The organism is Roseivivax sp. THAF197b (genome assembly GCF_009363255.1).
In the GTDB taxonomy this organism is placed as follows: Bacteria; Pseudomonadota; Alphaproteobacteria; order Rhodobacterales; family Rhodobacteraceae; genus Roseivivax.
In genome coordinates this window covers 266,023-488,244 of sequence record NZ_CP045318.1, presented here as the reverse complement: position 1 = coordinate 488,244, position 222,222 = coordinate 266,023, and the positions used below count along the sequence as shown (strand labels likewise).

The 222,222-nt window shown below is 64.7% G+C and carries 226 protein-coding genes, 3 tRNA genes, 1 other RNA gene and 1 riboswitch (2 of these 231 cut by a window edge); of the genes, 91 read left to right on the top strand and 139 right to left on the bottom strand.

Annotated elements, in window-relative coordinates; all coding sequences use genetic code 11:
• The 3 genes from FIV09_RS02500 to FIV09_RS02490 form a co-directional block, all read right to left on the bottom strand.
• A protein-coding gene (locus FIV09_RS02500; RefSeq protein ID WP_152448508.1) for a heme NO-binding domain-containing protein crosses the window boundary here: on the bottom strand, positions 1-514 show its 5' portion. The gene continues 77 nt to the left of window position 1, outside the view; 514 of the gene's 591 nt are visible here — the first part of the coding sequence; its start codon is at positions 512-514; the stop codon falls past the left edge of the window.
• A 69-nt stretch (positions 515-583) separates the two neighbouring features.
• The gene (locus tag FIV09_RS02495) at positions 584-1,297 is read right to left on the bottom strand and encodes an HAD family hydrolase (RefSeq protein WP_254702292.1); all 714 of its coding nucleotides are present in this window, start codon (positions 1,295-1,297) and stop codon (positions 584-586) included.
• Positions 1,288-1,572 carry a DUF3572 domain-containing protein gene (locus tag FIV09_RS02490; RefSeq protein ID WP_152448507.1) on the bottom strand — a complete coding sequence of 95 codons (285 nt, stop codon included), beginning with the start codon at positions 1,570-1,572 and terminating at the stop codon, positions 1,288-1,290. Before FIV09_RS02490 ends, FIV09_RS02495 begins: the two co-directional genes overlap by 10 nt.
• A 103-nt stretch (positions 1,573-1,675) precedes the next feature.
• Here FIV09_RS02490 and FIV09_RS02485 point away from each other — a divergent pair, with 103 nt between their 5' ends.
• Complete coding sequence (locus tag FIV09_RS02485) at positions 1,676-3,166, top strand: diguanylate cyclase (protein ID WP_152448506.1); 1,491 nt, start codon at positions 1,676-1,678, stop codon at positions 3,164-3,166.
• Here the strand turns inward: FIV09_RS02485 and FIV09_RS02480 are convergent.
• The 4 genes from FIV09_RS02480 to FIV09_RS02465 all read right to left on the bottom strand — a co-directional run bounded on the left by FIV09_RS02480 (position 3,118) and on the right by FIV09_RS02465 (position 5,095).
• Positions 3,118-3,600 (bottom strand): periplasmic heavy metal sensor, encoded by a 483-nt coding sequence (locus FIV09_RS02480; RefSeq protein WP_152448505.1) that lies wholly within the window; start codon positions 3,598-3,600, stop codon positions 3,118-3,120. The two genes, FIV09_RS02485 and FIV09_RS02480, sit on opposite strands and share 49 nt — an antisense overlap.
• Positions 3,601-3,603: 3 nt before the next feature.
• Positions 3,604-3,972 (bottom strand): hypothetical protein, encoded by a 369-nt coding sequence (locus tag FIV09_RS02475; protein ID WP_152448504.1) that lies wholly within the window; start codon positions 3,970-3,972, stop codon positions 3,604-3,606.
• Positions 3,959-4,525 (bottom strand): RNA polymerase sigma factor, encoded by a 567-nt coding sequence (locus tag FIV09_RS02470; RefSeq protein ID WP_152452297.1) that lies wholly within the window; start codon positions 4,523-4,525, stop codon positions 3,959-3,961. Before FIV09_RS02470 ends, FIV09_RS02475 begins: the two co-directional genes overlap by 14 nt.
• 78 nt (positions 4,526-4,603) lie before the next feature.
• On the bottom strand, positions 4,604-5,095 hold the full coding sequence (locus tag FIV09_RS02465; RefSeq protein WP_152448503.1) for an EF-hand domain-containing protein: 492 nt from the start codon (positions 5,093-5,095) through the stop codon (positions 4,604-4,606).
• A 232-nt stretch (positions 5,096-5,327) separates the two neighbouring features.
• Between FIV09_RS02465 and FIV09_RS02460 the strand changes: the two genes are divergently transcribed.
• The gene (locus FIV09_RS02460) at positions 5,328-5,720 is read left to right on the top strand and encodes a DUF983 domain-containing protein (RefSeq protein WP_152448502.1); all 393 of its coding nucleotides are present in this window, start codon (positions 5,328-5,330) and stop codon (positions 5,718-5,720) included.
• Between the two features lie 40 nt (positions 5,721-5,760).
• Positions 5,761-6,480, top strand: coding sequence for an NUDIX hydrolase (locus FIV09_RS02455; RefSeq protein WP_152448501.1), 720 nt, complete (start codon positions 5,761-5,763; stop codon positions 6,478-6,480).
• Between the two features lie 141 nt (positions 6,481-6,621).
• Here FIV09_RS02455 and metK read toward each other — a convergent pair whose 3' ends face one another.
• The 8 genes from metK to miaB all read right to left on the bottom strand — a co-directional run bounded on the left by metK (position 6,622) and on the right by miaB (position 14,518).
• The gene (gene metK, locus FIV09_RS02450; RefSeq protein ID WP_152448500.1) at positions 6,622-7,800 is read right to left on the bottom strand and encodes a methionine adenosyltransferase; all 1,179 of its coding nucleotides are present in this window, start codon (positions 7,798-7,800) and stop codon (positions 6,622-6,624) included.
• A gap of 6 nt (positions 7,801-7,806) precedes the next feature.
• A riboswitch (SAM-SAH riboswitch) is annotated at positions 7,807-7,854 on the bottom strand.
• Between the two features lie 12 nt (positions 7,855-7,866).
• Entirely contained in the window at positions 7,867-9,384 is a 1,518-nt protein-coding gene (lnt, locus tag FIV09_RS02445; protein ID WP_152448499.1) for an apolipoprotein N-acyltransferase, read from the bottom strand.
• Positions 9,377-10,306, bottom strand: coding sequence for a transporter associated domain-containing protein (locus FIV09_RS02440; protein ID WP_152448498.1), 930 nt, complete (start codon positions 10,304-10,306; stop codon positions 9,377-9,379). The genes lnt and FIV09_RS02440 overlap by 8 nt, the downstream gene beginning before the upstream one ends.
• 27 nt (positions 10,307-10,333) lie before the next feature.
• Entirely contained in the window at positions 10,334-10,858 is a 525-nt protein-coding gene (gene ybeY / locus FIV09_RS02435) for an rRNA maturation RNase YbeY (RefSeq protein ID WP_152448497.1), read from the bottom strand.
• Positions 10,859-10,871: 13 nt separating this feature from the next.
• Positions 10,872-11,846: a PhoH family protein gene (locus FIV09_RS02430; protein ID WP_152448496.1), complete on the bottom strand. Its 975-nt coding sequence runs from the start codon at positions 11,844-11,846 to the stop codon at positions 10,872-10,874.
• Positions 11,847-12,002: 156 nt separating this feature from the next.
• Positions 12,003-12,326 carry a hypothetical protein gene (locus tag FIV09_RS02425; protein WP_152448495.1) on the bottom strand — a complete coding sequence of 108 codons (324 nt, stop codon included), beginning with the start codon at positions 12,324-12,326 and terminating at the stop codon, positions 12,003-12,005.
• A gap of 13 nt (positions 12,327-12,339) precedes the next feature.
• The gene (locus FIV09_RS02420) at positions 12,340-12,951 is read right to left on the bottom strand and encodes an OmpA family protein (RefSeq protein WP_152448494.1); all 612 of its coding nucleotides are present in this window, start codon (positions 12,949-12,951) and stop codon (positions 12,340-12,342) included.
• A gap of 244 nt (positions 12,952-13,195) precedes the next feature.
• Entirely contained in the window at positions 13,196-14,518 is a 1,323-nt protein-coding gene (gene miaB, locus FIV09_RS02415) for a tRNA (N6-isopentenyl adenosine(37)-C2)-methylthiotransferase MiaB (RefSeq protein WP_152448493.1), read from the bottom strand.
• A gap of 105 nt (positions 14,519-14,623) precedes the next feature.
• On the opposite strand from miaB, the gene FIV09_RS02410 reads away from it, so the two are divergent.
• Positions 14,624-15,493, top strand: coding sequence for a hypothetical protein (locus FIV09_RS02410; RefSeq protein ID WP_152448492.1), 870 nt, complete (start codon positions 14,624-14,626; stop codon positions 15,491-15,493).
• 43 nt (positions 15,494-15,536) lie between these two features.
• Here FIV09_RS02410 and FIV09_RS02405 read toward each other — a convergent pair whose 3' ends face one another.
• From FIV09_RS02405 to fabA, 5 genes are all read right to left on the bottom strand, one after another.
• Entirely contained in the window at positions 15,537-16,211 is a 675-nt protein-coding gene (locus tag FIV09_RS02405) for an FAD-binding oxidoreductase (RefSeq protein ID WP_152448491.1), read from the bottom strand.
• Between the two features lie 60 nt (positions 16,212-16,271).
• On the bottom strand, positions 16,272-16,778 hold the full coding sequence (locus FIV09_RS02400) for a thermonuclease family protein (RefSeq protein ID WP_152448490.1): 507 nt from the start codon (positions 16,776-16,778) through the stop codon (positions 16,272-16,274).
• 182 nt (positions 16,779-16,960) lie between these two features.
• Positions 16,961-17,752, bottom strand: a complete 792-nt coding sequence (locus FIV09_RS02395; RefSeq protein WP_152448489.1) for an enoyl-ACP reductase — start codon at positions 17,750-17,752, stop codon at positions 16,961-16,963.
• Positions 17,753-17,778: 26 nt separating this feature from the next.
• Positions 17,779-19,008 (bottom strand): beta-ketoacyl-ACP synthase I, encoded by a 1,230-nt coding sequence (gene fabB, locus FIV09_RS02390; protein WP_152448488.1) that lies wholly within the window; start codon positions 19,006-19,008, stop codon positions 17,779-17,781.
• Positions 19,009-19,179: 171 nt separating this feature from the next.
• Positions 19,180-19,689, bottom strand: coding sequence for a bifunctional 3-hydroxydecanoyl-ACP dehydratase/trans-2-decenoyl-ACP isomerase (fabA, locus tag FIV09_RS02385; RefSeq protein WP_152448487.1), 510 nt, complete (start codon positions 19,687-19,689; stop codon positions 19,180-19,182).
• A 177-nt stretch (positions 19,690-19,866) separates the two neighbouring features.
• Between fabA and irrA the strand changes: the two genes are divergently transcribed.
• Positions 19,867-20,289, top strand: a complete 423-nt coding sequence (irrA, locus tag FIV09_RS02380; RefSeq protein WP_152448486.1) for an iron response transcriptional regulator IrrA — start codon at positions 19,867-19,869, stop codon at positions 20,287-20,289.
• A 15-nt stretch (positions 20,290-20,304) separates the two neighbouring features.
• On the opposite strand, the gene FIV09_RS02375 is transcribed toward irrA, so the two are convergent.
• Positions 20,305-21,804 (bottom strand): calcium-binding protein, encoded by a 1,500-nt coding sequence (locus FIV09_RS02375; RefSeq protein WP_152448485.1) that lies wholly within the window; start codon positions 21,802-21,804, stop codon positions 20,305-20,307.
• A gap of 236 nt (positions 21,805-22,040) precedes the next feature.
• On the opposite strand from FIV09_RS02375, the gene FIV09_RS02370 reads away from it, so the two are divergent.
• Positions 22,041-23,960, top strand: coding sequence for an acyl CoA:acetate/3-ketoacid CoA transferase (locus FIV09_RS02370; protein WP_152448484.1), 1,920 nt, complete (start codon positions 22,041-22,043; stop codon positions 23,958-23,960).
• A gap of 43 nt (positions 23,961-24,003) precedes the next feature.
• Here FIV09_RS02370 and FIV09_RS02365 read toward each other — a convergent pair.
• From FIV09_RS02365 to FIV09_RS02355, 3 genes are all read right to left on the bottom strand, one after another.
• Positions 24,004-24,089 (bottom strand) — tRNA-Leu (locus FIV09_RS02365).
• Positions 24,090-24,129: 40 nt separating this feature from the next.
• A complete protein-coding gene (locus FIV09_RS02360) occupies positions 24,130-24,675 on the bottom strand; it encodes a tetratricopeptide repeat protein (protein WP_152448483.1) in 546 nt (181 codons plus the stop codon).
• A 30-nt stretch (positions 24,676-24,705) separates the two neighbouring features.
• Positions 24,706-25,182 (bottom strand): Lrp/AsnC family transcriptional regulator, encoded by a 477-nt coding sequence (locus tag FIV09_RS02355; protein WP_152452295.1) that lies wholly within the window; start codon positions 25,180-25,182, stop codon positions 24,706-24,708.
• A gap of 271 nt (positions 25,183-25,453) precedes the next feature.
• Here FIV09_RS02355 and FIV09_RS02350 point away from each other — a divergent pair, with 271 nt between their 5' ends.
• The gene (locus tag FIV09_RS02350; protein WP_152448482.1) at positions 25,454-26,200 is read left to right on the top strand and encodes a rhomboid family intramembrane serine protease; all 747 of its coding nucleotides are present in this window, start codon (positions 25,454-25,456) and stop codon (positions 26,198-26,200) included.
• Entirely contained in the window at positions 26,197-26,565 is a 369-nt protein-coding gene (locus FIV09_RS02345; RefSeq protein WP_152448481.1) for a GFA family protein, read from the top strand. Before FIV09_RS02350 ends, FIV09_RS02345 begins: the two co-directional genes overlap by 4 nt.
• 12 nt (positions 26,566-26,577) lie before the next feature.
• Here the strand turns inward: FIV09_RS02345 and FIV09_RS02340 are convergent, their stop codons facing one another.
• The 5 genes from FIV09_RS02340 to thyX form a co-directional block, all read right to left on the bottom strand.
• Positions 26,578-27,369 (bottom strand): inositol monophosphatase family protein, encoded by a 792-nt coding sequence (locus FIV09_RS02340; RefSeq protein WP_152448480.1) that lies wholly within the window; start codon positions 27,367-27,369, stop codon positions 26,578-26,580.
• A 72-nt stretch (positions 27,370-27,441) separates the two neighbouring features.
• Positions 27,442-27,777 (bottom strand): hypothetical protein, encoded by a 336-nt coding sequence (locus FIV09_RS02335; protein ID WP_152448479.1) that lies wholly within the window; start codon positions 27,775-27,777, stop codon positions 27,442-27,444.
• Between the two features lie 180 nt (positions 27,778-27,957).
• Positions 27,958-28,566 carry an outer membrane protein gene (locus FIV09_RS02330; protein WP_254702449.1) on the bottom strand — a complete coding sequence of 203 codons (609 nt, stop codon included), beginning with the start codon at positions 28,564-28,566 and terminating at the stop codon, positions 27,958-27,960.
• Positions 28,567-28,784: 218 nt separating this feature from the next.
• Positions 28,785-29,177, bottom strand: coding sequence for a DUF2177 family protein (locus FIV09_RS02325; protein ID WP_152448478.1), 393 nt, complete (start codon positions 29,175-29,177; stop codon positions 28,785-28,787).
• 371 nt (positions 29,178-29,548) lie between these two features.
• On the bottom strand, positions 29,549-30,457 hold the full coding sequence (thyX, locus tag FIV09_RS02320; protein ID WP_152448477.1) for an FAD-dependent thymidylate synthase: 909 nt from the start codon (positions 30,455-30,457) through the stop codon (positions 29,549-29,551).
• Between the two features lie 198 nt (positions 30,458-30,655).
• Between thyX and FIV09_RS02315 the strand changes: the two genes are divergently transcribed.
• The 4 genes from FIV09_RS02315 to FIV09_RS02300 all read left to right on the top strand — a co-directional run bounded on the left by FIV09_RS02315 (position 30,656) and on the right by FIV09_RS02300 (position 34,327).
• The gene (locus tag FIV09_RS02315; protein ID WP_152448476.1) at positions 30,656-31,663 is read left to right on the top strand and encodes a thymidylate synthase; all 1,008 of its coding nucleotides are present in this window, start codon (positions 30,656-30,658) and stop codon (positions 31,661-31,663) included.
• 3 nt (positions 31,664-31,666) lie between these two features.
• Positions 31,667-33,061, top strand: a complete 1,395-nt coding sequence (locus FIV09_RS02310) for a lipopolysaccharide assembly protein LapB (protein WP_152448475.1) — start codon at positions 31,667-31,669, stop codon at positions 33,059-33,061.
• Between the two features lie 86 nt (positions 33,062-33,147).
• A complete protein-coding gene (locus tag FIV09_RS02305) occupies positions 33,148-33,582 on the top strand; it encodes a VOC family protein (RefSeq protein ID WP_152448474.1) in 435 nt (144 codons plus the stop codon).
• 16 nt (positions 33,583-33,598) lie between these two features.
• On the top strand, positions 33,599-34,327 hold the full coding sequence (locus tag FIV09_RS02300) for a DUF1194 domain-containing protein (protein ID WP_371417744.1): 729 nt from the start codon (positions 33,599-33,601) through the stop codon (positions 34,325-34,327).
• Between the two features lie 65 nt (positions 34,328-34,392).
• Here the strand turns inward: FIV09_RS02300 and FIV09_RS02295 are convergent, their stop codons facing one another.
• The 3 genes from FIV09_RS02295 to FIV09_RS02285 all read right to left on the bottom strand — a co-directional run bounded on the left by FIV09_RS02295 (position 34,393) and on the right by FIV09_RS02285 (position 35,657).
• Positions 34,393-34,890 carry a MarR family winged helix-turn-helix transcriptional regulator gene (locus FIV09_RS02295; protein ID WP_152448472.1) on the bottom strand — a complete coding sequence of 166 codons (498 nt, stop codon included), beginning with the start codon at positions 34,888-34,890 and terminating at the stop codon, positions 34,393-34,395.
• A 78-nt stretch (positions 34,891-34,968) separates the two neighbouring features.
• Positions 34,969-35,265 carry a succinate dehydrogenase assembly factor 2 gene (locus FIV09_RS02290; protein WP_152448471.1) on the bottom strand — a complete coding sequence of 99 codons (297 nt, stop codon included), beginning with the start codon at positions 35,263-35,265 and terminating at the stop codon, positions 34,969-34,971.
• Positions 35,262-35,657, bottom strand: coding sequence for a multiprotein-bridging factor 1 family protein (locus FIV09_RS02285; protein WP_371417743.1), 396 nt, complete (start codon positions 35,655-35,657; stop codon positions 35,262-35,264). Before FIV09_RS02285 ends, FIV09_RS02290 begins: the two co-directional genes overlap by 4 nt.
• A gap of 102 nt (positions 35,658-35,759) precedes the next feature.
• Here FIV09_RS02285 and FIV09_RS02280 point away from each other — a divergent pair, with 102 nt between their 5' ends.
• On the top strand, positions 35,760-36,962 hold the full coding sequence (locus FIV09_RS02280; RefSeq protein ID WP_152448470.1) for a pyridoxal phosphate-dependent aminotransferase: 1,203 nt from the start codon (positions 35,760-35,762) through the stop codon (positions 36,960-36,962).
• Positions 36,963-36,974: 12 nt separating this feature from the next.
• The gene (locus FIV09_RS02275; protein WP_152448469.1) at positions 36,975-37,370 is read left to right on the top strand and encodes a hypothetical protein; all 396 of its coding nucleotides are present in this window, start codon (positions 36,975-36,977) and stop codon (positions 37,368-37,370) included.
• Between the two features lie 183 nt (positions 37,371-37,553).
• Here the strand turns inward: FIV09_RS02275 and rpoC are convergent, their stop codons facing one another.
• From rpoC to secE, 9 genes are all read right to left on the bottom strand, one after another.
• Complete coding sequence (gene rpoC, locus FIV09_RS02270; protein ID WP_152448468.1) at positions 37,554-41,801, bottom strand: DNA-directed RNA polymerase subunit beta'; 4,248 nt, start codon at positions 41,799-41,801, stop codon at positions 37,554-37,556.
• 101 nt (positions 41,802-41,902) lie between these two features.
• A complete protein-coding gene (gene rpoB, locus FIV09_RS02265) occupies positions 41,903-46,042 on the bottom strand; it encodes a DNA-directed RNA polymerase subunit beta (RefSeq protein WP_152448467.1) in 4,140 nt (1,379 codons plus the stop codon).
• A gap of 278 nt (positions 46,043-46,320) precedes the next feature.
• Positions 46,321-46,701 (bottom strand): 50S ribosomal protein L7/L12, encoded by a 381-nt coding sequence (gene rplL, locus FIV09_RS02260; protein ID WP_152448466.1) that lies wholly within the window; start codon positions 46,699-46,701, stop codon positions 46,321-46,323.
• A 72-nt stretch (positions 46,702-46,773) separates the two neighbouring features.
• On the bottom strand, positions 46,774-47,292 hold the full coding sequence (gene rplJ, locus FIV09_RS02255; protein ID WP_152448465.1) for a 50S ribosomal protein L10: 519 nt from the start codon (positions 47,290-47,292) through the stop codon (positions 46,774-46,776).
• Positions 47,293-47,703: 411 nt separating this feature from the next.
• Positions 47,704-48,618 (bottom strand): glycosyltransferase family 2 protein, encoded by a 915-nt coding sequence (locus FIV09_RS02250; RefSeq protein ID WP_152448464.1) that lies wholly within the window; start codon positions 48,616-48,618, stop codon positions 47,704-47,706.
• 189 nt (positions 48,619-48,807) lie between these two features.
• Positions 48,808-49,506 (bottom strand): 50S ribosomal protein L1, encoded by a 699-nt coding sequence (gene rplA, locus FIV09_RS02245; protein ID WP_152448463.1) that lies wholly within the window; start codon positions 49,504-49,506, stop codon positions 48,808-48,810.
• 1 nt (position 49,507) lies between these two features.
• On the bottom strand, positions 49,508-49,957 hold the full coding sequence (rplK, locus tag FIV09_RS02240) for a 50S ribosomal protein L11 (protein WP_152448462.1): 450 nt from the start codon (positions 49,955-49,957) through the stop codon (positions 49,508-49,510).
• A 193-nt stretch (positions 49,958-50,150) separates the two neighbouring features.
• Positions 50,151-50,684 (bottom strand): transcription termination/antitermination protein NusG, encoded by a 534-nt coding sequence (gene nusG, locus FIV09_RS02235; protein WP_152448461.1) that lies wholly within the window; start codon positions 50,682-50,684, stop codon positions 50,151-50,153.
• Between the two features lie 155 nt (positions 50,685-50,839).
• A complete protein-coding gene (gene secE, locus FIV09_RS02230) occupies positions 50,840-51,040 on the bottom strand; it encodes a preprotein translocase subunit SecE (protein WP_152448460.1) in 201 nt (66 codons plus the stop codon).
• Positions 51,041-51,396: 356 nt separating this feature from the next.
• Here secE and FIV09_RS02225 point away from each other — a divergent pair, with 356 nt between their 5' ends.
• Positions 51,397-51,978, top strand: coding sequence for a hypothetical protein (locus FIV09_RS02225; protein WP_152448459.1), 582 nt, complete (start codon positions 51,397-51,399; stop codon positions 51,976-51,978).
• Between the two features lie 212 nt (positions 51,979-52,190).
• Here the strand turns inward: FIV09_RS02225 and FIV09_RS02220 are convergent.
• Positions 52,191-52,266, bottom strand: a tRNA-Trp gene (locus tag FIV09_RS02220).
• Between the two features lie 499 nt (positions 52,267-52,765).
• On the opposite strand from FIV09_RS02220, the gene FIV09_RS02215 reads away from it, so the two are divergent.
• The 3 genes from FIV09_RS02215 (at position 52,766) to FIV09_RS02205 (ending at position 53,609) form a co-directional block, all read left to right on the top strand.
• The gene (locus FIV09_RS02215) at positions 52,766-52,993 is read left to right on the top strand and encodes a hypothetical protein (protein ID WP_152448458.1); all 228 of its coding nucleotides are present in this window, start codon (positions 52,766-52,768) and stop codon (positions 52,991-52,993) included.
• 80 nt (positions 52,994-53,073) lie between these two features.
• Positions 53,074-53,301, top strand: a complete 228-nt coding sequence (locus FIV09_RS02210; protein ID WP_152448457.1) for a hypothetical protein — start codon at positions 53,074-53,076, stop codon at positions 53,299-53,301.
• 80 nt (positions 53,302-53,381) lie between these two features.
• Positions 53,382-53,609 carry a hypothetical protein gene (locus FIV09_RS02205; RefSeq protein WP_152448457.1) on the top strand — a complete coding sequence of 76 codons (228 nt, stop codon included), beginning with the start codon at positions 53,382-53,384 and terminating at the stop codon, positions 53,607-53,609.
• A gap of 61 nt (positions 53,610-53,670) precedes the next feature.
• Here FIV09_RS02205 and FIV09_RS02200 read toward each other — a convergent pair whose 3' ends face one another.
• The 8 genes from FIV09_RS02200 to FIV09_RS02165 all read right to left on the bottom strand — a co-directional run bounded on the left by FIV09_RS02200 (position 53,671) and on the right by FIV09_RS02165 (position 60,798).
• Complete coding sequence (locus FIV09_RS02200) at positions 53,671-54,912, bottom strand: CoA transferase (protein ID WP_152448456.1); 1,242 nt, start codon at positions 54,910-54,912, stop codon at positions 53,671-53,673.
• On the bottom strand, positions 54,909-55,760 hold the full coding sequence (locus FIV09_RS02195) for a MaoC family dehydratase N-terminal domain-containing protein (RefSeq protein ID WP_152448455.1): 852 nt from the start codon (positions 55,758-55,760) through the stop codon (positions 54,909-54,911). Before FIV09_RS02195 ends, FIV09_RS02200 begins: the two co-directional genes overlap by 4 nt.
• Positions 55,761-56,110: 350 nt before the next feature.
• Positions 56,111-57,286: an elongation factor Tu gene (tuf, locus tag FIV09_RS02190; RefSeq protein ID WP_152448454.1), complete on the bottom strand. Its 1,176-nt coding sequence runs from the start codon at positions 57,284-57,286 to the stop codon at positions 56,111-56,113.
• 204 nt (positions 57,287-57,490) lie between these two features.
• Positions 57,491-58,204 carry a hypothetical protein gene (locus tag FIV09_RS02185; protein ID WP_216646441.1) on the bottom strand — a complete coding sequence of 238 codons (714 nt, stop codon included), beginning with the start codon at positions 58,202-58,204 and terminating at the stop codon, positions 57,491-57,493.
• A gap of 237 nt (positions 58,205-58,441) precedes the next feature.
• Complete coding sequence (locus tag FIV09_RS02180) at positions 58,442-59,014, bottom strand: cob(I)yrinic acid a,c-diamide adenosyltransferase (RefSeq protein ID WP_152448453.1); 573 nt, start codon at positions 59,012-59,014, stop codon at positions 58,442-58,444.
• Between the two features lie 4 nt (positions 59,015-59,018).
• Positions 59,019-59,222, bottom strand: coding sequence for a twin transmembrane helix small protein (locus FIV09_RS02175; RefSeq protein WP_152448452.1), 204 nt, complete (start codon positions 59,220-59,222; stop codon positions 59,019-59,021).
• 102 nt (positions 59,223-59,324) lie between these two features.
• On the bottom strand, positions 59,325-60,152 hold the full coding sequence (locus FIV09_RS02170) for an SDR family NAD(P)-dependent oxidoreductase (protein ID WP_152448451.1): 828 nt from the start codon (positions 60,150-60,152) through the stop codon (positions 59,325-59,327).
• Between the two features lie 46 nt (positions 60,153-60,198).
• Positions 60,199-60,798 (bottom strand): SH3 domain-containing protein, encoded by a 600-nt coding sequence (locus FIV09_RS02165; protein ID WP_172975605.1) that lies wholly within the window; start codon positions 60,796-60,798, stop codon positions 60,199-60,201.
• Positions 60,799-60,958: 160 nt separating this feature from the next.
• On the opposite strand from FIV09_RS02165, the gene FIV09_RS02160 reads away from it, so the two are divergent.
• From FIV09_RS02160 to FIV09_RS02140, 5 genes are all read left to right on the top strand, one after another.
• On the top strand, positions 60,959-63,280 hold the full coding sequence (locus FIV09_RS02160) for a DNA topoisomerase IV subunit A (RefSeq protein WP_152448449.1): 2,322 nt from the start codon (positions 60,959-60,961) through the stop codon (positions 63,278-63,280).
• A gap of 7 nt (positions 63,281-63,287) precedes the next feature.
• Entirely contained in the window at positions 63,288-64,463 is a 1,176-nt protein-coding gene (locus tag FIV09_RS02155) for a DUF898 family protein (protein ID WP_152452289.1), read from the top strand.
• Positions 64,460-65,584: a M48 family metallopeptidase gene (locus tag FIV09_RS02150; protein ID WP_152448448.1), complete on the top strand. Its 1,125-nt coding sequence runs from the start codon at positions 64,460-64,462 to the stop codon at positions 65,582-65,584. The genes FIV09_RS02155 and FIV09_RS02150 overlap by 4 nt, the downstream gene beginning before the upstream one ends.
• A 171-nt stretch (positions 65,585-65,755) precedes the next feature.
• A complete protein-coding gene (locus tag FIV09_RS02145) occupies positions 65,756-66,514 on the top strand; it encodes an electron transfer flavoprotein subunit beta/FixA family protein (RefSeq protein ID WP_152448447.1) in 759 nt (252 codons plus the stop codon).
• On the top strand, positions 66,514-67,440 hold the full coding sequence (locus FIV09_RS02140) for an electron transfer flavoprotein subunit alpha/FixB family protein (protein ID WP_152448446.1): 927 nt from the start codon (positions 66,514-66,516) through the stop codon (positions 67,438-67,440). The genes FIV09_RS02145 and FIV09_RS02140 overlap by 1 nt, the downstream gene beginning before the upstream one ends.
• A 123-nt stretch (positions 67,441-67,563) precedes the next feature.
• Here FIV09_RS02140 and FIV09_RS02135 read toward each other — a convergent pair whose 3' ends face one another.
• Positions 67,564-68,418, bottom strand: a complete 855-nt coding sequence (locus FIV09_RS02135; protein ID WP_152448445.1) for a DUF6473 family protein — start codon at positions 68,416-68,418, stop codon at positions 67,564-67,566.
• 150 nt (positions 68,419-68,568) lie between these two features.
• Here FIV09_RS02135 and FIV09_RS02130 point away from each other — a divergent pair, with 150 nt between their 5' ends.
• The gene (locus tag FIV09_RS02130; protein ID WP_152448444.1) at positions 68,569-69,444 is read left to right on the top strand and encodes a 3-hydroxybutyryl-CoA dehydrogenase; all 876 of its coding nucleotides are present in this window, start codon (positions 68,569-68,571) and stop codon (positions 69,442-69,444) included.
• Positions 69,445-69,499: 55 nt separating this feature from the next.
• Here the strand turns inward: FIV09_RS02130 and FIV09_RS02125 are convergent, their stop codons facing one another.
• From FIV09_RS02125 to ruvC, 15 genes are all read right to left on the bottom strand, one after another.
• Positions 69,500-70,099 carry an MOSC domain-containing protein gene (locus FIV09_RS02125; protein ID WP_152448443.1) on the bottom strand — a complete coding sequence of 200 codons (600 nt, stop codon included), beginning with the start codon at positions 70,097-70,099 and terminating at the stop codon, positions 69,500-69,502.
• A 4-nt stretch (positions 70,100-70,103) separates the two neighbouring features.
• Positions 70,104-70,883 (bottom strand): methyltransferase domain-containing protein, encoded by a 780-nt coding sequence (locus FIV09_RS02120; protein ID WP_152448442.1) that lies wholly within the window; start codon positions 70,881-70,883, stop codon positions 70,104-70,106.
• A complete protein-coding gene (ftsH, locus tag FIV09_RS02115; protein ID WP_152448441.1) occupies positions 70,880-72,793 on the bottom strand; it encodes an ATP-dependent zinc metalloprotease FtsH in 1,914 nt (637 codons plus the stop codon). The genes FIV09_RS02120 and ftsH overlap by 4 nt, the downstream gene beginning before the upstream one ends.
• 78 nt (positions 72,794-72,871) lie before the next feature.
• Positions 72,872-74,146: a tRNA lysidine(34) synthetase TilS gene (gene tilS / locus FIV09_RS02110; protein WP_254702288.1), complete on the bottom strand. Its 1,275-nt coding sequence runs from the start codon at positions 74,144-74,146 to the stop codon at positions 72,872-72,874.
• On the bottom strand, positions 74,143-75,015 hold the full coding sequence (gene ybgF, locus FIV09_RS02105; protein WP_152448440.1) for a tol-pal system protein YbgF: 873 nt from the start codon (positions 75,013-75,015) through the stop codon (positions 74,143-74,145). The genes tilS and ybgF overlap by 4 nt, the downstream gene beginning before the upstream one ends.
• Before the next feature lie 3 nt (positions 75,016-75,018).
• A complete protein-coding gene (gene pal / locus FIV09_RS02100; protein ID WP_152448439.1) occupies positions 75,019-75,546 on the bottom strand; it encodes a peptidoglycan-associated lipoprotein Pal in 528 nt (175 codons plus the stop codon).
• A gap of 80 nt (positions 75,547-75,626) precedes the next feature.
• Positions 75,627-76,952 (bottom strand): Tol-Pal system beta propeller repeat protein TolB, encoded by a 1,326-nt coding sequence (tolB, locus tag FIV09_RS02095; protein ID WP_152448438.1) that lies wholly within the window; start codon positions 76,950-76,952, stop codon positions 75,627-75,629.
• Between the two features lie 92 nt (positions 76,953-77,044).
• A complete protein-coding gene (locus FIV09_RS02090; RefSeq protein WP_152448437.1) occupies positions 77,045-78,229 on the bottom strand; it encodes a cell envelope biogenesis protein TolA in 1,185 nt (394 codons plus the stop codon).
• Positions 78,230-78,242: 13 nt separating this feature from the next.
• Positions 78,243-78,722, bottom strand: coding sequence for a protein TolR (gene tolR / locus FIV09_RS02085; RefSeq protein ID WP_152448436.1), 480 nt, complete (start codon positions 78,720-78,722; stop codon positions 78,243-78,245).
• A gap of 4 nt (positions 78,723-78,726) precedes the next feature.
• Positions 78,727-79,422 (bottom strand): protein TolQ, encoded by a 696-nt coding sequence (tolQ, locus tag FIV09_RS02080; RefSeq protein WP_152448435.1) that lies wholly within the window; start codon positions 79,420-79,422, stop codon positions 78,727-78,729.
• A 111-nt stretch (positions 79,423-79,533) separates the two neighbouring features.
• Positions 79,534-79,935, bottom strand: coding sequence for a tol-pal system-associated acyl-CoA thioesterase (ybgC, locus tag FIV09_RS02075; protein WP_152448434.1), 402 nt, complete (start codon positions 79,933-79,935; stop codon positions 79,534-79,536).
• A gap of 9 nt (positions 79,936-79,944) precedes the next feature.
• The gene (locus FIV09_RS02070) at positions 79,945-80,601 is read right to left on the bottom strand and encodes a hypothetical protein (protein WP_152448433.1); all 657 of its coding nucleotides are present in this window, start codon (positions 80,599-80,601) and stop codon (positions 79,945-79,947) included.
• A gap of 265 nt (positions 80,602-80,866) precedes the next feature.
• Positions 80,867-81,892, bottom strand: coding sequence for a Holliday junction branch migration DNA helicase RuvB (ruvB, locus tag FIV09_RS02065; RefSeq protein WP_152448432.1), 1,026 nt, complete (start codon positions 81,890-81,892; stop codon positions 80,867-80,869).
• Positions 81,889-82,563, bottom strand: coding sequence for a Holliday junction branch migration protein RuvA (gene ruvA / locus FIV09_RS02060; RefSeq protein ID WP_152448431.1), 675 nt, complete (start codon positions 82,561-82,563; stop codon positions 81,889-81,891). Before ruvA ends, ruvB begins: the two co-directional genes overlap by 4 nt.
• Positions 82,560-83,060: a crossover junction endodeoxyribonuclease RuvC gene (gene ruvC / locus FIV09_RS02055; protein ID WP_152448430.1), complete on the bottom strand. Its 501-nt coding sequence runs from the start codon at positions 83,058-83,060 to the stop codon at positions 82,560-82,562. Before ruvC ends, ruvA begins: the two co-directional genes overlap by 4 nt.
• Before the next feature lie 162 nt (positions 83,061-83,222).
• Between ruvC and FIV09_RS02050 the strand changes: the two genes are divergently transcribed.
• Positions 83,223-84,143, top strand: coding sequence for a DMT family transporter (locus FIV09_RS02050; protein ID WP_152448429.1), 921 nt, complete (start codon positions 83,223-83,225; stop codon positions 84,141-84,143).
• A gap of 236 nt (positions 84,144-84,379) precedes the next feature.
• Positions 84,380-84,592, top strand: coding sequence for a DUF1127 domain-containing protein (locus FIV09_RS02045; protein ID WP_152448428.1), 213 nt, complete (start codon positions 84,380-84,382; stop codon positions 84,590-84,592).
• 114 nt (positions 84,593-84,706) lie between these two features.
• Here the strand turns inward: FIV09_RS02045 and FIV09_RS02040 are convergent, their stop codons facing one another.
• Both FIV09_RS02040 and FIV09_RS02035 read right to left on the bottom strand, forming a co-directional pair.
• Positions 84,707-85,048 (bottom strand): hypothetical protein, encoded by a 342-nt coding sequence (locus FIV09_RS02040; RefSeq protein WP_152448427.1) that lies wholly within the window; start codon positions 85,046-85,048, stop codon positions 84,707-84,709.
• A 122-nt stretch (positions 85,049-85,170) separates the two neighbouring features.
• Positions 85,171-86,040: a 50S ribosomal protein L11 methyltransferase gene (locus FIV09_RS02035; RefSeq protein WP_152448426.1), complete on the bottom strand. Its 870-nt coding sequence runs from the start codon at positions 86,038-86,040 to the stop codon at positions 85,171-85,173.
• Positions 86,041-86,133: 93 nt separating this feature from the next.
• Here FIV09_RS02035 and FIV09_RS02030 point away from each other — a divergent pair, with 93 nt between their 5' ends.
• Positions 86,134-87,729 (top strand): sodium:solute symporter, encoded by a 1,596-nt coding sequence (locus tag FIV09_RS02030; RefSeq protein ID WP_152448425.1) that lies wholly within the window; start codon positions 86,134-86,136, stop codon positions 87,727-87,729.
• 4 nt (positions 87,730-87,733) lie between these two features.
• On the opposite strand, the gene FIV09_RS02025 is transcribed toward FIV09_RS02030, so the two are convergent.
• Complete coding sequence (locus tag FIV09_RS02025) at positions 87,734-88,963, bottom strand: MFS transporter (protein WP_172975604.1); 1,230 nt, start codon at positions 88,961-88,963, stop codon at positions 87,734-87,736.
• 145 nt (positions 88,964-89,108) lie between these two features.
• On the opposite strand from FIV09_RS02025, the gene FIV09_RS02020 reads away from it, so the two are divergent.
• Entirely contained in the window at positions 89,109-90,170 is a 1,062-nt protein-coding gene (locus FIV09_RS02020; protein WP_152448424.1) for a YeeE/YedE family protein, read from the top strand.
• Positions 90,171-90,206: 36 nt separating this feature from the next.
• On the opposite strand, the gene FIV09_RS02015 is transcribed toward FIV09_RS02020, so the two are convergent.
• The 3 genes from FIV09_RS02015 to FIV09_RS02005 all read right to left on the bottom strand — a co-directional run bounded on the left by FIV09_RS02015 (position 90,207) and on the right by FIV09_RS02005 (position 92,489).
• A complete protein-coding gene (locus FIV09_RS02015) occupies positions 90,207-90,659 on the bottom strand; it encodes a cupin domain-containing protein (RefSeq protein ID WP_152448423.1) in 453 nt (150 codons plus the stop codon).
• Between the two features lie 130 nt (positions 90,660-90,789).
• Entirely contained in the window at positions 90,790-91,551 is a 762-nt protein-coding gene (locus FIV09_RS02010; protein WP_152448422.1) for an ABC transporter permease, read from the bottom strand.
• The gene (locus FIV09_RS02005; protein ID WP_152448421.1) at positions 91,548-92,489 is read right to left on the bottom strand and encodes an ABC transporter ATP-binding protein; all 942 of its coding nucleotides are present in this window, start codon (positions 92,487-92,489) and stop codon (positions 91,548-91,550) included. The genes FIV09_RS02010 and FIV09_RS02005 overlap by 4 nt, the downstream gene beginning before the upstream one ends.
• Positions 92,490-92,640: 151 nt before the next feature.
• Between FIV09_RS02005 and FIV09_RS02000 the strand changes: the two genes are divergently transcribed.
• Entirely contained in the window at positions 92,641-93,600 is a 960-nt protein-coding gene (locus tag FIV09_RS02000) for a DMT family transporter (RefSeq protein ID WP_152448420.1), read from the top strand.
• A gap of 14 nt (positions 93,601-93,614) precedes the next feature.
• On the opposite strand, the gene hemE is transcribed toward FIV09_RS02000, so the two are convergent.
• Positions 93,615-94,643, bottom strand: a complete 1,029-nt coding sequence (hemE, locus tag FIV09_RS01995) for a uroporphyrinogen decarboxylase (RefSeq protein ID WP_152448419.1) — start codon at positions 94,641-94,643, stop codon at positions 93,615-93,617.
• A 104-nt stretch (positions 94,644-94,747) separates the two neighbouring features.
• Here hemE and hemC point away from each other — a divergent pair, with 104 nt between their 5' ends.
• Positions 94,748-95,707 carry a hydroxymethylbilane synthase gene (gene hemC, locus FIV09_RS01990; RefSeq protein WP_152448418.1) on the top strand — a complete coding sequence of 320 codons (960 nt, stop codon included), beginning with the start codon at positions 94,748-94,750 and terminating at the stop codon, positions 95,705-95,707.
• 59 nt (positions 95,708-95,766) lie between these two features.
• Here hemC and FIV09_RS01985 read toward each other — a convergent pair whose 3' ends face one another.
• From FIV09_RS01985 to nudC, 3 genes are all read right to left on the bottom strand, one after another.
• Positions 95,767-96,585, bottom strand: coding sequence for a DUF4198 domain-containing protein (locus FIV09_RS01985; protein WP_152448417.1), 819 nt, complete (start codon positions 96,583-96,585; stop codon positions 95,767-95,769).
• A 104-nt stretch (positions 96,586-96,689) separates the two neighbouring features.
• On the bottom strand, positions 96,690-97,154 hold the full coding sequence (locus FIV09_RS01980) for an SRPBCC family protein (RefSeq protein WP_152448416.1): 465 nt from the start codon (positions 97,152-97,154) through the stop codon (positions 96,690-96,692).
• Between the two features lie 56 nt (positions 97,155-97,210).
• Positions 97,211-98,179, bottom strand: coding sequence for an NAD(+) diphosphatase (gene nudC, locus FIV09_RS01975; RefSeq protein ID WP_152448415.1), 969 nt, complete (start codon positions 98,177-98,179; stop codon positions 97,211-97,213).
• 145 nt (positions 98,180-98,324) lie between these two features.
• On the opposite strand from nudC, the gene FIV09_RS01970 reads away from it, so the two are divergent.
• Both FIV09_RS01970 and ffs read left to right on the top strand, forming a co-directional pair.
• Entirely contained in the window at positions 98,325-100,160 is a 1,836-nt protein-coding gene (locus tag FIV09_RS01970; protein ID WP_152448414.1) for a bifunctional UDP-sugar hydrolase/5'-nucleotidase, read from the top strand.
• Positions 100,161-100,303: 143 nt separating this feature from the next.
• Positions 100,304-100,400: signal recognition particle sRNA small type (ffs, locus tag FIV09_RS01965), an RNA gene on the top strand.
• A 54-nt stretch (positions 100,401-100,454) separates the two neighbouring features.
• Here ffs and FIV09_RS01960 read toward each other — a convergent pair.
• Both FIV09_RS01960 and FIV09_RS01955 read right to left on the bottom strand, forming a co-directional pair.
• On the bottom strand, positions 100,455-100,982 hold the full coding sequence (locus tag FIV09_RS01960; protein ID WP_152448413.1) for a dual specificity protein phosphatase family protein: 528 nt from the start codon (positions 100,980-100,982) through the stop codon (positions 100,455-100,457).
• Entirely contained in the window at positions 100,979-101,830 is an 852-nt protein-coding gene (locus FIV09_RS01955; RefSeq protein ID WP_152448412.1) for a neutral zinc metallopeptidase, read from the bottom strand. Before FIV09_RS01955 ends, FIV09_RS01960 begins: the two co-directional genes overlap by 4 nt.
• Positions 101,831-101,928: 98 nt before the next feature.
• On the opposite strand from FIV09_RS01955, the gene FIV09_RS01950 reads away from it, so the two are divergent.
• Entirely contained in the window at positions 101,929-102,237 is a 309-nt protein-coding gene (locus FIV09_RS01950) for a DUF3253 domain-containing protein (RefSeq protein ID WP_371417742.1), read from the top strand.
• On the opposite strand, the gene FIV09_RS01945 is transcribed toward FIV09_RS01950, so the two are convergent.
• Positions 102,210-103,049, bottom strand: a complete 840-nt coding sequence (locus tag FIV09_RS01945; protein ID WP_152448410.1) for a prephenate dehydratase — start codon at positions 103,047-103,049, stop codon at positions 102,210-102,212. The two genes, FIV09_RS01950 and FIV09_RS01945, sit on opposite strands and share 28 nt — an antisense overlap.
• 121 nt (positions 103,050-103,170) lie before the next feature.
• Between FIV09_RS01945 and FIV09_RS01940 the strand changes: the two genes are divergently transcribed.
• Positions 103,171-103,701 (top strand): cytochrome c family protein, encoded by a 531-nt coding sequence (locus FIV09_RS01940; protein WP_152448409.1) that lies wholly within the window; start codon positions 103,171-103,173, stop codon positions 103,699-103,701.
• Between the two features lie 172 nt (positions 103,702-103,873).
• On the opposite strand, the gene FIV09_RS01935 is transcribed toward FIV09_RS01940, so the two are convergent.
• On the bottom strand, positions 103,874-104,755 hold the full coding sequence (locus FIV09_RS01935; RefSeq protein WP_152448408.1) for a LysR family transcriptional regulator: 882 nt from the start codon (positions 104,753-104,755) through the stop codon (positions 103,874-103,876).
• A gap of 106 nt (positions 104,756-104,861) precedes the next feature.
• On the opposite strand from FIV09_RS01935, the gene FIV09_RS01930 reads away from it, so the two are divergent.
• From FIV09_RS01930 to FIV09_RS01885, 10 genes are all read left to right on the top strand, one after another.
• Positions 104,862-105,842: an NAD(P)-dependent alcohol dehydrogenase gene (locus tag FIV09_RS01930; RefSeq protein ID WP_152448407.1), complete on the top strand. Its 981-nt coding sequence runs from the start codon at positions 104,862-104,864 to the stop codon at positions 105,840-105,842.
• Between the two features lie 122 nt (positions 105,843-105,964).
• Complete coding sequence (locus FIV09_RS01925; protein ID WP_152448406.1) at positions 105,965-106,750, top strand: SDR family NAD(P)-dependent oxidoreductase; 786 nt, start codon at positions 105,965-105,967, stop codon at positions 106,748-106,750.
• Between the two features lie 21 nt (positions 106,751-106,771).
• Positions 106,772-107,779 carry an AraC family transcriptional regulator gene (locus FIV09_RS01920; protein WP_152448405.1) on the top strand — a complete coding sequence of 336 codons (1,008 nt, stop codon included), beginning with the start codon at positions 106,772-106,774 and terminating at the stop codon, positions 107,777-107,779.
• Between the two features lie 96 nt (positions 107,780-107,875).
• Positions 107,876-108,706 (top strand): SDR family oxidoreductase, encoded by an 831-nt coding sequence (locus FIV09_RS01915; RefSeq protein WP_152448404.1) that lies wholly within the window; start codon positions 107,876-107,878, stop codon positions 108,704-108,706.
• Between the two features lie 75 nt (positions 108,707-108,781).
• Entirely contained in the window at positions 108,782-109,276 is a 495-nt protein-coding gene (locus tag FIV09_RS01910; protein ID WP_152448403.1) for a DUF1772 domain-containing protein, read from the top strand.
• A 133-nt stretch (positions 109,277-109,409) separates the two neighbouring features.
• Positions 109,410-111,341 carry an extracellular solute-binding protein gene (locus FIV09_RS01905; RefSeq protein ID WP_152448402.1) on the top strand — a complete coding sequence of 644 codons (1,932 nt, stop codon included), beginning with the start codon at positions 109,410-109,412 and terminating at the stop codon, positions 111,339-111,341.
• 25 nt (positions 111,342-111,366) lie between these two features.
• Positions 111,367-112,449 (top strand): microcin C ABC transporter permease YejB, encoded by a 1,083-nt coding sequence (locus FIV09_RS01900; protein ID WP_152448401.1) that lies wholly within the window; start codon positions 111,367-111,369, stop codon positions 112,447-112,449.
• 55 nt (positions 112,450-112,504) lie between these two features.
• Positions 112,505-113,644 carry an ABC transporter permease gene (locus FIV09_RS01895; protein WP_371417764.1) on the top strand — a complete coding sequence of 380 codons (1,140 nt, stop codon included), beginning with the start codon at positions 112,505-112,507 and terminating at the stop codon, positions 113,642-113,644.
• 37 nt (positions 113,645-113,681) lie between these two features.
• Positions 113,682-115,274: an ABC transporter ATP-binding protein gene (locus tag FIV09_RS01890; protein ID WP_152448400.1), complete on the top strand. Its 1,593-nt coding sequence runs from the start codon at positions 113,682-113,684 to the stop codon at positions 115,272-115,274.
• 134 nt (positions 115,275-115,408) lie between these two features.
• Positions 115,409-115,696 carry a hypothetical protein gene (locus FIV09_RS01885; protein ID WP_152455043.1) on the top strand — a complete coding sequence of 96 codons (288 nt, stop codon included), beginning with the start codon at positions 115,409-115,411 and terminating at the stop codon, positions 115,694-115,696.
• Positions 115,697-115,789: 93 nt separating this feature from the next.
• Here FIV09_RS01885 and FIV09_RS20285 read toward each other — a convergent pair whose 3' ends face one another.
• Together FIV09_RS20285 and FIV09_RS20685 are read right to left on the bottom strand one after the other, a co-directional pair.
• A complete protein-coding gene (locus FIV09_RS20285) occupies positions 115,790-115,936 on the bottom strand; it encodes a hypothetical protein (RefSeq protein WP_172975602.1) in 147 nt (48 codons plus the stop codon).
• On the bottom strand, positions 115,933-116,067 hold the full coding sequence (locus tag FIV09_RS20685; RefSeq protein WP_256371858.1) for a hypothetical protein: 135 nt from the start codon (positions 116,065-116,067) through the stop codon (positions 115,933-115,935). Before FIV09_RS20685 ends, FIV09_RS20285 begins: the two co-directional genes overlap by 4 nt.
• Positions 116,068-116,166: 99 nt before the next feature.
• Here FIV09_RS20685 and FIV09_RS01880 point away from each other — a divergent pair, with 99 nt between their 5' ends.
• Positions 116,167-117,051: a LysR family transcriptional regulator gene (locus FIV09_RS01880; protein ID WP_152448398.1), complete on the top strand. Its 885-nt coding sequence runs from the start codon at positions 116,167-116,169 to the stop codon at positions 117,049-117,051.
• A 49-nt stretch (positions 117,052-117,100) separates the two neighbouring features.
• Here FIV09_RS01880 and FIV09_RS01875 read toward each other — a convergent pair whose 3' ends face one another.
• Together FIV09_RS01875 and FIV09_RS01870 are read right to left on the bottom strand one after the other, a co-directional pair.
• Complete coding sequence (locus FIV09_RS01875; protein ID WP_371417741.1) at positions 117,101-118,711, bottom strand: D-alanyl-D-alanine carboxypeptidase family protein; 1,611 nt, start codon at positions 118,709-118,711, stop codon at positions 117,101-117,103.
• A gap of 259 nt (positions 118,712-118,970) precedes the next feature.
• Positions 118,971-119,666 carry an HAD family hydrolase gene (locus tag FIV09_RS01870; protein WP_152448396.1) on the bottom strand — a complete coding sequence of 232 codons (696 nt, stop codon included), beginning with the start codon at positions 119,664-119,666 and terminating at the stop codon, positions 118,971-118,973.
• 135 nt (positions 119,667-119,801) lie between these two features.
• Between FIV09_RS01870 and clpS the strand changes: the two genes are divergently transcribed.
• From clpS to hemF, 4 genes are all read left to right on the top strand, one after another.
• A complete protein-coding gene (clpS, locus tag FIV09_RS01865) occupies positions 119,802-120,131 on the top strand; it encodes an ATP-dependent Clp protease adapter ClpS (protein ID WP_152452281.1) in 330 nt (109 codons plus the stop codon).
• Positions 120,132-120,156: 25 nt separating this feature from the next.
• On the top strand, positions 120,157-121,149 hold the full coding sequence (locus FIV09_RS01860; RefSeq protein WP_152448395.1) for a class I SAM-dependent methyltransferase: 993 nt from the start codon (positions 120,157-120,159) through the stop codon (positions 121,147-121,149).
• 45 nt (positions 121,150-121,194) lie between these two features.
• A complete protein-coding gene (locus tag FIV09_RS01855; RefSeq protein ID WP_152448394.1) occupies positions 121,195-121,995 on the top strand; it encodes an SDR family NAD(P)-dependent oxidoreductase in 801 nt (266 codons plus the stop codon).
• A gap of 65 nt (positions 121,996-122,060) precedes the next feature.
• Positions 122,061-122,954 (top strand): oxygen-dependent coproporphyrinogen oxidase, encoded by an 894-nt coding sequence (gene hemF, locus FIV09_RS01850; RefSeq protein WP_152448393.1) that lies wholly within the window; start codon positions 122,061-122,063, stop codon positions 122,952-122,954.
• Between the two features lie 161 nt (positions 122,955-123,115).
• Here hemF and FIV09_RS01845 read toward each other — a convergent pair whose 3' ends face one another.
• Both FIV09_RS01845 and FIV09_RS01840 read right to left on the bottom strand, forming a co-directional pair.
• Positions 123,116-123,703, bottom strand: coding sequence for a pseudouridine synthase (locus FIV09_RS01845; protein WP_152448392.1), 588 nt, complete (start codon positions 123,701-123,703; stop codon positions 123,116-123,118).
• A complete protein-coding gene (locus tag FIV09_RS01840) occupies positions 123,700-124,158 on the bottom strand; it encodes a nucleoside deaminase (RefSeq protein WP_152448391.1) in 459 nt (152 codons plus the stop codon). Before FIV09_RS01840 ends, FIV09_RS01845 begins: the two co-directional genes overlap by 4 nt.
• A gap of 65 nt (positions 124,159-124,223) precedes the next feature.
• Here FIV09_RS01840 and FIV09_RS01835 point away from each other — a divergent pair, with 65 nt between their 5' ends.
• From FIV09_RS01835 to dtd, 11 genes are all read left to right on the top strand, one after another.
• Positions 124,224-125,114: a pseudouridine synthase gene (locus FIV09_RS01835; RefSeq protein WP_152448390.1), complete on the top strand. Its 891-nt coding sequence runs from the start codon at positions 124,224-124,226 to the stop codon at positions 125,112-125,114.
• Between the two features lie 106 nt (positions 125,115-125,220).
• On the top strand, positions 125,221-125,418 hold the full coding sequence (locus FIV09_RS01830; protein WP_152448389.1) for a hypothetical protein: 198 nt from the start codon (positions 125,221-125,223) through the stop codon (positions 125,416-125,418).
• Positions 125,419-125,425: 7 nt separating this feature from the next.
• The gene (locus FIV09_RS01825; protein WP_152448388.1) at positions 125,426-126,256 is read left to right on the top strand and encodes a hypothetical protein; all 831 of its coding nucleotides are present in this window, start codon (positions 125,426-125,428) and stop codon (positions 126,254-126,256) included.
• A 183-nt stretch (positions 126,257-126,439) separates the two neighbouring features.
• Positions 126,440-127,354, top strand: a complete 915-nt coding sequence (locus FIV09_RS01820; protein WP_152448387.1) for a 5-bromo-4-chloroindolyl phosphate hydrolysis family protein — start codon at positions 126,440-126,442, stop codon at positions 127,352-127,354.
• Between the two features lie 20 nt (positions 127,355-127,374).
• Positions 127,375-128,574 carry a toxic anion resistance protein gene (locus FIV09_RS01815; RefSeq protein WP_152448386.1) on the top strand — a complete coding sequence of 400 codons (1,200 nt, stop codon included), beginning with the start codon at positions 127,375-127,377 and terminating at the stop codon, positions 128,572-128,574.
• An 8-nt stretch (positions 128,575-128,582) separates the two neighbouring features.
• A complete protein-coding gene (locus FIV09_RS01810; RefSeq protein WP_152448385.1) occupies positions 128,583-129,566 on the top strand; it encodes a DUF2927 domain-containing protein in 984 nt (327 codons plus the stop codon).
• A 28-nt stretch (positions 129,567-129,594) separates the two neighbouring features.
• Positions 129,595-130,710, top strand: a complete 1,116-nt coding sequence (locus FIV09_RS01805; protein ID WP_152448384.1) for an SPFH domain-containing protein — start codon at positions 129,595-129,597, stop codon at positions 130,708-130,710.
• 115 nt (positions 130,711-130,825) lie between these two features.
• Complete coding sequence (locus FIV09_RS01800; RefSeq protein WP_152448383.1) at positions 130,826-131,413, top strand: cytochrome b/b6 domain-containing protein; 588 nt, start codon at positions 130,826-130,828, stop codon at positions 131,411-131,413.
• 48 nt (positions 131,414-131,461) lie between these two features.
• The gene (locus FIV09_RS01795; RefSeq protein ID WP_152448382.1) at positions 131,462-132,568 is read left to right on the top strand and encodes a TFIIB-type zinc finger domain-containing protein; all 1,107 of its coding nucleotides are present in this window, start codon (positions 131,462-131,464) and stop codon (positions 132,566-132,568) included.
• Positions 132,569-132,638: 70 nt separating this feature from the next.
• Positions 132,639-133,541 (top strand): carbohydrate kinase, encoded by a 903-nt coding sequence (locus FIV09_RS01790; protein ID WP_152452279.1) that lies wholly within the window; start codon positions 132,639-132,641, stop codon positions 133,539-133,541.
• Positions 133,538-133,981, top strand: a complete 444-nt coding sequence (gene dtd / locus FIV09_RS01785) for a D-aminoacyl-tRNA deacylase (RefSeq protein ID WP_152448381.1) — start codon at positions 133,538-133,540, stop codon at positions 133,979-133,981. Before FIV09_RS01790 ends, dtd begins: the two co-directional genes overlap by 4 nt.
• A gap of 255 nt (positions 133,982-134,236) precedes the next feature.
• On the opposite strand, the gene FIV09_RS01780 is transcribed toward dtd, so the two are convergent.
• From FIV09_RS01780 to FIV09_RS01730, 11 genes are all read right to left on the bottom strand, one after another.
• Positions 134,237-135,418 (bottom strand): HlyD family efflux transporter periplasmic adaptor subunit, encoded by a 1,182-nt coding sequence (locus tag FIV09_RS01780; RefSeq protein ID WP_152448380.1) that lies wholly within the window; start codon positions 135,416-135,418, stop codon positions 134,237-134,239.
• A gap of 1 nt (position 135,419) precedes the next feature.
• A complete protein-coding gene (locus FIV09_RS01775; protein WP_152448379.1) occupies positions 135,420-137,636 on the bottom strand; it encodes a type I secretion system permease/ATPase in 2,217 nt (738 codons plus the stop codon).
• Positions 137,633-138,895: a TolC family protein gene (locus FIV09_RS01770; RefSeq protein WP_172975601.1), complete on the bottom strand. Its 1,263-nt coding sequence runs from the start codon at positions 138,893-138,895 to the stop codon at positions 137,633-137,635. Before FIV09_RS01770 ends, FIV09_RS01775 begins: the two co-directional genes overlap by 4 nt.
• Positions 138,896-139,053: 158 nt before the next feature.
• Positions 139,054-142,821, bottom strand: coding sequence for an Ig-like domain-containing protein (locus tag FIV09_RS01765; protein ID WP_152448377.1), 3,768 nt, complete (start codon positions 142,819-142,821; stop codon positions 139,054-139,056).
• Positions 142,822-143,047: 226 nt separating this feature from the next.
• Positions 143,048-143,776, bottom strand: a complete 729-nt coding sequence (locus FIV09_RS01760) for a Crp/Fnr family transcriptional regulator (protein WP_152448376.1) — start codon at positions 143,774-143,776, stop codon at positions 143,048-143,050.
• Positions 143,777-144,115: 339 nt separating this feature from the next.
• Positions 144,116-144,574 carry an NUDIX hydrolase gene (locus tag FIV09_RS01755; RefSeq protein ID WP_152448375.1) on the bottom strand — a complete coding sequence of 153 codons (459 nt, stop codon included), beginning with the start codon at positions 144,572-144,574 and terminating at the stop codon, positions 144,116-144,118.
• 62 nt (positions 144,575-144,636) lie between these two features.
• A complete protein-coding gene (locus FIV09_RS01750; protein WP_152448374.1) occupies positions 144,637-145,245 on the bottom strand; it encodes a hypothetical protein in 609 nt (202 codons plus the stop codon).
• 67 nt (positions 145,246-145,312) lie between these two features.
• Positions 145,313-145,389, bottom strand: a tRNA-Arg gene (locus FIV09_RS01745).
• 68 nt (positions 145,390-145,457) lie between these two features.
• A complete protein-coding gene (locus tag FIV09_RS01740) occupies positions 145,458-146,837 on the bottom strand; it encodes a HAMP domain-containing sensor histidine kinase (RefSeq protein ID WP_152448373.1) in 1,380 nt (459 codons plus the stop codon).
• A 23-nt stretch (positions 146,838-146,860) separates the two neighbouring features.
• Positions 146,861-148,279 (bottom strand): NAD(P)/FAD-dependent oxidoreductase, encoded by a 1,419-nt coding sequence (locus FIV09_RS01735; RefSeq protein ID WP_152448372.1) that lies wholly within the window; start codon positions 148,277-148,279, stop codon positions 146,861-146,863.
• Positions 148,280-148,282: 3 nt separating this feature from the next.
• The gene (locus FIV09_RS01730) at positions 148,283-149,020 is read right to left on the bottom strand and encodes a TVP38/TMEM64 family protein (RefSeq protein ID WP_371417740.1); all 738 of its coding nucleotides are present in this window, start codon (positions 149,018-149,020) and stop codon (positions 148,283-148,285) included.
• A gap of 293 nt (positions 149,021-149,313) precedes the next feature.
• On the opposite strand from FIV09_RS01730, the gene rpmH reads away from it, so the two are divergent.
• The 10 genes from rpmH to FIV09_RS01680 all read left to right on the top strand — a co-directional run bounded on the left by rpmH (position 149,314) and on the right by FIV09_RS01680 (position 157,513).
• On the top strand, positions 149,314-149,451 hold the full coding sequence (gene rpmH / locus FIV09_RS01725; protein ID WP_152448371.1) for a 50S ribosomal protein L34: 138 nt from the start codon (positions 149,314-149,316) through the stop codon (positions 149,449-149,451).
• Positions 149,452-149,477: 26 nt separating this feature from the next.
• Complete coding sequence (gene rnpA, locus FIV09_RS01720; RefSeq protein ID WP_152448370.1) at positions 149,478-149,921, top strand: ribonuclease P protein component; 444 nt, start codon at positions 149,478-149,480, stop codon at positions 149,919-149,921.
• A complete protein-coding gene (gene yidD, locus FIV09_RS01715) occupies positions 149,918-150,145 on the top strand; it encodes a membrane protein insertion efficiency factor YidD (RefSeq protein WP_152448369.1) in 228 nt (75 codons plus the stop codon). Before rnpA ends, yidD begins: the two co-directional genes overlap by 4 nt.
• 33 nt (positions 150,146-150,178) lie before the next feature.
• Positions 150,179-151,066: a tRNA 2-thiocytidine(32) synthetase TtcA gene (gene ttcA, locus FIV09_RS01710; protein ID WP_152448368.1), complete on the top strand. Its 888-nt coding sequence runs from the start codon at positions 150,179-150,181 to the stop codon at positions 151,064-151,066.
• A gap of 208 nt (positions 151,067-151,274) precedes the next feature.
• A complete protein-coding gene (locus FIV09_RS01705; RefSeq protein WP_172975600.1) occupies positions 151,275-152,684 on the top strand; it encodes a GGDEF domain-containing phosphodiesterase in 1,410 nt (469 codons plus the stop codon).
• A gap of 164 nt (positions 152,685-152,848) precedes the next feature.
• Positions 152,849-154,672: a membrane protein insertase YidC gene (gene yidC, locus FIV09_RS01700; protein WP_152448366.1), complete on the top strand. Its 1,824-nt coding sequence runs from the start codon at positions 152,849-152,851 to the stop codon at positions 154,670-154,672.
• The gene (locus FIV09_RS01695; protein ID WP_152448365.1) at positions 154,669-155,415 is read left to right on the top strand and encodes an MOSC domain-containing protein; all 747 of its coding nucleotides are present in this window, start codon (positions 154,669-154,671) and stop codon (positions 155,413-155,415) included. The genes yidC and FIV09_RS01695 overlap by 4 nt, the downstream gene beginning before the upstream one ends.
• Positions 155,412-156,065, top strand: coding sequence for a ribosome biogenesis GTP-binding protein YihA/YsxC (yihA, locus tag FIV09_RS01690; protein WP_152448364.1), 654 nt, complete (start codon positions 155,412-155,414; stop codon positions 156,063-156,065). Before FIV09_RS01695 ends, yihA begins: the two co-directional genes overlap by 4 nt.
• A 70-nt stretch (positions 156,066-156,135) precedes the next feature.
• Positions 156,136-157,023 (top strand): acetylglutamate kinase, encoded by an 888-nt coding sequence (gene argB, locus FIV09_RS01685; RefSeq protein ID WP_152448363.1) that lies wholly within the window; start codon positions 156,136-156,138, stop codon positions 157,021-157,023.
• A 4-nt stretch (positions 157,024-157,027) separates the two neighbouring features.
• Entirely contained in the window at positions 157,028-157,513 is a 486-nt protein-coding gene (locus tag FIV09_RS01680; protein WP_152448362.1) for a histidine phosphatase family protein, read from the top strand.
• A gap of 26 nt (positions 157,514-157,539) precedes the next feature.
• Here the strand turns inward: FIV09_RS01680 and FIV09_RS01675 are convergent, their stop codons facing one another.
• The 9 genes from FIV09_RS01675 to crcB all read right to left on the bottom strand — a co-directional run bounded on the left by FIV09_RS01675 (position 157,540) and on the right by crcB (position 165,550).
• Complete coding sequence (locus tag FIV09_RS01675; protein WP_152448361.1) at positions 157,540-157,953, bottom strand: hypothetical protein; 414 nt, start codon at positions 157,951-157,953, stop codon at positions 157,540-157,542.
• Between the two features lie 128 nt (positions 157,954-158,081).
• Entirely contained in the window at positions 158,082-158,861 is a 780-nt protein-coding gene (locus tag FIV09_RS01670) for an amino acid ABC transporter ATP-binding protein (RefSeq protein WP_152448360.1), read from the bottom strand.
• Between the two features lie 12 nt (positions 158,862-158,873).
• A complete protein-coding gene (locus tag FIV09_RS01665) occupies positions 158,874-160,166 on the bottom strand; it encodes an amino acid ABC transporter permease (protein WP_152448359.1) in 1,293 nt (430 codons plus the stop codon).
• Position 160,167: 1 nt separating this feature from the next.
• Positions 160,168-161,385, bottom strand: a complete 1,218-nt coding sequence (locus tag FIV09_RS01660; protein WP_152448358.1) for an amino acid ABC transporter permease — start codon at positions 161,383-161,385, stop codon at positions 160,168-160,170.
• A 147-nt stretch (positions 161,386-161,532) separates the two neighbouring features.
• Positions 161,533-162,546, bottom strand: a complete 1,014-nt coding sequence (locus FIV09_RS01655; RefSeq protein ID WP_152448357.1) for an amino acid ABC transporter substrate-binding protein — start codon at positions 162,544-162,546, stop codon at positions 161,533-161,535.
• A gap of 172 nt (positions 162,547-162,718) precedes the next feature.
• A complete protein-coding gene (locus FIV09_RS01650; RefSeq protein WP_152448356.1) occupies positions 162,719-163,453 on the bottom strand; it encodes an ATP12 family chaperone protein in 735 nt (244 codons plus the stop codon).
• Entirely contained in the window at positions 163,450-164,130 is a 681-nt protein-coding gene (locus tag FIV09_RS01645; RefSeq protein ID WP_152448355.1) for an HAD-IA family hydrolase, read from the bottom strand. Before FIV09_RS01645 ends, FIV09_RS01650 begins: the two co-directional genes overlap by 4 nt.
• Positions 164,127-165,176, bottom strand: a complete 1,050-nt coding sequence (locus FIV09_RS01640) for an RluA family pseudouridine synthase (RefSeq protein ID WP_152448354.1) — start codon at positions 165,174-165,176, stop codon at positions 164,127-164,129. The genes FIV09_RS01645 and FIV09_RS01640 overlap by 4 nt, the downstream gene beginning before the upstream one ends.
• Complete coding sequence (gene crcB, locus FIV09_RS01635; protein ID WP_152448353.1) at positions 165,173-165,550, bottom strand: fluoride efflux transporter CrcB; 378 nt, start codon at positions 165,548-165,550, stop codon at positions 165,173-165,175. Before crcB ends, FIV09_RS01640 begins: the two co-directional genes overlap by 4 nt.
• 110 nt (positions 165,551-165,660) lie before the next feature.
• Between crcB and FIV09_RS01630 the strand changes: the two genes are divergently transcribed.
• From FIV09_RS01630 to FIV09_RS01620, 3 genes are all read left to right on the top strand, one after another.
• Complete coding sequence (locus FIV09_RS01630) at positions 165,661-167,034, top strand: multicopper oxidase family protein (protein ID WP_152448352.1); 1,374 nt, start codon at positions 165,661-165,663, stop codon at positions 167,032-167,034.
• Between the two features lie 79 nt (positions 167,035-167,113).
• Positions 167,114-168,505: an aspartate aminotransferase family protein gene (locus FIV09_RS01625; RefSeq protein ID WP_152448351.1), complete on the top strand. Its 1,392-nt coding sequence runs from the start codon at positions 167,114-167,116 to the stop codon at positions 168,503-168,505.
• Positions 168,502-169,185: a GNAT family N-acetyltransferase gene (locus FIV09_RS01620; protein WP_152448350.1), complete on the top strand. Its 684-nt coding sequence runs from the start codon at positions 168,502-168,504 to the stop codon at positions 169,183-169,185. Before FIV09_RS01625 ends, FIV09_RS01620 begins: the two co-directional genes overlap by 4 nt.
• Positions 169,186-169,211: 26 nt before the next feature.
• Here FIV09_RS01620 and FIV09_RS01615 read toward each other — a convergent pair whose 3' ends face one another.
• Positions 169,212-169,964: an SDR family oxidoreductase gene (locus FIV09_RS01615; protein WP_152448349.1), complete on the bottom strand. Its 753-nt coding sequence runs from the start codon at positions 169,962-169,964 to the stop codon at positions 169,212-169,214.
• A gap of 132 nt (positions 169,965-170,096) precedes the next feature.
• Between FIV09_RS01615 and FIV09_RS01610 the strand changes: the two genes are divergently transcribed.
• Complete coding sequence (locus tag FIV09_RS01610) at positions 170,097-171,626, top strand: DUF2125 domain-containing protein (RefSeq protein ID WP_152448348.1); 1,530 nt, start codon at positions 170,097-170,099, stop codon at positions 171,624-171,626.
• A 78-nt stretch (positions 171,627-171,704) separates the two neighbouring features.
• Here the strand turns inward: FIV09_RS01610 and FIV09_RS01605 are convergent, their stop codons facing one another.
• Entirely contained in the window at positions 171,705-172,172 is a 468-nt protein-coding gene (locus tag FIV09_RS01605) for a GNAT family N-acetyltransferase (RefSeq protein WP_152448347.1), read from the bottom strand.
• Between the two features lie 141 nt (positions 172,173-172,313).
• Positions 172,314-173,324, bottom strand: coding sequence for a DNA topoisomerase IB (locus FIV09_RS01600; protein ID WP_254702285.1), 1,011 nt, complete (start codon positions 173,322-173,324; stop codon positions 172,314-172,316).
• 83 nt (positions 173,325-173,407) lie between these two features.
• On the opposite strand from FIV09_RS01600, the gene FIV09_RS01595 reads away from it, so the two are divergent.
• From FIV09_RS01595 to infB, 6 genes are all read left to right on the top strand, one after another.
• Positions 173,408-174,892 (top strand): AMP nucleosidase, encoded by a 1,485-nt coding sequence (locus FIV09_RS01595; protein ID WP_152448346.1) that lies wholly within the window; start codon positions 173,408-173,410, stop codon positions 174,890-174,892.
• Positions 174,893-175,019: 127 nt separating this feature from the next.
• The gene (locus FIV09_RS01590) at positions 175,020-175,307 is read left to right on the top strand and encodes an HU family DNA-binding protein (RefSeq protein WP_152448345.1); all 288 of its coding nucleotides are present in this window, start codon (positions 175,020-175,022) and stop codon (positions 175,305-175,307) included.
• A gap of 381 nt (positions 175,308-175,688) precedes the next feature.
• Positions 175,689-176,258, top strand: coding sequence for a ribosome maturation factor RimP (gene rimP / locus FIV09_RS01585; protein ID WP_152448344.1), 570 nt, complete (start codon positions 175,689-175,691; stop codon positions 176,256-176,258).
• A 6-nt stretch (positions 176,259-176,264) separates the two neighbouring features.
• A complete protein-coding gene (gene nusA / locus FIV09_RS01580) occupies positions 176,265-177,893 on the top strand; it encodes a transcription termination factor NusA (RefSeq protein ID WP_152448343.1) in 1,629 nt (542 codons plus the stop codon).
• A gap of 5 nt (positions 177,894-177,898) precedes the next feature.
• A complete protein-coding gene (locus FIV09_RS01575) occupies positions 177,899-178,546 on the top strand; it encodes an RNA-binding protein (protein WP_152448342.1) in 648 nt (215 codons plus the stop codon).
• Positions 178,543-181,059 (top strand): translation initiation factor IF-2, encoded by a 2,517-nt coding sequence (gene infB, locus FIV09_RS01570; RefSeq protein WP_152448341.1) that lies wholly within the window; start codon positions 178,543-178,545, stop codon positions 181,057-181,059. Before FIV09_RS01575 ends, infB begins: the two co-directional genes overlap by 4 nt.
• A 530-nt stretch (positions 181,060-181,589) precedes the next feature.
• Here the strand turns inward: infB and mutT are convergent.
• The 3 genes from mutT to FIV09_RS01555 all read right to left on the bottom strand — a co-directional run bounded on the left by mutT (position 181,590) and on the right by FIV09_RS01555 (position 185,156).
• Positions 181,590-181,988: an 8-oxo-dGTP diphosphatase MutT gene (mutT, locus tag FIV09_RS01565; protein WP_152448340.1), complete on the bottom strand. Its 399-nt coding sequence runs from the start codon at positions 181,986-181,988 to the stop codon at positions 181,590-181,592.
• Positions 181,989-182,070: 82 nt separating this feature from the next.
• Positions 182,071-184,572 carry an FAD-dependent oxidoreductase gene (locus tag FIV09_RS01560; RefSeq protein WP_152448339.1) on the bottom strand — a complete coding sequence of 834 codons (2,502 nt, stop codon included), beginning with the start codon at positions 184,570-184,572 and terminating at the stop codon, positions 182,071-182,073.
• A 140-nt stretch (positions 184,573-184,712) separates the two neighbouring features.
• Positions 184,713-185,156: a hypothetical protein gene (locus FIV09_RS01555; protein WP_152448338.1), complete on the bottom strand. Its 444-nt coding sequence runs from the start codon at positions 185,154-185,156 to the stop codon at positions 184,713-184,715.
• Between the two features lie 184 nt (positions 185,157-185,340).
• Here FIV09_RS01555 and FIV09_RS01550 point away from each other — a divergent pair, with 184 nt between their 5' ends.
• From FIV09_RS01550 to FIV09_RS01520, 7 genes are all read left to right on the top strand, one after another.
• Positions 185,341-185,979, top strand: coding sequence for a hypothetical protein (locus tag FIV09_RS01550; RefSeq protein WP_152448337.1), 639 nt, complete (start codon positions 185,341-185,343; stop codon positions 185,977-185,979).
• A 130-nt stretch (positions 185,980-186,109) separates the two neighbouring features.
• Positions 186,110-187,156 (top strand): rod shape-determining protein, encoded by a 1,047-nt coding sequence (locus FIV09_RS01545; protein ID WP_152448336.1) that lies wholly within the window; start codon positions 186,110-186,112, stop codon positions 187,154-187,156.
• A gap of 32 nt (positions 187,157-187,188) precedes the next feature.
• Positions 187,189-188,100, top strand: coding sequence for a rod shape-determining protein MreC (mreC, locus tag FIV09_RS01540; protein ID WP_152448335.1), 912 nt, complete (start codon positions 187,189-187,191; stop codon positions 188,098-188,100).
• A complete protein-coding gene (locus FIV09_RS01535) occupies positions 188,097-188,633 on the top strand; it encodes a rod shape-determining protein MreD (RefSeq protein ID WP_152448334.1) in 537 nt (178 codons plus the stop codon). Before mreC ends, FIV09_RS01535 begins: the two co-directional genes overlap by 4 nt.
• Positions 188,630-190,573, top strand: a complete 1,944-nt coding sequence (mrdA, locus tag FIV09_RS01530) for a penicillin-binding protein 2 (RefSeq protein ID WP_152448333.1) — start codon at positions 188,630-188,632, stop codon at positions 190,571-190,573. The genes FIV09_RS01535 and mrdA overlap by 4 nt, the downstream gene beginning before the upstream one ends.
• On the top strand, positions 190,570-191,709 hold the full coding sequence (gene rodA / locus FIV09_RS01525; RefSeq protein ID WP_152448332.1) for a rod shape-determining protein RodA: 1,140 nt from the start codon (positions 190,570-190,572) through the stop codon (positions 191,707-191,709). The genes mrdA and rodA overlap by 4 nt, the downstream gene beginning before the upstream one ends.
• A gap of 4 nt (positions 191,710-191,713) precedes the next feature.
• Complete coding sequence (locus FIV09_RS01520; protein ID WP_152448331.1) at positions 191,714-192,649, top strand: glyoxylate/hydroxypyruvate reductase A; 936 nt, start codon at positions 191,714-191,716, stop codon at positions 192,647-192,649.
• A 171-nt stretch (positions 192,650-192,820) separates the two neighbouring features.
• Here FIV09_RS01520 and FIV09_RS01515 read toward each other — a convergent pair whose 3' ends face one another.
• From FIV09_RS01515 to FIV09_RS01495, 5 genes are read right to left on the bottom strand one after another with little or no spacing between them, the layout of a single operon-like run.
• Positions 192,821-193,225: a PaaI family thioesterase gene (locus FIV09_RS01515; protein WP_152448330.1), complete on the bottom strand. Its 405-nt coding sequence runs from the start codon at positions 193,223-193,225 to the stop codon at positions 192,821-192,823.
• A 2-nt stretch (positions 193,226-193,227) separates the two neighbouring features.
• The gene (locus tag FIV09_RS01510) at positions 193,228-194,244 is read right to left on the bottom strand and encodes a phosphotransferase family protein (protein ID WP_152448329.1); all 1,017 of its coding nucleotides are present in this window, start codon (positions 194,242-194,244) and stop codon (positions 193,228-193,230) included.
• Positions 194,244-195,476 (bottom strand): acyl-CoA dehydrogenase family protein, encoded by a 1,233-nt coding sequence (locus FIV09_RS01505; protein WP_152448328.1) that lies wholly within the window; start codon positions 195,474-195,476, stop codon positions 194,244-194,246. The genes FIV09_RS01510 and FIV09_RS01505 overlap by 1 nt, the downstream gene beginning before the upstream one ends.
• Positions 195,476-195,925 (bottom strand): MaoC family dehydratase, encoded by a 450-nt coding sequence (locus FIV09_RS01500; protein WP_152448327.1) that lies wholly within the window; start codon positions 195,923-195,925, stop codon positions 195,476-195,478. The genes FIV09_RS01505 and FIV09_RS01500 overlap by 1 nt, the downstream gene beginning before the upstream one ends.
• Positions 195,915-197,543 (bottom strand): long-chain-fatty-acid--CoA ligase, encoded by a 1,629-nt coding sequence (locus FIV09_RS01495; RefSeq protein ID WP_152448326.1) that lies wholly within the window; start codon positions 197,541-197,543, stop codon positions 195,915-195,917. The genes FIV09_RS01500 and FIV09_RS01495 overlap by 11 nt, the downstream gene beginning before the upstream one ends.
• Before the next feature lie 102 nt (positions 197,544-197,645).
• Between FIV09_RS01495 and FIV09_RS01490 the strand changes: the two genes are divergently transcribed.
• Positions 197,646-198,662: an NADP-dependent oxidoreductase gene (locus FIV09_RS01490; RefSeq protein ID WP_152448325.1), complete on the top strand. Its 1,017-nt coding sequence runs from the start codon at positions 197,646-197,648 to the stop codon at positions 198,660-198,662.
• A 257-nt stretch (positions 198,663-198,919) separates the two neighbouring features.
• Here FIV09_RS01490 and FIV09_RS01485 read toward each other — a convergent pair whose 3' ends face one another.
• The 6 genes from FIV09_RS01485 to FIV09_RS01455 form a co-directional block, all read right to left on the bottom strand.
• Complete coding sequence (locus FIV09_RS01485; RefSeq protein WP_152448324.1) at positions 198,920-199,648, bottom strand: SDR family oxidoreductase; 729 nt, start codon at positions 199,646-199,648, stop codon at positions 198,920-198,922.
• Entirely contained in the window at positions 199,645-201,186 is a 1,542-nt protein-coding gene (locus FIV09_RS01480; RefSeq protein WP_152448323.1) for an ATP-dependent RecD-like DNA helicase, read from the bottom strand. Before FIV09_RS01480 ends, FIV09_RS01485 begins: the two co-directional genes overlap by 4 nt.
• Positions 201,187-201,225: 39 nt before the next feature.
• A complete protein-coding gene (locus FIV09_RS01475; RefSeq protein ID WP_152452273.1) occupies positions 201,226-201,864 on the bottom strand; it encodes an acyl-homoserine-lactone synthase in 639 nt (212 codons plus the stop codon).
• A gap of 108 nt (positions 201,865-201,972) precedes the next feature.
• A complete protein-coding gene (locus FIV09_RS01470) occupies positions 201,973-202,695 on the bottom strand; it encodes an autoinducer binding domain-containing protein (RefSeq protein ID WP_371417763.1) in 723 nt (240 codons plus the stop codon).
• A gap of 364 nt (positions 202,696-203,059) precedes the next feature.
• Positions 203,060-204,346 (bottom strand): crotonyl-CoA carboxylase/reductase, encoded by a 1,287-nt coding sequence (gene ccrA, locus FIV09_RS01460; protein WP_152448320.1) that lies wholly within the window; start codon positions 204,344-204,346, stop codon positions 203,060-203,062.
• A 154-nt stretch (positions 204,347-204,500) separates the two neighbouring features.
• Positions 204,501-205,847, bottom strand: coding sequence for a 1-acyl-sn-glycerol-3-phosphate acyltransferase (locus FIV09_RS01455; protein ID WP_371417739.1), 1,347 nt, complete (start codon positions 205,845-205,847; stop codon positions 204,501-204,503).
• A gap of 230 nt (positions 205,848-206,077) precedes the next feature.
• Between FIV09_RS01455 and FIV09_RS01450 the strand changes: the two genes are divergently transcribed.
• From FIV09_RS01450 to deoD, 3 genes are all read left to right on the top strand, one after another.
• Positions 206,078-208,069, top strand: coding sequence for a protein meaA (locus tag FIV09_RS01450; protein ID WP_152448318.1), 1,992 nt, complete (start codon positions 206,078-206,080; stop codon positions 208,067-208,069).
• Between the two features lie 141 nt (positions 208,070-208,210).
• Entirely contained in the window at positions 208,211-208,522 is a 312-nt protein-coding gene (locus tag FIV09_RS01445; protein ID WP_152448317.1) for an H-NS family nucleoid-associated regulatory protein, read from the top strand.
• A complete protein-coding gene (deoD, locus tag FIV09_RS01440) occupies positions 208,522-209,226 on the top strand; it encodes a purine-nucleoside phosphorylase (RefSeq protein WP_152448316.1) in 705 nt (234 codons plus the stop codon). The genes FIV09_RS01445 and deoD overlap by 1 nt, the downstream gene beginning before the upstream one ends.
• A gap of 41 nt (positions 209,227-209,267) precedes the next feature.
• On the opposite strand, the gene FIV09_RS01435 is transcribed toward deoD, so the two are convergent.
• The 16 genes from FIV09_RS01435 to FIV09_RS01365 all read right to left on the bottom strand — a co-directional run.
• On the bottom strand, positions 209,268-210,113 hold the full coding sequence (locus FIV09_RS01435) for a DUF1989 domain-containing protein (protein WP_152448315.1): 846 nt from the start codon (positions 210,111-210,113) through the stop codon (positions 209,268-209,270).
• A 164-nt stretch (positions 210,114-210,277) separates the two neighbouring features.
• The gene (locus tag FIV09_RS01430; protein ID WP_152448314.1) at positions 210,278-211,447 is read right to left on the bottom strand and encodes a type III PLP-dependent enzyme; all 1,170 of its coding nucleotides are present in this window, start codon (positions 211,445-211,447) and stop codon (positions 210,278-210,280) included.
• A gap of 469 nt (positions 211,448-211,916) precedes the next feature.
• A complete protein-coding gene (locus FIV09_RS20280; RefSeq protein WP_172975599.1) occupies positions 211,917-212,069 on the bottom strand; it encodes a hypothetical protein in 153 nt (50 codons plus the stop codon).
• Positions 212,070-212,258: 189 nt separating this feature from the next.
• A complete protein-coding gene (locus FIV09_RS01425) occupies positions 212,259-213,038 on the bottom strand; it encodes a succinate dehydrogenase iron-sulfur subunit (protein ID WP_152448313.1) in 780 nt (259 codons plus the stop codon).
• Between the two features lie 148 nt (positions 213,039-213,186).
• The gene (locus FIV09_RS01420; protein WP_216646962.1) at positions 213,187-214,011 is read right to left on the bottom strand and encodes a hypothetical protein; all 825 of its coding nucleotides are present in this window, start codon (positions 214,009-214,011) and stop codon (positions 213,187-213,189) included.
• Entirely contained in the window at positions 214,008-214,844 is an 837-nt protein-coding gene (locus tag FIV09_RS01415; RefSeq protein WP_152455030.1) for a hypothetical protein, read from the bottom strand. The genes FIV09_RS01420 and FIV09_RS01415 overlap by 4 nt, the downstream gene beginning before the upstream one ends.
• Positions 214,841-215,176 carry a hypothetical protein gene (locus FIV09_RS01410; RefSeq protein ID WP_254702447.1) on the bottom strand — a complete coding sequence of 112 codons (336 nt, stop codon included), beginning with the start codon at positions 215,174-215,176 and terminating at the stop codon, positions 214,841-214,843. The genes FIV09_RS01415 and FIV09_RS01410 overlap by 4 nt, the downstream gene beginning before the upstream one ends.
• A 124-nt stretch (positions 215,177-215,300) precedes the next feature.
• Positions 215,301-216,185, bottom strand: a complete 885-nt coding sequence (locus FIV09_RS01405; RefSeq protein ID WP_152448310.1) for a polysaccharide pyruvyl transferase family protein — start codon at positions 216,183-216,185, stop codon at positions 215,301-215,303.
• Between the two features lie 127 nt (positions 216,186-216,312).
• Positions 216,313-216,849, bottom strand: coding sequence for a hypothetical protein (locus tag FIV09_RS01400; RefSeq protein WP_152448309.1), 537 nt, complete (start codon positions 216,847-216,849; stop codon positions 216,313-216,315).
• A complete protein-coding gene (sdhA, locus tag FIV09_RS01395) occupies positions 216,849-218,654 on the bottom strand; it encodes a succinate dehydrogenase flavoprotein subunit (RefSeq protein ID WP_152448308.1) in 1,806 nt (601 codons plus the stop codon). The genes FIV09_RS01400 and sdhA overlap by 1 nt, the downstream gene beginning before the upstream one ends.
• A 23-nt stretch (positions 218,655-218,677) precedes the next feature.
• Positions 218,678-219,049 carry a succinate dehydrogenase, hydrophobic membrane anchor protein gene (sdhD, locus tag FIV09_RS01390; protein WP_152448307.1) on the bottom strand — a complete coding sequence of 124 codons (372 nt, stop codon included), beginning with the start codon at positions 219,047-219,049 and terminating at the stop codon, positions 218,678-218,680.
• 13 nt (positions 219,050-219,062) lie between these two features.
• Positions 219,063-219,446, bottom strand: coding sequence for a succinate dehydrogenase, cytochrome b556 subunit (gene sdhC, locus FIV09_RS01385; RefSeq protein ID WP_152448306.1), 384 nt, complete (start codon positions 219,444-219,446; stop codon positions 219,063-219,065).
• 223 nt (positions 219,447-219,669) lie between these two features.
• On the bottom strand, positions 219,670-220,416 hold the full coding sequence (locus tag FIV09_RS01380) for a DUF4344 domain-containing metallopeptidase (RefSeq protein WP_152448305.1): 747 nt from the start codon (positions 220,414-220,416) through the stop codon (positions 219,670-219,672).
• A 60-nt stretch (positions 220,417-220,476) separates the two neighbouring features.
• On the bottom strand, positions 220,477-221,529 hold the full coding sequence (locus FIV09_RS01375; RefSeq protein ID WP_152448304.1) for a MaoC family dehydratase: 1,053 nt from the start codon (positions 221,527-221,529) through the stop codon (positions 220,477-220,479).
• A 13-nt stretch (positions 221,530-221,542) separates the two neighbouring features.
• Positions 221,543-221,746, bottom strand: coding sequence for a DUF1737 domain-containing protein (locus FIV09_RS01370; protein WP_152448303.1), 204 nt, complete (start codon positions 221,744-221,746; stop codon positions 221,543-221,545).
• Positions 221,747-221,765: 19 nt separating this feature from the next.
• Positions 221,766-222,222, bottom strand: the 3' portion of a protein-coding gene (locus tag FIV09_RS01365; RefSeq protein WP_152448302.1) for an NnrU family protein. 89 nt of this gene lie beyond the right edge of the window; only the last 457 of its 546 coding nucleotides appear in the window; its start codon lies off the right edge, out of view — the gene reads right to left on this strand; it ends in the stop codon at positions 221,766-221,768.

The window sequence follows — 222,222 nt, the reverse complement described above, 5'->3', positions numbered from 1 at the left end:
CATCGCATCCATCGGCGGCCACGTGATGCTCCAGCGTGACGAGCGCGCCGTAATCATCGGCCATGGCCCGCAGAACCCCCATGAGCACGCATCCCGCACCGGAAAACGGCGAGCGGCAGGAAATCCGGAAGCGATCATCGCCGAGGTCCGTCAATGTCACGGCAGGCAGGTCGAGATCCGGCACGGCAAGCCGCACGCGATCCGGCAGATCGTCGAGCGCATAGAGAAAATCGCGGAAATCATTGCCCGAAAAGCGCAGAAGGCGCCGCAAGGCCTGCCGTTTCGGATGCGAGACGAGGTAGATGCCCACATCTTCGAGAATGGCCTCGGGGCGGCGCGAAAATTCCCGCGCGATGGCCGAGACGATTTTCTCCGTCAGGGAATCCTCGTAGATCAGCATCGTCTCGAACATGGTGGTCTTGAGGCCACCCTTGCGCACCACGGCGGCCCAGCGATCCGGGCCGTAATTATCCTCAACGAAAAACTGCAGCGTTGCGTTGATCAGACCATGCATACCCGGCTCCGGACATTCCGGACGCCACGTCTAAGGCCGCGAAGTTAAGAAATCAGAAACGCCGCTCGGTCAGGGCCAGAGCCACGCCTCGAGATGGCCGATATCGGGCAAAATCACAGCCGCATGCGGTGCAAGTTCGGCACCCTGGGCCAGGCCCGTCAGGACCGCCACGGGCACCATCCCGGCCGCGCGTGCAGCCACCAGGTCATGCGTGCTGTCCCCCACCATGGCGACCGCATCCGGCGCCACGCCCAGCGCGTCCGAAAAGGCCAGAAGCGGGGCCGGATCGGGTTTCGCCCCGAAGCCTGAATCGCAGCCCGCGACAAAGTCGAAAAGCCCGCCCACCCCAGCCGCGTGCAAATGCGCATGCGCGACCGCTTCGGCATCGTTGGTCATGACGCCGAGGCGCAGACCGCGCGCGATCAATCCGCCCAAGCAGGCCTCGAGGGGCACCGGCGGCACCACGGTCACATCGGCCGCGGTCTCGGCCAAAAGGTCCGCGATGTCACCCGCCGCGCGGTCCGGCAGAACGGAGGCAAACAGCGCCGCGACCTCGTCATTGCTGCCCGCGATCACGGGGCTCTCGGGCGAAAAGCGGCGCGCCTCCAGATCGTAGCGGGCGATCTCGGCCAAGGCCTTCCTCCGGCCCGCATCGCCGCGGGCCAGCAGGCCGAAGACGTCATGCGCCCAGGCGTCCCAGGTCGCACGGAAGTCGAACAGCGTGCCGTCCTTGTCGAAGAGGATGGCCTCGATGCGCGGTGGCGGCGGCAGGCTCAGGTCCAATGCACGGCCTCGCCGCCCGGAAGGACCGCGCGGGCCTCCATCGGGGCGGAATAGGGCAAGGCCTCGGCGTCGCAGAAGGCCGAGATCCAGGCATCGTCCATCAGCAGGAAGTCGAGGACGGAACCCTGAAAATGCGGATCCTGCAGCCCGGCCCGGAACTGCGCCTCATCCGCGCCGGTGGCGCCGAGGAAGACCGGCAACAATTCATCATTGGCCGCCAACCACCCCACGGCCTTGAGGCCGATGACTTCTGCATTCGCTCGAGAGACTACCATTTTCACCAAGTCGGAAAGATTTTTTTAACCATCTTTCATAAACACTGGGCGCCAGCAGCGAACAAGCCATTCGCCATGGGAAAGAACAAATCGGAGCGGTTAAATGCCAGGTAGGATATTGATCGTCGACAGTCGGCCGACCACACGGGCCATGCTGCGCGTCAAGCTGACGGTTGCATATTACGAGACGGAACAGGCCGAAAGCGCCGAGGAAGCGTTGCGGCTCGCACGGGTTTTTCGCCCCCATGTCGTGATCTTCGGAGACAGCCTGCCCGGCAACGACCCCGCGCCATTCGTCAAACGCATCAATGACCTGCCTGCCTCTGAACAGATCGCCACCATCTACATCCAATCTCACGACAACGCCGAGGCACGCAAAAGCGCCATCGAAGCCGGGGTCGAAGATGCCATCTCCCTGCCCTTTGATCGCGACTACCTGTTGGCGCGCCTGCGTTGCATCTTTCGCAGGCTCGACACCGACCGCGAAGCGGGACGGTACGAAGATGCGGATCGGGCGCTGGGGCTTGCGGAAAGCGCGGCGCCGTTTCTTGGCTGCGGCCATCTCACGCTGATTCATCCCGACCCGCACGGGCTGCCCACCTCGCTCAAACGTGCGCTTGACGAGGCCTGGCGCGGGCGTGTCACCCATAGAACACCGGATGCGGTTCTGCGTGCGGAGGGCAGCCCCGTGGCCACCGACCTCTATCTTCTGTGCGGAACGCCCGAAGACAGCGCGCACAGCCTTGCCCTTCTCAGCGAATTGCGCGCCCATGGCGCCACGCGCAACGCGGCCTTCCTGTTCGGGGCGATGCCCGGCCGGACGAAGGATGCGACCCGCGCCCTCGATCTCGGCGCGGATGATGCGATCCTTCTGGATTGCAGCCCCGAGGAGCTGGTGGCCTGGTGCGAGCGTCTGATCGCACGCCGCCGCGAAACCGAGGCCCACAGGCTGCGGATGCAGACCGGATTGCAAGCCGCGCTGGTCGATCCGCTGACCGGTTTGTGGAACAGGCGGTATGCGCTGCCCAATCTCGACCAGATGGTCACGATGGCCGCGCGGACGGGGTCGAGATGCAGCGTGATGATTGCCGATCTGGATCATTTCAAGCGGGTCAATGACCGCCACGGCCACCTTGTGGGCGATACGGTCCTGCGTGCTGTCGCCAAACGCCTGAAGGCGCGGCTAGGCGGGGCCGATGTGATCGCGCGCCTGGGTGGCGAGGAATTCCTGATCCTGCTGCCCGATACCGATCCCGCGACAGCAGACGCCACGGCCAAACGGCTCGTGGATGCCGTTGCCTGCGAGCCGATCCCCTTGCCCACGGGCGACACTACCGTGCCCGTTTCCGTCAGCATCGGCATCGCAGTGAGCGCATGCGCGCCCGAAAGCACGCTTTCCGGGTCCGAGCTTCTGGCGCAGGCCGACCGGGCGCTCTACCGCGCCAAGGCCGACGGTCGCTCGCGGGTCCGGCGCGCGCGCGCCGTTGCCAATGACGGCAACGCTGCGTCTGCCCCGGCCTCCGCTTCTGCGCCTGTGATCGAGACTCAGCGCCGTTTCGGCGACGCCAGCCTTGCTTCCAGACGATCGGCATAAGCCGCCCGTTCCGCCGGGGACATCTCGGCCACACGGGCGAGAAGGGCGTCCTGCCCCATCCGGCGCAAGGTCTGGCCACGCTCGGCCATCGCGTCGAGAACCGAGACGAAGGCCTCGGGCTCGAACGGATCGCTCCGCAAAATCTCCAGCCCGCGCGCGATCTCCCTGCGCTGCGCGGCGCGGTCGGCCTCGCGCATCCCGCGCAGATCCAGGGCAAGGCCGCGCCGATCCTCGGGTTCGAGCGCCCGCATGAACGCGATCCCGGTCGGCGCGCCATCGCGGCGCGGCGGGCCCTTGTCGGCCCAGAGCCCCACAAACAGCCCCGCAACCACGAGGTTCAGGGCAAGCGACAGGAACAGGATGATCTTCACGAACCTCGGTGTCCGGGGCCGATCCGCGAGCGTCTCAGATCCGTTCGAAGGGGTCTTGGCCATGTCTCAACTCTCTCCGAGCAACGTGTCGTAATCCGATCCGAACAGCGTGGCGCCCGCCTCCGTTTCGGCCCCGGTCCAGAAGACCTCGATCGGTGCTGCAAGCCCGTCCGGGGTCTCGAACCCGATCCAGAGGCCTGCGAGCCCCGCCGTGACGAGCCCTGTCAGCGCGGGCCATCCGCCGATGGCCTCGCCCAGCTGACGCAGCAGGCCGGGTTTTGGGCGCCTAGCTGGGCGCGCCAAAGCCGCTGCCTCGGCATCGGCTGCGATGCGCGCCAGGAAATCCGGCTCCGCCTCGATCGGCTGATCCCGGGCCGCGCTGAAATATGCCTCGAGCGGGTCCGTGCCCGCGCTATTCCGATCAGTCTTCGCCATATCCCAACTCCTCGCGTCGCCCGCTCAACCGGGCGTCCAGCGCCCGCCGTCCCCGCGCGATCAGACTCTCCGCCGCCCTTGGCCCGATGTCCATGATCTGGGCGATTTCGCGCGTTGCGCAGCCTTCTATGTGTTTCAGAACCACCGCCTGGCGCTGCCGATCCGGCAATTCCAGAAGCGCTTCCTGCAGGGCCCGGGCCCGGTCGCGGGCAGTCAATTCGTCGGCGACGCTCATCCGGTCATCCGCGACCTCCGGCACCGCGTCGAGGCCGGTTGTCCGCTGCTTGCGCTGCCGGTCGATGCACAGGTTCGCCGTCACCCGGTAGAGCCACGTGCTGACCTTGGCCTGCCCGTCCCGCCAATCGGGCGCGAACCGCCACAGCCGCAGGAGCGCTTCCTGGGTCACGTCCTCGGCCTCGGCCCGGTCGCCGAGCATGCGATGGGCATGGGCCAGAACGCGCGGCGCAAGCCGCAGGCTGAGCGCCCGTGCGGCCGCCGCATCGCCCCCTGCGATCCGCGCCAGAAGCGCTTCGTCACTCTCCTCGCCCATCATATCCAGCGCCAATGCCGCGACCCTTTGCCAAGCCGGTAGCGCGCCCCACCCTTTCGGGCAAGGGCGCGCCCCCGTTCATCAATTGCGCGCTTTGCCGTGGCCCCGGCCACTATGGCCGTCCCGGTCGGCCCCGCGATGTCCGCGCATCTTTTTCAGCGCTGCGAATTCCTCTTCGCTGACAGCGCCGTCCTCGTTCGCATCAAGCCGCGCGAAAAGCTCTGCGGGATCGCGTCGCTCGGAGATTTCCGCGAAGCTGAGGGCGTTGTCGCCATCGCTATCCAGCCGCTCGATCATCCGCGTGGCCCGGTCGCTTTGCTTGGCACGACGCTCGGCGAGGATCTCGTCGCTGCTCAGAACGCCGTCGCCATTTGCATCCCGTGCCGCGAAGCGCGCCTCGGCCATGGCGATCATCTCGGCCTCGGTCACGCGCCCGTCCTGATCGGCGTCGATTTGCGCAAAGCCCGCGCCGCGTGCCTTTTCGGGACGTGTCGTATCCTGCGCGTTGGCAGTCACGGCAATGCCTGCGATCAGCAGGGCGAGGATGGCGGTCTTGGTGTTGCCCTTTGTCATTAAGGCTCTCCTGTCTATTGTTCAGCGCCGCGCCCAGATGGTCCGCTTTGGCCTCTCTGTCCGACGCACATCCCTTTCACGGGCCTGCCCGCGAAACCCGTCGAAAAAAGTTGGAACGCTGTGCGGATGGCCGGGTTTTATTCGCGACATCCAGCCGCAAGGACCATCTGCACCCTTTAAGCGCAGGCCGCGGGGGGGCATATTCGCCGAGTCGCAAGCTTCCGGAGATCAGATGCAGCCCGCCCAAGAGACCCATGAGGCCCGTGAAACATGGCCTGCCCTCCTGAAAGGCTGGCGCATGCGCTGCCCCAATTGCGGCACCGGACCGCTTTTGTCGGGATATCTGAAAGTGCGCGACCGGTGCCCGGTCTGCCGCGAGGATCTGCATCACCACCGCGCGGATGACGGCCCGGCCTACCTGACGATCCTGATCGTCGGCCACCTGATGGCGCCGCTTCTGCTGATCGTGTTCGAGACCTGGCGCCCCGAGCCGCTCGTGCTTTTCACGATCTTTGCGGTTGGCTGCATTGGCCTTTCCCTCTACCTTCTGCCTCGATTGAAAGGCGCGATCGTCGCGTTCCAATGGGCGCGCGGCATGCACGGCTTCGGCAGCGACGAGACCTGACCGGCCCCCATGCGCGGCGCGCCGCAAGGCAGGATGAGGCATGACCGACAACGCCGCGGGCGCGACACCGGCCCCGCAAGACAAATCCGCCCTGCGCGATGCTGCCACCGTGATCGTCCTGCGCGATCGCGCGACACGCCCCCATGTCCTGATGGGGCAGCGCGGCGCCAAGGCGGTCTTCATGCCGTCGAAATTCGTCTTTCCGGGCGGGGCGCGCGATCCCGGTGACGGGTCCGTGCCGCTGGCCCGCGGCCTTTCCGATCTCTGCCGCGACCGCCTTGCGGAGGACAGCCCGCCCGACATCGCCGCAGCCCTTCCCCTGACCGCGATCCGCGAATTGTTCGAGGAGACCGGTCAGATCCTCGGCGCGCCGGGCGATTGGCCGGACCCGCCCGCCGATTGGCGCGATTTCGCGGCGACCGGGCACCGCCCCTCCGCCGAGGCGCTGCAATTCGTCTTTCGCGCGATCACACCGCCGGGGCGCCCGCGCCGCTTTGACGCGCGCTTCTTTCTGGCGGATGCGGATGCGCTGGCCTCGGATCCCGACGATTTCAGCGCGGCCTCGGACGAGCTGTCGCATCTCAGATGGGTTGCGCTGGACGAGGTGCGCGCCCTCGACATGCCCTTCATCACCGAAGTGGTCCTGGCCGAAATCGCGGCCCGCGCCGCCGATCCCGCCCCGCCGAGCTCGGTCCCGTTCTTTCGCAACGATGACGAGGAAAGCCTCTTCCTGCGATTGCGGGGCGAACGGCTGATCTGAGACGGCTTCCACGCCGCCCATTCAAGCCCGACGCCCGAAAAAGCGCAGCCCCCCTGTCACGACCGGACCGAAAATACCTCTCGGGGGAGTGTGAGGGGGCAGACAGCCCCCTCGCTCCCGATCTCAAGACCTGCGCCGCGCTCAGGTCTCGCGTGCGAGCGCCTCGGCCAGGTCCGTCTTCTCCCACGAAAAGCCGCCATCCGCATCAGGCTCCCGCCCGAAATGGCCGTAAGCCGCCGTGCGGGCATAGATGGGCTTGTTGAGGTCCAGATGCGTGCGGATGCCGCGCGGGGTGAGGTCCATGACCTTTGGGATCGCGCGCTCGATGGCCGCCGCGTCCACCTCGCCGGTGCCGAACGTGTCGCAATAAATGGACAGGGGCTTGGCCACGCCGATGGCATAAGACAGTTGGATGGTGCAGCGCTCCGCGAGGCCCGCCGCGACCACGTTCTTCGCCAGATAGCGCGCCGCGTAAGCCGCCGAGCGGTCCACCTTGGTCGGGTCCTTGCCCGAGAACGCGCCACCGCCATGGGGCGCCGCACCGCCATAGGTGTCGACGATGATCTTGCGGCCCGTCAGGCCCGCATCGCCGTCGGGGCCCCCGATCACGAAGGTGCCGGTGGGGTTCACCCACCATTCCGTCTCGCCGCTGATCCAGCCTTCGGGCAGCACTTCGCGGATGTAAGGCTCCACGATGGCGCGGATATCGGCGGAACTCTGGCTGTCATCCGCGTGCTGCGTCGAGAGCACGATCTGCGTGACGCCCACGGGCTTGCCGTTCTCGTAGCGCACCGAAAGCTGGGTCTTGGCGTCGGGCCGCAGAAGCGGCTCCTGGCCCGATTTGCGCACCTCGGCGAGACGCCGCAGGATCGCGTGGCTGAACTGGATCGGAGCAGGCATCAGCGCGTCCGTTTCGTTCGTCGCATAGCCGAACATGATGCCCTGATCGCCGGCACCCTCGTCGCCGCGCTCGCCCGTCACACCTTGCGCGATATGGGCCGATTGCTCGTGCAGGAGATTGGTGATCTCGCAGGTGTTCCAGTGGAACTTGTCCTGCTCGTACCCGATGTCGCGGATACAGTCGCGCGTGATGTCGGGGATCCGCTCCATGTATTCGGCGAGCTTGTCCTGATCGGTCAGCCCGACCTCGCCGCCGATCACCACGCGGTCGGTGGTGGCGAAGGTCTCGCAGGCGACGCGCGCCAGCGGATCCTCGGCCAGAAGCGCATCGAGGATCGCGTCGGAGATCCGGTCGCACACTTTGTCGGGATGCCCCTCCGAGACGGACTCGGAGGTGAAGATATAATCGTTACGGGCCATGGGAAGTGCTCCATTGAGGTCTGCTGCCACGCCAGGAAGCCGTTGTGACAGGGAATGAATTACGGCTTATCGGTGCCCCTGTGCAGCGTCAATGCGATTGCCGCGCCACCGCCAGAGGCCCAGACCAACGCAACCTAGAAGCCACAGCAGGATGGGCAAATCGCCGCTCCGCGCATAGAGCGTGGGAGCAAGCGGCGGCGGGACCGCCGCGTCGACATATCCCGATTGCCCAAGCGGCAGGGAGGCGCGGATGCGGCCATAGCCGTCGATCACCGCCGAGACGCCGGTATTGGCCGAGCGCATCACCGGCAAGCCCTGTTCGATCGCCCGAAGGCGCGCCTGCATCAGGTGCTGATACGGACCCGACCATTTCCCAAACCACGCATCATTCGTCATCTGCAGGATCATGTCGGCCCGCTCCGGCGCCCCGCCCACATCCTGCGGAAAGACCGCCTCGTAGCAGATCAGCGGCAGCGCCTGCCCCAATGCCCCGAGGTCGAGCAAGCGCGGACCGGGGCCGGAGGAATAGCCATATTCGGCCCTCTGCGCGAGACCCGAGACATTGATATGCCGGAAGAACCACGCCGCGGGCATGTATTCCCCGAACGGCACGAGGTGGTGCTTGTCATAGGTGTCGCGCACCTGCCCGTTCGGCCCGATCAGCACCGAGGAATTGTAATAGCGCCCCGCCTCCTCGCGCTGGATGCCCAGAAGGACGGGCACCGGACCCGCAGCCTCCGAGATGATCCGGAGCGCCTCTTCGGCATGGTTGAGGAGCACGGGCACGGCTGTCTCTGGCCAGAGGATGAAGTCGGGCCGCGGGGCGGCGGCACTGGCTGAGACCTGCCGTTCGAAGAACATCTGCGCGCGCCCCGGCTGCCATTTTTCGTCCTGCGGCGCATTGGGTTGCACGAGGCGGATGACCGGGCGGCCGGTCTCCGGCGCGGGTGGGGCAAGCCGTGCCCAGCCCCCGCCGAACAGCAATGCGGCGCCGAGGCAGGTCGCAAGTCCGAGCCGCAGATCCCGTCTTTCGAGCCCGGCCACGGCCATGGCGGCCAAGGCCAGCACGACGAGGTTCAGGCCATGGGGGCCGATCAGCGCCACCCATTGCACCGCCGTCGTGGGTGCCAGCACATAGCCGACCATGCCCCAGGGAAAGCCCGTCAAGAGATAGGCGCGCAGCAGCTCCGACAGGGCCCAGAGCGGCACCAGAAGCCAGGGTTGCCCCGCCCGTATCGCGGCCCAGGCGGGCCAGGCCCAGAAGAGCGCAAACCCGCCCGCGGCGAGGATCAGCGCGAAGGGCGCCATCCAGCCTGTGACGGCCGCATCGACGAGGAATGGCTCAACGAGCCAGCTCATGGAGAAGCCGAAATAGCCCGCGCCGAAGGCCCAGCCGGTCCAGCCAGCCTGCCGTGGCGTGCCCGCAGCCCCGATCAGCCAGATCGCGGCAGCGAGGGCCGCCAGGGCCAGATACCACAGATCGAACGGTGCCTGCCCGGTCGCGAAGACGAGGCCCAGAAACAGCGCGCCGCCCACCAGTTTGGCCCGGCTGGGTGCCTCCGCCGCGCGACCCGTATCAGCCATTCTGGCCGGACGCCGCCCCTTGCGCGCGCGCTGGCGGCGCCGTGGCCGCACCCAGCGCGCCCGGCATCCGCACGCGCAAACGCTTGATCCGGCGTGGATCGGCATCGACCACTTCGAATTCAAGGCCCGCAGGATGCGGCACCACCTCGCCGCGCGCAGGCACGTGGCCTGCCAGCACGAAGACGAGCCCGCCCAGCGTCTCGATCTCCTCGCCGTCGATTTCCTCGTCCTGGGTCAGGTCGAGACCGATCTCGGCTTCGAATTCCTCAAGCTGGGTCTTGGCCAAGACGAGGTAGCATCCGGGCTTTTCGACGCGCCAGTTCTTGCCTTCCTCGGTGTCGTGCTCATCCTCGATCTCGCCGATGACCTGCTCGATCAGGTCCTCGATCGTGACGAGCCCGTCCACGCCGCCATATTCGTCGATCACCAGCGCCATATGCCGCCGCTCGGTCTGCATCTTGGTAAGAAGCACGCCGATGGGCATGGAGGGCGGCACGAACAACAAAGGCCGCAGCATCTTCTTGAGGTTGAACGCCGTGCCCTTGCCGTTGAAGCCGTGCATCAGCGCGAAATCCTTCAGATGCGCCATGCCGACGGGCGTATCGAGCGTTCCGGAATAGACCGGCAGACGCGTCAGGCCGCTTTCCCGGAAGACCGAGACCAGCTCATCCCTGGTGATCGTGTCGGGCACCGCGATGATATCGGCCTTGGGAATGGAGACGTCATCGACGCGCATGCGTCTGAGATTCGCCAGCCCCACACTGGGACGCGTCGACGGATGCGCCGCTGGGCCATCGCTGTCGTCATCGCTCGCGGCATAGCCCATGCCGTCGAACAAACGCCGGAAGAATCCCGGCCTGTCTTCTGCGTCGTCCTCATGCGCGCCTGGCGCTGCGTTAGACGATGCGTCGCTGTCGCCCATCCTTCCGTCTGTCCTCTTGTAACCCGGTCAATTCGTTGCGTCGTGTATCGGTCTTTCAACATATGGGTCCGCGATGCCCATATTTCCAAGTATCCGTGCTTCCAGCCGTTCCATCAATGTGGCGTCTTCGTCACGGACATGGTCATAGCCTAACAGATGTAACACGCCATGAACGATCAAATGCGTGACGTGATGATCGGCGGATAGGCGCTGCTCGCGCGCCTCGCGCAGACATGTCTCCCGGGCGATGGCGATATCGCCGAGGAAATGCGGCTCGGCGTCCTGCGGCACCGGGCGTTCCGGCTCGCCCCCCGGCTCCTCGGCCGCGAGGTCCTCTTCGGGCCAGCTGAGCACATTGGTGGGCTGGGGCTTGCCGCGGAAATCCGCGTTGAGCGTGGCGATGCGGGCATCATTGCAGCCCAGAACCGCGATCTCGAACGCATCGGGGTCCAGATCCAGCGCGGCCAGTGCCCCACGCGCCGCAGCCTCCGCGCGCTCGGAGAGGTTCAGCGCCGCCCAGCCTTCATCCTCGAGGATCGTCTCGGTCAACATGGCGCGCCCCGGCTCACGCGCTTTCCGCGTCCTTGTCGTAGGCGTTGATGATCGCCGCCACGAGCGGGTGCCGCACAACGTCGGCGGCGGTGAAATAGTTGAACGAGATCCGGTCGATATTGGTCAGGATGCGTTCGGCGTCCCGCAGGCCCGATTGCACGCCGCGCGGCAGGTCCACCTGGCTGCGGTCGCCGGTGATGACCATGCGCGAGCCCTCGCCCAGACGCGTGAGAAACATCTTCATCTGCATCGAGGTCGCGTTCTGCGCCTCGTCGAGCACAACGAAGGCATTGGCGAGCGTGCGGCCCCGCATGAACGCGAGCGGCGCGATCTCGACCGTCTTCTCTTCCATCATCTTGGCCAGCATCTTGCCGGGCAGGAAGTCGTTCAGCGCGTCGTAAAGCGGCTGCATGTAGGGGTCGATCTTGTCCTTCATGTCGCCCGGCAGGAAGCCCAGACGTTCACCCGCCTCCACGGCAGGGCGCGACAGGATGATCTTGTCGACCATGCCGTTGATATACATGTTCACGCCGACCGCCACGGCGAGATAGGTCTTGCCGGTGCCCGCAGGCCCGATCCCGAAGGCCAGTTCGTTGTCGTAAAGCGCGCGAACGTAGGCCTTCTGCGCCTCGGTGCGCGGCTCAACGAGCTTCTTGCGGGTCTTGATCTCGACATGGCCGCCCGAGAACATCTCGAGCTGATCTTCGGCCTCGGGCTCCGCGCTCATGCGGAACTCACGGTCGATATCGCCCCGCTCCACGCCCTTGCCCTGTTCGAGCCGGTTGTAGAGGCTGGTCAGAACCTCCACCGCTTCCTTCTGGGCATCGGGTTCGCCATGCACGGCCAGATGGTTGCCGCGGCGCAGGATCTGCACACCCAGACGGCCTTCGATATCGGTCAGATTGCGGTCGAACTCGCCGCAAAGTTCGATGAGCAGGCGGTTATCGGGAAATTCGATCGAGGCGTCGGTCAGGGTGCCGGTCGTCACACAGCTCTCCGTGTTTGCGAGTCTATCGTCACTGTTTCAAGCGCGGGGCGGATGAGCAAGACACAAGCGGTGCCCGACCCTGCTCCTGCATATAAAAACGCCGCCCAGAGGATACGACCCCTGCGCGGCGCTGATCTTCGTATGGGCAAGGCGCGATCAGAGCGGGTCGCCGATGATCGAGGTGGAGCCCTGCTTGAAGTCTCCGGTGGCGACGGTCGGCGGGGCCGAGCCAGAGCAGACCGGGCGGCCATACTTGTCGATCCGCGCCGAGAGGTAGCCTTCGACGCCGTCGTCGATGATCCAGTGATCGCAGCCGTTGGGATCGACCCAGATGCCTGCGCGCATGGTCGACAGGTCATCCGCGTCGATGCCGCGGTCGATGGATTTGTCCGGACCGTAGCCGCCGATGCCGTCGGCCAGTTCGCAGCCGGAAAGCGCGGCAGCGGCCAGACCGATCAGGGCGAGTTTCGTGATGTTCATGTCGCTCGTCCCCTTAGCGAATGCAGATGATTTCGACGCGGCGGTTCTTCGCCATGCCGGTTGCCGAGGCGTTCGACGCCACCGGCATACGCTCGCCGTAGCCGCGCACATCGACGATGCGAGCGCCGACGGATTTGCCCACTGCCGCGACCGAATTGGCGCGGTTGTAGCTCAGACGCATGTTGTACTGATCGCTCGCGCGACTGTCGGTGTGGCCAACGATGGTGAAGGCCGTGGCCGAGGCCGAACGGAAGAACTCCGCAAGACGCTGCTTGCCCGCATGGCTGATGCGGTAGCTGTCGGTTGCGAAGAACTGGTCGGAATTCATCACGCCGCAGACATTGCCCCGGCGGCAGACCGGGATGCCCTTGCGATTGACATGGGGGCTCATGTAGCCCTCGACGCCGTCATCCATCACCCAATGCTCGCACCCATCGGGATCCACCCAGATGCCGGGGATGTACCGTTCGCCCACGATCGTCGTCGTGTTCTGCGTCGAGATCACCGGCACCCGCGCCTCTGCGGTGTCGGCGGCGACTGCACCGGGAAGCACCGCCGACGCGGCGAACGCCACGCTGAGAAGTGCCGCCTTTGCGGTCTTGAAAACGGAATGCGCCACAGCCATCGTTCCTTCAACTATTTATCAATCCCCCGAACCCTGCGCAGCGGCATTCAGACCGGGAAACGCAAAGCTACTATAATCAACACTTTAGCAGCAAAACCGTCTGTGTGAAGGAAAATCCACTAGATATTGTGGCCGGACGGGAAACAATCCCCATCGAGCCACAATCCTGACACAATCGCCAATTCTGGAATTTGAAACAGCGGCTTAGCGACGTGGGCGCGCCGCAGGCCGCCCGCACGCCGCGCTAGATCAGCGCACCGGACAGCGAGTTCGGCCCCGACCCGGTAATCCGCACCGTCCGGATTTCCCCGGCGGTCACATCCTCGGCCGTCACATGCACCGCATGCAGGTATTCCGACTTGCCGACCATCTGGCCCGGCATCCGCCCGGGCTTTTCGAAGAGGACCTGCACGTCGCGCCCGACCATCGCATCCTGCAGGGCGCGCTGTTGCCGGGTCAGAAGCGCTTGCAACCGCTGCAAACGCTCCGTCTTTTCATCTTCCGGGACCTGCGCGCGTTCGGCTGCCGGCGTGCCGGGCCGGGTCGAGTACTTGAACGAGAAGGCGGAGCCGTATTGCACGGCCTCCACAAGGTCGAGCGTGGCCTGAAAGTCCGCCTCGGTCTCTTCGGGGAAGCCCACGATGAAATCGCCCGACATGTGCAGATCGGGCCGGGCCGCGCGCAGCCGCTCGATCAGCGCGAGGTAGCTGTCGGCGGTATGCTGGCGGTTCATCCGTTTGAGGATCCTGTCCGAGCCCGACTGCACGGGCAGGTGCAGGTAGGGCATCAGCTTCTCGCAATCGCCATGCGCGGCGATCAGGTCGTCGTCCATGTCATTGGGGTGCGAGGTGGTGAAGCGGATGCGCGCCAACCCGTCGATCTTCGCCAATTCCCGCACGAGCCGCGCCAGCGACCAGTCCGCCGCATCCGGGCCCACGCCGTGATAGGCGTTCACGTTCTGGCCCAGAAGCGTGATCTCACGCACGCCGCGTTCCACGAGATCGCGCGCTTCGGACAGGACGCGATCGACCGGGCGGGACACCTCGGCGCCGCGCGTGTAGGGCACGACGCAGAAGGCGCAGAACTTGTCGCAACCTTCCTGCACGGTCAGGAACGCCGCCGGGGCCCGGCGCGCCTTGGGGCGGGCCTTGAGGTGGTCGAACTTGTCCTCGTCGGGAAACTCGGTGTCGAGCGCACGTGCGCCGCCTTGCGTCTTTGCCAGAAGGTCCGGCAGGCGGTGATAACTCTGCGGCCCCACGACTAGATCGACCATGGGCTGACGGCGCACGATCTCCGCGCCCTCGGCCTGCGCGACGCAACCCGCCACGCCGATCTTCAGGTCGGGCTTTTCGGCTTTCAGGCCCTTGTAGCGGCCCAGTTCGGAATAGACCTTCTCGGCGGCCTTTTCCCGGATATGGCAGGTGTTCAGCAGGATCATGTCGGCGTCATCGGGCGTCGACGTCTCGACATAGCCCTCGCCGCCCAGCGCCTCGGCCATGCGTTCGCTGTCATAGACGTTCATCTGACAGCCATAGGTCTTGATAAACAGCTTCTTCGGCGCAGTCATGGCACGGCTCTCCGGGGTCAGGATCAGCCGCGCACATAACGCAGATGCAGGACCTCTTGCAATGCACACCGAATTTCAGGATTCTTCGACTAAAGAAGAGAGCAGATGCATTTCAAATCCCTTGCCAACTTCCTGTCCGACCCCGGCCCGGCCCTGAAAAAGGGGCCGGTCGCGATGATCTTCGCCGAGGACACGGTCGAACTCGACACCACGATCCGGCATCATCAGCATCTGGGCTTTCGCACCGTGATCGTCTTCATGTCGCCGATTTTCGATCTGCCGCCGGATCTGCGGGGAGAGGTGATCCGCATCGACGACGCGCTGACGGAAGAAGGCGCGGCACAGAAGGCCGTGAATGCGGTGATCGCGGCCGCGCCCGGCCTCTGGATGTATTACTGCTACAACGCGGAATACCTGTTCTATCCCTTCTGCGAGACACGCAGCGTCTCGGAGATGCTGGCCTTCCATACCGAGGAACGGCGCGACGCGATGCTGACCTACGTGGTCGATCTTTATGCCCGCGATCTGCACAATGCGCCCGATGCCGTGTCGCTCGACGATGCCTGCCTCGACAAGTCGGGCTATTACGCCCTCGCGCGGAACGACGCCGAGAACCACAATCACCCCAAGGAACGGCAGCTCGACTTCTACGGCGGCCTGCGCTGGCGCTACGAGGAGCATATCCCCCAGAAGCGGCGCAAGATCGACCGGATCGCCCTGTTCCGCGCCAAGCCGGGGCTGACCTTACGGGACGATCACACGTTTTCGGATGAGGAATACAACACCTATGCCTGCCCCTGGCATAACAATCTGACGGCGGCGATCGTGTCTTTCCGCACGGCCAAGGCGCTGAAAAAGAATCCCGGCTCCACCTTCGATATCCACGGCTTCACCTGGCACAATTCCACCGCGTTCGAATGGCATTCCCGGCAGCTTCTGGATCTGGGATTGATGGAGCCCGGCCAGTGGTTCTGACCGGGCTCTCATAGCTTTCACTTAATGCGGCAGGCATCGCGCCTCAGTCGAATTCCTCGGTGATGATGTGCTCTTCGGCCACGCCGATCTCTTTCAGCGCATCCGCAACGGCGTCGATCATCGGATCCGGCCCGCAGATATAGCAGGGGCCTTCGCCGGGGCTCACATGTTCGGCCAACATTTCCTTGCCGATCATCCCCATGCAGAGCGGGCTGTCCGGCTCGTCGGTGACGGTGAAGACGCATTTCAGACCGGACATGCTTTCGAACGTGTCGCGCAGGATGATATCCGCCTCGGTCTTGTTGGAGAAAATCAGCGTCGAGCCCTCTAGCGTGCCGTTCTCCTTCAGACGCTTCTTGAGGATCGCGATGAAGGGCGTAACGCCCGCGCCACCGGCGATGAACCAGCCTGCCCCCTTGTCGGAGATGGCGCCCCAGGGATCGTCGATGATGACGCGGTCCCCGGCCTTGAGCTGGCCGATCTGCTCGGTCACGCCGTCATGGTCGGGATAGGACTTGATGACGAATTCGAGCGTGTCGTCCTGCGGCAGCGAGGTGAAGGTGAAGGGCCGCTTTTCCTCGCGCCAGCCGTCGCGGTCGAGTGCCAGATCAACAGCCTGTCCGGGCTCGAACTCGAAGCCTTCGGGACGGTCGAAGACGAGGTGATGGGTATCGTGGGTGACGGGCTCGATGGATTTGAGCGTTAATGTGTGGGACATCGGAATACCTCCTTGGTGTTGGAGGGATAACGACGCCCGCGCGCACTTGTTCCGCGCGTCTCAGCCGCCGCACTGACCGCGCGCATACATCGCATGGCGAAGGTCGGGCCCGTCCTTCAGCCGACATGTCCCGATCCGGCGGTCGTAGGACATCCGTCCGATCAGCGAACAGGTGACCTCTGCGCCCGCCGCGAGATCACGCATCACACGCTTGGCCTCCTCGCCCGCCCGCGTGCCAAGTTCCGCGCAGTTGAGGTAGCGAAAGCGCACGGGCGTGCCCGCGACCTCGATCGTATCGCCGTCGCGCACATGGGTGACATGGCCCGACAGCGTGCCCCCTTGGGTGCTTTGCGGAAGACCGCGATTCACGACGACGGTTGCGACGTCCCGGAGATCGCCGCCCGCGCGGATCTCCTCCCAGACCGCCCAGCCCATCAGGATCAGGGCAAGCGCAAAGACCGGCGACATGGCCCGACCGAGCCCGCGCAACAGGCCGCGGCGTCTGCGCTGATTGCGCCGGAAATACCGCCGTCGCCGCGCGTGTTTGAGATCGATGATCCTGGCCATGCCCTGGCTGTCGCATGGCATTGGGGCGGGAAGATGACCCTGCCCTCACCCTGTCCAAAAAACGCCCGGCGGAGGCTGCCGCTTGCGGCCGACGGGGGCAACGCCCCCACCCGCCCGATGATCGGCACGATCAGCGGGCCAGAGATGCGCGGGCGGCACGCCCGCCCCGCCAGATCACGGGCTCAAAGGTTGTCGTATTGCGGCATGCCCAGCACGTGGAACCCGCCATCGATATGCACGACCTCGCCCGTGGTGCAGGCCCCCGCATCAGAGGCGAGCCACACGGCCGTGCCGCCCACGGCTTCCAGCGTCGCGTTCGAGCCCAAGGGCGCGTTCTGATCGGTATGCTTGAAGGTCTTGCGTGCGCCGCCGATGGCCGCCCCTGCCAGCGTCTTCATGGGCCCCGGCGAGAGCGCGTTCACGCGGATGCCCTCGCGGCCTAGATCGTTGGCGAGGTACCGCACCGACGATTCAAGTGCGGCCTTGGCCACGCCCATCACGTTGTAATTCGGCACGACCTTGTTCGAACCCTGATAGGTCAGGGTCAGCAGCGTGCCGCCCTTTTCCGCCATCAGCGGATGGGCACGGCGCGCGACGTCGATGAAGGAATAGCACGAGATATCGAGCGAGTTCTTGAAGTTGGCCCGGCTCGTATTCATGAACCGGCCCTGCAGCTCGGACTTGTCCGAAAACGCGATCGCATGGACCAGGAAATCGAGGCTGTCCCAGCGTGAAGACAGCTCATCGAACGCCGCATCGAGCGAGGCCTCGTCAGTCACGTCCACATCGACCATGAAATCCGACCCGACGCTCTCCGCCAGCGGCTTCAGACGCGCGCCGAAGGCCTCGCCCTGATGGGTGAAGGCCAGCTCCGCCCCGGCCTCCGCCATCGCCTTGGCGATCCCCCACGCGATGGAGCGCTCGTTGGCGACCCCCATGATCAGGCCGCGTTTGCCCTCAAGAAGTCCGCCCATCGTCTCGTCCTCGCAAATTTACCGCATCAATCCAGATATTTGGATAGCAGCATGGACCCGTTCGTCCCGCCGAATCCGAAGGAATTCGTCATCACCGTGTCCAGCCCGGCATTCTCCACAAGGCTGGTCGCGATCTCCGCGGGTTTCAGCGCCGGGTCCAGCGTCTCGACATTGATCGACGGCGTGATGAAATCGTGCTGCAGCATCAGAAGGCAATAGACCGCCTCCTGCGCGCCGGTAGCGCCCTGACTGTGGCCGGTCATCGACTTCGTGGAGGAAACGGGCGGCGTCTGCCCGTCGCCAAAGACGCGGCGCACGGCCTCGATCTCTCCCACGTCGCCCACGGGCGTCGAGGTGCCGTGTGCGTTGATGTAGCCCACGCGGCGATCCGCCCCCAGCGTCTCGAGCGCGATACGCATCGCGCGCTCGCCGCCCTCGCCAGAAGGCGCCACCATGTCGTGCCCGTCCGACGTGGCGCCGTAGCCCGTGACTTCCGCGTAGATCTTGGCGCCGCGCGCCTTGGCGTGCTCCAGCTCCTCCAGAACGAGGATGCCGCCACCGCCGCCGATGACAAACCCGTCGCGATCCGCGTCGAAGGCGCGCGAGGCCCGCTCCGGCGTGTCGTTATACTTCGACGACATCGCGCCCATCGCGTCGAAGAGGCAGGACAGCGTCCAGTCCAGCTCCTCGCCGCCGCCCGCGAACATCAGGTCCTGCTTGCCCAACATGATCTGCTCGGCCGCATTGCCGATGCAATGCAGCGAGGTCGAGCAGGCCGAGGTGATCGAGTAGTTGATGCCCTTGATTTTGTAGGCCGTCGAGAGGTTCGCCGAGATCGTGGAGGACATGCATTTCGGCACCGCGAAGGGCCCGATCCGCTTCGGGCTGCCCTTTTCCAGAACCGTCTGATGCGCGGCCAGCATCGCCGAGGTCGACGGCCCGCCGGAGCCTGCGACGAGCCCCGTTCGCGGGTTCGAGATATCGCTCTCATCGAGGCCCGCATCGGCGATGGCCTGACCCATGGCGATATGCGCATAGGCCGCCCCTGGCCCCATGAAGCGCAGCGTGCGCTTGTCGACATGCTCGGTCACGTCGAGCTTCACATTGCCCGCGATCTGGGACCGGAAGCCGTGCTCCTTCATGTCCTCGTTCGCGGTGATCCCGGATTTGCCCGCCTTCAGAGCGGCGAGAACTTCGTCTGCGTTGTTTCCGATGGACGAGACAATCCCCAGTCCGGTGACGACGACGCGGCGCATGGCGCTCTCCTAATCAAGTGTCCGAGGTTGTGTAGGACAGGGGGCTCGGCAGGTGCAAGCAGCCTGTGCGGCGGAGGCTGCGCGCGACCGCGCTGCAAACAGCCGCCGGGCATCGCCCCGGCGGCCGGTTTTCGAGACCCGGCGCGCCCGCGGGCGCCCGATCGCCGACACTCAGCTTTCGCTGAGCGCGACCTTCATGTCCTTGACCTGGTATATCGTCTCGCCATCGGCCTCGACCCGGCCATCGGCCACGCCCATGGTCAGGCGGCGGGTCTGCACGGCCTTGGTGAAATCGACGAAATAGGTGAGCATCTTGCGGTTGGGCCGCACCATGCCCGTGAGCTTCACCTCACCCACGCCCAGCGCATAGCCCCTGCCCTTCCAGCCGCGCCAGCCCAGATTGAAGCCGGTGAGCTGCCACAGCCCGTCGAGGCCAAGACAGCCGGGCATGATCGGGTTTCCGGGGAAATGGCACTCGAAGAACCACAGATCGGGGGTGATATCGAATTCGGCCCGCACGTGGCCCTTGCCGTTCGGCCCGCCATCGCCCGAGATGTCCGTGATCCGGTCCATCATCAGCATCGGCGGCTCGGGCAGCTGGGCATTGCCCTCCCCGAACAATTCGCCGCGTGCGCATTTCAGAAGGTCATCCCGGTCGAAACTCGTCGGATACTCGGCCATTCGCGCTTTGCCCCCCTGTGGCGTGCATGATCCGTTCGCGTCTAACACTCGCCCCTTGACCGGTGCAAGCCTGCAGCGGCATCGCATCAGCCGAGCGAATTCCGCGAATCCATTTGAAATTTCGGGGGTATCGGCCCTATATATACGATGGAACGCAGCAAGGGACACGGACCGCAAATGCAGCCCACGGCAATCGATCGCAGCACGGAATGGCTGAGCCAGGCGGGTCTGCGTCCGACGCGGCAGCGCGTGGCGCTGGCAGCCCTCCTGATCGGTGACGGCAATCACCGCCATGTCACCGCCGAAAGCCTGTTCGCCGATGTGGAACGGCAGGGGCAGAAAGTCTCCCTCGCCACGGTCTACAACACGCTGCGGGCCTTCTGCGACGCGGGTCTGGTGCAGGAAGTGATGGTCGATGGCTCCAAAAGCTATTTCGACACGAACGTGCACGACCATCCGCATTTCTTCTGGGAAGACGAGGCGCGCCTCACCGATGCGCCCGCCGAGGACCTGGAAATCGCGAAGCTCCCCAATGCCCCCGAGGGTGCGGAGATCGCGTCCGTCGATGTCATCATCCGTCTGCGTCGTCGGGGCGACTGAGCGCCCCTTGCGCGGCTAGACCAGCGTGTCCAGCTCGGGCGACAGGATGAAGTCGCCGTAATCCAGATCGTCGGCGGACAGCCCGGAAAGGATGATCGTCGTTCCTGCGGCATCGACCGCCACGCCGCCTGACGTGTCACTCCAGCTCACATCGCTTTCGCTCAACCCCAGAAGGCTGAGGTCAATCGTGTCGATGCCCGCCTCGAAATCGGCAATCGTGGCGCCACTGCCTTGCGCGGTGAACTGGAAGACATCCGCATCGTCCCCGCCGATCAGCAGATCGCCATCCGCCAGCGATGTTAGAAGATCCTCGCCGTCGCCGCCGACCACCGTGTCGATCCCCGTGCCGCCATCGAGCTTGTCGTCGCCGTCCCCTCCGAGCAGCAGGTCATTATCCGCGCCGCCCGACATCAGGTCGTCGCCGTCCCGACCAAGAAGCTGGTCCGCGCCATCGAGGCCAAGGATGAAATCCGCCTCGTTCGTGCCCCGCAACGCGCCAAAGCCCCGGTCGTCGATCGTGAAGCCCTCGTATTGCGGCACATACCCGTTCACCACGGGCGCATCCGTGAAGGTCGGCTGGCTGTCGTAATTCGACACGCCCATGATGACGGTCTGGTCGGTATAATCGGGATACCAGCCGTCGTTCACGAGCGCCGAGATGTTGGGCCAGTAGAGGAAGATCGAATGCCCGGCCCCGAAGCTGCCATCGGCAGTGTCGACGCCCACATTCGGGGTCTCGATCACCAGATCGGCGGCGAAGTTGAGGTTGTCCACCAAGGGCTGCACCACCGGCAGGGAGAAATCCTCGGGGAAGCGGACCGGGTCGGAGGTCTGCGCGACGGAGATATGCTCGAAATCGTCGGGATCGAGAAGGATCGGCTCCCCGGTCAAGCCCGGCCCCGGCTCCGTCAAAGTGTCGCCCTGAAGGAACTCGGCCACCGCGACCACTCCTTCAGACACGCCTGCGGAGGCCAGCGAGACCACCGTCAGCGGCACATCATGCGCGGTAAAGAGACCCGCATCGATCAGTGAAAAGACATCCGCCATGGTCCCGCCCAGCGAATGGCCGGAGAAGACGACCGCGTCGATGCCGTTGGCCGGATCGGCCGCATAATCGGCCGCGGCCTGAATGACCGGGCGCAGTTGCGCGTAGAATTGCAATGTGAGGGGTGCGAAGAAGGGCGGGCCGAAGGCGGCACTGTCATCATCCGCGCCGCGAATCGCGATGACGAGCGTGGTATCGCCCTCGATTTCCGTGACCGCGACAAGCGCTTCGGCGCCGCTGTCGGGATTGCCCGGCAACCCGCCGATATAGAGCCCGCCATCGGTGAAGTCGTGCGTCGCGTCGAAATATTCATCCGTCAGGTCGGACGCGCCCAGAAGCTCCCAGCTGCCATCCGTGGCGGCGGTGATGAACCCGGCGTAATCGTCGTCATAGCCATTATCGAGGGACGATGCGCCCTGGAATTCCGGGGGCAATGTGCCATCGCCATAGATCCAAGCATTGAGGAACATGGCGGCCTCTGTCGCCGCCCCCTGCGAAATCGGATCGGGTGTGGAAACCGGAGCAATGGCCATGGCGATACCTCTGAGACAATCGCGAAGAGGGTCCGCAGCCGGATGCGATCTGTCAATCAAAACCGTGCGTGGCGGGGCTTGGGCCCTTTCCTTGAGAAGATCGCGCCTTTGAGGGATAACGCAAGGGCCGCCGGATCAGTGCTCAGGACCGCGCCGCCAAAGGAGGGGATCCCATGCCGAAGAAAATCGTCGCTGCCGCCGATGCGGCCAAGCTGGTCACGGATGGCGACGCCCTGACCACATCGGGTTTCGTGGGCATCGGGGTTCCGGATGCGCTTCTCGCCGCGATCGAAACCCGCTTTCTGGAGACGGGCAGCCCGCGCGAATTGTCGCTGGTCTTTGCGGCCGGTCAGGGCGATGGCCAGACGCGAGGTCTGAACCGGCTCGGCCATGACGGCCTTCTGAGCCGCGTCATCGGCGGGCATTGGGGCCTCATTCCGAAGGTGGCGGCCCTCTGCACCGACGGCAAGATCGAGGGCTGGAACCTGCCGCAGGGCGTGGTCAGCCACCTCTACCGCGAGATCGCAGCGGGCAAGCCGGGCCTTCTGAGCCGCGTCGGCCTCGAGACTTTCGTGGATCCGCGCCAGATGGGTGGACGGCTCAACGATATCAGCACCGACACGCTCGTGGAACTGATGGAGATCGCGGGCGAGGAGATGCTTTTCTATCACGCACCGAAGATCTCCGTGGCGCTGCTGCGCGGCACGACTGCCGACGAGGCGGGCAATGTCACGATGGAGCGCGAGGCGCTGATCCTCGACAACCTCGCCCAGGCGATGGCGGTCAAGAATGCGGGCGGAATCGTGATCGTGCAGGTCGAACGGGTGGCCAAGCGCGGGTCGCTGCCTGCGCGCGAGGTGATCCTGCCGGGCGCGCTGGTCGACGCGGTCGTGGTGGCCGAACCCGAGCACCACATGCAGACCTACAAGACCGCCTTCAGCCACGCCTTCACCAACCGCGTGCGCCCGCCCGAGGGCGAGGTGGCGTCGATCCCGCTGGATGCACGCAAGGTAATCGCGCGCCGCTGTGCGTTCGAATTGCCCATCAACGGCATCGTCAATCTGGGCATCGGGATGCCCGAAGGCGTGGCCTCCATCGCGGCGGAGGAGAACGTGCTCGACCATGTGACCCTGACCGCGGAGCCGGGCGTGGTGGGCGGCCAGCCTGCCTCCGGCCTCGATTTCGGGGCGGCCACGGGGGTCGACGGGATCATCACCCAGAACGCGCAATTCGACTTCTACGATGGCGGCGGGCTGGACATGGCCTGCCTGGGCCTTGCGCAGGCCGATGCCACGGGCAACGTCAATGTCTCGCGGTTCGGAACACGGCTCGCGGGGGCGGGCGGATTCATCAACATCTCGCAGAACGCCCAGACCGTGGTCTTTGCAGGGACCTTCACGGCGGGCGGCCTCGACGTGGCTGTCACCGAGGACGGGATCGAGATCCGCAAGGAAGGCCGCGCGCGCAAGTTCCTCGATAACGTCGAGCAGATCACCTTTTCGGGCGCACGGGCGGCGCGGTTGAACCAGCCCGTCCTCTACGTGACCGAGCGCTGCGTCTTCCAGCTGACCCCACGGGGCCTGCAATTGATCGAGATCGCACCCGGCGTCGATCTCGACCGCGATATCCTGGCCCATATGGAGACCCGCCCGATCATCGAGGACGTGGCGAAGATGGACCTGCGCCTCTTCCGCGACCGCGAAATGGGGCTACGCGACGAATTGTTCGATATCGGGATCGAAAACCGTGTGGCGCTCGAGGCGGGTGGCCAGCGATTGTTCCTCAATTTCGAGAAGTTGCGCGTGCGCAATCTCGACGAGGTCGAAACCGTGCGCGCCGCGGTGGAGGCGGTCTGCGCACCGCTCGATCACCGCGTCGACGTCATCGTGAACTACGATGGCAGCCGCATCGACGAGGAAGTCCTGCCCGAATGGGCGCGCATGGTCAGCGCCCTGGAAGAGCAGTATTACGGCACCGTCACGCGGTATTCCGGCTCTGCCTTCATGCGGGTGAAACTGGGCGAGGCCTTCCCCGAGGCACGCAAGCATATCTTCGAGACCGAAGAACAGGCGCGCAGCTACCTGGAAAGCTGACAAGCGCCGGACCACGGCTGTCGATCATTCGGGGAGGTTGAGGTGGTACCCGCGGCCGGACTCGAACCGGCACGGCTTTTACGCCTAGGGATTTTAAGTCCCCTGTGTCTACCATTCCACCACGCGGGCCCGGCTCCGTCCTAGCGGTATCGCGCGCGAAGGAAAAGCGTCAGATGTCCTCGCCGGGCGGCTCTGTCAGAAGGTGGCGTTCGGACAGCCACGGGTTGAGCGCGACCGCCGCGCGCAGCACCTCCTGCGCGTCGGCATCGCGGCCCAGCCCCATCAGGGTCAGCGCCTTGCCGGACATCGCAGCCACGTGGTTCGGGCTGAGCGCCAGCACGCGGTCGAGATCGGGCAGCGCCGCCTCGAAGTTCTGGGTCAGGAAGGACACGAAGGCGCGCTGGTTGTAGCCTTCGGCATAGTCCGGGCAATAGGCCACGAGCCGATCCAGCGCGTCGCGGGCCCGCAGGTAATCGTAGCTTTCCCGCGCGCGCATCGCGCTATCCAGAAGCTCCTGCGCGGCCTCGTCCGGGGCATCGGTCCAGTATTCCCAAAGCTGGTTCGACAGGAGGCGCGCATCCATCTCGCGCTCTGCCGCCTGTATGCGATCGAGCGTCTCTGCAATGGCCGCAGAGTGATCCGGCGCAGCGGGACAATCTGCGAGCAGAAGGGTCGGGACGGCAAGAAGGGCCGTGGCGAGCGCAAAGGACTTCATCCCCTCAGCATCCCGAGCCCTGCCCTCCGGTCAAGTCACGTCGGCGAGACCGGCCTCCTTCACCGCCTCCATCGCCACGTAGGTCGAGGTCGACGCCATGTGCGGCAGCTTCGAGATCTGATCGGCGAGCACCCGGCGATAGGCGCGCATATCCGACGTCCGCACTTTCAAGAGGTAGTCGAAATTGCCCGCGATCAGATGCGCCTGCTCGATCTCGGGAATGAAGGCGACGGCCTCGTTGAACTCCGCCAGCGCGGTTTCCGACGTGTCGCGCAGCCGCACCTCGACAAAGGCCACATGATCGAGTCCGAGCTGGATCGGATCGAGGATCGCGCGGTATCCCAGGATCGCGCCGCTGGCCTCCAGCCGTTTGAGCCGGGCCTGGGTCGGCGATTTCGACAGGCCGATCCGCCGCGCAAGCTCGGTCACCGAAAGGCGCCCCTCGGCGGCCAGCGTCGTCAGGATCGCCTGATCGAACCGGTCGAGATCTAAAAGGCCATTTGTCATGTCTGTCATTGCTCATTCCATCCATCTGGCCTGCATTCCGACGCCATTGCGGGTCAGGCGCCCGAAATCTGCGCCAAGCGTAGCATATTCGCCGATGGCGCATAGGCATGAGAGAGGCGTCACCGAACCGAATGCCCGCCTCTCAGTTTTGTCGGAACATCGCACGCGCAACATGCGCAACCGCCGACCCAACATGGCGCCCCCACAGGTTTGTCGCCCGGCGCCCTCAACCAAGCTTGACCAATCGCTGCGCAGCGCCAAGCTCTGCTGCATGTTTCCGATCCGCGATCACAACCCCTCCGGCCGCATCCCCTTCGTCACCTACGGGCTGATCGCGGTCAACGTGGCTGTCTTCGTCGGGTATTTCGGTCTGTTCTCCAATCCGCAGATGCTGAACATGTTCTTCTGGGACTGGGCTCTTATCCCCGCGCGGATAAGCCAGGGCGACGGGCTCGGCGGCTTTGCGACCTCGATGTTCCTGCATGGCGGGATCATGCACCTTCTGGGCAACATGCTGTTTCTGTTCATCTTCGGGGACAATGTCGAAGACGAGATGGGGCATCTGGGCTATCTTGGCTTCTACCTGGCCTCGGGCTTTGCCGCGGGCCTGGCGCAATACATCACCGCGCCCTTCAGCCCGGTGCCGATGGTCGGTGCCTCAGGGGCGATCGCGGGCGTGATGGGGGCCTACTTGCTGCTGTTCCCGAAGGCGCAGGTCGATATCCTCGTGATCCTGATCATCATCTTCAAGATCATCACCATCCCCGCCTGGATCATGCTGGCGCTCTGGCTCGGGATGCAGTTCCTGGGCGGATTCGGCACGGCGGCGGATGGCGGCGGCGTGGCCTATTGGGCCCATGCGGGCGGCTTCGTGATCGGGATGCTGATGGCGCTTCCGCTATGGCTGCGCCGGGGCGGGCCGCGTTTCTGGAACCGCACCCATGGCCATCCCCCGCATCCCGAGGCACGCTACGACTTCAAGCGCACCAACGTGCCCCGAGTTCGGAGACGCCGATGACCCAGACCATCACCGCAACCTGCCATTGCGGCGCCGTTTCGCTGCGCGCGACGCTGTCTGCGGGGCTTGAGACCGCGCGGCGCTGCGACTGTTCCTATTGCCGCCGGAGGGGCGCGCCCATGGTCTCCGCCCGCCGCGAGGATCTCGACGTGCTGCGCGGCGCGGAGGCCCTGACGCTCTACCAGTTCGGGACGGGCACGGCCGAGCATTATTTCTGCGGCACCTGCGGCATCTACATGTATCACCGACGCCGGTCGGACCCGCGCGAATACGGGATCAACATGGGGGCCATCGACGGGGTGAACCCGGCAGAGTTCGAACCCATCGCGTGGAACGACGGGGTGAATCACCCTTCGGACAGGTAAGGTCCGGAGCGGTCAGACTTCGCGGATGATGCGCGCGAACTGGTCGTAGACGTTGCTGTTGGCACACAGGATCGCGCCCACTTCGAGCGGGTCCTGCCCTTCGCGGATCGCACCGACCAGCGCGCCCGCTTCCAGCGCGATGAGCGAGCCTGCCGCAATGGCGCCGATCTGAAGCTCCCGCTCCCAGTAGCCATCGATGCGACCGGCCGCGACATAGGCGAGATCAAGCGCCGCACAGCCCCATTGCCGCATGCCGCCCGTGGCGGGCATCAGCTTGGCCAGATCCTTGAGGGTCGCAGGCAGCGTGTGCTTCGCGCCCGACGGCACACCCGTGGCGAAAAGCGCCTCATGCAGACGCGACCGCGACGAGACGCGCATGCGCTTGTTGTCGTTGAGCCAGGCGCCGGCACCTTTCTCGGAATAGAACAGCTCGTCCTTGGCGGGATCGAAGACCACGGCGGCGACGATCTTGCCCTTGTGCTCAAGCGCAATCGAGATGGCGAAATGCGGCAGGGCGTGCTGGAAGTTGCTCGCACCATCCAGCGGATCGACGATCCAGCGGCGCGTCGGATCCTCGCCCTCGATCTCGTCCTGGCCCTTTGCAAGATACCCGTAGGTGCCGCGCGCGGTGGTCAGCTCCTCGCGGAGGATCTTGCCCGCAGCGAGATCCGCGCGGCTGACGAAATCCGCAGCCCCTCTCATGGAGCTCTGCAGGTTCTCGATTTCGCGGAAATCCTTCACAAGGGAACGGCCCGCCTTGCGCGCCGCCTTGATCATGATGTTGATATTCGCACTGCCCTGCATGGAACACCCGGCCTTCGATGGTGGATCAGGCCGGGGCTATACGCGGGCGATGCCGGGATGTGAAGGGCTGCTTTATTGCCCGCCCATTCCCTTTATGCCTTCGGTGGAGAAATACCCGCCCTTCACGCCTGCCTGGAACACCTGGCGCGGTGCGTGGGAGCGTGCCTTGCGGGTGCCACCCGCGCGATCCACGTAAGGTGCGGCATTGGGCTTGCCACAGCAGATCTCGCCGCCGATCTGCACCGGCTGCAGGCCCGCGGGGCAGTAATTCGCGACGCCGCGCACCTCGTGATAGAGGAAATTCGAGTTCGGATCGTTATAGGTGCCGGTATAGGCGTCACTCGCGACCGCGGCCCCGCTTGTCATCAAAAGCGCGGCAAGGCCCAGCGCGGCGGTCTTCTTCAACATGATATCCAGCCCCTCGGATCGAAAAACAAACATCTGCAAAAATAGTGACGTCCGACGGGGTCTTAGTCAATTTTTATCGCCTGAAACGGGGTGTTTCCGCAACGCAGACAATCCTGCGCGCTTTTCGAAACAAAACGCCCGGCCGCTGGGGCCGGGCGTCTTTCGCACGCGACGGCGCGATCAGAAACGGTAGTTCAGCGACACGTTCGCGGTCGTGGCTTCCACGTCCACGTCGTTATCGAACTCGTTGAACTCGTGGTACAGCACTTCGGTGCCGACGGTCACGTTCTCCTGCAGGAAGACTTCGTAGCCGACGCCTGCGAAGTAGCCGCCGGAATCGCCGATATCGAGGTCGTCATCTTCGGTCGTGGCATACGCGTAGCCGCCGGTGCCGTAGAAGAAATTCCGGCCGGAATCGACGCCGAGGCGGCCGCCGAGCCGCACGATGTTGTCGAGCGTCGCTGCGTCGTCGAGGTCGATCTCGCCTTCGTCATATTGCAGACCGACACCGCCGATCACGTTGTTGCCGAGGCGGAAATCGTAGTTGCCGCGCACACCGAGCGTGCCGCCTTCTTCCTCGATATCGCCGTCTTCCACGTCGATGCCGTTATAGCCGAGCTGAACACCGACCGAGGGGCCCGCGAAGTCGTAGATCGGCGCGGCGGGTGCCGGCGGCACTGCGGCCATGGGCGCGGGGTCTGCGGGGGTGGCGGCCGGGCTGCCTGCGAGGCCTGCGGTTGCACTTGCGGCGATCAGCGCCGCGGCGGCGGTCATGGTCTTGGTCATCATATCTCTGCTCCGTTTTTGTCTCGGATCTCGTGCCGTCCCGATGAGGGCGACGGGGCAGAAATGGGTGCGCGGGGCGGGAAGTTCCGTCACGGGGCGGTCACGAAAACTTGCCCGTCGCACGCAAGCAACACCGGCTGGGTTTTGCTTATGTTTTTCGGGGCTTGCGGCGGATTTTCGCAGAGAAATCGGCGGGTCTGGAACCTTCCGCCGCGTCAGCCTCAGCCCTGAAAACGCATTACGATCTGCACGCCCGCCCAGGCCGAAAACCCCGTGAGGACAGCGCCCCAGGTCGTATCGGCCGCGACCATCTGCCAGGACCAATCCTTCATGATCGCCATGCAGGTGAACTCGTAGGTGCCATAGGCCATCGCGCCGATGATCGCGCCATGCAGCGCCGCGCGCCCCGGATCACCGTCGCGGAGCGCGGGCATCGAGACCAGAAAGACGAGCCCCGCCACGTAAAGGAGGTAAAACCCCGCCGCCGCCCCGAGCATCGGGCTGTCGCGCATGAGATCGCCCAGATGCCGCGTGAAGAGCGGCTTCATCACGAAGGTGAGCATGATCGCATCGATCACGAGGAAGAGGGCGGCGGTGATGAGGTAGAGGGTCATGGGCGCGCTTTCTGGCTGTTGTCACGCAGAGATAGCGCAAGCGCCCGTCGGGTGAAGGTGACCGCGCCGCCTCATGCGGCAAAGGGCGCTCGGAGGTGAGGAATGCAGCGATCGGGGATCTCGGACAGAGCCCATATCGGGAGCATTCATATCCCCTTGGCGCGGAATCAAGGCAGTTTGCTGCCGCCGCGCCCAGCGCCTGCCCGCCCCGACGGGCTGGCGCTTTGGTGACGCAGGCGCGGCGTTCGTTCTGTGCAGCGACTTGGCTGGGATAAAGCGCATCCGCTCACATGTCGCAGCGCCATCCCACGGGCAGGCGTTTCTGAGCAATCTCTGATATGGGTCGAAGGGCGTGCGGTTCGCTTGACGGCTTAGCCCTCAATAACCCCCATGAACTCCCGCCATTCGCCCTTGGACATGCCGGAGTTTTCCTGCGTGACTTCCTCGCCCTTCAGCATCCGGCGCACGCAGTCCAGGGCGCCCGACGACAGGGTCGCGCCGCCCATGCGGTAATCCTCGAAGGCCTTGTAAGCAAAGGGCACCCAATCGCGCACGACCTCGCAAAGCGCCTCGGCATAGACGCGGATTTCGTATTGCGCATGGGAATCCGCGCGCAAGCGCAGGAAGTGCAACAGATTGTGCAGATCCACCTTCCAGTACCATTGCGTATAGATGTTGGCGGGCAGGTTCATCCGCGCCAATTCGCGGGCGAGGCCCTGCTGGTCCTCGTCCGAGATCATCTCCTCGTAGTGGTCATAGGCGCGCATCGCGTCGTCGCGCAGGTAGCGGAGCACGCGGTCGGCTTCCTCGCCCGAGAGCGCCTCGCCCCGGCCCTGGTTGTTGACCACCGATTGCGCCGCCAGATGCTCGGGTGCCGGGATGTAGAATTCGCGATCGAGGATCGAGTAGCGCGCCGAATACTCGTTCACGTTCGCCGTCCGGTGCCGAATCCACTGGCGTGCCACGAAGACTGGCAGTTTGACGTGCAGCTTGATCTCGCACATTTCGAAGGGCGTCGAGTGCCAGTGGCGCATGAGGTAGCGGATGAGCCCCTCATCGTTCGACACGGCCTTGGTGCCTTTCCCGTAGGAAACCCGCGCGGCCTGCGTGATGGCCGCGTCGTCGCCCATATAGTCGATGACCCGGACAAATCCGTGATCGAGCACGGGGATCGCGGTGTAGAGATGCTGCTCCATCCCCGCGGCGGTGGCGCGCAGCGTGGTGCTGGTCTGCGCGCGCTGCGCGTCGATTTCGGATTGTTGCTCGGGGGTCAGGGTCATGGGGCCGCCTCGCCGCTAAATGAATCAGTCGAGACAATATCTTGCAGAAAGCTGGGGCAAAAACCACCACATACAGTCATGCAAATCCGCCGCACTTGGCATCTGTTCTGCCCGGGCGCCGCACCCCATGGTTGACTTGGCAGGGCATTCCCGGAACCCTTTGCGGCAAAACGATAAACATAGTTCGAGGCAGGACACATGACGCGCATTCTTGCAATGCTCATCGCGCTGGCGATACTTTCCGCGTGCGACTCCGGTGGAGGCAGCGGCGACAACCCGATCTCCCGCGGCGCCGAGGAAGAAGAGGACGACGATACGGGCGGCGGCAATGGCGGCACGGATGACGAGGACGCGGCACGCATCCCGCAAAACATCGCGCGCAACGTCAGCAATGTCAGCTACGACTCGGCCTCGGATACCCTTCTCGTCGAAGGCATCTATCTCGACGATACGCCCTATGAGGCGGTTTATACGCGAGCACCCGCGCTCGATCGCAACGGGTTCGAAGCCTATACCAAGCAGGACGACGCGCTGGACCGGCACGCCACGGCCTACACCAATACGACCTCGACCGGCGCGCGCGCGACGGTCGTTGCGACAGGCGGACCCTACAACGAGTATTTCACCGGCGATTACTACGAGACGTCGGGCACCTATTCCGCACCTCAGGTCAGCAACACGACGGGTCTTGTCTCCTATGTCGGGCGGTATGTGGGTCTGCTCAATGGCGGCGGATCGGGTGAAGACCTGCTCCCGGTCGATCCCACGACCCCCGCAGAGCTTATCCCGAGCCAGGCGGCCGAGGTCACCGGCACCGTCTTCATGAACGCGGATTTCGCCGACAATCGCGTCGAGGGGAACATCTACGACCGCGAGATCACCGATACCGGCAACAGCCTGCCTTCCGTCGTCCTCGTCAATACCGAGATCACCGACGCCGGTGCCTTCACGGGGACCGTGGAATACTCGCTGCAACAAAGCGATCCTGACTGGCAGGGCATCGACGACATTGCAGTCGGCAGCTACGCGGGCGAATTCGATGGCGACAATGCGCAATCCATCGTCGGGGGCATCCAGCTGGACCAGATCGATGGCACGAGCAATCAGCTCGGTCTTGAGAACGAACTGGAATGGGGCGTCTTCACGCTCGAGCAATGCGGCACCGCCGCGGCAAACGACGCGCTGTGCAATCAGGTCAACCCGTAATCCATGCGCCTTGCCGCATCCCTTGCGATCCTGCTGACTTGCGGCGCCCCGATCGGGGGCGCCGTCTCCGCGTCCGATGATCCGAAACAGGCTTTGGCCATGTCGCGCCCCGAAGCGCGGCAGATGGCGCTCGAGCTCATACGTTTCGGGCATATCGACGGAGCCGAGGCGATCATCGCGGGGCTTTTGAAGGCCGATCCAGACGATGTCGAGGCGCATTACCTGACCGCCAAGGCCGCCGAGGCCCGAAAGTCACCGACCAAGGCGCGGCAGGCCGCTCGGCGCATGTTCCGCCTCGCAGATGAGCCGGACGCCCGCTTTGCTGCCTCGTCGATTGCCGCGCGGGCCGCATTGGCCGAAGAGCATTACACGCTGTCGCAATACTGGCTTCGCCGCGCATATCAGACCGCCCCGAATGCCCAGGCCGAAGCCGTCGTCGCGCGCGATTATCGCCGGGTGCGGGCCATCAACCCGTTCCGCTTCAACATCGCTGCCTCGATCACGCCCTCGTCCAACGTAAATGACGGCTCCTCGGACGAGTACAACACCATTGCGGGCCAGGACGCGGTGGGCATCCTGTCGGGCTCGGCACAGGCGTTGGACGGGGTCGAGGCGCGCGCCTCGGTCGATTTGTCCTACCGGATCGCCCAAGGCGATCTATGGCGGACCCGTCTGCTGTATTCCCAGTTCGAGCGACGGGTCGATCTGAGTGCGGATGCCGAGGACCAGGCCCCTGACCTCAGCGATTCGGATTTCGACCAGACCACCATGACGGCCGGTCTGCAGCAGGATGCGATCCTGCCCGGAGGCCGCGCGGGCGGACGACTGACCGTGACCGGCGGGCGGACCTGGTATGGCGGCGCGGAGTTGCATGATTTCCGCAAGGGCCAGGTCGAGGGCTGGGTCCTGCTGACCGACAAGCTGCGTCTCTCAACCGCCTTCTCGCAGGAAGACCGCACGCCGGAGGCCTATCCGGATGACGTGGAAACCTACCGCACGCTCCAGCTCGGCCTCAGCTTCGCGCTGCCCGGCGGCAGCCGCATCGACGGCACGATCAGCGGCCAGACCAGCGATCCGCGCAACACCTTTCAGGACGGCACCGCGCAGGGCATCAGCGTGAGCTATGCGCATGGTCGCCCGGTCCTGGGCATCGGGCTGACCGGGCAGGTCTCACTGCGCGAGGAAGATTACCCCGATTACATCGTCGGCGTGCTCGATGTGCCGGGCGGACGGCAGGACCGCGCCTGGGCGGTGGGGCTGAACATGGAATTCGGCGCGCTCGACTATGCGGGCTTCGTGCCGGAGGTCAGCGTGACCGCTCAGAACCGAGACAGCAATGTCAGCCGCTTCGATACCGAGGAAGTGAGCGTCAGTTTCGGTATCAAATCCGCCTTCTGATCCGATCACGGCGCAACACGACGCCTAGACAGCAGCGCCCATCCCCCTACCCTATCGGCAGCAACCGAAAGGAAGGAAGGACACAGATGTCCATCGAATATCTGCACACGATGGTCCGCGTGAAGGACCTCGAAAAATCCATCGAATTTTACAAGCTCCTCGGCCTGAAGGAGCGGATGCGCAAGGATGTGGAAGCGGGCCGCTTCACGCTCGTCTTCCTGTGCCCGCCCGATCAGGACGATGGACGCGCCGATGTGGAGCTGACCTATAACTGGGACGGCGATGACGGCCTGCCCTCGGACAGCCGCCATTTCGGGCATCTGGCCTACCGCGTGGATGACATCTACGAGATGTGCCAGACCCTGATGGATGCGGGTGTGACCATCAATCGTCCGCCCCGCGACGGGCACATGGCCTTCGTGCGCTCGCCCGACAACGTCTCGGTGGAGCTGTTGCAGAAGGGCGATGCGAAAGAGCCGCAGGAGCCCTGGGCGTCCATGGAAAACACGGGCCATTGGTAAGACCTTGGTAAGATCCGTGCTGACATCCCTGCTGACGGCTCTCGTGCTGTCGGCAGGTTTAGCGCAAGGCGCTGCAGCGCAGGCGGCCGCGTGCCGTCTCGCCCTTGTCCTGGCGCTCGATGTCTCGAGCTCGGTCGATGACCGGGAATACATCCTCCAGCGCGACGGGGCGGCCGCGGCCCTGGGCGATCCAGATATCCGCCGGGCGATCCTCTCCGGCCCAGGTCACGTGGCGCTGGCGGTCTATGAATGGAGCGGGCGGCGTCAGAATGCCTTGGTGCTGGATTGGACCGCGCTGCGTGATGATGCCGACATCGACCGGGCCATCGCCCAGCTGCGCGCCTTCCCGCGGTCGCAGACCCGTTTCCCGACGGCGATGGGCTACGCGCTGGGATATGGGGCGACATTGCTGACGCGCGGACCAGACTGTGCGCGCCGGGTGATCGATGTCTCGGGCGACGGGATCACCAATGACGGCTTCGGCCCTGATCTTGCTTACAAACATTTCCCCTTCCAAGGGGTGACGGTGAACGGGCTCGCCATACTGGGCGCCGATCCGATGGTCGCCGATTACTACGAGTTCAACGTCATGCACGGGCCCAATGCCTTCGTGGAATTGTCAGAGGGCTATGAGGGCTATCGCCGCGCGATGACGCGCAAGCTGTTCCGCGAGATCAGCAACCTCGTCGTGGGTGAAGCCGAACCCGCACCGCGCGGCACGTCCGTCGACACTCCGCCGGGCTAAACGCCGGCGCAAAACATGCGCGGCGCACGGAAACAGCGCTCTGCCCGCCTCCGCCTGTGTGGTGCCTAGTAGATATAGCGGATCTGATCGGTCCAATACCGCTCCACCCGGCGAAGCGCATGGGTGATGTCTTCCAGACCGTCGGGGCCCAGAACGCCCTTCCCTTCCAGTCCTTCCGCATGCCGGGCGAATAGCTGCTCCACCAAAGCGCGGATCTCCTGGCCCTTGTCGGTCAGCTTCACGCGCACGGCGCGGCGGTCGATTTCGCAGCGCTGGTGGTGCATATACCCCGCCTCGACCAACTTCTTGAGATTGTAGCTGACATTCGAGCCCTGGTAATAGCCGCGCGTCTTCAGCTCCCCGGCGGTGACTTCATTGTCGCCGATATTGAACAGCAACAACGCCTGCACGGCATTGATCTGCAAGATGCCGACCCGCTCGAATTCGTCCTTTATGACGTCGAGCAACAGCCGATGCAGTCGCTCCACCAGCGACAGCGCATCGAGATAGGTTATCATGAAGCTGGCTTGCCCAGCCTGCCCCAGAGGGGAATGGATGCTCATTCGCTGTCTCCGCTGATCCCTTGATCGGCGTGCAGCATTGGCGAAAAAACCGAAGATTAGGTTAAGTGGCGCCGGGGTTTAGCGGATATCAGCCACGACCCCTTCCGACGTGGCCGCGATCTCCGCAACAAGGCCCGAAAAGCGCGCGGGAGGCGCCACCTGGCCCGTCACCCATTGGTAGAGGTCCTGATCGTTCTCCGACAGCAGAGCGTCATAAAGGCCCAGCCCCGCATCATCCATCGCATCGAGGCGCGCTTGGGAGAAATGGATCAGAATCAGATCCATTTCCTTGATGCCGCGCCGCATGGAGCGCATTTTCAGACGCTTGATGCGGATGTCGCGGGGCTCTCCGTCGCGTGGCTGTTCCGAAATCATGTGGGCTCCGTTGCCAGGGCGTTGCGCAGCCGCTTTTCAAGATGTCCGGCCCGCTCTGCAAGGGCTTTCATATCCGTGCGGATCGCGCGCAATTCCGTGATCGCGTCGCGCAGATCGCCGGAGCTGGTCTCGGCCTCGCCCGGGCCGACCACGCCTTCCCCCTCGCCGGTCAGGAGCCAGATCATCGACACGTTCAAGAGCCCCGACAGCATCGACAGCTTGTTCGCGCGCGGCTCCGACAGGTCATTCTCCCAGTTCTGCAGGGTACGCGCCTTGACCCCAATGCGCCGGGCCAGCTGCTCCGGGCTCATGCCAGCGGCCTCCCGCGCGGCGGCCACGCGGTCGCCGAAGGTCGCGGCATCGGGGCCGTACCAGTCAACATCGCTCATCATCTCGTCAATCTCCCTTGCTTCGGCGTGCGCATGCTTGCGTGGCAAGAACGCGCCCCATAAACCCTTTGAAACCATCTCAAACCATTGGCCGGAGCTGACGCCATGTCCTTTCTGTCGAACACGCTTGCCCGGGTAAAACCGTCGCCGACCGTGGCCGTCACACAACTCGCCCGGGACCTCGCGGCCGAGGGGCGGGACGTGATCGGACTCGGGGCCGGCGAACCTGACTTTGACACACCGGATAACATAAAAGCCGCAGCGATTGCGGCAATCCATGCGGGAAAAACGAAATACACCGCACCGGACGGAATCCCCGAACTGAAGCAGGCGATCTGCGAAAAGTTCAAGCGGGAGAATAGCTTGGACTACAAGGCGTCGCAGATCTCGGTCTCGACGGGCGGCAAACAAGTTTTGTTCAACGCGCTTGTTGCGACACTGAACCCGGGCGACGAGGTGGTGATTCCCGCGCCCTACTGGGTCAGCTACCCCGATATTGTGCGGCTCGCCGGTGCAGAGCCCGTGATCGTCGAGGCCGGGATGGACACGAATTTCAAGCTGACGCCCGAAGCGCTCGAGGCGGCGATCACGCCCCGGACGAAATGGTTCATCTTCAACTCGCCGTCGAACCCCACCGGTGCGGGGTATTCGCACGACGAGCTGCGCGCGTTGACGGAGGTTCTGGAGCGCCATGAGCATGTCTGGATCATGTCGGACGACATGTACGAGCATCTGGCCTATGACGGTTTCACCTTCTGCACCCCTGCCGAAGTGGCGCCCGCGCTCTACGACCGGACGCTGACGGTGAACGGCGTCTCCAAGGCCTACGCGATGACGGGCTGGCGGATCGGTTATGCGGGCGGGCCGGAGCATCTGATCACCGCGATGCGAAAGGTGCAGTCGCAATCGACGACGAACCCCTGCTCGATCAGCCAATGGGCAGCCGTCGAAGCACTGAACGGACCGCAGGACTTCCTGGCGGAGCGACTGACGGCGTTCCAACGTCGGCGCGACATGGTGGTCGCGGCGCTGAACGATACGCCGCATCTCGACTGCCCCACGCCCGAAGGGGCCTTCTATGTCTATCCGTCCTGCGCGGGCGCCATCGGCAAGACAAGCGATGGCGGCACGACAATCGAGGATGACGAGGTCTTCGCCCGCGCGCTTCTGGAAGAGGAAGGCGTCGCTGTCGTCTTCGGCGCGGCGTTCGGCCTCTCGCCGCATTTCCGCATCAGCTACGCGGCCTCGGACGCCGATCTGACCGAGGCCTGCACCCGCATCCGCCGCTTCTGTGACGGCCTGACGTGAGGAGCCTGAAAGATGTCCAGTGACCTGCCAGATTATTACTTCCGCGTGCGCGAGAATGGCGCGCTGGTTTTCCGTCTCGATACCGAGAACCGTCAGAGGCGGATCGAAATGGAGCCCATCGCGGTGGTCAATATCCGCAATGGCGAGATCAAGCCGCAGGGCGACCGCGTTCTGAGCGCGGAAGACATGGCCGAGATCGAGGCCTGGATGGATGGGCGCCGCGCCCTCGTCGCGGCGCGGGACATGGACGACATTCACCGTGCCATCGATCACATGAACCTGACGACCCAATGGGCGCAATCCAAGGCCACGCCTGACCAGCTTGAAGAGGTTACCGATGCGCTGCTTCTGGCGATGCACGATCTACGCACGGTACTGGTACGCAAGAAGGCGGATCGATTGGGGTGATCGGGGCGGTGGGATTTTGCCCACGCTTTGATCTTAGAAAGGTGCCGGAGCCGGTGACGCGGATCTGATCCGCCCGTCCCGTCTACAAGCCCGAAACAGGACGGCGCGCCCGACGCACCACCCCCAATGAAAGAGGCCCCGCATCGCTGCGGGGCCTTTTCTGTTTCCGAACCGAAGAGGAGCTTATTCGCGGCTCTCGGTCGTGTCCTCGATCACCGTGTCGAAGGCATCGCCACCGACCGTATCGGCGCTTTGTTCCGGCGCAGCTAGGCGTGCAGCCTCTTCGGCCTCGGCACGGCGCGCCTCGATCACGACATTGTCGCGATCCGTTGCGATCTTCTGCACGTTCGTCGTGGCTCCACCGGTGCCCGCCGGGATGAGGCGGCCCACGATGACGTTCTCCTTCAGACCCACGAGCGTATCGACCTTGCCCTGCACCGAGGCTTCGGTGAGCACGCGGGTCGTCTCCTGGAAGGAGGCCGCGGAGATGAACGAACGCGTCTGCAGCGACGCCTTGGTGATGCCCAGAAGGATCGGCTCGCCCTGTGCGGGACGTCCGCCCTTCTTCTCGGCCTTAGCGTTGGCCTCGTCGAACTCGACCTTGTCCACATGCTCGCCCTTGAGAAGCGTGGTGTCCCCGCTGTGCAGGATTTCCCACTTCTGGAGCATCTGGCGGACGATCACCTCAACGTGCTTGTCGTTGATCTTCACGCCCTGCAGTCGATAGACGTCCTGGACTTCGTCGATCATGTAGTTGGCCAGCGCCTCGACACCCATGATGGACAGGATGTCATGCGGCGCAGGGTTGCCGTCCATGATGTAGTCGCCCTTCTGGACGTAATCGCCTTCGGCCACCGGGATGTGCTTGCCCTTGGGGATCATGTATTCCTTGGGGTCCACATTCTCATCCGCGGGCTCGATCGAGATCCGGCGCTTGTTCTTGTAGTCCTTGCCGAAGCGCACATAGCCGTCGATTTCGGCGATGATCGCGTGATCCTTGGGACGACGGGCCTCAAAGAGTTCGGCCACACGCGGCAGACCACCGGTGATGTCCTTCGTCTTCGCACCTTCGCGCGGGATCCGCGCCACCACGTCACCGGCCTTGACCGCGTCGCCATCCTCAACGGAGAGGATCGCATCCACCGACATCGGGTAGGTGATCGGGTTGCCCTGATCGTTGCGCACGGGCTCGCCGCCCTCATCCTGCAGGATGATCTCGGGCTTGAGCTCGTTGCCCTTGGGGGCAGCACGCCAGTCCATGACGATCTTCTGGGACATGCCGGTCGCATCGTCGGTCTCTTCGCGGACGGCGACGCCGTTCACGAGGTCCACCAGACGGGCGGTGCCGTCCTTCTCGGCGATGATCGGCAGGGTATAGGGATCCCATTCGAACAGCTTGTCGCCGCGCTCGATCGTGTCGCCTTCCTTGACGAAGAGCTTGGTGCCGTAACCGACCTTGTGGCTTGCACGCTCGGCGCCGTTCTCGTCCACGATGCGGATCTTCATGTTCCGCCCCATGACCAGAAGATCGCCTGCCGCGTTCACCAGCGTGTTCGGGTTGTCATACTCGATCTTGCCCGATTGCGACGCCTCGAGGAAGGATTGCTGACCACCCTGGGCAACGCCGCCGATGTGGAACGTCCGCATCGTCAGCTGCGTGCCCGGCTCACCGATGGATTGTGCCGCGATGATGCCGACCGCTTCGCCCACGTTGACCATGGTGCCGCGCGCGAGGTCACGCCCGTAACACATGGCGCAGACGCCCTCTTCGGCTTCGCAGGTCAGCGGCGAGCGAATGCGCACGGTCTGAACCGCCGCCTCCTCGATCGCATCGGCCGTGCGCTCGTCGATGAGCTGGCCATGCTTGCAGAGCACTTCGTCCGTGCCCGGCTTCACCACGTCCTCCGCCGCGACGCGGCCCAGGAGACGCTCGCCGATGGAAGCGACCATTTCGCCGTCGTTGATGGCCGCTTCGCAGGTGATCGAGTTCTCGGTGCCGCAATCCTTCATCCGCACGATGCAATCCTGCGCCACGTCCACGAGACGACGGGTCAGGTAACCGGAGTTCGCGGTCTTGAGCGCGGTGTCCGACAGACCCTTCCGGGCGCCGTGCGTCGAGTTGAAGTATTCAAGAACGGTCAGACCTTCCTTGAAGTTCGAGATGATCGGCGTCTCGATGATGTCGCCGTTCGGCTTGGCCATCAGGCCGCGCATGCCGCCCAACTGCTTCATCTGCGTGACCGAGCCACGGGCACCGGAATGCGCCATCATGTAGACCGAGTTCGGCTCCATCTCGGACCCGTCGGTGTCATGCTGCGCCGACGAGATGGTGGACATCATCGCCTCGGTGACCTTGTCGTTACACTTCGACCAGGCATCGACGACCTTGTTGTACTTCTCACCCTGGGTGATCAGGCCGTCCATGTATTGCTGTTCGAAGTCCTTCACCTGATCGCGCGTCTCTTCGACGATGGGCCACTTCGAGTCCGGAATGACCATGTCATCCTTGCCGAACGAGATGCCCGCCTTGAACGCTTCCTTGAAGCCCATGGTCATGATCTGGTCACAGAAGATGACCGACTCCTTCTGACCGCAATAGCGGTAGACGGTGTCGATGACCTTCTGCACGTCTTTCTTTCGAAGGAGCGTGTTCACCAGATCGAAGGGCGCCTTGTTGTTCATCGGCAGGAGCGCACCGAGGCGGGCCCGGCCGGGCGTCGTCTCGAAGCGCGTGTAGACTTCCTGACCTTCGGCATCGATCTGCTTCACACGGCACTGGATCTTGGCGTGCAGATGCACTTCACCGGCGTTCAGCGCGTGCTCCACCTCCTCGGTCGAGGAGAAGATCATGCCTTCGCCCTTCATGCCTTCACGCATGATCGTGGTGTAGTAGAGACCCAGGATCATGTCCTGCGACGGCACGATGATCGGTGCGCCGTTGGCAGGCGACAGAACGTTGTTCGTGGACATCATCAGGACACGCGCTTCGAGCTGCGCCTCGAGCGAGAGCGGCACGTGCACGGCCATCTGGTCACCGTCGAAGTCGGCGTTGAAGGCCGAACAAACGAGCGGGTGCAGCTGGATCGCCTTGCCTTCGATCAGGATCGGCTCGAACGCCTGGATGCCGAGACGGTGCAGCGTGGGCGCACGGTTCAGCAGCACGGGGTGTTCGCGGATCACCTCGTCGAGGATGTCCCAAACCTCGGGACGCTCTTTCTCAACCAGTTTCTTCGCTTGTTTCACGGTCGAGCTGAGGCCCTTGGCCTCAAGCCGCGAGTAGATGAACGGCTTGAAGAGCTCGAGCGCCATCTTCTTGGGCAGGCCGCATTGATGCAGCTTCAGCTCCGGACCGGTCACGATGACCGAACGGCCCGAGAAGTCGACGCGCTTACCCAGAAGGTTCTGACGGAAGCGACCCTGCTTGCCCTTGAGCATGTCCGAGAGCGACTTCAGCGGGCGCTTGTTGGCACCGGTGATGACGCGACCGCGACGGCCGTTGTCGAACAGGGCGTCGACAGATTCCTGCAGCATCCGCTTTTCGTTGCGGACGATGATGTCGGGCGCGCGCAGCTCGATAAGGCGCTTGAGACGGTTGTTCCGGTTGATCACACGACGATAAAGATCGTTGAGGTCCGAGGTCGCAAAGCGGCCACCGTCCAGCGGCACCAGCGGGCGCAGTTCCGGCGGAATGACCGGGATCACGGTCATGATCATCCACTCGGGACGGTTGCCCGATTCAAGGAAGTTCTCGACCACTTTCAAGCGCTTGATGATCTTCTTGGGCTTCAGCTCGCCCGTGGCTTCCTTCAGCTCCTCGCGCAGGCGGTCGGCTTCGGATTCCAGGTCGATCTGGGCCAGCATTTCGCGGATCGCCTCGGCGCCGATATTGGCGGTGAAGGCGTCCATGCCGTATTGGTCCTGCGCGTCGAGGAATTCATCCTCGTTCAGCATCTGGCCATAGGTCAGGTCCGTCAGGCCCGGCTCGATCACGACGTAGTTTTCGAAATAGAGCACGCGCTCGAGGTCTCGCAGCGTCATGTCCAGCATGAGGCCGATGCGCGAGGGCAGCGACTTCAGGAACCAGATATGGGCGCAGGGTGCGGCCAGTTCGATATGGCCCATGCGCTCGCGGCGGACCTTCTGCAGGGTAACCTCGACGCCGCACTTTTCGCAGACGACGCCGCGATATTTCATGCGCTTGTACTTGCCGCAGAGGCATTCGTAATCCTTGATCGGACCGAAGATGCGCGCGCAGAACAGGCCGTCACGCTCGGGCTTGAACGTGCGGTAGTTGATCGTCTCGGGCTTCTTGATCTCGCCGAAGGACCAAGAGAGGATCCGCTCGGGGCTGGCCAGCGACACCTTGATCTCGTCGAAGACCTTGGGCGGGGTCAGGGGATTGAACGGGTTGTTCGTGATTTCCTGGTTCATACTTTTTCCTCAGAGTTCAGAGGGTGCGGGGGGAAGAGCACCGCGGCCCACAGATTTTTAAATAAAAATCTGTGGGTTACGCGGGGTGGCGGCGACGCGCCTTACTCTTCGTCTTCCTCCGCATCCAGGAGTTCCATGTTGAGGCCCAGACCCCGGACCTCCTTGACGAGAACGTTGAACGATTCCGGCACACCGGCCTCGAAATTGTCCTCGCCCTTGACGATGCTCTCGTAGACCTTGGTCCGGCCTGCCACGTCGTCGGACTTCACCGTCAGCATTTCCTGCAGGGTGTAGGCCGCGCCATAGGCTTCGAGCGCCCAGACTTCCATCTCGCCGAAACGCTGACCGCCGAACTGTGCCTTACCACCGAGCGGCTGCTGCGTGACGAGGCTGTAAGGCCCGGTCGAGCGCGCGTGGATCTTGTCGTCCACGAGGTGGTGCAGCTTCAGCAGGTACTTCACACCCACGGTCACCGGACGCGCGAATTGCTCGCCCGTGCGGCCGTCGAACAGGATCGACTGACCCGACTGGTCGAAGCCCGCGCGCTTGAGCGCATCGTTGACGTCAGGCTCCTTCGCGCCGTCGAAGACCGGCGTCGCAATCGGCACGCCGCGGGTGACGTTGGAGGCCGCGGCCACCAGCTCGTCATCCGACATAGACGCGATGCCTTCGTCGAAGACGTCGTCGCCATAGGCCGTGTGCATCGCCTCGCGCACGGGGCTCAGGTCGCCGGTGCGGCGATAATCCTGCAGGGCATCGTCGATCTTGATGCCCAGACCGCGCGCGGCCCAGCCCATATGCGTCTCGAGGATCTGACCCACGTTCATCCGGCTCGGCACGCCGAGCGGGTTGAGGCAGAAGTCGACCGGAGTACCATCCGCAAGGAACGGCATGTCCTCGATCGGCACGACCTTCGAGATGACGCCCTTGTTGCCGTGACGGCCGGCCATCTTGTCGCCCGGCTGCAGCTTGCGCTTCACCGCCACGAAGACCTTGACCATCTTCATCACGCCCGGGGGCAGATCGTCGCCGCGGCGCACCTTCTCGACCTTGTCGTCGAACCGGGCATCGAGCGCGCGCTTCTGCGCCTCGTACTGCTCGTTCAGGGCCTCCACGAACTTGGCTTCCTCTTCCTCACCGAGGGCGAGTTGCCACCACTGGCTCCGGGTCAGGCTGTCCAGCAATTCCTCGGTGATTTCCGAGTTTGCCTTCACGCCCTTGGGGCCCTTCACGGCGGTCTTGCCGAGGATCATGGACTTCAGACGCGCGTAGATGTTGCGGTCGAGGATCGCCAGCTCGTCGTCGCGGTCGCGCGCGAGGCTTTCGATCTCTTCGCGCTCGATCTGCAGCGCACGTTCGTCCTTCTCGACGCCGTGACGGTTGAAGACGCGGACTTCCACGACGGTGCCGTAATCGCCCGGCTTCACCCGCAGCGAGGTGTCGCGCACGTCCGAGGCCTTTTCGCCGAAGATGGCGCGGAGGAGTTTCTCTTCCGGCGTCATCGGGCTTTCGCCCTTCGGCGTGATCTTGCCCACGAGGATATCGCCCGGCTCCACATCGGCACCGATATAGACGATGCCCGCCTCGTCGAGGTTGCGCAGCGCCTCCTCGCCCACGTTCGGGATGTCGCGGGTGATCTCCTCGGGCCCGAGCTTGGTGTCACGGGCGGCGACTTCGAATTCCTCGATATGGACCGAGGTGAAGACGTCGTCCTGCGAGATCCGCTCAGAGATGAGGATGGAGTCCTCGTAGTTGTAGCCGTTCCAGGGCATGAAGGCGACGATGACGTTCTTGCCGAGCGCCAGTTCCCCCATATCCGTGGACGGGCCATCCGCGATCACTTCACCCTTCTCGACTTCCATGCCCACGGTGACCAGCGGACGCTGGTTGATGCAGGTGTTCTGGTTCGAACGCTGGAACTTGCGCAGACGGTAGATGTCCACGCCCGGATCGCCCGGCTCAAGGTCCTGCGTTGCGCGCACAACGATCCGGGTCGCGTCGACCTGGTCGATGATGCCGCCGCGCTTGGCCATGATGGACGCGCCGGAATCGCGGGCGACGATGCCCTCGATGCCCGTGCCCACGAGCGGCGCTTCGGAGCGCAGCGTCGGCACGGCCTGCCGCTGCATGTTCGAGCCCATCAGAGCGCGGTTCGCGTCGTCGTTCTCGAGGAACGGGATGAGCGAGGCCGCGACCGACACCAACTGCTTCGGCGAGACGTCGATGAGATCGACACTGTCCGCAGGCGCCAGCGTGTAGTCGCCCGACTGGCGGGTGTTAACCAGATCGTTGACGAACTTGCCGTCATCGTTGAGCGACGCGTTGGCCTGCGCGATCGTGTGGCGCATCTCCTCGGTGGCGGACATGTAGTGGACCTCATCGGTCACCTGGCTGTCCTTGACCACGCGGTAGGGCGTTTCGATGAAGCCGTACTTGTTCACCCGCGCGAAGGTGGCGAGCGAGTTGATCAGGCCGATGTTCGGACCTTCCGGCGTCTCGATCGGGCACATGCGACCGTAATGGGTCGGGTGCACGTCGCGCACCTCGAAGCCTGCGCGCTCGCGCGTCAGACCGCCGGGCCCGAGGGCCGACAGACGCCGCTTGTGCGTCACTTCCGACAGCGGGTTGGTCTGGTCCATGAACTGCGACAGCTGCGAGGAGCCGAAGAATTCACGCACCGCCGCCGCGGCGGGCTTCGCGTTGATCAGGTCCTGCGGCATGACGGTGTCGATCTCGACCGACGACATGCGCTCCTTGATGGCGCGCTCCATGCGCAGCAGACCCACGCGGTACTGGTTTTCCATCAGCTCGCCGACCGAACGCACCCGGCGGTTGCCGAGGTGGTCGATGTCGTCGATATCGCCGCGCCCGTCGCGCAGATCCACCAGCGCCTTGATGCAGGCGACGATGTCTTCGCGGTCCAGCGTGCGCTGGGTGTCGGGCTTGTCGAGCGCGAGACGCATGTTCATCTTCACGCGGCCCACGGCCGACAGGTCGTAGCGCTCGCCATCGAAGAACAGCGTGTCGAAGAGCGCCGAGGCGGCCTCCACGGTGGGGGGCTCGCCCGGACGCATGACGCGATAGATATCCATGAGCGCGGTGTCGCGGTTCATGTTCTTGTCGTTCGCCATGGTGTTCCGCATGTACGGGCCCACGGTGATGTTATCGATGTCGAGGACGGGGATGCTGGTCACGCCTGCATCGACAAGCTCCTTGAGCGTGCCGCCGGTGACTTCACCATCCTTGTCGACGGTCCAGGTCAGCTCATCGCCGGCCTCGGCGTAGATCGCGCCCGTCTCTTCGTTGATGATGTCCTTGGCGACGAACCGGCCCACGATATCGTCGAAGGGCACGAGAAGATTCTCGACCTTGCCCTCGTCCTTCAGCTTCTTGACCGCGCGCGGCGTGACTTTCTTGCCCGCCTCGGCGATCACTTCGCCGGTATCGGCGTCGATCAGGTCATGGGTTGGACGGGTGCCGCGCACGCGGTCGGGGAAGAACTTCGTCTTCCAGCCCTTGCCCTTCTCGAGCTCGAAATCGACCGTGTCGTAATACGCATCCATGATCGCTTCCTGGTCGAGACCAAGCGCGTAGAGGAGCGTCGTCACCGGAAGCTTCCGGCGGCGGTCGATGCGGGCGAAGACGAGATCCTTGGCGTCGAACTCGAAGTCGAGCCACGAGCCGCGATAGGGAATGATGCGGCAGGCAAAGAGCAGCTTGCCCGAGCTGTGCGTCTTGCCCTTGTCGTGATCGAAGAACACGCCCGGGGAGCGGTGCATCTGGGAGACGATGACGCGCTCGGTGCCGTTGACGATGAACGTGCCGTTCGGTGTCATCAGGGGCATGTCGCCCATGAAGACGTCCTGCTCCTTGATGTCCTTAACGGACTTCGCGCCGGTATCCTCGTCCACATCGAACACGATGAGACGCAGGGTCACCTTCAGCGGCGCGGCATAGGTCATGTCGCGCTGCTGGCATTCATCGACATCGTATTTGGGCTTCTCGAGCTCGTAGGACACGAATTCGAGGATGGACGTCTCGTTGAAATCCTTGATCGGGAAGACCGACTGGAAGACACCCTTGATGCCTTCTCCGTCCATCGGCTCCAGCTGGTCGCCGGACTTCAGGAACAGGTCGTAGGAGGATTTCTGAACCTCGATGAGGTTCGGCATCTCCAGCACTTCACGAATTTTTCCGTAATATTTACGAAGACGTTTCTGGCCAAGGTAGGATTGCGCCATGGTCGCTTGTCACCTTTCAGTGTCTCTTCCGAGGACGCGCCCGTCGGGCATCGGGCACGCGCTCAACCGAGAAGGAAGGCTCCGATCCATTCATGGCCCCTGTCCCACCAGAGGCCTCCCGATCGAAGGAACCTTGCCTGAGAAAAGCCCCTTTCCCGTTGCCCGGATTGTTATCCGTGGCGAAGGGGCCTCGCTTAGACAGGTTCGGCTGGACCCGGGATGGCCCCGGATCCAGCCAGAATTTTGCGTAACCTGGCCGGGAAACCCCGACCGAACGATTACTTGAGCTCGACTTCGGCGCCTGCCTCTTCGAGCTTCTTCTTGATCTCTTCGGCTTCGTCCTTGGAGACCTGCTCCTTGACGGCCTTGCCACCCGCTTCCACGAGTTCCTTGGCTTCCTTGAGGCCAAGGCCGGTGATGCCGCGGACTTCCTTGATCACGTTGATCTTGGAGGCGCCTGCCGACTTCAGGATGACGTCGAATTCGGTCTGCTCTTCAGCAGCCGCGCCGGCGTCGCCGCCTGCGGGACCGGCCATCATGACCGCGCCGCCAGCGGCGGGCTCGATGCCGTATTCGTCCTTGAGGATGGTCTTGAGTTCCTGGGCTTCGAGAAGCGTCAGGTTGACGATGTCTTCTGCGAGTTTCTTCAGATCAGCCATTGTGACTTCTTTCCGTATCTAGATGTGTTCCAACGTGCGGGATGCAACCCCACGAGGATCCCATTGGGTGCCTTAGGCCGCCTCGGCCTTTTCTTCGATGGTCGACAGGATCGAGGCGATGTTCGAAGCAGGTGCGCCAATCGCGCCGGCGATGTTGGATGCGGGTGCGCCGATGCAGCTTGCGATCTGAGCGATAAGCTCGTCGCGCGAGGGCATCTTCGACACGGCTTCCACACCGGCCCGGTCGAGAGCGCTCTCACCCATTGCGCCGCCAAGAATCTCAAGCTTCTTGTTATCCTTGGCGAAGTCCTCGACCACCTTGGCAGCTGCCACGGGGTCTTCGGAATAGGTCAGAACGGTCATGCCCTCGAGATAGGTCGCGATGCTTGCGCAAGGCTTCCCGTCGAGGGCGATCTTGGCGAGCCTGTTCTTGGCGACGCGTACGGACGCCCCGGCATCGCGTGCGCGACCCCGAAGATCCTGCATCTCGGCAACCGTGAGACCTTCGTAGTGAGACACCACCACGACGCCAGAGCTTTCGAAGATCTGGCCGAGTTCCTCGACCACTTTCTCTTTCTGGGCTCTATCCACAGTTCTACTCCAAGTATTGGAGGGTTTCCCCTCCGGCTCTTTTTGCTGGGCCCTCCGAGGAAAGCCCGGCGATCAGGTCCGAACGGGGTGTCGCAATCGCGGATCCGGCACTTCTTGCGAAGCGAAGGACTGAAAATGCTCTTCCCGTCTCAGGCAGGAATTACGGGGCTACATCAGGGGCAGCACCACCCACCGTCTCGGACGAAACGAGGGCAGTCGCGAATCACACGAATGCCCTCAAGGGTTGCGTCTAAAGAATTTAAGAAATTTTGCCAAGGGGCAGTGGGCGCAAAATGCACCGACATCTGTCACAAGGCTGGGCATCAGCATGCCTTGCCCGCGCGGGCCGGTCAAGATGCATCCGTATTGGGCAGTCTCAGCCTGCGGCCACGCGACGAACCCGCCCGTGGCCTAGGCTGCCACAGCCAGGCCCGACGCCTCGCGCCCGATGTGTGCGACCGGCAGCGACAGGAGCCGCCCCGAATCCGCCAGCACCTGCAGCCGCTCCGGTCCGAACACGTGCAGCTCGGCGTAGATTTTCCACAGCTCCGCTTCGGGCGCGTCGGCCTCCATCGCCGCAAGCAGCGTGTTCTTCATCCGGTCCACATAACCGCGCGAGGACAGCCGCCAATCGAGCTTTGCGCGCCAGTTCATGAAACCGCGATCCACGAAATGCAGGAGATGCGCGCCGTCCGCATGATCCATGATCCGTGCGGCGATCAGGTCACGCCCCTCGACCGCCGCCCAATGCTGGCGGATGCGCACGCGCGAGCCCAACCCGGTCCGCGTGCAGGATTTGCCGGCGATATGGCCCACAAACCCCTCCCGCGTGCGCAGATGCCCCGCGAAATTGGGATAAAGCAATTGCCGCAGCCAGCGCGGTTGGGGCAGCCGGAAATGATACTGTCCGGTATCCTGCGGCGTCTGGACATGCTCCGCGCTGCGGATGGTGACGGCCACGGTTTCCGGCTCCTGCGCATCCAGCTCCTCGGCCAGTGTGCGGCCATCGAGATGAAAGAACTCGTCTCCGTCCAGCGCTGCAAACCAGCCGACCGGCGCCGCGTGATAGGCATAGGTCAGGAAATGGTTCTGCCGCATCGGGAAGGCCTTGTCCGCGCCGATGCCGACACGTTCCCAGAACGCGGCGTTGCCCCGCTCGACAAGGATATCCGGCTCCTGGCTCAGCGCATCGGCAGCGGGATCGTCCGGGTCGTCGAAACACAGATGGAAGCGCGTGACGCCCTGCGCCCGGTGATAGGCGACAAAGCCCCGAACCGCGTCGAGCGGCTCCTTGAGGATGGCGGCCATGGTCAGGTTTTGCGCCACGTGGTTCCTGCCTTCGTCTCTGCCTCGTGCCCGGGCGCGATACGGCCGCGCCTTCTCTTACGTACGCGGGAAAACCTAAAGGACCCGTGCCGCCATGAGAAGAAAAACGGGCGGTCCCGCAGGACCGCCCGTCTTGAAATCGCTCAGGTGATGCAGCGCGGACTCAGCGGCCCGCACCGGTTCGCCCGATCAGTTGCCGGTGGCGTTGGTCACGTCGACGGTGACGCCCGGACCCATGGTCGAGGAGAGCGACACCTTCTTCATGTAGGTGCCCTTCGCGCCCGCGGGCTTCGCCTTGGAGACCGCATCGACGAAGGCGCGGATGTTCTCGACGAGCTTTGCCTCGTCGAAGGACACCTTGCCCACGCCCGCATGCACGACGCCTGCCTTCTCGGCCTTGAACTGAACCTGACCGCCCTTGGCTGCCTCGACGGCTTCCTTGACGTCCATGGTCACGGTGCCGACCTTGGGGTTCGGCATCAGGTTCCGGGGGCCCAGGACCTTACCGAGACGACCGACGATGGGCATCATGTCCGGGGTCGCGATGCAGCGATCGAACTCGATCTTGCCGGACTGGACGGTTTCCATCAGGTCTTCCGCGCCGACGATGTCCGCGCCTGCGGCCTGGGCCTCTTCGGCCTTGGCGCCGCGTGCGAAGACAGCGACTCGCACGGTCTTGCCGGTGCCGTTGGGCAGGCCGACGACGCCGCGGACCATCTGGTCGGCGTGACGGGGATCGACACCGAGGTTCATCGAGATCTCGACGGTCTCGTCAAACTTGGTGTTGGCGTTCGACTTAATGAGGGACACGGCCTCTTCGACGGTGATCTCTTCCTTGCCGGCGAATGCTTCGCGGGCGGCGCGGGTGCGTTTTCCGAGTTTTGCCATCTTACTTCACCTCGATGCCCATGGATTTCGCCGAGCCGAGGACGATCTTCATCGCCGATTCGACATCATTCGCCGACAGGTCCTTCATCTTGGCCTCCGCGATTTCGCGCACCTGCTTGCGGGTGACGGTCGCGACGACCTCACGGCCGGGCGTTTCCGCACCGCGCGGGCGGTTGCGCTTGCCCACGGGCTTCAGACCAGCGGCCTTCTTCAGATAGTAAGACGCGGGCGGCGTCTTGATATCCATGGTGAAGGACTTGTCCTGGTAATAGGTGATCTCGGTGGGGCAAGGCGCGCCCTGCTCCATCTCCTGCGTCTTGGCGTTGAACGCCTTGCAGAATTCCATGATGTTGATGCCACGCTGACCGAGGGCGGGGCCCACCGGCGGCGAGGGGTTGGCTTGACCTGCAGGGATCTGCAGCTTCATCTTGCCAGCAAGTTTCTTAGCCATCTGGCTATCTCCTTTGTCCAACACGTCCCGGGCGCGTCCCGGTCCGTCTTTCGTTGTGTGGTCAGGTCCGCACGACGCGTCGCGCTCGCCTCCCACAATGAACCCGGCTTGACCGGGTGGATGGGTGTTTGCCCATCCTACGCCCTGAGGCGCATTCCGCAGGGCGGGTGAAACCCCACCGCTGCGCCCCGGGTCACCCTTGCTTGGTGACCTGGGTGAATTCCAGCTCGACGGGCGTTTCGCGGCCGAAGATCGACACCGACACGCGCAAGCGCTGGTTGTCCTCGTCCACACCCTCGACCATGCCGTCGAAATCCTCGAACGGACCGTCGTTGACCTTGACCTTCTCGCCCACCTCGAAATGGATGAGCGTGCGCGGGGCTTCTTCGCCTTCCTGCACGCGGCCCAGGATGGCCTGCACCTCGGCGTCCCGCATCGGCATCGGACGGCCTTGGGGGCCCAGGAAGCCGGTAACGCGGTTGATCGAGTTGATCAGGTGGTAGCCCTGATCCGACATTTCCATCCGCACCAGAACGTAACCCGGCATGAACCGGCGCTCGGTGTTGACCTTCTTGCCGCGACGGACCTCGATCACCTCTTCGGTCGGGACGAGAACCTCTTCGATCTGGTCCTCCAGCCCCTGCTCGGCCACCGATGTCCGGATCTGTTCAGCCACCTTCTTCTCGAAATTCGAGAGAACGCTCACCGAATACCACCGCTTCGCCATCTGGCTGTGTCCTTACATTCTGTCGGGCCCGAATGCGCCCAGTCTCAATAGAAAACGGCGTGCCACCCTTGGCGGTGCACGCCTGATCTCGTTAGTTGCGCCGCATTACTAGTCCCGCGGCGCGAATTCAAGCCCCGCGCGCAGGCCCGAAGGCCTCAGCCGCCGAAGATGCCCAACACGCCCTGAAGGCCGCTGCGGATCGCCAGATCGACAAGCGCGAAGAAGATCGCCGTCAGCGTTGCCATGATGAAGACCATGATCGTCGTCAGCACCACCTCGCGGCGTGTGGGCCAGACGACCTTGCTGACTTCGGCACGGACCTGCTGGATGAACTGGATCGGATTGGTCTTGGCCATCGCTTGGACCTTCGCTTGGGTTTGGTTCCGCGGCAGATACGGCTTTGGCCCGCATCTTTCAAGCGCTGTTGCCGCGTGCCCTGCGAAAGCGGACCGCGATGCAACCCCGCCACCCGCCATCTATAGATGAACGCGGGCGCGCAGGGGCGCGCGAACGCCGAAGCCAGGCCTTTGGTTCCCGCGCTCACGCGCACATCACGTCCTTGAGAATTCACGCATTTTCTGCCCCCTGCGCCGGAACGCGGGCCGGGCTGGCGTGTTCTTTTCCCATACCAAGGCGGAACGCTCCGCCGCCTTCGCATAGCGGCCTCGATGCCCGCGAAGGTTTGGAAAAGAGACGAAAAGGACGTACGATTATGAAACGCTTTATGACTGCAACCGCACTGACCCTCGCACTGACCGCACCGGCCTATGCCGCAACCGATGGTGAAGTCGCGACGATCCAATCCTACCTGCCGGAAGCCGACATCTCGGGCTGGAGCGATGCACAGGTGTCCAGCGCCCTGAACATCATCTACTCGAACGACAGCCGCGCCGACATCACCGGCAAGCTCAGCGCTCTCTATGCTGACGAAGAGTTCGTGCCGATGACCGCATCGATCACCGAAGCGGAAATCGCGATCCTCGACGAATACGTGGACGGCGTCGACTACACGATGCTTCCGCAGCCGACCGTCGACGCAGCGATCGCAGCCGCACAAAGCGGTGACGAATCCGATCGTGCCGACCGCGTCCGCGCCCTTCTGCAGGACGATGGCGAAATGGTCAGCGAGATGAACACCGCGACGACGGGTGAAGTTGCCCTGATCAGCAGCTACGCACCGGAAGTCGACGTGATGACGCTGTCGGACGCCGAAGTGAACAGCGCCCTGGCGATCATCTATTCGAACGACAGCCGTGGCGACATCAGCGGCAAGCTGAACGCCCTGTTCAACTAAGATATCTCGGCGGGCATACCGCCTGGAGTTTGAGACGAGTATTCAAGGGGTCCGCATTGCGGGCCCCTTTTTCAGCGTTCGCGGCACCGGGGAGATCGGTCCATCCCAGATCGGACGTTGTCGACAGGCCCGGATGTCGGGCAGTCAACGAGCGATGCGCCCTGAACGCGATACTCGCGCCGCAGCTCTGCCTATATCGATCTGTGGTGAAGTGGCAGGGGCAGCAGGGTTCGAACCCGCGACCTACGGTTTTGGAGACCGTCGCTCTACCAGCTGAGCTATACCCCTATCGCTGACGTGCGATACCGTCCTGCTGGCGCGGTTTCAAGAGGCGATTTTCGCCTTCCGGTTCATCGCGCCCGAGCGCAGGCGGCCACGGCGATGTTTCAAAATCAGCCTTAAATCTCACGCGCGGCGCCCTAATGCGCCGCCCTGCGTGATCGCACGCGCGCAACCGCGTTACCCATATTTCAGTGCGCAAATGCGCAGACATTGTGACGGGAGGCCGTTTGCAGGATTTGTTGCGAAATTCGAGCAAAAATCCCGAACACGTGACGCGGAAATGATGTCTAAATAGCTGATTATAAATGTAAATTATCCACTGCATTCAACTGCATACCTGCCGGGTTTTCAAGGGCAAAAATCCGTGAGCATCCGTGACGAATTCTGTGATTGGCAGAAGGTTCAGGGCCCTCCCATCTGTCAATCACCGGACGGCAACGTCCCTTAGCAAACGCCTCTCGGGGCACAACAAATCGCCCCCCGGGGCACATCAAGGAGAACCATTATGACCAAGTTCGCAACTGCCGCCGCTCTCATCCTCGCAACCGCAACCGGCTCCGCTGCAATCGCCGCGACCGATGGCCAGATCGCCGAGATCGAGCGCTTTGCAAATGTCGACGCATCGGGCCTGTCCAACGCCGAAGTCGCCTCGCTGCTGAACGTCATCCACTCGGGTGACAGCGTTTCCGAGAAGCGCGCGCTCGTCCAGAACCTCGTCGGCAAGTACCAGTAAACGCATCTGACGGGGCTGCCGCCTCTCCCTCGGCGGCCCCATCCCTCCCTCAAAATCCCCTCAAATCAAGGATCTACACCATGACCAAGTTCGCAACCGCCGCCGCTCTCATCCTCGCAACCGCAACCGGCTCCGCTGCCTTTGCCGCGACCGAAGGCCAGATCGCCGAGATCGAGCGCTTCGCAAATGTCGACGCATCGGGCCTCTCCAACGCCGAAGTCGCCTCGCTGCTGAACGTCATCCATTCGGGTGACAGCGTCTCCGAGAAGCGCGCGCTCGTCGAGAACCTCGTCGGCAAGTACCAGTAAGCGCATCTGACGGGGCTGCCGCCTCTCCCTCGGCGGCCCCATCCCTCCCTCAAAACCCCCTCAATCCAAGGATTTCCACCATGACCAAGTTCGCAACCGCCGCCGCTCTCATCCTCGCAACCGCAACCGGCTCCGCTGCATTCGCCGCGACCGAAGGCCAGATCGCCGAGATCGAGCGCTTTGCAAATGTCGACGCATCGGGCCTGTCCAACGCCGAAGTCGCCTCGCTGCTGAACGTCATCCATTCGGGTGACAGCGTTTCCGAGAAGCGCGCGCTCGTCGAGAACCTCGTCGGCAAGTACCAGTAAGCGCGATCCACCCGCGCCTATAACGGCCGGTCCTTTGCGGGACCGGCCGTTTTTCGTTCGGTCAGGCAGCGTTAGGGCGATGCATCCGCGTCGTGTCGCCAACGATGCCGCGGTCAAAGAGGCCCTGGATCTCGGTATCGTCGAGCCCGCCAACCTCCGACAGAACGCTTTCGGTATGCGCGCCGAGCTCGGGCGCAATCTTCGGTGTTTCGCGCGCAAAGCCCGTATAATGCGCAGGATTGCCCGCTACCGGGAATCGGCCAAGCCCGGGCTGGTCGAGCACTGAGAAGATCGGGTTCTCGGGCCCCAGGTCGGGATCCTCCTTCAACGCCTCCGAGACATTTCGGAAAGGCGCCCAGGTGACCCCCGCCGCATCCAGCGCCTTGGCGACCACGGCCCGCGGACGGGCCTCAAACCAGGGCGCCAGGATCGCCGTCAGGTCATGGCGCAGGCGGAAGCGCACACCCTCATCGCCAAGGTTCTGCCCGCTGCGCTGCGCGAAGCGCTGCATCGCCTCCTTGCAGCCCGTGACCTTGACGAGCCCTTTCCATTGCCGCGCCGTCAGCCCGATGACCATGACGCGCTTGCCGTCGGCACACAGGAAATCCTGCCCGTAGGCGCCGTAAAGCGCATTGCCGCATTTCTCCCGCGCCCGGCCTGTCGTGGCCGCCTCGCCGATCATGCCCAGATGCCCGATCGTGGCCGCCGCGATATCCTTGAGGGCCAGCGTGACGCCCTGCCCTTCGCCGCGGCGCAGCCTGTGCCGCTCCGCCGCCAGAAGCGCGTTGACCACGTGACCGCCCGCCGCGACGTCCCAGGCGGGCAGCGCATGCGCCACCGGCGTGTCGGAGCCTTCCGGGCCCGTCATGTCCGGGATGCCGATTGCGGGGTTCACCGTGTAGTCGACCTGCGGACGGCCGTGGCGGTCGCCCATGAGCGTGACGGATACGAGGTCCGGGCGGATCGCGGACAGCGTTTGGTGATCGAGCCAGCCCTTGACCGCAAGATTGGTGATGAAGAGCCCCGCATCCTCGCCCGGCGCGGTGATGAGCCGCGTGATCAGCTCGCGTCCTTCGGGGGCGCGCATATCGATGGCGACCGACTTCTTGCCCTTATTGAGCCCGGCCCAGAAATGGCTCTTGCCGGACGGGGCGACGGGCCAGCGTGTGGCGTCCAGCCCGCCCTCGAGCCGGTCGAAGCGGATCACCTCCGCCCCCATCTGCGCCAGCGTCAGCCCCGCAAGGGGGACCGCCACGAACGCCGATCCTTCGATCACGCGCATCCCGTTGAGAATACCGCTCATGTCCTCTCCTCCCAATCTGCGACGGCTGTCATGCCCTGATGCTCCGCCCCCCGCGCGGTACAGAGCTTGAGGCTCCCGCCCTCGCCCTGCTGTGCCAGCACCCGCATCGGCGCATCCGGGAACATCGGGTGCACGCCGCGATAGCGGAAATGGCGGGGGGGTCGGCCTTGGATCTCCATTGCGAGACGCGCCATGAGCAGCGCCTGAAGCGGGCCGTGCACGACCAGATGGGGGTATTTCTCCACCTCACGGACATAATCGAGATCGAGATGGATCCGGTGCGAATTGAACGTGCAGGCGGAGAAGCGGAACAGCAGCGTGTTGCTCATGGCGAATTCGCGCTCAGCGATGATGTCCTCGGGCGGGGCGACCGGAGGCGGCGGCGCATAGGTTTTCGGCAGTTCGAGATAGACGATGTCGTGCTGCTCCCGGAGCGCCAGACCGTCCTCGCCGGAGACCTCGTGCAGCACTGTCACGAAGACCATCGGTCCCGCGCGCCCATCCTTGCGAACCACGTTTTCGATGACGGAATGACGGGTCAGGCGTTCGCCGACATGCAGGGGTTTCTCGAAGGCCACCGTGCCCCCTGCCCACATGCGCCGGGGCAGTTCGACGGGCGGGAGAAAGCCGCCAAGCTTCGGGTGTCCGTCGTCTCCGAGCCCGGAAATGGGTGTTTCGGGCGGGAACCCCGTCCAGTGCCAAAGCGGCGGCAGAACCTCGCCCTGTGCGAGCGGCCCTTGCCCGGTATCGGCAAGCGTCGCCGTCATCATGCGCGCCATGGTTTCGCCCACGCGTCCCTGAGTGGTTTCCTCGCGGCCGATCCAGTCGGTGATCTGATGCTCTGCCATGAGGCCCCCTACCCGTTCCCGGGAAAGATGACGTCATATTATCAAAAAGCAAGCAATTTCAGTATGTTAATGGAATACAACGGTATGCAGACCGGATGCAGCCGCAGCATTTGGCGGGTAGCCTCTTGGGCGGAAAGCCGATTTTCGATTGCTGCAGATGCAAAGCGATCCGCACAATTCTGCCGAATGTGGCTCTGGACAGATCACGCATGGCGGGCAGCGCGTCTTCCCTCAGCAGGCGCCCGTAGCAGAATAGCAAAAGGCCCCGGACGCGACGTCCGGGGCCTTCGTTGGGCAAGAACCCTGCTGCTTGCCGGTCCCACGCGCAGGCACGGGACGCCAGGAGCCGATTACTTGATGATCTTCGAGACGACGCCCGAACCCACGGTGCGGCCGCCTTCGCGGATGGCGAAACGCAGGCCGTCTTCCATCGCGATCGGTGCGATCAGCTCGACGCCGAACTTCAGGTTGTCACCGGGCATAACCATCTCGGTGCCCTCGGGCAGCGTCACGGTGCCGGTCACGTCCGTCGTGCGGAAGTAGAACTGCGGGCGGTAGTTCGCGAAGAACGGCGTGTGGCGGCCGCCCTCTTCCTTGGTCAGGATGTAGACCTCGGCTTCGAACTCGGTGTGCGGGGTCACGGAGCCCGGCTTGCAGAGCACCTGGCCACGCTCGACGCCCTCACGGTCGACACCGCGCAGCAGCGCGCCGATGTTGTCGCCCGCTTCACCGCGGTCGAGCAGCTTGCGGAACATCTCGACGCCCGTGCAGGTCGTCTTCTTGGTGTCGCGGATGCCGACGATCTCGATCTCGTCGCCCACGTTGATCACGCCACGCTCGACGCGGCCGGTCACGACGGTGCCGCGGCCGGAGATCGAGAAGACGTCCTCGATCGGCATCAGGAACGGCTGGTCGGTCGCACGCGGCGGCTGCGGGATGTACTCGTCCACGGCAGCCATCAGTTCCTTGATCTTGTTCTCGCCGATCTCGGGATCGCGGCCTTCCATCGCAGCGAGCGCCGAGCCTGCCACGATCGGAATGTCGTCGCCCGGGAAGTCGTAGGCGGACAGAAGCTCGCGGACTTCCATCTCGACGAGCTCGAGAAGCTCCTCGTCATCGACCTGGTCGACCTTGTTGAGGAAAACGACCATGGCGGGGATGCCCACCTGACGGCCGAGCAGGATGTGCTCGCGGGTCTGGGGCATCGGGCCGTCGGCCGCGTTCACAACGAGGATCGCGCCGTCCATCTGCGCCGCACCCGTGATCATGTTCTTCACGTAGTCGGCGTGGCCGGGGCAGTCGACATGTGCGTAGTGACGGTTCTCGGTCTCGTATTCCACGTGTGCGGTCGAGATCGTGATGCCGCGGGCCTTCTCCTCGGGCGCGCCGTCGATCTGGTCATACGCCTGGAAGTCGCCGAAATACTTGGTGATCGCCGCCGTCAGCGTGGTCTTGCCGTGGTCAACGTGACCGATCGTGCCGATGTTGCAGTGCGGCTTCGAGCGATCGAACTTTTCCTTTGCCATCTTGTCAGACGCCTCGTGTAGCTTGGGGGGCCGCACGCGGCCCGGTTCACATCGCGGGCGGGATATTGAATGGCACGGGGAAAATCAAGCGGCACTTGAGCCGAAAGCGGAAATGCAAAAACCCGTCTCACATACCCTTCCCGGAGGCGTGCCGTTTCAACGGGTTGGATGGTGCGCCGTGTCCCAAGTGATTTGCAAGTCGCGTCAGTTGGCGGGCGCGCTCAGCTCCGGCTCCTCGACCGCGGCCATCACGCCGCTGCCGGTGGCAGGCTGGGCCGCTGCGGTCTCGTCGGTGGCGTCGCTATCGGCGTCCTCCGAGGCCGGATCGACCGCGTCTTCCGCGGCTTCGGGCACGATGGGTTCGCCCGCACCCGGACCGCCAAACCAACCGGCATCGCGCTGCTGTTTGCGCATGTAGGTCTCGATGGAGAGCGCAATATTGGCCGACAGCGCTTCCATCTGCTCTTCCTTGGTCTGGCCAAGACCCGAGCCCACGATGAACGTATCCGTCGACGGCGCTTCGATCACGCTGAGCTGCATGGCCTCTTCGTTGAGCTTTTGCCCCGTCGCATCCTCGAAGACCGTGACATTCACGATGAGCGCCGATTTCGGCGTGAAGACAAGCGGGATGCCGGGCTGCGCCAGAACATAGCCCTCGATGGAGACGCCCAGGTGGTAGAATTCATCGCCCTGGTAACGGCGGAACCGCTCCTCGATGGCGCTGTCGACAGCGGCGATCCACTCCTCGTCGGTGGCATCGCGCGAGGCGGGGCCTTTGACGATATTGGGCGCGATGACGACCGCATGGCCGAGCTTGAACGTACCGATGGGTTCCACCGGCTTTTTCAGCTCGCGCTGGCCGTCGGCACAGGCGGCGAGGAATGTGAGGCAGGCGAGAAGGGAAAACAGGCGGCGCATGGGATCGGACCTTTGGGTCGGGCTGAACTGACCTTGGGGTGTATCCGCTTGCACGCCGGGGTGCAATTGACGGCTCCTTGAGCCGCGATGCCGCGCCTCAAGTGGTTCTGACTTCCGCCTTCCGGGACCAAAGCGTCCACTGGGCGTCCCGCCGCTCGTCAGCGGTTTGCCCCTGCCCTCCGGGCCTGCGCTCCGCGCTTCCGGGGGCCGCAGCGTCCACTGGACGCTGCGCCGGTTTCACCGGTTCGCGCCCGGAACCCACAACACGTCCGCGCGGCCGTCGTCATTGGCGATACGGGCGGCGACGAAGAACCAGTCCGACAGGCGGTTGAGATATTTCACCGCCGCCTCGTTCACCGATTCCACTGCCGACAGCTCTATCGTCTTGCGCTCGGCGCGCCGCGCGACCGTCCGGCAATGGTGCAGATGCGCCGCGAGGGCCGATCCACCGGGCAGGATGAAGCTGCGCAGCGGCTCCAACCGCTTGTTCATCGCGTCGATTTCCGTCTCGAGACGCGACACCTGCTCGGGAACCATGCGCAGGACGGGATATTCCGCCTCACCATCCTTGTGCATGTCCGGACGGCAAAGATCGGCGCCGGTGTCGAAAAGATCGTTCTGAATGCGCGCCAATTGCGCGTCGAGATCGCCCTCCGCATGCAGCCGGGCGATGCCGACCACGGAATTCAGCTCATCCACCGTGCCGTAGGCGGCGACGCGGGGCGCATGCTTGGCCACGCGCGTGCCGTCGCCTAGCGCCGTCTCACCGGCATCGCCGGTGCGTGTATAGATGCGATTGAGAACCACCATGATATCAGCCTCCCCGACGGACCCAGACGAACAACAAGATCAAGAGCACCGCGATGAATTGCGCCGCGATGCGCCAGCGCATGACCTTGTTGGCATGTTTGCGATTGAATTCGCCACCCTTGGCGAAGCCGCCGATACCGACGAGCAGGATGACGACGACGGCCAACATGACCACCGCCATCAGAATGAAAAGGGGATCGTTCATCATGAGCGGGATCCTATCAGCCTTCTTCGAATTGCGCGTTGAGGCCACACCTAGCCGCGCTTCGGCGAAAATCGATCAAATTCGCCATCGACCTCGCCGCGCCCCTTACCCTTTCGACACGATCCGGTCGAGCGCACGGGTCGGCAGAAGCCGTTTCAGCACGCCCATCGCATGGGTGGGCTTGGTGACGAAATAGCGCGGGCGGGGCTTGTCAGCCTCGATGGCATGGATGAGTTTTTCGGTCACGGCGGAGGCAGGCAATTCGAAGCGGTTGCCGCCCGACCCCTCGTAGAGCTTGGTGAGCAGCGTCGCGCGATATTCGTCAGCGCGCGGGCTCGCCTCCCAGTCGATCCAGCGCTCGAACGCGCGGATGGCGTTCTTGCGGAAATCCGTGTCGATCGGGCCGGGTTCGATCAGGCTCACCTCGATGTTCTCGGGCGCCATTTCCAGCCGCAGCACATCCGCCCAGCCTTCAAGCGCGAACTTCGTCGCGCAATAGGCCCCGCGGTATTTCATGCCGATGAAACCCAGAACCGACGAGTTCAGAACGATCCGGCCATGTCCCTGCTTGCGCATGATCGGCAGGATTTCTCGCGTCAGCGCGTGCCAGCCCAGGAAATTGGCCTGAAAGGCAGCATCCATTGCCTCGGCCGGAACATCCTCGAGAGGTGCCGGGATCGCATAGGCGCCATTGTGGAACACCGCGTCGAGCGTGCCGCCCGTCGCCTCCAGGATCGACGCGAGCGCCGGGGCGAAGGTGGCGCGATCGGTGTAGTCGAGCTGCGGCGCGCTGAGGCCTTCGGCGTCGAGGCGCGCGCAATCATCGGGCGCGCGACAGGACGCGAAAACCTGCCAGCCACGTGCGGACAAGGTGCGGGCCGCATCAAGGCCGATCCCGCTGGAACAACCGGTGATCAGAATGCTCTTGGTCATGCCCGCCTTTTGGCGGCCATCGGTCAGATTGGCAATCGCCCGGGGTTCAGTTCGCGGCCGCCGTCACCAGGTAATCGGCCATCCAGCCGATCCGCTTGCTGTCCACGACACGCAGCTTCAGCCAGCCGCCTTCGGCGCGCAAAACCTCGACCTCGGTGCCCTGCGACAGCTGCGTGACGACGGAATGTCCGGTGCCGGGCCCGAGCCGCATATTGACCCGCGTGCCTGCCACTTCGCGCATGTCGGCGACGCGTTCTTCGGCGGCGGAGGGGGCGGACGCCTCGGACGCAACCTCGGGCATTGCGACGTCTTCGCGACGGGTCAGCAGAATGTCGGAAACGCGTCCCTGCGCCGCAACGTCGCTCGGTGCTGCGGGGCGGAGCGAGGCCAGTTGAACCTGCGCGCCGCGGGTAACGTCTTCGGAAGTGTCGCGCGATGCCGGGGCGTTGCGCGCCGGTGCGGTGGGTACGTTCGCAACCTCGCGCGGCGCTTGCGCCGAATCGGCGACAGGCGCAGAGGCCGGAGCGGAGGCCAGCGCATCTGCGTCCTTTTCGATGTACCAACCCGGTTCGAAATCAGCGCCGCCGCTCAATTCGTAATAGGACCATCCGAGCACGGCAAAGCTCAGCAAAACAAAACGAGACATACCCACCCCCATGGGAGAAAAATCACATTTGAAAATGAAGCCGCTGGCAGCGCGGCCCCAATAAGATACGCGATTCTCAACGCGCGGCTAAGCGAAAAGGTCCCGCTGCAAGGATTCTCCTTGCTTGCCGCGCCGGGGTCGCGGGGATATCACTGCATTTATGGATGATGACGCGCTCGACCCCAATATAAACCCTCGGAACGTGGCAGAACCGCTGCGCCGTGCCATCGGCGACCGCTATCTGACCTATGCGCTTTCGACGATCATGCACCGCGCGCTGCCGGATGCGCGGGACGGGCTGAAGCCGGTGCATCGGCGCATCCTCTACGCGATGCGGCGGCTGCGGCTGAGCGCGACGGGCGGCTTCCTGAAATCCGCCAAAATCTCTGGCGATACGATGGGGGATTTCCACCCTCACGGCGATGCCGCGATCTATGACGCGATGGCGCGCCTCGCGCAGGATTTCGCGGTGCGTTACCCGCTGGTCGACGGTCAGGGCAATTTCGGCAATATCGACGGCGATAACCCCGCCGCCTCGCGCTACACCGAAGCGCGCATGACGGTCATGGCCGAGGCGCTTCTGAACGGGCTCGACGAGAACGCGGTCGATTTCCGCCCGAACTACGACGGCCGCCTCGAAGAGCCGGTCGTTCTGCCCGCCTCCTACCCGAACCTTCTGGCCAACGGTGCCTCGGGCATCGCGGTGGGCATGGCCACGAATATTCCGCCGCACAACATCGCGGAGCTGATCGATGCCTGCCTGCACCTGATCAAGACGCCCGATGCCCGCGACGAGACGCTTCTGAACTACATTCCCGGACCTGATTTTCCCACCGGCGGAACCATTGTCGAGCCGCGCGAGAACATCGCCGAGGCCTACCGCACGGGTCGGGGGTCGTTCCGCCTGCGCGCCAAGTGGCAGGTGGAGAAGCTGGATCGCGGCACCTGGCAGGTCATCGTCACGGAGATCCCGTATCAGGTCCAGAAGTCCAAGCTGGTCGAACGGCTGGCCGAGCTCATACAGACCAAGAAAGTGCCGATCCTCGCCGATATCCGCGACGAAAGCGCCGAGGATATCCGCATGGTGCTGGAGCCGCGTTCGAAGAACGTGGACCCGGACGTGCTGATGGGGATGCTGTTCAAGAACTCCGATCTGGAGGTCAAGTTCAGCCTCAACATGAACGTGCTGATCGACGGGGTGACGCCGCAGGTCTGTTCGCTGAAAGAGGTGCTGCGCGCCTTTCTTGATTTCCGCCGCGACGTGCTGATCCGGCGCTCGCAGCATCGGATGGAGAAGATCGACCACCGGCTCGAAGTGCTCGAAGGCCTGATCGTGGCCTTCCTGAACCTCGACCGGGTGATCGACATCATCCGCTACGACGACGATCCCAAGGCCGCGCTCTGCCGCGAGGATTGGGGCCGCGATCATGTCCGTGCAACCGATGAGCGCGACTATGCCTCCCCGCCGCCTGCCGCCTCCGATGATGCACTGGGGCTGACGGAAGTGCAGGCCGAGGCGATTCTCAACATGCGCCTGCGCAGCTTGCGCCGCTTGGAGGAGATGGAACTCGTCGCCGAACGCGACCGCCTGATGGAGGAACGCGCGGGCCTCGAGGATCTGCTCGACAGCGAAGACCTGCAATGGGGCAGCATCGCCACGGAGCTGCGCGAGACCAAGAAGCGCTTCGGCAAGGATTATACCGGCGGCACACGGCGCACCGATTTCGCCGAGGCGACCGCGATCGAGGACGTGCCGATCGAAGCCATGATCGAGCGCGAGCCAATCACCGTCGTCTGTTCGCAGATGGGCTGGGTGCGCGCGATGACCGGCCATATCGACCTCAATCGCGAGCTGAAGTTCAAGGATGGCGACGGGCCGCGCTTCATCTTCCACGCCGAGACCACGGATCGTCTGTTGGTCGCGGGCTCGAACGGCCGCTTCTACACGATGTCGGCGGCGACCCTGCCGGGCGGGCGTGGCATGGGCGAGCCCCTGCGTCTTCAGGTGGATCTGCCCAACGAGGCGGAGATCCTCGACATCCTCGTGCACAAGCCCGGGCGCAAGCTGCTGGTCGCCTCCTCGGCAGGCGACGGATTCGTCGTGCCGGAAGACGAGGTCGTGGCCCAGACCCGCGCGGGCAAGCAGGTCCTGAACGTGCGCGGCGATGTGAAGGCCCGCGTGATCAAGCCTGTCACGGGCGATGCCGTCGCCGTCGTGGGCGAGAACCGCAAGGTGCTGGTCTTCCCGCTGGACGAGCTGCCCGAGATGGGTCGCGGCAAGGGCGTGCGACTGCAGAAATACAAAGACGGGGGCCTGTCGGATGCCACCACGTTCACCCTGGACGAAGGCCTCTCCTGGCGCGACCCCGCCGGACGGACCCGCACCGTCGAACGCCCCGAGCTCGACGAGTGGATCGCCAAACGCGCCGCCTCGGGACGTATGGCGCCGCGCGGCTTCCCCCGCGACAACACGTTCACCTGAGGGCGCGCTGGAGACGGACTTTGCCGGGCGGCGCGGCCCGCTTCTGGCGCTGGCGCTCAAGACCGGCTTCCTGACGGTTCTCACGCTCGGCATCTACCGCTTCTGGATGAAGACGCGCCTGCGCCGCTGGTACTGGTCGGCGATCCGGCCCGGGGGTCATCCGCTCGAATACGTAGGCGATCCCTGGGAGAAGCTTCTGGGCTTTCTGATCGCCGTGGTGATCCTCGCCTTCTATATCGGCGTGGTGAACCTGATCCTGATGTTCGTCAGCTTCTCGCTGTTTCAGGGCAATGTCGCGGCCTATGGCCTGAGCTTTCTGGGCGTCATCCCGCTGTGGTTCTATGCGCAATATCGCGCGCGCCGTTATATCCTCGCCCGGACTCGCTGGCGCGGCGTACGCTTTGCCCTGGCGCCCGGGGCGTGGGGTTACGCGTTCCGCGCGCTCGGCCATTGGATCGTGACGATCCTGAGCCTTGGCCTTCTCTGGCCGCGCATGACCTTCTGGCTGGAGAAATACAAAACCGACCGGACCTATTTCGGCACGGCGCGCCTCGTGCAGGAGGGCCGTTGGACCATGCTCTACCCCGCGCTGAAATGGATCGGGATCGCCATCGGGCTGGCCCTCCTGAGCACGGGGCTCGGCTTTGCCGAGCAGCCGGGGGCCGCGGCGGCGAGCGGTGTGGCCGCCGCGCTCGCAGGGCTGTACGGCGTGGTTTATTACCGCGTCGAGACGCTGCGCCTTCTGACCGAGACGAAACGCATGGGCGATGTGCGACTGCATTTCACCCCCTCCGCCATGAAGGTGCTGCTGATCTTCGGCTTCGGCTATCTGGGCACGTTGGCCATCCTCGCGCTGCCCACGATCTTTCTGGGCGTGGCAATCCTGGGCCTGCAGGCCGCGGACATGCTGGCCGACATGGGTGCGGGCGATGCGCTGCCCTGGCTTGAGGCGCTGCCGCCCTACACGCTGATCGCGCTCAGCGCCGGGCTTTATTTCGCGATCTTCCTGATGTGGTCCGCACTCACGCAGATCTTCGTGACGATGCCCCTGATCCGACATTACGCGCTGCGGATTGCCATCGGCACGCCGGACGGTCTTGCGAAGGTGCGCCAGCGCCCGCGCGACGAAGCGGAACAGGCCGAGGGCTTTGCCGAAGCACTGGATGTGGGGGCGTCGATATGACCGAGACGATCATCCGCGTCGGTCCGCGCCCCGCGATCTATCAGGGCCGCGCGACATTCTTCGACGGGATGTCACCCGTGCCGCATGACGTGGCACTCGGTATCGACGAGGTCGCGGGCGCGCTCGTGTTCGAGGCGGGCGGCGACGCCTATGGCTGGCCTTTGGACGACGTGCGCGAAGTGCCCGATCAGGCGGGGGGCGATCTTTTCGTGCTGCGTCTCAAGGGCGATCCACTGGCGCAGCTTGTTCTGGGCGACCGCGATCTCGCGCCGCGCCTGCCCAACCGCAAAAGGCGCGCGCCCACGGCGAATCGGGGCCGGATCGCCCGTTGGGCCGCAGCGGCGCTTGGCTCTGTCGCCCTGATCATCTTCGTGCTGGTGCCGATCATGGCCGACCAACTGGCCCGGTTCATCCCGCCCGAGGGCGAGCGCGCCTTGGGCGAGGTCACGCTGAACCAGATCCGCAACGCGCTCGGCCCGGACAGCGTCGCACCCGTTGCCTTCTGCGAAGATCCCGACGGCATGGCGGCCCTCGATACTATCCGTGACCGGCTGGCAGGCGGTACACCCCTGCCGCAGGACCTTTCGGTGCATGTGCTCGACCACGAGATGGTCAACGCCTTCGCGCTTCCGGGCGGCTTCATCGTGTTCTTCCGCGGTCTGATCGACGCCGCCGAGACGCCCGAGGAGATCGCCGCCGTCTTCGCCCATGAGGTCGGCCATGTGGTCAGCCGCGATCCGACGCGCCATGCGCTGCGCTCTGCGGGCTCCATCGGGGTTCTGGGATTGATCCTCGGCGATTTCGCGGGCGGTGCGGCGGTTCTGTTCCTGACCGAGCGACTGATCGAGGCGCGCTACAGCCAGGCCGCCGAGACCGGAGCCGACGTTTTCGCCTATGGCATGCTTGAACGCGCCGACATCTCGCCCGCGGCATTGGGCGCGATGTTCGAACGATTCCGCGACATGGGCGGCGAGCCGCCTGCGATCATGACCCATTTCATGAGCCATCCCGAACTGTCGGAGCGCATCGAAGGCGCCGAGGCCGCCGTGCCAGAAGGCTTCGATCCGGCACCCCTGCTAAGCGAATCCCAATTCCGCGCGCTGAAAGGCATCTGCGACTGATACTTGCATCTGACGCAAGGTTTTCGCGGGATGCGTGGAAAAAACGCGACGTTCGTGGCGCCCCATGCGTCGATTTCCCCCTGTCGCCCTGCGCTGCGTCACGGTATTCAATCGGACAAATCCATTCCGGCGTCGCGGGATGCGTCGCCCCGAGCAAGGGAGAGCTGACCCATGAAGGTACTCGTGCCTGTCAAACGGGTGATCGACTACAACGTGAAGGTTCGCGTGAAAGCGGACGGATCCGGCGTCGATCTGGCCAATGTGAAAATGTCGATGAACCCCTTCGACGAGATTGCCGTCGAAGAGGCGATCCGCCTGAAGGAAGCCGGGAAGGCCGACGAGGTCATCGTCGTCTCCATCGGCGTGAAGCAGGCGCAGGAAACGCTGCGCACCGGCCTCGCAATGGGCGCGGATCGCGCGATCCTCGTGAATGCCGCGGATGACGTGCACAACGACATCGAGCCTCTCTCGGTCGCGAAGATCCTCGCCAAGGTCATCGAGGAAGAGCAGCCGGGCCTCGTGATCTGCGGCAAGCAGGCCATCGACAACGACCTGAATGCGACCGGCCAGATGCTGGCGGCACTGACGGGCTGGGCACAGGCCACGAACGCCAACACGCTCGAGATTGATGGCGATCACGCCGTGGTCGCGCGCGAGGTGGATGGCGGCCTGCAGACCATCAAGGTCAAGCTGCCCGCCATCGTCACCACCGACCTGCGCCTGAACGAGCCGCGCTACGCATCGCTGCCGAACATCATGAAGGCGAAGAAGAAGCCGCTCGATGAGAAGACGCCCGCCGATTACGGCGTCGATGTCGCGCCGCGCCTCGAGATCGTGAAAACCTCGGAGCCCGAAGAGCGCGCCGCAGGCGAAATGGTGGGTTCGGTCGACGAACTCGTGACCAAGCTGAAAGACAAGGGGGTCGTGTAATGGCTGTTCTTCTGATCGCTGAAATCAACGACGGTGCGCTGTCGCATGATGCGACCGCGAAGGCCGTGACCGCCGCGAAGGCGCTGGGTGACGTGACCCTTCTGGCCGTGGGCGCCTCCGCCAAGGATGCGGCCGCCGAGGCTGCGAAGATCGATGGCGTCTCCAAGGTGCTGGTCGCCGAGGATGCGCTTTACGGTCATCGTCTGGCAGAACCGGTCGCGTCCCTGATCGTGTCGCTTGCGGGTGATTACGACCACATCGCCGCACCTGCGACCACGGATGCCAAGAACATCCTGCCGCGCGTCGCCGCGCTTCTCGACGTGATGATCCTGACCGATGTGACCGGCGTGGTCGATGCCGACACGTTCGAGCGTCCGATCTATGCGGGCAACGCGGTGCAGACGGTCAAGTCGTCGGATCCCAAGAAGGTCCTGACCATCCGGACCTCGACCTTCGACGCCGCTGGCGAACAAGGCGCCTGCGCGATCGAGGATGTGGCAGCCGCGGACAATCCGGGCGTGTCGGAATGGGTCGAAGACAAGGTTGCCGAAAGCGACCGTCCCGAGCTGACCTCGGCCGGGATCGTCGTCTCGGGTGGCCGCGGCGTCGGCTCCGAAGAGAACTTCGCGGTGATCGAAAAGCTCGCGGACAAGCTTGGCGCCGCCGTCGGTGCCTCGCGCGCCGCGGTCGATTCGGGCTTTGCGCCCAACGACTGGCAGGTGGGTCAGACCGGCAAGGTCGTGGCACCGGATCTCTACATTGCCTGCGGTATCTCCGGTGCGATCCAGCACCTCGCCGGCATGAAGGATTCGAAGGTGATCGTCGCGATCAACAAGGACGAAGAAGCGCCGATCTTCCAGGTCGCGGATTACGGCCTTGTGGGCGATCTCTTCGACGTTGTGCCCGAGCTGACGGAAAAGCTCTGATCAGAGCGATAACGGTAAATCACGAAGGCCCGCCCCTCCGGCGGGCCTTTTTGTTTGCGGTTAGGATGCAGACGGCCATCTCGTCCTAGGCCTTCCTCACGGAAGGAATGGCCCATTGCCGCGTCACAAATCCCCACGTTCCTTGCGGGGCGCCGCCCAGCTGTCGCGCAGCGTGTCAGACAGGACCTGTGCCGCCTGCTCATGCGCTTTCGCGCTCAGCATGCCCGCAGCGATCATCGCATCGAATTCGGAGTAGACCATGCCCTTCGTGCAATGCTCCGCCGCGGGTTCTATCACCTCCACAAGGCCGCCCGTCCGGGACGCCAGGCTGCCCAGCATCTCGCGCGTGACGAAGGTAGGGTCCTGCAGCGGCGGGATCAGCGCCGCCCGCGCGGTCTTCGGCGGGGGTTTTTCCGCGAACCACAGCAGATGAACCGGAGGCGGCAGGTGCCCGAGGATCAGGCGCATCCGTGACACCCAGGCCACCTGCACTTCGCGCACCACCACTTCGAACCGCTCCGGCGAGGTGTCGAACAGCGTGCTCATCAATGCGCCAGTGAAGGCGATCTGGCTGAAATCCACATCCGGATACAGCATCACCAAGGTATCGGAGGCCTTCACGAAGCGGTCATTGCGCCTTGGATGCACGGTGTAGAACCGGTTCGACATGTTCTGCGCACCGATCACCTGCATCACGCAGAGCTTCGCCGCGGACGCGATGCGCAGCACCTCGGGGTCCTGCAGAAAGAGATCGAGGCCTGCATTCACCTGCCCGAAATTTACGATCGGCGCGCCCAGATGATCGCCAAGAAGCTGTGGCCACGGATCGGGATGGAATCGCCCGAAGGTTTCCGACCCGCCCAGACAGGCGAGGTAATCCCCCCCGAGGTCGGGGATCGGGCCGCGGAATCGCACCCGGCTCTTGCCGTGGCGGCATAGCCCGTAATCGAGGCCGCCGCGAATGTCGTTGCTATACATGGTTTGCACACCGGAGTTTTTGTGTCTCCTGTCTGCACGATAAGCTTTGAGCCTTTATTAAAGCCGCAGGTTTCCGTTACCCCCTTGAAGGCCCCTTGTGATCCGGGCAGCACCGGGCCAACTTACACGCGGCAATCGAGGGGGCATTGCATGGAGATCAAGACGGTGGGCGTCGTAGGCGCCGGACAGATGGGCAACGGCATCGCGCATGTGATGGCCGTGGCAGGCTATGACGTCTTGCTGAATGATATCAGTGCCGACGCGCTCAAGGCCGCGACGGATCTGATCGGGAAGAACCTCGACAAGCAGGTCAAGCGCGAGAAGATCTCGGCGGAGGATCGCGACGCGGCGCTTGCCCGGATCAAGACCACGCAGGAACTGACCGATCTGGGGCAATCCGATCTGGTGATCGAAGCCGCGACCGAACGCGAAGAGGTCAAGCACAAGATCTTCGAGACGCTCGTGCCTGCGCTGAAGGCCGACACGATCCTGACCTCCAACACGTCCTCCATCTCGATCACAAGGCTCGCGAGCCGCACGGACCGGCCCGAACGCTTCATGGGGTTCCACTTCATGAACCCCGTGCCGATCATGTCGCTGGTGGAGCTGATCCGCGGCATCCAGACCGATCAGGCGACTTACGAGGCCTGCCTTGGCGTGGTGAACAAACTCGGCAAGACTGCAGCCTCGGCCGAAGATTTCCCCGCCTTCATCGTCAACCGCATCCTGATGCCGATGATCAACGAAGCGGCCTATACGCTTCTGGAAGGCGTGGGCAACGTGTCGTCCATCGACGAGGCGATGAAGCTCGGGGCGAACCATCCGATGGGCCCGCTCGAACTGGCCGATTTCATCGGGCTCGACACCTGCCTTGCGATCATGAACGTGCTGCATGACGGGCTGGGCGATACTAAATACCGCCCCTGCCCGCTGCTCTCGAAATATGTCGAAGCCGGATGGCTTGGCCGCAAGACACAACGCGGCTTTTACGATTATCGCGGGGAGACGCCGGTTCCGACGCGCTGATCGCGTCGGTTTGTGCGAAGAAATTTATTCAATTTCTTCTGACGGCATGGGGCATTCAGGCCCCGCGCAGCGCCTCGTGGTGCGCCCAAAGCGGCTGGTCGGGCACATGCAGCCGCAAGGTTCCGCCCAAGCGTAACGTGCCCGGACGCTCCACCCAGGCGGTGACGCCGCGCTTGCCCTTGGCCGCAGCCTTGAACCGTTTCGCGGCCTCGGCCTCAGTCTCCGCGATCTCGCGGGCGGGCAGATGGCAGGGCCGGTTCTCCATGTCGACGACCAGCATGCCCCCATCGTCGAGCTGAAGCCGCGACGAGGGCGGCACATGGGAGAAATCGGGCAAGCCTTCGATCACCATCGTCGCCCCCAGCCATTCGGGCGGCAGGTCGGTCAGACCGATACGCGCGGCGGTGTCGGACAATTCCTCTGCCGAGACGATGGAAAGCTGGCGCACGTTGCGGATCTCCGTCCCGCGCGCGTATTGGCTGAGAAGACGCGAACAGGAGGGGCGATTGATGCCGCCATGGGTGTCGCCCGGCACGCCGTCCCAATCGAGCGGGATCGCGTCCACCGGGGCGGAGCGGATGTCTTTCGTCACCTCGGTCACCCGGCCGAGCCAGACGATTTTCGCGGTGAAATCCGTGGGCTTCAGCGCTGGCATGGGTCTAGACCGTCACCGTGAAAAACAACCTGCGGAAGGGGAACAGAACCGTCCCGTTGGCCCCCTCCGGATAGGCCTTGCCGATGACCTTCTCGTACTCGCCGATCAGGCGCTTGCGCTCCTCGCCCGAGAGGGCGGACAGGATCGGACGGGCAAAGGTCGCTTCGGTAAAGCGGCGCACCGGGTGCCCTTCGGCATCGGGCGCAAGCTCCTGATAATACTCCGTCTCCCACAGTGAGACCTTGCCAAGCGGGGAGAGCAGCCGGTGGTATTCCGCTGGCAGCAGAAGCGCCGGGAGCGATTTGCGATCGACCCGACCCGGGAACAGCTCATCCGCGATCTGCAACCAGAGCCGGTGCGAGGGCGCGCGGTTCTGATTGGGGCATTGCACCGCAAGAACCCCGCCCGGCGTCAGCATCTTCGCCAGGCGCGGCATCAATGTCTGATGATCGTGGAGCCAGTGCAGCGCCGCGTTGGCGAAGATCATGGCGGGGGGCGTTTCCGCTTGCCAGGTGGCCAGATCCGTTTCCTCGACCACGTCGTAGGAGCCGGACCGCTCCGCATGATCGAGCATCTCGGGACTGGAATCGACCCCGACGAGCCTGCGCCGCAATTGTCCAAGCGCGGGACCGACGGCGCCTGCCCCGCAGCCCAGATCGATGACATCGCCTTCCGGCAACGGCCCGATGGAGCGCAACAGATCGAGTGCGGGGCGCAAGCGCAAACCCCGGAACCTGTTATAGGTTCCGGGGTCCCAGCCGATTGCCTCGGCCGCAGCCGTCATGCAGACGGTTCGGGCTCGAGATCGCCCGCAGGTTTCGCCTTGGGCTTCGTCTTCGGGATCGAGACGACCGAGGATTTCGGTTCATCGCTCGAGCTGCCCGCATCGCCATCATCGGAATGCGGCGGCTCGCCGCGGATGACGCGCTGGATCTCCTCGCCGGTCAGTGTCTCGTATTCGAGAAGGCCTTGCGCGAGACGCTCCCACTCATCCTTCTTTTCGGTCAGGATGCGATGCGCGGTCTCATACGCCTCGGCGATGAAGCGCTTCACCTCGTCCTCGATCATCTCCTTGGTGTGGGCGGAGACCGACAGACCCGCGGTCTGACCGGAATATCCCTCGGCCGCTTCGCGGTAGTCGATATTGCCGACCTTGTCCGACATGCCCCATTGCAGGACCATCGCACGCGCCAGGGCCGAAGCCTGCTGGATATCGCCCGCCGGACCGTTGGAGACGTTCTCTTCGCCGTATTTGATGATCTCGGCCGCCTTGCCGGCCATGGTCATGGCAAGCTTCTCTTCGCACTCGGACTTGTGCCAGTTCAGGCGGTCGATCTCGGGCAGCGAGACGACCATGCCAAGCGCACCGCCGCGCGGGATGATCGTGGCCTTGTAGACCGGATCGCATTGCGGCAGCGACAGGCCGACGATGGCGTGACCGGCCTCGTGGTAGGCGGTCTTCTCCTTCTGATCTGCCGTCAGGACCATCGACCGGCGCTCGGCGCCCATCATGACCTTGTCCTTGGCATCTTCGAAATCGACCATGGTCACGAAGCGGCGTCCGACACGGGCCGCCATCAGCGCGGCCTCGTTCACGAGGTTCGCCAGATCCGCACCGGAGAAGCCGGGCGTGCCGCGCGCGATGATGCGCAGGTCGACATCGGGGCCAAGCGGGGTCTTGCGGGCATGCACGCCGAGGATCTTCTCGCGGCCTTTGACATCCGGGTTGGGCACGGTGACCTGACGGTCAAAGCGGCCCGGACGCAGCAGCGCGGGGTCAAGCACGTCACGACGGTTGGTCGCCGCGACGATGATGACGCCTTCATTGGCCTCGAAACCGTCCATCTCCACGAGAAGCTGGTTCAACGTCTGCTCACGCTCGTCATTGCCGCCGCCATAGCCGGAGCCCCGGTTGCGGCCCACGGCGTCGATCTCGTCGATGAAGACGATACAGGGCGCGTTCTTCTTGGCCTGCTCGAACATGTCGCGCACGCGCGATGCACCGACACCCACGAACATCTCGACGAAGTCCGAACCCGAGATGGTGAAGAACGGCACGCCGGCCTCGCCCGCGATGGCGCGGGCAAGCAGCGTCTTACCGGTGCCCGGGGGGCCCACCAGAAGCGCGCCTTTGGGGATCTTGCCACCAAGACGACTGAATTTTTGCGGGTTGCGCAGGAACTCGACGATCTCTTCAAGTTCCTCTTTGGCCTCGTCGATGCCCGCGACATCGTCAAAGGTCACGCGGCCATGTTTCTCGGTCAGAAGCTTGGCCTTGGACTTGCCGAAGCCCATCGCGCCGCCGCGGCCACCGCCCTGCATCCGGTTCATGAAGTAGATCCAGACGCCGATCAGCAGCAGGAAGGGCAGAAGCGAGATCAGGAAGGACTGGAAGCCTGATTGTTCCTGCGACTCGGCCCGGACGGGCACGTTGTTGTCGACTAGAAGGTTGGTGACCTCGGCATCCTGCGGCTTGATCGTGACGTAATCGGTGCCGTCCTGCGTCCGGTAGCGGACCTGCTCGCCGTCGATCGTGGCCGAGGTGACGTTCTGATCCTCGACGGCCGACACGAAGTCCGAATACGGCGCCTCGCGGCTCTGCAGCGTGTTGTTGCCGCCAGAGAAGAGGTTGAAGAGTGCAAGGACGAGCAGAAAGAGCACGACCCAGAAGGCGATATTACGCGCGTTGCCCAAGGAAATTCTCCTGTGAAGTCTTGTAGCGGCTCATATCATGGCCGGTCCCCATGTAACATAGGGATAAGACGGGTCCGTTCAATGCGACAGGACAAAGCCCGAAAGGCTCGGGGCCGGGGCCTCGAAGCGGCAGGTATGCGGGGGGCCGAACTCCAGCGCGGCGCAGGCGACCAAGGTCTCGCCGCGAAACACCGCCGGAAGTGACAGCGCTTGCCGAAAGCGCGGGCCCGTCTGCGGTTTCGGGGTGACCTGCGACCAGCCGCGTGTTCCCAGCGCGCGAACGCTCAAGCCATTGATCTCGGGGCCTTCTATGCGCCAGCGACCGTCCCAGAGCGTGCCGGACCCGGCCGTGATTTCCATCGTCTCGACCGCGTTCAACTCGCGCACGATGCGCATTTCGCCCGCCTCCACATGCAGGGCCGCGCCGCCCAGCGTGCCGCCCTTTCCCGAAAGTGCCGAGTCGAGCAGCGCCTCCAGCGCGTCGGCCCTGGGACGATATGCGCCGCCCGCCACGAAGCGCAGACTTGCGGCCAGAAGCCGCATCTGCGTGTCGCGTTCGGTTTCGGCAAAGCCGTCGCGGTCGATCACGATCTGCCCCCAGTCGAGCCGCGTGAGACGCGCCGCGATGTCCGCCGCGCGAGCCTTCAGCGCCTCGCCCGCGCGGGCCATGCGCCGCGCCGTGCCGGTCAGGGCCTCGACGCCAAGGCCCGCCTCGTCGAGATCGGCCAGGAGCTTGCGCATGCGGACCCGTTCGAAACCCGTATCCTCGTTCGAGGGATCATCCGCGAAGGGAATGCGCATCACCCGCAGATAGAACCGCAGCGCATCGCGCCGCTCATCCAGAAGCGGGCGGACGATGCGCATCGCACCGGCCTCGCGAATCTGCGCCATGCCGGACAGGCCTTCGACGCCCGATCCGCGCCTGAGCCGCATCAGCAGCGTCTCGGCCTGATCGTCCGCCGTGTGGGCGAAGAGCACATCGCGCATGCCCTGCCGCCAGCCGTCGATCAGCGACAGCCGCGCGCGGCGGGCGGCATCCTGCAGATTGCCCTGCCCGTCCCAGCCGGTCCATTTCAGCGTGTCATGCGGCCAGCCCAGAACGCGGCATTCCTCGGCCACGAGCCGCGCCTCGTCGGCAGATCCGGGCCTCAGACCATGATCGACCGTGACAACGCGGAGCCGCACGCCCCAGCGCTTGGTCCAATTGTGCGCAAGGGCGAGCATCGCCATGGAATCGCCCCCGCCCGACACGGCAAGGCCGATCTCGGCGGGGAAATCGGGACCGAGGCATTGCCCCATGGCGGCGGCGAACCGGTCATCGAGCGACGGAGCCTCGCGCACCTCGGGTGTCACTGGCAGTTGAGCGCCGTGCGTTCGGTCTGTGCCCGCGCCACGGCATCGGAGCCGGGATAGCGCGTGGCCACTTCCGCAAGGGTCACGCAGGCCTCCTGGGTGGAGCCGATCTTGCCCAAGCCCCGACCGAGACGAAACAATGACTCAGGTGCGGTGGGGGCGTCCGGATAGGTGTTCCAGGCTTCGAGATAGGCGCGAGCGGCCTCGCGCGTATTGCCCAGTTCCTCAAGGGCCGTGCCCCGGCCCAGAAGCGCTGCGGCATCGAGCGGACTGCCGGGATAGGTCTGGCGGAAGGCGGTGAAGCGGTCGGCGGCACTTTGATATTCGCCGTCGGACAGCGCGGATTGCGCGGCGCGGAAATCGGCCTCCTCGGCCGCGGCGAGCTGCGCGCCGCCCGCGATCGGCAAGCCACTGTCACCTGAGCCCGCGGCGCCCGTCGCGTCGGCGGGCGGCGTGGCGGGCTGAGGCGCGGGGGCCGGTGTCGCCACGGGTGCGGGCGGCGTGCCGCCAAGCGGCGGGGTATCCCCCAGCGCGCCGATATCGCAGCCCTCTTCCAGCTCGCAGATGCGGAAATTCAGATCGCCGATCCGGTTGCTGCCATCCTGCACGATCTGGTCGATGCGGAACTGCATCTGTTCCGTCTGGGCGGTCAGGCGCTGCAACTCCGCCTCGATGGCGTTCACGCGATCCAGCGTGCCGCCGCCCACCTGCACGCCCGAGCCGCTCGTGGTCGACAATTCACGCTTCAGTTTCTGCAACTCGAAGGTCAGCACCGACAGGTCCTGCCGGATATCGGCCAAGGTGTCGGCGTTCTGCGCGGCCAGCGGCGTCGCGGCAAGGCTCAGCGCAAGGAGGGCGGCGCGCAGCATGGCTTAGCCGAGCCCGCCTGCGGCCACGACCGTAACGGCGCGGCGGTTCTTGGAATAGCATTCCTCGGTCGAGCAGATCTCGATCGGGCGCTCCTTGCCGTAGGAGACGAAGGTCAGGCGGTTTTGCGCCACACCCTGCGCCACGAGGTATTCCATCACCGAATTGGCCCGGCGCGCGCCGAGGGCGAGGTTGTATTCCCGCGTGCCCTGCTCATCCGCATGGCCTTCAATCCGGGCCATGTAGGTCGGGTTCGACATCAGCCATTGCGCCTGGCCCGACAGGGTCGCTTGCGCGGCGGGCGAGAGCGTGGACTGATCCACCGCAAAGAGGACGCGGTCCCCGATGGTCTGACTGAAATAGGCGGGGGAATTGGGGTCATTGGCGCTTCCCGGCACGATGCCGGTGCCCGCGCCCGCACCTGCCCCGGCGCCCATGCCGGGATCGCCGCCCGCGCCGAAGCGGTCGGGGTTCTGACAGCCTGCCACGGCCAGCGCCGCGACGATCAGGATAGCTTTGGTCGAAATGCCCATCTTGGTGGTCCTGCTCTTGTTTTGCGGCACGCTAGCATATCGCGCCGGTGAAGTGAATCGCCGCTCGCGCGGCACATGCTCTATTGCAGCGGGCCCCAGCTCGGGTCCGATCCGCCCGCGGGCGTGGCCACCCGCTTCAGGTTCCGACCGGAGATGTCCACCGAGTAAAGCGACGAGGATCCGGTGGCGCCCTGCGTTTCGCGGCTGAACATGATGACGCGGCCATTGGGTGCCCAGGTCGGGCTCTCATCGAGGAAGGAGGCGGTCAGCAACCGCTCCTCGGAGCCGTCCGTGCGCATCACGCCGATATGGAAGCGGCCCGCATTCTGCTTTGTGAACGCGATGAGATCGCCGCGCGGAGACCAGACGGGCGTGCCGTAGCGCCCCTCGCCGAAGCTGATGCGCGTGGCCTCGCCGCCGCCCGCGGGCATGATGTAGAGCTGCTGGCTGCCGGAGCGGTCGCTTTCGAACACCACGCGATTGCCATCGGGCGAGAAGCTGGGCGCGGTCTCGATCGAGGGCGCCGACGTCAGCTGCCGCGTTTGCCCGGTCGCGATATCCATGGAGAAAATGTCGGTGTTGGAGCCCGTGGTCGCGGAATAGAGAAGGCTCTGCCCCGAAGGCGCGAAGCGGGGCGCGAAGCTCATCAGGCCCTGTTGCGTGGGCAGGATCCGGCTTTGCACCGAGCCCACATCGAGCATGTGCACACGCGGCTCGCCCGTTGCGTAGCTCGTGTAGATCACCCGGTCGCCATTGGGCGAAAAGCGCGGCGCCAGCACGATGGCGGAGCTGTCGGTGAGATATTGCAGGTTCGCGCCGTCGTAATCCATGATCGCGAGCCGCTTCTGACGCGCATCCTTCGGCCCCTGCTCGGAGACGAAGACGACGCGGCTGTCGAAATAGCCGCCCTCGCCGGTGATCCGGGAGTAGACCTGATCGGCGACCTTGTGGCCCATCCGGCGCAAGCCATCCGGCGTGCCCACGAATTGCATGCCCTGCCCCAGCTCGGTGCCCGCGAAGACGTCGTAGACGCGGAACTTCACGATCACCCGGCCCGAACCGTCCACGCTGACCGCGCCGGTGATCAGCGCCTGCGCGTTGATGGCGCGCCAATCGGCGAATTGCACCGGTGATTCGAAGCTGGTGATCTGGCTGATGAAGGCATCGGCTGAAATCTGCCGGAACAGGCCGGTTCCGGTAAGATCCGCGCGGACGACCTGCGTGATCTCCTGCGCGTAGCTTTGCGTCTCGGCGCTGCTGGCCACGAAGGTCGGTGCGGCGAAGGGCAAGGGTTCGATCACACCCTCGGTGATCTCGATCCTGAGCGGACCCTGCGCGTGAACCTGCGCCGGAAGGGACAACAGGGCCAGCGTGAGGGCCAGGAGGCAGGAAACAAGCGTTTTCATCGGCAAACCTTTCCGGAACGGAATGTTGCGCGCGAGCTTAAGCACGCCCGCGACGGGAAACAAATGACGGTTCTGCGCACGAGACCGCATCCTCAGCGCAACCGCATGCCCGAGGGGTCGAAGACCATCTCGATTTCGCGCCATTGGGCATATTTCTCGGGCGGCAGCGGGAAGCCGTCGCCCTGACAGCGCAGGATCGCGCGGCGCGCGGCCTGAAAGGCGGTCTGCGTCGCTGCCGCATCACCGCCAGAGGCCTCGATCTGGCGCAGGCTGTCTGTGACCACGCGGCCATTCTCTTCCATGCGCATGCCGACGACGACCGTCACGTTTGCGGCCTGGCTGCCCACATCGACGACCCAGCAGCGCTGCACGGCCACACGCAGGGCATCGCGCTCCCCGCCCGTGAGCGGCGGGCCGACCGGCAATGCCGGATCGGGATCGGGGGTGCCGCCGCCGCCCAGCGCTTCGGCGAGTGCCGCTTCCACGCCGGAGGGTGCGTCGGGTTCGCTCGGCGCCTCTTCAGCAGGGGGCGTTTCCGGCGCCTCGGCGGTTTGGGTCTCCGTCGCGGGCTCTGGCTCGGGCGCGGGCTCTGGCGTCGGTGTCGGGGCGGGACGGTTCGGACGCGCGGCCGGGCGCACCGACGCCGTTGGCGCGCGCGCCGGTTCCTCGGCTTCGGTCACGATCTCGGTCGTGGCCTCCTCGGGAGAGGTTGCGTCCTGTTCGTCCACCTCGGCCACCTCATCCGTTGCCGCATCGGGCGAGACGTTATCCTGCACCTCCTCGGCCACGCGCGCGTCGGGCTCGGGCGGAGCGACAGGCTCGGGTGCCACGCGTGGTGCGGCGTCGGGCGTCGGCGTCTCGGCGATCTCGGGCGCGGGTGTTTCGGGCGCGGGTTCGGGCAAGGCCGGTGGGGTATCCGTCACCTCAGCAGGGGGCGTGGGCTGCACGGGCACGGGCGGCTCTTCCACCTCCGGCTCGGGCGTCGGTTCCGGCGCCGGGCGCGGTTGCGGCGGAGGCGTAACAACGGGGGCTTGCGGAGAAACCTCTGGCGCTTCCGGTGCTATCGGCGCGTCGACTTCCGAGGCGGCTTCGGGTGGTGCGGAAGGTTGCGAGAGGGCGGCGAAATCTTCCGATGACAGAATCTGCACGTCCTGGATCGCGACAGGATCGGGATCGGGCCGGAAAATGCCGCCGAAGAGCAGCCAGAGAATGAGCAAGCCATGCCCGAGGCCAGAAACGATCTGGCCGGTATTGAGCTTGGAGAGGATGGGCTTCATTGGGGATGCCCCCTCAATTGCCCTGGGCGTTCAGCGCAGGCCCGCCGATATCGGTGACAAGCCCGATGGACGAGAAGCCGCCCGCGTTGAGCGCGCCCATGATCTGCGCGACGGTCTCGTAAGGCACCGCGCCATCCGCGCGCAGGTAGACCCGATCGTCGCTGCGTTCCTCCGCAATGGCGCGCAGGCGCGCGACCAGCTCGTCGCGGGCCACTTCCGTGGTCTGGATCGTGACCCCGCCTGCCGCATCGATGGTGACGGTCAGCGGCTCCTCGTTATCCGACGGCAGCGCCGTGGCCGCGGTCTTCGGCAATTCGATCGGCACGCCCACGGTCAGAAGCGGTGCGGCGACCATGAAGATGATGAGAAGCACCAGCATGACGTCCACGAAGGGCGTAATGTTGATCTCCGACATGGGCTGGGCGCGGCCGGAACGACGCCGTCTGCGCCGCGTCCCGCCGCCTCCGCCCGATTTGGTGACACCTGCGCCCATCGGATCAGCCGTCCAGCTGGCGCGACAGGATGGTGGAGAACTCGTCGGCGAAGGCCTCGTAGCCGCCGATCAGCCGTTCGGCATCGGCCGAGAGCTTGTTGTAGAAGATCACCGCCGGGATCGCGGCCAGAAGGCCGAGCCCCGTGGCCAGAAGCGCCTCGGCAATGCCCGGCGCCACGACGGCAAGCGATGTGTTTTGCTGCTGCGCGATCTCGATGAAGGCATGCATGATGCCCCAGACCGTCCCGAAAAGGCCGACGAAGGGCGTGACCGATCCGACGGTCGCAAGAACGCCCAGCCCGCCCTGCAATTCCTCGGCCTCCTTCTGGATGGCCACATCCATCGAGCGGTCGATGCGCGATTGCGCGCCAGCGATCAGGTTGCCGTCGTCGCGATGCGAGCGGCGCCATTCCATCATGCCCGCGGCGAAGATGCGCTCGGACCGGCCCTTGGGCTCCATGCCGATCTGATCGAAGAGCTCGTCGAGCGGCTCCCCGGACCAGAAGGCGCGGTCGAAGCGGTCGGCCTCGGTGCGAGCCGCGCGATATGCGATGATCTTCTGGACGATGATCGACCATGACCAGAAGCTGGCCACGATGAGCGCCAGCATGACGAGTTTCACGGTGAAGGTCGCGCGGGCGAACAGCGCCCACATGGAGAAATCAATCTCCTGCGCCAGCGCCAGAGTTTCGGTTTCCATGAGCCTGCTCTTTCTGCCTTGGCCTCTTTTCGGGCCGTGTTTGCCCGAAGGGATACGCTAAGTCGCGGGTCAAATCCAACACATTGCGGTGAATTGCCCGTGGAGGCGCCGTCAGGCGGAACTTTTCGGCAGCTTTTGGCGGATATTTGCCGGTAGACGGGCGGGCTGGCCGTTCGCGCCGACGCAGACGACGAGAACTTCGGCGCGGAAGAGCAGCGTCTCGTCGCGCCAGACCTCCTGGCCCATCATCAGCTTCACGCCGGTGACGGACCGGGTGACGGTGCGCACCTCGAGCGCGTCGTCGAAGCGCGCAGGCGCGATGTAATCGGCCTCGACCCGGCGGACGACGAAGACCACCCCGTCCTCTTCGCGCATCGCGTTCTGGTCGATGCCCAGATCGCGCACCCAGTCAGAGCGGGCGCGTTCGATATAGCGCAGATAATTGGCGTAATAGACGATGCCCGCCATGTCGGTGTCTTCGTAATAGACGCGCACGGGAAAGGTGTGGGGCATGGGGCGTCCTCAGGCGGCGGGGGGTGTTGCGATCATGCGGGCATGAAGGCGCAACGCGTGGGAGGCATCCTGCGCCACATCCGGCAGCACCGGATCGTAGCCTGCGCGGATGAGCCCGGCGATATCGGGGCGCAACACGACGCGGCCATCATCAAGCTGGCCCAAGGCGGAGCGGTCGGTGAAGGCCCGGTCGGACCAGAGGAGCACCGATTGCACAACCTGCCCCAGCGCCAGCGTCTCCGCGGGCAGTTTCGACATCTCTTCGTCCATGCGGATGAAGATGAAGCACGCGCGGATTGCGCCCGCGGCGTCGAAGCGGAAGACCCGGTACTGGTTGGCCTCGGCCGTTTTCAGACGCTCGACCAGCGGGCCCAACCCCTCGACGAGCCGGTCGAGATTGGGCACCTCCGTCAGCTCGCCCCAGTCGCGGCAGAAGAACACCATGCAATTGGCGCCGAGCTCCGGGTCGGTTTCGGCAAGGCTGTGACCGGAAAGCGCCATCACCGCCTCGAACGCGCCCTTGATGGTGGAGATCGTCGGATCGTCCACCCCGAAGATCACCGGCGCAATGGGGCGGCCCCAGCGGGCAAAGAGATATTGTCCGTCCGAACGGGTGAAGAACGCCTCGATCGTCTCGGGCGAAAGGATGCGTGGATCGTCTGTCATGGCTTCGGGGTGTCGCATTGTGGCGTGCGGGAGACAAGAGAGGGGTTTCGACGGGCTTCGCCCGCCGACCCGCGCGCCGCTGCGCGGCGCGAAGTCGGGGGCGTTGGTCGGGGCGCGTCATTCCGGCCTCAAGCGCGGATGGCGAGAGCGCAAAGCGAGGGGCCAGCCCCTCGCGCTCCCCGGAGGTATTTCTGGTCCGGTCGTGACAGGGCGTGGCGCTTGAGCGACGACGTGGGACGCGCAGTTGGAGAGGGCGGCGTGGCGCTCAGTCGAAGAGCGCGCCCTGGTCCGGCTGCCGCGGCGCGGGCAGGCCCAGATGCGACCAGCCTTTCTGCGCCAGCATCCGCCCGCGCGGGGTGCGCTGGATCAGGCCTTGTTGCAGAAGGTAGGGCTCGATCACCTCCTCGATCGCGTCCCGGGGCTCCGAGAGGGCCGCGGCGATCGTCTCGATCCCCACGGGACCGCCTGCGTAATTCTCGGCGATGAGGCCGAGATAACGCCGATCCGCCCCGTCGAGGCCAAGGCTATCCACGCCGAGCCGTGTCAGCGCGTTGTCTGCCAATGCCCGGGTGATCGTGCCGTCGCCCTCGACCACGGCGAAATCGACGACCCGGCGCAGGAGCCTGCCCGCGATGCGGGGCGTGCCCCGCGCCCTTCGGGCAATTTCGCGCGCGCCATCGGGATGGGCGGCGACGCCCAGTTTCTCGGCATTGCGGGCGACGATGTATTCCAGCTCCTCGACCGTGTAGAATTGCAGCCGGGTCGGGATGCCGAAGCGGTCGCGCAGCGGCGTTGTCAGAAGCCCGAGCCGGGTGGTGGCACCCACCAGCGTGAAGGGCTGCAACTCGATCCGGACGGTGCGGGCCGCCGGGCCCTCGCCGATTACGAGATCGAGCTCGAAATCCTCAAGCGCGGGGTAGAGCACCTCTTCGACGACCGGATTGAGACGGTGGATCTCGTCGATGAAGAGTACATCGCGCGCTTCGAGATTGGTCAGGATCGCCGCGAGATCGCCCGCCTTGGCCAGCACCGGGCCGGAGGTCATGCGGAAATTGACGCCGAGCTCGCGCGCCATGATCTGCGCGAGCGTCGTCTTGCCGAGGCCGGGCGGGCCGTGAAAGAGCGTGTGGTCCATCGCCTCGCCCCGCGACCGGGCCGATTGCAGGAAGACGCGCAGATTCGCCCGCGCCTCGGCCTGGCCCACGAAATCGTCGAGCACCTGCGGGCGCAGCGCGCGGTCGCGTTCCTCGGGGCCGGTCTCGGCGCGCAGGAGGGGGTCGGGCTCGGTCATGGTTTCGGCGCCAGGAGCTTGAGCGCGGCGCGAATGAGCGTGCTCGTCTCCGCATCCGGCGTGTCAGACGCGGCCTGGGCCACAGCGCTGGCCGCCTCGCCCGGATTGTAGCCGAGATTTCCAAGCGCAGAGAGCGCTTCGGACTGGGCGGAGGCGTTGGGCGGAGCCGCGGCAGGTATGGCGCGGGGCGCAGCGCCCGCATCGTCGGGATCGATCACCGCATCATCGCCCGCGCTGACCGGTGCGGCGGCGACCCCCATGGCCATTACCGTGGGCGCCTTGTCCTTGAGTTCGTTTACCACGCGTTGCGCGGTCTTGGGACCGATGCCCTTGGCGGCCTTCACGGCGTTCCAGTCGCCCAGGGCGATGGCGCGGCTCACCCCGTCGGGTCCGAGCGTGCCGAGGATGGCGAGCGAGGCCTTCGCGCCGACGCCCTGCACGGACATTAACAGCCGGTGCCATTCCTTTTCCACGAGGCTCAGAAAGCCGAACAGCTGCAGGATATCTTCGCGCACGAGGAGATCGGTGAAGAGCGCCACCGCCTCTCCGGGACGGGGCACCTGCGCGAGCGTGCGATCCGAGCAATAGACAATGTAGCCGACCCCGCGCACATCGACGAGCACGTGATCGTCGCCCTTGTATTCCACCCGTCCGGCGATGCGTCCGATCATGTCCGTGCTCCGGCAACGCGCAATTCCGGCGCGCGGGAATAATGCGCGTGGCAGATCGCGATGGCCAGGGCGTCGGCGGCATCGGGAGACTCGATGGTCACACCCGGAAGCTGCATCTTCACCATGTGGTCGATCTGCTGCTTGTGGGCATGACCCACGCCCACCACCGTTTTCTTGACCTTGTTGGGCGCATATTCCCCGATCTCCAGACCGAATTGCGCGGGCACCAGAAGGGCGATGGCGCGGGCCTGCCCGAGCTTCAGGGTCGCGACCGCATCCTTGTTGACGAAGGTCTGCTCCACCGCGGCGGTGCCGGGCGCGTAGCGTTCCACAACCTCCCAGAGCTGACGGTAGAGCGACAGGAGCCGCGGCGCCAAGTCGCCCGGCGCGGAATGGCACGTGCCGTTGGCCACGTGGCGCAGACGTCCGCCATCCGCGTCGATCACACCCCAACCGAGATTGCGCAATCCCGGATCGATTCCCAATACCCTGACCACGAGTGCCCTGCCCTTTTATTGTTGCCGCATGCACTAGCACGAAAAGAGAACATCCGCCAAGTGCCCCGGTGCGGCCCCAGCACGATCTGCGGCCTCGGCGCCGCAATGCCCAGGCCCGTGGTGCCCTTTGCCTCTGGGCACCGGATGCTGTAGCGCGCCCTCATGGATCAGGAACGGACAACGCGGCTTGCCACGGCAATCGTGATCGCGACCGGCACGATTTGGGGGTTCTACTGGCTGCCGGTGCGGCAACTGGCCGATCTTGGCATTGGCGGTGCCTGGGGCACGGCGGCGATCACGCTCTGCGCCACGCTTTGCCTGTTGCCGGTGGCGTTTCGGCAACGCGCGCGGCTTCTGGCCTCCGATCCCGTGGCGCTGGCCTCCGTGGCGCTGGGGGGTGCGGCTTTTGCCCTTTATTCCATCGGGTTCAATTACGGCCGCGTTGCGATCATCATCCTGCTTTTCTTCCTCAGCCCGGTCTGGAGCACGCTTATCGCGCGATACGTCTTTGGCTGGCGGACGCCGCGACTGCGGCTCGTGGCAATCGCGCTAGGACTTGCCGGGCTGGGCACTATGCTCGGCGCTGAGGGGGAATGGCCCCTGCCCCGCACGACAGGCGAATGGATGGCGCTGGCCTCGGGCATCGGCTGGTCGCTTGCCACGACCGGTCTGCGCATGCGTCCCGCCGTCGGCGCGGGCGAGGCCGCCTTCCTGTTTGCCGCGGGCGCGACCCTGACGGCCCTGGTGATGGCGCTGGTCTTGCCCGGGGCCGAGGAGGGCGCCACCAGCTTGGCCCGCTGGCCGATGGCGTTGGGCATTGCGGTCGTGACGGGGGCTCTGTGGTGGGCGGCATCCATGGTCGGGCTGATCTGGGCCAGCAAACAGCTCGACCCCGCACGCACCGGCATCCTGTTGATGGCCGAGGTCCTGATCGGCTCGGTCAGTGCCGCGCTGTTGGCGGGCGAGCACCTGTCGCCGCTGGAAATCACGGGCGGCGCGCTGGTTCTGGCCTCCGGTGTCCTGGAGGTCTGGCCGGTCAAATCGCAAGCCGAGCGCGTGACCTCGCGTCAGCGGCTCCGCTGATCGCCCGCGATTTCGGGGCGCGTCTATCGCACGACGTGTCGAAACCGCCGTTTTCTCCTTGATCGAAGCCCGTTTCCGACGTTTCAAAAGCTGCCCGCGACACGGGCAAAGCACATGTTTTCATTATGCACAAAAAGCATGCGAGCTATGCGATTTTCGCAGCTTGTCCGGTGACTTGGCCGTCGCTAACTGCCCAGCAGAAACGACCCTAATACCCCCTCTTTCAGGACCCCGAAATGACCCTCCTCGACACGCATAACCCGCTCATGGGCCCCGTTGGCATGGCCAACCGGATCGGCTCCGTCTTCGTCACCGCCACCGCGGCCGCCACCGACTGGAATGACCGCCGCGTCACGCGTCGCGCGCTTTCGCAACTCTCGGACCGCGAACTGGACGATATCGGCCTGATCCGCGCGGATATCGAGCGCGCAAGCCGCATCAAGCGCTGAGACGCGGGCGCGCCACGTTCGGCCCCGCAAACGGAAAAGCCTGCCCCTGATCCTCAGCGGCAGGCTTTTTCATGTCTCGCCGGATCGCACCGGACGATGCGGCAATGCGCGCTGTCAGCCGGTGCCGTTGAGGAGCGAAAGCACGCCGCGTGTCACCGGATCGATCTGCATCACGAACGCCCCGATGACATCCACCGTGTCGCCCGCGCCAAGGGCTTCGAGGCGCTTGAGATATTCCGCCTCACCCAGCTTGACGATCACGCTGATCTTGAAGGCGGTGAAGACCAGGGCGAGGATCACGAAGGGCCGGACGCTGAATCCGCTCACGGATTTGCGCGGATGATGTTCGATCACGCCCGCCTTGTTCACGGTAGTCACGTATCCTGCGGCCATCTTGCGGTGTTTCTTGCGAATACCGCGCTGGCGACGCAGGAAGTTTCTCCGAACGGTTTCCATGGCAACCTCGTTACAAACATCGAGCCCCCACTCGCGTTTGAAGACGAAGTAATCCCGAATTGAGGCAAATTTTAGAAAATTGCGACCAATCGGAGGCCAAGGTTAACGCGTGCGCCTGCCGATCAGCTGCGTTTGAGCGTAAGTGTTGTCCATTCCTTGATTTCCTCGCGGTGCACGCGTTTGTACCCGTTCTGGAGGTAAACCGTTTCCACCTCGTCGGCCTGCTCGTTCAGGATGCCGGACAGGATCGCATGCGCGCCGGGCGCCGAGTGGCGCGCCATCTCTGGGGCCAGTTCGATCAGGGGCGCCATCAGGATATTGGCGAAGACCAGATCGAAGGGGGCCGCCTTGGCGATCTCGGGGTGATCGAAGCCCACCGCCTCGAGGCAGCGGACCCGGCCCGTCAGATCATTGGCGCGGACATTGGCTTCTGCCACCTCCACCGCAACCGCGTCGATATCGGAGGCGAGCGCCGTCTCGGGCCAGATCCGCGCGGCCGCCATGGCCAGAACGGCGGTGCCGCAACCGACGTCGATGGTGTTTTGCTTGACCTCGCCCGCTTCGATCAGCCGGTCGAGCGCGCGGAGGCAGCCCAGCGTCGTGCCGTGATGGCCCGTGCCAAAGGCCATCGCCGCCTCGATCAGCAGGGGCTCCGACCTTTCGGGCACCTTGTCCGCATCGTGGCTGCCATAGACGAAGAAGCGCCCCGCGGCGACGGGCGAGAGATCGCGGCGGACCTTCGCCACCCAATCGGTCTCGGGCAGTTCGGAGATCACGAAGGGCTTCGCGCCATAGGCGGCGGCGAGGAGGTCCAGCTCCATCTCGGGCGGCGGCGCCTCGAAATAGCCGCCCACCTCCCACAGGCCCGATCCGTCCTCGATCTCGAAGACGCCGACACCGGTGGGCGCGGGCTCGAGATCCTCGAGCGCTTCGCCCAGCGCCTCGCCCTGATCCTTGCCGGGCAGCGTCGTGAAAGCGGTGAAGGTGGTCATTGCGGGGCCTCCATGCAGGCGATCAAAAAGATGTGGGAACAAAACGCATTTTCCGCGTGTTGGCCGTGAGGCTGCCACGGGAGGGCTTGTTCCATGGAAGGCAATGCGTCGCAAGCGGTGCAGAACGCGATCACCTCGCTCGATCTATGGGTTCTGGCGGTCTATTTCGGCATCGTCATCGCCATCGGCGTCTGGGTCAGCCGACGCACCCAAAGCGGCGAGGACCTGTTTCTCGCGGGCCGGTCGCTGACATGGGGCATCGTCGGCTTTTCGCTTTTTGCCTCGAACATCTCCTCGACGACGCTGATCGGCCTGACCGGCGCGGCCTACACCACGGGCATCGCGACCTCGGCCTATGAATGGATGGCGGGCATCCCGCTGATCCTTCTGGCCTTCGTTTTTGCGCCGCTCTTCTTCCGCTCGCGGGTGACGACGATCCCCGAATGGCTGGAACGGCGGTTCGACCGGCGCGCGCGGCTATATTTCTCCGCCGTGACCATCCTTCTGACGGTGATCGTGGACACCGCCGGCGGGCTTTACGCGGGCGGCGTCGTGGTGCGCACGTTCTTTCCGGAAATCCCGATCTGGCAGACGGCCATCGGAATCGGGCTCTTTGCCGGCATCTACACCGCGTCGGGCGGGCTCAAGGCGGTGGTCTATACCGACGTATTGCAGGCGGTGGTGCTGATCTTCGGCTGTGCCGCGATGACCTATTTCCTGTTCTCGGATCTCGGGTTTTCCTGGGCACAGGTGCAACAGGCCATCCCCGATGCCGACCACCTTTCGCTGATCCAGCCGCGCAGCGACGACATCCTGCCCTGGCCCGGGCTGTTCATCGGGGTCCCGATTCTGGGCTTCTGGTACTGGGTCACGAACCAGTACATCGTGCAGCGGGTCCTCGGGGCGCGCGATCTGCGCGAGGCGCAGCGCGGCGCGATCCTCGGCGGGTTTCTCAAGATCATCCCCGTGTTCATCATGGTCCTGCCGGGCGCGATGGCGCTGGCCGTGATCCCGGATCTGCCGAACTCCGACATGGTGTTTCCGACGATTGCCACGACGATCCTGCCCGCGGGGCTGACGGGGCTCGTGCTCGCGGGGCTTGTCGCCGCGATCATGTCGAGCGTCGATTCGACGCTCAATTCCTCGTCCACGCTCATCAGCCACGATTTCCTGGGCGTCGAGGACAAGTCGCCAACCGAGCAGCGCAATATCGGGCGGGTGACGACGCTTATCCTGATGGTCGTCGCCATCCTCTGGGCGCCGTTCATCGACGATATGGGCGGGCTGTGGGACTATCTGCAACAAGCCTTTTCGATCGTCGTGCCACCCGTCGTCGCGATCTTCCTTCTGGGCGCGCTGTGGAAGAAGGGCACGGGCGATGCGGCGTTTTTCACCCTCGCCATAGGGCACGCAATCTCGCTCGCCGTCTTCGTCGCGACGCAGATGGGCTACTGGCCGCTTCATTACACCGCGAATGTGGGCGTGATGACACTCGTGTCCTGCGTGATCTTCTTCCTCGTCAGCCGCGCGGGCACGCCCCGGCGGGAGGAGGATCTTGCCGATGTGGTCTGGTCGCCCGACATGGCCTTCGACGCGCTGTCGGACGACGCGCCGCTCTATGCCAACGTCAAGATCTGGGCGGTGCTTCTGGGCCTTGCGATGCTCGGCATCCTGATCGGCTTCTGGTGAGGCCTCATTCGGCGGGGGCCGCGACGAGGCGGGCGAACACCGTCTCGTTGCCCGGTTCGGGATGGCGCGGGATCATCAGCGCAAGGCCCAGCGAAGTCAGCGCCATGCCTGCCGCCAGCGTGAACACCGCCTGCGGCGAGACAAGCCAAAGATAGCCCAGCGCCGCCGGCAGGAAGACCGCCGCGATATGGTTGATCGTGAAGGCCACGGCCGCCGTGGGCGCGATGTCCCCCGGATCGGCGATTTTCTGGAAATAGGTCTTCAGGGCCAGCGCGAGGGCGAAGAAGATGTGATCGATCACGTAAAGGAACGCGGCCAGCATCACGCCCCAGCCGAACCAGTAAAGCCCGCCATAGGCCAGAAAGACGAGCGTCAGGCCGACATATTCGAATGCCAGCGCGTTGCGTTCGCCGAAATGCCCCACGGCGCGGCCCATGAGCGGCGCGAAGATCATGTTGGCAATGAGGTTGATGAGATAAAGCGCCGTGACCTCGTGCACCTCGAAGCCGAACTTCTCGACCATCATGAAGCCCGCAAAGACCACAAAGATCTGCCGCCGCGCGCCGGACATGAATTGCAGCGCGTAATAGAGCCAGTAGCGGCGGCGCAGGATGAACTTCTTCAATTGCGGATTGGGCGCTTCGAATTGCGGGAAGGCGATCCAGCAATAGGCGACGATCACCAGCGTCAGCCCGCCCGACGCCATGTAGACGAAGGCGTAGCTGAGATCGAAGGCCTCCCAGGTCATGACGATGGCCACGTACGCCACCAGCGTCGCGGCAGAGGCGGCGGCGACCAGAAGGCCCAGGATGCGCGGCGCCTCGGCCTTGGGCAGCCATTGCAATTGCAGCGACTGGTTCACCGTCTCGTAATAGTGAAACCCGATCGAGGACAGCATCGTGATCGTCAGAATACCGCCCATCGAAGGAAAATAGGCGGTGATCGCGGTCGCCACGCCCAGAAGGATCAGCGACACCAGCGCCAGCACCTGTTCGCGCATGAAGATGATCACGGCGATCACGCCCACGGCCAGGAAGCCGGGGATCTCGCGGACCGTGTGCAGCCAGCCGATATCCGAGCCGTCGAAATTCGCGGCCTCGATGACGAAGTTGTTCAGGAGCGCCGACCATGTCGCGAAGCTCAGCGGCATGGCGATGGCCATCAGGAACAGAAGCGTCACGGGGCGCCGCCAGATCGGCAGGGTCCGGGCATCGGCAAGGGGCATGATCCTCATGCCATCTGCGTTACGCCGATTCCGCGCCTTTGGCGAGATCGTAAAACGCGAGGGCCTCTGTGCGTAAAACGCGCGAGCCTGATCCAGATCAAGGCGCCCTTCCCCTGCCGCGCGGCATATCCGGCGCGAAAGCAAGGAGGATACCATGGACCTCATCGCACTTGTCGACCGGATCGGAGAGGGGCCGACGGCCGCGCTGTTCGGCCTTCTGACCGGGCTTGTCTTCGGCATTGCAGCACAGCGGTCGCGGTTCTGCCTGCGCGCCGCGGTGGCCGAATTCGCCGACGGGCAGCTTGGCGACCGGGTGGCGGTCTGGCTGCTGACCTTCTCGACCGCGCTGGTCTGGGTGCAGGGCGCGCGGGCCCTGGGGCTGTTCGACTCATCGCAAGCCCGCATGATGGCCGTGCCCGGCAGCTGGTCCGGCGCGATCATCGGCGGCGCGCTTTTCGGCGTGGGCATGATCCTCGCCCGCGGCTGTTCGGGCCGCCTGCTGGTCCTCGCGGCCACGGGCAACCTGCGCTCCGTTATCTCGGGACTGATCTTCGCCGTGGTGGCGCAAATGAGCCTGTCGGGATGGCTGGCCCCCTTGCGCGACACGCTCGCCCGCGCCTGGGTGACGGAGGGTGGCCGCAATCTAGATCTGCTGATTGCCGCGGGCCTGCCCGACGGCGCGGGGCTTGCGCTTGGATGTGCCATCGCGCTCGTCGCGCTGGAGCTGTCGCGCCGTCAGCGCATCGGGGCGCGGCGTCTGGTCTTCGCTTCGGGCGTGGGTTTCGCGGTCGCGCTTGGCTACGGGCTGACCTATGCGCTGTCGATGATCGCCTTTGAGCCGGTCAGCGTCACGTCGGCCACCTTTACCGGCCCGTCGGCCCATACGCTGATGTTCTTTCTGGAGCGCGGGGCGGTGCTCGGCTTCGATGTGGGCCTCGTGCCCGGCGTCTTTCTGGGCGCCTTCCTCGCGGCGGCTTATGCGGGCGAGCTGCGGATCCAGGGCTTCGACGGCCCGACGCCGCTGCGTCGCGCGATGATCGGCGCGGGGCTGATGGGCTTCGGAGGCATGCTGGCCGGGGGCTGCGCCATCGGCGCGGGCGTGACCGGCGGGGCGATCTTCGCAGGCACCGCCTGGGTCGCGCTCAGCGCGATGTGGGCGGGCGGCATGGTCACGCATCTGATGCTGAAAGACCGCCCGGCTGCCGCCACGGCATGAGGGACACCGCGGCAGCAGACGTGCAGCGCGGCTGCGTCAGATCGCGGTCATCCCGCCCGACGCGGCCGTGAAGCGGTAATCGACATCCGAAAACCGGTCCTTGGCGAAGCCGTAAAGGAAGCGCAGACCCTCGGCCCCCGCCACGGTGTCATGCTCCGCCTCGGCGGGGATGAAGATCGCCACCCCGGGCGAGAGGTCATGCGCCACGCCGTCGATGGTGACGATGCCCTGCCCCGCGAGGCCGAAATAGAACTCTGCCGGGCCGTGCCGATGCGGCAGAAGCGTGCCGCCGGGGCCGAATTCAGCCACGCCCAGCGTCATGCCGGAGGTTTTCGTCCGATCCGCCGAGAAGAGCGTGCGCCACCGGACCGTGCCGAAGGCCGGATCCTCGCCGCCCTCGATGGGGGCGTGGTCCGCATTCGCAATCACGGGAAGCGCGTCGAGATACGCCTCGGCAAATTCGCTCGGCATGGTGTCTGCGTAAGCCATGGCGTTTCCTCCTCCGCCGGGTATGGGGAGGAGGTTAGGTGGTCGGGCCGATCCCGTCTTTGCCATGTGCGACCACCCCGTGACGGTTTCAGGGCGCTTGTTTGCGACATGGGTACGGCGCAAACAGACCTCAGGACCGGATGCGCCAGCCTGTCTTGAAGATCCACCAGACCGCGAAGACGCAGATCGCCGTGAAGCCCGCAATGGCCAGAAGGCTCACTGCAACGGGCACGTCCGACATCCCGAAGAACGACCAGCGGAACCCCGAGATCAGGTAGACGACCGGGTTGAACAGCGCGACGTTCTGCCAGAAGGGCGGCAGCATCGAGATCGAGTAGAACGACCCGCCGAGAAAGACGAGCGGTGTCACCACGAGAAGCGGCACGAGCTGAAGCTGCTCGAAATTCGACGCCCAGATGCCGATGATGAAGCCCAGAAGCGCGAAGCTGGTGCAGGTCAGAACCAGAAAAGCCAGCATGGCGGGCCAGTTCTGTATGGTCAGATCGACAAAGAAAGTGGCCGTGATAAGGATCATCACCCCGATGAACAGCGATTTTGTCGCCGCCGCCCCCACATAGCCCAGGATCACCTCCGCAAAGCTGATCGGTGCGGATAAAAGCTCGTAGATCGTGCCGATGAATTTCGGGAAATAGATCCCGAAGGATGCGTTCGAAATCGCCTGCGTCATCACCGTCAGCATGATGAGGCCGGGCACGATGAACGCGCCATAGGTCACTCCGTCCACCTCGTCGATGCGGCTGCCGATCGCCGCGCCGAAGACCACGAAATAGAGCGAGGTCGAGATGACGGGCGAGATAATGGATTGCAGGAAGGTGCGCACGAAGCGCGCCATCTCGAAGCGATAGATCGCCCAGATCGCGGTCCAGTTCATGCCGCTTCTCCCTTGTCGCCCTTGTGCACCAACCCGACGAAGATCTCCTCGAGCGAGCTTTGCGTGGTCTCCACGTCGCTGATGGTCAGACCTGCCTCCGACAAGGCGCTGACCAGCCGGGCGATGCCCGTGCGCTCGGCCTTGGTGTCGTAGCGGTAGATCAGCGTCTCGCCGCCATCCTCGAGGCGCAGGTCGTAATCCGACAAGCCGTCAGGCACCGCACCCACGGGCGCGCCGAGGGTGATCCGCAGCTCCTTCTTCCCCAGCCGCGCCATCAGCTCGGAGGTCCTTTCGACCAGCAGCAACTCACCCGCAGAGATTACGCCGATCCGGTCGGCCATGGCCTCCGCTTCCTCGATGTAATGGGTCGTGAGGATGATGGTGACGCCGGTTTCCTTCAGCTTGGCCACGATCTCCCACATGTCGCGGCGCAGCTCCACATCGACACCCGCCGTGGGCTCGTCGAGAAACAGCACCTTGGGATCGTGGCTCAGCGCCTTGGCGATCAGAACGCGGCGCTTCATGCCGCCCGAGAGCTCCTGCAACTGGCTGTGCTTCTTGTCGTAAAGCGACAGGCGGCGCAGCAGATCGTCGAGATAGGCATCGTCCCGCTTTGCCCCGAAAAGCCCGCGCGAGAAGCGCACCGCGGACCAGACCGTCTCGAACGGCTCGAGCGTCAGCTCCTGCGGCACGAGGCCCACGAGCGACCGCGCGGCCCGGAAATCCCGCACAACGTCATGCCCGCCCACCCGGATCGTCCCGGCCGTCGGCATGGTGATCCCGCAGATCGTGGAGATCAGCGTGGTCTTGCCCGCGCCATTGGGACCGAGCAGTGCCAGGATTTCGCCCTGCTCGATGGTCAGGCTCACGCCTTTCAGCGCCTGAAACCCGCCATCATAGGTCTTTTCGGCATTTTCGATCTCGACCATTCCCGTCATGGGGGTCCCCTTCTTCATCGCTTGACCTCTTATGTATCCGCACCCCCTTCAGCGGCAATGTGCACAGGCGCAGAGGGGCCCCGCACGCGGGTCCGTTGCGACGCTCCGCTCGGGGCTTTCCCCGGGGACCGCTTCGCTGTAGCTGCAGATCATGTCCCGCGCTGATCGCCCCGTCCTCGGCATCCTGTTGATCGTACTCGGCGTCACCGCGATCTCGGTGAACGACTTTCTGATCAAGCGGCTGTCCGGCGAATATCCGCTGCACCAGATCGTTTTCGTGCGCTCCGGTGTCGGGCTGATGTTCAGCCTCGTCATCCTGCAATTCGAAGGCGGTTTCGCGCGGCTGCGCACCGCCACGCCCGGCCTGCACGTGCTGCGCGGGCTGTTCGTGGTGTCGGCGAACATGACCTTCTATGCCGCCGTGGCCGTATTGCCGCTGGCGCAGGCGACGGCGCTGTTCTTCGTGGCGCCGCTGTTCATCACGCTTCTGTCGATCCCGTTTCTGGGCGAACGGGTGGGGCCGGTGCGGCTCTTGGCCGTGCTGGTGGGCTTCGGCGGCGTTGTGCTGATGCAGATGCCCGAGGCGGGACCGGCGCGCATGCTGCCCATGGTGGTCTTCCTGCTGCCGGTCGCGGCGGCTTTTCTCTATGCCAGCATGCAGGTGCTGACGCGAAAGCTCGGCGCCTCGGCCCCGGCGGCGGCCCTCGCGGTCTATATCCAGTCCACCTTTCTACTCGTCTCCGCGCTGTTCTTCCTGGTCGCGGGCGACGGGCGCTTCGCCGACGGCACAAGCAATGCCAGCCTGCAGTTCCTGCTGCGCGCGTGGACATGGCCCGCCCCAGCCGATCTGCCGATCTTCGCGACGCTCGGTCTGGTGGCGGGTGTCGTGGGCTATTGCCTCTCGGCGGCCTACCGGCTGGCCAATGCGTCCATTATCGCGCCCTTCGAATATCTCGGGCTGCCGCTGGCGATCTTCTGGGGCTGGCTCGTGTTCGGAGAATGGCCGGGCGTGATGACCTGGGCAGGCTCCGCCCTGATCGTCGCTGCGGGTCTCGTGGTGTTTTTCCGCGAAGGCGCGCGCCCGAGGCCGAACCGGGCCGCGCGCCGATAGTTCAGCTGCGGCGTTCAGCCACCGCGTACCGTGTCGATCATCAACTGCACGTTCTCGGGATCCGCATCGGGCGTGATCCCGTGGCCGAGATTGAAGATATGCGGGCCGTTCTTCAACGCATCGACGACGCGGCGCGTCTCGCGCACCAGATCGTCACCCCCCGTCACCATGTGGCGCGAGGCCAGGTTGCCCTGCACGCAGCCGTTGGGTTGCACATGCTCGGCCACCCATTCGGGGCTGACGCTGTCATCCACCGCGACGCAATCGGCCCCGGTCGCCGCATGGAAGCCCTTGTAAAAATCGCCGCCCTGGCGCGGGAAGGCGATGACGGGCAGGCCGGGGAAGCGCGATTTCAGCTCCTGCGTGATGATCCGCGCGGGCTCCTGCGCGTATTTGATGAAATCGTCCCCTTCGAGCGATCCTGCCCAGCTGTCGAAGATCTTCACGACCTCGGCCCCCGCCTCGACCTGACGCGACAGATACTCGATCGTGCCTTCGGTCAGCCGCTCGATGATCTTCTCGAACAGCGCGCGGTTTTCGGCCTTGAGCGCATGGGCCGGGCCCTGGTCGGGCGTGCCCTTGCCCGCGATCATGTAGGTCGCCACGGTCCAGGGCGCGCCTGCGAAACCGATGAGCGTCGTTTCCTCGGGCAGGCCCTTCGACAGGATCTTGACCGTCTCGTAGACGGGCGACAGCGTGTCGTCGATCGCGCTCACCGGCTTTAGCTTGTCGAAATCCGCATCCGAGGTGATCGTCGACAGACGCGGCCCTTCCCCGGTGACGAACCACAGATCCGCGCCCAGCGCCTGCGGCAGCAGAAGGATGTCGGCAAACAGGATCGCCGCGTCGAAGCCGTAGCGGCGGATCGGCTGAAAGGTCACCTCGGCGGCCAGTTCGGGATTGTAGCACAGCGACAGGAAATCGCCCGCCTCGGCGCGGGTGGCCTTGTATTCCGGCAGGTATCGCCCGGCCTGGCGCATCATCCAGATGGGCGGTGTCGGCAGGGTCTCGCCCTTGAGCGCGCGCAGGATCGTCTTCGTCATATGCCTTGGTACCTTCCCTCGTTCCTGACCCTTGTGGTCTGATGCCGGGGGCCAAGTGTCAAGTCTGCTTGTCACCTGCTGCGGGCCTGCTTAAAGCTTGACCCATGAGCATTGACCTACCCTCCCCCGCCCAACCGCTGAAGATCGGCACCCGCGGATCGCCCCTGGCCCTGGCCCAGGCGAACGAGACGCGCGACCGGTTGGCCGCCGCCTTCGATCTGCCGCACGAGGCCTTCACCATCGTCGTGATCAAGACCACCGGCGACAAGATCATCGACCGCCCCCTCAAGGAGATCGGCGGCAAGGGGCTTTTCACCCGCGAGATCGAGGCCGACATGCTGTCGGGCGCCATCGACATCGCGGTGCATTCGATGAAGGACATGCCGGTCCTGCAGCCCGAGGGGCTGGTGCTCGACACCTATCTGCCGCGCGAAGATCCGCGCGATGCGTTCATCTCGCCCGAGTTCTCCGCGCTGGCCGAGCTGCCCGAGGGGGCCACCGTGGGCACGTCGAGCCTGCGCCGCCGCGCGCAGCTTCTGGTGCGCAGGCCCGATCTCGACGTGGTGGAGTTCCGTGGCAACCTGCAGACCCGCCTCAAGAAACTCGATGACGGCGTGGCGCGCGCGACCTTCCTCGCCCGGGCCGGTCTCAATCGCCTTGGCATGAGCCATGTGCCGCAGCATCCCATCGAGGTGACGGACATGCTGCCCGCCGTGGCGCAAGGCGCCATCGGGATCGAGCGGCGCGAAGACGACAGCCGCGTCGCCGAAATGCTCGCAGCCATCCACGACACCGAAACGGGGCAGCGCCTTGCGGCGGAGCGCGCCTTCCTCGCCGCGCTCGACGGCTCCTGCGAGACGCCCATCGCGGGGCTGGCCACGCTCGACGGCGGCAATCTGCATCTTGCGGGCGAAGTTCTGCGCCCCGACGGGTCCGAGGCCCATGCCGATACGCGCACCGGCCCGATCGAAGATGGTGCGGAGATGGGCCGCGATCTGGCGCGGGATCTGCTCGGACGGGCGGGCCCCGACTTCTTCGACTGGATCAGCCCCGCGACCGCCTGAACCGCGCATCGCGCCGAATAGCGCTCGCCGCGGCCCCGGCTCGCGGCGTGACAGGCCGCTTATTCCGCCGGGATCTTGTAAGTCAGCGACGCCCAGAGCGATTCCCAGGTGGGATCCGTCTCTGCCTCGGCCTCGATCTCCCGGATCACCACCGCATCGGCCAGGTACTCGGTCCCCGGCGTGGCGGGCAGAACCGCGACGCCCTCCGCGTCGGTTCGATGCGTGGTGACCTCGACGCTGCCATCCGCTGACCGCGCGAAAAGCTCCACCTGCGTCTCGGCCCGCGGCGCACCGTCATAAAGCACACGCACCGGCAGCCCGTCTGCGAGCGGATCGGTATAAGGGTTGGCCAGCGCCACGATCTCGGTCAGCAGCCCGACCTCCCGGTCCGACCCCGCGCCGTCACCGACCGCGATCAGGCTCTTGCCGTAGCGCGTGTAGCTTTCGCGCACATTTTCTGGATCGAGGCCGCGCTCCTCGAACCGCGCCAGTGCCCAGGTGGCATCCTTGTGCGTCACGAAATTCTCGAACTTGGCGAAGCTGTCATAGACGAGCTTGTAGGCCTTGGTCTGATGCACGACGATCGCAAGCCCTTCTTCGGGCGCTTCCATCTGTAGCGCCGGACGGTCGCCCGCGCGGCCCGCAACCTCGGTCACGGCATCGCCCATGACGATATCGAAACGCGTGAAATTCGGCGGGATATAGGAATAGGCCGCCCCTTCGAATGTCTCGCCAACCCGGATATCCGCGATCAGATCGGCACCTGCGGGCACGGAATACTCCACGGGCTCGATCCAGAACTCATGCGCGACGGCCGGCAGGGCCAGCAGAGCCGCGCCCATTGCAAGCGTGGCACGGCGAAAAGAGCGGGCGAACATGGCAGTCTCCGTTTTGTCGGTTACCGGGGAACGTAGCCTATGGGGCCGGGCCTGCAATGACGCCGCGATCACGGGGCCGTCACGAGAGCTGTCGCAGATGCTGTTCAGGCTGTCTTGATGCGCCGCTCAAGCTCCGTCGCGGCGTCCGCCATGCGGCCCCGGAATTTCCGGTCGATCTTGCCCTTGGCAAGCTTCATGGATTGCACGATCAGCCGCGCCGACAGGGTCTTGGGCGTCAGGAACACATCGAAGCTGATCCGCGTGCGCGTCCGTGACAGCGCCACGCATTCGACCACGCTGCGCGCCTCGAGCCCGCCCGAGCGGCTTTCGAACACCATCAGTGTCGGCGGCTCGTACCGGCTGAGCCGGATGGTCGCCTCGCGGGCCTTGCCGCGAAAGGTGAAGCCCGCGCGCCAGGACATGCCCTCGCCCGGTGCGGCCATATCATCGGTGCGGCTGACCTCGATGCCGCGCCGCATGACCGAGCGCTCGATCTGGTCGAAATCGCTGATCTCCTGAAAGACCCGCTCCAGCGGCGCTTCGATATCCTCTTTGTGGGAAAATTCCATGACCTGCCTTCGTACTCGTCTCTTTGACCTATCGGACGTTTGGCCGGAGTTTCCCCTCAATCGATCCGGTCTGCAAGCCAGTTGCGCAGCATGAAATGCGCGATCGCCCCTTCCCGTGCGGGCATGAGCCCGGTCTCGTGGCCCGCCATCGTGGCGACCAGCCGTTCGCGGGTGACCCATTGCGCGGCCTCGATTTCCACCGGATCGATGGTGATCTCGTGGGTTTCCGCAATGCCGTGACAGCCAAACATCAGAGAGTTCGGAAAAGCCCAGGGCTGGCTTGCGAGGTAGCGCACATCGCCGATGCGCACGCCCGTCTCCTCGAAGACCTCGCGACGCACGGCGGCCTCGATCGTCTCGCCGGGTTCCACGAACCCCGCAAGGCAGGAATACATCCCCTCGGGCCAGCCGGGCGAGCGGCCGAGCAGCGTGTGCGGCCCGTGTGTGACCAGCATGATCACCACCGGATCGGTGCGCGGGAAATGCCCGGCTCCGCAGCGTGGGCAGCGCCGCTGCCAGCCCGCCTGCGCCATGTCCGACGGCGCGCCGCATTTGGAGCAGAAGGCGTGGCTGAGATGCCAGTTCAGCACCGCCCGCGCGGTCGCCGCCAGTTCCGCGTCGCGCGGCGTGAGCCATGTCATGATGCGACGCAGCTCGGCGAAGCGGCCCTCGGGACAGGCGGGGTGAATCTGTTCGGTCGGGTCGGCGAAGGCGCCCAGCGCATCGGTATCGAGATCGTCCGGCGTCCAAGCCGAGATGTCGGCGGCGAAGACAGCCATGTCGCCCTCCCGCCCCATGAACAGAGCCGCCTCCAGATCGCTGTCGCCAAGGATCGGGTGATCGACCGGAACCAGAAGCAGCCGTCCGGGACGACCTTGCGTGATCAGCGGCTTGCCCCGCCACAGGACGAGTACGCGCGCGCAATCCGAGCGCCACAGCGCGGAAAGCGCTGCGGGATCCGTCCGAAGCTCTGCCGCCCGGTCGAAACCGGATCCTCCGAATGTCACCTCTTCGGGATTGCGCATCGCGCGGCACCTCCTGCGCCTGAGTTACTTTTTCGTCACCGATGCGACACTTTCGACCAATGATCCAAGCCGTTGCAACTTCAGGTTGCGCGCATACACCGTTCGGTCTACCCGGAGGGTCGGGGACATACAAAAGGATCTGGGCGTGGTTTCTGCAAGGCCCAATCACCGCATTGCGCCCGGGATCGGGGCGCATCTTCGCATTCTCGCGATCACCGATCTGCATGCGCATCTGATGGATTTCGATTACAGCCGGGACCAGCGCGCGCCCGGCACCGGCCTTGTCAGCCTCGCGGATCGCATCGCACAAGCGCGTCGCGAGGCGCCGAACACGCTGCTTCTCGACAATGGCGACACCTTCCAGGGCAGCGCGCTTGGCGAGGCCCTGATCGCGGAACGCCGTGAGAGAGATCACAAAGCCGAGCCCCACCCCATCGTGGCAGCCTTGTCCGCAGTAGGCGTCGATGCCGCCGTGCCCGGCAATCACGATTTCAATTTCGGGATTGAGGTCCTGCAGGATCTCGTGCGCCAGGCCGCCTATCCCTTCGTGCTGACGAACCTCGTGGCGCGCCGGGGTGCGACGCCGGGCGAGGATTGCGCGCTCTTTCCAACGACGCTTCTGATGCCGCGCCGGATCTCCGATGCCGAGGGCCGGGAGCATGATCTGAAGATCGGGATCATCGGGCTGGTGCCACCGCAGACCCTGTGCTGGGACGAGGATCATCTGCGCGGGCAGGCTGAAATTCGCGAAGCTCGGGAGGCGGCGCAATACTGGGCGCAGGATTTGCGGCTCAAAGGGGCCGATCTGGTGATCGCGCTGTGTCATGGCGGCTTGGGCGATCCGGCCCCGTCCCCCGGTGCGGAGGATGTCGCGCGCTGCATCGCCCGGCTTCCCGGCATCGACGCGGTCGTGGCCGGCCATCGCCACGAGGTCGGCGCCGAGGACGCGCAGGAGGGCGCGGCCCCCATCGTCTCGGCGGGCAGTCACGGATCGCATCTGGGCCAGATCGACCTGCATCTGACGCAGGACCCGGCCCGCCCCGGCTGGCACATCGCGGCCAGCGCAACCGCTTTGTGGCCCGCCACGGCAAGCCCCGGCCCTGCGGCTCAAGAGATCATCCGGATCGCCGCCCCCGCCCATGCCCGGATTCGCGCCTGCATGACCGAAGCGATCGGCCAGACCGACATCCCCCTGCACAGCTACTTCGCAGGCGTTCTGCCTGCCGCCGCTGCCGAATTGATCGCCGAGGCGCAGGCGGACGCCGTTCGCGCGGGACTTGCCGATAGTGCATATGCCGACCTGCCCGTCCTGTCATCTGCCGCTCTCTACAAGACCGGCGGCGCGCTCGGTTTTGAGGCCTATACCGATATACCCGCAGGCCCGATCCTGCGGCGCCACCTCCATGACCTCTACCCGTTCCCGAACACGCTGGCCGCCATGCGCACCGATGGGCGCGGCATTCGCGACTGGCTTGAACATGCGGCGCGAATCTACGCGGAGCGCGCGCAGGATCGCAGCGCAGCGCCGCTTTTCGCACCGCAGGCGGTCGGGTACGAGTTCGATATCGTTCATGGGATCGAGTTCGAGATCGACCTCGAACAACCCGTGGGCGCTCGGATCGGCGAGCTGAAGCTGGCCACGGGCGCGCCGCTCCGAGACGAGACGCCTGTCATCCTCGCCACGACGAATTACCGAGTCTCGGGCAGCGGCGGTTACCCGATCTTGGACGTCGTGTACCGCTCGCAGCGGCTCGTGCGCGACATCATGGCGGCCCATGTCGCCAAGCGTGGGCGGATCACAGCGGGGCCAAGGCCTTCATGGCGTCTGGTCGGGCGCGCGGGAACGGAGAGGTATTTCACCACCACAACCGAGGCACGCAAATATCTGCCGCAGACGCCTTTGCGCGAAAGGCACAGGGAAGAAGACCGCGCGGAGGACGGAACAGAGGATCGGCGTTTGCGCCTCGCTTTGACGTTCTAGGCGTCCGGGCTTCGACCTGAACCGTCGCGGATCGCGACATCCGCGCTTCAAGCCCGAGGCCGGGCGCAGCAGGGCGCGTATCCTGTGCAGCCATGCCCGCCCGGGGCCTTGCGAATCCTGCACCGCCCGCCTATGTCGGAGGTGAGAGGCTGGCGCGGGCAAGCGCCTCGCCAACCCGGTCAGGTCCGGAAGGAAGCAGCCGCAACGAGACTCGTTTGGGTCGCGTTTCAGTCTCTCACCATGCGATTCCCGGCTGGGGCTGGCAAGAAATCGCGCAGACCCCTCAAACAGATATCAGCTATGCCGCACGAAGATCGCGGGCGCGCGCTTCGCGGCCATCGCCCAGGCCATCTGTGCGTCCGTTTCGATGGCACAGGGGCGCACGGCGCGCAGCCGTTGCAAGGCCTCGTCCGGGGCCTCGCCCATCTCGATCATCAGGCGCAGCGCCGCCATGCCCGAGCGCCCACAACCGCCCTTGCAGTGCAAAAGCACGCGCCCGCCCCCGAGAAGCGCACGGCGCGCGAAACCCGACACCGCAGCCCAGCGCGCGTCGAACGCGGCATCGGGTGCGGCGAAATCCTCGATCTCGAGGTGATCCCAGCGCGTGCCCCGGTCCTGCATGTCGCTGCCGAAATTCTCCGCACCGGCGACGACGAGCTCCGTGCGTGTGACCAGAGACAGCACGAGAGCGGGCGCCCAGTTCCGGATATGCTCGACATCCGCGGCATAGTTGCCTCCCGCCCCCGGCATGGGCGCGATCGCAAGAATGCCGCCGCCCACCGGGACGGCATGGATCGCGTGGACGGCGACGTCCGCTGTCATGGATTTTCCACCGCGAAGGTGTCGCAGGCGCTCATGTTCCCGGTCTCGTAGCCGCGCTCGAACCAGGCCTGGCGCTGCGCGGATGTGCCATGGGTGAAGGTGTGCGGCTGCGGGACGCGCCCGGCGCGCCGCTGAAGCGTGTCATCCCCGATGGCGCGCGCGGCATTCAACGCCTCGTCGAGATCGCCCGGCTCCAGCAATCCGTCGACCTGGGACGCCCAGAGCCCCGCGAAGCAATCGGCCATCAGCTCAAGCCGGACGGTCAACGCGTTGGCCTGCCGCTCGGAGACGCGCTGACGCTCTGCATTGACGGCCCCCAGAACCCCGATTTCGTTCTGGATGTGATGTGCGACCTCATGCGCGATCACATAGGCCTGCGCGAAATCCCCGGCCGCACCCAGACGCCGCGACATGGTGGCGAAGAAGGCCGTGTCGAGATAGGCCTTCTCATCCGCCGGACAGTAGAAGGGTCCCGTTGCCCCGGACGCGCCACCGCAGGGAGAGCTGGTCGTGTCGGAAAACAGCACCAGCGTGGGCGGTACATATTCGAGACCGGCCTGCGCGGGCAGCACCTGATCCCAGACATCTTCGGTTGTTGCGAGGACACGGGCGGAAAACTCCGCAGCGGCCTCCTCCTCCGGGGTGAAGCTGGCCTGTTGCGTGGCCGGGGCCGTACCCGTCCCGCTTGTGACCTCGCGCAACAGCGGCGTGACGTCGATCCCGGCGAAATAGCCGACCGCAAGGACGATCAGGAGGCCAACGCCACCGATCCCGCCCACTGCCGCCTTGCCCGAACGGCCACGGCGGTCTTCCACGTTGCGGCTGCGCCGCACACCTCTCAGGCGCATCTATAATCCCCCCAGGATCCTTGATCGCGTCGCGAATGATACACGCACGCCCCTGAAAGTTAAGGCAAAGATGGCTTTCAGCGAGTCGAGGGGCGATTTTGACGGGTCCGCACGCGCAAGCCGTCTATCTGTCGGCCATGACACCGACCGACGAAGAGATTGCGCAGATGCTGTTGCAGCTTGCCCGGAGCCGCGGGCCGGGCAAGACATTCTGCCCCTCGGAGGCCGCGCGCGCCCTGACCTCGGATTGGCGCCCTCTCATGCCCCGCATTCGCGACGTGGCGGCAGCGCTGCCGCTGATCGCGACGCAGAAAGGCATCCCCGTCGATCCCGTGAACGCGCGCGGACCCATCCGCCTGCGGCTCGCGCCGGATCCGGATCAGGGGCGGCGCGCATCCCGCGGATAGGTGCCGAGGATGGTCAGCTTCTCGCAGAAGAAGGACAGCTCATCGAGCGCGCGGGCCACGGCCGGATCATCGGGATGGCCCTCGATATCGGCGTAGAATTGCGAGGCTTCGAAGGAGCCGCCCACCATGTAGCTTTCCAGCTTGGTCATGTTCACGCCATTCGTCGCGAAACCGCCCATCGCCTTGTAGAGCGCCGCCGGAATGTTGCGGGTCTGGAACACGAAGGTGGTGAGCATGCCATGATCGCCCCGACGGCTGAGATCCGCCTCGCGCGACATCACGAGGAACCGCGTGGTGTTGTTGCCCTCGTCCTCGATGTGCCGCGCAAGAACGTCGAGCCCGTAGATTTCGGCGGCCAGTTCCGCGGCAAGGGCCGCGCGGGCCGGATTGCCGGCCTCGGCCACGGCGCGGGCAGAGCCCGCGGTATCAGCGCCCACGACACGGTGAATACCGTGCGCCTGCAGGAAGTTGCGACACTGACCCAGAAGCACCGTGTGGCTTTGCGCCTCGACGATATCCTCAAGCCGCGTGCCCGGCAGGGCCAGAAGGTTGATATGCACCCGCACGAAGGCCTCGGCGATGATGTGCAGGCCCGATTGCGGCAGAAGCGAATGGATATCGGCGACCCGCCCGTAGGTCGAATTTTCCACCGGAAGCATCGCCAGATCGGCCGCACCGCCGCGCACGGCCTCGATGGCATCCTCGAAGGTCCGGCAGGGCAAAGCCTCGTAATCGGGGCGTGCCTCGACGCAGGCCTGGTGCGAATAAGCCCCCGGTTCCCCCTGGAAGGCGATGCGATGTGTCTCGGCCATGTGCGGCTCCGGTCAATTTCAGCCTATTTGGGCGTTTCGTCGCGGTGAGTATACCTTGCCTCCGGCAATGGGAACCAATAGATACCCGCTCAACTTGGATTAGACGATGGATGGGCAGCCCATGTTTGACACGATGACCTTCACCAAGATCATTGGTGGTTTCTGCGGCGCTTTCCTGGTGTTCCTTCTGGGCGGCTGGGCCGCTGAAGGCATCTACCACGTTGGCGGCTCGGGCGGCCACGGCGAAGGCGAAGAGACCGCGAGAGGCTACGTGATCGAAGTGGCCGAAGACGAACCGGCGGAAGAGGAAGAACCCGTCGACTTCGCCACTCTGATGGAATCGGCCGATGCCGGTGCCGGTGAGCGCGTGTGGTCGCAGTGCCGCGCCTGCCACCAGCTCGAACAGGGTGCCAACGCAGTGGGTCCGTATCTCTACGGTGTCGTCGGTCGTGAAATCGGTGCCGCGGAAGGCTACAGCGCCTATTCCGGCAACCTTTCCGAGGCAGCGGATGTCTGGACGCCCGAGAACCTCTACAACTTCCTCGAGAACCCGCGCGGCTGGGCCCCCGGCACCACGATGGGTTATTCCGGCCTCAGCGATCCCGAGGACCGCGTGAACCTGATCGCCTTCCTCGACGCGACGGACGACTGATCGGCACGCAAGTTTCGCGCGATTGTCCGAACCGACGGGCCGCGCAACTGCACAAGACCCGGAAGCGGGCGCATCCCCAAGATGCGCTCGCTTCTTTGATTTTGGCAGGTACAAGAGACGCCTGCGATACGTGATATGCGACACGGGGAATGCCCGGTGCCGAAATGCGGTCCTAAGCCCCCAGAAAATCCGCGCGGCGTTCCAGAAGTGCGTCACACAGGTAATCCACGAAAAGACGCACCCGACGCACACGCCGCAGCTCGCCATGGAGCAAAACCCAGGTGGATCGCCGCTGATCGAGCTCCGTGCCGGGAACGCGCTGCAATTCCGGGAACACCGATGTCACCCAGGTCGCAAGGAAGGTCATGCCCGCCCCTGCGCGGGCCATATGCAGGTGCATTTCCGGATCGGGCACCGCGTGGCGGATAGGCGCATCGGGAAAGGCCGAATCCGCGATCATCGCGGCAAGCTCCGGCACGTCGCCATAGCCGATCCAGTTGAGCCCCTGTCCCCTGCGTCCCGCCGAGGGCAGCGCGCGGTCGATGTAGTCGCGCGAGGCGACAACGCCCAGAGAGAGCGGGAACAGCTTACGGCCAACGGCATCGTCCTCGATGGACGCGGCATGACGGATCGACACATCCGTCTCGTTTCGGGCGATCGAATCGAGCGTGTAGGCCAGACGCATCTCGATCTCGATCTCGGGGTAGAGTGCGGCAAATTCCGCCAGAACCGGAGCGAGAAGATAATGCGCGGTCATCGGATCAGCCGAGAGGCGTATGCGCCCCGCAGCCTCGCGATCCAGCCCTTGCACCGCGTTGAACCCCTTCAGAAGCGCGCTTTCCGCCTCGAGCGCTTGCGGAAGAAGCCGCCGTCCCGCAGCTGTCAGCGAAAGCCCGTCCACGGCGCGCCGAAAGAGCTGCGTGCCAAGCTGCGCCTCCAGCGCTTCGACCTGACGGCGCAGGGTCGCGTGCGTGCCGCCCAACTGCTCGGCTGCGGCCCGAAGGGAGCCATGACGCGCCACTGCTAAAAAAGCCGGAAGGGATTTCCAGTCCATCGCTTCCCCGGATCGTTTACGAACCACTGCGGGTCAATTTAATCACTCTTCGGATCGAAATACATCCTCTATCTCCTCGGGCAGCCTCGATCCGAAGGAGAACCCCATGACTGCGAACCGCACCGCCTGGCACATACCCCATTATGGCGCCCCAAAAGTCCTGACACCCGTCACGCTTCCCATACCCGAGCCGGGGCCGACAGAGGTGCTGATCCGCATCCATGCCTCTGCGGTAACCCGCGCCGATGGCATGATGCGCAAGGGACAGCCGAAATTCGCGCGGCTTTTTCTAGGCCTGCGGGGTCCGCGCAACGCACTGTCGGGCACCGGCCTGTCGGGAGAGGTGATCGCCATCGGCGCAGAGGTCAGCCGTTTCGCGCCGGGCGACATGGTCTTCGGCGAGGCCGGGATGCGCTTCGGGGCCAATGCGAGCCATATCAGCCTCGAGGAAGACGGAACGCTGATGCACAAGCCCGAATTCCTCGCCCATGAAGATGCGGCCACGCTTTGCGACGGGGCACTCACGTCCTGGCACTTCCTCCACAATCTGGGGAAGGTCAAACGCGGCGACCGGGTGCTGATCCTCGGCGGGTCCGGCAGCCTTGGCAGTGCAGCGGTTCAGATCGCAGCAGCCATGGGCGCGGAGGTGAGTGCCACCACCAGCGCGCGCAATGCCCGCTTCGTGGCATCGCTCGGCGCCACCCATGTGATCGATTATGACCGCGCGGAAACCTTGCCGCCCGGTGCGGGCTATGACGTGATCTTCGACACGATCGGCATTGCCTCCTTCGCCGCGGCCAAACCGGCATTGTCCGAGGCGGGGCGCTATCTCTGCCCGGTTCTGACACTGGCCCTTCTGCGTGACATGCTGGTCTCCGGCCGCTTCGGTCGGAAACGCGCCCTCTTCGCGGCTGCGGGTCTTGAGAAGCCCCAACGCCTGCGGGCCATGCTGGCGGAGCTGCTCAAGCTGATCGAGACGGATCGCTTTGCACCGGCGATGGACCGGATCTACCCGCTGGCCGATCTCGTCGAGGCGCATGCCTATGTCGAGACCGGGCACAAGCGCGGCAATGTGGTTGTTGTCTGACCAAGCGCATAATTTGACGCGCGCCTACATCCGCCACCTTTGGCCAACGCGCCATCCTGTGGTTTCTTGGCGCAAGGCGGGTTTGTTTTCGGATTATCGCCGCTCGGACGGAAAGGAAGACCATGCCCCGATTGAGTAAGAAGACCTGCATCGTGACCGGCGCAGGACGCGGCATCGGCGCTGCCATCGCGCGGGCCTTCGCGGCAGAGGGGGCGACGGTTGTCGTGACCGACAAGGACGCCGAGGCCGCGGCGGATGTCGCGCGCGAGATCGGCGCGGAGGCGCGTCCCCTCGACGTGGCGTCCGAGGACGACTGGGCGGCGCTGGCCGAGGCCTGGCCCGAATGCGACGTGTTGGTCAACAATGCAGGCGTGACCGGTTTCGAAGAGGCCATGCGTCCGCATGATCCCGAAAATGCCAGCCTTGAGGATTGGCGCGCGGTGCACAGGGTCAATCTCGACGGAACGTTTCTTGGATGCCGCTACGCGATCCGGGCGATGCGGCCCCGGGGTGCGGGATCGATCATCAACATCTCCTCGCGCTCGGGCCTCGTCGGCATCCCGGCGGCGGCGGCCTATGCCTCCTCCAAGGCCGCGATGCGCAATCATACCAAGTCCGTGGCGCTCTATTGTGCAGAACAGGGCCTCAACATCCGCTGTAATTCGATCCATCCCGCAGCCATCCTGACCCCGATGTGGGAGCCGATGCTGGGCACGGGGCCCGACCGAGACGCGCATATGGCGGCCTTCGTCGCGGACACCCCGCTGCGCCGGTTCGGCACGCCCGAGGAGGTCGCAGCACTTGCCGTGATGCTGGCCTCGGACGAGGCAGCCTACATGACCGGCACCGAGCTCAATATCGACGGCGGGCTGCTTGCCGGATCGGCCGCCACCCCGAAGACCGACTGACCGAGGCGGAGGGAAGCGGCGATGGGCGTCATCACGGCACTCTTTGCGCGCAAGGTCATCGACGCGGCGGGCCCGGATGTGGATCGCGCCGCCCTCTTTGCGCGCTTGGGCCTCGCACCGGACGACCCGCCTGGCGTCAAGCGCATGGTCCCGGATGCCGATTACTACGCGCTGCTAGAGGAGATCGCGGCCGCCTTGCCAGATGCGCGCGACTTTCCGCTACGTGTCGGCGCGTCCATGCGATGCGATGATTACGGCGCGTTCGGCATGGCCTGGAAGACGGCGCCCACGCTGCGCGGCTCGCTCGAACGGGCGGAGCGATACGCGCGGCTTCTGACCTCTGTCGCCGAGCACGAGGTGCGCGACGATCCGCGCGGCGCCTTCTTCCTGCTGCATCGTTCGGGCGTGCGGCGGCTTGGCTTGCGCCTCTCCAACGAGGCCACGCTTGCCAGTGCCATGGCCATCATGCGGGAGGTCTCGCCCGAGCCGGTGACGCCGCTCGAAGTGCATCTGCAACATGCCACACCGGGAACGGCGAACGCGCATGAGGCGTATTTCGGCTGCCCCATCCGGTTCGACGCGGATCTGGATGGCATCCTGATCGGTGAGGCGGATCTCTCCCGGTCCAATCGGCTGGGCGACGCGGCGCTTGCGCGGTTTCTGGCGCCTCAGCTTGAGGAGGAACTGGCCGCCGTGACGCGGGAGACGTCTTTCGAACAGGTCCTGCTGCGTCGGGTGTCGGATCATCTGAGCGCAGGCCCGCCCCGCGCCGCGGCCATGGCCCGCGAGATGGGTGTGAGCGAACGCACCCTGCACCGGCGCCTTTCGGAGGAAGGCCTGTCGTTCCAGGGCATATTGGAGAAGGCCCGGCGTCGCCTGGCGGAAGGCCTGCTGGTGCAAAGCGATCATTCGATTGCCGAGATCGCTTTCCTGACCGGGTTCGCGGAACAAAGCTCCTTCACGCGCGCCTTCAAACGCTGGTCCGAACGGACACCGGCCGCCTTCCGGGACCACCACCGGAACAGGTGATTGGCAGGATCGGTCAAAAGCTTGGCCGGACCTGTCAAGATCGCCTCCGCGCCGACGCGCATGGTGTCCGCATCACACCAACTAGGGAGCCTCGTGATGCACACCCAACCCATCCTCGTCATCGGCGCCACCGGCAAGACCGGCCGCCGCATCGTCCGAAGCCTCACCGATCAGGGCCATGCCGTCCGCCCGGGCACCCGGTCCGCACCCATTCCCTTCGACTGGGACAATCCCGACACCTGGGCCCCCGCGCTAAACGGGATTTCGACCGCCTTCGTGTCATACTTCCCCGATCTGGCCTTTCCCGGTGCCGGGGAGAAGATCGAGGCGCTGTCCGCGCTGGCCAAAAAGATGGGCGTTGCGCGACTTGTTCTGCTGTCAGGACGCGGCGAGACGCATGCCAAGCATTGCGAGGATATCGTGCGGGCGTCGGGCGTCGATTATACGCTCGTGCGCTGCGCCTGGTTCGCGCAGAACTTCTCGGAAGGGTATCTCCGCGACCCGGTGCTGGGCGGCGTGATCGCCCTGCCCGCAGGCGATGTGAAGGAGCCCATCGTCGACGTGGACGATATCGCCGATGTGGCGGTCGCGGCGCTCACCGATCTCGGCCGTCATTCGGGGGAGCTTTACGAGATCACCGGCCCGCGTCTTCTGCACTTCTCCGAAGCGGCGGCGGAGCTTGCGGCGGCAAGCGGCATGCCGGTGCGCTACGTCCCGATCACGCTGGCGGAATTTCACGCGGCCATGACCGAGATCGGCGGCGCGTTCATCGCTGACGTCTTCACGCATGTCTGCGAAGAGGCGCTTGACGGGCGCAACGCATGGCTGGGCGATGGCGTGCAGCGCGCGCTTGGCCGACCGCCCCGCGACTTCGCGGAATTTGCCCGCGCGGCGGCCGAGGCCGGTGCCTGGCCGGTCGCGGCCTGAGCACCCTCCTGATCGGCACAACGTGGCTCGGGCTGCCGCTGGCCCGGGCGCATTATTCCCTTGAAAGGACTGACCATGCCTTCCTGGTTTTTCGTTCTCGCCCAGTTTTCCTTGCTGGCCTATGCGCTTCTCGCCGGGGTGTTCCTCGCTTTTTCGGACTTCATCATGCGCGCGCTGTCCCGCACCGGCGGCACAGGCGGCATCGAGGTGATGCAGGTCATCAACCGCGAGGTGTTTCGTCATGTCTTCATCCCGCTCTTCATCGCGATGGCGGCCCTGTCGCTCGGGATCGCGGCTTATGGCGCGGCGGTTCTGGGCGATGCTCCGGGATATGTCATGGCGCTGGCCGGGCTGATCTACCTCATTGGATGTTTCGGCGTGACGATCCGTGGCAATGTGCCGATGAACGAGGCGCTGGACCGCATGGACCTGTCGGACGCGGAAACAACGGATTACTGGCGCGGCATCTACCTGCCCCGCTGGACCTTCTGGAACACGATCCGGAGTGTGGCCTGCGCCATCTCTGCGGTTCTGATGCTGGTGGCCCTGACCTCGCTGGCGAAGGTCTGAGGCCACCGCCCGTCGCGAAGGCAGGCGCGTCATCCATACAGCGCGATTACAGCCCGTTCACGCATAAGCAACTTGAATGTGGCCCGTCGCGCCATCTAGCCTAACTTTCTACGGATGTAGCCTGGAGAAGCTGATGACGTCGCCCCTTCGACCGCACCCAACGCGTCCCGCTGCCCGCGCGAAAGCGCGCCGGATCGACCGCACTGGCCCCTTGCGGGCCCTTGCCTGTCTGATAGCGCTCGGCGTGGCGCTGGCCGCAGCCACCATGGCGCGTGCGGAAAGCCATGAAACGATCGTGACCTCGCATGGCATCTCGTCCTTCGGAGAGCTGAAATACGGCCCCGACTTCGCGCATTGGGACTACGTCAATCCCGACGCACCCAAGGGCGGCACCTTCTCGACCTGGGCCTTCGGAACCTTCGACAGCCTCACGCCCTACACGCTGAAGGGCAATGCGGCGGCCTTGTCGTCGATCTTCTACGACACGTTGATGACCGGCAATCTCGATGAGCCCGACGCCATGTACGGGCTGGTCGCGGAATCGGTGGAATATCCCGAGAGCCGCGAATGGGCGATCTTCAACATGCGGCCCGAGGCGATGTTCCGCGATGGCACTCCCGTGACCGCCGATGACGTGGTCTTTTCCTACAATATCCTCGTGACGGAGGGCCGTCCGTCCTACCGCATCGCGCTCAAGGATTTCGAGAACGTGGAGGCGCTGGATACCCACCGCGTCAAGTTCACCTTCAACCCCGACGGGCCGACCCGCGAATTGCTGATGTCGGCGGCGGGCCTGCCGATCCTGTCGCGCGCCTATTACGAGGGCCGTGATTTCGCGGAATCAAGCCTCGAGCCGCCGATGGGATCGGGTGAATACACCCTGAAGGACGTGCAGCCCGGCCGCTCTGTCACCTATGTCCGCCGCGACGATTACTGGGGCGCAGACCTGCCGGTGAATGTGGGCCAGAACAATTTCGACGAGATCAAGATCGAGTATTTCGCCGATTACACCACCGCCTTCGAGGCGTTCAAAGGCGGGGCGTATCTCTTCCGCGAGGAGTACCAGTCGAAGATCTGGGCCACTTCCTACAACTTCCCCGCCGTCGAGGATGGCACCGTCGTAGTCGAGCAGCTCCCCGATGGCCGCCCCTCGGGCACGCAGGGCTTCTGGTTCAACCTGCGCCGCGACAAGTTCCAGGACCCTCTCGTGCGAGAGGCGATCGGCATGGCGTTCAACTTCGAATGGTCGAACGAGTCGCTCTTCTACGGGCTCTATTCCCGGACCGACAGCTTCTGGGAAAACTCCGAGACGCTGCAGGCCACCGGCATGGCCGAAGGCTCCGAGCTGGAACTGCTCGAGCCCTACCGCGACGTGCTGCCCGCCTCGGTCTTCGAGGAAGAGGCGTTCACACCGGCCGTCTCCTCCGCCTCCGACCTCGCGGATCGCCGCGCGCTGCGTACCGCAGGGCGGATGCTCGAAGAGGCTGGTTGGGAAGTGGGCGATGACGGGTTCCGCTACAAGGATGGCGAACGGCTGACCATCTCGGTCCTGAACGACAGCCCCAGCTTCGACCGGATCATCAACCCGATGATCGACAACCTCAAGCGTCTGGGCATCGAGGCCGACGCCACCCGCGTCGACAGCGCCGAGGCGCAGGAGCGCGAGAAGACCTTCGACTACGATATCGTCACGCAGCGCTTCGCCATGTCCTCCACCCCCGGCGACGAGCTGCGCGGCATCTTCGGATCCGAGACCGCGAATGTGGAAGGCTCCAACAACGTGCCGGGCCTGCAGAACGAGGCGGTGGACGGGCTCATCGACACCATCGCCAAGGCCGAAACCCGCGAAGAACTGACCGTCGCTGTCCGCGCCCTCGACCGAGTGCTGCGGTCGCTGCATATCTGGGTGCCGCAATGGTACAATCCCACGCATAACATCGCCTATTTCGACGTGTTCGAGCGTCCATATGACGATGAACCGCCGCGATACGGCATGGGCGAGCTTGGCATCTGGTGGTATTCGGAGGAAAAGGCCGAAGCGCTTCGCGCGGCAGGCAAGCTCTGATCAAGAACCATAACACGGGGCATTTATGGGCGCGTATATCCTCAGGCGGCTGTTGCTGATCATTCCCACGCTTCTGGGCATCATGGTCATCAACTTCGCGCTGGTGCAGTTCGTGCCGGGCGGTCCGATCGAGCAGATCATCGCCCGCGCTCAGGGCGGCGGCGATGTGTTCGAGGGCTTCGCGGGCGGCGGTGACGAAGCGGGCAGCGGTGGCGGCGGCTCCGAGGAATATGCGGGCGCGCGCGGCTTGCCTCCCGAATTCATCGAGGAGCTGGAACGCGAATTCGGCTTCGACAAGCCGCCGGTGGAGCGCTTCTTCTCGATGCTGTGGGATTACATGCGGCTCGATTTCGGGGAGAGCTACTTCCGCTCCATCTCCGTGATCGATCTGGTGATCGAGAAGATGCCGGTGTCGATCTCGCTCGGGCTCTGGTCCACGCTCATCGCCTATATCGTCTCGATCCCCCTGGGCATCCGCAAGGCGGTGAAGGACGGCACGTCGTTTGACACCTGGACGTCAGCCGCGATCATCGTGGCCTATGCGATCCCGGGCTTTCTGTTCGCGATCCTCCTGCTTGTGCTGTTCGCGGGGGGCTCCTACTTCCAGATCTTCCCGCTCCGGGGCCTCACCTCGGACAATTGGGAAGACCTGTCGCTCATTGGCAAGGTGCTGGATTACTTCTGGCACATCGCGCTGCCGGTGCTGGCCTCGACCATCGCGGCCTTCGCGACCCTGACGCTTCTGACAAAGAATTCCTTCCTCGACGAGATCAAAAAGCAATACGTCATCACTGCCCGTGCCAAGGGCCTGCCGGAGAAGCGCGTCCTTTACGGTCACATCTTCCGCAACGCGATGCTGATCGTGATCGCCGGTTTCCCGGCGGTCTTCATCGGGGTGTTCTTCTCGGGCAGCCTGATCATCGAGACGATCTTCTCGCTCGACGGGCTGGGGCGTCTGGGCTTCGAGGCCGCGGTCGCGCGGGATTACCCGGTGATCTTCGGCACGCTCTTCATCTTCGGCCTCATCGGCCTCGTCGTCGGCATCCTGTCGGACCTGATGTATGTGCTGGTCGATCCGCGTATCGACTTCGAAAAGCGGGAGGGCTGAGCCAATGGTCGCCGATCCCCAGCCCAATAGCGTCACGCCAGAACCGATGCCCGGAATGCCGGTAGCGCCCGAGCCGCCGCGCGGACGCTTCGCGCTCTCGCCGCTCAACCAGCGTCGCTGGAACAATTTCAAGAAGAACCGCCGCGCCCTCTGGTCGCTCTGGATCTTCGCGATCCTGTTCGGGCTGTCGCTGATGGCCGAGTTCATCGCCAACGACAAGCCGATCCTCGTGAGCTACCGGGGCGAGCTGCGCATGCCCATCTTCTCCTTCTATGCGGAGACCGATTTCGGCGGCGACTTCCGCACCGAGGCCGCCTATCGCGACCCCGAAGTGCGCTGCCTCATAGAGACGGGTGGGCTGATCGACTGTTTCGACTTCCCCGAAGAACTGATCGAGCAGGCCCGCGCGGGCACCATCGAAGATCCGGAGTTTGACAAGGGCTGGATGCTCTGGCCGCCCATCCCCTACAGCTATGACACGCCCGTGGACCGCCCCGGCGCGGCACCGCTGCCGCCCAATGGCGAGAACTGGCTGGGCACCGACGATACCAAGCGCGACGTGGCCGCGCGGGTGATCCACGGCTTCCGCCTGTCGATCCTGTTCACGCTGATCGTCACGCTGGCCTCGTCGGTCATCGGGATCATCGCGGGCGCGGTGCAGGGCTATTTCGGCGGCTGGATCGACCTGATCTTCCAGCGCATCATCGAGATCTGGACCGCCACGCCTTCGCTTTACATCATCATCATCCTCTTCGCGATCCTGGGGCGAAGTTTCTGGCTCCTTGTTGGATTGACCGTTCTGTTCGGCTGGGTGGCACTGGTGGGCGTGGTGCGCGCGGAATTCCTGCGCGCCCGAAATCTCGAATACGTGCGCGCGGCCAAGGCGCTTGGCGTGTCGAACTGGAAGATCATGTTCCGCCACATGCTGCCCAACGCGATGGTGGCGACCGTGACGATGCTGCCCTTCATCGTAACCGGCACGATCTCCACGCTCGCGGGTCTCGACTTCCTGGGCTTTGGCCTGCCCTCTTCCGCGCCGTCCCTGGGCGAGCTGACGCTGCAGGCCAAGCAGAACCTGCAAGCGCCGTGGCTGGGCTTCACCGCCTTCACCGTCTTTGCCGTGATGCTGTCGCTTCTGGTGTTCATCTTCGAGGGCGTGCGCGATGCCTTCGATCCGCGGAAGACGTTCTCGTGACTGCATCGCGTGACTTCAGCGCCCCGGGAGGAAATACATGACCCGCGTTCTCGATGTCCGCGACCTGCGCGTCGCCTTCCGCCAGGATGGCCAGAGGACAGAAGCCGTGCGCGGCGTGTCCTTCCATATCGACAAGGGCGAGACCGTGGCACTCGTGGGCGAGTCGGGCTCCGGCAAATCCGTCTCGGCGCTCTCTACCGTGCAGCTTCTTGGCCCCTCGGCCGAAGTCACCGGCTCGGTTACCTATGCCGGGCAGGAGATGATCGGCGCAGACGACAAGGTTCTGCGCAAGGTCCGCGGCAACGATATCTCCTTCATCTTCCAGGAGCCGATGACGTCGCTCAATCCGCTCCACACGCTGGAAAAGCAGCTGTCGGAAAGCATCGCGCTGCATCAGGGCCTTGTCGGGGCTCCGGCGCGCGCGCGCATCCTCGACCTGCTCGAACGGGTGGGGATTCACGATCCCGAAAGCCGCCTTGGCGCCTATCCGCACCAGCTTTCCGGCGGGCAACGTCAGCGCGTGATGATCGCCATGGCGCTCGCCAATGATCCGCACCTTCTAATCGCGGACGAGCCCACCACCGCGCTCGACGTGACGATCCAGGCGCAGATCCTTGAGCTTCTGGCCGATCTGAAGCGCGAAGAAGGCATGAGCCTTCTCTTCATCACCCACGATCTGGGCATCGTCCGCCGCATCGCCGACCGCGTCTGCGTCATGAAGGCGGGCGAAATCGTCGAGACCGGCCCAACGCGGGAGATCTTCGCCAATCCGCAGCATGACTACACCAAGATGCTGCTGTCGGCGGAATCGACCGGCCATCCCGATCCCGTCTCCCCGGAGGCCGAAGAGATCGCGCGCACGGACAACCTCAAGATCTGGTTCCCGATCCAGAAGGGCCTGCTGAAACGCACCGTGGGCTATGTGAAGGCCGTGAACGATGCCTCCATCTCCGTCCGCGCGGGCGAGACGGTGGGCATCGTGGGCGAATCGGGTTCGGGCAAGACGACGCTGGCGCTCGCGATCATGCGGCTCATCCAATCCGAGGGCGGCATCACATATCGCGGGGCGGATGTGCGCAAATGGTCCACGAAGGAGCTGCGCCGCCTGCGCTCCGAGATGCAGATCGTCTTCCAGGACCCGTTCGGATCGCTGAGCCCGCGCATGACCTGCGAACAGATCATCGCCGAGGGGCTGGGCGTACACGGCGCGCCCGATGGCCGCGATCCGCGCGAATTGGTGGCCGAGGTGATGGTCGAGGTTGGCCTCGATCCCGCCACGATGCACCGCTACCCGCACGAATTTTCCGGCGGTCAGCGCCAGCGCATCGCCATCGCGCGCGCCATGGTGCTGCGCCCCCGGCTTCTGGTGCTGGATGAGCCGACCTCCGCGCTCGACATGACGGTACAGGTGCAGATCGTGAACCTTCTGCGCGACCTGCAGCAGAAATACGACCTCGCCTACCTGTTCATCAGCCACGACCTGAAAGTGGTCCGTGCGATGAGCCACAAGGTCATTGTGATGAAGCAGGGCGACGTCATGGAGAGCGGTCCGACCGAGGCGATTTTCGACCGTCCGCAGACCGAATATACCCGCACCCTGATTGCAGCCGCACTCGAACCAATCGGGTAGCATTCGACCCATTGTTCAGAAAATGTGGCGAAGCCGCGGCCATAAAATCATGGAAGAGCCCGGCGCGCGCCGAATTTCCGCGACGTTTTTCACCCATAGCTGCCTGCACAACAAAAACCCTTGAGGATCGTGCAGTGACCTATCGTTTATGTGCCGCCGTTGTTGGAATGTCCCTGGTCAGCGCCGCCTTCGCGGATCGTGGGGCCGAGATGGCCGTCTCGGGCCTCAGCGCGGCGAAGACCCATGCCGCCGCCTGGACCGAGGATCTCAAACGCGCGGCCACCACCGGCCAGATCGCGGGTGTGCGCGCCTTCCCCGGCGCGCCCGGCACACCGCCTGACATCGTGCTGGAGGCGGGACATCCCGACGATCCGGCGCTGTGTGCCTGCATCCTGCCCGCCGAGGCCAGCCGTGCCGTGTGAACCGCAGGGATATTGATCGGGAAATGACAAAGGGCGCGCCGACCGGACGCGCCCTTTTACTTGTCGGGCATCTGCATGTGTAGGCTCGCAGGCTTATCGCGCCGCGCGCAGGCGGACGCGGGGCACGTAGCGCCGCATATGCGGCAGGGGCCGTGCGAAGCCCAGGCTGCGCAGCGTCAGCGCCGCGTCGAGATCACGGGACAACCGCTGCTCGACATAGGTCAGGAGGGGGTCGATCATTTGCCCCAATCCTTCGGTGCCTGAAAGCGGATCTTTTCGCGGGAGACGGGTTCCGCGCGCAATGTCCGGGACGAATTGCCGACGTTCTTGCCGGTGGCGACGCGCAAGCTTTGTGCAATGACATTCAACATGACCGGGCTTCCTTCTTTCCAGCGTGTGACACTGATATTGCGTCTATGGTGGAAAAATGCGAGCCATGAAAAATCACCGTGTGTAAGCTGAGATTACGAATGGACTGGTTATCGCTACCACCCCTTTCCGCGCTTCGGGCCTTTGCGGCCTATACCGAGACGGGCTCCGTCACGGCGGCCGGGCGGGCGCTCAACGTCAGCCATGCCGCCATCAGTCAGCAATTGCGCAGCCTAGAGGCGCATCTCGGCCTCAGACTGCTCGATCGCAGCTCGCGGGCTCTGTCGCTAACCTACGAGGGTCACGAATTGGCGCGTGCGCTCAGCAAGGGGTTCGGCACCATCGCCCAGACGATCGAGGCCCTGACCGGTGCGCATGAGGACCGCCCGCTCCATGTGACCACCTCGCCGAGTTTCGCGGCCATGTGGCTGATGCCCCGGCTGGCAAGCTTCAGCGCGCTGCACCCGGATATCGACGTGATGATCGCGCCCACGCCCGCGCTGACGCCCTTGGAGCCGGGCGGCGTGGACGTGGCGATCCGGTACGGCGAAGGCGGATGGCCGGGGCTCGAGTCGCACAAGCTCATCCAGGCGCCCATCGCGGTGGTGGCGGCACCCTCGCTCGTCGGGACCGGCCCCCTGCCGGAACTGAGCGCGCTGACGCGCTATCCGTGGATACAGGAGCTTGGCACGTCGGAGGCTTCGGAATGGCTGGAAAAGCACGGTGTGACGGGCGCCCGCATCAAGGGCATCGTCGCCCCCGGCAACCTGATGCTGGACGGGGCGCGCAACGGGCAAGGTATCGCGGTCTCGACGCGCATGGCGGTCGCGGAAGACATCCAGAACGGGCGGCTGCGCCTGCTCTTCGAGGAGCGGCCCGAGGCAGGCTACCACGTGGTCACCCTGCCCGGCGTCCAGCGGCCCGCGCTGAAGGCGTTCATCAAGTGGATCAGGCGCGAAGCCAAGCAAAACGCGCCGACCCTCTAGGAGCGCGGCGCGTTCTGATCGTCTCGGGTCGGGACCGATGCCCCGGAGGTCAGCTGGGTCCGATCGGCGTGCATTCCACCTGGCGGGCGGCAAGCCGCTGGCATGCGATGGCCGCCATATCCTGCGTCATCCCCATGAAGTTCGCGTCAAACCCGTTGCCGCGATTGATGACCTTGCGGAGGCTGCCATCCAGCGTCGCCATCTCCTGCAGCGCAGTCTTCAGGAGCATCCGCTCGGCCGAATACCGGCTGGGATAGGTGCCGACATTGATGCCCCAATGCCGCCCGCCGGAGGTCGAGATCCGGCTGACAACCTCGCGCGGCTTCACGACGGCAGGTGCGGGCGTGGCCGCATCGGACGTGTCGAGAGCCGCCAGAACGACATCCTGCGGGCGCGTCTTTGGCGCGAGGGACACTTTGGGCGCCTGCGCGGCGGCTGCCAGCGCGATTTCGGTCTCCGTCTTTGTCTCGGCTTCGGCCTCGGGCGCGTCCTCCGCCAAGGCGACCTCGACCATCGCGTCGGTGGAGAGCGACGCCACCTCTTGCGTGACCGTCTCCTCCACTTGGGGCGCGGAGGCGTCCTCGCTTGCGACCATGGCCAATGCCACGGCTTCGTTCACGACCGCTTCGATATCGTCGGCAACCTCGGCGACGAGAAGCGGCGCGGGCTCCTCAATGGGTCGGCCCTGCGGACGCAGGCTCACCTTGACGGCGGCGGCGGCCACGCGAATGGATTTCGCGCGGTGACCCGGGCTCGGATCCGCGTCCTTGGCGACGACAACATTGCCCATCTTGCCCATGTAGGGCGGCTTGCCCGGTGCGTTGAAGGCGACGCGGCTCGGTGCCTTGCGGAAGCCGAGATCGAGCAGTTTTTCCACCTGCGCGTTGCGCGTCGCGGTGGACCTGCCGCCGAAGACCGTGGCGATCACGCGCTCGCCCCCCCGCTCCGCCGAAGCCACGAGGTTGAAGCCCGCAGCCCGTGTGTAGCCCGTCTTGATACCGTCAGCCCCTGCATAGCTGCGCAGAAGACGACGGTTGGTATGAGCCACGGTGCGCACGCCTGCATCGGCCTGAATGCGGCTGAACAGGTTGTAATATTCCGGGTAGTCGTAAAGCACGTGGCGGCCAAGGATCGTCATGTCGCGCGCGGTGGACAGATGCCCGCTCTCGGTCAGGCCGTGGGCGTTCTTGAAGTTGGTGCGCGTCATGCCCAGCGCCTTGGCGGTGCGGTTCATGCGCCGGGCAAAGGCCGCTTCGGAGCCCTCGATCGCCTCGCCGATGGCGGTGGCCGCGTCATTTGCGGATTTCACTGCCGCGGCGCGCACTAGGTAGCGCAGCTTGATCTTCTGGCCCGAGCGCAGGCCCAGTTTCGAGGGCGGCTCGGAGGCGGCGTTGCGCGTCACGGTCACGAGCGTGTCCATGCTGAGCTCACCGTTCTCCACCGCCTCGAAGGCGATGTAAAGCGTCATCATCTTGGTCAGAGACGCCGGGTGAAGCGGCGTATCTGCGTTTTCGCTGTAATAGACTTTGCCGGTTCTCGCATCCATGACCATGCCCGCATACGGCGCGGCCATCGCGCTCAGCGGAAGGATCACGAGGAACCAGAATGCTGTGATAAAATACAGGCCTGAACGGCCCGCCTGCCTGTGCGGTACCCTCACGGATTTCTGCCTTCTCTGCCTCGTTGCCCCCCGATTTTTCGGGTGAGCGGTTTTTGCGGCTGTTCGCCTGTTATTAAAACTAGAGTACCACATGAAGCCCGTGCGGCAAAGGCTTATGAACGCTGATTTTTTTGCCGTTGCGCAAACCCGGTCTCGCTATATGTAGATGCGCCCCGAGAGGCGCACACAACCGGCTGAGAATGTGGCGAGAATGTGGCACGGATCGGGCCGCATTGAGGCGGCGCTCAAGCGGCCCGGATCACCCGATTCCAGCCACGAGATCGGGCAGGCCCGACAGATCCGCGATCTCTGCGTAACGGGGATGTTCGGGCGCTTCGGCGGCTTCGAAATCCCAGGCATGTTCATGCGGGACAAACACGCCCCAGCTTCCCGCCTCGATGGCGGGGCGCACGTCGGACTTCATCGAATTGCCGACCATCATGGTGCCCACCACACCGCCCGGCACCTGTTCGAACAAGCGGGTGTAAATGCCCGGCGTCTTGTCCGACACGACCTCGACCGCGTCGAACAGATCGCCGAGGCCCGATTGCGCGACCTTCCGTTCCTGGTGCAGAAGGTCTCCCTTGGTGACGACCATGACATAATGAGTCTCCGCCAGCGCGCGCACCGTCTCTTCCACATGCGGCAGAAGCTCGATCGGATGGGCCAGCATGTCGCGCCCCACCTCCATGATTTCGCGGATCACATGGCCGGGCGCACGGTGATCGGTGACGTCGAGCGCGGTCTCGATCATCGACAGGGTAAAGCCTTTCACGCCGAATCCGTAATGCCCGAGGTTACGCCGCTCGGCCTCCATCAGCCGCTGGTCGAGGTCCTCGGGGGCTGCGTAATCGCGCAACAGGTCGGCAAAATGCGCCTGTGTCATTTTGAAGAACCGCTCATTGTGCCAGAGCGTGTCATCCGCATCGAAGGCCACCGTCCGAAGTGCTCGCATCGCTTTTCCGTCTTTCTTCGACCGCGGGGGCCTTTTTTTAACCGAAGGCTGGGTTATATACTTGGCGCACCGACCCGAGCAATCGAACACGGCATTCCAATCCTGATGAAGACACTTTCCCAAAGCGCCAAGCCGATGGTCCTCGCCGCTCGCCCCCCGGGCGGGGATGATGGCGATACCAATGTCGTCATCGAAACGAAGACCCGCACGAAGAAGCCGCCGCTCTACAAGGTGCTTTTGCTGAACGACGATTACACGCCGATGGAATTCGTCGTGCATGTGCTGGAGCGGTTCTTCGGGATGAACCATGCCCAGGCGTTCGAGATCATGCTCACCGTGCACAAGAAGGGCCTCGCCGTGGTTGGCGTCTTCAGCCACGAAATCGCGGAGACCAAGGTGGGTCAGGTCATGGATTTTGCCCGTCGTCATCAGCACCCGCTGCAATGCACGATGGAGAAGGAGTGACGCGCCTGCCCGCGCCTCTCGCCTCATGACCCGCTCCCGCCTGACACATGCCCTCGAGACCGGCGCCATCGCGCTGCCCGAAACCGGCCGCATCGCGCTTTTCAACCCGCGGGCGGAGAGCGATCTGTCGGAATTGCCCAAGGATCGCTGCCACGTCATCCAGCGCCATTACCCCGATCATGCCGCCCTTCAGATGCAGGGTTTTGACTGCGCGGTCACGCCCGAAGGCGATTACAGCGCCGCCATCGTCACCCTACCCCGCGCCCGCGCGGAGGCGGAGGCGCTGATCGGCGACGCGGAGGCGGCGGTCGGAACAGGGCCCATCATTGTCGACGGTGCCAAGACGGACGGCGTCGAGCCGCTGTTGAAAGCCGTGCGCGCGCGCACGCCGCTTACGGCGAACATCTCCAAGGCGCATGGCAAGTGTTTCGCCTTCAAGGCGGGCGGTCATTTCGGCGACTGGCGCGCATCGGCACCCGAGCCCAATCGCGACGGGTTCCTGACGCTGCCCGGTGTCTTCTCGGCAGATGGGATCGACCCGGCCTCGGCCCTGCTGGTCGAGTCTCTGCCCGATGATATCTCCGGCCGCGTTGCCGACCTTGGCGCCGGTTGGGGGTACTTGTCGCGCAAACTCCTTGAGCGGGACGCGATCACATCGCTCGACCTCGTCGAGGCCGATCATGCGGCGCTGGAATGCGCGCGGGCCAATCTCGACGACCCGCGCGCACGGTTCCACTGGGCCGATGCGCGAGACTGGACGCCCGAGGCGCGGCTCGACGTGGTGGTGACCAACCCGCCCTTCCACGTTGGACGAGCTGCCGATCCGGCGCTGGGGCGCGCGTTTCTTGCCGCCGCAGCACGCGGCCTCGCCCCGACAGGACGGTTGTTTGTCGTGGCCAACCGGCAATTGCCCTACGAGGACACGCTGGCCACGCTTTTCGCCAAGGTCGACGAGATCGCGGCCAATACCCGCTTCAAGGTGCTCCTTGCGCAACGTCCGGCTCGAAAGCCGCGATAAAGCGGTTTAGGCTCCGCCGGATCAACCCCACCCAAGCGAGGGATCATGAGCTTTTCCATTGAGGGCAAGACCGCCATCGTGACCGGTGCGGCCAATGGCGTGGGTCTGGCCATTGCCCGGCACTTCGCGGCGAAAGGCGCGAACGTGATGTTTGCCGATATCGACGAGTCCCGTCTCGCCGAGGAGGTGGGCGACAGCGATACGAGCGAGACGATGCGCTATTTCGCGGGGGATCTGCGCGAGAAGCTGACGCTGGCCAACCTCCTGTCCGCCACGCTCGATGCCTTTGACCGGGTCGATATCCTGGTCAACGGCTCGCGCCAGATGATCGAGACCGACCCTATGTCGATGGATGACATGTCGGTTGAAACCCTGCTCAATCAGAACCTGATGACGGCTTTGCGCCTGTCGCAACTCGTCGCCCGGCGGATGATCAAGCAGGGCAAGGATCAGGAAGACGGGCAGTTGGGCGCCATCGTGAACCTGTCCTCGATCGCGGCGCGGCGCACGCATCCGCAATTGATGGGCTATTCGGTCTCCTGCGCCGCACTGGACCAGATGACGCGCTCCATGGCGGTGGCCCTTGCGCCGAAACGCATCCGCGTGAACGCCTTGGCCTTCGGGTCGGTCATGTCCACGAGCCTCAAGGACACGTTGAAGGAGCACCGCGAATATCGCGGCAATATCGAGGAGCATACCCCGCTCGGCCGTATCGCTGCCGCGGAAGAGCTGGCCGAGGCGGTGCAGTTCCTCTGCTCTGATTCGGCGAAGTTCCTGACGGGTCAGATCATGACCGTCGATGGCGGCCGCACCCTGCTCGATCCGGTCAACGCGCCCGCGCATTGACGCCAGCGGGGCTTGCGGCCCCCTGCAGCCCTTGGCATGACTTGCCGGGGTTCAGGGAGAAAGACATGACCGAAGAGCTGAAAGACGAACGCGCCCGCGCGGCCGCCTGGTTCAGAAGCCTGCGCGACGAGATCGTCGCCGCCTTCGAGGCGCTGGAGCAAAGCCACGATACCGGCCCCTTCGCGGAGGCGGCACCGGGCAGCTTCGAGGTCAGCGAGACGTCGCGCACCGCCGAGGACGGATCCGATGCGGGCGGCGGCCTGATGAGCGTCATGCGTGGCGGCCGCGTCTTCGAGAAGGTCGGCGTCAACGTCTCCGAAGTCTACGGAACGCTGGGAGAGCGCGCGCAATCCGCCATGGCCGCCCGCAAGGGCATCCCCGGCATGGCCGAGGATCCGCGGTTCTGGGCGTCGGGCATCAGCCTTGTCGCGCATATGCAGAACCCGCAGGCGCCCGCCGTGCACATGAACACCCGCATGTTCTGGACGCCGCATGCCTGGTGGTTCGGCGGCGGCTCCGACCTCAATCCCTGCCTCGAATACGACGAGGACACCGCGCATTTCCACGCCCAGCAGAAGGCGCATCTCGACCCGCACGGACAGGACCATTATCCCCGCCTGAAGGCATGGGCGGACGAGTATTTTTACATTCCCCACCGCAAACGCGCGCGCGGCGTCGGCGGCATCTTCATGGACGATCATTGCACCGGCGATTGGGAGGCCGATTTCCGGCTGACCCAGGATATCGGCCGCGCCTTCCTGCCCGCCTACGTCCCGCTTGTCGAGAAGCGCCGCGTGCAGCCCTTCACCAACGCGGACAAGGAGGCGCAGCTCGTGCATCGCGGCCTCTATGCGGAATACAACCTCGTCTATGATCGCGGCACCAAGTTCGGCCTGGAAACCGGACATGACGCGAATGCCGTCCTGATGTCGCTGCCGCCCTTGGCCAAGTGGATCTGACCCGAGACATCGATCGCAGCCCAGAGACAAGCGCAGCCCCTGTCACGACCGGACCGTAAATACCTCCGGAGAGCACGAGAGGCAGCGCCTCTCGTCCGGGGGATCGGGCCTCGATGCCCCGAGCGCCCGGCCTGCCCGCACCACCACGCAGCCTCAGCCGGTCACCCGTCGCGCCAGGCCCCGGGCGTAAGATCCGCCAGCGTCCAATCCCCCACCTGCCAGCGCACGAGCCGCAGACAGGGCAATCCGACCGCTGCGCACATGCGCCGGACCTGCCGGTTGCGTCCTTCGGTCAGCGTGATCTCGAGCCAGCCATCCGGCACGGTCTTGCGATAGCGCACCGGAGGGTCGCGCTCCCACAGATCGGGGGGCGGGATTTGCCCCACCTTTGCGGGCCGTGTCGGCCCGTCCTTCAATGTCACACCCGCAGCGAGCGCTGCGATCTGATCCGGGCCGGGCGTGCCCTCCACCTGCGCAAGATAGGTCTTCGGCCGCTTGAATTTCGGGCTCGCGATCTGCGCCTGCAGCTTGCCGTCATTGGTCAGGATCAAGAGCCCCTCGCTGTCGCGATCGAGCCGCCCGGCCGGATAGACATCGGGCACATCGATGAAATCCGACAGCGTCGCCCGCGCGTTTCCCGCGGTGCCCTTGTCGGTGAATTGCGACAGGCACCCGAAGGGCTTGTTGAACAGGATCACGCGACGACGCGCGGGGCGCGGCCTCGGGGGTTTGCGGGGATGCGGGCTCATGGAGCGGCGCGCTTCGCGGCAAAGAAAGCGCGGAGGAGCGCCTCCGCCTCCGCGCCGCCGATCCCGTCGTAGATTTCGGGCACGTGGTGGCATTGCGGATGCGCGAAGACCCGCGCACCATGCGCCGTCCCGCCCGATTTCGGATCGGCCGCGCCATAGTAAAGCCGTGCAATCCGGGAATGGGCGATGGCGCCTGCACACATCGCGCAGGGCTCCAGCGTCACATAGAGATCGCAGCCCGTGAGCCGCTCGCTGCCCAGCGCGTGATGCGCCGCCCTCAGCGCCAGCAGTTCCGCATGGGCGGTCGCGTCCTGCATCTCGCGGGTGCGATTCCCGGCACGCGCCACAACCTGTCCCCCGGGGCCGATCACCACGGCCCCCACGGGCACTTCGCCGCGCAGGGCGGCGGCGCGGGCCTCCTCAAAGGCGATCTCCATATGGCTGCGGAACGTCATGCGCATTCTCTAACCCGCCCACGCCGCGATGGACAGGGCGGGCCGGGCACGCTAGAGGCCCGTGCATGAGCGACACCTCCCCTCCCGGCGACCGGATCGCCAAGGTCCTGGCGCGTGCGGGCATTGCCTCGCGCCGCGAAGCCGAACGCATGATCCTCGAAGGCCGCGTGGCGGTGAACGGAGCGGTCATTGACCGCGCTGCCCTCAATGTCACGGACAGGGACAAGATCACCGTCGACGGCAAACCGCTCGATGCGCCGGAACCGGCCCGGCTCTGGCTCTATCACAAGCCCACGGGGCTGGTGACGACCACGAAGGACGAACAGGGCCGCCCGACCATCTTCGACGATCTGCCCGAGGATCTGCCGCGCGTGATGTCGGTCGGACGGCTCGACATCAATTCCGAAGGCCTGCTGCTTCTGACCAATGATGGTGGCATCAAGCGGCGTCTTGAGCTGCCCTCGACCGGCTGGCTCAGGCGCTACCGCGTGCGGATCAACGGCCGGCCCAGCGATGCGACCTTCGAGCCGTTGCGCAAGGGGCTCGAGGTTGATGGCCAGCGGTTTCAGCCGATGATCGTGACGCTCGACCGGCAGCAAGGTGCGAATGCCTGGGTCACGGTCGGGCTGCGCGAAGGCAAGAACCGCGAGATTCGCCGCGCGATGGAAGACCTCGGGCTGAAGGTGAACCGGCTGATCCGGCTGTCCTACGGCCCGTTCCAACTGGGCCAATTGAAGCCCGGCGCGGTGGAGGAGATCCGGCCGCGAATCCTGCGCGATCAGCTGGGCCTCGAGAAAGACGACGCCGCCCCACCAAAACCGGGCGCACCCAAATCGGGCCGAAAACCAGGAATGGGGCCGAAATCAGGCAAACCCGGCAAGCCCGGCACGCCGGCACCCAACATCGGCAAAAAAACGCGGATTCGCGGGGGAAAGCGGGCTGCACCGAAGCGCTGAGCGCGCAAAAACGCAAGCTTTCCAAGCGTTAACCATTCTCAAAGAGTCCTCAGAGTTTCCCGGTCCGCGCCGCGTTTTTGCCCGGATTGGCGGCGAAGTTCCGCTCATGGCTGTATCTGTACTCGCCCTCGCGTTCATCGCCCTGTCCCTGCTCGTGATTCTGCGCAACTGGCGCATGGTCGCGATCGACACCGCCCAATCGCTGCGTGCGGGCCTGTCGCGTCTTCGGGGTCAGGGTCAGTTGCTGTCCAACGTCTCCTTCGCGTTGCTATGCCTGATGTTCTTCGGCCTGACATTTGCATGAGGGCGCGATGAGCATTTTCACGGATCCCCAGCACACACCATCCGATGCAGACCGGCCCGCCGCGTTGCTGCCGCTGCTGTTTCTCGCCGCGTCGCCGCTGTTTTTCTGGCTGTTCATCGGCTCGCCCGGCACGGCGCTCGGCGCGATCTTCCATCTGTCCTTGATCGCGGCGGGACTCGGGCTGATCGGCTCGGGCACGCGCATCGAGGCCCGCTACAACGCCGCCCGCACCGCGCGCCGTCCGAAACTGCCCCGCAAGCTTTTCGGCGCGGTGATCCTGGGCCTGTCCGCCTGCCTTCTGGCCGCAGGGCAGTTCAGCAGCTGGGAATACCCTTGCGCGTTCGGTCTTGCGGGCTTCGTTCTGTCGCTCAGCGCCTTCGGGCTCGACCCGATGCGGGACAAGGGCTTTGACGATCCGCACCTTTTGGCGCTGCATGCGGCCGAACGTGGCCTTGCGCAAACCGACGCGGCACTATCGGCAATGGTGGACCGTGTGGCCCAACTGGGCGAGCCGGATCTGATCCTGCGTATGGAAGCCGTCCGCTCGGCGATCCTGCGGCTGGCACGGGCCCATGCCAGATGCCCAGAGGAATCGGCAGGCTTCGAGAAGCCGCTCGCCACCTTCGTCAGCATCGCCGAAGCGGAGGTCAGCGTGCTGGAGCAGACCTGGTCAGAGAACAGCCCCCGCGCCGCCAATCGCTTCACCCAGCGGATCGCCGCGCTGACCAACGGCTTCGAGGCCCGCGCCCGCAAGCGTCGTGCGCGCACCGATCAGGACGACTTCGCCTTCGATGCCGACCTGCTGCTCGACCGGATGCGCGAGAACAAGGCGGCCTGAGCGGATCTCAGGCGTCTTTTCGCCTTTGTATCTGGTAACGGCGCGCCGTTTTTCCTAAGTCTTGTGTGTCTTACCGGAAAGGGGGCGCACATGGCCGGAACGGGCTTTCAGAAATTTGCTTTCGCTCTCCTGATCGTCCTGCAACTGGGCGTGGCCGCCGGTGTGATCGGGGGCCTCTAGACCATGTCCCAGCGTTTTGGCGGACGGTACAGCCCCGGCGGCAAGCAGACGGCGCGAGACGCGGCACCGGACACGCGCGACGCCCCGCCCGCCTATCAGGGGGCGCGCGTCAATCCAGTGGGTGCACGCGCCAATGCAATGTTCCTGCCGCCTGTCGTGCTCGCGGTCATGTCGCTGGGCGCGGGGGCCGCAGGGCTTGTCACGGGGCTCGTCGGGGCCGGTGTCATGGTCGGCGGTGCCTGGCTTCTGCGCGGCGGTCTCATTGCCGAGGCGGAGTACAACAGCCGCAAGATCGCCCGCCGTCCAGCCCTGCCCCGCAAGATCCTTGCCGCAGGTGCGGCGGCGATTGGCACCGGGCTCGCGGCACTGACCCATGGCGGCGGCGTGATCGAAGGCGGGCTTTTCGGGCTTGCGGCAGGTGGTTTGCACCTCGCGGCCTTCGGCATCGATCCGATGGGCTCCAAGGGCCTCGAACATGTGGATGCGTTCCAGCAGGACCGTGTCGCCCGCGTGGTGGACGAGGCCGAGGAATACCTGGCCGATATGGGTGAAGCGGCCCGACGTGCGGGCGAGCGCGAGGTCGAGAGCCGGGTCGAGCGGTTCCAGACCACCGCCCGCAACCTCATTCGCACCGTCGAAGAAGATCCCCGCGACCTGACCGCGGCCCGCAAATATCTGGGCGTCTACCTGATGGGCGCGCGCGATGCGGCGCGTATCTTCGCCGACATTCACGCCCGGTCGCGCAATGCGCAGGCCAGGGCGGATTTTCTGGCGCTCCTCGACGATCTGGAGACGTCTTTCGGGCAGAAAACCGAGAAGCTTCTGCTCGATACCAACAGCGATCTGACGATCGAGATCGACGTATTGCGCGACCGGCTGAAACGCGAGGGCGTGATGCTCGGCCGGAACAACGAGTAACTGGGACAAGGAACGAGATCATGTCGGACAAGGTGCGCAGCGCGGCCGTGAAGGACGAAGCGGACGTCAAGGAACTGAACGAGAAGACCCTGCCGATGCCCAAACCGGCTGAAGACCTGGTCGCGCTTGATGCCGCCGATGCGCCGGTCGCGGAAGAGATCCGCACACGGATGGACGAAATCGACATGGAGGACACGAACTCCATCGTCACCTTCGGCGCGGGCGCGCAGTCGGAGCTGCAGGAAATCTCGCAATCCATGCTGCAGGGCGTGCGCAACAAGGATGTGGGCCCTGCGGGTGATTCCCTGCGCGGCATCGTCACCACGATCCGCGGCTTCTCGGTCTCCGAGCTCGATGTGCGCCGCGAACGGTCCTGGTGGGAAAAGCTTCTGGGCCGGGCCGCACCCTTTGCCAAGTTCACCGCGCGCTTTGAGGAAGTGCAGGGCCAGATCGACCGCATCACCGACGAGCTGCTGCGCCACGAGCATGTGCTGATGAAGGACATCAAGTCGCTCGACATGCTCTATGACAAGACGCTGCAATTCTACGACGAACTGGCGCTTTATATCGCCGCCGGTGAGGCGAAGCTTGCCGAACTCGACGGCACCGACATCCCCGCGAAAGAGGCCGAGGTGTCGGCCGCACCGGAGGGCGATCAGGTGATGAAAGCGCAGGAATTGCGTGATCTGCGCGCGGCCCGTGACGATCTGGAGCGCCGGGTGCATGACCTGAAGCTGACGCGTCAGGTCACGATGCAATCCCTGCCCTCGATCCGGCTGGTGCAGGAAAACGACAAGTCGCTGGTCACCAAGATCAACTCGACGCTGGTAAACACCGTGCCCCTTTGGGAGACGCAACTGGCGCAAGCGGTGACGATCCAGCGCTCGACCGAAGCGGCGGCTGCCGTGCGCGAGGCCAATGACCTGACGAACGAGCTGCTGACCTCGAACGCGGAGAACCTGCGCGCGTCGAACACGATCGTCCGCGAAGAGATGGAGCGCGGCGTCTTCGACATCGAAGCGGTGAAGAAGGCCAATGCCGACCTGATAGGCACGATCCAGGAAAGCCTGCAGATCGCCGACGAGGGCAAGGCGCGCCGCGCGGCCGCCGAGGAAGAGATGAAGAAGATGGAAGCCGAGCTGCGCGACACGCTCGCCGCGGCGAAAGCACGGCGCGACGGAACCGGCGACAATGCCGGGACTTCGGTTCCAGCAAGCTGAGGCCGCCCATGCACGCCAGATGGACATTCGGGATCCGTGCGGGCCTTCTGGCGCTCGCGCTGTCGGGCTGTGCTGTGGTGCAGCCCGATCCCGGCCCGCCCGGCGTGCCGCCACAGGCCCGGCCCGACCGCCCTGCCCCGCCCCCGCCTGCGCCGCGCGCACCCTCGGCAGAAAGTCAGGAGCTGGCCGCCTATTACGCCCGCGTGGAGCGCGACCTCGTGGGTCAAGGCCTCCTGCGGACCGATGGCGGCGGCGTGGACACGCCTTTCACCGACACCCAGCTTGCGCGCAATTTCGAACAGGTCGCGCTGGCGGAGGAATATCGCCGGGGCGGCGGCTTGCAGGCCTCCTCCGGGTCTCTGGGGCCGGTGAAGAAATGGACGCAGCCCGTGCGCGTGCAGGCCGAGTTCGGGGCCTCCGTCGGCGAGGATCAGCGCCAGCGCGAACGGGCCGAGCTTGGCCGCTACGTGACGCGGTTGGCCCGCGTGACCGGTCATCCGATCACCATGAGCGACGCCAATCCCAATTTCCACGTCCTCTTCATGTCCGAGGATGACAGCGCGGCGCTGGCCCCGCGAATCAAGGCGCTGGTGCCCGATATCGACCCCGCTTCCCTGTCGGTCTTCGAAAACCTGCCGCGTGCGATCCATTGCCTCGTCATCGCCTTCGCCGAGGATGCGGGCGGCTATGCCTATGGCGAGGCGATCGCGGTGATCCGCGCCGAACATCCGGGCCTGCTGATGAAGTCCTGCATCCACGAAGAGGTGGCCCAGGGGCTTGGGCTCGCCAATGACAGCCCGCAGGCGCGCCCGTCGATCTTCAACGATGACGACGAGTTTGCACTGCTGACCACGCATGACGAAATGCTGCTGAAAATCCTCTACAACCCCGCGCTCAGCCCCGGCATGTCCGCCGAGGCCGCCCGCCCCATCGTGCGCCGCCTTGCCACGGAAGTGACCGGCCAGCAGGTGGCCAGCGCCGGCCCCCTTTGAAGTCCAAGACCGTTACGGAGTGTCCCTGATGCCCATTTTCGATTTCCTCGCTGGTCAGTTCATCGACGTTATCCACTGGACCGACGACACCCGCGACACCATGGTCTGGCGTTTCGAACGCGAGGGCCACGAGATCAAGTATGGCGCCAAGCTCACGGTGCGCGAAGGGCAGGCCGCCGTTTTCGTGCATGAGGGGCAGCTTGCGGATGTGTTCCCGCCTGGGCTCTACATGCTCGAGACGAACAACATGCCGATCATGACCTCGCTCCAGCATTGGGATCACGGCTTCAAATCGCCCTTCAAATCCGAGATCTACTACGTCTCCACCGCGCGTTTCACGGACCTCAAATGGGGCACCAAGAACCCGGTGATGCTGCGCGACCCGGAATTCGGCCCCGTTCGGCTGCGCGCATACGGCACCTACGCGATCAAGGTGACCGATCCGGGCCTCTTCCTGACCGAGATCGTGGGCACCGACGGCGAATTCACCCGCGACGAGATCAGCTACCAGATCCGCAACATCATCGTGCAGGAAGTGTCGCGCACGCTGGCCTCCTCGGGCATTCCGGTGCTCGACATGGCGGCGAACACGGCCGATCTGGGCAAGCTCATCGCCGCCGAGGTCTCAAAGACGCTGGCCACCTACGGGCTGATCATGCCGGAGATGTATATCGAGAATATCTCGCTGCCGCCTGCGGTGGAAAAGGCGCTCGATGCGCGGACGTCGCGCGGGATCGCGGGCAATCTCGACGATCACATGAAGTGGCGCGCGGCCGAGGCATTCGCCGAAGGCGGTGGCGCGGCCGGATCCGCGATGGGCATGGGTATGGGCGCAGGCCTTGGCATGCAGATGGCGGGCCGGGTCGGTCCGTGGGGCGCTGCCCCTGCCGCTGCCGCGGCACCCGCGCCGACCATGGCGCCGCCGCCGCCGCCCGTCGAGCATGTCTGGCACATCGCCGAGGACGGCGCCACGAAGGGCCCGTTCAGCCGCGCGCGGCTGGGACGGATGGCCAGCGAAGGCGGGCTGACCCGTGACACCTTCGTCTGGACGCAAGGACAGGATGGCTGGAAGCGCGCGGAGGACGTGACCGAGCTTGCGCAGCTTTTCACGGTGATGCCGCCCCCGCCGCCGCCGGGCGTTTAAGCGCTCTCGCCATGCGCGGGGCCGCGAGGCGCGCGCCATCCGGAACGCGCCCCCTCCCTGCGCTGTTCGTGAGCAGGTTTGAAACCAAAGCCGCGCGCGCGCCGTATATAGCAGCATGAGCCTTGCAGATCCGTCGCCTCGCACGCCTTTGCGCAGCCGCCTCCATGACGCCCTGCCCGCGCGGCGCAGCTGGCTGAAGGCGTTGCATGCGGCAATGATCCCGCTGTTCGTGTGGTTCATGCTGGTGCAGCCGCGCGACGTGGTGCCGCTTGGCCCGGCGGCTTTCCAGTTCCATTCCTTTCTCGGGCTCGTCTTCGTGACAGGCGCGCTTCTCTGGAGTGCGGATTACCTGCGCCGGGGTCTTGCCGGACGTCCGGGGCCCAAACTCCCGCCGCGTCTGCGCGTCTTTCATCAGGCTCTGCACAAGACGCTGGTCTGGGGCATGGCCTTCGTGGCGATTTCGGGCTTCCTTTTGGGCCTGACCAGCCATGTGCTTCTGAAAGCGGGGGGATTTCTGCCCATCGCGCCGCCGCTCGACATGCCGATGTCCAACAGGATCATCGGCTGGCTGCATACCTACCAGTTCTACGCGCTTGGTATCGTCGCGATCGTTCATGCCGGGTTTCACACTTGGCGGCACTTCTATCTGCGCGACAACGCGCTGCGGATCATGGCGCCCAAGCGTTTGCATCGCTTCCTCTGAACGCTTGGGCTGTTGAACCCCGCCGCGCCCGCGCGCAAAGTGCGCAGCATGCAGCCCGAGACCCAGACCATCACCGACGAACACCGCTTTCCCTGCGAGAATTGCGGCTCCGACATGCGCTTCTCCCCGGAGGCGGGCGCGCTGGTCTGCGATCATTGTGGCCATTCCGAGGATATTGCACCTAGCGGTCCGTGGGAGGGCGGCATCCGCGAGCTCGATTTCGCCCGCGCGATGAACAACCTCCTGCCCCTTCAGGACATGGAGACGACGCGCGTGTCGCATTGTCCGTCCTGCGGCGCGGATGTGGAATTCGACCCCGACGCCCATGCCGCCGAATGTCCGTTCTGCGCCACGCCCGTCGTCGCCGATACCGGGGCCAACCGTCACATCAAGCCTCGTGGCGTGCTGCCCTTCGCCCTCGACGAGGCCGCGGCGCGAAACGCGATGAACGAGTGGCTGGGCAGCCTGTGGTTCGCCCCGAACGGCTTGAAGGAGTATGCCCGAAAAGGCCGCCGCCTGCAGGGCATCTATGTGCCCTACTGGACCTTCGATGCGGATACCAAGTCGCGCTACCTTGGGGAACGCGGCACGATCTATTACGAGACGCGCAGGGTGCGCCGGAACGGCAAGATGGAAACCCAGCGTGTGCAGAAGATCCGCTGGCGGCCGGCCTCGGGTCGCGTAGCGCGCTTCTTTGATGACGTTCTGGTACTGGCATCGACCTCCCTGCCCAAGCGCTACACCGACGCCCTGCCGCCCTGGGATCTGAGCGCGCTGGAGCCGTACCGGCCGGAATTCGTCGCGGGTTTCCGCGCGGAGGCCTATACCGTGGAGCTTGACGCGGGCTTCACGGAGGCGCGCGGCATCATGGACAAGCAGATCCACCGCGACGTGAAGTTCGATATCGGCGGCGACCGGCAACGCGTGCATCAGGTCGAGACGGATGTGGACGCGGTGACCTTCAAGCACATCCTGCTGCCGGTCTGGCTGGCGGCCTACAAGTTTCGCGGCACCTCCTACCGCTTCGTTGTCAACGGCCAGACAGGACGCGTGCAGGGGGAGCGGCCCTATTCCGCCTGGAAGATCGCCTTCGCGGTGCTTCTGGGCCTCATCGTCGCGGCGGCGGTCGGATACGGCGTGGCGATCAGCCAATGAGTCTTGCCCTGACCCTCCAAGCCCGGATAGTTAGCGCAAACATAACTGAGCGACAGAAGGAGGGGACGTGATGATCCTGTGCTGCGGAGAAGCCCTGATCGACATGCTGCCGCGCGAAAGCCGCGACGGAGAGCCCGCCTTTGCGCCATATGCGGGCGGTGCTGTGTTCAACACCGCCATCGCACTCGGGCGGCTCGGCGCGCCGGTGGGCTTTTTCAGCGGGCTCTCCACGGACCTCTTCGGCGACATATTGGTGGCCGAGCTGGGAAAGTCCCGCGTCAACACAACGCTTGCCGCCAAGAGCGACCGCCCCACGACGCTGGCCTTCGTCACCCTGACGGACGGGCACGCGAAATACGCCTTCTACGACGAAAACACCGCCGGGCGCCTTTTGTCCGAGGCCGATCTGCCCGATCTGGACGCCGAAACGCAGGCGATCTTCTTCGGCGGGATCAGCCTTGTGGGCGAGCCTGCCGCGGACGCCTATGCCGCGCTCTGTGCCCGCTCGGCGGGCCAGCGGCTGGTGATGATCGACCCCAATATCCGGCCCGGCTTCATCCGGGACGAAGCCGCATATCGCGCGCGGCTTTCGGGGATGCTCGACGGGGCGGACGTGGTCAAGGTCTCGGATGAGGATCTCGACTGGCTGGGCGAAAGCGCTGAAAGCCTGCTCGGGCGCGGTATTGCGGTGGTGCTGATCACACGTGGTGCGGAAGGCGTCGATGCAATCTCGAAAAACGGCGCGATGCGGGTCGCTGCCGAGAAGGCCGTCGTCGCCGACACGGTCGGTGCGGGCGACACGTTCAACGCGGGTTTCCTCGCAGGTCTCGGGCGGGCGGATCTGTTGAGGCGCGATGCGTTCCGCGCGGCGGATCTGGCCGCTCTTGAACCTGCCGTGAAGCTTGGCGCACAGGCGGCTGCGATCACCGTGTCGCGCGCCGGGGCCAACCCACCCTGGGATCACGAGCTGTGAGAGCCCTTCTTCAGCGCGTCACCGAAGCCCGCGTGGAGGTGGGCGGCGCCGTGGTGGGCGAGATCGGACCGGGGCTTCTGATCCTGGTCTGCGCGATGCAGGGCGATGACGAAGCGGTGGCCGAGAAACTGGCCCAGAAGATCGCCAAGCTGCGCATCTTCCGCGACGCGGACGGCAAGACGAACCTGTCGCTGAAGGACACCGGCGGCGCGGCACTTGTCGTCAGCCAGTTCACCTTGGCTGCGGACACACGGCGCGGCAATCGTCCCGGCTTCTCCGGCGCGGCCGCACCCGATGAGGGCGAGCGCCTCTATCAGCATTTCGCCGCCGCATTGCAGGCGGATGAGATCCGGGTCGCAACGGGGCGCTTCGGAGCGGAGATGGAGGTGCATCTGGTCAATGATGGCCCGATGACGATCTGGCTCGATACGGCGGAATAGTCAGGTTTTCCTGACCTCTGCGGGCATGTGCACAAAAGCCGACTTCTACAACCTGTGCGTGACATCCTACGGAACCGTCTGACACGTCGGCCTTTGTGCTGCGATTTTCAGGAGCGCAAAGGCACCGCATGTGGTGGTTCGGGGCGATCCCCCTCTGCATGTAGCCGACCAAGACACTTTCGATCTGACACCTGTCAGAATGTCATGACACGCAAACCGGAATGTTCTTGTGGATAAGTCCGTGGGAAAACCGGCTCACGGCTCTCGCAATGCGTCCTTGGCCTTGTAGAGCGGTTTGAGCAGGTATTGCAGCACCGTCTTCTCACCGGTCATCAGCTCAACCTGCGCTTGCATGCCCGGACGCAGGGCGATCTGCATCTGCCGTTCGGTCATCGCGTCCGTATCGAGACGCACCGTGACCTTGTAATGCGCCTCGGCATTCGGGTCGCGCTCATCCTCGAACGTATCGGCGGAGACGATCTGCACCGCCCCGCGCAGCGATCCCCAGATCGTGTAATCATAAGCCGAGAGTTTCACCGTGGCCATCTGGCCGGGCCGGACATTGGCGATGTTCTCGGGCGCGACGCGGGCCTCCACGAGCGCGGCCTCCTCGCGCGGAATGATCTGGAGGATTTCCTCGCCCGGACGCACCACGCCGCCGATCGTCGTGACCGACAGCTTGTTGACCACCCCGTCCATGGGGCTGACCAGCACGGTCCGGTCCAGCTGATCGCGCGCGGCGTTCATGCCCTGACGCAGGGTGGCCAGCTCGCGCAGCGTCTTGGAATGCTCCTCGGCGCGGTCGAGGGCGGTCTGCGTGACGATCTCGTCGTGCTGGATGCGCGCATCGGCATGGGTCTTGCGCGCGCGCGTGACCTCGATCAGCGAGACGACATTCTTGGCATAAAGGTCCTCCATCAGCTTCTTTTCCGCGGCGGCCTGTTCGAGGACCCGGCGGGCGCCTTCGGTGCGGCTGCGGTAATCGGCCTGCCGCGCGGTCAGCAATTGGCGTTCGGAACGCGCCATGTCGGGATTGGCCCGTTCCAGATCGGCGGGCAGGGTTAGATCGCTGCCGCCCGCAAGCTCCGACTCGAGACGCAGGCGCCGGATCTCGAGTGCCGTGATCTGATCCGCAAGATCCGTGACCGAAGCGCGATATTCCGTCCCGTGCAGGCGGGCCAGCACATCGCCCTGCCGCACCGCATCGCCTTCCGCGACGAGCAGTTCGGCGAGGATACCTCCTTCGAGGTTCTGGATGATCTGCGGGCGCGAGGAGGAGACCAATTCGCCATCGGCGCGCACGATCTCGTCGATCCAGGCGAAGGACGCCCAGAGGATGAAGGTCCAGACCGCCGCCGCGCAGAGCCAGATCACCATCGAGGGGCCGCGTCCGCGATCCTGCAATTGCCGCGCGATTTCGGTGCTGGTCATGGCCATGTCAGGCATCTCCCTTGGCGGTGCGCGTCAGATGGGCGAGCACATCCTCGCGCGGGCCGTCGACGGCCACACGACCCTGCGCAAGGATCATCACGCGCGGCGCCAGTTGCAGGATCGGCACGCGATGCGTGGCAATGATCGCCGTCCGCCCCTCAAGCCAGGGACCCAAGCGCGACATCAGCGTCGCTTCGAGCGTCTGGTCCAGCGCGGCGGTCGGTTCGTCCAGCAGGCAGATGTCGGGATCCTGCAGCCAGAGCCGCGCCCAGCCCATGGATTGCCGCTGCCCCACAGACAGGCCGGAGCCGCCATCGCCGATCTTCAGATCAAGCCCTTCGGGATGGGCTTTCACGAACTGACCAAGCCCCGCGAAATCGAGCGCGGCGTAGAGACGGGCATCATCCGCTTCGAGCCGCGTGAGGTTCAGGTTGTCGCGCAGACTACCTTGGAACAGCCGCACATCCTGTCCGAGATAGCCAATGCCGCGCCGCAGATCCGTGGGGTCGATCTGCGCCATCTCGATCCCGTCGAGCAGGATGCGTCCCTCGGCGGGCGCGTAGAGGCCCGAGAGGACGCGGAGCAACGTCGACTTTCCAGAGCCATTGGCCCCGAGGATCGCCATGGTCTGCCCGGCATTGATGCCAAGGGCCGTGATGTCGAGCGCGGGCGCGCCTTCGCCATAGCGGTAGCTGACATTCTTCAGCTCGTAACGTCCCTGCAGGCGATCCCGGCGCAGATAGGTCCGGCCCGGCGCGCGATCCTGCGGCGCTTCGGCCACGGTGTCGAGCATGCTGAGCGCGGTCTTCACGTTGGACCAGCGGGCGAGGATGCCCGACAACTGCGTTAGCGGCGCCAGCGTGCGCGAGGTCAGGATGCCCGTCGCGATGATCGCACCAACGGTGAATTCCCCCGCGAAGACAAGGTAGGTGCCCGCGATGACGGCGGCGACATAGGTCGCCTGCTGCACGCCCTGCGCCCAGATCGTCAGGTTGGCCGACAGCCGCCGCTGCTCGGAGGATTTAAGCGATTGCACCGCGACCAGCTCTTCCCAGAGACGCGCGAAACGCCCTTCTGCGCGGGCTCCTTTCAGGGTGTCGAGTTCGCTCACCACTTCCTGAAGGAGGCGCGATTGCTTGACGCCGGCCCCCTGCATCTCCTCGGTCAGGCGCATCATCCGGCGCTGCAGGAACAGCCCCGGCACGACCATCAGGATGGCGCCCGCGATCAGGACCCAGACCACGCTGCCCGCGATCGACGCCACGAGAAACAGGAACAGGAGGATGAACGGGATGTCGGCAAGCGAACCCACCGTCGAGGCGGTGAAGAACTCGCGCACCGATCCGAATTCGCGCATGGCCGAAAAAAGCTGCGCGGGGCTTTTGGCGGCCTCCTCTGAGCGCATGCCGAGCAGGCGCTGCATCAGCGTCTGCTGCACGCCAAGCTCGATCTGCCGCCCAGCCCCGTCCAGAAGCTGACCACGCGCCGATTTGAGCGCGCCTTCCAGCATCAGGGCCAAGCCCGCGCCCGCTGCAAGCACCCAGAGCGTGGCGACGGATTGATGCGGGATGACCCGATCATAGACCTGCAGCGAGAACAGCGCGACCGCGACGGCCAGCATGTTGGCCACCAAAGAGCCCAACGCGATCTCGGCGAAGGGACGTTTGAACCGGGCAAACTCGCCCCAGAACCAGTGCCGCTGTTCGGTGATGCGGGCATGCCGGTCCGACAGGCTGGCCACCGGGGCTTCGCCGGTGATGTAGGTGCCCGCGTAGAAGGATGCGAAATCAGCTTTTGGCACATCCGTGCGGCGGTCGGGCGCCGTGGCCTCGTAAAGCGTGACGGCCTGCTCTGTCGCCTCCAGCACCAGAACGACCTGGCCGGACGTCATCAAGGCCAAGGCCGGAAGCGTGCGGGGATCGAGGCTGCCCGCCCGCGTCTCCGTCATCAGGCCCGCCGCTTCGCAGCCCTTCGAAAGCGCCTCGGGCCCATAGCTGCCATCGCGGTCGGCATTGCGCTGCAGGGCCTCCGCGATATCGGCGCGGGCCGGTTCCAGTCCGCGCTGCTGGGCCAGAAGGCGGATCAGATCGGCGCGCGCGCCTGCCTTCTCGGAAACCGGACGCGTCCGGCCCGGAAGGTTCGCCGCAGCCTCGGGGGCCGCCGCGATCAGGGCATCGCGGGCCCGCCCGGCAAAGGCCACGACACGGGCGGAGGCCGCGCTCATATCGCGGCCCCGTCAACCAGAACACCCCGGAGCCGCGCAAGCGCGATCTCGGCACGGGCATGATCGTATTTCAGCCGGAGCGCGCGGGCGGTCGCATCGGCATAGGTCTCGTAGATGCCCACAACCTCCATCACCTGCCGCTGGCCGCCTTCATATTGGCGCTGGAACAGGTCCAGCGTGGACTTGGCCTGCCCGGCGAGGCTCTGCGCCTCGACGACCTGACGCTCGAGCGCCTCGATCTCGCGCAGAAGACCCGCTTCCTCGCGGGCGGCATCTTGGCGGGCTTTGAGGATACGTTCCTCGGCGGCGGCCTTCGTGGCCTCGGCGGCTTTGAGCGCGGCGCCGGTGCCGATCCCGATGCCGTTCGGGACGGATGCGGTCAGCCCGCCCTGCCCGGTGCGCGCGCTGGCCTCAAGCCCGAGCCCCGGAAGAAAGCCGGAGCGGGCGATCCGGGCCTCGGCATCGGTCTTGTCGCGATCCGCCTGGGCCGAAAGAACCGCAAGCGGCGTGGCTTGGGCCACATCCCCCGACAATGTGCCGATCCCGGCCACATCCGGCGCGCCGCCTGCCATCTGGGCCAGCTCTGCCGCCGCACGGGCCGCATCCTCGGTCGCGCGATCCCGATCCGCGGCAATGTCAGCCAGTTTCTGGCGCAGCACCACGAGGTCGGAACGGTTCGAGACACCGCCCTTCACGCGCTCCGACATCACCCATTCGAACTGGGCCATGTCCTTGTGCGCGGCGGAGAAATGCCGCGCAGTCTCGCGCCCCTCCGCGATGCGGATCTGCAGACCGAGCGCATCGGCCACGCGGGCGTTTGTGCTGTCGGACAGGCGCACCGCCGCGCGTTCCACCTCGGCGCGGGCCAGATCCCGCTCCGCTCGCTTGCGTCCGCTGTCAAAGAGAACCTGGTTGAGGACGAGATCCGCCACCATGTCCCCGAGAGAGGTGAGCGAAACGGTCGGGCCCAGCGTCGGCAGCCAGTTCCACTGGGCCGCACGGGCGCGCAATTGCGCGACTTCCAGCTCTGCGGCCTCGACGCGCGCGCCAGAGGCCAGAACCTGCTCGGCCACGCGGGCATAGGGCGATCCGGGCACGAGCACGGAGCGGCGCGCGGTCAATTCGGTGATGATCGGGCTTGTCGCGTCGCCCTGCGGAACTCCTTCCGCGTCGCCCAACGACGCGTCCTGCATGTTGCGCGCCACGGCCGCATCCGGGCTCGTCGCAAAGCGCGACGTCATGCCGGACAACTCATCCATACCAGGCAGCGTCGGGAAGGGTGTGGCCCCACAGCCCGCCAGGCCCATGCTCAGGGCCGCGCTCAGAAAAAGGGTCGTTCGTATCGTCCGCATCTCGTCTCTGCCCCCAAGTGCCAAGGTGGAGCGGCACGTCTGTCGCGCCGCTCCGAGCATCAGGGTCAGATCACCACATTGGTGATGTCATCCTCGATCTGGACCGTCGCATCGCCCAGTACGAAGACGTTAAAGGTCTGTCCGTCCTGCGTGGTCTGGCCTGCGGCCTGTGCGCCCGTGATCGTCACGGTGTCGTCGACGCCGCCGGTGATCGTCACCGTGTCGGAGCCTTGCGACAGGGCCGTGACCTGCGCCTCGGTCAGGGTCAGCTGGCTGTCTTCCGCGAATTGCAGGTCGATCGTCTCGATCTCGAAGGCACCAAGCGTCTGGGCCAGCCCGTCGGTCATGCCGACCTCGTTGGTCAGCGGATCGTCGACCACGTGCAGCGTGCCCGCGACATTGCCCGCCGCATCGGCAGAGGTGACCACGAGGTGCGATCCGTCCGGCACCGTCTCATCGAAGAAATACGAGGTCTCGCCCCGGCTTTCGATATCAAAGGAGGAATAGCCGACATCGCCCACCGTGCCGTTCTGCTCGACATGGCCGATATAGACCGCGTCATCCGTCGACTCGAGCGAGACGCCCGTCAGACCCGTGTGGTTGCGGGTGTAATCCGTGACCTCCGGGCTGTCCGGCACGACGGTGTCGAAAGACAGCTCCGTGCTTTCGGTGCGGGTATTGCCCGCCGCATCCGTCGCGTCCAGCGTGACGGTCACCGCATCAAGCTCGCCCGTGGGCAGGTCCGCCTCGGCGATGGTGACGGTCCAGTTGCCTGCCGCATCGACGCTCGCATCGTGCTCGATGCCGTCCAGCGTCACCTTGAGCGTCGAGCCGGGCTCGACCACTCCGGTAAGCGTCAGACCTGCCGCCGCTTCCGCCGCGTTCACGACACCGTCGCCCGCAATCGGACCCGCCGAGAAGGCGAGGCTGTCGACTTCCGTATCGACGAGGAAGCTCGTCGTGGTCTGGGTCCGGTTGCCCGCGGGATCGACGGTCACGATCGTGGCTTCGGCCTGATACGTGCCCTGCGCCAGCTCTCCGGCGGCGAAACCTGCCGTCCAGTTGCCGTTCTGGTCGACGCTGGTAGGACGTGTGACCCCGCCTAGCGTGACCATCACCGTGCTGCCGGGCTCGGTCGTGCCGCTGAGCGCAATGCCGTTTGCCGCCTCTGCCCCGTTCACGACGCCGTCGCCCGCCACGGGTGTGGTCGAGACGCCGAAATTCTGCACCTCGGTGTCGATCTGGACGCTGTCGGTGCGCACGAGCGTGTTGCCGGCTGCATCGGTGATCGTCGCGGTGATCTCGGCCTCATAGGTGCCCGGTGCGATCTGACCGGGGGCGAAGGTCGCGTTCCAGACCCCGTTCGCATCGGTGATCACATCCTGGCTCACGCCGCCGAGCGTGACGGTCACAAGCTGGTTCGGGTCCGATGTGCCGGTCAGCGTGACGCCGTCGGAGGCCTCCTCCGCATTGACCACATCATCCGCCTCGACCGGAGCCGCGCTGATCTGCAACTGGCCCGCAACCGTATCGACCACGACGTTCTGGGTCAGCGTGTCGACATTGCCTGCCGCATCGGTCGCGGTGGCGACGATGTCGTAGCTGCCCTCGCCTGCGGGGATCGCCGAGGCCGGGAAGGACGCCGTCCATGTGCCGTCGGGTTGAACGACAGCCGGAACAGTGGTGCCTGCGAAGCTCACATCCACGGTCGAACCGGGCTCGGTCGTGCCGGTCAGAACCAGCCCCTGCGCGGCCTCATCGGCATTGATCGTGCCATCAGCGCCACCCGGCGTCGCGGTGTTGGTGAAGTTCGTCACGAGCGTGTCGATCTCGACCTCGCCCGTGGCCGTCGCCTCGTTTCCGGCGGCATCGGTTGCCGTGACCGTGACCGGAACGGTGGTTTCACCCTGCGGGACGGCGGAGGCCGGATAGGTCACGGACCAATTGCCATTCGCATCCGCGGTCGTGGTCTCGGTGGTGCCGCCCATCGTGACGTCAACGGTCGATCCCGGCTCGGACGTGCCGGTCAGGGTGACGCCGCCCGTGGCCTCGTTGCCATTGATCACGCCGTCGATCCCGCCCGTCACGGAGGTGTCGGCAAAATCCGTCACCAGCGTATCATAGGCGATGGTATCGCTGATCGTGTCGGTATTGCCCGCCGCATCGGTCGCGACGGCGATCATTTCGAGCGTACCTTCGCCCGTCGGCAGATCCGCGGCCGCATAGCTCACGGTCCAGCTGCCATCTGCTCCAACATTGGCCGCCTGCGTCACACCGCCGAGCGTGACCTCCACGGTCGAGCCGGGCTCGGACGTGCCGGTCAGGGTCAGGCCCTGCGCGGCTTCGGCGGCATTGATCACACCGTCCGCGCCGCCGGGCGTGGATGTGTGGGTGAAATTCGTCACCAGCGTGTCGATGGCGACTATGCCCGTCGTGGTGGCGACATTGCCCGCGGCATCCGTCGCAGTCGCGGTCATGTCGAGCGTGGTCTCCCCCTCGGGCAGGTCTGCCGCGGAATAGACCACCGACCATGTGCCGTCCTCGGCCACGGTCGCGCTTTGCGTGACGCCCCCCAGGGTGACCTCGACGACAGAGCCTGCTTCGGACGTGCCCGACAGGGTCACGCCGCCGTCGCGCTCGGACGCGTTGATCGTACCGTCGCCGCCCATCGCTGCGGTATCGGCGGTGAGCGAGATTTCGGTATCGACCACGATCGTATCCGTGAGAACGGTCGCGTTGCCCGCCGCATCGGTCGCGGTGATGGTGATGTCCTGCGTATAGGTGCCCTGCCCGATGACGGTCTCGTCGAGATCGAGCGTCCAGGTGCCCTCTGACACGGTCGCATCGAAGGTCGTGCCGTCGATTTCGACAGTAACGGTCGCGCCGGGCTCGACGCTGCCGGTCAGGGTGATGCCGCCATCCTGCATCTCCGCATTGACCAGCGTGCCGCTGGTGATCGTGCCGTCCTGCACTTCCACCGGCGGTGCGGTCACGTCGATATCGTAGATCGGGCCGCTCAGGTCGGTGACACGGCCATCGGGGTCGGTGACCACGGCCGTCACGGTATAATTGCCGTCCGCGGGGAAATCGTCCCCGGTAAAGACCACGGACCAGCTCGCATCTTCGCCCGCGACGGTCTCGATCTCGGCGTCACCGATGGTCACGACCACGGTCGCGCCCGGCTCCGCGATGCCGGTCACGGTGATCTCTTGCGCGTCGTCGCCATAGACCGCGCCGCTTTCGCCCGCACCGTCGATTTCGGGATCGAGCGGCACGTAGCCGCCACCGCCGTTTCCGTCGCCGTCACCCTCGCCTTCGCCCAGCAGGGCGGCACCGACCGCAGCCGCACCCGCCGCTACGCCAAGACCGCCACCGCCCGCGAGCGTGGTGCCGAGAAGCGTGGTCGCAAGCATCGAGGTCTCTTCGTCCTGGACCATCCCCATTTCTGCCACATCCACCGGCGAATCGAGGAAGATCAGCTCGTCATTGGGGCTCCATTTGCCGAAGGTCTCCGCCGGGCCGTAGGTCGCCAGGAGAACGCCATCGCCCGCCTCGGTCAGCATCACCTCCGAAAGAGAGCCATTCGCACTGAGAAAGAGCCGCGCACCGGCAGCCTCGAAGTAATCCGCGATCACGATGGTCTGCCCATCAGCGAGGGAAATCACGAGGTCGGAGCCCTCCCGCGTATATCCGCGCAGGCTGGCCTGCGAGACGTTCAACGAGATGGATTGCCCGGGTTGCGCCTGAAGGGTGAAGGAATCGCCATTGCTGGCCAGGGAAGAAAACTGCACGTCGCCCGCAGGGGCGCGCACAGCGACATCGATCGCTTGCATACTGTTTACCGCTCTTGCCTCAGCGGCGATCTCTTTGGTGGATCGCCTGCATTATGATTATCACTGCAATAGCGGAATTACGCTTATGCGGCTACAAAATTTAGCCACAATTTCGCCGCTTCATGATTTACGACGCCGCTGTTGTCAAATTCCAACAATCAACCTGCGGCAGATAAGCCCGCAAAAATCGTTTTAATTTTAGGCGCTTGCCCCGTCTGTGAGGCGGCTACATCAAGGGCCGTTGGCGCAGAGACGCCTCGTCAACGAGCCCTTCTGCCTCAAGCGCCTCGATATCCGGCACAGAGAGACGCCCGTCGCTCCAGGTCGCCAATTGCTGGTCGCGCAGCCGCGCAAGCGTCTTGTTGGTATGCACCAGCGACAAGCCTAGCGCATCGGCCAGATGCTGCTGCCGGAAGGGCAAGGGCACGGAAATGCCCTGGCGCATCTTCAGCCCTTCGAGCCTGCGATACAGGCGGGAGAAGGCCCAGGCGATCCGCTCGAAGGCGGATTTCTGACCGATTGCTGCGAGCGCCTCGCTCAGGAAACGCTCCTCCCCGGCGGCGATCCAGGTCAGATCGAACGCCCGCTCTGCATGTTCGCGGTAGAGCGTCCACAACTCGGTGCGGTTGAAGACACACAGGGTCATGTTGGTGGTCGCTTCGACCGAATGGGTTTGCCTGTTCATCACACCGGCCTGCAGACCGATGAAATCGCCGGGCAGCACGAAACTCAGCACCTGACGCTTTCCGGATTCGAGGATCTTGTAGCGCAACCCGAAGCCCGAAAGCGCGGTGAACAATTGCGGGGCATTTGCACCCTCGGACAGGATCGGCGTGCCTGCTTGCAGGGACATCTCGCCGATCTTGAACCGCTCCATGAAGCTGACTTCGGAATCGGTCATCGGCTTGAACAGGGGAAGCTTGCGGATCGGGCAGTTTGCGCATTTCGACGACATGAAAAAACCACCCGAGCTATGTCATAGTTTAATGCGGGGCGGTCCGATCCGTTCCATTTAGCGTGCAAGATAACGCGGCAGGACCAAGGTTGTGCGGCAGATGGGGATACGGGGGGCGCGTTGTGACGCGTGGGCCTCGCATCGTCATTTGCCATGCCTTGCGGTCCGCCCGCTGCCCTGCAGGCCCGCCGATCCGGCGCGCGCAGGCAAAGGTTCAGTGGCATAAGCCTGCTTCCTGGCTGAGGGGCCAAGGGAGTGGGTTGCCACTGGAAGCGCAAGGGTCGCATCCCGCCGGTGCGGCCCTTGCTGCGCTTCAGGGATATGCGGTCTGCCGAAAGCTCAGGACGCCTTCAGCAATTCGCGCACCGCGGGTTCCTTGAGCGGCTTTTTGTGCAGACTCTTGAGGAGGTCCGAAAGGTCTTCTTCGATCACGCGCTTCGCGGCATCCTTCGGTTTGAACCACCGCCGCTTGCGCTGGCCCTTTTCCTTCCAGTTCCGCTTCAGCTTTTCGACAATCATCGGAAACACGCGCACGACGCACGGAACGATGGCGCCATCATTCATGATCTTGGTGTAGCGGTAGGTGCCGACCATTTCGGAGCCGATATAACCAACCGCGCCCGCTTCCTCGAGCGCTTCGATCTCGGCCGCGCGCCAAGGTTTCTTGCCGTCCATTTCCCAGCCCTTGGGCATGACCCAACGACCCGTGTCCCGGGAGGTCACCATCAGGACCTCGACACTGCCATCTTTCAGGATCCGGAGCGGCATGGCCGCAATCTGCTCGCCTTCAACAGGCATAATGAAAACACTTTCTTATTTTCGATAAGTATATGGATTAAAGGGACTCCGTCAACGAATCACTAAAGGTTCGGTGCAATTCCGGGCGTATAGCCAGCCTTCAGCACGGCGATCATCGGTGCCGGGGTCAAAAGCCGCGCGGGTGCGGATAAAGGCGGATCGGCGGGCGCGTAATGCGCCCCCTGCCAGAGCCACCACGCGCCTCGCCATTTCAGATAAGCCTTTGTTTCACCTGATGAAATGAATGCCCCATCGGGCAAATCCTCGGGAATGGCCGGAAGCACCGGATGCGGAGCCAGGCGCGCGGCATGCAGATGCGCATCCATCACCGCTGCCTTGGGCGATGCCCCAACCTCCGGCAAGGCTGCCGCGAAGGCCGCGCGGAAGGCGTTGAAATCGGCCCGGCGGCATTCGGCGCAAGGGCGATGCCCCGCCGCCATGGCCGCCGCCTCGTCGGGAAAGAACAGCTCCGTATAGCTGTCGGGCTTCATGATCTCGCGATGACGACCCTTGAATGCGAGCAGGCAGGTAATCCACGCCTTGCCCTTCCAACGTGCGCGCTGCAGCCTGCCTGCCTCGTCGTGCAACCGTCCGCGATTGCCCATGGCCGCCCCTCGCCAGCTGGCGGTGACGATTTCGCCAAACGGGGTCACGCGGTTCTGCAGCGGCATGGGCTTGTTCTGCCTGAGGAAAGGTGAAAGGCCGCGCCCCGGATCGGGACACGGCCTTTCGAAATACTGGCGGACCGAGGAGGATTCGAACCCCCGACCCCCTGATTCGTAGTCAGGTACTCTATCCAGCTGAGCTATCGGTCCAGTGAGGGGCGAATTATCCGTCAGCCCGCACGATTGCAAGGGCCGTTCGAGAAATTTCTGTTACGGCCCTAAAGGTCGCCCATCGGCAGCCGGATCACGAACAGGGTTCCGGTTTCGTCCGAACGTTCAAGATCGAGCACGCCGCCATGGCCGCGCACAAGCTCCGCGACGATGGCAAGACCCAGCCCCGAGCCGCCCTTGCGCGCGCCGCCCTGAAACGGCTGGAACAGGAACTCACGCGCTTTGGGCGGCAGACCCGGCCCGGTATCGCAGACCTCGATGAGCCAATGCGTATCATCGCTGCGTCCGCAGACATTGATCTCGCCCCCCTGCCCGGAGCCGGTGATCGCCTGCCGCGCATTCCGCACAAGGTTCGACACCATCCGGTACATCTGTTCGGGATCGCCGCGAATGGTCATCGAAGCGGGGATATCCGCCGAGAGCGAGACATCGTCCTCGCCGATGGCCAGACGCTCAGCCTCGAAGACATCGTCGACGAGCTCGGCGAGGTTGAAGCGGGTCAGAAGCGGCGCGGGCTCCTCGGCCCGCCCGAAAGCCAGCGTGCTTTCGCACAGGCTGACCGCACGGGTGATCGAGCCCACGAGCTTCGGCGCCATGCGCCGCACAAGCGGATCCTCGGAGCCTTCGATCCGGTCGGTGAAAAGCTGCGCCGAGGTCAGGATATTGCGCAGATCGTGGCTGACCCGCGCCACGGCGCCGCCCAGCTGCGCCAACCGCTCCTTCTGTTTCAACGACTGGGTGAGCTGCGATTGCAGGCTTTGCAGCGCCTCTTCGGCCTCGCGGATTTCGGTCACGCTGGACAGCGGGGTGATGATCCGGCGGGCGTCTTCGGGCGCTTTGGAATAGGCCTGCATGTTCGCCACGACGGACTTGATCTGCTTGACCAGGAACTGCCGCACCGCAAGGAACAAAAGCCCCGCCGTGATGACGGAAATCACGAGCGACAGCGCGAGGATGCGCAGCCCGTAATCGATCATCGCCATCCGCAGGTCCCGCGTGTCCATCGTCGTTTCGATCAGCAGCCCCGCTTCGCGCGACGGCGCACCGATCACACGGATGATCTCGGGTGTGGGATCGGCCAGCCGCCGCACGGCATCGACGATCAGCCTGGGCGCGCCCGCATCACGCAGATCGAAGGTCTCCGCGATGGGGCCCGGCATGGGGGAGGACAGCACAAGCTGCCGCGCCGCATCGCGCCGCAGCACCACGTTGAAGACCCCGGCATTGAGGAGGAGCTCCTCCTCGAGATCGCGGTCGATCATGTCATCGGCCAGGAGTGCGAGCGAGGCGATCTGCGCCCGCTCCAGCCGGTCATTGAGATAATCCAGCCGGAAGCGCGCGATTGAGGGGAAGAAGATGAACGCCTCGGCCAGCATCACGAACAGCACCGTGAGGATCAGAAAGCGTCCTGAAAGGGTGCGGAACATGGGCGCCAAACTACTCCTGCCCGTTAGGGAATGTACCTCTGCACGAAGCTCACGATGCGCTTGACCGCCGTGCTTTCGAACAATCTCGGCGAAAAATAAGCACCCGCAGCGCGTTTGTTAAGCTCGCCATAGGTGGGATAGGGCGAAACCATGCTGGTGACAGCCTTCATCTTCATTTTATTCGCCAAGGCGAAGGCCCAGAAGTTGATATGCTCGCCCGCCTGATGGCCCACGATGGAGGCGCCCACAGGCTTGCCGCCCGCGACCATCACTTTCACAAGGCCGGTCGTGTGCCGCTCCGCCTGCGCGCGGTCATTGCCGTCATAGTGAAAGCGCACGACTTCAAGCTTGGGTCCGTGCTTTTTCTCCGCCTCCGCTTCGGTCAGACCGACCTGCGCCAGCTCGGGCTCAATATATGTGGCCCAGGGAAGGTGGCTCGTCTTGGCCTTGGCAGGCAAACCGAAGAGCGCCGACTGCACCACGATGCCCGCGTGATAGCCCGCCACATGCGTGAATTGCAGACCGCCCGCGGCATCGCCGATGGCATAGACGCGTCTGTTGGTGGTCTTGAGATACTCGTCCACCTTCACGCCGGTCTTCGTGGTCTTGATCCCGGCCTTGTCGAGATCGAGCGCGTCGGTATTGGCCTTTCGTCCCACGGCGACAAGGATATGGCTGCCCTTGAAGACGCGGCCGTCCTTCGTTTCGACCTCGATATTCCCGGCCGTGCCGCGCACCTCCTTCGCGAGCGCGTCCTCCTCGATCACGAGGCCTTCGCCCCGCAGACGATCCAGCGCGATGGCGGCGAGCTCCGGATCGTCCTTGCCCAGCGCCTTGGCGCCCTCGATCACCGTGACGCGGCTGCCGAGGCGCCGATGCGCCTGCGCCATCTCCATCCCGATGGGGCCGCCACCGATGACCAGAAGATGCTCGGGCAGTTCGCGCAGATCCCACAGCGATTCGTTCGTCAGGTAGGGCACCTGTTCGAGCCCGGGGATCGGCGGCACGAAGGCCGTCGAGCCGGTCGCGATCACGATGCGCCGCGCGGTGATGCGCGCGCTGGCCGTCTCGACCGTATCCTCCGAGACGAAGCGGCCTTCTTCCTGGATCACGCGCGCGCCGAAGCCTTCGAACCGCTCAACGCTGTCATGCGGCGCGATGGCGGCGATGACGTCATGAACGTGGTCCTTGACCGCGGCGTAATCGACCTTGGGCTCCACCGCCTCGATGCCGAATTGCGCGGCGTTCCGCATCTGGTGGGCGACCTTGCCTGCCTTGATGATCGCCTTCGAGGGCACGCAGCCGTAGTTCAGGCAATCGCCGCCCATCTTGTGCCGCTCCAGCAGAACGACATCCGCGCCCATCTGCGCCGCGCCCGCAACCACCGACAATCCGCCCGAGCCCGCGCCGATGACCAGCAAATCCGTCTTGATCGTTTCCATGGCTCAGAGCCCTTTCTTGCCGCGCACGGCCTTGAGGAGGATGGGAAGCGCCGCCAGCGCGCACAGCCCGAGGATGGGCAGCAGGATCTGCGGCTCGAAGATGATGCCGAGATTGGGCGTCTCGCCCCGCTCGAAAACCTGGCCCAGCCCTGCGCCGACCGACGTGTAGACCACGGCGCCCGGAATGATACCGATGAAGGTCGTGATGACGAAGCGCCAGAGCGACACGCCCACAAAGGCCGGGACGACGTTGGCCACGAAGAAGGGCACGGCCGGGATGAGACGGATGAGAAACAGCATTTCCCACTGATTCTCGTCGATGCCGGTCTTGATGCGGCGCACGAGCCCGTCCGAGGCGTTCATCTTCTGGGCCATCTTCTCCCCGAGGCCCCAACGGGCAGCCGCAAAGATCAGCGTGGCGCCGATTGTTGCCCCGGTGATGTTGAAAAGCGCGCCCGGAAAGGTCGCGAACAGAAAACCGCCCGTGAGCGTGGCGATGGTCGCACCAGGCAGCGAGAAGGCGACGATCAGCACATAGGCCAGGATGAAGACCGCCACGGTCGCGAGATAATTGGCATCGCGGAAGGCCAGCAGCGCCTCGCGGTTCTCGCGCAGCGTGTCGAAGGTCAGGTAGTCGCGCAACGTGAAAGCGCCGATGGCGGCCACGACGAGAATCGCAATGAGCGGCAGGTTTCGGAGAAGCGGCGATCGCTTGGCGTCTTCGGTCATGTCGGTATCCATCGGTGTGTCGTCCTGTCAGAGGGCTGCGGGTCCCCTTCTACATGCGGGTGCCGTGCCGCCTGCGACAGGCGTCTCACGGGTGCTTGATGCATATGTCGGTCTTTGTGGGCCTGAGGGCCGTCTTGCGGGGCATTCTGTAACAATCCCAACGCCGCCCGGCGGAAAATGTTGCAGAACCCGCATCTCAGAGGTTTGACTTGGGGTTTCATCTTCCCTATAGCGCGGGCTTCGAGAGATTCATCGGCTCTGCGGACGCTGTCCCCGCCTGAGCCCGAGACGACGGAGACAGACAGATGTCGAAACGCACGTTTCAGCCTTCCAACCTGGTGCGCAAGCGCCGCCACGGGTTCCGCGCACGCATGGCCTCCAAGGCTGGCCGCAAGATTCTGAACGCACGCCGCGCGCGTGGCCGCAAGAGCCTGAGCGCTTAATCCTCCCAGGGATTATGGTGAACGAGATGACGCCGCCGAAGGCCCCCGACCAAACGGACGGGACCCTGCCTTCGGCGGCGTCCTCGTGCGCAGAGGCCACGCCCGACGCGCCTGCGCCCGCCAAGGCGCTGGCGACGCTGACCAAGCGCGCCGAGTTCCTGCGCGCCGCGCGCGGCGACAAGCAGGGCACGGCCTCGATGATGGTGCAGGGTCATGCCCGCCACGATGATCGGGCGGGCGTTCGGGTCGGCTTCACCTGTTCGAAAAAAGTCGGCAACGCCGTCGCACGCAACCGTGCCAAGCGGCGTTTGCGCGAAGCCGCGCGCGCTGTGATCGCCGAACAGGGACGCCCCGGCTGGGACTATGTCCTGATCGGCAAGCGGGACGCGACGGCTGCGCGTCCCTTCGATGCGCTGAAATCCGATCTCGCCTATGCGCTGCGCAAATTGCACGGGCGTGCGGATACATGAGCCCCCTCGCCCGTCTTCTGGCCCTGCCGGTCCACGGCTACCGGCTGTTTCTGTCGCCATGGCTCGGCCGGTCCTGCAGATTTCAGCCCACCTGTTCGGCCTATGCGCTCGAAGCGCTCGAGACGCATGGGGCGCTTCGCGGCGGCTGGCTCGCGGCCAAGCGGATCGCGCGCTGCCATCCCTGGGGCGGCTCGGGCGTCGACAACGTCCCTCCGCCCCGGTAAGAGGCGCGCAAACCGCCCGCACAGGTCTGCCCCATGTTCGACAATGCCGACGATATCCACCCGCTCTTCGAGGGCGCGCCGAAGTCGACGGAGTTCAAGAAGCTCCGCAAACGGATCGTGCAGAATGCCCGCGAGGCGATCGAGCAATACGGCATGGTCGAAAAGCCCGCGTCCGATGGGTTCCGGCCCAAATGGCTCGTCTGCCTCTCGGGCGGCAAGGACAGCTATACCCTGTTGGCCGTGCTCCACGAATTGCAGTGGCGCGGGCTGCTGCCCGTCGATCTGCTGGCCTGCAATCTCGACCAGGGCCAGCCGGGGTTTCCGGCGACGGTGCTGCCCGAATTCCTGGAACAGATGCAGGTGCCGCATCGCGTCGAATACCAGGACACCTATTCCATCGTGAAGGACAAGGTGCCTGCGGGCCGGACCTATTGCGCGCTGTGTTCGCGGCTCCGCCGGGGGCATCTCTATCGCATCGCGCGGGAAGAAGGCTGCTCTGCCGTGGTGCTCGGCCATCACCGCGACGACATTCTTGAGACGTTTTTCATGAACCTCTTTCATGGCGGCAGGCTGGCCACGATGCCGCCGAAACTTCTCAACGAGGAAGGCGATGTCTTCGTCTATCGCCCGCTCGCCCACGTGGCCGAGGCCGATTGCGAGAAGTTCGCTCGCGCGATGAATTACCCCATTATTCCCTGTGACTTATGCGGCTCGCAAGACGGGCTGCAACGCCAGCAGGTCAAGCAGATCCTCGACGGATGGGAGCGCAACAGCCCCGGACGGCGGCAGGTGATGTTCCGGGCCCTGATGAATGCGCGCCCGTCGCATTTGCTCGATCCGAAACTGTTCGATTTCGCGGGTCTGACGCGCGAGATCGCCGCAGATGAGGGCGATTGTCCGGATATTCCGAGCCTGCGTTAAGCGATCCTTCAGGGAATCGGCACAATTGTGGCGAGAACAAACGGTAAACGTTTCTCTCTGGAAAGGGTGCCCCATGAAGACGGTATCCAAGAAAACGGCGCTGCAACAGTTGACCAAACGGCCTAGGCAGATCCTTTCGGGTCCGCATGCGCTCGCTTTCCTGCCGGCCTTCGCCCTTGCCGCGCATTTGCTAGGCGGGCCTTTGTTGATGATGCTCGTAGCGACGGGATTTCCGCTTTATCTCTGGCGTACGGGCGGGCTCGATTTTCTGAACGGGCCGGAGCCGAGTGCGGCACCGCCGCATTTTCTGGATGCGCCGGGCGCGCCTGCGCTCGCGGACAGGTTCCTGGCAGATGCGCGCGACGTTCATCAAAGCGTGGCGTGCCTGCTGATCGATATCGGCGGCCTTGACCGCGTGCGCCATCTGAACGGCGGGGCTGCGATGCGCGCCGCGCAAGACATGTGCCTGATGCGTATCAAGGCGCATCTGCGGGTGGGCGATGCCGCCTACCGGATCGGCGATGCGCGGTTCCTGGTTCTCGTGGGCCCCGCCGCACGGCTCGATCTCGAAGCGCTGCTGCAACTGGGCGCGCGTGTTCAATCCTCGGTGGAGGATCCGGCGGCCCTGTCGGAGATGACCCATTATCTGACCGCCTGTATCGGAATGGCCCATTCCCGGCGCTGCGCCGCGGATATCACCGGTGCAGGTTTCCTCGAGGCTGTGGAAGCCGCGCTGGAAGAGGCCGCCCTGCATGGTGCCTCGGCGATCCGGGCGTGGTCGCCAAGCCTCGATCGCAACGTCGCGACCCGCCGCATGATCCGCACAAGTGTCGTTGCCGCACTGGAAAAGGGCCAGATCGAACCCTGGTTCCAGCCACAGCTCTGCACCTCCACAGGGCGCGTCAGCGGTGTCGAAGCCCTCGCCCGATGGGTGCATCCCGAACGCGGCGTCATCGCGCCGGGCCAGTTCCTGCCCGCGCTCGAACGGGCCGGACGTCTGTCCCGTCTGGGAGAGGTGATGATTTCCCGCTCCCTTGCGGCGCTGCACCACTGGGATGCGGCCGGGCTCGATATTCCAAGCGTCAGCGTGAACCTGGCCGAGGCAGATCTGCGCGATCCGCACCTGTCGGAGCGTATCAAGTGGGACCTCGATCGACATGACCTTGCCCCCGAACGCCTTGCAATCGAGGTTCTCGAAACGGTTCTGGCCAGCAGCGATGAATGCGCCGTCGCGAAAAACGTCTCGACCCTGGCAAGCTTGGGCTGCCGGATCGATCTTGACGATTTCGGCACGGGCCGTGCCCCGATTGCCACGCTGCGCCGCATGCCGATCCAACGGCTCAAGATCGACCGCAGCTTCGTAACCGGGATCGGCGACGATCCGGAGCAGCGGCGCATCCTGACCGCCATTCTCAGCCTTGCTGACCGGTTGAACCTCGACACCCTGGCGGAAGGCGTTGAAACCTCGGGAGAGCACGCGCTTCTGGCACAACTCGGATGCGATCATGTGCAGGGCTATGGCATCGCCGAGCCGATGTCGCTTGATGCCTTCGATACCTGGCTGCCCATGCATGACGCCAAGATCGCGGATGTCCCGCTCCTCTCCCGCAAAGCCTGACAGTCCGGGGCAGCAGCGCTCCGATCCAAGGCGTCCGATTCATGCCATGACGATCCGGTGAATGCGGGCTCTAGATATGGCCACAACCCCGAATCGACTTGACCTTCGGGGCCCGCGTCTGTTGAACCCACAGCACTTGCAGCAAGGTATGGGTACGGGTCCAAATGGACGATCAGAACAAGAATCTGCTTATCGCAACGGCGCTCAGCTTTGCCGTGATCCTCGTCTGGTTTCTGTTGTTCCCGCCGCCTGACGCTGTCGAGGACCCCAATGCGCCCGCGATCTTGGAAACAGGGTCGGAGATCACGACGGATACGGCCTCCGTCCCGCAATCCGCACCGGCCGGAAGCGGAGAGGCGAGCACGACCCAACCCGCCACGGCCGACACGGCCTCCGACGCCCCGCGGGTCGAAATCGACACGCCCCGCCTTGCAGGCTCGCTGTCCCTTCTGGGCGGCCGGATCGATGACCTCTCGTTGAAGGATTATACCGAGACGATCGAGGAAGGCTCCGAGATCGTTCACCTGTTTAACCCCGCAGGGGGCGACGCGGCCTATTACGCGCTCTACGGTTGGGCGCCCGGCGCAGGCCTTTCCTTGGACGACGTGCCCGGCCCCAACACCGAATGGCGCCTCGCCGAGGGCGACATACTGACCGTCGAGACGCCGGTCACCCTCGCCTGGGACAGCCCGTCGGGCCTGACCTTCCGCCGCGAAATCGCGGTCGATCAGGATTACCTCTTCACCGTTACCCAAAGCGTCGAGAACACCACGGGCGAAACGCGTCGTCTCGCGCCTTATGGCATCCTTGCCCGCCACGGCGAGCCGGTGAACGCGAAGAACTTCTTCATCCTGCATGAAGGCGCCATCGCCATGACCGATGGCGAGCTGACCGAGATCGACTGGGGTGACATGACGGATCTGCCCGTGGCCCCCGGGATCGGCGCGCAGGCCGAAACCTTCCAGGTCACGGAAAACGGCTGGATCGGCTTTACCGACCATTACTGGATGTCGGCCCTCGTACCGGCGCCCGGATCCGGCTTCCGCGCATCGGCCAAGTACGACGCCGCGCGCGACATCTACCAAACCGAAACCGTTCTTCCGACCGTCGAGCTTGCCTCTGGCGCGAACACCTCCGTGACGACGCAGCTTTTTGCGGGCGCCAAGGAATGGGAAGCGATCCGCGAATACCAGCAGAACGGCATCGAGCGCTTTCTCGACTCCATCGACTGGGGCTGGTTCTTCTTCCTGACGAAACCGATCTTCTGGGTGCTGCACGAGCTCAACAAGCTCATCGGGAATATGGGCGTTGCGATCATCACCCTGACCTTCCTGATCAAGGCATTGCTCCTGCCGCTGGCTTACAAATCCTACGTCTCGATGGCGAAGATGAAGGAATTGCAGCCCGAGATGGAGAAGATCAAGGAGCGGGCAGGCGATGACCGCCAGAAGCTCCAGCAGGAGATGATGGGCCTCTACAAGAAGGAAAAGGTGAACCCGGCATCGGGCTGCCTGCCGATCCTTCTGCAGATCCCGATCTTCTTCTCGCTTTACAAGGTGATCTTCGTCACGCTGGAGCTGCGCCACGCGCCATTCTTCGGACCGTTCCAGGACCTCTCCGCGCCCGATCCCACCTCGATCATGAACCTGTTTGGTCTGTTGCCCTGGGGCGCGCCCGATCCGCAATCGATCATGGCCCTCGTCTTCATCGGCATCCTGCCGCTGCTCCTCGGGGTGTCGATGTGGCTGCAGCAGAAGCTGAACCCGGCGCCGACCGATCCGACGCAGGCGATGATCTTCGCCTGGATGCCCTGGGTGTTCATGTTCATGCTGGGCAGCTTTGCCAGCGGCCTCGTGGTCTACTGGATCGCGAACAACACGATCACCTTCATGCAGCAATACGCGATCATGCGGAGCCAGGGCTACAAGCCCGACGTCTTCGGCAACATTCTGTCCAGCTTCAAGAAGAAGGGCACGGACAAGACATGACCGGGCACGTCACCTCCTTGTGGCGGCATCCGATCAAGAGCCTCGGGCGCGACGCGCTCGAGGCTGTGTCTTTGTCGGAGGGGCGTACCGTGCCCTGGGATCGGCATTGGGCCATCGCCCATGAGGCCGCGGCGGTCGATGGCAGCACATGGGCGCCGTGCATGAATTTCAGCCGCGTGGCGCAATCGCCCGGCATGATGGCGGTCACGGCGAGCTTCGATGACGAGACCGGGACGATCACGCTCAACCATCCAGAATTGCCAACATTGACGGCGGATCCCGATGCCGAGGGCGACGCCATCGTCGCATGGATGGCGCCGCTGGTGCCGGAGAACCGACCGCGGCCCTCGCGGCTCGTCAGGGCGGAACATCCTGGCTGGACCGATAGCGACTTCCCGTCCGTAACCTTGTGCAACACGGTCTCGCATCGCGCTGTGGAGCAGCGGCTGGGCCAGCCCCTGTCCATCCATCGCTGGCGCGGCAATATCTGGATCGACGGCCTGGCCCCTTGGGAAGAGTTCGACTGGATGGATCAGAAGATACGCATCGGCGAGGCCGTGCTGCAGGTCCGCGAACGCACCGATCGCTGCCGCGCGACGACCGCCAACCCGGACACCGGACGCATCGACGCGGACACGCTGGGTGCGCTTGATCATTGGGATCACCGGGATTTCTCGGTCCGAGCCGAAGTGATCGAGGGTGGCCGTATCGCGCTTGGCGCAGAGGTGGAGGTGCTGCGATGACGTCCCTGCCCTTCCCCCTTGTCGAGGCACCCGATCCGCAGGAGGCCGAGGAAGCGCGCCTTCTGTTCGCACGCGGCGCGGAATTCCTCAAAGGCGTCGTCGCGATGGACGGTCTGCCGCCGGGCGACCGGGCCGAGGTCTGTTTCGCCGGTCGCTCCAACGTGGGCAAATCGAGCCTGATCAACGCGCTGACCGGTCGCAAGGGGCTTGCCCGCGCGTCGAACACGCCGGGCCGCACGCAGGAGATCAACTTCTTCACCTTGGGCGAGAGCCATTACATCGTGGACCTTCCGGGATATGGCTATGCCAATGCGCCGCTGCCGGTGGTCGAGAAATGGCAGCGTCTGCTGAAGCAATACCTGTCGGGCCGGGCGAATCTGCGGCGGGCCTTCGTGCTCATCGATGCGCGGCACGGCATCAAGGCCGTCGACGAGGAGATCCTCTCGCGCCTCGACCAGAGCGCCGTCACCTTCCAGGCCGTGTTGACCAAGGCCGACAAGATCAAGGCCAGCGAACGCGACAAGGTTCTCAACCAGGTCCGCGCCAAGCTCGCCACCCATCCCGCAGCCTTTCCCGAAATCGTCATGACTTCCGCCGAGAAGGGTGACGGCATCACAGAGTTGCGGGCGATCATCGCGAGCCTCGGGTGACAGCGCGGCCCTTGCGCGCAGGCTCTCAAGGCCCGATAACCGCAGGGCCCACCCCTTCCCGGATCCACAGATGAAGACCCAGGACATGAACCGAGACTGGCACGCCACCGCCCGCACCCTGTCCGAGGCGCTTCCGTACATGCAGCGCTATTCGGGCGCGGTCGTGGTGGTGAAGTTCGGCGGAAACGCGATGGGCGACGCGCAGGCCATGGCCGAGTTCGCCCGCGACATCGTGCTCATGCGGCAGGTCGGGATCAACCCGGTGGTCGTGCATGGCGGCGGGCCGATGATCAACGAGATGCTGGGCAAGCTCGGCATCGAATCGACCTTCGTGCGCGGCAAGCGCGTGACCGACAAGGCCACTGTCGACGTGGTGGAGATGGTCCTGACCGGCCTCGTCAACAAACGCATCGTGCAGGCCATCATGGATGAGGGTGGCCGGGCCGTGGGCCTTTCGGGCAAGGATGACGACCTGATCGTCTGCGAGGCGGACGATCCCGAACTGGGCTGGGTCGGCCGCCCGATCGAGACCAATGTGCAGGTGCTGCGCGACCTCATGGGGGCCGGCATCATTCCGGTGATCGCGCCCGTCGCCACCGGCATGGACCCGGTGGAAACCTACAACGTCAACGGCGATACGGCGGCGGGTGCCGTAGCTGGCGCGCTGCAGGCAGACCGGCTGTTGCTGCTGACGAACGTGCCCGGCGTGAAGGGCAAGAATGGCGATATCGTCACCGCGCTCACGCCCGAGGAGGTCCGTGCGATGATCGACGACGGCACCATCGCGGGCGGCATGATCCCCAAGGTCGAGACCTGCCTCGATGCGCTGGAGCGCGGTGTGCGCGGCGTGGTGATCCTCGACGGCACGGTGCCCAATGCCTGCCTGCTGGAGCTCTTCACCGAACATGGCGCAGGCTCCCTCATCAAATCGGCGGATCTGCCGCCACGCGGGCGCTGAGACGATGCGGCGCCTGATCCTCATGCGGCACGCCAAGTCCGACTGGCAATCCGGGGTCGAGGATCACGACCGCCCGCTGAACGAGCGCGGGCGCAAATCGGCGAAACTTCTGGGCCGCTGGTTGCGAGATGCCGGATACCAGCCGGATGCAGCACTCATTTCGTCGGCCATGCGTACGGTCGAGACCTTCGGCAGGCTCGATCTCGATTGTGCAGTGCGCACCACGCGCGAGCTGTACCTCGCGGATGTGGAGCAGATGCTGACGGAGCTGCGCGGGGAAACCGCCGAGACGGTCCTGATGCTCGGCCATAATCCGGGCATCGCGTATATGGCCAATCTCTGCGTGGAAGATGCGCCGGATCATCCGCGGTTTCGCGATTATCCGACGGGCGCGACCCTGGTCGCGGAGTTCGACATTGCCGACTGGTCCGAGCTTGGGACCCGCAGCGGGCACGCCGTGGATTTCGTTGTCCCGCGCGAACTGGGCTGACCGCGCGGGACTGGGTCACCGCAAACTTACTGCGCGGTGATGACCGTCATGACGAGGTCGCCATCGACGCGGATGGGGCCGTCTTCCTTGGCGCCAAGCGTGTATTCGAAGATGCCGGTTTCCATGCCGCCTTCTTCGGCGTGGACCATGAGCATCAACATGTCGCCTGCAGCCACGTCCTCGGTCAGGATCGCGGCGACGTCGGTGGTTTCACCCTTCCGGATGGGCGCATGGGCGACGACAGGGCCGGGCTTCATTTCGCTGTCGGTGCGGTGCACGACGAGCCAGCCGTTCTGCTCCGCCACGATCTTGGAGGCGCTGACCACGCCGTTTTCCACGGATTGAGCCGCCGCTTCGATGGCCGGGGCCATGGCATGGGCTGCGGCGAAAGCTGCGCCGCCGATGACGGAGAAAAGGGCCGTGGTGAGTGTCAGTCGCATGGGATGTCTCCTTTGCTGTGTTGCATTGGAAACCACGGGCGACGGCGACAGGGAGTTTCAGAACAGGCCAAAAAAAGACGCCCGCATGTGTCGATGCGGGCGCCCTTGGGAAATTTCTGACAGAAGGCTCAGTGGCCGAGGATCTGGCTCAGGAACAGCTTCGTCCGCTCGTTCTGCGGGTTGTTGAAGAATTCCTCGGGCTCGTTCTGCTCCACGATCTGGCCCTGGTCCATGAAGATCACGCGGTTGGCGACCTGACGGGCAAAGCCCATCTCGTGGGTGACGCAGAGCATGGTCATGCCTTCCTCGGCGAGGCTGACCATTGTGTCGAGAACCTCCTTGATCATCTCGGGGTCGAGCGCCGATGTCGGCTCGTCAAAGAGCATGATCCGCGGCTTCATGCAGAGCGAGCGGGCAATCGCCACACGCTGCTGCTGACCGCCCGAAAGCTGACCGGGATACTTGTCCGCCTGTTCGGGGATCTTCACCTTCTCGAGGAAATGCATCGCGGTTTCCTCGGCCTCTTTCTTGGGTGTCTTGCGGACCCAAATCGGCGCGAGCGTGCAGTTCTCGAGGATCGTGAGGTGCGGGAACAGGTTGAAGTGCTGGAACACCATCCCGACCTCGGAGCGGATCGCGTCGATGTTCTTGATGTCCGAGGACAGCACCGTCCCGTCCACCTCGATCCGGCCCTTCTGGTGCTCTTCCAGCGCGTTGATGCAGCGGATGAGCGTCGACTTGCCCGAGCCCGACGGCCCCGCGATCACGATCCGCTCACCGCGATAGACGGTCAGGTCGATGTCGCGCAGCACGTGGAAGGTGCCGTACCACTTGTTCATGTTCTCGATTGAGATTGCCACCTCGTCCGAGACGGAGAGCGCGGCGCTATTCGTGGCTGTCTGGTTCATGTCAGAGCCCTCTTAACGGTGATCGGTGGCGAGTTCTTTTTCCAGCCACTGCGAATATTTGGAGATGCCGAAGCAGACGACGAAGAAGAGGAGTGCGGCGAAGCCCAGAAGCTCCCAATAGACGCCGTTCCATTCCGTCGAGGCGAGGATCGGACCGCGGATCATGCCCACCAGATCGAACATCGAGATGATCGAGACCAGCGTCGTGTCCTTGAAGAGGCCCACCGCCACGTTGACGATGCCCGGGATCGAGATCTTCAGCGCCTGCGGCAGGATGATGAGCCGCATCGCCTGCGGGTAATCGAGGCCAAGGCTGTCGGCGGCTTCATACTGACCCTTGGGCAGTGCTGCGAGCGCGCCGCGGATCACCTCGGCGATATAGGCCGAGGCGAACATGGTGATCATGATCACCACCCGCACGAAGAGGTCGAAATTCGCCCCCGGCGGCAGGAAGTAGGCCAGTACGACCGAGGCCACGAAGAGAAGCGTGATCAGCGGCACACCCCGGACGAACTCGATGAAGATCACGCAGATCCACTTGATGATCGGCATGCTCGATTGCCGCCCGAGCGCCAGCGCAATGCCGAAGGGGATGGACAGCGACACGCAGACCGTGCCGAGCATCAGGTTCAGCATGAACCCGCCCATGTTGCGCGAGGCCACCGGCTCCAGCGCGAGGAAGCTCGATTCCCCCACGAAGCCCGTCAGCCACCACACGACGAACGCGGCGACGATCCCGCCGAAGAAGCCCATCGCGAAGCTTTGCGTCACGAGCCGCGCATAGACGATGTAGCCCGCCACGAAGCCCAGAAGCGCCAGGATCGGCACGAGGATCGATCCGCCCCAGATCAGGTAATAGGCGATGAACGGATAAAGCGCGCTGAAGATCAGCATCTGCGCCGGGAAGACCTTGCGGAACAGCACGGGGGCCACGGCGACGAACAGCAACACGAAGGCCAGTGCCGGGCGCCAGTAAAGCTCGCTCGGGTACTGGAACCCGAAAAGAAGCTGGTTCCAGCGCTCCGACAGGACAGCGAAGCAGCCGCCGACCTGACCTTCCAGGATCTCGCGACAGGCCCGGATCGAGGGCGCATCCCAGATCCCGTTGGCGAACCACGGAAAGACCGACGTCACCAGCCAGTAGATGCAGTAAAGCGCGATCAGCGTCAGGATCGAGTTCTGAACATTGGCAAAGAGGTTCAGGCGCATCCATTTGACGACACCGCGCTCAGCGGCGGGGGGCTCCTGCTCAGGCAGCATGCTCTCGCGCACGAAGCGCACGGAATGGGCGTGGGTATCGGCCATCTCAGCGCTCCTTCAGCTTAACGGAATTGTTGTAGACGTTCATGATCGCCGAAATGGAGAGGCTGATCGTCAGGTAGAACGCCATCAGAAGCAGGATGCACTCGATCGCACGGCCCGTCTGGTTGAGCGTGATGCCCCCCAGCGTGCCGGTCAGGTCCATGTAGCCCACGGCAATGGCCAGCGACGAGTTCTTCGTGATGTTGAGGTAATGCGAGATGAGCGGCGGAATGATCACCCGCAGCGCCTGCGGCAGGATCACGAGGTTCATGATCCGGCGCGGACGCAGGCCGAGCGAAGCCGCGGCTTCGGTCTGCCCCTTGGAGACGGACAGGATGCCCGCGCGCACGTTCTCGGCGATGAAGGCACCGGTATAGATCGCCAGCGCGAACCACAGCGCGATCAGGCTGCCCAGGATGTTGATGCCGCCGGTGAAGTTGAAGCCACCGAGCTCGGGATATTCGAGCGAAATGGGCTGGCCCAGCACGAAATAGGCAAGGATCGCGGGCAGGAAGATGATCGCCAGCGTCGGCCAACCGGTGGGCAGAAGCTTGCCCGTCTCATAGAGCAGCTTCGTGGCATACCGGCGGTACCAGACCGCCCCGACAAGGCTGGCAATGAAGACGAGGACAACCGCCCAGCCGCCCGGTCCGAAGATCGGCTTCGGAACGTAGACGCCGCGATTGGTGAAGGCCACGCTGTCGAACAGCACCATGGAGGCCGCCGCATCTTCGCCCCGGAAGTCGCGGGGGGCGGGCATCACGGCCGTCATGACGGTGAAGATGATGATGATCCAGATCAGGACCGGAACGTTGCGGAACGCCTCGACATAGGCCGACATCAGCTTGCGCATGAGCCAGTTCTGCGACAGTCGCGCAACGCCCGCGAAGACGCCGAAGATCGTCGCCGTGATACAGGCCAGGAACGACACCAGCAGGGTGTTCAGAACGCCCACGAGCGCCGCACGCCAGTGGTCCATCTGGTTGTTGTATTCGATCAGGGTCTGGTTGATGTCGTAATTCGCTGCATCACCGAGGAAGTTGAACGAAATCACCAGCCCGGCATCTCTGAGGTTCTGCAACAGGTTCGAGCCCAGATAGGCGAACAAGGCTGCCACGCAGACAAGCGCGATGAACTGGAATGTGTAGCCACGGTACCGCGTGTCGTTCAGCAGCATCGACGGCTTGAACGCGCTCTGCGGGGGATCGCTGAGTGTCGTCATGAGGGGTATCCCTGGGGCTATCCAGATCCGGAATGCCGCCCGGTTGATCCGGTGCTGACTGGTCTGGATTGTTTATTTTGAGGTCGTATCAGGTCTTGAAGTTGAAAGGGCGCGGGGTGTGATGCCCGCGCCCTTCCAAGTCCGAACTTAGCGGAACGGCGGTGCGTAGAGCAGGCCACCTTCGGTCCACTGCGCGTTCAGGCCGCGCGACAGGCCGATCGGGGTCGACTCGCCGATGTTCTTGGCGAAGAGCTCACCGTAGTTGCCGCCAGCGGCAATCGCGCGCTTGGCCCAGTCGGCCTCAAGGCCGAACATCGCGCCAAGATCACCCTCGGAGCCGAGGATACGCTTCACTTCCGGGTTCCCGTTGGCAGCCATCTCGTCGATATTCGCCGAGGTGATGCCGTACTCTTCCGCCGCGATCAGGGCGTTGAGGGTCCAGCGGACCACGTCGCCCCAGTCGTTGTCGCCGTGACGCACGAGCGGGCCGAGCGGCTCTTTCGAGATGATCTCGGGCAGAACAACGTGGTCGGCCGGTGCTTCGAAGGCCGCACGCGTTGCCGCGAGGCCCGACGCATCGGTGGTGTACACGTCACAGGCGCCCGCGAGGTACTGCTGCTGGGCTTCCGCGTTGGTCTCGATCGGGACCGGCGTGTATTCCATGTTGTTGTTGCGGAAGTAGTCCGCGAGGTTCAGCTCGGTCGTGGTGCCGGTCTGGATGCAGACCGTCGCGCCGTTGAGCTCGGTCGCCGAGGACACGCCCAGCGCCTTGGGCACCATGAAGCCCTGACCGTCATAGTAGTTCACGCCGACGAATTCGAACTTCAGGTCCACGTCGCGCGAGAAGGTCCAGGTGGTGTTGCGTGCGAGCATGTCGATCTCGCCCGAGGCCAACGCGGTGAAGCGCGTCTTGCCGGTCGTGGGCACGAATTCGACCGCGGTGGGATCGCCCAGCACAGCAGCTGCAACCGCGCGGCAGACGCCGACGTCGAAGCCTTCCCACTCGCCGTTCGCATCCGGTGCCGCGAAGCCGACGAGACCGGTGGTCACGCCGCAGTTCAGCGTTCCACGCTCTTTCACGGCGTCCAGCGTTTGGGCACCTGCGGCGCCGGCGCTGAGGCCAGCGGCGGTGAGTGCGCCAAGAATTACCGTCTTTTTCATACTTACCTCTTCCTGTTTTCCGCCACTCTTGGGGCGGCGTATGCATCCCTTATCAGGATGCGTTTTAGGCTTCGCCCGAGCAAATTGTCGCTGAGCGTGCGCAACTTTGGTCGGATTTAGCGCATGAGGTCAACCCAAAGCGCCTTCAAAACAAGCGCTGCACAGGATTTCATCACTCGGTTGACGGCAGGTCCGCAGGTTGCCCCTTGGACAGGCGCCAAACCCGCACCGCATCCATGAAAGCAAGGCGTTTGACCGCCGCCATCTCGGCCGCTTCCTCGTCTTCGCCCCAAAGCTCGGCCTGGTAGTCTTCGTCCAATCTGGAGGCAGACCAAAGCGCGCCCGGGTCGAAATCGCGGGTTGCGGCAAATCCTAGCACGAGGGAGCCTGTCAGGGACACAAGATCGTGAAAGGCCGCGAGGCCAAATGCATCGATTCCGTGCACCTCGTCGCGCAGCCGGGCCAGCGCCGCGGGATCCTGCGGTTGGTGCATGATGCCCGTGCGCGGCGCGAGCCGCGCGCCCAGCGCCGTCGCCGCCCAGTCGAGATAGGGGTCCCAGGTCGCCGCCTGTCGCGCGACCAGATCGGCCGGCGCATCGGCGCGGTAGCACAGAAGATCGCTGTCGCCGTAAGCGGCCAGCATCTCGGCGACCTCGGCATGCTGGTGGCGGACCTTGTCGATGGCGGCATTGGCGCTGCGCGTCACCGGCATGGAACCGGGATCGATGGTGTCTTCCTGCGCGTCCCATTCGGCCGCGATCTCTTCGGCGAAGACCGCGTGCGGCACGATCAGAGGCGCCTTCGCGGGTGTCCGGATCGGGCGCGCATCGAGCAGCACACGCCAGCCCCCCTCGGTCTCTTCGCACCGCGCTTCCGTCCAGAACCGCTTCATCGCCCAAGCGTTCATGTCTCGCCCCATATGTCTCGAAGCAGCGCCGGCAGCGCCGCGATATCGTCGATCAGGTGATGCGCCTGATGGAGGCGCGGGGCCGGGTGATAGCCCCAAGTGACCCCGATGGCCACCATGCCCGCCGCGCGCGCCATGGCCATGTCGAACTCCGTGTCGTCTATCATCACCGCATGCTGCGGGGCGACGCCGGTGTCGGACAGGGCTGCGTGCAGCATCGCCGGATGCGGCTTCGAAGCGTGATGGTCCGAGACCTGTTCCGTGACGAAGCGCCCGCGCAGCCCGTGCCCGTCGAGCAGCGCATCGAGCCCGCGCCGCGACTTGCCCGTGGCAATGCCCGGCAGCCAATGCGGCACGGCATGGACCGCATCCAGCGTGTCGCGGACACCGGGAAAAAGCGGCGATCCCTCCGCCGCGCCGACCTCGCGGCGCCGCAGGGCGTAGCTGTCCTTGTAGGCTGCGACCATCTGCATGCGGGTCTCGACCGGCAGATCGGGTGCCAGTTCGGCCATCGCTTCGGGCAGCGAAAGACCCACGATCCCCAGAACGGCCTCGCGCGGCGGGGGCGCCAGACCGGCGCTGGCGAAGGCCGCCTCCATCGCGGCGCAGATATCGGCCTGGCTGTCGACCAGCGTACCGTCCACGTCGAAGACGACAAGGCGCAGTTCGCCGCTCATCGCAGCTTCTCGAACGGGTCTTCGGCGGCGAAGCTTTCCTCCCAGCCGAGGGTGTCCCAGCTTTCCGCCATGTGCTTGGGCAGGGGCGCGTTGATCACCACGGGCTTTCCCGTCACCGGATGTACGAAGCCCATCGTGCGGGCATGCAGGTGCAGCTTGCGGCTGATGATGCCGCCCAGCTGCGCGCCCCAGCCATCGCCGAGGTTTTCCTGCCCGGAGCCACCATATTTGCCGTCACCGATGATCGGATGCCCGATCTCGGCCATATGCGCGCGCAGCTGGTGGGTGCGGCCGGTGATCGGCTCCATCGCGACCCAGGCGGCACGGCTCGCCACGCGGTAGAGCGTTGCATAAAGCGTATGCGCCCGCTTCGCGCCGGGCGTCGTGTCCATCTCGGCAGGGTGAACGGCGTGCATCTTCTCGCCCTCGCCGCCCTTGCCGTGGCCGGGCGCCTTCACGAGGCCGAAGCGGATCTCGCCCAGATAGGGCGTCGGCACGCCCGCCACGAGCGCCCAGTAGATCTTGCGCGTTTCCTTGTGCCGAATCGCGGTGCTCAGGTCCTTCGCGACCTCGCGTGTGCGCGCAAGCAGCAGAACGCCCGACGTATCCTTGTCGAGCCGGTGCACAAGCCGCGGCTTTTCGTCGTATCCGAATGTCAGCGCTTCGGAGAGCCCGTCCACATGCTTGGTCTGTTTCGATCCGCCCTGCGTCGGCAGGCCCGGCGGCTTGTTCAGCGCGATGATGTGATCGTCGCGCCAGATCACGCAATCGCGGATCATTTCCGCATCGGCATCCGAGACTTTGGGCTTCGGACGCGCCGCCACCACTTCGGCATCGGGGGCCGGGATCGGGGGGATGCGGACCTGATGACCGGTCTGGAGGCGGAAATTGGCCTTCACCCGGCCGCCATCGACGCGCAGTTCGCCCTTGCGGCACATCTTCTCGATCCGGCCTTGCGCGAGATGCGGAAACAGCCGCTTCAGCCAGCGGTCGAGCCGCTGATCCCCGTCACCGGGGCCGATGGTCAGGGTCTGGACGCCGCTCATTGTGCAATGCTCCGTGCGAGAAAAAGGCCCGCGGCCAGCGCCGCCAGCGACAGGATGACCGATGCCGCAACATAGCCCGCCGCCGCGCCCAGCGCGCCCCGTTCGTAAAGCGTGACCGCGTCAAGCGAGAAGGCCGAGAAGGTCGTGAACCCGCCCAGGAAGCCCGTCATCAGCAAGGGCGCGAACCTCGTTCCGCCCAGATGCGCGAGCATCACAACCAGAACGCCCATCAGGAAGGAGCCCGCGACATTGACCGTCAGCGTCCCCCAGGGAAAGCCGTGCCCCATCGCGCGCAGGGCCGCAAGGCCGGTAAGATACCGGGCCACAGCACCCAGCGCACCGCCAAGCGCCACCTGAAGAAGCGTTGTCATCATGGCGCGCGCATCGCCCCCCGCCACGAAATTGTCAAGCGGCGGGGGCTCTGGCGGGCATTTCCCTGGCCCCGGTCGCGGACTATCTTCGCGCCGAGGACACGGAGGAAACCATGCTCACACGCCGTCACATGCTTCAGGGTCTTGCCGCCAGCACCGCGACGGGCGCCCTGCCCCGGACAGCGCGCGCGGAGTTCCCGCTGCTCGACATGGCGCCGTCGCAGGCGCAGATCGCACCGGGCGACATGGCTGCGACCGATCTCTGGACCTTCAATGGCAGCTTTCCCGGCACCGAGATCCGCCACACCCAAGGCGACCGCTTTCAATGGCGGGCGGTCAACAATCTCAGCCAGCCCACGGCGGTGCATTGGCACGGCATCCGGATCGAAAACGCGATGGACGGCGTGCCGGGCGTCACGCAGGACCCGATCCCGCCGGGCGGCAGCTTCGACTACGACTTCGCCCTGCCCGATGCGGGCACGCATTGGTATCATTCCCACGCGCAGAGCGTCGAACAGGTGGAACGCGGGCTTTACGGTGCGCTGATCGTGGAGGAACCCGAGGCGCCCGACGTGGACCGCGACCTGACACTGGTGATCGACGATATCCGGCTCGGGCGCGACGCGCAGATCACCGCGGATTTCGACAACCTGCATGACCGCTCCCATGCGGGCCGGATTGGGAACGTGGTGCTGACGAATGGCGCGCCGGAGGCCCGGTTCGAGGTCGCGCGCAATTCCCGCCTGCGGCTTCGGATCATCAACGCGGCCAATGCGCGGATCTTCACGCTGGGGCTGATGGGGCTCGACGGCTGGGTGATGGCGCTGGACGGGATGCCGCTGGCAGAACCGGAAAAGGTCGTGGACCCGCTGACCTTGGCCCCCGCCCAGCGCGTCGATCTCTTCGTCGATGTCACAACGGAAGAGGCGGAGGCCTTCCTGCTGCATTTCGACCGCACGGGCGGCTATGCGCAGGCCAGCTTCACCGTCACCCCCGGCACGCGCAACCGGCGCGATGCGCCCGATGCCCTGCCGCCCAATCCCGATTTTCCCATCGATCTGGCGAATGCCGTTCCGCAGCGCGTGCTGATGCAGGGCGGTGCGATGCGGGGCCTTCCGGAGGCGCGGTTCAAAGGGGAGGTCCTTTCGGGCCGCGATCTGGCTGCCGAAGGCATGGTCTGGGCGATCAACGGACAGGCGGGCCGCGATGCAACCCCGATGCTCGAGGTGGCGTTGGGACAAAGCGTGCGGCTCGGCATGGCCAATGACAGCGCCTTCCCGCATGCGATGCACCTGCACGGGATGCATTTCGCAGAAGTCCTGCCCGATGGCGGCCTTGGCCCCTTGCGCGACACGATCCTGCTTGGCCCCGACGAGACGAAAGAGGTGGCCTTCGCCGCGCATAATCCGGGCGATTGGCTGTTTCACTGCCACATGCTCGGGCATCATGCGAGCGGACTGGGCTCTTTCATCCGGGTCACGGCCTGAGCCGGGCTTGCGCGACTCGGGTCTTTCGGCCAAGGCTTGATCAAATGATCAAATTTTCCGCCTGACCGGGAGGCCCCTCATGGACGGCACACTCACCGCGAACGACCTGTCCCACATCGTCACCGCCGACAAGGCGCATGTCTGGCATCACCTGAGCCAGCACAAACCGTGGGAGACCTCGGATCCGAACATCCTGATCGAGGGCAAGGGGATGCGGGTCTGGAACCAGAACGGCAAGGAACATCTCGATGCCGTCTCGGGCGCGGTCTGGACCGTGAATGTGGGCTACGGCCGCGAAGAGATCGCGCGCGCCGTCTACGACCAGCTCTGCAAGATGAACTATTTTGCGGGGGCGGCGGGCACCGTGCCCGGCGCGCTCTTTGCCGAGCGGCTGATCGAGAAGATGCCGGGGCAGTCCCGCGTCTATTACTGCAACTCGGGGAGCGAGGCCAACGAGAAGGCCTTCAAGATGGTCCGCCAGATCGCCCACAAGCGCTATGGCGGCAAGAAGCACAAGATCCTTTACCGCGACCGCGATTACCACGGCACCACGATCGGCGCGCTGTCGGCGGGCGGTCAGGACGAACGCAACGCGCAATACGGCCCCTTCGCGCCCGGTTTCGTGCGCGTGCCGCATTGCCTTGAATATCGTCGTCACGAACAGGACGGCGCGCCCGTTGAGAATTATGGCGAATGGGCCGCTAACCAGATCGAGGAAGTGATCCTGCGCGAAGGCCCCGACACGGTGGGCGCCCTTTGCCTCGAGCCCGTGACGGCGGGTGGCGGCGTGATCGTCCCGCCCGAAGGCTACTGGCCGCGCGTGCAGGAGATCTGCCGGAAATACGACATCCTTCTGCATATCGACGAGGTCGTCTGCGGCGTGGGCCGCACCGGCACATGGTTCGGCTACCAGCATTACGGGATCGAGCCCGACATGGTCACAATGGCAAAGGGCGTGGCCTCGGGCTATGCGGCCATCGCCTGCCTGACCACGACCGAGGCCGTGTTCGATCTGTTCAAGACCGACGCGGACGATCCGATGGATTACTTCCGCGACATCTCGACCTTCGGGGGCTGCACGGCCGGTCCGGCGGCGGCCATGGAGAACATGCGGATCATCGAGGACGAGGACCTTCTCGGCAACACGACCCGGATGGGCGACTACATGCTGGAGGGTCTCGAAGAGCTGAAGGGCAAGCATCAGATCATCGGCGATGTGCGCGGCAAGGGTCTGTTCCTCGGTGCGGAGCTGGTGACGGACCGCGACACCAAGGATCCGGTCGAAGAGGCGCGGGTCAAGGCGGTGGTGGCGGATTGCATGGGTCAGGGGTTGATCATCGGCGCCACGAACCGTTCCGTGCCGGGCAAGAACAACACGCTCTGCTTCTCGCCTGCGCTGATAGCCAAGAAGGATGATATCGACGAGATCATCGACGGTGTGGACGGCGCCCTGACCCGCGTCTTCGGATGAGCGAGACGAATGCGTTCGGCCAGCCGGTCGGCGCGCGCGTCACGACCGCCCTGCCCTGCGCCCGGCCCGGCACCGAACTTTCGGGCCGGACCTGCCGCCTGACAGCGGTGCATCCGGATCACGCGGATGGCTTGTTTGCGGCCTATGGCGCGGATGCGGACGGGCGGAACTGGACCTATCTGCCGCTCGATCCGCCTGCGGATGCGGCCGAGATGCGCGAACGGCTCCGGGGCATGGCGGACAGCTCCGATCCGCTCTTCGTGACGATCCTCGATGCGCAGGACCAACCGCTCGGCACGGCCAGCTACCTGCGCATCGATCCCGAGGTCGGGAGTGTGGAGGTCGGCGGGATCACCTATTCGCCGCGCCTGCAACGGAGGGTCATGGCGACCGAGGCCATGTATTTGATGATGCGGCAGGCCTTCGAATTGGGCTACCGCCGCTACGAATGGAAATGCGATGCGCTGAACGCGCCGTCCCGGCGCGCGGCGGAACGGCTTGGCTTCACCTATGAGGGCACGCACCGTCAGGCGCGCGTCAACAAGGGGCGCAACCGCGACACGGCGTGGTTTTCGATCCTCGATCACGAATGGCCCGCGCGGAAGGCAGCACTTGAGGTCTGGCTCGCGCCCGAGAATTTCGACGCCGAAGGGCGGCAGAAACAGGCGCTCACCGTCTGACGGATGCCCCGGTGCGACGCCGCGCCTCAGGCGACGCCGACAGCCTTGCGGATATCGGGATCGCGCAGCGACACTTCCGCGCCCAGATAGGGATCGGCCTCCGACCCGCACATCCAGAACAGCGCCTCCGCCACCCATTCGGGCGGGATGTGATCGGACCAGTCGAGCTGGCTCACGGGGTTGATGCCCGAGGCCTTGATCTCGCGCTGCATCTCCGTCGCGACCGTGCCGGGCGAGAGCGAGATCGCGCGGATGCCCGCGTCGCGGTTTTCCTTGTCGGCCATCCGCGTCAGCATCAACGCCCCGGCCTTCGAGGCACAATAGGCCGACCAGGCCTCGACCGGGCCATGCGCCGCACCCGACCCGATGGTCAGGATCGTGCCGCCACCGGGCTGGTCCTGCATGACCGGCAGCGCCGCACGCATGCCATGAAATACACCCTTCAGGTTCACGTCGATCACGCTACCCCAGGCATCCGGGTCCACCTCGGACATATGCGCGATGGGCTCGATCATGCCTGCATTGTTGATCATCACATCGAGCGCGCCGAAGCTTTGAACCGTGTTCGCGACCGCCTGCTCCATCTCCCAGTAGCGCGATATGTCGCAGGGGATGGCGATGGCGTTCTCGCCGATGTCGCCCGCGATCTCCGCGATCCGGTCGGCACTGCGCGCGATCAGCGCGACCTTGGCGCCTGCCCTGGCGAAGCGGCGGGCCGCGGCCTCGCCGATCCCGCGACTGGCGCCGGTGATGAGAACCGATTTTCCGCTCATATCCATGGCCGCGTCTCCTCTTGGCTTCTGTCCTTTGGGTAGCGGCCATGGCCGGGCCGGTCCACCCTCTTGACCCCGGTTCGGGCAACGCAGAAGCTGGCGACAGATTTGTTTGCCCATTCGCGGGAAGGAACCCTCATGTCATACCGCAACCGCGCACTTTTCGCGGTCCCCGTTCTTGTCTCCGGTGCGTTTGCGCCAATCTCCGCCGCCGCCGATGTCACGCCGGACGGCGTCTGGGAGGGGCTGCGCGCCTATCTCGAGACCTCCGGCTACAGCGTCGAGGCCAATCGCAGCCGAAGCGGCGATGACGTGGTGGTCGAAGGGCTGACCGCGACCATGTCCATGGCAGAGGATGGACAGGACGGCGAGCTGACATTCGAGGCCAGCCGCATCACCTTCGAAGACCAGGGCGATGGCACCGTGCGCGTGCTGTTCCCCGAAAGCATGCCGATCACCATCACCACCGATGCGGCCGATCAGCCCGAAACCACCGTGTCGCTCGATTACACGCATACCGGGCTGACGATCCTCGTCTCCGGCAGTGACGACAACCAGCAATATGATCTGTCCGCCGACACGCTGGGCATGTCCCTCGATGAGATCGTCGTCGATGGCACGCCCGTCCCGCCCGAGATGGGCAATGGCAGCTTCAGCCTCGCGGCGCTGACCGGCACGATGCAGATGGCCTATGGCGACCTGATGTCGATCACGCAGAACCTGCGCGCCGAAAGCCTGTCCTACGATGTCAGCTTCACGGACCCAGACACAGGCGATACCGGCAGCCTGTCGGGCGCGATGAGCGATATCGCGATCGATGGCGGGGGTGACGTGCCCGAGATGGAGCCGGACATGCAGGCCGATGCGATGGTCGCGGCCGGGCTCGATGTGGAAGGCAGCTTCACCTATGCCAGCGGCCAGTCGCGCTTCACCGGCACGTCCGAAGGCGAACCGGTCGAAGGCCAGACATCCTCGACGGGCGGGAACTTCAGTTTCGCTTTGTCGCAGGACGGTCTGCAATACGGCCTTGGCGCCGAGAATATCGCCATGTCGGCGACCGTGCCGGACCTGCCCTTCCCGATCTCCGTCTCGATGGACAAGCTGCAGACGAACACCGCCCTGCCGGTCAGCGCCTCCGAGGAGCCGCAGGATTTCTCGATGCTTATCGAGCTGGCTGGTCTGGAAGTCGCGGACATGATCTGGATGATGTTCGACCCGACCGAGATCCTCCCGCGCGATCCCGCCACGCTCCTGATCGACGTGACAGGACAGGCGACGAGCTTCCTGTCCATCCTCGATCCCGAAGCGATGGAAGGGGCCGAGGGCGCGCCGGGTGAGCTGAACGCGGTGACGATCAACGCCGTGCGCCTAGAGGCCGCGGGCGCCGAGTTGAACGCCGAGGGCGCCTTCACCATCAACAACAGCGACACGGAAACCTTCGACGGCATGCCCGCACCCGAGGGCGAGGCCACGATGACGCTGACCGGGGCCAACGCGCTGATCGACCGGTTGATCGAGATGGGCATCCTGTCGAACGAAGACGCGATGGGAGCCCGGATGATGATCTCGATGTTCTCGGTGCCGGGCGATGCGGCGGACACGCTGACTTCGACGGTCACGATCACCGAAGACGGTCAGGTCCTGGCCAACGGGCAGCGTCTGCGCTGAACGCACGAGCTTCACGCGAAAGGCGCCGGAGACGATCCGGGGCCTTTTTTGTTTGAACACGAAAGCCGCCCAGCGCGCCTAGAGCTGCCGCTCGAAGAACACGTCGGGATAGGGATCGTCGTTGAAGCGCGGGATTTCCGTCCAGCCGAGGCGGCGATACATCGCCACAGCCTCGGGCAATGCGCTGTTGGTATCGAGCCGCAGCACGTCCATTCCAAGATCGCGCGCCTCGTCCTCGATCCTTGCCATCAAGCGCCGGGCGAGGCCCTGCCCGCGCAGCGCATTCGCGACCCAGACGCGCTTCACCTCACCCCATGTGCCGTGCCCTTTCAGACCGCCGCATGCCACCGACTGATCCCCGTGGCGGATCAGGATGAACGCGCCGCGTGGCGGCCGCATGCTGTCCGCTTCGGGATCGGATGACAGCGTCACGTCAAACCCTTGCGCGAACCGCCGATTGAGTTCGGCAAAATAGGCGCGCAGACAGGCAACCGCGTCTTCGTCCTGAGGATCCACCCTGACGATATCAAGCTCGTCGGCCGTCATGCCGTGCACCTGTCGCGCTTGCACGCCCGGATCGGGCCGGTGGCCAGGGGGCAGTTTGCTGTTTTCGATAGGGACATCGGGCCTCGCCTTCGCAGTGTTTCGGGACGTTTATCCCCGAGAAATTCGAAGGAAAAGAGACCGCTAGTCGCGCAGCAGGTTCAGAAGGGCGGCTTCCGACTGGCGCAGCCCCCGGATGTCAGGCGCATCGCTCAAATAGGCGCGCCGCACGTCAAATGGTACCTCAGCCAGATCGATCACGCGCGGATGCACATAACTTGTCCGGCAGATCGCGGGCGTGTTGTGGAGCCGCTCTGCCGCGGCTTCCGTCATGGCCTTGATCGTGACCGTCTCGCTCCGCATGGCCACATCGAGCGCCGCAGCGCTGCCATTCCAGGTCCGGAAGGTCTTGGCCGTGATCGCCGCCTCGCCGGTCCAGTCCGCGAGCCGGGCATTGATCGTGTCGGAGCCCACGGAGCGCGCGGTGCCGTCCGTATCCTCCCATGCCACGAGCGTCGGCCCGTCCAGATCGTCGAGCCGCTCCAGAACGCGATTGAGCGTGCGGTCGCGCAGGCGCTTTTTCACCTTCTCGCCCCCTTTCGCGCGGTAATCGAGGCGTACCTCGTCCTCGGTCAGGTCGAGATGGCGCGAACGCAGGGTGGTGGCGCCGAACGTCTTGTTCTGGCGCGCGTAATCCGGGTTTCCCACCCGCAGATTGGCGCGGTCCAGAAGGGCGAGGATGGCCGCCACCGCGAAGTCGTGATCGCCCGCCTCATGGTCGCGCAGGTCACGCAGGATGCGTTGACGCAAGGACGGCAACGCCGCACCGAAGGCTGCCAGATGCGCGAATTTCTTGCGCGCCCGGAACGCGGTCCAGTCGGCGTGATAGCGGTATTGCTTGCGCTTGCGATCATCGCGCCCGGTGGCCTGGAGGTGCCCGCGCGGATCGGGGCACATCCACACGTCGCGATAGGCCGGCGGCACGGCGAGCGCGTTCAGACGGCGGCGTTCCTCGGGCGCGTCGATCCCAGTGCCGTCCGGCGCGATGTAGCGCCAGCCGCGCCCCTGCTTTCGGCGCGTGATCCCGGGCCTGTTATCGGGGTAATAGGTAAGATCGGCGATATCCTGCATCCCTTTGAACGCTGGCTCGCGCATGGTGGTTCCGCCTGCCCCCGCGCCCTTCTTGATCCCGCCCGAGCAAGCTGTCAGGTTGCGCGCAAACAACGAGCGAGGCGGCAATGCAGGATTACATGGGCGGGGTGGAACTGGTCACGCCGGACGCACCGGAACCTGCGTTTTTCGACAGCGCGGAAGCGGCGGTGGACCGGCTCTGCGCGCTTTACGAGTTGGCCACGGAATTCCTCTGCGAACGCTTTCAGGCGGCCATCGAGAACGGGCATCCAGGCGTGCGCTACCGCGCGTTTTATCCCGAAGTGCGCATCGCCACGACGAGCTTTGCCAAGGTCGACAGCCGTCTGGCTTTCGGCCATGTGGCGGCCCCCGGCGTGCACGCGACCTCGATCACCCGGCCGGACCTGTTCCGCGCCTATCTGATCCAACAGATCGGCCTTCTGATCGAGAACCACGCCGTGCCCGTGCAGGTCGGCCTGTCGGACACGCCGATGCCGGTGCATTTCGCCGTGGCCAACCGGGCGGGCGTGACCGTGCCGCAGGAAGGGGCTGCGGATTTCATCCTGCGCGACGTCTTCGACGTGCCGGATCTCGGGACGACCAACGACGATATCGTCAACGGGCTCGCCAAGCCGAAGGCGGACGGGACGGAGCCGCTTGCCCCCTTCACCGCGCAGCGGGTGGATTACTCGCTGGCGCGGCTTGCGCATTATACCGCGACCGATCCCGCGCATTTTCAGAACCACGTTCTGTTCACCAACTACCAGTTCTACGTCACCGAATTCGAAGCCTATGCCCGCGCGGCTCTGGCCGATCCCGAAAGCGGCTACACGAGCTTCGTCTCGACCGGCGATGCGGAAATCACCGATCCCGAAGCGCCCCTGCCCGACAGCCCCAAGATGCCGCAGATGCCGACCTATCACCTGAAGCGCGCCAACGGCTCGGGCATCACGCTGGTCAATATCGGCGTGGGGCCGTCGAACGCGAAGACGGCGACGGACCACATCGCGGTGCTGCGCCCGCATGCCTGGATCATGGTGGGCCATTGCGCGGGTCTAAGGAATTCGCAATCGCTCGGCGATTTCGTGCTGGCCCATGCCTATCTGCGCGAAGATCGCGTGCTCGATCACGATCTGCCGGTCTGGGTGCCGATCCCCGCACTGGCCGAGATCCAGACCTCGCTCGAGAAGGCGGTTGCGGTCGAGACCGAGCTTGAGGGCTATGATCTCAAGCGCGTGATGCGCACCGGCACCGTGGCCAGCGTCGACAATCGCAATTGGGAGCTGCGCGAAACCCATGGCCCCGTGCAGCGCCTGTCGCAGTCGCGCGCCATCGCGCTCGATATGGAAAGCGCGACCATCGCCGCGAACGGCTTCCGCTTCCGGGTGCCCTACGGCACGCTTTTGTGTGTCTCGGACAAGCCGCTGCATGGCGAATTGAAGCTGCCGGGCATGGCGTCGGACTTCTACAAGACGCAGGTCACCCGGCATTTGCGGATCGGAATCCGGGCCATGGAGGTGCTGCGAGAGATGCCTCTGGCACGGATTCACAGCCGAAAACTGCGCAGTTTCGAAGAAACAGCCTTCCTTTGACCCTGCGACACACGTAAAAAGTGCTTGTTTTCGACCCTATCTATAACGCTAATCGTTGTGTTTGTACGCAATATGCGGTTCAAATGACGCCCAAGGCCCCAACTGGGGGAGGCTAGAGGAGATAAAAATGGCGAAGCCCATGACCAAGACCCAGCTCGTTGCCGCACTCGCGGAAGAGATGGACAGCGACAAGAAATCCGCAGGCGAGGCACTGGACGCCATCACCAGCATCATCACGCGCGAAGTCGCAGGCGGCGGTGCCGTGACCCTGCCCGGCGTCGGCAAGATCTACTGCCGCGAGCGCCCCGAGCGCATGGTCCGCAACCCCGCGACCGGCGAGCAGTTCAAGAAAGAGGCCGACAAGCAGGTCAAGATGACCATCGCCAAGGCCCTCAAGGACAGCGTCAACGGCTAAGCCCGACGCGCCGCGAAGATATTAGGGACCGTGCCGCGAGGTGCGGTCCTTTTTCGTTGGCAGACGATACTGCCCGTCTGGCCGAGAGGATTATCGGTCGCCGACTGCCCTCGGGAGTGACACTGCGACATGCGCACTCATGCGGGAAGGCGCCATCTCAATGTCTGTCACGTCGTGGTTGTTGCGGACGCAGAGGGACGAACCGCCCCCGCCCGGCGCGCGCCTTTGCTCTTGCAGACTCGGGCATGCATCCGTATATGCACCTCAACAGCGGCGCGCTGGGGTCCAAACCTGACGCTCCACCGGAATTCGATCACGGGCCGCGCGCCCGTTTTTTTGTGCCCGCACCACAGGGTCACGCCCGAACCCGTACAGGATACCATGACCGATCTGATCGCGAAGACATCCATGGACAAGCGCATCGCCGAGATCGCCCAGCCGGTGATCGAGGATATGGGCTTCGAGCTCGTGCGCGTGCGTCTCCAGGGCGGCAAGACGCCGCTCCTGCAGATCATGGCCGAGCGGCCCCAGGGTGGTATCGAAGTCGATGAATGCGCGGAAATCTCGACCGCGCTGTCCGCGACGCTCGACGTGGAGGACCCGATCCTCGATGCCTACACGCTTGAGGTGTCCTCGCCCGGCATCGACCGGCCGCTCACCCGCCTGAAGGATTTCGAGACCTTTGAGGGCTACGAGGTCAAGCTCGAGACGCATGAGCTCATTGACGGGCAGCGGCGCTTCAAAGGCGTGCTGGCCGGGGTCGAAGGCAGCGAAGTGCTCGTGAATATCGAGGCGGGCACCGTGGGTCTGCAATTCGATTGGCTGTCCGATGCCAAACTGGTTCTGACGGACGAGCTCATCCGCGAGATGCTGAAAGCCCGCAAGGCCCAGGCAATCGACGAGAAGAAGTACGACGAAATCGAGGCCGACGACGGCCAAACCGAGGAGTAAGAGACGATGGCCATCACATCCGCCAACCAGCTGGAGCTTCTACAGACCGCAGAAGCCGTCGCGCGGGAAAAGATGATCGACCCCGGTCTCGTGGTCGAGGCGATGGAGGAAAGCCTCGCCCGTGCCGCGAAGTCCCGCTACGGCGCCGAGATGGACATCCGCGTGAAGATCGACCGCCGCACCGGCCGGGCGACCTTCACCCGCGTGCGCACCGTCGTCGAGGATGACGAGGTCGAGAACTACCAGGCCGAGTTCACCGTCGATCAGGCCAAGCAATACATGGCCGATCCCAAGGTCGGCGACACCTTCGAAGAGGAAGTGCCCCCCGTCGAGCTCGGCCGCATCGCCGCGCAATCCGCGAAGCAGGTGATCCTGCAGAAGGTCCGCGAAGCCGAGCGGGACCGTCAGTTCGAAGAGTTCAAGGATCGCGCGGGCACCATCATCAACGGTGTCGTCAAGCGCGAGGAATACGGCAACGTCATCGTCGATATCGGCCGGGGCGAAGGCATCCTGCGCCGCAACGAGAAGATCGGCCGCGAAAGCTACCGTCCCAACGACCGCATCCGCTGCTACATCAAGGATGTGCGCCGTGAGGTCCGGGGCCCGCAGATCTTCCTGTCGCGCACGGCCCCCGAATTCATGGCGGAGCTCTTCAAGATGGAAGTGCCCGAGATCTACGACGGCATCATCGAGATCAAGGCCGTGGCCCGCGATCCCGGCAGCCGCGCGAAGATCGGCGTGGTGTCCTATGACAACTCGATCGACCCCGTGGGCGCCTGCGTCGGTATGCGCGGCTCCCGCGTACAGGCCGTCGTGAACGAGCTTCAGGGCGAAAAGATCGACATCATCCCGTGGAACGAGGACATGCCCACGTTCCTCGTGAACGCGCTGCAGCCCGCCGAGGTCTCCAAGGTGGTTCTCGACGAGGATGCGGAGCGGATCGAGGTCGTCGTGCCCGACGAGCAGCTGTCGCTCGCCATCGGCCGTCGCGGTCAGAACGTGCGTCTGGCCAGCCAGCTGACCGGGCTCGATATCGACATCCTCACCGAGGAAGAGGAATCGGCCCGCCGCCAGAAGGAATTCGAGGAGCGCACGCAGCTCTTCGTGGCCGCGCTCGACGTGGACGAATTCTTCGCCCAGCTCCTGGTTTCCGAAGGCTTCACCAACCTCGAAGAGGTCGCCTATGTGGAGCTTGACGAGCTGACGGTCATCGATGGCGTCGACGAGGATACCGCGCAGGAATTGCAGGCGCGGGCGCGTGACGTGCTGGAAGCGCAAGCCGCCGAGGCGCTGGAGCGCGCGCGCGCGCTTGGTGCCGAGCAGAGCCTCATTGAATTCGAAGGCCTGACACCCCAAATGGTGGAGGCGCTCGCCAAGGATGACGTGAAGACCCTTGAGGACTTCGCGACCTGCGCCGACTGGGAACTGGCCGGTGGCTGGACGACGGTCGACGGGCAGCGCATCAAGGATGATGGCGTGCTCGAACCGTTCGAAGTGAGTCTCGAAGAGGCGCAGACGATGGTCATGACCGCGCGCGTTCTGCTGGGATGGGTCGATCCGACCGAGCTCGAGGCAGATGCGGATGCAGAAGACGGCGAGGCCGATGAGGGCTCGCAAGAGACCGAAGAGGTGTAACCGGGATGAGCCGAGGGGGCCGAACCAAGGATCGGGACGACGGGCCGGAACGGCGCTGCATCGCCAGTGGCGATTCGCAGCCCGTCTCTGGACTCGTGCGCTTCGTGGTCGGCCCCGACGGCATGGTTGTGCCTGATATCGCGGGCAAATTGCCCGGACGCGGTATCTGGGTTGCGGCGGATCGGGCCGCGATGGATAAAGCTGTGGCGAAAAAGCTCTTTTCTCGTGCGGCAAAACAGGCCGTGACGCTGCCCGACGGGTTGACGGACATGGTCGAGAAAATGCTCACGCAACGGGTGATCGACCTGATCAGCCTTGCGCGAAAGTCGGGCAACGCGGTGTCCGGCTATGAGAAGGTGAAGGACTGGCTTCAGAAAGAGGAAGCAGAGGTTCTGATCCAGGCCGAGGATGGCTCGGCCCGCGGAAAAACAAAGCTCTCCACCCCGCATTTCGGCAGCTATATCGGCTGGCTCGGGGCGGAGGAGCTGGGGCAGGCCTTCGGGCGCGATAAAGTGGTGCACGCGGCGCTCGGCGCTGGCGGTCTCACGAAACGTGTTGTAGAGGATGCCCAACGTCTCAAGGGTATGCGCGTTGATGTGAAGACGCGCGATGCGGCGACAGGGGTCGTCGGAAAGGATAAGAGAGCTTCATGAGCGATAACGACGGCAAGAAGACTTTGGGTGTACGTGGCGGTCCCCGTTCGGGATCGGTGAAGCAGAGCTTCTCTCACGGCCGTACCAAGAACGTCGTGGTCGAGACCAAGCGCAAGCGCGTCGTGGTCCCGAAGACTAATGCGGGATCCGCATCGAAATCCGATGCGGAAAACGTCGCGAGCGCGGCGCAGCGGGCCGCGGCCCAGGCCTCGGCAAAACGACCGGCGGGCATCTCCGACGCGGAGATGGAGCGCCGCCTGAAGGCCCTGCAGGCCGCAAAGGCCCGCGAATCCGAAGAAGCCGCCAAGCGCGAAGCCGAGGAAAAGGCCCGCGCCGAAGAGCGTGAGCGCCTGCGCGCCGAGAAGGAACAGAAAGAGCGCGAGCAGCGCGAAGCCGAGGAGCGTGCGCGCCAGAAGGCCGAGGACGAGGAGCGCAAGAAGCGCGAGGCCGCCGAGGCGGAGCTTCGCGCCAAGGCCGCACCCGATCCGGCAGCGGCGCCCGATCCGGCAAACGCGCCGCGCGGCGCCAAGCCCGCGCCCGCGCCGGCCCGCAAGCCCGACCGGGATCGTGACGATCGCGGTCGCGCGCCCAAGGCCAAGGATGGCGGCGGCCGCCGTGCCGGCAAGCTGACCGTCAACCAGGCCCTGACCGGTGGCGAAGGCGGCCGTCAGAAGTCCATGGCCGCGATGAAGCGCAAGCAGGAGCGTGCACGCCAGAAGGCGATGGGCGGCCCCGTGAACCGCGAGAAGGTCGTGCGTGACGTGCAGCTGCCCGAGGCCATCACCGTGGCCGAGCTTGCCAACCGCATGGCCGAACGTGTGGGTGACGTCGTCAAATCGTTGATGAACAATGGCATCATGGCGACGCAGAACCAAAGCATCGACCAGGACACCGCCGAGCTCATCATCGAGGAATTCGGCCACAAGGTGACCCGCGTCTCCGATTCGGACGTCGAACAGGTGATCGAGCAGGTCGAGGACAAGCCCGAAGACCTGCAGGACCGCGCGCCGATCATCACCGTGATGGGCCATGTCGACCACGGCAAGACCTCGCTTCTGGATGCGATCCGCAAGACCAAAGTGACCCAGGGCGAAGCGGGCGGCATCACGCAGCATATCGGCGCCTACCAGGTGACCACCGATAGCGGCGCGGTCCTGTCCTTCCTCGACACGCCGGGCCACGCGGCCTTCACCTCCATGCGCTCACGCGGTGCGCAGGTGACGGATATCGTCGTGCTCGTGGTGGCCGCGGATGACGCGGTCATGCCGCAGACCATCGAGGCCATCAATCACGCGAAAGCGGCCAAGGTGCCGATGATCGTGGCGATCAACAAGATCGACAAGCCCGAGGCGAACCCGACCAAGGTGCGCACCGACCTTCTGCAGCACGAAGTGATCGTGGAGCAGATGTCGGGCGACGTGCAGGACGTCGAGGTCTCCGCGGTCTCCGGTCAGGGCATCGACGAGCTTCTCGAAGCCATCGCGCTGCAATCCGAGATCCTCGAGCTGAAAGCCAACCCCGACCGTCCCGCACAGGGCGCGGTCATCGAGGCGCAGCTCGATGTGGGCCGTGGCCCGGTCGCCACCGTGCTCGTGCAGAACGGCACCCTGCGCCAGGGCGACATCTTCGTCGTCGGCGAGCAATGGGGCAAGGTGCGCGCGATGGAGAACGACCAGGGCAACCGCGTCAAGGAAGCGGGTCCCTCGGTTCCGGTCGAGGTTCTGGGCCTCAACGGCACGCCCGAGGCAGGCGACGTGCTGAACGTCGTCGAGACCGAGGCGCAGGCGCGCGAAATCGCCGAGTATCGCCAGCAGGTCGCCAAGGACAAGCGCGCCGCTGCCGGTGCCGCAACCACGCTCGAAAGCCTCATGCAGCAGGCCAAGGAGAACGAAAACGTCTCCGAGCTGCCGGTTCTGGTAAAGGCCGACGTGCAGGGCTCCGCGGAGGCCATCGTTCAGGCGCTCGAGAAGGTCGGCAACGAAGAGGTCCGCGTGCGCGTCCTGCATTACGGTGTGGGTGCGATCACCGAGACCGATGTGGGCCTCGCGGAGGCGTCAAACGCGCCGATCCTGGGCTTCAATGTCCGCGCTAATGCCTCGGCCCGGAACTCGGCCAACCAGAAGGGCGTGGAGCTGCGCTATTACAGCGTCATCTACGATCTGGTGGACGACGTGAAAGCGGCGGCCTCTGGGCTTCTGTCGAACGAGATCCGCGAGAACTTCATCGGTTACGCCGAGATCAAGGACACGTTCCGCGTCACCGGCGTCGGCAATGTGGCGGGCTGCCTCGTGACCGAAGGTGTCGCGCGCCGTTCGGCCGGTGTGCGCCTGCTGCGCGACGACGTTGTGATCCACGAAGGCACGCTGAAGACGCTGAAGCGCTTCAAGGATGAAGTGTCCGAAGTGCAGTCCGGCCAGGAATGCGGCATGGCCTTCGAGAATTACGACGACATCCGCAAGGGTGACGTGATCGAAATCTTCACCCGCGAAGAGGTGGAGCGGACGCTGAGCTGATCGGCACAGCGACCATCAAATTGGGGCGGTCCTTCGGGGCCGCCCTTTTTGTTGGGCGAGACCTTGGCCGTCATCCTCGGCCCTGACCGCTGTCATCCTTGGGTTTGACCCGAGGATCTCTGATCAAGGAGCCCACGTTTAACGATCCTCGAGTCAAGCCCGAGGAGGACGTTTCATCGCGCCATTATCTGAGCAAAGCACCCAGAGCGCGGAACCAAGGCTGCGTGCAGCCGCCGCGCTCAAGCGCCTGCCCAGCCCCGCGGGCTGGCGCTTTGGTACCGCCAGCGCCGTGGTACCTTCTGCGCGCGGACTTGGTTGGTATAAAGCGCATCCGTTCAGATGGTGCAGCGCCACCCCACTGGTCAGGCGCGCCCAGCGTCCCGCATTTGGTCCCCTCTCCGGCACCACGCGCTTGTCTCGGGCCCGGCTCGCCGCTCTGAGCTCGACACTCTATGCCCCGGACCTGATCCGGGGCCTCGCCGGGTATGGCACCAAGAGATCCCGGGGCAAGCCCGGGACAGCGCCGCGTCTTACAACCAATCCCGCAGGATCGGAATGATCGGCACATCCGCGGGCGGCATCGGATAGTCCGACAATTCCCGCGCGTGTGCCCATTTTAGCACCTGGCCCTCGCGCGGCTGCGGAATGCCCTCCCATTTCCGGCAGGCGAAGAGCGGCATGAGCAGGTGGAAGCTCTCATAGGAATGCGAGGCGAAGGTCAGCGGCGCGAGACAGGATGCCCATGTGTCGATCCCGAGCTCCTCGTGCAGCTCCCGGATCAGGGCCGCCTCGGGCGTCTCCCCTTGCTCGACCTTGCCGCCCGGGAATTCCCAAAGGCCCGCCATCGACTTGCCCTCGGGCCGCTGCGCCAGAAGCACGCGGCCATCGACATCGATCAGCGCGACGGCAGAGACGAGAACGGTTTTCATGGGCCAGACCTCCGGGCAACGAGTGACCCGGGTCTCATGCGACGGGCGCGGGCCGGGTGCAAGCCCCGGCCCGCAGCCCGGATCAGCCGTCCTGACGGATCGTGGCGTTCGACGGATCGTAGGGACTGTCTTCGGTGATGACGGCATCCCAGAGCTGGTCGAACATCTTGACCTTCAGCGCCTGGCCCGTCTGAGCGACCTCGGGCTTGACGTAGCCCATGCCGATCGACTTGCCGAAGGCCACCGAATAGCCGCCCGAGGTCAGCCGCCCGACCCGCGTGCCATCCTCGAGATAGAGCGCTTCGCGGCCCCAGGGATCGGCATCGGCGGGCCCGTCGATCAGGACCGTGACGCATTTCGACCGGATGCCCTTGGCCTCCATCTCGGCCTTGCCATGGAAGTCCTTGGACAGGTCCACGAAGCGCGGCAGATCGGCCTCCAATGGTGTCGCATCCCGGCCAAGCTCGTTGCCGAAAGCGCGGTAGGACTTCTCCTGCCGGAGCCAGTTCTGCGCACGAGCGCCCACGGGTTTCAGCCCAAACGGCGCACCCGCTTCCATGATCCGGTCCCAGAGATGCGTCGACATCTCGATGGGGTGATGCAGCTCCCAGCCAAGCTCCCCGGTATAGGCCACGCGGATCGCGCGGACCGGCACCATGCCAAGCTCGATGTCGCGGCAGCTGAGCCAGGGGAAGCGCTTGTTCGACAGGACCGTTTCAGGCTCCGCATCGCGGACAAGCTGGTTGAGCACATCGCGCGTCTTGGGTCCGGCAATGGCGAAGACGCCCCATTGCGTGGTCACGTCCTGCACTTCGATATAGCCGAAATCCCCGGCCTTATCTTCGGCGGCCTTCTTCAGGTAATCGCTGTCATAGGCCTGCCACGCGCCTGCGGAGACAAGGTAGAAGCTGTCTTCGGCCAGACGCACTACGGTATATTCGGTGCGCGTCGTGCCCGCCCCGGTCAGCGCATAGGTCAGGTTGATCCGGCCGACCTTTGGCAGCTTGTTGCAGGTGAACCAATCCATGAAGGCCGCAGCCCCCGGCCCTTTCACCACGTGCTTGGCGAAGGCCGTCGCGTCGATGATGCCGACGCCGTTCCGGATCGCCTCGGCCTCGGCCTTGGCGTATTCCCACCAGCCCCCGCGGCGGAAGCTGCGCGCGTCGTGGTCGAAATCCTCGGGCGCATCGACAGGTCCGTAATAGTTGGGCCGCTCCCATCCGTTCACGCAGCCGAATTGCGCGCCCAGCGCCTTCTGCCGGTCATAATTGGGCGCGGTGCGCAGGGGCCGCGCGGCGGGGCGTTCCTCGTCGGGATGGTGCAGAATGTAGACATGCTCATACGCCTCTTCGTTCTTCTTGATGGCGTATTCGGTGGTCTGCCAATCGCCGAAGCGCTTGGGATCGAGCGAGGCCATGTCGATCTCGGCCTCGCCCTCGACCATGAGTTGGGCGAGGTAATAGCCGGCACCACCCGCCGCCGTGATCCCGAAGGAAAAGCCCTCGGCCAGCCACATGTTGCGCAGGCCCGGCGCGGGACCGATCAGCGGATTGCCGTCAGGCGTGTAGCAAATGGGACCGTTATAGTCGTCCTTCAGGCCCACCTCTTCCGAGGAGGGGATGCGATGGATCATCGACATGTATTCCTCTTCGATCCGCTCCAGATCGAGGGGGAAGAGGTCCGCCCGGAACGAGTCAGGCACGCCGTAGGCAAAGCGCGCGGGCGCGTTGCGCTCATAAGGGCCCAGAATCCAGCCGCCGCGCTCTTCGCGGACGTACCACTTGGCATCCGCATCGCGCAGCACCGGATGCTCGCCATGGGTCTTGCGGTACTCGACGAGCGCCGGGTCGGGCTCGGTCACGATGAATTGGTGCTCGACCGGGATGGCCGCCGACTTGATGCCCAACAGTTTCGCCGTGCGCTGCGCGTGGTTTCCAGTGGCGGTCACGACATGCTCGGCATGGATGACCATCTGTTCCTCGGAGGGCACGAGGTTGCCGCCCTTTTCGACCGTTTTGGTGACCGTGACTTCCCAGTGATCGCCGGTCCAGTGATAGCCGTCGACCTGCCATTTGCGTTCAATCGAAACGCCCCGTTGCCGCGCGCCCTTGGCCATCGCCATGGTGACGTCGGCGGGGTTAATGTAGCCGTCCGTCGGGTGGTAGATCGCGCCTTCGAGATCGTCGGTGTTGACCAGCGGCCAGCGCTCCTTGATCTGCGCGGGCGTCATCCACTCGTAGGGCACGCCGCAGGTCTCGGCGGTCGTGGCATAGACCATGTATTCGTCCATGCGCGCCTTCGTTTGGGCCATGCGCAGGTTGCCCACGACCGAGAAGCCCGCATTGAGGCCGGTCTCTTCCTCGAGCGTCTTGTAGAACTTGATCGAGTAGTCGTGGATATGCGTGGTCGCGAAGGACATGTTGAAATAGGGCAGAAGACCCGCTGCATGCCATGTCGAGCCAGACGTCAGCTCGTCGCGTTCGAGAAGCATCACATCCTCCCAGCCCGCGCGGGCGAGATGGTAGGCGATGGAGGTGCCGACGGCGCCGCCGCCGACGACGAGCGCTTTCACATGCGTTTTCATGGGCCTGGATTCCCCTGTCCGTTTCCACTGTCGTAGCGCGGCGCGCGCGAGCGCTGCTCACGGCTGCCGACACGTCGCGGCAGGAAAGCGACATCGACGCTTGCAGAGACGGAATATGACGCGACATGGCGCCGCGGAGATCAGTCGCCGCTCTGAGGCACCCGGACCAGAAGCGCGCCTGCATCGGTGATTTCCCGCACGGATTGCGCGGCACCGGGCAGTGCGGAGGGTTGCCGCTCCGAAGATGTCATCGGTCGGGACGGCAGGGCAGCGGCGTCGGTCGGAACGCTCGATTGCACCGGATCACCGCCCGCAAGCGCCGACAGCCCGAGCACACCGCCGCTGATCTCATCCAGCGCGGCCAGCTGTTCCTCTAGACCGATGCCGTATTTTTCCTGGGCATAGGATTGAAAGACCATGTTGGCCCCGATGCCGAGCCCGGCCATGACCATCCAGGACAGCACCATCTGGCGCAGACGACGCACGGCATAGGCGCGGAACCCTGTCCGAGGCGCGCGTTTCGCCTTGGCGCGCCTTTTCAACTGCGATGGACGGAAGACATCGTTGAGTGCCTGTTCGCTCATGACATTGCCCAGTTGCTCTGTGCCCCGAGCGAAAGGTCACGCCGAAATCTGACGCCAAAGCGGCAGCGCGATGAAAAATCGAAGGTTGTCCGTGAACGGGGCCACACCCTTTTTCCGGGAAACTCGCAGCCTTTTCTGGTAACATCGGAATATTTCAAGACGATCCGATTTCAGGAGACATATTATGGCCGGGATCAAGATTCTCGACGCAGCCGATCTCATTCGCGACGCCTATTCGGGCGATCTGGGCGACCGGGTGCAGACCTCCATCGACATTCGCGGCGTGCAGGCGCATTTCCTCAAGGATGGAACGCTTGTCATTCCGGGCACGAACGAGTTTTCCGACTGGTTCGATTTCAACCTGCGTTTCGGCAATGTGGACGTACCAGGCCATGGCTTCGAGGTGGTGCCGGGAGACAGCGGCACGCTCTGGCATGGCGGGTTTCTGGAACATGCGCAGATCGTCTACACCTTCGCCAAGGGGCTTCGGCCCAAATGTATCGTCGGGCACTCGCTGGGGGCGGCTTCGGCGCAGATCGTGGGCGCCTCTCTGGGCGTGCCCTCCGTCGCCTTCGCCTCGCCCAAGACCTGCCGGTCTCGCCAGCGCATGCCCGGCGAAGGGTGGGTGCTGAACATCTGCCGCATCGATGACGCGGTCTGCCACGTGCCGCCGTCCTTCCTTGGGTTCCGTGTCGTGGGCAGCCATTACTGGCTGACGCCCGCCGAGGCCGATCCCGGCGAGGATCACCGCATCCACAATTACAAGGAGCTGCTGAAGCTCGCCCGCGTGAAGGAGCGTGTGCCCACCGAATGGCCGCGTTGAGCGGCAGACGGCAAAATCACGCTGATTCCCGTGATGCGCACCCTTTCACCTGCCCGGGGACGCTCCTATAAGGGCGACGCTCGATCCCGCGGGGAGTCGCGGGTCGATGTCGCTTTAGGGGAACGCATTCATGTTTGGTTTGGACAAGCTGTTGGGCGCCTTCTCGGCGGACATGGCCATCGACCTCGGGACCGCGAACACGCTGGTCTACGTCAAAGGTCGGGGCGTGATCCTGTCGGAGCCGTCCGTGGTGGCCTATCACGTCAAGGACGGCGTCAAGAAGGTGCTGGCCGTGGGCGAGGACGCCAAGCTGATGCTCGGCCGGACCCCGGGCTCGATCGAGGCGATCCGCCCGATGCGCGAAGGCGTGATCGCGGATTTCGACACGGCCGAGGCCATGATCAAGCACTTCATCCGCAAGGTGCATCGTCGGTCGATGTTCTCCAAGCCGAAGATCATCGTCTGCGTGCCCCATGGCGCGACACCCGTGGAGAAGCGCGCGATCCGCACCTCCGTGCTCTCCGCAGGTGCTCGCAAGGCGGGCCTGATCGCGGAACCCATCGCGGCGGCCATCGGCGCCGGCATGCCGATCACCGATCCGACTGGCAACATGGTCGTCGATATCGGCGGCGGCACCACCGAGGTCGCGGTTCTGTCCTTGGGTGACATCGTCTATGCGCGCTCGGTACGCGTGGGCGGCGACCGGATGGACGAGGCGATCATCAACTACCTGCGCCGCCAGCAGAACCTGCTGATCGGCGAATCGACCGCCGAGCGGATCAAGACCACCATCGGCACCGCCCGGATGCCCGATGACGGACGCGGCACCTCGCTACAGATCCGGGGTCGCGATTTGTTGAACGGCGTCCCGAAAGAGACCGAGATCAGCCAGGCGCAGGTCGCTGAAGCGCTCTCCGAACCGGTGCAGGCGATCTGCGAGGCAGTGATGACCGCGCTTGAGGCAACCCCGCCGGATCTGGCCGCCGACATCGTCGATCGCGGTGTGATGCTGACCGGTGGCGGCGCGCTTCTGGGCGATCTGGACCTTGCCCTGCGCGAGCAGACGGGTCTTGCCGTCTCCATCGCCGATGAGAGCCTCAATTGCGTCGCCCTCGGCACCGGCAAGGCGCTTGAGTATGAAAAGCAGCTGCGTCACGCGATTGACTACGACAGCTGATCCGATGACCCTCTGACGAGAGGGGTGCACACATGGCCCGAGACCGCGCTGGAAGCGACGACTATACCGGCCCGCTGAAGCGTTTGCTTCTGGCGATGCTGGTGCTGTGTCTGATTGCGATCTTCCTGCTCTGGCGTATCGACAGCCCTCGTGTGGAGCGGTTCCGCGCGCAGGTCATCGACAATATCGTACCGAGCTTTTCCTGGGCCATGGCGCCCGTCACCGCCGTCGTGGACCTCGCGGGCGACTTCCGCAGCTATCAGCAGATCTACGAGCAGAACCAGGAATTGCGCCGCGAGTTGCGCCAGATGACCGCCTGGAAAGAGGCGGCGCTGCAGCTCGAACAGGAAAACGCCCGGCTGCGCGACCTGAACAACGTGCAACTCGATCCCAAGCTTACCTACATCACCGGGGTCGTGCTGGCGGACGCCGGATCGCCCTTTCGTCAGACCGTGCTCATCAATGTGGGCTCCCGCGACGGGATCGTGGATGGCTGGGCCACGATTGACGGGATCGGTCTCGTGGGCCGGATCTCGGGCGTGGGCGCGAACACCTCCCGCGTGATCCTGCTGACCGATGCCACGAGTCGCATTCCCGCCGTCATCCAGCCTTCGGGCCAACGCGCGCTGATCACGGGCGACAACACCTCGGCGCCGCCCATCGACTTTCTGGAAAACCCCGATCTGGTCCGCCCCGGCGACCGGATCGTGACCTCGGGCGACGGTGAGGTCTTCCCGCCCGGCCTGCTGATCGGTCAGGTCGCGGAAGATCCGGGCGGGCGGCTGCGCGTGCGGCTCGCCGCCGATTACGAGCGGCTGGAATTTCTGCGTGTGCTGCGCGATCACGGCGCGCGGCGCGTGACGCAACCCTCCGCCCTGATCGCCCCGGCAAATCCCGTGGTCGAGGCGGAAACGCCGGAGGACCCGGCCGAGGTCACGCAATGATCGACGGCGCGATCCTGAAAATGTGGCTGATGCGGTTCGTCCTGATCGGACTTGCCGTGATCGTGGTCTTCTTCCACCTCCTGCCGCTGCACCACCTGCCACCCCGGCTGGCCGGGCCCGATATCATCACGCTGCTGATCTTCGCCTGGGCGCTGCGACGCCCCGATTATGTGCCCGCCTGGATGATCGCGCTGGTGGCGCTGCTGGCCGATTTCATCTTCCAGCGGCCGCCGGGATTATGGGCCGCGCTGACGGTCGTTTTCGCCGAAAGCCTCAAATCCGGCGAACGGCGCCAGCGCGAGACGAATTTCATGATGGAGTGGCTGAGTGTCGCGGTCAGCCTCGGTGTGATGACGCTGATCTACCAATTGACCAAGGTCTTGCTTATCATCGAGCCTGTAGGCTGGGTGCTGGCGATCTCGTCGGCGCTGGCCTCCATCCTGTTCTACCCGGTCGTCGTTGGGATCTCGCGGCTGCTCGGGATCGCGCGATCGTCGCCGAGAGACAGTGACCGATTGGGATTGGGCGCATGAAACGCACAACGAAGGAAGCCTCGGAAAGCTATGCCCGCGTCTCGCGCCGGGGCATGATCCTTGGCGGTTTGCAGCTGGGCTTCGTGGGTCTTCTGGGCCTGCGCATGCGGCACATGCAGGTGGACCAGGCCGACGAGTTCCGCCTCCTGGCCGAGGAAAACCGCATCAACCTGCGGCTCATCCCGCCCTCACGCGGGCAGATCTTCGATCGCAACGGGCGCATCATTGCCGCCAATGAACCGGCCTACCGGATCACCATGGTCCGCGAGGATGCCGAGGATGTGGATGCGGTCATGGCGCGCCTTGCCGCCCTGGTCGATCTCGACCCCGACGATATCGAACGCGCGCGGGCCGAGATGGCCCGTTCGGCGCCTTTCCTGCCCGTGACAGTGGCCGATCGCGTAAGCTGGGAAGCGGTCAGCCGCATCGCCGTCAACGCCCCTGCCCTGCCCGGCGTCTCGCCCGAAGTGGGCCTTTCCCGCGTCTATCCCGACCGGGAGACCTTCGCGCATGTGGTGGGCTATGTCGGTCCGGTCTCCGAGCGCGACCTTGCGCGCTATGAGGACCCCGAGCCGGTGCTCCGCATCCCACGCTTCCAGATCGGCAAGGTCGGCGTGGAGCGCAATTACGAAGAGAGTCTGCGCGGGCGCGCGGGCGCCAAGCGGGTCGAGGTCAACGCAGTGGGCCGTGTCATGCGCGAACTCGACCGCCGCGAGGGCGAGGCGGGCTCGGACGTGCAGCTGACCGTCGACAGCGAATTGCAGAACTACGTGCAGGCCCGCCTCGGCGAGGAAAGCGCGAGCGTCGTGGTCATGGATCTCGAACATGGCGACCTTCTGGCCATCGCCTCTGCCCCCTCCTACGATCCGAACAAGTTCGTGCGGGGGATTTCGGTCTCCGATTATGGCGTCTACCGCGAGAACGAGCGCCGCCCGCTCGCCTCGAAGACAGTGCAGGATGCCTATCCGCCCGGCTCCACCTTCAAGATGGTCACGGCATTAGCGGCGATGGATGCGGGCGTCGTCTCCCCTTCGGAGACCGTCTGGTGCCCCGGCCATCTCGCCGTCGGGGGTCGCCGGTTCCATTGCTGGAAGCGCGTGGGCCACGGGCACATGAACCTCGAGGAATCCCTGCGCGAAAGCTGCGACGTCTATTACTACGACCTCGCGCTCAAGGTGGGCATCGAGAAGATCGCCGAAACCGCACGCCGCCTGGGCCTTGGCGAGGTGCATGACATCCCGATGTCCGCCGTGACCGAGGGGCTGATCCCGGACAAGCAGTGGAAGCTGCGCAACCGCAACGCGAGCTGGGTGATCGGCGATACGGTCAATTCCTCCATCGGCCAGGGCTTCGTTCTGTCCTCTCCGCTGCAACAGGCGGTGATGACGGCGCGGCTGGCGACGGGCCGGGCGCTCAAGCCGCGGCTGGTGAAGTCGGTGGACGGGGTCGAGACGGCCCGCGATCCCGGCGAACCCATGGGCTTCAACGAAAACCATCTGCTGCAGCTGCGCCGCGCGATGTATTCCGTTTCGAACAACCGCCGCGGCACGGGCTACCGATCCCGCATCATCGACGACGCGATGCGCATGGCGGGCAAGACCGGTACCAGCCAGGTGCGCAACATCACCGCCGCCGAACGCGCACGCGGCGTGACCCGCAACGAGGACCTGCCCTGGAAGCGGCGCGACCACGCGTTGTTCGTGAACTTCGCGCCCTATGACCAGCCGCAGATTGCGGTGGCCGTTGTGGTGGAACATGGCGGCGGCGGCTCGACCGCGGCAGCCCCGATCGCGCGCGACGTCACGCTTCAGGCGCTCTTCAAGGGTGACCCGCCGCTCGAAGCCTATCCGACCAAGGATCGCGAACGGATCCGCGAGCAGCAGGAGCGCCTCGCCGAGGAGCGTCAGGACCGGATGCGCGACGGACGGAGCCGCGCATGAGTTACCTCGAATATTCGGTCAAGACCGTCCCTTCGGGCTGGCGCAAGATCCTCTATCTCAACTGGCCGGTGGTCGTGCTGCTGACCGCCGTGGCGGGCGTGGGCTTCCTGATGCTCTACTCGGTGGCGGGCGGCACGTTGCAGCCCTGGGCTGAGCCGCAGATGAAGCGCTACGTGCTGGGGCTCGTGGCGATGTTCGTGGTCGCGTTGGTGCCGATCTGGTTCTGGCGCAACATGGCCTTCGTGATCTACCTCGCCGCCCTGGGCCTTCTGGTCGCGGTGGAGTTCGTGGGCTCGACCGGCATGGGCGCGCAGCGCTGGATCGATCTGGGCTTCATGCGGCTGCAGCCGTCCGAAGTGATGAAGATCGCCCTCGTGATGGCGCTTGCGGCCTATTACGACTGGCTGCCGCTCCGGCGCGTGTCGAACCCGATCTTCGTGATCCTGCCCATCGTCCTGATCCTTCTGCCCACCTTCCTGGTGCTGACGCAGCCCGATCTCGGCACTGCGATCCTGCTTCTGACCGGCGGCGGGCTGATGATGTTCCTCGCGGGCGTGCACTGGGCCTATTTCGGCATCGTCATCGCTGCTGGGGCCGCGGGCGTCTCGGCTGTCTTCAAGAGCCGCGGCACCGACTGGCAGCTGCTGAAGGATTACCAGTTCCGCCGGATCGACACCTTTCTCGACCCCTCGACCGACCCGTTGGGGGCGGGCTACCACATCACGCAGGCGAAGATCGCCATGGGCTCGGGCGGCTGGACCGGTCGTGGTTTCATGCAGGGCACGCAGTCGCGGCTGAACTTCCTGCCCGAGAAGCACACCGACTTTATCTTCAACACGCTGGCCGAGGAATTCGGCTTCGTGGGCGGCGTATCGCTTCTGGTGCTCTACGTGCTGATCCTGATCTTCTGCATCGTCTCGGCCCTGCAGAACAAGGACCGGTTCTCATCGCTGCTGATACTCGGCGTCGGCCTCACGTTCTTCCTGTTCTTCGCGGTGAACATGTCGATGGTGATGGGCCTCGCACCCGTCGTGGGCGTGCCGCTCCCGCTGGTGAGTTACGGCGGCTCGGCGATGCTTGTCCTGATGATCGCCTTCGGGTTAGTTCAGTCGGCGCATATCCACCGCCCGAGGTAACACCATGTCCGTGAATGTTCTTTTTGCCGCGCGCGAGGCTGCCTGGGCCAGCTACGAGGCTCCGCTGCGCAAGGCGCTGAAGGACGCGGGGGTTGCAGCCACCTTGTCCACCGACCTGCCCGCCGAGGAGGTCGATTACATCATCTACGCCCCGAACAGCACCCTGCAGGACTTCACGCCCTTCACGCGCACCAAGGCGATCCTGAACCTCTGGGCCGGGGTCGAAGGGATCGTGAAGAACCCGACCCTGACGCAACCGCTCGCCCGGATGGTGGACGAGGACGGGCTGACACAGGGCATGGTCGAATGGGTCACGGGGCACGTGCTGCGGCATCATCTCGGGATGGATGCGCATATCGTGAACCCCGATCATGACTGGATCGAACAGGCGCCTCCGCTCGCCCGCGAACGGGTCGTGACGATCCTGGGCCTCGGCACTCTAGGCACGGCCTGCGCGGAGATGCTGGTCCACCTGGGCTTCGAGCTGCGTGGCTGGAGCCGGTCCGGCAAACGGCTGGACGGCGTCACCTGCTATTCCGGTCAGGACGGGCTTGAGGCCGCTTTGAGCGGCGCCGATATCGTCGTGCTTCTGCTGCCCGACACCCCCGCGACGGAGAACGTGATGTCGGCGCACAGCCTGTCGCTGATCAAGCGCGGCGGAGTGATCATCAACCCGGGCCGTGGGCCGCTTATCGACGATGCGGCCCTTCTGTCCGCGCTCGATACCGGCCAGATCGGTCACGCGACGCTCGATGTGTTCCGCACCGAGCCGCTGCCCCAGGACGATCCCTATTGGACGCATCCGCGCGTGACCGTGACGCCGCATATTGCCTCCGAGACCCGGACCGACAGCGCCGCCCGCGTCATCGCCGAGAATATCCGCCGCGGCGAGGCAGGCGAGCCCCTGCTGCATCTCGTTGATCGCAAAGCCGGATACTGAGCGGACCGTCCCTCTCATCCGCACGTCCCACGCGCATTCAACGCGCCGCGCCCTGTCACGTTCGGACCAAAAATACCTCCGGGGGTCGCCTTTGTCGCGCCATTGGTCCGAGAGACAATGGCGACGGGGCAGAGCCCCCAGCCGATCCGCGTGCTCAAGCGCGCGGATCGTTCAAGCGCGCTCTTTGCGGTAGCGAAACACGCCCGATCCCTTCGCGATCACCGCACCCTCGTCATCGCGGATCACACCTTCAGCAAAAAAGGTGCTTTTGCCACCACCCGTGCGCCAACCCTCTGCGATCAGACGCGTGCCTTCAGGGCGGGACAGGTACTGCACGTTCAGCGACAGGGTCAGCGCCATCTGCGGACGATCTGCATCGCCGGTCCAGGTGCCCGCATAGCCCATCGCCGTGTCGAGAAGCGTGGCATGCACACCGCCATGCGGCAGGCCCTGCCGGTTCCCCAGATATTCCGCAAGCGGCAGTTCGATCCGCGCGTAATCCGCCGACCAGGCCGTCCGCTCCATGCCCAGATGCTGCTGGAACGGATAGGGATCTTCGGGAAAATCCTCCGCCATGCTCAGCGCTCCAGCCAATCGAGGCCAAGCGCCGCAAAGCGTGGCACATAGGCGCCCAGACGCAAACCCGCTTCGGGGTTCGAGGCATTGCCGTCCAGCGCGCGCTTCTTCACGCCCTGCAGGATCGCGGCCATGCGGAAGAAGGCGAAGGCCACGTAATAACCGAACCGCGCAGGTGGGGCGATGCCGCGATGGGCGCAATACATCGCCACGAACTCCTCATCCGAGGGCAGGCCCAGCGCGGCGCGATCAAGCCCCGCGAGACCGCGGCCTTCGGCCCCGGGCGGCATCTGCCATTGCATGATGACCCCGGCCAGGTCCGCCAGGGGATGACCCAGCGTGGACAGCTCCCAATCGAGCACCGCGGTGCAGGTCGGCCGCTCGGTATCGAATAGCATGTTGTCGATGCGGTAATCGCCGTGCACGAGCGTGCGCTGCCCGTCATCATCGGGCATCTCCGCGCCAAGCCGGTCGATCAGCCGGTCCATGTCGGGCAAGGGCTCGGTCTCGGAGGCGCGGTATTGCTTGGTCCAGCGCCCGAGCTGGCGTTCGTAGTAATTCCCCGGCGGGCCGAAATCCGACAGCCCCACCGCGTCGATATCGACGTCATGGATCGCGGCCAGAACGCGGGCCATCTCGGCGATGAGGTCGCCGCGTTCGCCCGGCACCAGATCGGGCATGGACGGATCGTCGATATTGCGCCCCGTGACATGGGTCATGACATAGAACATCGAGCCGATGACATCCTCGTCCTCGCAGAGCGCGATCACCTTCGGCACCGGAACATCGGTGGCAAAAAGCGCCTTCTGAACGCGAAACTCGCGATCCACCGCATGAGCGGATTTCAGAAGCGTCCCGGGCGGTTTCCGGCGCAGCACGTAAGATCCCGATCCCGCATTCAGCCGGTAGGTCGGGTTTGACTGCCCCACGTCGAATTTCGTGGCACTGAGCGGGCCCGAATAGCCCGGCACATTGGCCGCCATCCAGCGCCCGACCCGTGTGATGTCCAGCTCGGCCATCAGGTGCCCCGCTGCGTGTACTTCTTCAGCTCCGCCCGCGCGACCTGACGGCGGTGCACCGCATCAGGGCCATCAGCGAAACGCAGCGTGCGGATATGGGTCCACATATGCGCAAGATCGGTGTCCTGGCTGATTCCCTCCGCACCGTGGAGCTGCATCGCCTCGTCGACGACCTTCCCGGCCATCAGGGGCGCCACGACCTTGATCTTGGAGATCCAGGGCTGCGCCGCGCGCACGCCTGCGCTGTCCATCATCCAGGCCGCCTTGAGGCAGAGAAGCCGCGCCATCTCGATCTCCATCCGCGCATTGGCGATGATGTCGTAATTTGCTCCGAGCTCGACCAGCGGCTTGCCGAAAGCCTCGCGCGCAAGCCCGCGACGGCACATCATCTCCAGCGCCTTCTCGGCCTGCCCGATGGCGCGCATGCAATGATGGATGCGGCCCGGTCCGAGGCGGCCCTGCGCCACCTCGAAGCCGCGGGCCTCGCCCAGCACGACATTCTTCGCAGGCACCCGCACATCGGTGAAGCGCAGATGCATGTGCCCGTGCGGCGCGTCATCCGCCCCGAAGACCTTCATCGGGCGCAGCACCTCGATCCCCGGGAGGTCCGGGTCCATGACAAACATGGTGTGGCGCTGGTGCTTGGGCGCCTCCGGATCGGTGCAGGCCATCAGGATATAAAGCCCGCAGCGCGGATCGCCCGCCCCCGAGATCCACCACTTTTCGCCGTTCAGCACGAAGTCGTCACCGTCTCGCCGCGCCTCAAACGCAAGCTGTGCGGCGTCGGAGGAGGCGATATCCGGTTCCGTCATCACGTAGGCCGAACGGATCTCGCCATCCAGAAGACGGCCCAGCCAACGCTCCTTCATCCAGTCTTCGCCGTAGCGTTCCAGCACTTCCATGTTGCCGGTATCAGGGGCGTTGCAGTTGAAGACCTCGGCAGCGATCGGCACCTTGCCCATCTCCTCGGCAAGGTAGGCGTATTCTACGGTGGTCAGGCCGTAGCCGCGATCGCTGTCCGTCAGCCAGAAGTTCCAGAGCCCCCGCTTCCGCGCCTTGGCCTTCAGACCGTCGAGGATCTCGAGCTGGCGGGCCGTGTGATGAAACCGGCCCTCGGGATGCTTGCCCACCTCGGCATGAAATTCCGCGTCGAGCGGCGCGATCTCCTCTTCGACCATCTGGCGCACGGCCGCGATGAGCGGGCGGACCTTCTCGGTGATGCCAAGATCCATCAGCTTTCCTCCTTCCAGCTGACAAGCGTCAGCCAATCCGCGGCCAGCGCGGGTTTCTCTTCGCCGTCCCGTTCCACGGTCACGTCCCAGCGCAACAGGACGCCGCTATCGCGCTCCTGCATCTCGGCGATCTGGAACAGACCACGGACGCGGCTGCCCACGGCAGTTGGCGCGATGAAGCGCACGCGATCGAAGCCGTAATTCACCGAGATGGCGCCCGGCGGCAGATCGTCCGGCATGACGTCGTAGACCATGGCCGACAGCATCGACAGGACGAGGTAGCCATGCGCCACCGGCCCGTCGAAGCCTGCCGCGCGCGCCGCCGCGTCGCCGAGATGGATACCCTGCCAATCCTCGGTCGCATCGGCGAAGGCCCGCACCCGGTCTGCCGTGATCTCGTACCAGCGCGAGGGCTTCGGCGCGCCGGTGCGCAATTCCTCAGACAGCATCGGGCAGGACGTAATCGCTGAATTTCTGGCGCAGCGTCAGCTTCGACACCTTGCCCGTCGCCGTCAGCGGCAACGCCTCGACGCAGACCATGGCATCCGGCAATTGCCACTTCGCCACATGCTCCAGCATCATGTCGTGCAGCTCGGACAGCTCCGGCGCGTCGCCCTCGGGCACCACGATCAGGAGCGGACGCTCGTCCCATTTCGGATGCGGCACCGCGATCACCGCGCAGCTTGCGACATTGGGGTGGGCCATGACGATGTTTTCAAGGTCGATCGATGAAATCCACTCACCGCCCGACTTGATCAGGTCCTTCGTACGGTCCTGGATCGTCAGGAAGCCCTGCGTGTCGATGGAGGCGACATCGCCCGTGCCGAACCATCCCTCCGCATCGATGGCCTTCTCCGACGCCTCAGCGTTGTTGAAATAGCCCGACACGACAGTATTTCCGCGCACGTAAAGCTCGCCCGTCGCCTTTCCGTCATGTGGCAGGCGCTGGCCCGTCTCGTCCACGATCTTCAACTCCACCCCGAAGAGGCGTCGGCCCTGCTTGGCCTTGAGCGCCATCTGCGCGTCCCAGGGCAGCTCCTTCATCTCGGCGGACAAGAGCCCGTGCGTGCCCACGGGGCTCATCTCGGTCATGCCCCAGGCATGGCAGACCTCGACGCCGGACTTCTCGAACCCTTCGATCATCGAGCGGGGTGCAGCCGAGCCGCCAACCACCACCTGCGCGAAGCCATTTGGGTTGCGCCCGCGCTTGTCGATCTCGGCCCGCAGGCCTTGCCAGACCGTGGGCACCCCCCAGGCCGAGGTGACGCTCTCGGCCTCCATCAGGTCGAACAGCGACGCACCATCGAGCTTGCCGCCGGGCATGATCAGGGATGCCCCCGAAAGCGGCGCGGCATAGGGCAGACCCCAGGCATTGACGTGAAAGAGCGGCACGACCGGCAGGACACGCGCGCCCTCGGTCAGCGATTTCGACAGGCCGATCGCCACGGTCATCGCGTGCAACACTGTCGAGCGATGGGAATAGAGCGCGCCCTTGGGATTGCCCGTCGTGCCGGAGGTATAGCACAGCGCAGCAGCGCTTTCTTCGGGCAGGCGCGGCCAGTCGAACTCGGTCGGCTGGTCCTCCAGCAGCTCTTCGAAACACAACAGATCGAGCGCGCTTTCGGGCATATGCGCCCGGTCGGTCATTGCCACGAGGATCAGATCCTTCGGCAGATGCTCGGCCAGCCCCTCGAGGATCGGCGTGAAGGTCACATCGAAGCACAGTACCCGGTCTTCGGCATGGCCGATGATGTAGAGCATCTGCTCGGCCGAGAGGCGCGGATTGATCGTGTGACACACCGCCCCCATGCCCGAGACGGCGTAATAAAGCTCGAAATGCCGGTAGCCGTTCCAGGCGAGTGTCGCGACCCGGTCGCCCGCACCAATGCCAAGCTTCGCCAGACCATGTGCCAGCTGGCCCGCGCGCGCGTAAGCCTCGGCATAGGTTTCGCGGTGAATGTCCCCTTCGGTGCGCACGGATACGATCCCCGCCGCGGGATGGGCGCCTGCCGCATAGCGCAATATCTCGATGATCGAGAGCGGTTCGTTCATCATCATGCCGTGCATCTGGCCCTCCCTTGCCGTATGCGCGTATCGTGTCCATCAGTGTGACGGAGGAGGCGCGTCCTCCGCAACCGCAAACCCACCCTCGATCCGAAAGTCGCAAGAATGTCCGATACCTACCGCCGCATTGCCCTTGCCCGCCGCCCGGAAGGCAGCCCCCAGCCCGAGGATTTCGCGCTCAAGACGGAGCCCCTGCCGGACCTCGCCCAGGGCGAGATCCTGATCCGCACCGAGTGGCTGTCGCTCGATCCCTACATGCGCGGGCGCATGGATGACGCCAAAAGCTATGCCGAGCCGGTCGCCATCGGCGGCACCATGACGGGCCAGGGTGTGGGCCGGGTAATCGCCTCGAAGGCGGAGGGTTTCGCCGAGGGCGATACCGTCACCGGCATGACCGGATGGGCCGACCATGCGGTCCTCCCGGGTGCCGAATGCCGCAAGCTCGATCCCGGCACGCCGCCCTCGGCGGTGCTGGGCGTTCTGGGCATGCCGGGCTTCACGGGCTGGCGCGGCCTTCACGAATATGGACGGCCCAAAGCGGGCGAGACGCTCGTCGTGGGGGCCGCGACCGGCCCTGTCGGCGCGATGGTCGGGCAGCTCGCGCGCCTTGCAGGTCTGCGCACGGTGGCCATTGCGGGCGGCCCCGAGAAGTGTCGCATCGCGACGGAGACATTCGGCTTCGACGCCGCCATCGATCACCGCGCCCATGACGACGCCCGCGCCTTGCGCGCCGCAATCGCCGAGGCCGCACCGGACGGCGTCGACATCTATTGGGAGAATGTCGGCGGCAAGCTCCTTGAGGCCGTTCTGCCGCTCATGAACACCCATGGCCGCATCCCGCTCTGCGGTGCCGTGGCGTGGTATGGCGGCGTCGATAGCGAGATCGACAACCTGCCCATGGCCTGGCGGTCGATCCTGGTGAAACGGCTGTCGGTGAACGGGTTCATCATCTTCGATCACTGGGATCACTACCCGGACTTCCTCAAGGAGGTCGGACCGAAGGTGAGCTCGGGTGAGATCACCCATCTCGAAGATGTGGCCGAAGGGCTGGAAAACGCCCCCGCCGCTTTCATGGCGATGCTCAAGGGTGGCAATACCGGCAAGCAGGTCGTCCGGATCTGAGGCGGCACGCCCCCGCCAGCATTCAGCGCGGTCCTGCCAGGTCAACGCGGCAGGACCGCTTCATGCGCGCGGGCGGCATCCGCCCCGCCTTGAACCCAATGCGACGCCTTCCCCTGCGCGACTAGCTCCGGCTGTTTGCCGCATCGATCCCTGCCGCCACCGCCTACGCGCAGCCCGGCAGATGCACGTGCTGCCCTTCAGGCTTCACCTTTCCCGAAAACGCGAAAACCCGGCTCAAGCCCGCGCCGCGGCTGGGATCAGCCGCGCCCGATATAGGGCATTTTCGTCGCCATCACCGTCATGAACTGGACATTGGCCTCGGGCGGCATATCCGCCATCAGCCGCACGGCGCGAACTGCCTCACCGACATCCATCACCGGGGGCTCCGGGATGCCACGGGCACGGTTGGTCTCGATGATGCCATCCAGAAGCTCGGTGTGGGCGTTGCCGATATCGATCTGCCCGCAGGCGATGTCGAATGCCCGCCCATCGAGGCTGAGGCTCTTGGTCAGCCCGGTGATGGCGTGTTTGGTCGTTGTGTAGCACACGGAGTTCTCGCGCGGCACATGGGCCGAGATCGAGCCGTTGTTGATGATCCGCCCCCCTTGCGGCGCCTGCGCCCGCATCCGCGCGAACGCCGCTCGGGCGCAAAGGTACATGCCCGTCAGGTTGACACCAAGAACCTCCGTCCAATCGGCGACGGAGATCTCGTCGATGAGGGCCGCAGGGCCGAAGAGACCCGCGTTGTTGAAAAGCACGTCCAGACGTCCGGTGCGCGCCACGAAGGTCTCGAACGCCGCCTCCACCGCCTCGGGATCCGCGACATCCGCAGGTAATACGATTGCGCGCTCATGCCCGTCCGCCACCGCACGCAAGGCCGCCTCGCGCCGCGCCAGCAGGCCCACCTGCCAGCCTGCCTCCAGGAAATCGCGGGCCACGGCCGCGCCGATGCCCGAGGAGGCGCCGGTGATCAGGATGCTTTTCACGTCTCTTCTCCTTCGACCTCGGCACTCAATTCCAGCGGGGCCGCCGGGGCGCGCCGCAGATCATCCACGCTGAGCGGCGATGCAGGCTTGGCCAGCCGGTTGCGCACCACCCAGAGCAACCGGTCCTGCGCGCGGGTGATTGCGACGTAAGCCAGCCGCTTCCAGAGGGGCTGGCCCGCCTCCGATCGGCCCATCTTCGCCGCGACGTAGAGATCCGGCGCGAAGACCTGCACCGCGTCCCATTGCGACCCTTGCGCCTTGTGAATGGTGACCGCCGCGCCATGGAGGAACGTGGCGCCCATCCGCGCGGCAAAGGGAATGAACGGCTCTTCCTCGTCCGGCTTCTCGATCTTCACGATGGACGCCGCCGAGATGCGCGGCTCCGGCGCGCCCATGACGTGCAGGCGCGAAAACCCGGGCTTCTTGCCCGGGCCGAGATAGACCACCTGCGCCCCCTTGATGAGGCCCCGCGCCTCGAGGTCGAGGCGCTTCTTGCGGTGCTTGAGCGGCAATTCGATCCCGTCGCAAATAAGCGGCTCGCCTTCCAGAAGCTCGGTCTCGGGCGCGCCATAGACCGAGCGGAAGGCGTTGATCAGCCGGATTCGCGTCGCGTTCCGCCAGACCAGAACCGGCGAGCGCGCCATCAGGTCGACCTCGACCCGCTGCGCCCAGACGACGCGGTCATCCTGCCGGGCCTTCTCCTCGATCATCTGCTCGAAATCCTGAAAGCTCAGCTGCGGATCGGACAGGGCATGGGCAAGATCGAGGATAGGGTTGTCGGCCTCCTGACGGTGCACGCGCGCGAGCTCCATCTTCTGGCTGTCCTTGAGGCCATCGAAGACCATCGCGCCCGATTGGTTCACCGGCGCGAGCTGTGCGGGATCGCCGAAGAGCAGAAGGTTGGGAAAGATCTCCTGGAGGTCCTCGAATTGCCGTGCATCGAGCATCGAGGCCTCATCGACGAAGCCGATATCGAGCGGCTCCTCGCGGCGCTTCCAGCCGGTGATGAAATCCGATCCGCGCAGGCCCGCGGCAGCCAGCGCTGCGGGCACGGATTTATGGCCCTGATAGGAGGCGAACGCCCGGTCGAGCGCGTCATCGCTCAGCGCTTCGATCTCGGGCTTTTCGCCGTTGCCCATCAGCCATTCCGCGATCTTCTCGTATTCCGGATCATAGACCGGCGTGTAGAGAATGCGGTGGATGGTCGTGGCGGGCACGCCGCGATTGCGCAGAACGCTCGCGGCCTTGTTGGTGGGGGCGAGGATCGCCAGCGTGCGGCGCTCCTTGCGACGACGGCTTTCGTAATCGCCCGAGACCGTCTCAACGCCCGCATCCCCCAGCGCCCGGGCCAGTTCCGCCAGAAGCATCGTCTTGCCCGATCCCGCCTTGCCCAGCAGCGCCATGACGCGGCTTCTGCCCTCTTTCGCGGGCAGGCAGAGGCCATCCTCAAGGTCCACGCCCGCCTCTTTGAGCATTTCTGCTACGCGGTCATAGGCCTGGGCCTGGTCGTCGGAAAATGTCAGTGCGGGCAAGCTCATGCGCGGACCCTACAGGCCCGCCAAAGCCTCCGCCAGAGGTCAGGCCGCGACGGCAGCGATGCGGATGTCGGACTTTCCGAACGCGGCGTCGAACCAGGCGCGGGATTGCGCGGGATCGATACCCGCCGAGGCCGCGACGCGCGCCCGCGCTTCCGGCGTGAAGGACCAAAGCCCGACCGAGATGCGCGCCCGCCCCTCGCCTTCGCTTCCAAGCACCTCCGGGGCGGCACCGATGCGATTGTAGATGCGGACCATGCGCGCATCGAAGACACCCACGTAATGCTCCACCCCGAAGCCCTGCATGACCTCGCCGCCTGCCAGCATCAGCGCCGCCGCCGCGCCGGGATCGGTATTCCGCGCAAGACAGAAGCGGGTGCATTCCCAGATCAGCGGGCTTTCGATGCGCACGCCCTCGGTCAGATGGCCGAAATGATCATTGACCATGGTATCGCCCGTGGTCGGCATCAGCCGCATGGACCCGCCATGGGTGCCATCGGCGCGTTCCCAGATCACATAGAGCGGGTTCATCGCGTCATATGCATCCCGTTCCTCGCCCGCATCGTCGACGCTGACCTCCCATCCGAGACGGGTGCGGAACTGGTCGGCGCGATCGCGGAACATGCTTTGCGCAAGACGCGGGAAACGGGAAAGTTCGGAAGCATAAAGGTAGCGGATCATCATGTGGCCCTTTCCATCTTGATGGAAAAAGCCTCGCGCACCGTGCCTTAAAAGTGGTTAATCGCAGCGCACGTTGCGCGGATCTTTACTGCGCCCCGCAGCCTCCGATCACACAACGATCAGGCCGCGTTGCAAGGCCTGCGCGACCGCATGCGTGGTATTCAGCGCGCCGAGTTTGAAACGCGCGCTTTCGATATAGACCCGCAGCGTGGATTCCGAGATCGACAGCGTATCGGCGACCTGCGCGCGCGAATATCCCACCGCGATCAGCGTCATCGCATCCACTTCGCGGGGCGACAGCGTCGTTGCTGGTTTCGGCCCGCGTCCCGGCTGGAATTCCAGCGCTTTCTGATTGAAGTAATGCGCGATCAGGATGAGTTCGCGCCGGTGACTTTCCGTGAAGCTTTCCCACACGTCGTCGTCACAGGAATGGTTCAGTGTAAAAAGGGCGAATTGGCCGTTCGGTCCCCGGATCGGGACAGAGAAACCCTGATTGCCCAGCCCGTGATCCATCGCGTCGCGGAGAAACGCACGCGCGGATTTCGAGGACCAATCGAGACGTTTCCAATCCACCGGGTGAAAGCGTTGAAAGCAGCCGATGATCACGGGATCGACGCGCAGATATCCTTTGTCGAGATACCGGGTGACCCAGGCCGGATCATATGTCCCGCAGCCGAATTGCTCCCCGTCGGCAGCGACCCAATGATAGACGATGTGATCGACGCGGTAATGGTCCCGCAAATTCTCGATCAGCGGTTGCAGGTCATCCTGCGAAATCGCGGCTTCAAGCCGCGCCAGCTGTCCGTCCAGCCCTGAACTCGGCAACGCGATTCCCACCGCCCACTCCCCTTTCATGGGACGCGATCTCGGCATGGGCGATCATTTGCGCCTCGTCCAGTTGAGCAGCCAAAAGGTCGAGCGCGTTTGCATTTGCAAATCGTGTCAGGTCCGAGAGTACGTCTATTATCCAGTCATGTTGCATAGAATGCTCAACTCCAAATAGTTAACGATTGGTTAACGCAACCTTAGCAAGAACTGTTTCTTCTGGAAATTCACGAATTCCACCTCCTCCGAAATAGCGAGGCCACGCAGTGCAAACGCCCATAATCATGGGTGCCCCGCCCTCCGGGCATGCGAAGGCCCGCATCCGGTGTGTCAGGATGCGGGCCCAAACGCCTCGGAATCGTAAGAAAGCTTAACCTTTGGCAGCCAGCGCGTCTTCCAGCGTACGCAGCCCGGTCTTGGGCGACTGGACCAGCACGGACATGTTGCCGGGCTTATGCTCGTTCCGCATCATCTTCATGTGCGCGTCCGGAATCTCGGACCACGGGAAGACCTCGGACATGCAGGGATCGAGGCGCCGCTCCATCATCAGCTTGTTGGCCGACGCGGCCTGCTTGAGATGGGCGAAGTGGCTTCCCTGCAGACGCTTCTGGTGCATCCACATGTAGCGCACGTCGAACGTGGTGTTGAAGCCGGTGGTGCCTGCGCAGATCACCACCATGCCGCCCTTCTTCACCACGAGCGTGGAGACCGGGAAGGTCGCCTCACCGGGATGTTCGAAGACCATGTCGACATTCACGCCCTTGCCGGTGATGTCCCAGATCGCCTTGCCGAACTTGCGGGCCTCTTTCAGCCATTCGTTGTATTCGGGGCTGTTCACCGTGGGCAGCTGACCCCAGCACTTGAAGTCCTTGCGGTTGATGACGCCCTTGGCCCCGAGCGACATGACGAAATCGCGCTTGTCCTCGTCCGAGATGACCGCGATGGCATTTGCGCCTGCGGTGTTGGCCAGCTGAATCGCGTAGGAGCCCAGACCGCCCGACGCGCCCCAGACCAGAACGTTCTGACCGGGCTTCAGCTCATGCGGGTGATGACCGAAGAGCATCCGGTAGGCGGTGGCCAGCGTCAGCGTGTAGCAGGCGCTTTCTTCCCAGGTCAGGTGCTTCGGGCGCGGCATGAGCTGCTGGGCCTGCACGTTGGTGAACTGCGCGAAGGAGCCGTCCGGCGTCTCGTAGCCCCAGATCCGCTGGGTGGGCGAGAACATGGGATCGCCGCCGTTGCATTCCTCGTCGTCGCCATCGTCTTGGTTGCAGTGTATCACGACCTCGTCGCCGACTTTCCAGCTTTTGACCTTGTCGCCCACGGCCCAGACGATGCCCGACGCGTCGGAGCCCGCGATGTGGAACTCGGCACCATGCACGTCGAAGGGCGAAATCGGCACGCCCTTGCCCGCCCAGACGCCGTTATAGTTGACGCCCGCGGCCATCACGAGAACCAGCACTTCGTGGCTGTCGAGCTTCGGCACGTCGACGACTTCGACCTTGAAGGACTTGTCGGGATCGCCGTGGCGCTCACGCCGGATGGTCCACGCGTACATCTGTTTCGGCACGAACCCCATCGGAGGGATTTCGCCAATCTCGTAGAGATCCTTTTCGGGTGCATCGTATTCCGCGATGCCGGTCTGGGTGTCGAGAGCCATGACTGCCTCCTGTCCTGCGTGCTGTCTCTTCGTGCAATCACGCCGCACTGCGGCAGCGGAATCGTCCTGCACGCTGGAATATCGCTGCTTACGCAACATTTCAATAATGTTTGCGGGTAAATTTGAAATTTTATGACCGAGCAGTTGCAGAAAGTTATGCTGCGCCTGCAAAATCCGGAACAAGATGACGGATCGAGTTCGCGTAGTAGCGCAGGATCGGCTGGCCGGATTCGGTCGGGGTCAGCACACCGTCCTCGTCGGTGACGAGCCCACGCTTGATCAGGCGATTGGCGGCGAAGGCCACACCATGCGCGTGCCCCCCCTCGGGCATGACCAGCGGTTCAGGCGTGGCATGGTCGATCGCGGCAAAGCGCGCCGTCAGCGCGTCGCGATCCATCGCCCCTTCGGCCTCGAGCAGATAGGCCAGAAGCGGCACCGGCAGGATCGGCACGGCCGACGCGATCCGATCCAAAATTAGGCCGCCCAACGCCTCGGGCGTTCCGGCGAGTTCCGGGTTGGCGCGCAAGGACAACGGCGTGCCAAAGCGCGCGGCCGTATAACCGAAACTGTGAAAGCGCCCCGTCGCGCGCCGCCAGAACAGTGCGATGGCCTGCCAGAAGGCCGACAGCACCCCGGCGCGGAACCGACGCTCGCCGCGCCGGTCGGCATCGATCAGGATCGTATCCTCGAGGACGCGGTCGTAATTCACCGCGACCGGGACGAAGACCACGTCGCGAGCCTCAAGATCCGCGCCTTCGGCGATGTACTTGATCAGGCCGACCTTGGGCGATTTCAGGCCGCCATCGAGGCTCAGCCCGCCTTCGGGGAAGATCGCCTGCGCCACCCCGCCGCGCGTCGCCATCTGGATGTATTTCTCAAGCACCTTGCGATAGAGCGCGTTGCGCGATTTGCGCCGGATGAAATACGCTCCCATCGCGCGGATCAGTCCCGATAACGGCCAGAGCCGCGCCCATTCCCCCACCGCGTAGGACAGGGCTGACCGGCGCGCGGCGAGATATGTCACGAGGACGTAATCCATGTTCGAGCGATGGTTGATCACGAAAATCACCGTCGCGTCGCGGTCGATGCCGACCAGCGCGGCCTCGTCGAGATCCTTCACGTCGACGCGGTAGAGCGCGTTCGACAGCCACCGCGCGGCCCGGATCGCAAAGCCGAAATAGGCAGAGGCCGAGAAGGCCGGGACAATTTCGCGCGCGTAATCGCGGGCCTTCTCGAAGGCCACGTCCTCGCGCAGGTTGTTCTCCCGGGCATGGGCGACGACGGCTTCGGTCACCTCCGGATCGTAGATCAGGCGCTGAATCAGGTCGTAGCGCCGCGCGAGCTTGAACGGCTGGATGGGGCGCTCCAGCCGTTCGTTCAGCCGAGCCACGATCCGTTCCGCACGGCGCCGGAAGAACCACCGCACCGACGGAAACAGGAAATGCGACGCGAACGTCACTGTCGCGAAAAGCATGATCAGGATGAAAAGCCAAACCGGCAAGGAGACTTGCGTCGTCATGGGCCGAAGGATGACGCGCGGTCACGCTTTAGGCAATCCCAGGCGGCCCCACCGTGCCCTGGCGCCAATCCGGCTTACGCAAGGGCCTGTGCCCGGTTATAAACAAACCGCCCGACGCCGCGATGCAGCGAATTGACATGGCCATAAAGTTTCCAATATGGCTGTCCGTGCGAAATATTATTGCTTACCCGATTCATCCCGCGAGGAATGCGATGACCGAGACCCGAACCCCGCCCCAGACGGAGCCGCAGAAAGACAAGCCGTGGCTGATCCGGACCTATGCGGGGCATTCCACCGCGCAGGCGTCGAACGCGCTTTATCGCGGGAACCTCGCCAAGGGGCAGACGGGCCTGTCGGTGGCCTTCGATCTGCCGACCCAGACGGGGTATGACAGCGATCATATCCTGGCGCGGGGCGAAGTGGGCAAGGTGGGTGTACCGGTCTGCCATCTGGGCGATATGCGCACTTTGTTCGACCAGATCCCGCTCGAGCAGATGAACACGTCGATGACGATCAACGCTACTGCGCCCTGGCTGTTGTCGCTCTATATCGCCGTCGCGGAGGAACAGGGCGCGGATATCTCGAAGCTGCAGGGCACCGTGCAGAACGACCTGATCAAGGAATACCTGTCCCGCGGCACCTATATCTGCCCGCCCAAGCCATCGCTGAAGATGATCGGGGATGTGGCTGAATATTGCTACAAGCATATCCCGAAGTGGAACCCGATGAACGTGTGTTCCTACCATCTGCAGGAGGCTGGTGCCACGCCCGAACAGGAGCTGGCCTATGCGCTGGCCACCGCGATTGCGGTGCTCGACGAGCTGAAACCGCGCGTTCCGGCCCAGGATTTCCCGATGCTTGCGGGGCGCATCTCGTTCTTCGTGAATGCGGGCATCCGCTTCGTGACCGAGATGTGCAAGATGCGCGCCTTCGTGGACCTCTGGGACGAAATCCTGGCGGAGCGCTACGGCATCGAGGACGCCAAGTACCGCCGCTTCCGCTACGGCGTGCAGGTGAACTCGCTGGGCCTGACGGAACAGCAGCCCGAAAACAACGTCTACCGCATCCTGATCGAGATGCTGGCTGTCACTCTGTCCAAGAACGCCCGCGCCCGTGCGGTGCAGCTGCCCGCCTGGAACGAGGCGCTCGGCCTGCCGCGCCCATGGGATCAGCAATGGTCCATGCGCATGCAGCAGATCATGGCCTACGAGACCGACCTTCTGGAATATGACGACCTCTTCGATGAGAACCCGGCGGTGGAGCGCAAGGTCGCGGCGCTGAAGGAAGGCGCACGGGCCGAACTGTCCACGCTTGACGGCATGGGCGGTGCGATTGACGCAATCGATTACATGAAGGCGCGCCTTGTCGAAAGCAACGCGGCACGGGTCGGCAAGGTCGAACGCGGCGAGACCGTCGTGGTCGGCGTGAACCGCTGGACCGAGAGCGAGCCCTCCCCCCTTCTGGGCGAAGATGGCGGCATCATGGTCGTCGATCCGGCGGTCGAGGCCGATCAGGTTTCCCGGCTCGCCGCGTGGCGCGCGGAGCGGGATGCGGAAGCGGTGGAGCGCGCGTTGTCGGATCTGCGTGCCGCGGCGCGTGAGGGACGAAACGTGATGCCCGCCTCCATCGAGGCTGCGAAAGCAGGCGTGACCACCGGGGAATGGGCTGCCGAGATGCGCGCGGCCTTCGGCGAATATCGCGGCCCCACCGGTGTGTCGAAATCCATCTCGAACCAGACCGAGGGCCTCGAGGATATCCGCGAGGCGGTCGATGCCGTCTCGGCCAAGCTCGGACGGCGGCTGAAATTCCTGATCGGAAAACCCGGCCTCGATGGCCATTCCAACGGCGCCGAGCAGATCGCGTTCCGCGCCCGGGATTGCGGTATGGAGATCGACTACGAAGGCATTCGACTGACGCCTGAGGAAATCGTTTCTGCCGCAGCGAATGGCGACATGCATGTGATTGGTCTGTCGATCCTGTCCGGCTCTCATTTGCCGCTGGTGGAGGATACGCTGCACCGGATGAAAGCCGCGGGTCTCGGGAATATTCCGCTGATTGTCGGCGGCATCATTCCCGAAGAAGATGCCAAGCGCCTGCGCGCCATGGGAGTCGCACGGGTCTACACGCCGAAGGATTTCGTGTTGAATTCAATTATGATGGATATCGTCCAACTGGCCGATCCGGAGGCTGTAGCAGCCGAATAATACAACCTGAGGCGATAAAGTCGCTCGCTTCGCCTACCATAGGGTAGGCGAAGTTCTACTTGTTTTCCAATTGATACAAACATCCTCTTGCCGAGTTTGCTATTTTGGTGAATAGCAAAAGAGAGATAATGGAGAACACGAATGAATATTGATCTCGAAAGCCTCTCGAAAGAAGAGCTCGAAACACTTAAAAAAGACGTCGACAAGGCGCTGAAATCTGTCGATGCCCGTCGCAAAGCAGAAGCCAAACGTGCCGCCGATCAGGCTGCAAAGGAATACGGCTTCTCCCTGGATGATCTTGTTGGCGGCACACCGTCGAAGGGCGTAAAGGGTGTTCCGAAATACGCCAATCCCGCGGATCCGTCGCAAACATGGACGGGCCGTGGCCGAAAGCCGGGCTGGGTGAATGACGCCCTGAAGTCCGGAAAATCGCTGGACGATCTCGCACTCTGATGTCGATCCATATCGGCGCCGATCCCGGCGCTATTGCCGAAACGGTTCTCATGCCCGGCGATCCCTATCGGGCGCGCTGGGCAGCGGAAACCTTCCTGAAATCCCCGAAACTCATCAATGACGTCCGCGGAATGCTGGGCTTCACCGGCACGTGGAATGGGCATCGCGTGACGATCCAGGGATCTGGAATGGGCATGCCGTCCTTTTCGATCTATGCGAATGAGCTTATTCGCGATTACGGCGCAAAGACCCTGATCCGGATCGGCTCCTGCGGGGCGATGCAGAATTCGGTGAATATCCGTGATGTGATTGTCGCGATGACAGCATCGTCGCTGTCGACGCCTTCGCGCGGTATTTTCCGCGAATTGAATTTCGCGCCATGTGCCGATTGGGGTCTCTTGCGCGCGGCGGTCACTGCCGCCGAGGCAAAAGACGCCCCGGTTCATGTGGGCGGAATTTATTCGGCGGATGTCTTCTACGATGAGCGGCCTGATCTCAATGAGCAGATGACCCGCCACGGGATCCTGGCCGTGGAAATGGAAGCGGCGGAGCTTTACAACCTCGCCGCGCGCCACGGTATCCGGGGCCTCGCCGTTCTGACCGTCAGCGATCACCTGCTGACCGGAGAGGCGCTGCCCTCCGAAGATCGCGAACGCAGCTTCGGCGACATGGTCGAGATTGCGCTCGAGTCGGCCTTCGCCTGACGCGATGCCTGACACGATCAGGATGCGCCCCGGGGCGCATCCTATACACCGTGGCTGCCGTCGTAACGATTGACGGCAGGCGGCACCCATCCCTCCAGCAAAGCGGCATCCGGGCGCAACACCTCCACCACGAGCGGGAAACAGGCCGCGACGTCCGACGAATGCTCGCTGCTGCAATCGCCCCCGGGACAGGCCGATAACGCGCCGAGAAGATCAATCTCCGCAAAGAAGGTCAGCGCATCGCCCGGGCGCACAGGCGAGGCCTTCATGAAATACTGCCCCGTCTCCCGCGTGAAGCCGGTGCACATGAAGACGTTCAGCACATCATGCACATGAGGCTCGGCTTCCGCGACGCCTAACCCCAAATGCGTGGCCAGCGCGCGGGTCAGGTTCGAATGGCAGCAATGATGATACTGCCCGCCCGCCAAAAGGTTGTGGGTATAGGGATCGCACCGCGTGCCGATCACGTCATGCACCGCACCGCCAAAGGCATCGATCCCGTACCAATCAAGGCTGTCTTCCACGATCGTCGCCAATGGCCTGAGCGCCGGGAAGGTGGACCAGAGCCTATCGCCCGTCGTCACATGCGAGCCGTGCAGGGCGCGGGTCTTGCCGGAATAGAACCGTTCCGACACATCCGCGGCGTTCCACAGGTTGAGATCGCCGACCTGCGGCCCCTCGGTCGAGACGATGCGGAAGAAATGACCGGCAGGCACCGTGAAACAGGCCGCATCGCGGGGCGGCACGATGACCGTCTCCACGCGCTGCGCGCTGGCACAGGCGCGCTGGTACAGGCCCAGATCGACCGCGGGCAGCGTCTCCGTCGGATAGCAGATCACCGGCGGAACAGCGCGGCGGGCATCGGCATCGTTCGGGGCATGTGTCATGGCGGCCTCCTGAGTGGTTCGGCGCAACCTCGCCCCGTCCCACCGCTTTGGCAAGGGCTCCTTCCCCGCGCTTGGGCCCCTTCCCAGAAACGCCGAGACGCCCCTGAGAAACGCGAAAGGCCGGGTGTGATCCCCGGCCTCTGCGAATCAAATGGCGCTGCGCCTCAGATGACGATCACGTCGAGCGGCGGGAAGCCGTTGAAGTTCACCGACGAGTAGGTCGAGGTGTACGCACCGCAGGAGCGGATGACGATCTTGTCGCCTGCCTTCAGGCCCAGCGGCAGCTCAACCGGGCGCTTTTCGTAAAGCACGTCGGCGCTGTCGCAAGAAGGACCGGCGAGGATGCAGGCGCCTTTGGGCTCATGCTCGCGCTCGGTCACGAACCGGTAGCGGATCGCCTCGCCCTCGGTCTCCGCGAGGCCTGAGAAACGGCCGATATCGAGGTAGACCCAGCGGTGCAGGTCGTCATCGGATTTGCGCGACACGAGCAGCACCTCGGCAGCAATGGCGCCGGCTTCGGCGACCATGCCGCGGCCCGGCTCTGCCATGATCTCGATCTCGGTACCGAAACGGGCTTCGACAAGCGCCATCACCTCGGCGGCATAGGAGGTCGGCCCCTGCACCTCATCGGTGTAGAATGCCGGGAAACCACCGCCGATATTCAGGAGCGACAAGACGTGGCCCGCATCATGCGCCGCGTCCCAGACCGCCTTCACCTGGTCGAGGATCGGCGCCCAGGCACCGGCACGCTTCGTCTGGCTGCCCACGTGGAACGAGAAACCGACAGGGTCGAGGCCCAGTGCGCGCGCGTGGTCCAGAAGGGCGATGGCCTTGTCACGTCCGCAGCCGAACTTGCGCGACAGCGGCCAGTCGGCCTCATGCGCATCGACCAGAAGACGGATGTAGACGCGTGCACCGGGCGCATGCTCGGCCACCTTCTCGATCTCTTCCTCGGCATCGACCGAGAAGAGCGTGATGCCCACCTGGTGCGCCCAGGCGATGTCGGAGGCACGCTTGATCGTGTTGCCAAAGGAGACATGCTCGGGCGCGGCACCCTGGGACAGGCACAGCTCGATCTCGCCGCGGGAGGCGGCATCGAAATGCGAGCCATGCGCCACGAGGGTCTCGATGATCTCGCGCGCGGGGTTGGCTTTCACCGCGTAGTGGATGGAGGCGCGGCCGAGGCCCGCACGCAGGGCGCGGAACTGGGCTGCCACAGCCTGACGGTCGACCACGAGCGTGGGACGATCAAAGGCGGTCTCAGCGATGAAACGCTCGACGCGGGTGGATGCAATAGCGGAAGGAGCCGAGAAATCGGCAACGAATGCGTTCATGTCCATCTCCAATAGACCCGGCCATATATGACCGCTCAGTTCTGTCAGAGACGTTACCGTCGCTACGTAACCGTGGGGCTGACCCATGGGACAGAGGCGCGTGCGTTGGCGTCTGGTAGGGCGCATATGTCCCTGACCATGAGTCGTTTCAAGAAAAAAAACGGCCGTTTTGAAAATAATTTCAGGGGCTAACCGGAGGGCCGCATGCAGCGCTTCGGCGGCTGTCCGGACGGGCCTTTTGACGTGGCTCCGCAGTGCACGCAGAGCCAATCGCTTTGGCCTGTTCCATCCCGTGTCTCGCGCCAGCGGCAGGCGCGCATGCCTTTGCTCGCGACATAAGCCACGAGGATGAAAGCGATGATGAGACCGATGGGGACGATCAAGGCTTGCGCACTCCTTCGCCATTTGCCCCTCCGCCCTTCCTAAAGAAGGCGCGGGAGCGGGGCAAATAGCGGGGGTTCACGATGTGTCAGGCGTAGCGGCCGAGATCGGCCTCCGGTGCCTTGGTGCTGCGCTTTGCGTCGATACGCTGATGCGCGGCGTTGCCCGGATAATATGCATAGGCGTCTTCGAGGATCCGAAGCGCGTCGATGGCATGGGCGGTGGCTTGCTTGGTGGTCATGGGAGACCTCATTTCCGTTGGTCTGCCCTCCCTCACCCTCCAATATGGGCGCTAACGTGTGCGACAGTATACGCAAAATGCGCATAGCGGTTTGTCCACACTGCATGGCCAAACAAGGGCACGCCCGCACACAAAAAAGCCCCGGTCTGCAGATGCATCCGGGGCTCTTCCGCTGGATGTGCGGAGCGATCAGATCGCGCGCTCGACCATCGTTTTCTTGATCTCCGCGATCGCCTTCGCCGGGTTCAGACCCTTCGGGCAGGTCTTGGCGCAGTTCATGATCGTGTGGCAGCGATAGAGCTTGAACGGATCCTCGAGATCGTCGAGCCGCTCACCCGTCGCCTCATCGCGGCTGTCGATGATCCAGCGATACGCATGCAGAAGCGCTGCGGGCCCGAGATACCGGTCGCCGTTCCACCAATAGGACGGGCAGGAGGTCGAGCAGCAGGCGCACATCACGCATTCATACAGCCCGTCGAGCTTCTCGCGGTCCTCGATGGACTGCTTCCACTCCTTGGCGGGCGTGTTCGTCTTGGTTTCCAGCCACGGCATGATCGAGGCGTGCTGAGCATAGAAATGCGTCAGGTCGGGGATCAGGTCCTTCACCACCGGCATGTGCGGCAGCGGGTAGACCTTCACGTCGCCCTTCACCTCGTCGATGCCGTAGATGCAGGCCAGCGTGTTGATCCCGTCGATATTCATCGCGCAGGAGCCGCAGATGCCTTCGCGGCAAGAGCGGCGGAAGGTCAGCGTCGGGTCGATCTCGTTTTTGATCTTGATGAGCGCGTCCAGCATCATCGGCCCGCAATCGTCGAGATCGACGAAATAGGTGTCGACGCGCGGGTTCTCGCCATCATCGGGCGACCAGCGGTAGATCTTGAACGTCTTGAGCCGGTTCGCGCCTTCGGGCTTCGGCCAGGTCTTGCCGGTGCGGATGGTTGAGTTCTTGGGGAGTGTCAGTTGAACCACGACAATGCCTCCGTATCTGGGTTGCTTGAGTTGTATGGCGCGCAGGGCCTCGGGAAAAGGCCTGTCTGCACAAATGTGATCATCCGTCGCGCTTTCAGACCGCGAATATCAGCCGCGCAGGCTGAACACGTAAGTGTCGGAGCCTGCTTCATTTTGTTTCTCCCCGGTCGGTGGCGTCCCAGATCTCCAGGAACATGCCCGTGATTGCCTTGCGGTCGGATTTCTTCAGGTCCAGCCGGTTGAGAAGGTCGACAAAAGGAACGATGGGTTTCGGCAGACCGACATTGGCGCGATCCGCTGGTTTCAGGTTCGAGATTGTCAAATCGTCGAGCCCGACAACCTCCAGAATATTCCGGCCCCAAAGCCCACCCTTTTCGATCTCCGCCTCCATGGAGAACACATGTCCCCGCGCGCCCCAATGCGCCTTAGCATCGGCAATCAGGGTATCGAGGTTCTCATAGCGCCCGACACGCTTCGACCATTCGTCGAAACTCGATGCTTCGCCGCGCTGTTTCTTCTTGAAGGAATAGGCGGATTGATAATGCGCCTCGGCATTTCGGGTGGTGACGATCCATGCCACGTCATGAGCATGAAATGCCTTCGTCAGGGTATCGACCGCGAACCGCGTGCCGCGATCATATGGATGGCGATAAAGGTTCTCGATACGCCAACCGAGCAGGTTCTCGTAGGACACGATGACCTTGCCCTGCGGTATCTGACGAACCGCTGTCTCCAGATCCTGCGCGGCCCTGCGCAACTTGTAGCGAAGCCATGGCGCAAACCCGTCTCCTTCGCGCAGGCTCCGCGCCACACGCGAAAAGGCTTTCGTGCTGGGGCCTTTGAGGATCACCCCCAGATCCGCCGCGTCCAGCGCATGCTTGTTCTCCTGAAGCATGGCTTGAAAGGTCTTCGTCCCGGTCTTTGGCAATCCGACGTGGAAGAACACCTGTTTGGACGCGGCCCCGCTACTCATTTGGGACCACCCTCGATGACCCGATCTGCGGCACGCGCCTGATCGTAGACGTCGAGAAGAAGCTGAAGCACCTCTTTGCGCAGATCGCGATCCAGTTTCATTTCGTTGATCCGGTAGACATAGGGCATCAATGCGTCGGGAAGGCGTGCATTCGCAGCCTCCACAGGTGCCAGCCCCGCGATGACGTCTTCGGACAGGCCGCTTGCCCGCAGGATGTCAGCGCCCCAGAGACCACCTTCGCGAACCGCGTCCTCCATTGCGAGGAGACGCCCCCGTTCGCCCCAATGGGCCGCAGCATCGGAGATCAGCGTCGCAAGGCCCTCGGCGGATCCGATCTTCTTTTGCCACGCCTCGAAATCCTTTGTTCCGCCTTTCTGCTTCACGACGTAATTGTAGGATGAGCGCAAATGATCCGCGGGATCGCGGGTGCTCATGATCCAGGTGACGGAATGCTCCTTGAACGCCGCTTCCAGCGTGTCGACCGCGTATTTCGCACCATCGGCAAACCGGATCGAATACAGGTTCTTGATCCGCCAGCCGGGCAGATTTTCATCGGTGATCAGCACCCGTTCCTGCGGCAGGTCGCGCACCCTGGCCTCAAGCGCGGCTGCTGCACGCTTCATGGCGATGCGCGCGACTATGTCCATTGGGCCATGACGGCAAAAACGCCCGGCAGCCTTGGAAAACGCGCGCGTTTCGGACTTGTTGCCAAGCACGGCAAGGCCGTGTCCCGCCAGATAGTCCTCGTTTTGGCGCAGCATGGCCTGGAACGTCGTTGTCCCCGTCTTGGGCAGACCGACATGGAAAAAGACCTGCTTTTTTGATGCGCTCATGCCCGCGCCCCGAGGATTTCAACGGCGCTGCCCGCGAGGCACCGCACCGTCTCGGGCTTCTGGACGATCCCGGCGACGATCTCGCCGGTCGAGGTGGTGGGCCCGGTCACGCTATCGGCGGCCAGCGCGTAGATCTGCTGCGATGTGGCATTGTCGATGATGCAGTTGATTGCGGGCTCCAGGGGCAGGCTCGGATAGCGCTCGATCACCACCCGGTTGATGGCCGACTTCGCAGCACTCCGCGCAATCTGGTCTTGCGTCTGGGGCGTGCAGGCCGACAGGATTGCGAAAGCGCAGATCACGCCGCAATTTCCAAGACTGATCCGCATCATTTCCCCCTTCCGTTTTGGGGCGGGCATGTCTTGACCGCTCCGGCATGTGCAAGCCCGTCCTATGTCATTCTTTGTCATTGCCGGGCATGCCTTCCTGAGACACTGGTTCGATGAAGCGGCAAGCTCAAAACGGGCAGCTTTCGCGCAAGCCGTCCCGGAGACTGGCTAGGTCGGGCATCGCCGCCTCCGTCGCGGCCTGCACGAGCGTCTCGTGGCTTTCCTCGCCCGACAGACGCCGTGCCTGCACCTTATCCGTAATGCCGCCCGACAGATAGTAATCGTCGAACTTCGTGCCATCGCCGACAAGCGGCTTGGAGAACGCCACGAAACAACACGGCCTGTCGAATGCGTGCGAGACGATTAACCCATGCAACGAGCTGGACAGCAGAAACGCGCAGGACTGAATGTCCGCCACCACTTCGGGAACGGATCGGCGCACGTCGATCAAGGTCACATCGTCCCGTTGCCCGAAGAGACGCTCCGCCTCCGCGTGATGGTCGAGATGAGGGATCAGGCCAACCTTGCCCGTGGCGGGCGCGCTCATTGCGATGTGATCCGGAAGCAGGATCGCCGGATCACCGAACACGTCCGGGCAATCATAGCCGAGTTCCAGGCACCGCGCGCGGGTCAGCGGCCCACGCACGGCCCGGATATCGCGCGGACGCGCAAAGCGCGCGTCCCGCTGCATCACGCCACTGCCCCAGACGATGGCCTGATTATCGTGCTGCACCTTGTGCAGGATGCTGCCCACCGTGAAGTTCACGGGGTGAGATCCGTTTTCAAGCGTGTTGCAGAACACCGGAAGGCGTCCCGTGCGCTGTACGTAGAGATAGGGCCCGACCCAATCGCCGAAGTTCACGGTTTTAGACCACGCCCAGCGCATCGGCCGGTCCCCGAGAAAGCCGAAACGCTGCGCAATGCGCGTCAACGAGCGGTTGCGACGCGCAATCACCTTGCCCGGGCAAATCTCGACCGTGTCTTCCGGTCCTCTTCGGGAGGACAATGACATAGCCTATCCCATCCCTAAAAAGGCGATTAGAGCATCCACTCTATCGGCGCCAACGTTTTCCGCACGAGGTGGCCCGGCGACATCACGGCAAGCAACGCGCCTGCCACAATCGTCCACCCTCTCACGCTTAGCGGAAGCAATAGGACGCCCCTCCATAGATCACGGGCGCATTGGCCGGGCAGGATGCCGAGGAGCGGACAACCGGAGAGGGCGCGATGGCAGACGCCCGAGGGGTGACCACCGCATTCTGGTGCGATGAGGGCGGTGTGCCATAGGTATACTTGCGGATGACGGCGCCATCGCCGCGCGCCGCAGCAACCACCGTGCCATCCGAAGAGCCTTGCGCGTAGTTGTGCGGCAGACCGCCATCTCGGATCGCAACCGACGTGGGCGACTGCATCTCGGCGGCCACAGACGCAGCAACGGCCGTATTGCCGAAAACACGCTCCCGCGCGCAGGCATTGAGCGCATCCGCCCCGGCCTGCGTACCGCCCGGGCCGGGCGTGGCCACGGGCAGCTTTGTGCCCGCAGCGTAGTCGTAGGTGCCCGGCGGCTGGATCTGCATGATGCACCCGACCATCGGGTCGGACGATCCGCCGCTCCCGCCGCTGCCGCAGGCCGCAAGCAGGAGGGGCGCGCAGATCATGGCCGCCAGTCGCCGCATCAGAACGTGCGTTCTTTCGGCGCGATCTTCTTCAGCGCGATACCGCCCTGATCCTCATTGGTCAGGGGATCGGTCACGATGGGACGATAGGTCAGATCCACCTTCGCGCCGTCTACATGGCTGATCGTGTGCACGCGCCAATTCTCGTCATCCCGCTCGGAATGGTCCTCATGCGCATGCGCGCCTCGGCTTTCCTTGCGCGCCTCGGCCCCTGCGATGGTCGCAAGCGCGTTGGGCATGAGGTTCGTGAGCTCCAGCGTCTCCATCAGGTCGGAGTTCCAGACGAGGCTGCGATCGGTGACCTTCAGATCATCGACCTTGCCCGCGATGCCCACCATCTTGTCCAGACCCTTCTTCATGGTCTCTGCGGTGCGGAAGACGGCGGCGTCCTCCTGCATGGTCTTCTGCATCTCGAGGCGCAGCTCTGCCGTCGTGGTATTGCCATCCGCATGACGCAAGCTGTCGAAGCGGTCGAGCGCCTTGTCCACCTGGCCCTTGTTGACCGACCGGGTGGCCGCGTCGCGATCGACGACCTTGCCCGCGCGGATCGCGGCGGCGCGTCCGAAGACGACGAGGTCGATCAGCGAGTTCGAGCCGAGGCGGTTCGCCCCATGGACCGACGCGCAGCCCGCCTCGCCTACGGCCATCAGGCCCGGCACGATGCGGTTCGGATCGTCCTTCGTCGGGTTCAGCACCTCGCCCCAGTAATTCGTGGGGATGCCGCCCATGTTGTAATGCACGGTCGGGATGACCGGGATCGGCTCCTTGGTGACGTCCACACCGGCGAAGATGCGCGCGCTCTCCGAGATGCCCGGCAGACGCAGGTTCAGCGCCTCTTTCGGCAGGTGCGACAGGTTCAGGTGGATGTGATCCCCGTCCTTGCCGACGCCGCGGCCTTCGCGGATCTCCATGGTCATGCAGCGCGAGACGTAGTCGCGGGGTGCGAGGTCCTTGTAGTTGGGCGCATAGCGCTCCATGAACCGCTCGCCCTCGGAATTGGTGAGGTAGCCGCCCTCGCCGCGCGCGCCCTCGGTAATGAGGCAGCCTGCGCCGTAGATGCCGGTCGGGTGGAACTGCACGAATTCCATGTCCTGAAGCGGCAGGCCCGCACGCGCCACCATGCCGCCTCCGTCACCGGTGCAGGTATGCGCGGATGTGGCCGAGAAATACGCCCGGCCATAGCCGCCGGTCGCCAGAACCACGGTCTTCGCGTTGAAGACATGGATCGTGCCGTCATCCAGCTTCCAACAGACAACGCCCGTGCAGGTGCCGTCATCGTCCATCATCAGATCGATGGCGAAATATTCGATGTAGAACTCGGCGTTGTTCTTCAGCGACTGGCCGTAGAGCGTGTGCAGGATGGCGTGGCCCGTACGGTCGGCAGCAGCACAGGTGCGCTGCACCGGGGGGCCTTCGCCGAACTCGGTGGTGTGGCCGCCGAAGGGACGCTGGTAGATCTTGCCCTCTTCGGTGCGCGAGAACGGCACGCCGTAATGCTCAAGCTCGTAGACCGCCTCGGGCGCGTGCCGCGCGAGGTATTCCATCGCGTCGGTATCGCCCAGCCAGTCCGAGCCCTTCACGGTGTCGTACATGTGCCACTGCCAGTGGTCGGGGCCCATGTTGGACAGCGAGGCGGCGATGCCGCCCTGTGCGGCCACGGTATGCGAGCGGGTCGGGAAAACCTTGGTCACGCAGGCGGTGCGCAGACCCTGCTCGGCCATGCCGAGGGTTGCACGGAGACCGGAGCCGCCCGCGCCCACCACGACCACGTCGTAGTCATGCGTTTCGTATTCGTATTCAGCCATATCGCGTATCGCTCCGAATTTGCTTACAGCGCCAGGCGCGCGACGGCGAAAAGGCCGGTCGCGGCGAGCGCGTACATCAGGCACGTCATGCCGAGGATCAGGATCTTTTCCCAAACGCCGTGAACGTAATCCTCAATGAGGGTGGTGAAGCCGTCCTTGAAATGGATGCAGGTCACGAGGATCGTCAGCCCCGCCACGATGGCCGGGAAGGGCCGGGCGAAATAGGCGATCACCTCTTCGTAGCTAGACCCCAGGATCGGGCCGAAGGTGAAGACGAAGAGCGGGATGAGGAACATCAGCCCGACGGATTGCACCTTCATGCGCCAGAAGTGCTCGGTCCCGGATTTCGCGCTGCCCCAGCGGTCGGCGCGCTTGCGGTCGGTCAGAAAAGCCATTGTCGCGTGCCCCTCAGATGATGATGACGGTCAGGATGGTCAGGACGACCGAGCCACCGATCACGCCCCAGCCGAGCTTTTCGGCAATGTCGATCTCGAGCCCGATGGCGTAGTCCCAGATCAGGTGCCGGATGCCCGCGAGCGTATGATACCACAGCGCCCAGAGCGACAGGAACAGCACCAGATCACCGAACCAGCTGGTCACGAAACCGTCGGCCACGGCGAAATATTCCGGGCCGGAGGCCGCGGCGATGAACCACCAGACGATCATGAAGATCGCCACGATCAGCGCATTGCCGGTGATCCGGGTCAGGATCGAAGTCATCGAGGTCAGCTGCGGGCGGTAAACCTGCAGATGCGGCGAAAGGGGCCGATTGCCCCGGTTGACGTCTGCCATGGAAAAGTCCTTTCGGGTTCCTTGCGTGCCGTTTTAATGGAATTCACGCCGCTGTCACGGGGCGACGCCTGAAAATGGGCTGGTTTGCCGCGGAATTTCTGCCTTGCCGCACCTATGTGATCACGCGCCCGCGCGTTGTGATCACAGCTTCGGCGCTAACAGGATCGCAGGCGCAGGATCGACCGCGCTGTAGCGCCCGGACCATTCCCGTGCATGCGACCGCTCAACCGCTGCTCAGCTGGTATAATTCCCGCAGATAGCCTTCGAACTCGGTACACATCACGATTGCACGCGCGTCCGGGATGTAGAAGGCATTGATTTCGCCACATGCCTCGACCGACACGGTCAGCGCTTCCGGAAGGCGCAGGTTCTCGTTCAGATAGGCCACTTCTTCCGCGATCAGATCGGCGGTCAAACCGGTGCCTGACAGGATTTGCAGCGTCATTTCAGGCCCGTCCGCGCCGAACACCTCGTCGAGAACCGGGCCCCAGCTTTCCTCTGCGAGGATGAATTCCTCCTCGCAGGTCAGGGCGCGTTCCTCGGGCAGGTCCATATCGGCGGCGAAGTCGTCGCGCCCATCGGGATCGGCGCCATAGAACAGGCAGACCGTGTTGTAGAAGCGCTGCTCGCTTGACCCGTGGACATCCCAGAAGGCAGGCTCGAGCGCCATTTCCTCTTCCCACATTGCCTCCGCGGCGAAGCCCAGCGCGGAATCGTAGGCGAGGTCGAGCGCGCTTTCGGCGTCGAAGATCGAATCGATCAGCAGGATCGAGGCCACGTCGGCCGCATCCTCCTCCTGCCCGAAGACCGGCAGACGCATCACGTCGATGAGGGCATGTCCCATCTCGTGATAGAAAACCGACAGGAGGTTCGCCTCGACGAAGATGTCTTCGTCGGTGATGTCCTGCGCGGCACAGGGTGCGGCGAGGCCCGCGCAGAGAAGTGGCACGATCGGCAAGTGGCGGGTCATGGCGGGCTCCCTCGGGGCAGGTCCGCGAAGCTTGCCACGAACCGCCCCGATTTGGGAACGTCAGACGGGCATCAGGGCCCAATAGTCGAGATCGAGCAGCACGCCCGGCAGGTACTTCCCGTCCGGCCCGCGCAGCTCACCGGCAGCACCGTCCTTGGTCGCCACCAGCCGCAGACGGATCGCGCCGATGCCGGGCCGGTCCGTTTCGGCCACATCCAGAACCTCGGACCAGGCGCGGATCGTGTCGCCCGCGAAACACGGGTTGGCATGGGCACCCGCGTTCAACCCCACGATCATCTGCGCATTGGCGAGCCCGTTGAAGGACAGCGTCCGCGCCATGGAGATCACGTGCCCGCCATAGATCAGCCGCTTGCCGTCTTCGCGCTGCGTGGCGTCGAAATGCACCTTGGCGGTGTTCTGCCAGAGGCGCGTGGCCATCATGTGCTCCGCCTCTTCGATGGTGACGCCGTCGACATGGTCGATCACCTCACCGACCGCGTAATCCCCAAGACGATAGGGCTCCCCGGCCAGCGTGAAGTCATAGCCCGTGAAATCGAGCCCGTCGGGAATGGTCAAATCGGCGGGCGCAAGGGCGGGCTTCAGGTCGGGAACGGTCGTCTCGGGTGCGGGCGCATCGACGTCGCGCTTCTTGACCATGACCCAACGCACGAACTGCATCACGACCTCGTCCGCCTGGTTCAACCCCTCGGTGCGGACCCAGACAACGCCGGTCTTGCCGTTCGAATTCTGCTTGAGGCCGATCACTTCGGAGCGTGACCGCAGCGTGTCGCCCTCATGAACCGGTTTCAGCCAGCGGCCCTCGGCATAGCCCAGATTGGCCCGCGCATTGAGCGAGACATCGGGCACCGACTTGCCGAAGACCACGTGAAAGGCCGCCAGATCGTCGAGCGGGCTTTGCGCCAGCCCGCAGGCCTGCGCGAAGGCGTCCGAGGAATAGAGCGCATGCCGCGCGGGATAGAGCGCGTGGTAAAGCGCCCGCTCCCCGCCCCCCACGGTCCGCGGCACGGCATGGTCGATGACCTGCCCGATGCGGTAATCCTCGAAGAAGAAGCCTGCATTGGTCTTGGGCGGGCGGTTTGCGTCGTCTTTCATGCCTGCGTTCCCGTCACTGTGCGCCAAGCTTCATGTCGGGCGAATAGGTGCCCTCGACCTCTTTCACCACGGCCTGCCCGCAGCGCATCACGCCATTGGCGGAATCGAAGGCGTAGACCGGGTCGCCATGCAGTTCCCATCCCTTGGACAGGGCCTCGGTGACCTTGTGGCAGAAGGCCGAGGTGTCGTCCTCGGTCAGCATGCGGTAGAGTTTCATAGCTATCCCTTGCGTTGGATCAGGACCCGAAGGGCCAGACGCCCAGCCAGGCGTGAATGCCGGTGATGATGACGTACATCACGATGGTGATGACAACGAGCACGATGTCCTTCTTGGCGGGCCCGGGCGCCGGGCGCTCCCAATCGGTCGTGCGGTTGATGACGATGACTTCCACCACGGCCCAGGCCAGAAGGCTGCCGAAGAGGATGATCGCCGCGAGATCGCCGTTGACCAGCAGATGCGCCACGGCCCAGACCTTCACGGCGGTCAGCTGCGGGTGGCGCATGGCGCCGCGCAGTCTCCCGGTCGTGGCGCTCATCCCGTAAAGAAAGACCGCGCCCAGCATCAGCAGGTTGTTCACGTGGACAAGGAAGCCGGGCGGCGTCCAGACGCCGATATAGGGGGCGGAGCGGTAGCCGAAGATCATCGCGGCCAACCCTGCGAGGATGACCACCGCCACGATGCCCTTGCCTGCA

What these genes read in the sequence shown, in the direction of transcription:
- FIV09_RS02490 (WP_152448507.1), bottom strand. Translation starts at nt 1,572, where the DNA reads ATGGTAGTCTCTCGAGCGAATGCAGAAGTCATCGGCCTCAAGGCCGTG.
- FIV09_RS02485 (WP_152448506.1), top strand. Translation starts at nt 1,676, where the DNA reads ATGCCAGGTAGGATATTGATCGTCGACAGTCGGCCGACCACACGGGCC.
- FIV09_RS02480 (WP_152448505.1), bottom strand. Translation starts at nt 3,600, where the DNA reads ATGGCCAAGACCCCTTCGAACGGATCTGAGACGCTCGCGGATCGGCCC.
- FIV09_RS02475 (WP_152448504.1), bottom strand. Translation starts at nt 3,972, where the DNA reads ATGGCGAAGACTGATCGGAATAGCGCGGGCACGGACCCGCTCGAGGCA.
- FIV09_RS02470 (WP_152452297.1), bottom strand. Translation starts at nt 4,525, where the DNA reads ATGATGGGCGAGGAGAGTGACGAAGCGCTTCTGGCGCGGATCGCAGGG.
- FIV09_RS02465 (WP_152448503.1), bottom strand. Translation starts at nt 5,095, where the DNA reads ATGACAAAGGGCAACACCAAGACCGCCATCCTCGCCCTGCTGATCGCA.
- FIV09_RS02460 (WP_152448502.1), top strand. Translation starts at nt 5,328, where the DNA reads ATGCAGCCCGCCCAAGAGACCCATGAGGCCCGTGAAACATGGCCTGCC.
- FIV09_RS02455 (WP_152448501.1), top strand. Translation starts at nt 5,761, where the DNA reads ATGACCGACAACGCCGCGGGCGCGACACCGGCCCCGCAAGACAAATCC.
- metK (WP_152448500.1), bottom strand. Translation starts at nt 7,800, where the DNA reads ATGGCCCGTAACGATTATATCTTCACCTCCGAGTCCGTCTCGGAGGGG.
- lnt (WP_152448499.1), bottom strand. Translation starts at nt 9,384, where the DNA reads ATGGCTGATACGGGTCGCGCGGCGGAGGCACCCAGCCGGGCCAAACTG.
- FIV09_RS02440 (WP_152448498.1), bottom strand. Translation starts at nt 10,306, where the DNA reads ATGGGCGACAGCGACGCATCGTCTAACGCAGCGCCAGGCGCGCATGAG.
- ybeY (WP_152448497.1), bottom strand. Translation starts at nt 10,858, where the DNA reads ATGTTGACCGAGACGATCCTCGAGGATGAAGGCTGGGCGGCGCTGAAC.
- FIV09_RS02425 (WP_152448495.1), bottom strand. Translation starts at nt 12,326, where the DNA reads ATGAACATCACGAAACTCGCCCTGATCGGTCTGGCCGCTGCCGCGCTT.
- FIV09_RS02420 (WP_152448494.1), bottom strand. Translation starts at nt 12,951, where the DNA reads ATGGCTGTGGCGCATTCCGTTTTCAAGACCGCAAAGGCGGCACTTCTC.
- miaB (WP_152448493.1), bottom strand. Translation starts at nt 14,518, where the DNA reads ATGACTGCGCCGAAGAAGCTGTTTATCAAGACCTATGGCTGTCAGATG.
- FIV09_RS02410 (WP_152448492.1), top strand. Translation starts at nt 14,624, where the DNA reads ATGCATTTCAAATCCCTTGCCAACTTCCTGTCCGACCCCGGCCCGGCC.
- FIV09_RS02405 (WP_152448491.1), bottom strand. Translation starts at nt 16,211, where the DNA reads ATGTCCCACACATTAACGCTCAAATCCATCGAGCCCGTCACCCACGAT.
- FIV09_RS02400 (WP_152448490.1), bottom strand. Translation starts at nt 16,778, where the DNA reads ATGGCCAGGATCATCGATCTCAAACACGCGCGGCGACGGCGGTATTTC.
- FIV09_RS02395 (WP_152448489.1), bottom strand. Translation starts at nt 17,752, where the DNA reads ATGGGCGGACTTCTTGAGGGCAAACGCGGCCTGATCATGGGGGTCGCC.
- fabB (WP_152448488.1), bottom strand. Translation starts at nt 19,008, where the DNA reads ATGCGCCGCGTCGTCGTCACCGGACTGGGGATTGTCTCGTCCATCGGA.
- fabA (WP_152448487.1), bottom strand. Translation starts at nt 19,689, where the DNA reads ATGGCCGAGTATCCGACGAGTTTCGACCGGGATGACCTTCTGAAATGC.
- irrA (WP_152448486.1), top strand. Translation starts at nt 19,867, where the DNA reads ATGCAGCCCACGGCAATCGATCGCAGCACGGAATGGCTGAGCCAGGCG.
- FIV09_RS02375 (WP_152448485.1), bottom strand. Translation starts at nt 21,804, where the DNA reads ATGTTCCTCAATGCTTGGATCTATGGCGATGGCACATTGCCCCCGGAA.
- FIV09_RS02370 (WP_152448484.1), top strand. Translation starts at nt 22,041, where the DNA reads ATGCCGAAGAAAATCGTCGCTGCCGCCGATGCGGCCAAGCTGGTCACG.
- FIV09_RS02360 (WP_152448483.1), bottom strand. Translation starts at nt 24,675, where the DNA reads ATGAAGTCCTTTGCGCTCGCCACGGCCCTTCTTGCCGTCCCGACCCTT.
- FIV09_RS02355 (WP_152452295.1), bottom strand. Translation starts at nt 25,182, where the DNA reads ATGACAAATGGCCTTTTAGATCTCGACCGGTTCGATCAGGCGATCCTG.
- FIV09_RS02350 (WP_152448482.1), top strand. Translation starts at nt 25,454, where the DNA reads ATGTTTCCGATCCGCGATCACAACCCCTCCGGCCGCATCCCCTTCGTC.
- FIV09_RS02345 (WP_152448481.1), top strand. Translation starts at nt 26,197, where the DNA reads ATGACCCAGACCATCACCGCAACCTGCCATTGCGGCGCCGTTTCGCTG.
- FIV09_RS02340 (WP_152448480.1), bottom strand. Translation starts at nt 27,369, where the DNA reads ATGCAGGGCAGTGCGAATATCAACATCATGATCAAGGCGGCGCGCAAG.
- FIV09_RS02335 (WP_152448479.1), bottom strand. Translation starts at nt 27,777, where the DNA reads ATGTTGAAGAAGACCGCCGCGCTGGGCCTTGCCGCGCTTTTGATGACA.
- FIV09_RS02330 (WP_254702449.1), bottom strand. Translation starts at nt 28,566, where the DNA reads ATGATGACCAAGACCATGACCGCCGCCGCGGCGCTGATCGCCGCAAGT.
- FIV09_RS02325 (WP_152448478.1), bottom strand. Translation starts at nt 29,177, where the DNA reads ATGACCCTCTACCTCATCACCGCCGCCCTCTTCCTCGTGATCGATGCG.
- thyX (WP_152448477.1), bottom strand. Translation starts at nt 30,457, where the DNA reads ATGACCCTGACCCCCGAGCAACAATCCGAAATCGACGCGCAGCGCGCG.
- FIV09_RS02315 (WP_152448476.1), top strand. Translation starts at nt 30,656, where the DNA reads ATGACGCGCATTCTTGCAATGCTCATCGCGCTGGCGATACTTTCCGCG.
- FIV09_RS02310 (WP_152448475.1), top strand. Translation starts at nt 31,667, where the DNA reads ATGCGCCTTGCCGCATCCCTTGCGATCCTGCTGACTTGCGGCGCCCCG.
- FIV09_RS02305 (WP_152448474.1), top strand. Translation starts at nt 33,148, where the DNA reads ATGTCCATCGAATATCTGCACACGATGGTCCGCGTGAAGGACCTCGAA.
- FIV09_RS02295 (WP_152448472.1), bottom strand. Translation starts at nt 34,890, where the DNA reads ATGAGCATCCATTCCCCTCTGGGGCAGGCTGGGCAAGCCAGCTTCATG.
- FIV09_RS02290 (WP_152448471.1), bottom strand. Translation starts at nt 35,265, where the DNA reads ATGATTTCGGAACAGCCACGCGACGGAGAGCCCCGCGACATCCGCATC.
- FIV09_RS02285 (WP_371417743.1), bottom strand. Translation starts at nt 35,657, where the DNA reads ATGATGAGCGATGTTGACTGGTACGGCCCCGATGCCGCGACCTTCGGC.
- FIV09_RS02280 (WP_152448470.1), top strand. Translation starts at nt 35,760, where the DNA reads ATGTCCTTTCTGTCGAACACGCTTGCCCGGGTAAAACCGTCGCCGACC.
- FIV09_RS02275 (WP_152448469.1), top strand. Translation starts at nt 36,975, where the DNA reads ATGTCCAGTGACCTGCCAGATTATTACTTCCGCGTGCGCGAGAATGGC.
- rpoC (WP_152448468.1), bottom strand. Translation starts at nt 41,801, where the DNA reads ATGAACCAGGAAATCACGAACAACCCGTTCAATCCCCTGACCCCGCCC.
- rpoB (WP_152448467.1), bottom strand. Translation starts at nt 46,042, where the DNA reads ATGGCGCAATCCTACCTTGGCCAGAAACGTCTTCGTAAATATTACGGA.
- rplL (WP_152448466.1), bottom strand. Translation starts at nt 46,701, where the DNA reads ATGGCTGATCTGAAGAAACTCGCAGAAGACATCGTCAACCTGACGCTT.
- rplA (WP_152448463.1), bottom strand. Translation starts at nt 49,506, where the DNA reads ATGGCAAAACTCGGAAAACGCACCCGCGCCGCCCGCGAAGCATTCGCC.
- rplK (WP_152448462.1), bottom strand. Translation starts at nt 49,957, where the DNA reads ATGGCTAAGAAACTTGCTGGCAAGATGAAGCTGCAGATCCCTGCAGGT.
- nusG (WP_152448461.1), bottom strand. Translation starts at nt 50,684, where the DNA reads ATGGCGAAGCGGTGGTATTCGGTGAGCGTTCTCTCGAATTTCGAGAAG.
- secE (WP_152448460.1), bottom strand. Translation starts at nt 51,040, where the DNA reads ATGGCCAAGACCAATCCGATCCAGTTCATCCAGCAGGTCCGTGCCGAA.
- FIV09_RS02225 (WP_152448459.1), top strand. Translation starts at nt 51,397, where the DNA reads ATGAAACGCTTTATGACTGCAACCGCACTGACCCTCGCACTGACCGCA.
- FIV09_RS02215 (WP_152448458.1), top strand. Translation starts at nt 52,766, where the DNA reads ATGACCAAGTTCGCAACTGCCGCCGCTCTCATCCTCGCAACCGCAACC.
- FIV09_RS02210 (WP_152448457.1), top strand. Translation starts at nt 53,074, where the DNA reads ATGACCAAGTTCGCAACCGCCGCCGCTCTCATCCTCGCAACCGCAACC.
- FIV09_RS02205 (WP_152448457.1), top strand. Translation starts at nt 53,382, where the DNA reads ATGACCAAGTTCGCAACCGCCGCCGCTCTCATCCTCGCAACCGCAACC.
- FIV09_RS02200 (WP_152448456.1), bottom strand. Translation starts at nt 54,912, where the DNA reads ATGAGCGGTATTCTCAACGGGATGCGCGTGATCGAAGGATCGGCGTTC.
- FIV09_RS02195 (WP_152448455.1), bottom strand. Translation starts at nt 55,760, where the DNA reads ATGGCAGAGCATCAGATCACCGACTGGATCGGCCGCGAGGAAACCACT.
- tuf (WP_152448454.1), bottom strand. Translation starts at nt 57,286, where the DNA reads ATGGCAAAGGAAAAGTTCGATCGCTCGAAGCCGCACTGCAACATCGGC.
- FIV09_RS02185 (WP_216646441.1), bottom strand. Translation starts at nt 58,204, where the DNA reads ATGCGCCGCCTGTTTTCCCTTCTCGCCTGCCTCACATTCCTCGCCGCC.
- FIV09_RS02180 (WP_152448453.1), bottom strand. Translation starts at nt 59,014, where the DNA reads ATGGTGGTTCTCAATCGCATCTATACACGCACCGGCGATGCCGGTGAG.
- FIV09_RS02175 (WP_152448452.1), bottom strand. Translation starts at nt 59,222, where the DNA reads ATGATGAACGATCCCCTTTTCATTCTGATGGCGGTGGTCATGTTGGCC.
- FIV09_RS02170 (WP_152448451.1), bottom strand. Translation starts at nt 60,152, where the DNA reads ATGACCAAGAGCATTCTGATCACCGGTTGTTCCAGCGGGATCGGCCTT.
- FIV09_RS02165 (WP_172975605.1), bottom strand. Translation starts at nt 60,798, where the DNA reads ATGTCTCGTTTTGTTTTGCTGAGCTTTGCCGTGCTCGGATGGTCCTAT.
- FIV09_RS02160 (WP_152448449.1), top strand. Translation starts at nt 60,959, where the DNA reads ATGGATGATGACGCGCTCGACCCCAATATAAACCCTCGGAACGTGGCA.
- FIV09_RS02150 (WP_152448448.1), top strand. Translation starts at nt 64,460, where the DNA reads ATGACCGAGACGATCATCCGCGTCGGTCCGCGCCCCGCGATCTATCAG.
- FIV09_RS02145 (WP_152448447.1), top strand. Translation starts at nt 65,756, where the DNA reads ATGAAGGTACTCGTGCCTGTCAAACGGGTGATCGACTACAACGTGAAG.
- FIV09_RS02140 (WP_152448446.1), top strand. Translation starts at nt 66,514, where the DNA reads ATGGCTGTTCTTCTGATCGCTGAAATCAACGACGGTGCGCTGTCGCAT.
- FIV09_RS02135 (WP_152448445.1), bottom strand. Translation starts at nt 68,418, where the DNA reads ATGTATAGCAACGACATTCGCGGCGGCCTCGATTACGGGCTATGCCGC.
- FIV09_RS02130 (WP_152448444.1), top strand. Translation starts at nt 68,569, where the DNA reads ATGGAGATCAAGACGGTGGGCGTCGTAGGCGCCGGACAGATGGGCAAC.
- FIV09_RS02125 (WP_152448443.1), bottom strand. Translation starts at nt 70,099, where the DNA reads ATGCCAGCGCTGAAGCCCACGGATTTCACCGCGAAAATCGTCTGGCTC.
- FIV09_RS02120 (WP_152448442.1), bottom strand. Translation starts at nt 70,883, where the DNA reads ATGACGGCTGCGGCCGAGGCAATCGGCTGGGACCCCGGAACCTATAAC.
- ybgF (WP_152448440.1), bottom strand. Translation starts at nt 75,015, where the DNA reads ATGCTGCGCGCCGCCCTCCTTGCGCTGAGCCTTGCCGCGACGCCGCTG.
- pal (WP_152448439.1), bottom strand. Translation starts at nt 75,546, where the DNA reads ATGGGCATTTCGACCAAAGCTATCCTGATCGTCGCGGCGCTGGCCGTG.
- tolB (WP_152448438.1), bottom strand. Translation starts at nt 76,952, where the DNA reads ATGAAAACGCTTGTTTCCTGCCTCCTGGCCCTCACGCTGGCCCTGTTG.
- FIV09_RS02090 (WP_152448437.1), bottom strand. Translation starts at nt 78,229, where the DNA reads ATGAAGCCCATCCTCTCCAAGCTCAATACCGGCCAGATCGTTTCTGGC.
- tolR (WP_152448436.1), bottom strand. Translation starts at nt 78,722, where the DNA reads ATGGGCGCAGGTGTCACCAAATCGGGCGGAGGCGGCGGGACGCGGCGC.
- tolQ (WP_152448435.1), bottom strand. Translation starts at nt 79,422, where the DNA reads ATGGAAACCGAAACTCTGGCGCTGGCGCAGGAGATTGATTTCTCCATG.
- ybgC (WP_152448434.1), bottom strand. Translation starts at nt 79,935, where the DNA reads ATGCCCCACACCTTTCCCGTGCGCGTCTATTACGAAGACACCGACATG.
- FIV09_RS02070 (WP_152448433.1), bottom strand. Translation starts at nt 80,601, where the DNA reads ATGACAGACGATCCACGCATCCTTTCGCCCGAGACGATCGAGGCGTTC.
- ruvB (WP_152448432.1), bottom strand. Translation starts at nt 81,892, where the DNA reads ATGACCGAGCCCGACCCCCTCCTGCGCGCCGAGACCGGCCCCGAGGAA.
- ruvA (WP_152448431.1), bottom strand. Translation starts at nt 82,563, where the DNA reads ATGATCGGACGCATCGCCGGACGGGTGGAATACAAGGGCGACGATCAC.
- FIV09_RS02050 (WP_152448429.1), top strand. Translation starts at nt 83,223, where the DNA reads ATGGATCAGGAACGGACAACGCGGCTTGCCACGGCAATCGTGATCGCG.
- FIV09_RS02045 (WP_152448428.1), top strand. Translation starts at nt 84,380, where the DNA reads ATGACCCTCCTCGACACGCATAACCCGCTCATGGGCCCCGTTGGCATG.
- FIV09_RS02040 (WP_152448427.1), bottom strand. Translation starts at nt 85,048, where the DNA reads ATGGAAACCGTTCGGAGAAACTTCCTGCGTCGCCAGCGCGGTATTCGC.
- FIV09_RS02035 (WP_152448426.1), bottom strand. Translation starts at nt 86,040, where the DNA reads ATGACCACCTTCACCGCTTTCACGACGCTGCCCGGCAAGGATCAGGGC.
- FIV09_RS02030 (WP_152448425.1), top strand. Translation starts at nt 86,134, where the DNA reads ATGGAAGGCAATGCGTCGCAAGCGGTGCAGAACGCGATCACCTCGCTC.
- FIV09_RS02025 (WP_172975604.1), bottom strand. Translation starts at nt 88,963, where the DNA reads ATGAGGATCATGCCCCTTGCCGATGCCCGGACCCTGCCGATCTGGCGG.
- FIV09_RS02020 (WP_152448424.1), top strand. Translation starts at nt 89,109, where the DNA reads ATGGACCTCATCGCACTTGTCGACCGGATCGGAGAGGGGCCGACGGCC.
- FIV09_RS02015 (WP_152448423.1), bottom strand. Translation starts at nt 90,659, where the DNA reads ATGGCTTACGCAGACACCATGCCGAGCGAATTTGCCGAGGCGTATCTC.
- FIV09_RS02010 (WP_152448422.1), bottom strand. Translation starts at nt 91,551, where the DNA reads ATGAACTGGACCGCGATCTGGGCGATCTATCGCTTCGAGATGGCGCGC.
- FIV09_RS02005 (WP_152448421.1), bottom strand. Translation starts at nt 92,489, where the DNA reads ATGACGGGAATGGTCGAGATCGAAAATGCCGAAAAGACCTATGATGGC.
- FIV09_RS02000 (WP_152448420.1), top strand. Translation starts at nt 92,641, where the DNA reads ATGTCCCGCGCTGATCGCCCCGTCCTCGGCATCCTGTTGATCGTACTC.
- hemE (WP_152448419.1), bottom strand. Translation starts at nt 94,643, where the DNA reads ATGACGAAGACGATCCTGCGCGCGCTCAAGGGCGAGACCCTGCCGACA.
- hemC (WP_152448418.1), top strand. Translation starts at nt 94,748, where the DNA reads ATGAGCATTGACCTACCCTCCCCCGCCCAACCGCTGAAGATCGGCACC.
- FIV09_RS01985 (WP_152448417.1), bottom strand. Translation starts at nt 96,585, where the DNA reads ATGTTCGCCCGCTCTTTTCGCCGTGCCACGCTTGCAATGGGCGCGGCT.
- FIV09_RS01980 (WP_152448416.1), bottom strand. Translation starts at nt 97,154, where the DNA reads ATGGAATTTTCCCACAAAGAGGATATCGAAGCGCCGCTGGAGCGGGTC.
- nudC (WP_152448415.1), bottom strand. Translation starts at nt 98,179, where the DNA reads ATGCGCAATCCCGAAGAGGTGACATTCGGAGGATCCGGTTTCGACCGG.
- FIV09_RS01960 (WP_152448413.1), bottom strand. Translation starts at nt 100,982, where the DNA reads ATGACAGCGGACGTCGCCGTCCACGCGATCCATGCCGTCCCGGTGGGC.
- FIV09_RS01955 (WP_152448412.1), bottom strand. Translation starts at nt 101,830, where the DNA reads ATGCGCCTGAGAGGTGTGCGGCGCAGCCGCAACGTGGAAGACCGCCGT.
- FIV09_RS01945 (WP_152448410.1), bottom strand. Translation starts at nt 103,049, where the DNA reads ATGGCCGAGACACATCGCATCGCCTTCCAGGGGGAACCGGGGGCTTAT.
- FIV09_RS01940 (WP_152448409.1), top strand. Translation starts at nt 103,171, where the DNA reads ATGTTTGACACGATGACCTTCACCAAGATCATTGGTGGTTTCTGCGGC.
- FIV09_RS01935 (WP_152448408.1), bottom strand. Translation starts at nt 104,755, where the DNA reads ATGGACTGGAAATCCCTTCCGGCTTTTTTAGCAGTGGCGCGTCATGGC.
- FIV09_RS01930 (WP_152448407.1), top strand. Translation starts at nt 104,862, where the DNA reads ATGACTGCGAACCGCACCGCCTGGCACATACCCCATTATGGCGCCCCA.
- FIV09_RS01925 (WP_152448406.1), top strand. Translation starts at nt 105,965, where the DNA reads ATGCCCCGATTGAGTAAGAAGACCTGCATCGTGACCGGCGCAGGACGC.
- FIV09_RS01920 (WP_152448405.1), top strand. Translation starts at nt 106,772, where the DNA reads ATGGGCGTCATCACGGCACTCTTTGCGCGCAAGGTCATCGACGCGGCG.
- FIV09_RS01915 (WP_152448404.1), top strand. Translation starts at nt 107,876, where the DNA reads ATGCACACCCAACCCATCCTCGTCATCGGCGCCACCGGCAAGACCGGC.
- FIV09_RS01910 (WP_152448403.1), top strand. Translation starts at nt 108,782, where the DNA reads ATGCCTTCCTGGTTTTTCGTTCTCGCCCAGTTTTCCTTGCTGGCCTAT.
- FIV09_RS01905 (WP_152448402.1), top strand. Translation starts at nt 109,410, where the DNA reads ATGACGTCGCCCCTTCGACCGCACCCAACGCGTCCCGCTGCCCGCGCG.
- FIV09_RS01900 (WP_152448401.1), top strand. Translation starts at nt 111,367, where the DNA reads ATGGGCGCGTATATCCTCAGGCGGCTGTTGCTGATCATTCCCACGCTT.
- FIV09_RS01895 (WP_371417764.1), top strand. Translation starts at nt 112,505, where the DNA reads ATGCCGGTAGCGCCCGAGCCGCCGCGCGGACGCTTCGCGCTCTCGCCG.
- FIV09_RS01890 (WP_152448400.1), top strand. Translation starts at nt 113,682, where the DNA reads ATGACCCGCGTTCTCGATGTCCGCGACCTGCGCGTCGCCTTCCGCCAG.
- FIV09_RS20285 (WP_172975602.1), bottom strand. Translation starts at nt 115,936, where the DNA reads ATGATCGACCCCCTCCTGACCTATGTCGAGCAGCGGTTGTCCCGTGAT.
- FIV09_RS20685 (WP_256371858.1), bottom strand. Translation starts at nt 116,067, where the DNA reads ATGTTGAATGTCATTGCACAAAGCTTGCGCGTCGCCACCGGCAAGAAC.
- FIV09_RS01880 (WP_152448398.1), top strand. Translation starts at nt 116,167, where the DNA reads ATGGACTGGTTATCGCTACCACCCCTTTCCGCGCTTCGGGCCTTTGCG.
- FIV09_RS01870 (WP_152448396.1), bottom strand. Translation starts at nt 119,666, where the DNA reads ATGCGAGCACTTCGGACGGTGGCCTTCGATGCGGATGACACGCTCTGG.
- clpS (WP_152452281.1), top strand. Translation starts at nt 119,802, where the DNA reads ATGGTCCTCGCCGCTCGCCCCCCGGGCGGGGATGATGGCGATACCAAT.
- FIV09_RS01860 (WP_152448395.1), top strand. Translation starts at nt 120,157, where the DNA reads ATGACCCGCTCCCGCCTGACACATGCCCTCGAGACCGGCGCCATCGCG.
- FIV09_RS01855 (WP_152448394.1), top strand. Translation starts at nt 121,195, where the DNA reads ATGAGCTTTTCCATTGAGGGCAAGACCGCCATCGTGACCGGTGCGGCC.
- hemF (WP_152448393.1), top strand. Translation starts at nt 122,061, where the DNA reads ATGACCGAAGAGCTGAAAGACGAACGCGCCCGCGCGGCCGCCTGGTTC.
- FIV09_RS01845 (WP_152448392.1), bottom strand. Translation starts at nt 123,703, where the DNA reads ATGAGCCCGCATCCCCGCAAACCCCCGAGGCCGCGCCCCGCGCGTCGT.
- FIV09_RS01840 (WP_152448391.1), bottom strand. Translation starts at nt 124,158, where the DNA reads ATGACGTTCCGCAGCCATATGGAGATCGCCTTTGAGGAGGCCCGCGCC.
- FIV09_RS01835 (WP_152448390.1), top strand. Translation starts at nt 124,224, where the DNA reads ATGAGCGACACCTCCCCTCCCGGCGACCGGATCGCCAAGGTCCTGGCG.
- FIV09_RS01830 (WP_152448389.1), top strand. Translation starts at nt 125,221, where the DNA reads ATGGCTGTATCTGTACTCGCCCTCGCGTTCATCGCCCTGTCCCTGCTC.
- FIV09_RS01825 (WP_152448388.1), top strand. Translation starts at nt 125,426, where the DNA reads ATGAGCATTTTCACGGATCCCCAGCACACACCATCCGATGCAGACCGG.
- FIV09_RS01820 (WP_152448387.1), top strand. Translation starts at nt 126,440, where the DNA reads ATGTCCCAGCGTTTTGGCGGACGGTACAGCCCCGGCGGCAAGCAGACG.
- FIV09_RS01815 (WP_152448386.1), top strand. Translation starts at nt 127,375, where the DNA reads ATGTCGGACAAGGTGCGCAGCGCGGCCGTGAAGGACGAAGCGGACGTC.
- FIV09_RS01810 (WP_152448385.1), top strand. Translation starts at nt 128,583, where the DNA reads ATGCACGCCAGATGGACATTCGGGATCCGTGCGGGCCTTCTGGCGCTC.
- FIV09_RS01805 (WP_152448384.1), top strand. Translation starts at nt 129,595, where the DNA reads ATGCCCATTTTCGATTTCCTCGCTGGTCAGTTCATCGACGTTATCCAC.
- FIV09_RS01800 (WP_152448383.1), top strand. Translation starts at nt 130,826, where the DNA reads ATGAGCCTTGCAGATCCGTCGCCTCGCACGCCTTTGCGCAGCCGCCTC.
- FIV09_RS01795 (WP_152448382.1), top strand. Translation starts at nt 131,462, where the DNA reads ATGCAGCCCGAGACCCAGACCATCACCGACGAACACCGCTTTCCCTGC.
- FIV09_RS01790 (WP_152452279.1), top strand. Translation starts at nt 132,639, where the DNA reads ATGATCCTGTGCTGCGGAGAAGCCCTGATCGACATGCTGCCGCGCGAA.
- FIV09_RS01780 (WP_152448380.1), bottom strand. Translation starts at nt 135,418, where the DNA reads ATGGCCATGACCAGCACCGAAATCGCGCGGCAATTGCAGGATCGCGGA.
- FIV09_RS01775 (WP_152448379.1), bottom strand. Translation starts at nt 137,636, where the DNA reads ATGAGCGCGGCCTCCGCCCGTGTCGTGGCCTTTGCCGGGCGGGCCCGC.
- FIV09_RS01770 (WP_172975601.1), bottom strand. Translation starts at nt 138,895, where the DNA reads ATGGATGAGTTGTCCGGCATGACGTCGCGCTTTGCGACGAGCCCGGAT.
- FIV09_RS01765 (WP_152448377.1), bottom strand. Translation starts at nt 142,821, where the DNA reads ATGCAAGCGATCGATGTCGCTGTGCGCGCCCCTGCGGGCGACGTGCAG.
- FIV09_RS01760 (WP_152448376.1), bottom strand. Translation starts at nt 143,776, where the DNA reads ATGTCGTCGAAATGCGCAAACTGCCCGATCCGCAAGCTTCCCCTGTTC.
- FIV09_RS01755 (WP_152448375.1), bottom strand. Translation starts at nt 144,574, where the DNA reads ATGCCTGTTGAAGGCGAGCAGATTGCGGCCATGCCGCTCCGGATCCTG.
- FIV09_RS01750 (WP_152448374.1), bottom strand. Translation starts at nt 145,245, where the DNA reads ATGCCGCTGCAGAACCGCGTGACCCCGTTTGGCGAAATCGTCACCGCC.
- FIV09_RS01740 (WP_152448373.1), bottom strand. Translation starts at nt 146,837, where the DNA reads ATGTTCCGCACCCTTTCAGGACGCTTTCTGATCCTCACGGTGCTGTTC.
- FIV09_RS01735 (WP_152448372.1), bottom strand. Translation starts at nt 148,279, where the DNA reads ATGGAAACGATCAAGACGGATTTGCTGGTCATCGGCGCGGGCTCGGGC.
- FIV09_RS01730 (WP_371417740.1), bottom strand. Translation starts at nt 149,020, where the DNA reads ATGGATACCGACATGACCGAAGACGCCAAGCGATCGCCGCTTCTCCGA.
- rpmH (WP_152448371.1), top strand. Translation starts at nt 149,314, where the DNA reads ATGTCGAAACGCACGTTTCAGCCTTCCAACCTGGTGCGCAAGCGCCGC.
- rnpA (WP_152448370.1), top strand. Translation starts at nt 149,478, where the DNA reads ATGACGCCGCCGAAGGCCCCCGACCAAACGGACGGGACCCTGCCTTCG.
- yidD (WP_152448369.1), top strand. Translation starts at nt 149,918, where the DNA reads ATGAGCCCCCTCGCCCGTCTTCTGGCCCTGCCGGTCCACGGCTACCGG.
- ttcA (WP_152448368.1), top strand. Translation starts at nt 150,179, where the DNA reads ATGTTCGACAATGCCGACGATATCCACCCGCTCTTCGAGGGCGCGCCG.
- FIV09_RS01705 (WP_172975600.1), top strand. Translation starts at nt 151,275, where the DNA reads ATGATGCTCGTAGCGACGGGATTTCCGCTTTATCTCTGGCGTACGGGC.
- yidC (WP_152448366.1), top strand. Translation starts at nt 152,849, where the DNA reads ATGGACGATCAGAACAAGAATCTGCTTATCGCAACGGCGCTCAGCTTT.
- FIV09_RS01695 (WP_152448365.1), top strand. Translation starts at nt 154,669, where the DNA reads ATGACCGGGCACGTCACCTCCTTGTGGCGGCATCCGATCAAGAGCCTC.
- yihA (WP_152448364.1), top strand. Translation starts at nt 155,412, where the DNA reads ATGACGTCCCTGCCCTTCCCCCTTGTCGAGGCACCCGATCCGCAGGAG.
- argB (WP_152448363.1), top strand. Translation starts at nt 156,136, where the DNA reads ATGAAGACCCAGGACATGAACCGAGACTGGCACGCCACCGCCCGCACC.
- FIV09_RS01680 (WP_152448362.1), top strand. Translation starts at nt 157,028, where the DNA reads ATGCGGCGCCTGATCCTCATGCGGCACGCCAAGTCCGACTGGCAATCC.
- FIV09_RS01675 (WP_152448361.1), bottom strand. Translation starts at nt 157,953, where the DNA reads ATGCGACTGACACTCACCACGGCCCTTTTCTCCGTCATCGGCGGCGCA.
- FIV09_RS01670 (WP_152448360.1), bottom strand. Translation starts at nt 158,861, where the DNA reads ATGAACCAGACAGCCACGAATAGCGCCGCGCTCTCCGTCTCGGACGAG.
- FIV09_RS01665 (WP_152448359.1), bottom strand. Translation starts at nt 160,166, where the DNA reads ATGGCCGATACCCACGCCCATTCCGTGCGCTTCGTGCGCGAGAGCATG.
- FIV09_RS01660 (WP_152448358.1), bottom strand. Translation starts at nt 161,385, where the DNA reads ATGACGACACTCAGCGATCCCCCGCAGAGCGCGTTCAAGCCGTCGATG.
- FIV09_RS01655 (WP_152448357.1), bottom strand. Translation starts at nt 162,546, where the DNA reads ATGAAAAAGACGGTAATTCTTGGCGCACTCACCGCCGCTGGCCTCAGC.
- FIV09_RS01650 (WP_152448356.1), bottom strand. Translation starts at nt 163,453, where the DNA reads ATGAACGCTTGGGCGATGAAGCGGTTCTGGACGGAAGCGCGGTGCGAA.
- FIV09_RS01645 (WP_152448355.1), bottom strand. Translation starts at nt 164,130, where the DNA reads ATGAGCGGCGAACTGCGCCTTGTCGTCTTCGACGTGGACGGTACGCTG.
- FIV09_RS01640 (WP_152448354.1), bottom strand. Translation starts at nt 165,176, where the DNA reads ATGAGCGGCGTCCAGACCCTGACCATCGGCCCCGGTGACGGGGATCAG.
- crcB (WP_152448353.1), bottom strand. Translation starts at nt 165,550, where the DNA reads ATGATGACAACGCTTCTTCAGGTGGCGCTTGGCGGTGCGCTGGGTGCT.
- FIV09_RS01630 (WP_152448352.1), top strand. Translation starts at nt 165,661, where the DNA reads ATGCTCACACGCCGTCACATGCTTCAGGGTCTTGCCGCCAGCACCGCG.
- FIV09_RS01625 (WP_152448351.1), top strand. Translation starts at nt 167,114, where the DNA reads ATGGACGGCACACTCACCGCGAACGACCTGTCCCACATCGTCACCGCC.
- FIV09_RS01620 (WP_152448350.1), top strand. Translation starts at nt 168,502, where the DNA reads ATGAGCGAGACGAATGCGTTCGGCCAGCCGGTCGGCGCGCGCGTCACG.
- FIV09_RS01615 (WP_152448349.1), bottom strand. Translation starts at nt 169,964, where the DNA reads ATGGATATGAGCGGAAAATCGGTTCTCATCACCGGCGCCAGTCGCGGG.
- FIV09_RS01610 (WP_152448348.1), top strand. Translation starts at nt 170,097, where the DNA reads ATGTCATACCGCAACCGCGCACTTTTCGCGGTCCCCGTTCTTGTCTCC.
- FIV09_RS01605 (WP_152448347.1), bottom strand. Translation starts at nt 172,172, where the DNA reads ATGACGGCCGACGAGCTTGATATCGTCAGGGTGGATCCTCAGGACGAA.
- FIV09_RS01600 (WP_254702285.1), bottom strand. Translation starts at nt 173,324, where the DNA reads ATGCGCGAGCCAGCGTTCAAAGGGATGCAGGATATCGCCGATCTTACC.
- FIV09_RS01595 (WP_152448346.1), top strand. Translation starts at nt 173,408, where the DNA reads ATGCAGGATTACATGGGCGGGGTGGAACTGGTCACGCCGGACGCACCG.
- FIV09_RS01590 (WP_152448345.1), top strand. Translation starts at nt 175,020, where the DNA reads ATGGCGAAGCCCATGACCAAGACCCAGCTCGTTGCCGCACTCGCGGAA.
- rimP (WP_152448344.1), top strand. Translation starts at nt 175,689, where the DNA reads ATGACCGATCTGATCGCGAAGACATCCATGGACAAGCGCATCGCCGAG.
- nusA (WP_152448343.1), top strand. Translation starts at nt 176,265, where the DNA reads ATGGCCATCACATCCGCCAACCAGCTGGAGCTTCTACAGACCGCAGAA.
- FIV09_RS01575 (WP_152448342.1), top strand. Translation starts at nt 177,899, where the DNA reads ATGAGCCGAGGGGGCCGAACCAAGGATCGGGACGACGGGCCGGAACGG.
- infB (WP_152448341.1), top strand. Translation starts at nt 178,543, where the DNA reads ATGAGCGATAACGACGGCAAGAAGACTTTGGGTGTACGTGGCGGTCCC.
- mutT (WP_152448340.1), bottom strand. Translation starts at nt 181,988, where the DNA reads ATGAAAACCGTTCTCGTCTCTGCCGTCGCGCTGATCGATGTCGATGGC.
- FIV09_RS01560 (WP_152448339.1), bottom strand. Translation starts at nt 184,572, where the DNA reads ATGAAAACGCATGTGAAAGCGCTCGTCGTCGGCGGCGGCGCCGTCGGC.
- FIV09_RS01555 (WP_152448338.1), bottom strand. Translation starts at nt 185,156, where the DNA reads ATGAGCGAACAGGCACTCAACGATGTCTTCCGTCCATCGCAGTTGAAA.
- FIV09_RS01550 (WP_152448337.1), top strand. Translation starts at nt 185,341, where the DNA reads ATGGCCGGGATCAAGATTCTCGACGCAGCCGATCTCATTCGCGACGCC.
- FIV09_RS01545 (WP_152448336.1), top strand. Translation starts at nt 186,110, where the DNA reads ATGTTTGGTTTGGACAAGCTGTTGGGCGCCTTCTCGGCGGACATGGCC.
- mreC (WP_152448335.1), top strand. Translation starts at nt 187,189, where the DNA reads ATGGCCCGAGACCGCGCTGGAAGCGACGACTATACCGGCCCGCTGAAG.
- FIV09_RS01535 (WP_152448334.1), top strand. Translation starts at nt 188,097, where the DNA reads ATGATCGACGGCGCGATCCTGAAAATGTGGCTGATGCGGTTCGTCCTG.
- mrdA (WP_152448333.1), top strand. Translation starts at nt 188,630, where the DNA reads ATGAAACGCACAACGAAGGAAGCCTCGGAAAGCTATGCCCGCGTCTCG.
- rodA (WP_152448332.1), top strand. Translation starts at nt 190,570, where the DNA reads ATGAGTTACCTCGAATATTCGGTCAAGACCGTCCCTTCGGGCTGGCGC.
- FIV09_RS01520 (WP_152448331.1), top strand. Translation starts at nt 191,714, where the DNA reads ATGTCCGTGAATGTTCTTTTTGCCGCGCGCGAGGCTGCCTGGGCCAGC.
- FIV09_RS01515 (WP_152448330.1), bottom strand. Translation starts at nt 193,225, where the DNA reads ATGGCGGAGGATTTTCCCGAAGATCCCTATCCGTTCCAGCAGCATCTG.
- FIV09_RS01510 (WP_152448329.1), bottom strand. Translation starts at nt 194,244, where the DNA reads ATGGCCGAGCTGGACATCACACGGGTCGGGCGCTGGATGGCGGCCAAT.
- FIV09_RS01505 (WP_152448328.1), bottom strand. Translation starts at nt 195,476, where the DNA reads ATGGATCTTGGCATCACCGAGAAGGTCCGCCCGCTCATCGCGGCCGTG.
- FIV09_RS01500 (WP_152448327.1), bottom strand. Translation starts at nt 195,925, where the DNA reads ATGCTGTCTGAGGAATTGCGCACCGGCGCGCCGAAGCCCTCGCGCTGG.
- FIV09_RS01495 (WP_152448326.1), bottom strand. Translation starts at nt 197,543, where the DNA reads ATGCACGGCATGATGATGAACGAACCGCTCTCGATCATCGAGATATTG.
- FIV09_RS01490 (WP_152448325.1), top strand. Translation starts at nt 197,646, where the DNA reads ATGTCCGATACCTACCGCCGCATTGCCCTTGCCCGCCGCCCGGAAGGC.
- FIV09_RS01480 (WP_152448323.1), bottom strand. Translation starts at nt 201,186, where the DNA reads ATGAGCTTGCCCGCACTGACATTTTCCGACGACCAGGCCCAGGCCTAT.
- FIV09_RS01475 (WP_152452273.1), bottom strand. Translation starts at nt 201,864, where the DNA reads ATGATCCGCTACCTTTATGCTTCCGAACTTTCCCGTTTCCCGCGTCTT.
- ccrA (WP_152448320.1), bottom strand. Translation starts at nt 204,346, where the DNA reads ATGGCTCTCGACACCCAGACCGGCATCGCGGAATACGATGCACCCGAA.
- FIV09_RS01450 (WP_152448318.1), top strand. Translation starts at nt 206,078, where the DNA reads ATGACCGAGACCCGAACCCCGCCCCAGACGGAGCCGCAGAAAGACAAG.
- FIV09_RS01445 (WP_152448317.1), top strand. Translation starts at nt 208,211, where the DNA reads ATGAATATTGATCTCGAAAGCCTCTCGAAAGAAGAGCTCGAAACACTT.
- deoD (WP_152448316.1), top strand. Translation starts at nt 208,522, where the DNA reads ATGTCGATCCATATCGGCGCCGATCCCGGCGCTATTGCCGAAACGGTT.
- FIV09_RS01435 (WP_152448315.1), bottom strand. Translation starts at nt 210,113, where the DNA reads ATGACACATGCCCCGAACGATGCCGATGCCCGCCGCGCTGTTCCGCCG.
- FIV09_RS01430 (WP_152448314.1), bottom strand. Translation starts at nt 211,447, where the DNA reads ATGAACGCATTCGTTGCCGATTTCTCGGCTCCTTCCGCTATTGCATCC.
- FIV09_RS20280 (WP_172975599.1), bottom strand. Translation starts at nt 212,069, where the DNA reads ATGACCACCAAGCAAGCCACCGCCCATGCCATCGACGCGCTTCGGATC.
- FIV09_RS01420 (WP_216646962.1), bottom strand. Translation starts at nt 214,011, where the DNA reads ATGAGTAGCGGGGCCGCGTCCAAACAGGTGTTCTTCCACGTCGGATTG.
- FIV09_RS01415 (WP_152455030.1), bottom strand. Translation starts at nt 214,844, where the DNA reads ATGAGCGCATCAAAAAAGCAGGTCTTTTTCCATGTCGGTCTGCCCAAG.
- FIV09_RS01410 (WP_254702447.1), bottom strand. Translation starts at nt 215,176, where the DNA reads ATGATGCGGATCAGTCTTGGAAATTGCGGCGTGATCTGCGCTTTCGCA.
- FIV09_RS01405 (WP_152448310.1), bottom strand. Translation starts at nt 216,185, where the DNA reads ATGTCATTGTCCTCCCGAAGAGGACCGGAAGACACGGTCGAGATTTGC.
- FIV09_RS01400 (WP_152448309.1), bottom strand. Translation starts at nt 216,849, where the DNA reads ATGCGGCGACTGGCGGCCATGATCTGCGCGCCCCTCCTGCTTGCGGCC.
- sdhA (WP_152448308.1), bottom strand. Translation starts at nt 218,654, where the DNA reads ATGGCTGAATACGAATACGAAACGCATGACTACGACGTGGTCGTGGTG.
- sdhD (WP_152448307.1), bottom strand. Translation starts at nt 219,049, where the DNA reads ATGGCTTTTCTGACCGACCGCAAGCGCGCCGACCGCTGGGGCAGCGCG.
- sdhC (WP_152448306.1), bottom strand. Translation starts at nt 219,446, where the DNA reads ATGGCAGACGTCAACCGGGGCAATCGGCCCCTTTCGCCGCATCTGCAG.
- FIV09_RS01380 (WP_152448305.1), bottom strand. Translation starts at nt 220,416, where the DNA reads ATGACCCGCCACTTGCCGATCGTGCCACTTCTCTGCGCGGGCCTCGCC.
- FIV09_RS01375 (WP_152448304.1), bottom strand. Translation starts at nt 221,529, where the DNA reads ATGAAAGACGACGCAAACCGCCCGCCCAAGACCAATGCAGGCTTCTTC.
- FIV09_RS01370 (WP_152448303.1), bottom strand. Translation starts at nt 221,746, where the DNA reads ATGAAACTCTACCGCATGCTGACCGAGGACGACACCTCGGCCTTCTGC.